223 protein-coding genes and 2 tRNA genes (2 of these 225 only partly in view) are annotated in these 223,762 nt (G+C 70.7%); 141 read left to right on the plus strand and 84 right to left on the minus strand.

The features are described 5' to 3' along the window. From DEJ12_RS01675 to pknB, 5 genes are all read left to right on the plus strand, one after another. A protein-coding gene (locus DEJ12_RS01675; RefSeq protein WP_071404143.1) for a Stp1/IreP family PP2C-type Ser/Thr phosphatase crosses the window boundary here: on the plus strand, window positions 1-1,326 show its 3' portion. Its footprint begins 27 nt before the window's first position; 1,326 of the gene's 1,353 nt are visible here — the last part of the coding sequence; its start codon lies off the left edge, out of view; its stop codon occupies window positions 1,324-1,326. Further along, window positions 1,323-2,768 (plus strand): FtsW/RodA/SpoVE family cell cycle protein, encoded by a 1,446-nt coding sequence (locus DEJ12_RS01680; protein ID WP_111028831.1) that lies wholly within the window; start codon window positions 1,323-1,325, stop codon window positions 2,766-2,768. The genes DEJ12_RS01675 and DEJ12_RS01680 overlap by 4 nt, the downstream gene beginning before the upstream one ends. After that, window positions 2,765-4,219, plus strand: a complete 1,455-nt coding sequence (locus DEJ12_RS01685) for a penicillin-binding protein 2 (protein WP_110863675.1) — start codon at window positions 2,765-2,767, stop codon at window positions 4,217-4,219. The genes DEJ12_RS01680 and DEJ12_RS01685 overlap by 4 nt, the downstream gene beginning before the upstream one ends. Further along, window positions 4,216-5,982 (plus strand): serine/threonine-protein kinase, encoded by a 1,767-nt coding sequence (locus tag DEJ12_RS01690; protein ID WP_111028832.1) that lies wholly within the window; start codon window positions 4,216-4,218, stop codon window positions 5,980-5,982. Before DEJ12_RS01685 ends, DEJ12_RS01690 begins: the two co-directional genes overlap by 4 nt. A gap of 121 nt (window positions 5,983-6,103) precedes the next feature. Next, the gene (pknB, locus tag DEJ12_RS01695; RefSeq protein ID WP_258370458.1) at window positions 6,104-7,939 is read left to right on the plus strand and encodes a Stk1 family PASTA domain-containing Ser/Thr kinase; all 1,836 of its coding nucleotides are present in this window, start codon (window positions 6,104-6,106) and stop codon (window positions 7,937-7,939) included. A gap of 272 nt (window positions 7,940-8,211) precedes the next feature. Here the strand turns inward: pknB and DEJ12_RS01700 are convergent, their stop codons facing one another. Continuing rightward, a complete protein-coding gene (locus DEJ12_RS01700; RefSeq protein ID WP_111022494.1) occupies window positions 8,212-8,856 on the minus strand; it encodes an aminodeoxychorismate/anthranilate synthase component II in 645 nt (214 codons plus the stop codon). Between the two features lie 81 nt (window positions 8,857-8,937). On the opposite strand from DEJ12_RS01700, the gene DEJ12_RS01705 reads away from it, so the two are divergent. Next, window positions 8,938-9,192 (plus strand): cell division protein CrgA, encoded by a 255-nt coding sequence (locus tag DEJ12_RS01705; protein WP_071404137.1) that lies wholly within the window; start codon window positions 8,938-8,940, stop codon window positions 9,190-9,192. A 349-nt stretch (window positions 9,193-9,541) separates the two neighbouring features. Here the strand turns inward: DEJ12_RS01705 and DEJ12_RS01710 are convergent, their stop codons facing one another. Both DEJ12_RS01710 and DEJ12_RS01715 read right to left on the minus strand, forming a co-directional pair. Next, window positions 9,542-10,396 carry a rhomboid family intramembrane serine protease gene (locus DEJ12_RS01710; RefSeq protein ID WP_111028834.1) on the minus strand — a complete coding sequence of 285 codons (855 nt, stop codon included), beginning with the start codon at window positions 10,394-10,396 and terminating at the stop codon, window positions 9,542-9,544. A gap of 7 nt (window positions 10,397-10,403) precedes the next feature. Further along, a complete protein-coding gene (locus tag DEJ12_RS01715; protein ID WP_027466924.1) occupies window positions 10,404-10,943 on the minus strand; it encodes a peptidylprolyl isomerase in 540 nt (179 codons plus the stop codon). A gap of 115 nt (window positions 10,944-11,058) precedes the next feature. On the opposite strand from DEJ12_RS01715, the gene DEJ12_RS01720 reads away from it, so the two are divergent. Continuing rightward, window positions 11,059-11,634 (plus strand): hypothetical protein, encoded by a 576-nt coding sequence (locus DEJ12_RS01720; protein WP_051597033.1) that lies wholly within the window; start codon window positions 11,059-11,061, stop codon window positions 11,632-11,634. Window positions 11,635-12,046: 412 nt separating this feature from the next. Here the strand turns inward: DEJ12_RS01720 and DEJ12_RS01725 are convergent. From DEJ12_RS01725 to dnaA, 10 genes are all read right to left on the minus strand, one after another. Continuing rightward, window positions 12,047-12,119: transfer RNA gene (locus DEJ12_RS01725), tRNA-Ala, on the minus strand. A 56-nt stretch (window positions 12,120-12,175) separates the two neighbouring features. Then, a tRNA-Ile gene (locus DEJ12_RS01730) sits at window positions 12,176-12,252 on the minus strand. Between the two features lie 75 nt (window positions 12,253-12,327). Continuing rightward, complete coding sequence (locus DEJ12_RS01735) at window positions 12,328-12,735, minus strand: DUF3566 domain-containing protein (protein ID WP_027466922.1); 408 nt, start codon at window positions 12,733-12,735, stop codon at window positions 12,328-12,330. Continuing rightward, complete coding sequence (gene gyrA, locus DEJ12_RS01740; RefSeq protein ID WP_111028835.1) at window positions 12,728-15,385, minus strand: DNA gyrase subunit A; 2,658 nt, start codon at window positions 15,383-15,385, stop codon at window positions 12,728-12,730. Before gyrA ends, DEJ12_RS01735 begins: the two co-directional genes overlap by 8 nt. A gap of 114 nt (window positions 15,386-15,499) precedes the next feature. Then, complete coding sequence (gene gyrB / locus DEJ12_RS01745) at window positions 15,500-17,503, minus strand: DNA topoisomerase (ATP-hydrolyzing) subunit B (protein WP_071404134.1); 2,004 nt, start codon at window positions 17,501-17,503, stop codon at window positions 15,500-15,502. Window positions 17,504-17,636: 133 nt separating this feature from the next. Next, entirely contained in the window at window positions 17,637-18,137 is a 501-nt protein-coding gene (locus DEJ12_RS01750) for a DUF721 domain-containing protein (RefSeq protein ID WP_027466919.1), read from the minus strand. Then, complete coding sequence (gene recF, locus DEJ12_RS01755; protein ID WP_111028836.1) at window positions 18,137-19,417, minus strand: DNA replication/repair protein RecF; 1,281 nt, start codon at window positions 19,415-19,417, stop codon at window positions 18,137-18,139. Before recF ends, DEJ12_RS01750 begins: the two co-directional genes overlap by 1 nt. 31 nt (window positions 19,418-19,448) lie before the next feature. Further along, window positions 19,449-20,336, minus strand: coding sequence for a phosphogluconate dehydrogenase (NAD(+)-dependent, decarboxylating) (gene gnd, locus DEJ12_RS01760; protein WP_071248639.1), 888 nt, complete (start codon window positions 20,334-20,336; stop codon window positions 19,449-19,451). 71 nt (window positions 20,337-20,407) lie between these two features. Next, the gene (dnaN, locus tag DEJ12_RS01765) at window positions 20,408-21,553 is read right to left on the minus strand and encodes a DNA polymerase III subunit beta (protein ID WP_027466916.1); all 1,146 of its coding nucleotides are present in this window, start codon (window positions 21,551-21,553) and stop codon (window positions 20,408-20,410) included. Window positions 21,554-21,960: 407 nt separating this feature from the next. Further along, a complete protein-coding gene (gene dnaA / locus DEJ12_RS01770; protein ID WP_071404155.1) occupies window positions 21,961-23,415 on the minus strand; it encodes a chromosomal replication initiator protein DnaA in 1,455 nt (484 codons plus the stop codon). Between the two features lie 514 nt (window positions 23,416-23,929). Between dnaA and rpmH the strand changes: the two genes are divergently transcribed. The 8 genes from rpmH to DEJ12_RS01810 all read left to right on the plus strand — a co-directional run bounded on the left by rpmH (window position 23,930) and on the right by DEJ12_RS01810 (window position 28,919). Continuing rightward, on the plus strand, window positions 23,930-24,067 hold the full coding sequence (gene rpmH, locus DEJ12_RS01775) for a 50S ribosomal protein L34 (RefSeq protein WP_022889115.1): 138 nt from the start codon (window positions 23,930-23,932) through the stop codon (window positions 24,065-24,067). 47 nt (window positions 24,068-24,114) lie between these two features. Next, entirely contained in the window at window positions 24,115-24,465 is a 351-nt protein-coding gene (gene rnpA / locus DEJ12_RS01780; RefSeq protein WP_111028837.1) for a ribonuclease P protein component, read from the plus strand. Next, window positions 24,462-24,842 carry a membrane protein insertion efficiency factor YidD gene (gene yidD, locus DEJ12_RS01785; RefSeq protein ID WP_017887819.1) on the plus strand — a complete coding sequence of 127 codons (381 nt, stop codon included), beginning with the start codon at window positions 24,462-24,464 and terminating at the stop codon, window positions 24,840-24,842. The genes rnpA and yidD overlap by 4 nt, the downstream gene beginning before the upstream one ends. A gap of 8 nt (window positions 24,843-24,850) precedes the next feature. Then, the gene (gene yidC / locus DEJ12_RS01790) at window positions 24,851-25,819 is read left to right on the plus strand and encodes a membrane protein insertase YidC (RefSeq protein WP_111028838.1); all 969 of its coding nucleotides are present in this window, start codon (window positions 24,851-24,853) and stop codon (window positions 25,817-25,819) included. Then, a complete protein-coding gene (locus tag DEJ12_RS01795; RefSeq protein ID WP_071248630.1) occupies window positions 25,820-26,320 on the plus strand; it encodes a R3H domain-containing nucleic acid-binding protein in 501 nt (166 codons plus the stop codon). Further along, window positions 26,317-26,976, plus strand: a complete 660-nt coding sequence (gene rsmG / locus DEJ12_RS01800) for a 16S rRNA (guanine(527)-N(7))-methyltransferase RsmG (RefSeq protein WP_111028839.1) — start codon at window positions 26,317-26,319, stop codon at window positions 26,974-26,976. The genes DEJ12_RS01795 and rsmG overlap by 4 nt, the downstream gene beginning before the upstream one ends. A gap of 81 nt (window positions 26,977-27,057) precedes the next feature. After that, the gene (locus DEJ12_RS01805) at window positions 27,058-27,951 is read left to right on the plus strand and encodes a ParA family protein (protein ID WP_269149421.1); all 894 of its coding nucleotides are present in this window, start codon (window positions 27,058-27,060) and stop codon (window positions 27,949-27,951) included. After that, on the plus strand, window positions 27,951-28,919 hold the full coding sequence (locus DEJ12_RS01810) for a ParB/RepB/Spo0J family partition protein (RefSeq protein ID WP_111028840.1): 969 nt from the start codon (window positions 27,951-27,953) through the stop codon (window positions 28,917-28,919). Before DEJ12_RS01805 ends, DEJ12_RS01810 begins: the two co-directional genes overlap by 1 nt. Window positions 28,920-29,544: 625 nt before the next feature. Here the strand turns inward: DEJ12_RS01810 and DEJ12_RS01815 are convergent. The 5 genes from DEJ12_RS01815 to DEJ12_RS18150 all read right to left on the minus strand — a co-directional run bounded on the left by DEJ12_RS01815 (window position 29,545) and on the right by DEJ12_RS18150 (window position 37,671). Beyond that, the gene (locus DEJ12_RS01815; protein ID WP_111028841.1) at window positions 29,545-30,507 is read right to left on the minus strand and encodes a D-alanine--D-alanine ligase; all 963 of its coding nucleotides are present in this window, start codon (window positions 30,505-30,507) and stop codon (window positions 29,545-29,547) included. A gap of 60 nt (window positions 30,508-30,567) precedes the next feature. Continuing rightward, window positions 30,568-31,872 (minus strand): PLP-dependent aminotransferase family protein, encoded by a 1,305-nt coding sequence (locus tag DEJ12_RS01820; RefSeq protein ID WP_111028842.1) that lies wholly within the window; start codon window positions 31,870-31,872, stop codon window positions 30,568-30,570. A 149-nt stretch (window positions 31,873-32,021) separates the two neighbouring features. Beyond that, window positions 32,022-32,348 carry a thioredoxin gene (trxA, locus tag DEJ12_RS01825; protein WP_017887828.1) on the minus strand — a complete coding sequence of 109 codons (327 nt, stop codon included), beginning with the start codon at window positions 32,346-32,348 and terminating at the stop codon, window positions 32,022-32,024. Between the two features lie 66 nt (window positions 32,349-32,414). Further along, window positions 32,415-33,413, minus strand: a complete 999-nt coding sequence (gene trxB, locus DEJ12_RS01830; protein ID WP_071404123.1) for a thioredoxin-disulfide reductase — start codon at window positions 33,411-33,413, stop codon at window positions 32,415-32,417. A gap of 94 nt (window positions 33,414-33,507) precedes the next feature. Then, window positions 33,508-37,671 (minus strand): DUF6049 family protein, encoded by a 4,164-nt coding sequence (locus tag DEJ12_RS18150; protein WP_220038108.1) that lies wholly within the window; start codon window positions 37,669-37,671, stop codon window positions 33,508-33,510. Between the two features lie 127 nt (window positions 37,672-37,798). Here DEJ12_RS18150 and DEJ12_RS01840 point away from each other — a divergent pair, with 127 nt between their 5' ends. The 6 genes from DEJ12_RS01840 (at window position 37,799) to dnaB (ending at window position 43,115) form a co-directional block, all read left to right on the plus strand. After that, window positions 37,799-39,238, plus strand: coding sequence for a CCA tRNA nucleotidyltransferase (locus tag DEJ12_RS01840; RefSeq protein ID WP_111029095.1), 1,440 nt, complete (start codon window positions 37,799-37,801; stop codon window positions 39,236-39,238). A 211-nt stretch (window positions 39,239-39,449) separates the two neighbouring features. Then, the gene (rpsF, locus tag DEJ12_RS01845; protein WP_027466903.1) at window positions 39,450-39,833 is read left to right on the plus strand and encodes a 30S ribosomal protein S6; all 384 of its coding nucleotides are present in this window, start codon (window positions 39,450-39,452) and stop codon (window positions 39,831-39,833) included. 3 nt (window positions 39,834-39,836) lie between these two features. Then, window positions 39,837-40,406, plus strand: a complete 570-nt coding sequence (locus DEJ12_RS01850; RefSeq protein WP_027466902.1) for a single-stranded DNA-binding protein — start codon at window positions 39,837-39,839, stop codon at window positions 40,404-40,406. Window positions 40,407-40,456: 50 nt separating this feature from the next. Then, on the plus strand, window positions 40,457-40,714 hold the full coding sequence (gene rpsR, locus DEJ12_RS01855; protein WP_017887834.1) for a 30S ribosomal protein S18: 258 nt from the start codon (window positions 40,457-40,459) through the stop codon (window positions 40,712-40,714). Window positions 40,715-40,728: 14 nt separating this feature from the next. Further along, window positions 40,729-41,181, plus strand: a complete 453-nt coding sequence (rplI, locus tag DEJ12_RS01860) for a 50S ribosomal protein L9 (RefSeq protein ID WP_027466901.1) — start codon at window positions 40,729-40,731, stop codon at window positions 41,179-41,181. 569 nt (window positions 41,182-41,750) lie between these two features. Beyond that, window positions 41,751-43,115 (plus strand): replicative DNA helicase, encoded by a 1,365-nt coding sequence (gene dnaB, locus DEJ12_RS01865; protein ID WP_031260130.1) that lies wholly within the window; start codon window positions 41,751-41,753, stop codon window positions 43,113-43,115. Window positions 43,116-43,153: 38 nt separating this feature from the next. On the opposite strand, the gene DEJ12_RS01870 is transcribed toward dnaB, so the two are convergent. Continuing rightward, complete coding sequence (locus DEJ12_RS01870) at window positions 43,154-44,596, minus strand: glycosyltransferase family 39 protein (protein ID WP_181433005.1); 1,443 nt, start codon at window positions 44,594-44,596, stop codon at window positions 43,154-43,156. A gap of 75 nt (window positions 44,597-44,671) precedes the next feature. Between DEJ12_RS01870 and DEJ12_RS01875 the strand changes: the two genes are divergently transcribed. The 4 genes from DEJ12_RS01875 to DEJ12_RS01890 all read left to right on the plus strand — a co-directional run bounded on the left by DEJ12_RS01875 (window position 44,672) and on the right by DEJ12_RS01890 (window position 47,210). Next, window positions 44,672-45,136 (plus strand): hypothetical protein, encoded by a 465-nt coding sequence (locus tag DEJ12_RS01875; protein WP_146245533.1) that lies wholly within the window; start codon window positions 44,672-44,674, stop codon window positions 45,134-45,136. Window positions 45,137-45,190: 54 nt separating this feature from the next. Continuing rightward, window positions 45,191-45,610 (plus strand): MauE/DoxX family redox-associated membrane protein, encoded by a 420-nt coding sequence (locus tag DEJ12_RS01880; protein WP_111028845.1) that lies wholly within the window; start codon window positions 45,191-45,193, stop codon window positions 45,608-45,610. Window positions 45,611-45,681: 71 nt separating this feature from the next. Continuing rightward, the gene (locus tag DEJ12_RS01885; RefSeq protein ID WP_258370456.1) at window positions 45,682-46,242 is read left to right on the plus strand and encodes an MOSC domain-containing protein; all 561 of its coding nucleotides are present in this window, start codon (window positions 45,682-45,684) and stop codon (window positions 46,240-46,242) included. An 11-nt stretch (window positions 46,243-46,253) separates the two neighbouring features. After that, the gene (locus DEJ12_RS01890) at window positions 46,254-47,210 is read left to right on the plus strand and encodes an NAD-dependent epimerase/dehydratase family protein (protein WP_258375597.1); all 957 of its coding nucleotides are present in this window, start codon (window positions 46,254-46,256) and stop codon (window positions 47,208-47,210) included. Between the two features lie 23 nt (window positions 47,211-47,233). On the opposite strand, the gene DEJ12_RS01895 is transcribed toward DEJ12_RS01890, so the two are convergent. Beyond that, window positions 47,234-47,677 (minus strand): MarR family winged helix-turn-helix transcriptional regulator, encoded by a 444-nt coding sequence (locus tag DEJ12_RS01895; protein WP_146245532.1) that lies wholly within the window; start codon window positions 47,675-47,677, stop codon window positions 47,234-47,236. A gap of 175 nt (window positions 47,678-47,852) precedes the next feature. Here DEJ12_RS01895 and DEJ12_RS01900 point away from each other — a divergent pair, with 175 nt between their 5' ends. The 4 genes from DEJ12_RS01900 (at window position 47,853) to DEJ12_RS01915 (ending at window position 51,185) form a co-directional block, all read left to right on the plus strand. Continuing rightward, on the plus strand, window positions 47,853-48,506 hold the full coding sequence (locus DEJ12_RS01900) for a hypothetical protein (RefSeq protein ID WP_027466885.1): 654 nt from the start codon (window positions 47,853-47,855) through the stop codon (window positions 48,504-48,506). Window positions 48,507-48,648: 142 nt separating this feature from the next. Then, the gene (locus tag DEJ12_RS01905) at window positions 48,649-49,533 is read left to right on the plus strand and encodes a S26 family signal peptidase (protein ID WP_111028849.1); all 885 of its coding nucleotides are present in this window, start codon (window positions 48,649-48,651) and stop codon (window positions 49,531-49,533) included. Further along, on the plus strand, window positions 49,530-50,384 hold the full coding sequence (locus DEJ12_RS01910) for a LamG domain-containing protein (protein WP_111028850.1): 855 nt from the start codon (window positions 49,530-49,532) through the stop codon (window positions 50,382-50,384). The genes DEJ12_RS01905 and DEJ12_RS01910 overlap by 4 nt, the downstream gene beginning before the upstream one ends. 231 nt (window positions 50,385-50,615) lie before the next feature. Then, complete coding sequence (locus DEJ12_RS01915) at window positions 50,616-51,185, plus strand: manganese efflux pump MntP family protein (RefSeq protein ID WP_027466883.1); 570 nt, start codon at window positions 50,616-50,618, stop codon at window positions 51,183-51,185. 80 nt (window positions 51,186-51,265) lie between these two features. Here the strand turns inward: DEJ12_RS01915 and DEJ12_RS01920 are convergent, their stop codons facing one another. Beyond that, entirely contained in the window at window positions 51,266-51,598 is a 333-nt protein-coding gene (locus DEJ12_RS01920) for a DUF4190 domain-containing protein (RefSeq protein WP_071404111.1), read from the minus strand. 133 nt (window positions 51,599-51,731) lie between these two features. Here DEJ12_RS01920 and DEJ12_RS01925 point away from each other — a divergent pair, with 133 nt between their 5' ends. After that, entirely contained in the window at window positions 51,732-52,331 is a 600-nt protein-coding gene (locus DEJ12_RS01925; protein WP_220034766.1) for a TetR/AcrR family transcriptional regulator, read from the plus strand. Between the two features lie 21 nt (window positions 52,332-52,352). On the opposite strand, the gene DEJ12_RS01930 is transcribed toward DEJ12_RS01925, so the two are convergent. Genes DEJ12_RS01930 through DEJ12_RS01940 form a run of 3 tightly spaced genes read right to left on the minus strand, consistent with a single transcriptional unit; the run spans window position 52,353 to window position 55,151 of the window. Continuing rightward, a complete protein-coding gene (locus DEJ12_RS01930) occupies window positions 52,353-53,207 on the minus strand; it encodes an alpha/beta fold hydrolase (RefSeq protein WP_111028851.1) in 855 nt (284 codons plus the stop codon). 44 nt (window positions 53,208-53,251) lie between these two features. Continuing rightward, window positions 53,252-54,247: an NADP-dependent oxidoreductase gene (locus DEJ12_RS01935; RefSeq protein ID WP_111028852.1), complete on the minus strand. Its 996-nt coding sequence runs from the start codon at window positions 54,245-54,247 to the stop codon at window positions 53,252-53,254. A 46-nt stretch (window positions 54,248-54,293) separates the two neighbouring features. Then, window positions 54,294-55,151, minus strand: a complete 858-nt coding sequence (locus tag DEJ12_RS01940) for an alpha/beta fold hydrolase (protein ID WP_111028853.1) — start codon at window positions 55,149-55,151, stop codon at window positions 54,294-54,296. Window positions 55,152-55,238: 87 nt separating this feature from the next. On the opposite strand from DEJ12_RS01940, the gene DEJ12_RS01945 reads away from it, so the two are divergent. Then, window positions 55,239-55,871, plus strand: a complete 633-nt coding sequence (locus DEJ12_RS01945; RefSeq protein WP_111028854.1) for a TetR/AcrR family transcriptional regulator — start codon at window positions 55,239-55,241, stop codon at window positions 55,869-55,871. A 54-nt stretch (window positions 55,872-55,925) separates the two neighbouring features. On the opposite strand, the gene DEJ12_RS01950 is transcribed toward DEJ12_RS01945, so the two are convergent. After that, on the minus strand, window positions 55,926-56,501 hold the full coding sequence (locus DEJ12_RS01950; RefSeq protein ID WP_111028855.1) for a TetR/AcrR family transcriptional regulator: 576 nt from the start codon (window positions 56,499-56,501) through the stop codon (window positions 55,926-55,928). 49 nt (window positions 56,502-56,550) lie between these two features. On the opposite strand from DEJ12_RS01950, the gene DEJ12_RS01955 reads away from it, so the two are divergent. Both DEJ12_RS01955 and DEJ12_RS01960 read left to right on the plus strand, forming a co-directional pair. After that, window positions 56,551-57,417, plus strand: a complete 867-nt coding sequence (locus DEJ12_RS01955; RefSeq protein WP_181433004.1) for an SDR family oxidoreductase — start codon at window positions 56,551-56,553, stop codon at window positions 57,415-57,417. Window positions 57,418-57,452: 35 nt separating this feature from the next. After that, a complete protein-coding gene (locus tag DEJ12_RS01960) occupies window positions 57,453-58,166 on the plus strand; it encodes an SDR family oxidoreductase (RefSeq protein WP_111028857.1) in 714 nt (237 codons plus the stop codon). An 18-nt stretch (window positions 58,167-58,184) separates the two neighbouring features. On the opposite strand, the gene DEJ12_RS01965 is transcribed toward DEJ12_RS01960, so the two are convergent. Next, window positions 58,185-59,597, minus strand: coding sequence for a hypothetical protein (locus DEJ12_RS01965; protein ID WP_111028858.1), 1,413 nt, complete (start codon window positions 59,595-59,597; stop codon window positions 58,185-58,187). 138 nt (window positions 59,598-59,735) lie between these two features. Between DEJ12_RS01965 and DEJ12_RS01970 the strand changes: the two genes are divergently transcribed. The 7 genes from DEJ12_RS01970 (at window position 59,736) to DEJ12_RS02000 (ending at window position 66,990) form a co-directional block, all read left to right on the plus strand. Continuing rightward, on the plus strand, window positions 59,736-60,458 hold the full coding sequence (locus DEJ12_RS01970; protein ID WP_111028859.1) for an SDR family NAD(P)-dependent oxidoreductase: 723 nt from the start codon (window positions 59,736-59,738) through the stop codon (window positions 60,456-60,458). Between the two features lie 97 nt (window positions 60,459-60,555). Continuing rightward, window positions 60,556-61,248 (plus strand): DUF6766 family protein, encoded by a 693-nt coding sequence (locus tag DEJ12_RS01975; protein WP_164941154.1) that lies wholly within the window; start codon window positions 60,556-60,558, stop codon window positions 61,246-61,248. A 152-nt stretch (window positions 61,249-61,400) separates the two neighbouring features. After that, complete coding sequence (locus tag DEJ12_RS01980) at window positions 61,401-62,411, plus strand: LacI family DNA-binding transcriptional regulator (protein WP_111028860.1); 1,011 nt, start codon at window positions 61,401-61,403, stop codon at window positions 62,409-62,411. Between the two features lie 134 nt (window positions 62,412-62,545). Next, on the plus strand, window positions 62,546-63,811 hold the full coding sequence (locus DEJ12_RS01985; protein ID WP_111028861.1) for an ABC transporter substrate-binding protein: 1,266 nt from the start codon (window positions 62,546-62,548) through the stop codon (window positions 63,809-63,811). A 25-nt stretch (window positions 63,812-63,836) separates the two neighbouring features. Next, window positions 63,837-64,790 (plus strand): carbohydrate ABC transporter permease, encoded by a 954-nt coding sequence (locus DEJ12_RS01990; protein WP_111028862.1) that lies wholly within the window; start codon window positions 63,837-63,839, stop codon window positions 64,788-64,790. After that, window positions 64,787-65,659: a carbohydrate ABC transporter permease gene (locus tag DEJ12_RS01995; protein ID WP_111028863.1), complete on the plus strand. Its 873-nt coding sequence runs from the start codon at window positions 64,787-64,789 to the stop codon at window positions 65,657-65,659. Before DEJ12_RS01990 ends, DEJ12_RS01995 begins: the two co-directional genes overlap by 4 nt. A 53-nt stretch (window positions 65,660-65,712) precedes the next feature. Next, window positions 65,713-66,990, plus strand: a complete 1,278-nt coding sequence (locus DEJ12_RS02000) for a family 1 glycosylhydrolase (RefSeq protein WP_111028864.1) — start codon at window positions 65,713-65,715, stop codon at window positions 66,988-66,990. 59 nt (window positions 66,991-67,049) lie between these two features. On the opposite strand, the gene DEJ12_RS02005 is transcribed toward DEJ12_RS02000, so the two are convergent. After that, on the minus strand, window positions 67,050-67,445 hold the full coding sequence (locus DEJ12_RS02005) for a MerR family transcriptional regulator (RefSeq protein ID WP_071404104.1): 396 nt from the start codon (window positions 67,443-67,445) through the stop codon (window positions 67,050-67,052). A 94-nt stretch (window positions 67,446-67,539) separates the two neighbouring features. Between DEJ12_RS02005 and DEJ12_RS02010 the strand changes: the two genes are divergently transcribed. After that, window positions 67,540-68,241 (plus strand): SDR family oxidoreductase, encoded by a 702-nt coding sequence (locus DEJ12_RS02010; RefSeq protein ID WP_111028865.1) that lies wholly within the window; start codon window positions 67,540-67,542, stop codon window positions 68,239-68,241. Window positions 68,242-68,361: 120 nt separating this feature from the next. Beyond that, window positions 68,362-69,348: a matrixin family metalloprotease gene (locus DEJ12_RS02015; RefSeq protein WP_111109522.1), complete on the plus strand. Its 987-nt coding sequence runs from the start codon at window positions 68,362-68,364 to the stop codon at window positions 69,346-69,348. A gap of 108 nt (window positions 69,349-69,456) precedes the next feature. On the opposite strand, the gene DEJ12_RS02020 is transcribed toward DEJ12_RS02015, so the two are convergent. Continuing rightward, window positions 69,457-70,107, minus strand: coding sequence for an NAD(P)H-binding protein (locus tag DEJ12_RS02020; protein ID WP_111028867.1), 651 nt, complete (start codon window positions 70,105-70,107; stop codon window positions 69,457-69,459). Between the two features lie 125 nt (window positions 70,108-70,232). Between DEJ12_RS02020 and DEJ12_RS02025 the strand changes: the two genes are divergently transcribed. Together DEJ12_RS02025 and DEJ12_RS02030 are read left to right on the plus strand one after the other, a co-directional pair. Then, complete coding sequence (locus tag DEJ12_RS02025; protein WP_181433003.1) at window positions 70,233-70,718, plus strand: DUF4126 family protein; 486 nt, start codon at window positions 70,233-70,235, stop codon at window positions 70,716-70,718. 137 nt (window positions 70,719-70,855) lie between these two features. Continuing rightward, a complete protein-coding gene (locus DEJ12_RS02030) occupies window positions 70,856-71,827 on the plus strand; it encodes an NAD(P)-dependent oxidoreductase (protein WP_111028869.1) in 972 nt (323 codons plus the stop codon). Window positions 71,828-71,836: 9 nt separating this feature from the next. On the opposite strand, the gene DEJ12_RS02035 is transcribed toward DEJ12_RS02030, so the two are convergent. The 4 genes from DEJ12_RS02035 to DEJ12_RS02050 form a co-directional block, all read right to left on the minus strand. Next, window positions 71,837-73,030 (minus strand): MFS transporter, encoded by a 1,194-nt coding sequence (locus tag DEJ12_RS02035; protein ID WP_111028870.1) that lies wholly within the window; start codon window positions 73,028-73,030, stop codon window positions 71,837-71,839. Continuing rightward, entirely contained in the window at window positions 73,027-73,269 is a 243-nt protein-coding gene (locus DEJ12_RS02040) for a hypothetical protein (protein WP_111028871.1), read from the minus strand. The genes DEJ12_RS02035 and DEJ12_RS02040 overlap by 4 nt, the downstream gene beginning before the upstream one ends. A 133-nt stretch (window positions 73,270-73,402) precedes the next feature. Continuing rightward, complete coding sequence (locus DEJ12_RS02045) at window positions 73,403-74,281, minus strand: helix-turn-helix transcriptional regulator (RefSeq protein ID WP_111028872.1); 879 nt, start codon at window positions 74,279-74,281, stop codon at window positions 73,403-73,405. Window positions 74,282-74,336: 55 nt separating this feature from the next. Then, complete coding sequence (locus DEJ12_RS02050; RefSeq protein WP_111028873.1) at window positions 74,337-75,494, minus strand: sorbosone dehydrogenase family protein; 1,158 nt, start codon at window positions 75,492-75,494, stop codon at window positions 74,337-74,339. Window positions 75,495-75,604: 110 nt separating this feature from the next. On the opposite strand from DEJ12_RS02050, the gene DEJ12_RS02055 reads away from it, so the two are divergent. The 3 genes from DEJ12_RS02055 (at window position 75,605) to DEJ12_RS02065 (ending at window position 77,514) form a co-directional block, all read left to right on the plus strand. After that, complete coding sequence (locus tag DEJ12_RS02055) at window positions 75,605-76,003, plus strand: cupin domain-containing protein (protein ID WP_111028874.1); 399 nt, start codon at window positions 75,605-75,607, stop codon at window positions 76,001-76,003. Next, on the plus strand, window positions 76,000-76,671 hold the full coding sequence (locus DEJ12_RS02060) for an SDR family oxidoreductase (RefSeq protein ID WP_111028875.1): 672 nt from the start codon (window positions 76,000-76,002) through the stop codon (window positions 76,669-76,671). The genes DEJ12_RS02055 and DEJ12_RS02060 overlap by 4 nt, the downstream gene beginning before the upstream one ends. 201 nt (window positions 76,672-76,872) lie before the next feature. Next, window positions 76,873-77,514 carry a hypothetical protein gene (locus DEJ12_RS02065; RefSeq protein WP_111028876.1) on the plus strand — a complete coding sequence of 214 codons (642 nt, stop codon included), beginning with the start codon at window positions 76,873-76,875 and terminating at the stop codon, window positions 77,512-77,514. 90 nt (window positions 77,515-77,604) lie between these two features. Here the strand turns inward: DEJ12_RS02065 and DEJ12_RS02070 are convergent, their stop codons facing one another. The 7 genes from DEJ12_RS02070 to DEJ12_RS02100 form a co-directional block, all read right to left on the minus strand. Further along, a complete protein-coding gene (locus DEJ12_RS02070) occupies window positions 77,605-80,427 on the minus strand; it encodes an ABC transporter permease (RefSeq protein WP_111028877.1) in 2,823 nt (940 codons plus the stop codon). After that, window positions 80,424-81,152, minus strand: a complete 729-nt coding sequence (locus DEJ12_RS02075) for an ABC transporter ATP-binding protein (RefSeq protein ID WP_071404089.1) — start codon at window positions 81,150-81,152, stop codon at window positions 80,424-80,426. Before DEJ12_RS02075 ends, DEJ12_RS02070 begins: the two co-directional genes overlap by 4 nt. Further along, window positions 81,149-81,733, minus strand: coding sequence for a PadR family transcriptional regulator (locus DEJ12_RS02080; RefSeq protein ID WP_220034765.1), 585 nt, complete (start codon window positions 81,731-81,733; stop codon window positions 81,149-81,151). The genes DEJ12_RS02075 and DEJ12_RS02080 overlap by 4 nt, the downstream gene beginning before the upstream one ends. A gap of 155 nt (window positions 81,734-81,888) precedes the next feature. Continuing rightward, the gene (locus tag DEJ12_RS02085; protein ID WP_111028879.1) at window positions 81,889-82,770 is read right to left on the minus strand and encodes an aldo/keto reductase; all 882 of its coding nucleotides are present in this window, start codon (window positions 82,768-82,770) and stop codon (window positions 81,889-81,891) included. 74 nt (window positions 82,771-82,844) lie between these two features. Next, window positions 82,845-83,432, minus strand: a complete 588-nt coding sequence (locus DEJ12_RS02090; RefSeq protein WP_111028880.1) for a YdeI family protein — start codon at window positions 83,430-83,432, stop codon at window positions 82,845-82,847. Between the two features lie 32 nt (window positions 83,433-83,464). Continuing rightward, on the minus strand, window positions 83,465-84,010 hold the full coding sequence (locus DEJ12_RS02095; protein ID WP_111028881.1) for an acyl-CoA thioesterase: 546 nt from the start codon (window positions 84,008-84,010) through the stop codon (window positions 83,465-83,467). 127 nt (window positions 84,011-84,137) lie between these two features. After that, window positions 84,138-84,374 carry a hypothetical protein gene (locus tag DEJ12_RS02100; RefSeq protein WP_111028882.1) on the minus strand — a complete coding sequence of 79 codons (237 nt, stop codon included), beginning with the start codon at window positions 84,372-84,374 and terminating at the stop codon, window positions 84,138-84,140. 111 nt (window positions 84,375-84,485) lie between these two features. On the opposite strand from DEJ12_RS02100, the gene DEJ12_RS02105 reads away from it, so the two are divergent. Continuing rightward, complete coding sequence (locus tag DEJ12_RS02105; RefSeq protein WP_111023409.1) at window positions 84,486-85,472, plus strand: aldo/keto reductase; 987 nt, start codon at window positions 84,486-84,488, stop codon at window positions 85,470-85,472. A 164-nt stretch (window positions 85,473-85,636) separates the two neighbouring features. Here DEJ12_RS02105 and DEJ12_RS02110 read toward each other — a convergent pair whose 3' ends face one another. Both DEJ12_RS02110 and DEJ12_RS02115 read right to left on the minus strand, forming a co-directional pair. Next, on the minus strand, window positions 85,637-86,119 hold the full coding sequence (locus DEJ12_RS02110) for an FBP domain-containing protein (protein WP_111028883.1): 483 nt from the start codon (window positions 86,117-86,119) through the stop codon (window positions 85,637-85,639). 168 nt (window positions 86,120-86,287) lie between these two features. Then, window positions 86,288-87,049 carry a class I SAM-dependent methyltransferase gene (locus DEJ12_RS02115; RefSeq protein ID WP_111028884.1) on the minus strand — a complete coding sequence of 254 codons (762 nt, stop codon included), beginning with the start codon at window positions 87,047-87,049 and terminating at the stop codon, window positions 86,288-86,290. Between the two features lie 38 nt (window positions 87,050-87,087). Here DEJ12_RS02115 and DEJ12_RS02120 point away from each other — a divergent pair, with 38 nt between their 5' ends. Next, complete coding sequence (locus tag DEJ12_RS02120; RefSeq protein ID WP_017887883.1) at window positions 87,088-87,291, plus strand: hypothetical protein; 204 nt, start codon at window positions 87,088-87,090, stop codon at window positions 87,289-87,291. A 45-nt stretch (window positions 87,292-87,336) separates the two neighbouring features. On the opposite strand, the gene DEJ12_RS02125 is transcribed toward DEJ12_RS02120, so the two are convergent. The 3 genes from DEJ12_RS02125 to DEJ12_RS02135 form a co-directional block, all read right to left on the minus strand. After that, window positions 87,337-88,248, minus strand: coding sequence for a helix-turn-helix transcriptional regulator (locus DEJ12_RS02125; protein ID WP_071406260.1), 912 nt, complete (start codon window positions 88,246-88,248; stop codon window positions 87,337-87,339). A 448-nt stretch (window positions 88,249-88,696) separates the two neighbouring features. Next, window positions 88,697-89,971: a hemolysin family protein gene (locus tag DEJ12_RS02130; RefSeq protein WP_111028885.1), complete on the minus strand. Its 1,275-nt coding sequence runs from the start codon at window positions 89,969-89,971 to the stop codon at window positions 88,697-88,699. Window positions 89,972-90,131: 160 nt separating this feature from the next. Beyond that, entirely contained in the window at window positions 90,132-91,250 is a 1,119-nt protein-coding gene (locus tag DEJ12_RS02135; RefSeq protein ID WP_111028886.1) for a M23 family metallopeptidase, read from the minus strand. Window positions 91,251-91,412: 162 nt separating this feature from the next. Between DEJ12_RS02135 and DEJ12_RS02140 the strand changes: the two genes are divergently transcribed. Then, window positions 91,413-91,907 carry a hypothetical protein gene (locus tag DEJ12_RS02140; RefSeq protein WP_071406257.1) on the plus strand — a complete coding sequence of 165 codons (495 nt, stop codon included), beginning with the start codon at window positions 91,413-91,415 and terminating at the stop codon, window positions 91,905-91,907. Window positions 91,908-91,910: 3 nt separating this feature from the next. Here DEJ12_RS02140 and DEJ12_RS02145 read toward each other — a convergent pair whose 3' ends face one another. Beyond that, the gene (locus tag DEJ12_RS02145; protein ID WP_111028887.1) at window positions 91,911-92,276 is read right to left on the minus strand and encodes a hypothetical protein; all 366 of its coding nucleotides are present in this window, start codon (window positions 92,274-92,276) and stop codon (window positions 91,911-91,913) included. Between the two features lie 193 nt (window positions 92,277-92,469). Here DEJ12_RS02145 and DEJ12_RS02150 point away from each other — a divergent pair, with 193 nt between their 5' ends. Next, on the plus strand, window positions 92,470-94,680 hold the full coding sequence (locus tag DEJ12_RS02150) for an NADP-dependent isocitrate dehydrogenase (RefSeq protein WP_111028888.1): 2,211 nt from the start codon (window positions 92,470-92,472) through the stop codon (window positions 94,678-94,680). A 128-nt stretch (window positions 94,681-94,808) separates the two neighbouring features. Here the strand turns inward: DEJ12_RS02150 and DEJ12_RS02155 are convergent, their stop codons facing one another. Next, window positions 94,809-95,264: a DUF3817 domain-containing protein gene (locus DEJ12_RS02155; protein WP_111028889.1), complete on the minus strand. Its 456-nt coding sequence runs from the start codon at window positions 95,262-95,264 to the stop codon at window positions 94,809-94,811. A gap of 79 nt (window positions 95,265-95,343) precedes the next feature. Further along, entirely contained in the window at window positions 95,344-96,783 is a 1,440-nt protein-coding gene (locus DEJ12_RS02160; protein WP_111028890.1) for a DUF4832 domain-containing protein, read from the minus strand. 140 nt (window positions 96,784-96,923) lie between these two features. Between DEJ12_RS02160 and DEJ12_RS02165 the strand changes: the two genes are divergently transcribed. Next, window positions 96,924-97,700 (plus strand): ThuA domain-containing protein, encoded by a 777-nt coding sequence (locus tag DEJ12_RS02165; RefSeq protein ID WP_258370454.1) that lies wholly within the window; start codon window positions 96,924-96,926, stop codon window positions 97,698-97,700. Next, the gene (locus DEJ12_RS02170; protein WP_110865314.1) at window positions 97,697-98,854 is read left to right on the plus strand and encodes a GAF domain-containing protein; all 1,158 of its coding nucleotides are present in this window, start codon (window positions 97,697-97,699) and stop codon (window positions 98,852-98,854) included. Before DEJ12_RS02165 ends, DEJ12_RS02170 begins: the two co-directional genes overlap by 4 nt. Before the next feature lie 54 nt (window positions 98,855-98,908). Here DEJ12_RS02170 and DEJ12_RS02175 read toward each other — a convergent pair whose 3' ends face one another. Next, window positions 98,909-99,352 (minus strand): disulfide bond formation protein B, encoded by a 444-nt coding sequence (locus tag DEJ12_RS02175; RefSeq protein ID WP_111028891.1) that lies wholly within the window; start codon window positions 99,350-99,352, stop codon window positions 98,909-98,911. A gap of 90 nt (window positions 99,353-99,442) precedes the next feature. Between DEJ12_RS02175 and DEJ12_RS02180 the strand changes: the two genes are divergently transcribed. From DEJ12_RS02180 to DEJ12_RS02215, 8 genes are all read left to right on the plus strand, one after another. Next, the gene (locus DEJ12_RS02180; protein ID WP_111023391.1) at window positions 99,443-100,093 is read left to right on the plus strand and encodes a ScbR family autoregulator-binding transcription factor; all 651 of its coding nucleotides are present in this window, start codon (window positions 99,443-99,445) and stop codon (window positions 100,091-100,093) included. A gap of 117 nt (window positions 100,094-100,210) precedes the next feature. Then, on the plus strand, window positions 100,211-101,086 hold the full coding sequence (locus tag DEJ12_RS02185) for an aminoglycoside phosphotransferase family protein (RefSeq protein ID WP_111028892.1): 876 nt from the start codon (window positions 100,211-100,213) through the stop codon (window positions 101,084-101,086). Window positions 101,087-101,144: 58 nt separating this feature from the next. Next, window positions 101,145-101,756 (plus strand): hypothetical protein, encoded by a 612-nt coding sequence (locus DEJ12_RS02190; RefSeq protein ID WP_111028893.1) that lies wholly within the window; start codon window positions 101,145-101,147, stop codon window positions 101,754-101,756. Next, window positions 101,753-102,481, plus strand: coding sequence for a DinB family protein (locus tag DEJ12_RS02195; protein WP_111028894.1), 729 nt, complete (start codon window positions 101,753-101,755; stop codon window positions 102,479-102,481). The genes DEJ12_RS02190 and DEJ12_RS02195 overlap by 4 nt, the downstream gene beginning before the upstream one ends. Before the next feature lie 208 nt (window positions 102,482-102,689). Beyond that, complete coding sequence (locus DEJ12_RS02200; RefSeq protein WP_071245638.1) at window positions 102,690-103,337, plus strand: ABC transporter permease; 648 nt, start codon at window positions 102,690-102,692, stop codon at window positions 103,335-103,337. Beyond that, window positions 103,324-104,595 (plus strand): ATP-binding cassette domain-containing protein, encoded by a 1,272-nt coding sequence (locus DEJ12_RS02205; RefSeq protein WP_111028895.1) that lies wholly within the window; start codon window positions 103,324-103,326, stop codon window positions 104,593-104,595. The genes DEJ12_RS02200 and DEJ12_RS02205 overlap by 14 nt, the downstream gene beginning before the upstream one ends. Further along, entirely contained in the window at window positions 104,592-105,356 is a 765-nt protein-coding gene (locus tag DEJ12_RS02210; RefSeq protein ID WP_111028896.1) for an ABC transporter permease, read from the plus strand. Before DEJ12_RS02205 ends, DEJ12_RS02210 begins: the two co-directional genes overlap by 4 nt. Then, window positions 105,353-106,378 (plus strand): glycine betaine ABC transporter substrate-binding protein, encoded by a 1,026-nt coding sequence (locus DEJ12_RS02215; RefSeq protein WP_111028897.1) that lies wholly within the window; start codon window positions 105,353-105,355, stop codon window positions 106,376-106,378. The genes DEJ12_RS02210 and DEJ12_RS02215 overlap by 4 nt, the downstream gene beginning before the upstream one ends. Before the next feature lie 80 nt (window positions 106,379-106,458). On the opposite strand, the gene DEJ12_RS18155 is transcribed toward DEJ12_RS02215, so the two are convergent. Next, a complete protein-coding gene (locus DEJ12_RS18155; protein ID WP_111023379.1) occupies window positions 106,459-107,088 on the minus strand; it encodes a TetR/AcrR family transcriptional regulator in 630 nt (209 codons plus the stop codon). Window positions 107,089-107,168: 80 nt separating this feature from the next. Between DEJ12_RS18155 and DEJ12_RS02225 the strand changes: the two genes are divergently transcribed. From DEJ12_RS02225 to DEJ12_RS02250, 6 genes are read left to right on the plus strand one after another with little or no spacing between them, the layout of a single operon-like run. Further along, window positions 107,169-107,897 carry an ABC transporter ATP-binding protein gene (locus tag DEJ12_RS02225; protein ID WP_031260145.1) on the plus strand — a complete coding sequence of 243 codons (729 nt, stop codon included), beginning with the start codon at window positions 107,169-107,171 and terminating at the stop codon, window positions 107,895-107,897. Further along, the gene (locus DEJ12_RS02230) at window positions 107,894-109,171 is read left to right on the plus strand and encodes an ABC transporter permease (RefSeq protein WP_111028898.1); all 1,278 of its coding nucleotides are present in this window, start codon (window positions 107,894-107,896) and stop codon (window positions 109,169-109,171) included. Before DEJ12_RS02225 ends, DEJ12_RS02230 begins: the two co-directional genes overlap by 4 nt. Before the next feature lie 27 nt (window positions 109,172-109,198). Beyond that, window positions 109,199-109,726, plus strand: coding sequence for a GNAT family N-acetyltransferase (locus DEJ12_RS02235; protein ID WP_181433002.1), 528 nt, complete (start codon window positions 109,199-109,201; stop codon window positions 109,724-109,726). A 54-nt stretch (window positions 109,727-109,780) separates the two neighbouring features. Then, the gene (locus DEJ12_RS02240) at window positions 109,781-110,449 is read left to right on the plus strand and encodes a hypothetical protein (protein ID WP_111028900.1); all 669 of its coding nucleotides are present in this window, start codon (window positions 109,781-109,783) and stop codon (window positions 110,447-110,449) included. Between the two features lie 39 nt (window positions 110,450-110,488). Continuing rightward, window positions 110,489-111,934, plus strand: coding sequence for an NAD(P)/FAD-dependent oxidoreductase (locus DEJ12_RS02245; RefSeq protein ID WP_111028901.1), 1,446 nt, complete (start codon window positions 110,489-110,491; stop codon window positions 111,932-111,934). A 5-nt stretch (window positions 111,935-111,939) separates the two neighbouring features. Further along, a complete protein-coding gene (locus DEJ12_RS02250) occupies window positions 111,940-112,383 on the plus strand; it encodes an SRPBCC family protein (RefSeq protein ID WP_111028902.1) in 444 nt (147 codons plus the stop codon). A 74-nt stretch (window positions 112,384-112,457) separates the two neighbouring features. Here the strand turns inward: DEJ12_RS02250 and DEJ12_RS02255 are convergent, their stop codons facing one another. Next, complete coding sequence (locus DEJ12_RS02255) at window positions 112,458-113,276, minus strand: shikimate 5-dehydrogenase (protein ID WP_111028903.1); 819 nt, start codon at window positions 113,274-113,276, stop codon at window positions 112,458-112,460. A gap of 95 nt (window positions 113,277-113,371) precedes the next feature. Here DEJ12_RS02255 and DEJ12_RS02260 point away from each other — a divergent pair, with 95 nt between their 5' ends. The 3 genes from DEJ12_RS02260 (at window position 113,372) to DEJ12_RS02270 (ending at window position 116,032) form a co-directional block, all read left to right on the plus strand. Continuing rightward, window positions 113,372-114,298: an NADP-dependent oxidoreductase gene (locus tag DEJ12_RS02260; protein WP_258370453.1), complete on the plus strand. Its 927-nt coding sequence runs from the start codon at window positions 113,372-113,374 to the stop codon at window positions 114,296-114,298. 98 nt (window positions 114,299-114,396) lie between these two features. Then, on the plus strand, window positions 114,397-114,591 hold the full coding sequence (locus DEJ12_RS02265) for a PspC domain-containing protein (protein WP_027466823.1): 195 nt from the start codon (window positions 114,397-114,399) through the stop codon (window positions 114,589-114,591). A gap of 34 nt (window positions 114,592-114,625) precedes the next feature. Beyond that, entirely contained in the window at window positions 114,626-116,032 is a 1,407-nt protein-coding gene (locus tag DEJ12_RS02270) for an L-serine ammonia-lyase (RefSeq protein ID WP_111028904.1), read from the plus strand. A gap of 35 nt (window positions 116,033-116,067) precedes the next feature. Here the strand turns inward: DEJ12_RS02270 and DEJ12_RS02275 are convergent, their stop codons facing one another. From DEJ12_RS02275 to DEJ12_RS02295, 5 genes are read right to left on the minus strand one after another with little or no spacing between them, the layout of a single operon-like run. Next, entirely contained in the window at window positions 116,068-116,904 is an 837-nt protein-coding gene (locus DEJ12_RS02275; protein WP_111028905.1) for a class II fructose-bisphosphate aldolase, read from the minus strand. Then, window positions 116,901-117,935, minus strand: a complete 1,035-nt coding sequence (locus tag DEJ12_RS02280) for a 1-phosphofructokinase family hexose kinase (RefSeq protein WP_111028906.1) — start codon at window positions 117,933-117,935, stop codon at window positions 116,901-116,903. Before DEJ12_RS02280 ends, DEJ12_RS02275 begins: the two co-directional genes overlap by 4 nt. Next, window positions 117,932-119,050 (minus strand): N-acetylglucosamine-6-phosphate deacetylase, encoded by a 1,119-nt coding sequence (nagA, locus tag DEJ12_RS02285; RefSeq protein ID WP_111028907.1) that lies wholly within the window; start codon window positions 119,048-119,050, stop codon window positions 117,932-117,934. The genes DEJ12_RS02280 and nagA overlap by 4 nt, the downstream gene beginning before the upstream one ends. Further along, the gene (locus tag DEJ12_RS17920) at window positions 119,047-119,958 is read right to left on the minus strand and encodes an ROK family protein (RefSeq protein ID WP_111028908.1); all 912 of its coding nucleotides are present in this window, start codon (window positions 119,956-119,958) and stop codon (window positions 119,047-119,049) included. Before DEJ12_RS17920 ends, nagA begins: the two co-directional genes overlap by 4 nt. Continuing rightward, a complete protein-coding gene (locus DEJ12_RS02295; RefSeq protein WP_111028909.1) occupies window positions 119,958-120,836 on the minus strand; it encodes an SIS domain-containing protein in 879 nt (292 codons plus the stop codon). Before DEJ12_RS02295 ends, DEJ12_RS17920 begins: the two co-directional genes overlap by 1 nt. Window positions 120,837-120,969: 133 nt before the next feature. Between DEJ12_RS02295 and DEJ12_RS02300 the strand changes: the two genes are divergently transcribed. From DEJ12_RS02300 to DEJ12_RS02335, 8 genes are all read left to right on the plus strand, one after another. Then, window positions 120,970-121,758 carry a DeoR/GlpR family DNA-binding transcription regulator gene (locus DEJ12_RS02300; protein ID WP_027466817.1) on the plus strand — a complete coding sequence of 263 codons (789 nt, stop codon included), beginning with the start codon at window positions 120,970-120,972 and terminating at the stop codon, window positions 121,756-121,758. A gap of 144 nt (window positions 121,759-121,902) precedes the next feature. Continuing rightward, window positions 121,903-123,144 carry a Gfo/Idh/MocA family protein gene (locus DEJ12_RS02305; protein ID WP_111028910.1) on the plus strand — a complete coding sequence of 414 codons (1,242 nt, stop codon included), beginning with the start codon at window positions 121,903-121,905 and terminating at the stop codon, window positions 123,142-123,144. Between the two features lie 23 nt (window positions 123,145-123,167). Next, window positions 123,168-124,493: a sugar ABC transporter substrate-binding protein gene (locus tag DEJ12_RS02310; RefSeq protein WP_111028911.1), complete on the plus strand. Its 1,326-nt coding sequence runs from the start codon at window positions 123,168-123,170 to the stop codon at window positions 124,491-124,493. A 9-nt stretch (window positions 124,494-124,502) separates the two neighbouring features. Continuing rightward, complete coding sequence (locus DEJ12_RS02315; RefSeq protein WP_111028912.1) at window positions 124,503-125,480, plus strand: carbohydrate ABC transporter permease; 978 nt, start codon at window positions 124,503-124,505, stop codon at window positions 125,478-125,480. After that, window positions 125,477-126,337, plus strand: coding sequence for a carbohydrate ABC transporter permease (locus DEJ12_RS02320; RefSeq protein ID WP_181433258.1), 861 nt, complete (start codon window positions 125,477-125,479; stop codon window positions 126,335-126,337). The genes DEJ12_RS02315 and DEJ12_RS02320 overlap by 4 nt, the downstream gene beginning before the upstream one ends. Beyond that, the gene (locus DEJ12_RS02325; RefSeq protein ID WP_111028913.1) at window positions 126,334-127,107 is read left to right on the plus strand and encodes a hypothetical protein; all 774 of its coding nucleotides are present in this window, start codon (window positions 126,334-126,336) and stop codon (window positions 127,105-127,107) included. Before DEJ12_RS02320 ends, DEJ12_RS02325 begins: the two co-directional genes overlap by 4 nt. 34 nt (window positions 127,108-127,141) lie before the next feature. Then, entirely contained in the window at window positions 127,142-127,336 is a 195-nt protein-coding gene (locus DEJ12_RS02330) for a hypothetical protein (RefSeq protein ID WP_017887924.1), read from the plus strand. A gap of 54 nt (window positions 127,337-127,390) precedes the next feature. Continuing rightward, complete coding sequence (locus DEJ12_RS02335; RefSeq protein WP_111028914.1) at window positions 127,391-129,076, plus strand: bifunctional 3'-5' exonuclease/DNA polymerase; 1,686 nt, start codon at window positions 127,391-127,393, stop codon at window positions 129,074-129,076. A gap of 73 nt (window positions 129,077-129,149) precedes the next feature. Here DEJ12_RS02335 and DEJ12_RS02340 read toward each other — a convergent pair whose 3' ends face one another. Beyond that, complete coding sequence (locus DEJ12_RS02340) at window positions 129,150-129,695, minus strand: hypothetical protein (RefSeq protein WP_111028915.1); 546 nt, start codon at window positions 129,693-129,695, stop codon at window positions 129,150-129,152. Window positions 129,696-129,798: 103 nt separating this feature from the next. Between DEJ12_RS02340 and DEJ12_RS02345 the strand changes: the two genes are divergently transcribed. From DEJ12_RS02345 to DEJ12_RS02370, 6 genes are all read left to right on the plus strand, one after another. After that, window positions 129,799-130,617: a phosphatase PAP2 family protein gene (locus DEJ12_RS02345; protein WP_111028916.1), complete on the plus strand. Its 819-nt coding sequence runs from the start codon at window positions 129,799-129,801 to the stop codon at window positions 130,615-130,617. Window positions 130,618-130,746: 129 nt separating this feature from the next. Further along, window positions 130,747-132,345, plus strand: a complete 1,599-nt coding sequence (locus DEJ12_RS02350) for a serine/threonine-protein kinase (protein ID WP_111028917.1) — start codon at window positions 130,747-130,749, stop codon at window positions 132,343-132,345. 44 nt (window positions 132,346-132,389) lie between these two features. Further along, window positions 132,390-135,542: a GH92 family glycosyl hydrolase gene (locus DEJ12_RS02355; protein ID WP_258370451.1), complete on the plus strand. Its 3,153-nt coding sequence runs from the start codon at window positions 132,390-132,392 to the stop codon at window positions 135,540-135,542. Between the two features lie 34 nt (window positions 135,543-135,576). Next, window positions 135,577-135,807: a hypothetical protein gene (locus tag DEJ12_RS02360; RefSeq protein WP_017887929.1), complete on the plus strand. Its 231-nt coding sequence runs from the start codon at window positions 135,577-135,579 to the stop codon at window positions 135,805-135,807. Window positions 135,808-135,871: 64 nt separating this feature from the next. Continuing rightward, window positions 135,872-136,084, plus strand: a complete 213-nt coding sequence (locus DEJ12_RS02365; protein WP_138802103.1) for a hypothetical protein — start codon at window positions 135,872-135,874, stop codon at window positions 136,082-136,084. Window positions 136,085-136,156: 72 nt separating this feature from the next. After that, on the plus strand, window positions 136,157-136,702 hold the full coding sequence (locus DEJ12_RS02370) for a hypothetical protein (RefSeq protein ID WP_111089864.1): 546 nt from the start codon (window positions 136,157-136,159) through the stop codon (window positions 136,700-136,702). An 81-nt stretch (window positions 136,703-136,783) separates the two neighbouring features. Here DEJ12_RS02370 and DEJ12_RS02375 read toward each other — a convergent pair whose 3' ends face one another. Genes DEJ12_RS02375 through DEJ12_RS02385 form a run of 3 tightly spaced genes read right to left on the minus strand, consistent with a single transcriptional unit; the run spans window position 136,784 to window position 138,977 of the window. Then, window positions 136,784-137,329 carry a GNAT family N-acetyltransferase gene (locus tag DEJ12_RS02375; RefSeq protein WP_111028920.1) on the minus strand — a complete coding sequence of 182 codons (546 nt, stop codon included), beginning with the start codon at window positions 137,327-137,329 and terminating at the stop codon, window positions 136,784-136,786. A 37-nt stretch (window positions 137,330-137,366) separates the two neighbouring features. Then, window positions 137,367-138,305 (minus strand): aldo/keto reductase family oxidoreductase, encoded by a 939-nt coding sequence (locus tag DEJ12_RS02380; RefSeq protein WP_111028921.1) that lies wholly within the window; start codon window positions 138,303-138,305, stop codon window positions 137,367-137,369. Window positions 138,306-138,356: 51 nt separating this feature from the next. Beyond that, the gene (locus tag DEJ12_RS02385) at window positions 138,357-138,977 is read right to left on the minus strand and encodes a hypothetical protein (RefSeq protein WP_111028922.1); all 621 of its coding nucleotides are present in this window, start codon (window positions 138,975-138,977) and stop codon (window positions 138,357-138,359) included. A gap of 68 nt (window positions 138,978-139,045) precedes the next feature. Here DEJ12_RS02385 and DEJ12_RS02390 point away from each other — a divergent pair, with 68 nt between their 5' ends. Next, window positions 139,046-139,858, plus strand: coding sequence for a putative RNA methyltransferase (locus tag DEJ12_RS02390; protein ID WP_111028923.1), 813 nt, complete (start codon window positions 139,046-139,048; stop codon window positions 139,856-139,858). 19 nt (window positions 139,859-139,877) lie between these two features. On the opposite strand, the gene DEJ12_RS02395 is transcribed toward DEJ12_RS02390, so the two are convergent. Beyond that, window positions 139,878-140,297 (minus strand): VOC family protein, encoded by a 420-nt coding sequence (locus DEJ12_RS02395; RefSeq protein WP_111028924.1) that lies wholly within the window; start codon window positions 140,295-140,297, stop codon window positions 139,878-139,880. A gap of 62 nt (window positions 140,298-140,359) precedes the next feature. Here DEJ12_RS02395 and DEJ12_RS02400 point away from each other — a divergent pair, with 62 nt between their 5' ends. From DEJ12_RS02400 to DEJ12_RS02435, 8 genes are all read left to right on the plus strand, one after another. After that, window positions 140,360-141,304, plus strand: a complete 945-nt coding sequence (locus DEJ12_RS02400) for a YafY family protein (RefSeq protein ID WP_111028925.1) — start codon at window positions 140,360-140,362, stop codon at window positions 141,302-141,304. A gap of 251 nt (window positions 141,305-141,555) precedes the next feature. Continuing rightward, window positions 141,556-141,645 (plus strand): potassium-transporting ATPase subunit F, encoded by a 90-nt coding sequence (locus DEJ12_RS02405; protein ID WP_017887940.1) that lies wholly within the window; start codon window positions 141,556-141,558, stop codon window positions 141,643-141,645. After that, window positions 141,645-143,327 (plus strand): potassium-transporting ATPase subunit KdpA, encoded by a 1,683-nt coding sequence (gene kdpA / locus DEJ12_RS02410; RefSeq protein WP_111028926.1) that lies wholly within the window; start codon window positions 141,645-141,647, stop codon window positions 143,325-143,327. Before DEJ12_RS02405 ends, kdpA begins: the two co-directional genes overlap by 1 nt. Further along, complete coding sequence (gene kdpB / locus DEJ12_RS02415; protein ID WP_111028927.1) at window positions 143,324-145,423, plus strand: potassium-transporting ATPase subunit KdpB; 2,100 nt, start codon at window positions 143,324-143,326, stop codon at window positions 145,421-145,423. The genes kdpA and kdpB overlap by 4 nt, the downstream gene beginning before the upstream one ends. A 2-nt stretch (window positions 145,424-145,425) precedes the next feature. Beyond that, the gene (gene kdpC / locus DEJ12_RS02420) at window positions 145,426-146,025 is read left to right on the plus strand and encodes a K(+)-transporting ATPase subunit C (protein WP_111028928.1); all 600 of its coding nucleotides are present in this window, start codon (window positions 145,426-145,428) and stop codon (window positions 146,023-146,025) included. 121 nt (window positions 146,026-146,146) lie between these two features. Further along, window positions 146,147-148,639 (plus strand): ATP-binding protein, encoded by a 2,493-nt coding sequence (locus DEJ12_RS02425; RefSeq protein WP_027466796.1) that lies wholly within the window; start codon window positions 146,147-146,149, stop codon window positions 148,637-148,639. Continuing rightward, window positions 148,636-149,319: a response regulator gene (locus DEJ12_RS02430; protein ID WP_027466795.1), complete on the plus strand. Its 684-nt coding sequence runs from the start codon at window positions 148,636-148,638 to the stop codon at window positions 149,317-149,319. The genes DEJ12_RS02425 and DEJ12_RS02430 overlap by 4 nt, the downstream gene beginning before the upstream one ends. Window positions 149,320-149,415: 96 nt before the next feature. After that, window positions 149,416-149,934, plus strand: a complete 519-nt coding sequence (locus DEJ12_RS02435; RefSeq protein WP_111028929.1) for a helix-turn-helix domain-containing protein — start codon at window positions 149,416-149,418, stop codon at window positions 149,932-149,934. On the opposite strand, the gene DEJ12_RS02440 is transcribed toward DEJ12_RS02435, so the two are convergent. Further along, entirely contained in the window at window positions 149,918-150,763 is an 846-nt protein-coding gene (locus DEJ12_RS02440; protein WP_071406217.1) for a LuxR C-terminal-related transcriptional regulator, read from the minus strand. The two genes, DEJ12_RS02435 and DEJ12_RS02440, sit on opposite strands and share 17 nt — an antisense overlap. A 110-nt stretch (window positions 150,764-150,873) precedes the next feature. Here DEJ12_RS02440 and hxlB point away from each other — a divergent pair, with 110 nt between their 5' ends. The 4 genes from hxlB (at window position 150,874) to DEJ12_RS02460 (ending at window position 153,434) form a co-directional block, all read left to right on the plus strand. Then, complete coding sequence (hxlB, locus tag DEJ12_RS02445) at window positions 150,874-151,437, plus strand: 6-phospho-3-hexuloisomerase (protein WP_111028930.1); 564 nt, start codon at window positions 150,874-150,876, stop codon at window positions 151,435-151,437. An 11-nt stretch (window positions 151,438-151,448) separates the two neighbouring features. After that, on the plus strand, window positions 151,449-152,072 hold the full coding sequence (gene hxlA / locus DEJ12_RS02450; protein WP_071406215.1) for a 3-hexulose-6-phosphate synthase: 624 nt from the start codon (window positions 151,449-151,451) through the stop codon (window positions 152,070-152,072). A 136-nt stretch (window positions 152,073-152,208) separates the two neighbouring features. Next, window positions 152,209-152,715: a GNAT family N-acetyltransferase gene (locus tag DEJ12_RS02455; protein WP_111023340.1), complete on the plus strand. Its 507-nt coding sequence runs from the start codon at window positions 152,209-152,211 to the stop codon at window positions 152,713-152,715. Next, window positions 152,712-153,434, plus strand: coding sequence for an alpha/beta hydrolase (locus DEJ12_RS02460; RefSeq protein ID WP_111028931.1), 723 nt, complete (start codon window positions 152,712-152,714; stop codon window positions 153,432-153,434). The genes DEJ12_RS02455 and DEJ12_RS02460 overlap by 4 nt, the downstream gene beginning before the upstream one ends. A gap of 71 nt (window positions 153,435-153,505) precedes the next feature. On the opposite strand, the gene DEJ12_RS02465 is transcribed toward DEJ12_RS02460, so the two are convergent. Continuing rightward, window positions 153,506-154,861 carry an APC family permease gene (locus tag DEJ12_RS02465; RefSeq protein WP_111023338.1) on the minus strand — a complete coding sequence of 452 codons (1,356 nt, stop codon included), beginning with the start codon at window positions 154,859-154,861 and terminating at the stop codon, window positions 153,506-153,508. Window positions 154,862-155,063: 202 nt separating this feature from the next. Here DEJ12_RS02465 and DEJ12_RS02470 point away from each other — a divergent pair, with 202 nt between their 5' ends. From DEJ12_RS02470 to DEJ12_RS02480, 3 genes are all read left to right on the plus strand, one after another. Next, window positions 155,064-155,831 (plus strand): HAD family phosphatase, encoded by a 768-nt coding sequence (locus DEJ12_RS02470; RefSeq protein ID WP_071406212.1) that lies wholly within the window; start codon window positions 155,064-155,066, stop codon window positions 155,829-155,831. Window positions 155,832-155,904: 73 nt separating this feature from the next. After that, the gene (locus tag DEJ12_RS02475; protein ID WP_071406211.1) at window positions 155,905-158,415 is read left to right on the plus strand and encodes a glycoside hydrolase family 65 protein; all 2,511 of its coding nucleotides are present in this window, start codon (window positions 155,905-155,907) and stop codon (window positions 158,413-158,415) included. A 178-nt stretch (window positions 158,416-158,593) separates the two neighbouring features. Continuing rightward, window positions 158,594-159,361, plus strand: a complete 768-nt coding sequence (locus DEJ12_RS02480) for an SDR family NAD(P)-dependent oxidoreductase (protein WP_071406210.1) — start codon at window positions 158,594-158,596, stop codon at window positions 159,359-159,361. Window positions 159,362-159,388: 27 nt separating this feature from the next. On the opposite strand, the gene DEJ12_RS02485 is transcribed toward DEJ12_RS02480, so the two are convergent. The 3 genes from DEJ12_RS02485 to DEJ12_RS02495 are packed head-to-tail and all read right to left on the minus strand — an operon-like array spanning window position 159,389 to window position 160,580. Beyond that, window positions 159,389-159,775, minus strand: a complete 387-nt coding sequence (locus DEJ12_RS02485; RefSeq protein WP_111028932.1) for a VOC family protein — start codon at window positions 159,773-159,775, stop codon at window positions 159,389-159,391. Continuing rightward, window positions 159,772-160,287 (minus strand): DUF1697 domain-containing protein, encoded by a 516-nt coding sequence (locus DEJ12_RS02490; RefSeq protein ID WP_111029100.1) that lies wholly within the window; start codon window positions 160,285-160,287, stop codon window positions 159,772-159,774. The genes DEJ12_RS02485 and DEJ12_RS02490 overlap by 4 nt, the downstream gene beginning before the upstream one ends. Before the next feature lie 26 nt (window positions 160,288-160,313). Continuing rightward, the gene (locus DEJ12_RS02495) at window positions 160,314-160,580 is read right to left on the minus strand and encodes a hypothetical protein (RefSeq protein ID WP_035809269.1); all 267 of its coding nucleotides are present in this window, start codon (window positions 160,578-160,580) and stop codon (window positions 160,314-160,316) included. Window positions 160,581-160,680: 100 nt separating this feature from the next. On the opposite strand from DEJ12_RS02495, the gene DEJ12_RS02500 reads away from it, so the two are divergent. After that, window positions 160,681-161,145 (plus strand): prevent-host-death protein, encoded by a 465-nt coding sequence (locus tag DEJ12_RS02500; RefSeq protein WP_111028933.1) that lies wholly within the window; start codon window positions 160,681-160,683, stop codon window positions 161,143-161,145. A gap of 191 nt (window positions 161,146-161,336) precedes the next feature. Beyond that, entirely contained in the window at window positions 161,337-161,789 is a 453-nt protein-coding gene (locus DEJ12_RS02505; protein ID WP_017887957.1) for a hypothetical protein, read from the plus strand. 158 nt (window positions 161,790-161,947) lie between these two features. On the opposite strand, the gene DEJ12_RS02510 is transcribed toward DEJ12_RS02505, so the two are convergent. Then, window positions 161,948-163,423, minus strand: coding sequence for an NCS2 family permease (locus tag DEJ12_RS02510; RefSeq protein WP_111028934.1), 1,476 nt, complete (start codon window positions 163,421-163,423; stop codon window positions 161,948-161,950). A gap of 157 nt (window positions 163,424-163,580) precedes the next feature. On the opposite strand from DEJ12_RS02510, the gene folE reads away from it, so the two are divergent. From folE to DEJ12_RS02535, 5 genes are all read left to right on the plus strand, one after another. Then, window positions 163,581-164,192, plus strand: a complete 612-nt coding sequence (gene folE, locus DEJ12_RS02515) for a GTP cyclohydrolase I (protein WP_111028935.1) — start codon at window positions 163,581-163,583, stop codon at window positions 164,190-164,192. Next, on the plus strand, window positions 164,189-165,124 hold the full coding sequence (gene folP, locus DEJ12_RS02520; RefSeq protein WP_111028936.1) for a dihydropteroate synthase: 936 nt from the start codon (window positions 164,189-164,191) through the stop codon (window positions 165,122-165,124). The genes folE and folP overlap by 4 nt, the downstream gene beginning before the upstream one ends. Then, window positions 165,121-165,870, plus strand: a complete 750-nt coding sequence (locus DEJ12_RS02525) for a pyrimidine reductase family protein (protein WP_258370450.1) — start codon at window positions 165,121-165,123, stop codon at window positions 165,868-165,870. The genes folP and DEJ12_RS02525 overlap by 4 nt, the downstream gene beginning before the upstream one ends. 55 nt (window positions 165,871-165,925) lie before the next feature. Further along, window positions 165,926-166,579, plus strand: a complete 654-nt coding sequence (locus DEJ12_RS02530; protein ID WP_111028938.1) for an HAD-IA family hydrolase — start codon at window positions 165,926-165,928, stop codon at window positions 166,577-166,579. A gap of 248 nt (window positions 166,580-166,827) precedes the next feature. Next, window positions 166,828-167,370 carry a type 1 glutamine amidotransferase domain-containing protein gene (locus DEJ12_RS02535; protein ID WP_027466778.1) on the plus strand — a complete coding sequence of 181 codons (543 nt, stop codon included), beginning with the start codon at window positions 166,828-166,830 and terminating at the stop codon, window positions 167,368-167,370. 39 nt (window positions 167,371-167,409) lie between these two features. Here the strand turns inward: DEJ12_RS02535 and DEJ12_RS02540 are convergent, their stop codons facing one another. Further along, window positions 167,410-168,009 (minus strand): molybdenum cofactor biosysynthesis protein, encoded by a 600-nt coding sequence (locus DEJ12_RS02540; RefSeq protein ID WP_258370449.1) that lies wholly within the window; start codon window positions 168,007-168,009, stop codon window positions 167,410-167,412. 89 nt (window positions 168,010-168,098) lie between these two features. On the opposite strand from DEJ12_RS02540, the gene DEJ12_RS02545 reads away from it, so the two are divergent. The 7 genes from DEJ12_RS02545 (at window position 168,099) to DEJ12_RS02575 (ending at window position 174,307) form a co-directional block, all read left to right on the plus strand. Next, complete coding sequence (locus tag DEJ12_RS02545) at window positions 168,099-169,691, plus strand: AlkA N-terminal domain-containing protein (RefSeq protein WP_111028940.1); 1,593 nt, start codon at window positions 168,099-168,101, stop codon at window positions 169,689-169,691. Further along, window positions 169,688-170,200: a methylated-DNA--[protein]-cysteine S-methyltransferase gene (locus tag DEJ12_RS02550; protein WP_111028941.1), complete on the plus strand. Its 513-nt coding sequence runs from the start codon at window positions 169,688-169,690 to the stop codon at window positions 170,198-170,200. Before DEJ12_RS02545 ends, DEJ12_RS02550 begins: the two co-directional genes overlap by 4 nt. 28 nt (window positions 170,201-170,228) lie before the next feature. Further along, window positions 170,229-170,489, plus strand: a complete 261-nt coding sequence (locus tag DEJ12_RS02555; protein ID WP_027466775.1) for a type II toxin-antitoxin system Phd/YefM family antitoxin — start codon at window positions 170,229-170,231, stop codon at window positions 170,487-170,489. Beyond that, the gene (locus tag DEJ12_RS02560; RefSeq protein ID WP_111028942.1) at window positions 170,486-170,746 is read left to right on the plus strand and encodes a type II toxin-antitoxin system RelE/ParE family toxin; all 261 of its coding nucleotides are present in this window, start codon (window positions 170,486-170,488) and stop codon (window positions 170,744-170,746) included. The genes DEJ12_RS02555 and DEJ12_RS02560 overlap by 4 nt, the downstream gene beginning before the upstream one ends. A gap of 146 nt (window positions 170,747-170,892) precedes the next feature. Continuing rightward, window positions 170,893-171,714: an alpha/beta fold hydrolase gene (locus DEJ12_RS02565; protein ID WP_111028943.1), complete on the plus strand. Its 822-nt coding sequence runs from the start codon at window positions 170,893-170,895 to the stop codon at window positions 171,712-171,714. An 18-nt stretch (window positions 171,715-171,732) separates the two neighbouring features. Next, window positions 171,733-172,605, plus strand: coding sequence for a hypothetical protein (locus DEJ12_RS02570; RefSeq protein WP_110859458.1), 873 nt, complete (start codon window positions 171,733-171,735; stop codon window positions 172,603-172,605). Between the two features lie 226 nt (window positions 172,606-172,831). Continuing rightward, window positions 172,832-174,307: an APC family permease gene (locus DEJ12_RS02575; RefSeq protein ID WP_110863247.1), complete on the plus strand. Its 1,476-nt coding sequence runs from the start codon at window positions 172,832-172,834 to the stop codon at window positions 174,305-174,307. Between the two features lie 138 nt (window positions 174,308-174,445). Here DEJ12_RS02575 and DEJ12_RS02580 read toward each other — a convergent pair whose 3' ends face one another. Then, window positions 174,446-175,189, minus strand: coding sequence for a LysE/ArgO family amino acid transporter (locus tag DEJ12_RS02580; RefSeq protein ID WP_220034764.1), 744 nt, complete (start codon window positions 175,187-175,189; stop codon window positions 174,446-174,448). 69 nt (window positions 175,190-175,258) lie between these two features. Between DEJ12_RS02580 and DEJ12_RS02585 the strand changes: the two genes are divergently transcribed. After that, on the plus strand, window positions 175,259-176,179 hold the full coding sequence (locus tag DEJ12_RS02585) for a LysR family transcriptional regulator ArgP (protein WP_111029101.1): 921 nt from the start codon (window positions 175,259-175,261) through the stop codon (window positions 176,177-176,179). Here the strand turns inward: DEJ12_RS02585 and DEJ12_RS02590 are convergent. Together DEJ12_RS02590 and DEJ12_RS02595 are read right to left on the minus strand one after the other, a co-directional pair. Next, on the minus strand, window positions 176,170-176,949 hold the full coding sequence (locus DEJ12_RS02590) for an Fpg/Nei family DNA glycosylase (protein ID WP_111028945.1): 780 nt from the start codon (window positions 176,947-176,949) through the stop codon (window positions 176,170-176,172). The two genes, DEJ12_RS02585 and DEJ12_RS02590, sit on opposite strands and share 10 nt — an antisense overlap. A 50-nt stretch (window positions 176,950-176,999) precedes the next feature. After that, entirely contained in the window at window positions 177,000-181,757 is a 4,758-nt protein-coding gene (locus DEJ12_RS02595) for a DEAD/DEAH box helicase (protein WP_111028946.1), read from the minus strand. 160 nt (window positions 181,758-181,917) lie between these two features. Between DEJ12_RS02595 and DEJ12_RS02600 the strand changes: the two genes are divergently transcribed. Beyond that, on the plus strand, window positions 181,918-182,592 hold the full coding sequence (locus tag DEJ12_RS02600; RefSeq protein ID WP_111028947.1) for a PadR family transcriptional regulator: 675 nt from the start codon (window positions 181,918-181,920) through the stop codon (window positions 182,590-182,592). Window positions 182,593-182,663: 71 nt separating this feature from the next. On the opposite strand, the gene DEJ12_RS02605 is transcribed toward DEJ12_RS02600, so the two are convergent. After that, window positions 182,664-183,284 (minus strand): alpha/beta hydrolase, encoded by a 621-nt coding sequence (locus DEJ12_RS02605; protein WP_111028948.1) that lies wholly within the window; start codon window positions 183,282-183,284, stop codon window positions 182,664-182,666. Between the two features lie 73 nt (window positions 183,285-183,357). On the opposite strand from DEJ12_RS02605, the gene DEJ12_RS02610 reads away from it, so the two are divergent. Continuing rightward, window positions 183,358-183,900 carry an NUDIX hydrolase family protein gene (locus DEJ12_RS02610; RefSeq protein WP_111028949.1) on the plus strand — a complete coding sequence of 181 codons (543 nt, stop codon included), beginning with the start codon at window positions 183,358-183,360 and terminating at the stop codon, window positions 183,898-183,900. Window positions 183,901-183,985: 85 nt separating this feature from the next. Here the strand turns inward: DEJ12_RS02610 and DEJ12_RS02615 are convergent, their stop codons facing one another. Continuing rightward, the gene (locus tag DEJ12_RS02615) at window positions 183,986-184,189 is read right to left on the minus strand and encodes a CsbD family protein (RefSeq protein WP_111028950.1); all 204 of its coding nucleotides are present in this window, start codon (window positions 184,187-184,189) and stop codon (window positions 183,986-183,988) included. 250 nt (window positions 184,190-184,439) lie between these two features. Then, a complete protein-coding gene (locus tag DEJ12_RS02620) occupies window positions 184,440-186,050 on the minus strand; it encodes a DEAD/DEAH box helicase (protein WP_111028951.1) in 1,611 nt (536 codons plus the stop codon). 294 nt (window positions 186,051-186,344) lie between these two features. On the opposite strand from DEJ12_RS02620, the gene DEJ12_RS02625 reads away from it, so the two are divergent. Beyond that, the gene (locus tag DEJ12_RS02625; RefSeq protein WP_258370469.1) at window positions 186,345-187,172 is read left to right on the plus strand and encodes an endo alpha-1,4 polygalactosaminidase; all 828 of its coding nucleotides are present in this window, start codon (window positions 186,345-186,347) and stop codon (window positions 187,170-187,172) included. A 126-nt stretch (window positions 187,173-187,298) separates the two neighbouring features. On the opposite strand, the gene DEJ12_RS02630 is transcribed toward DEJ12_RS02625, so the two are convergent. The 4 genes from DEJ12_RS02630 to DEJ12_RS02645 all read right to left on the minus strand — a co-directional run bounded on the left by DEJ12_RS02630 (window position 187,299) and on the right by DEJ12_RS02645 (window position 189,564). Then, the gene (locus DEJ12_RS02630; protein ID WP_035809483.1) at window positions 187,299-187,658 is read right to left on the minus strand and encodes a GntR family transcriptional regulator; all 360 of its coding nucleotides are present in this window, start codon (window positions 187,656-187,658) and stop codon (window positions 187,299-187,301) included. Between the two features lie 10 nt (window positions 187,659-187,668). After that, on the minus strand, window positions 187,669-188,241 hold the full coding sequence (locus DEJ12_RS02635; protein ID WP_051597091.1) for a DUF1684 domain-containing protein: 573 nt from the start codon (window positions 188,239-188,241) through the stop codon (window positions 187,669-187,671). Between the two features lie 132 nt (window positions 188,242-188,373). Next, window positions 188,374-188,856, minus strand: a complete 483-nt coding sequence (locus tag DEJ12_RS02640) for a hypothetical protein (protein WP_111028953.1) — start codon at window positions 188,854-188,856, stop codon at window positions 188,374-188,376. Window positions 188,857-188,925: 69 nt separating this feature from the next. Then, on the minus strand, window positions 188,926-189,564 hold the full coding sequence (locus tag DEJ12_RS02645) for a GNAT family N-acetyltransferase (protein WP_071406184.1): 639 nt from the start codon (window positions 189,562-189,564) through the stop codon (window positions 188,926-188,928). Window positions 189,565-189,655: 91 nt separating this feature from the next. Between DEJ12_RS02645 and DEJ12_RS02650 the strand changes: the two genes are divergently transcribed. Together DEJ12_RS02650 and DEJ12_RS02655 are read left to right on the plus strand one after the other, a co-directional pair. Continuing rightward, window positions 189,656-190,261, plus strand: a complete 606-nt coding sequence (locus DEJ12_RS02650; protein ID WP_250892951.1) for a 2-phosphosulfolactate phosphatase — start codon at window positions 189,656-189,658, stop codon at window positions 190,259-190,261. Between the two features lie 42 nt (window positions 190,262-190,303). After that, window positions 190,304-190,606 (plus strand): DUF427 domain-containing protein, encoded by a 303-nt coding sequence (locus DEJ12_RS02655; protein ID WP_110859472.1) that lies wholly within the window; start codon window positions 190,304-190,306, stop codon window positions 190,604-190,606. A gap of 29 nt (window positions 190,607-190,635) precedes the next feature. Here DEJ12_RS02655 and DEJ12_RS02660 read toward each other — a convergent pair whose 3' ends face one another. The 6 genes from DEJ12_RS02660 to DEJ12_RS02685 all read right to left on the minus strand — a co-directional run bounded on the left by DEJ12_RS02660 (window position 190,636) and on the right by DEJ12_RS02685 (window position 196,183). Further along, window positions 190,636-191,895 (minus strand): Nramp family divalent metal transporter, encoded by a 1,260-nt coding sequence (locus DEJ12_RS02660; RefSeq protein WP_111028954.1) that lies wholly within the window; start codon window positions 191,893-191,895, stop codon window positions 190,636-190,638. A 365-nt stretch (window positions 191,896-192,260) separates the two neighbouring features. Further along, complete coding sequence (locus tag DEJ12_RS02665) at window positions 192,261-192,956, minus strand: CGNR zinc finger domain-containing protein (protein WP_027466753.1); 696 nt, start codon at window positions 192,954-192,956, stop codon at window positions 192,261-192,263. Window positions 192,957-193,003: 47 nt separating this feature from the next. Beyond that, on the minus strand, window positions 193,004-193,495 hold the full coding sequence (locus DEJ12_RS02670; protein WP_111023268.1) for a SprT-like domain-containing protein: 492 nt from the start codon (window positions 193,493-193,495) through the stop codon (window positions 193,004-193,006). Further along, entirely contained in the window at window positions 193,492-194,322 is an 831-nt protein-coding gene (locus tag DEJ12_RS02675; protein WP_071406181.1) for a hypothetical protein, read from the minus strand. The genes DEJ12_RS02670 and DEJ12_RS02675 overlap by 4 nt, the downstream gene beginning before the upstream one ends. 141 nt (window positions 194,323-194,463) lie before the next feature. Further along, window positions 194,464-195,234, minus strand: a complete 771-nt coding sequence (locus DEJ12_RS02680) for a DUF308 domain-containing protein (RefSeq protein ID WP_146244987.1) — start codon at window positions 195,232-195,234, stop codon at window positions 194,464-194,466. A 106-nt stretch (window positions 195,235-195,340) separates the two neighbouring features. After that, window positions 195,341-196,183: a spermidine synthase gene (locus DEJ12_RS02685; protein WP_110863235.1), complete on the minus strand. Its 843-nt coding sequence runs from the start codon at window positions 196,181-196,183 to the stop codon at window positions 195,341-195,343. A 130-nt stretch (window positions 196,184-196,313) separates the two neighbouring features. On the opposite strand from DEJ12_RS02685, the gene DEJ12_RS02690 reads away from it, so the two are divergent. From DEJ12_RS02690 to rpoC, 6 genes are all read left to right on the plus strand, one after another. Further along, window positions 196,314-196,835, plus strand: a complete 522-nt coding sequence (locus tag DEJ12_RS02690; protein ID WP_111028956.1) for a hypothetical protein — start codon at window positions 196,314-196,316, stop codon at window positions 196,833-196,835. After that, the gene (locus DEJ12_RS02695; protein WP_111028957.1) at window positions 196,832-198,037 is read left to right on the plus strand and encodes a sensor histidine kinase; all 1,206 of its coding nucleotides are present in this window, start codon (window positions 196,832-196,834) and stop codon (window positions 198,035-198,037) included. The genes DEJ12_RS02690 and DEJ12_RS02695 overlap by 4 nt, the downstream gene beginning before the upstream one ends. Further along, complete coding sequence (locus DEJ12_RS02700; RefSeq protein WP_111028958.1) at window positions 198,034-198,723, plus strand: response regulator transcription factor; 690 nt, start codon at window positions 198,034-198,036, stop codon at window positions 198,721-198,723. The genes DEJ12_RS02695 and DEJ12_RS02700 overlap by 4 nt, the downstream gene beginning before the upstream one ends. 332 nt (window positions 198,724-199,055) lie before the next feature. Beyond that, window positions 199,056-199,700, plus strand: a complete 645-nt coding sequence (locus DEJ12_RS02705; protein ID WP_111028959.1) for a hypothetical protein — start codon at window positions 199,056-199,058, stop codon at window positions 199,698-199,700. A 385-nt stretch (window positions 199,701-200,085) separates the two neighbouring features. Then, a complete protein-coding gene (gene rpoB, locus DEJ12_RS02710; protein ID WP_111028960.1) occupies window positions 200,086-203,574 on the plus strand; it encodes a DNA-directed RNA polymerase subunit beta in 3,489 nt (1,162 codons plus the stop codon). A 44-nt stretch (window positions 203,575-203,618) separates the two neighbouring features. After that, on the plus strand, window positions 203,619-207,500 hold the full coding sequence (gene rpoC, locus DEJ12_RS02715) for a DNA-directed RNA polymerase subunit beta' (protein ID WP_110863230.1): 3,882 nt from the start codon (window positions 203,619-203,621) through the stop codon (window positions 207,498-207,500). A 129-nt stretch (window positions 207,501-207,629) separates the two neighbouring features. Here the strand turns inward: rpoC and DEJ12_RS02720 are convergent, their stop codons facing one another. Beyond that, window positions 207,630-208,025 carry a VOC family protein gene (locus tag DEJ12_RS02720; protein WP_071245506.1) on the minus strand — a complete coding sequence of 132 codons (396 nt, stop codon included), beginning with the start codon at window positions 208,023-208,025 and terminating at the stop codon, window positions 207,630-207,632. A 401-nt stretch (window positions 208,026-208,426) separates the two neighbouring features. Between DEJ12_RS02720 and DEJ12_RS02725 the strand changes: the two genes are divergently transcribed. The 15 genes from DEJ12_RS02725 to rpsL form a co-directional block, all read left to right on the plus strand. After that, entirely contained in the window at window positions 208,427-210,094 is a 1,668-nt protein-coding gene (locus tag DEJ12_RS02725; RefSeq protein ID WP_027466747.1) for a GspE/PulE family protein, read from the plus strand. Between the two features lie 20 nt (window positions 210,095-210,114). Then, the gene (locus DEJ12_RS02730; protein ID WP_309147044.1) at window positions 210,115-211,707 is read left to right on the plus strand and encodes a type IV pilus twitching motility protein PilT; all 1,593 of its coding nucleotides are present in this window, start codon (window positions 210,115-210,117) and stop codon (window positions 211,705-211,707) included. Next, window positions 211,707-212,939, plus strand: coding sequence for a type II secretion system F family protein (locus tag DEJ12_RS02735; RefSeq protein WP_111023277.1), 1,233 nt, complete (start codon window positions 211,707-211,709; stop codon window positions 212,937-212,939). The genes DEJ12_RS02730 and DEJ12_RS02735 overlap by 1 nt, the downstream gene beginning before the upstream one ends. A 185-nt stretch (window positions 212,940-213,124) precedes the next feature. Further along, window positions 213,125-213,583 (plus strand): prepilin-type N-terminal cleavage/methylation domain-containing protein, encoded by a 459-nt coding sequence (locus DEJ12_RS18300; RefSeq protein ID WP_309146940.1) that lies wholly within the window; start codon window positions 213,125-213,127, stop codon window positions 213,581-213,583. Window positions 213,584-213,661: 78 nt separating this feature from the next. Further along, complete coding sequence (locus DEJ12_RS02745) at window positions 213,662-215,005, plus strand: prepilin-type N-terminal cleavage/methylation domain-containing protein (protein ID WP_111028961.1); 1,344 nt, start codon at window positions 213,662-213,664, stop codon at window positions 215,003-215,005. Then, window positions 215,005-215,658 (plus strand): PilW family protein, encoded by a 654-nt coding sequence (locus DEJ12_RS02750; protein ID WP_111028962.1) that lies wholly within the window; start codon window positions 215,005-215,007, stop codon window positions 215,656-215,658. The genes DEJ12_RS02745 and DEJ12_RS02750 overlap by 1 nt, the downstream gene beginning before the upstream one ends. Next, window positions 215,655-217,523 carry a hypothetical protein gene (locus tag DEJ12_RS02755; RefSeq protein WP_111092220.1) on the plus strand — a complete coding sequence of 623 codons (1,869 nt, stop codon included), beginning with the start codon at window positions 215,655-215,657 and terminating at the stop codon, window positions 217,521-217,523. Before DEJ12_RS02750 ends, DEJ12_RS02755 begins: the two co-directional genes overlap by 4 nt. Further along, a complete protein-coding gene (locus DEJ12_RS02760) occupies window positions 217,520-218,383 on the plus strand; it encodes a prepilin peptidase (RefSeq protein ID WP_375334575.1) in 864 nt (287 codons plus the stop codon). Before DEJ12_RS02755 ends, DEJ12_RS02760 begins: the two co-directional genes overlap by 4 nt. 59 nt (window positions 218,384-218,442) lie before the next feature. Next, window positions 218,443-219,495 (plus strand): type IV pilus assembly protein PilM, encoded by a 1,053-nt coding sequence (pilM, locus tag DEJ12_RS02765; protein ID WP_111028964.1) that lies wholly within the window; start codon window positions 218,443-218,445, stop codon window positions 219,493-219,495. Then, window positions 219,492-220,268, plus strand: coding sequence for a hypothetical protein (locus tag DEJ12_RS02770; RefSeq protein WP_111028965.1), 777 nt, complete (start codon window positions 219,492-219,494; stop codon window positions 220,266-220,268). Before pilM ends, DEJ12_RS02770 begins: the two co-directional genes overlap by 4 nt. A 1-nt stretch (window position 220,269) precedes the next feature. Then, on the plus strand, window positions 220,270-220,980 hold the full coding sequence (locus tag DEJ12_RS02775; protein WP_111028966.1) for a hypothetical protein: 711 nt from the start codon (window positions 220,270-220,272) through the stop codon (window positions 220,978-220,980). 227 nt (window positions 220,981-221,207) lie between these two features. After that, window positions 221,208-221,741, plus strand: a complete 534-nt coding sequence (locus tag DEJ12_RS02780; protein ID WP_111028967.1) for a hypothetical protein — start codon at window positions 221,208-221,210, stop codon at window positions 221,739-221,741. 27 nt (window positions 221,742-221,768) lie between these two features. After that, the gene (locus DEJ12_RS02785) at window positions 221,769-222,284 is read left to right on the plus strand and encodes a DUF6121 family protein (protein ID WP_111028968.1); all 516 of its coding nucleotides are present in this window, start codon (window positions 221,769-221,771) and stop codon (window positions 222,282-222,284) included. Window positions 222,285-222,474: 190 nt separating this feature from the next. Then, window positions 222,475-223,527 carry a hypothetical protein gene (locus tag DEJ12_RS02790; protein ID WP_111028969.1) on the plus strand — a complete coding sequence of 351 codons (1,053 nt, stop codon included), beginning with the start codon at window positions 222,475-222,477 and terminating at the stop codon, window positions 223,525-223,527. 228 nt (window positions 223,528-223,755) lie between these two features. Continuing rightward, on the plus strand, window positions 223,756-223,762 hold the start of the coding sequence (rpsL, locus tag DEJ12_RS02795; RefSeq protein WP_017885540.1) for a 30S ribosomal protein S12. The gene runs 362 nt beyond the window's last position; 7 of the gene's 369 nt are visible here — the first part of the coding sequence; it begins with the start codon at window positions 223,756-223,758; its stop codon lies off the right edge, out of view.

Below are 223,762 nucleotides of genomic sequence, written 5' to 3' on the forward strand. Positions count from 1 at the left end.
GTGTCCCACGTGGGGCGCATCCGCGCAAACAACCAGGACTCCGGCTACGCCGGGGCGCACCTGTTCGCGGTGGCGGACGGCATGGGCGGCCACGCCGGCGGTGACGTCGCCTCGGCGATCGCGATCCGACGCATCCGCGAGGTCGACCGCGAGTTCCCGTCGGCGCACGACGCCGAGTTCGCGCTGCAGTCGGCGCTCATCGCGGCGAACCAGCTGATCACCGAGACCGTGTTCGAGCACCAGGAGCTCACCGGCATGGGCACCACGGTGTCCGCGATGATCCGCGTCGGCGAGCAGATCGCGATCGCGCACATCGGCGACTCCCGCATCTACCGTCACCGCGACGGCGAGCTGCAGCAGATCACGTCCGACCACACCTTCGTCCAGCGGCTGGTCGACAGCGGCCGGATCACGCCGGAGGAAGCCGCGGTCCACCCGCGTCGCTCCGTGCTGATGCGCGTTCTGGGTGACGTCGATGCGGCACCCGAGGTCGACACGGCGATCATGGACATCCAGCCGGGCGACCGCTGGCTGCTCTGCTCCGACGGCCTGTCCTCGTACCTCGCCGAAGAGCGCATCCGCCACGCCCTGGCCTCGAACATGGACGCCAACCAGGTCACGCAGCGCCTGGTGAAGGAGACGCTCGACCACGGCGCCCCCGACAACGTCACCGTCGTGGTGATGGACGTCACGGACACCGAACCCGAGGACGACGACGACGCGGCCACCACGGTCGGCTCCGCCGCGGCACCGCTCACCTTCGAGGCGTCGACCGGCCGCAAGCCGATCCGCCTCCCCACGATCCTGCTGCACCCGCTCAAGGTCACCACCGCCCCCGAGGACTCGCACTTCGAGCCCGAGTCCGACCAGTTCTTCGCCGAGCTCATCGCCGAGGACCGCCGACGCCGCATCCGTCGTCGGGTGTCCTGGACCGTCGCGCTCGTGGTCGCCGTCGCCGTGCTCGTCGGCGCGGTGTTCGTCGGCTGGCGGATCACGCAGGACCACTACTACGTCGGCACCGACCGGGGCACCGTCGCGATCTACAAGGGCGTGCAGCAGTCGATCGGGCCGTTGGCGCTGTCGGACGTGTACGAGGACAGCGACATCACGGTCTCGTCGCTGCCGGACTACACCCGCGAGAACGTCCGCTCGACGATCAACGCGCAGTCGCTCTCCGACGCCCGTGACATCGTCGAGCGCCTGCGCAAGGCCGCCGCGACCGGTGAGGACCAGGCCGGCACCGGTGGGGACGGCGACGCCAGCTCGTCCCCGTCGCCCTCGCCGACCCGATCGCCGTCGCCGAGCCCCACGCGGAGCCCGCGATGAGCAACGCCACGGCCGCCCAGTCCTTCACCCAGGCGATCACGATCAAGCTCCGGGAGCCCGCTCGCGCGCGGAACCTCGAGCTCTTCCTGCTCGTCATCGCGTGCGGCATCTGCGCGGGTGCGATGGTGCTCGTGCAGCTCGGCACCAAGGGCCGGCTGTTCGACCAGTCGGTGCTCTGGGTCGGCGGCGGCATCCTCGGCCTCGCGCTGGTCATGCACGTGGTGCTGCGGGTCGTCGCCAAGAACGCCGACCCGTTCATCCTGCCGATCGCGCTCGTCCTGAACGGCATCGGCATCGCCGAGATCTACCGCATCGACGTCCACAACGGCTTGTCCGGCTGGGACGCCATCGGCGTGAAGCAGATCGTCTGGACGATGCTCGCGATGGTCCTGGGGATCATCACGCTCGTCGCCGTCCGGAACCACCGGTTCCTGCAGCGGTACCGGTACATCTTCATGGCGCTCACGATCGTCCTGCTGCTCCTGCCGATGCTGCCGGGGATCGGCACGAACATCGGTGGCGCGCGGGTCTGGATCAAGATCGGCCCGTTCTCGTTCCAGCCCGGTGAGCTCGCGAAGATCACCATGGCGCTGTTCTTCGCCGGGTACCTCGTCACCGCCCGCGACTCGCTGTCGATCGTCGGCAAGAAGTTCCTCGGCATGACGTTCCCGCGTGCCCGTGACCTCGGCCCGATCCTGGTCATGTGGGGCGCCGCGATGGCCGTCCTGGTGTTCCAGCGCGACCTCGGCACCGCCCTGCTCTACTTCGGCCTGTTCCTGGTGATGATCTACGTGGCCACGGCACGGATCAGCTGGGTCGCGATCGGTCTCACGCTGTTCATCGGTGGCGCCCTCGTCGCGCAGAGCGTCCTGGAGTACGTCCGCGGTCGCTTCGAACAGTGGCTCGACCCGTTCAACCAAGAGGTCTTCAGCCGCGACACCCAGGCGAGCTACCAGCTCGTGCAGGGCCTGTTCGGCTTCGCGAACGGCGGGATCACCGGCACGGGGCTCGGGCAGGGACGGCCGTACATCACGCCGGTCGCCAACGCCGACTACATCGTCGCGTCGCTCGGTGAAGAGCTCGGCCTGATCGGCGTCTTCGCGATCCTCGCCCTCTTCATCGTGTTCGCCTCGCGTGGCATCCGCGTCGGGTTCATGGCGCAGGACGACTTCGGCAAGCTGCTCGGGGTCGGCTTCGGCTTCATCATCGCCCTGCAGGTGTTCGTCGTCGTCGGCGGCATCACCCGGATCATCCCGGTGACCGGTCTGACCACGCCGTTCATGGCCGCCGGTGGTTCCTCGCTCATCGCCAACTGGATCATCGCCGCGATGCTGCTGCGACTCACCGATTCCATCCCAGCCGAACAACGCGTCCAGCAGGGCGCGATCCCCGCCGCGAGCGGGCGGTCTGCGCGCGCGACCAGGAAGGAGCGTCGTCGATGAACCGACAGCTCCGCGGTGTCTCGACCGTCATCGTGCTCATGTTCGTCGCACTCTTCGTGTCGACGACGTCGATCCAGTTCTTCGCGGCCGACTCGTTGCGCGCCGACTCCCGGAACTCCCGAACCATCTTGGACAGTTACTCCACCAAGCGTGGCGCGATCCTCGTCGACGGCAGCCCGATCGCCGAGTCGACCCCGGTGGACGACCAGTACCAGTACCAGCGCAAGTACACGAACGGCGACCTGTACTCCGCGGTCACCGGGTACTTCACGATCGGGCAGGGCAACACCGGCATCGAGAGCGCGGAGAACACCGTGCTCTCGGGCAACTCGGACGCCTCGTTCTTCCAGAACCTCAACTCGATCCTCACCGGCCAGGACGTCCAGGGCGACAACGTCAACCTGACCATCGACCCGGACGTGCAGCAGGCCGCGTACGACGCACTCGGCACCAACAGCGGCGCCGTCGTCGCGATCCAGCCGAAGACCGGCAAGATCCTCGCGATGGTGTCGAAGCCGAGCTACGACCCGAACTCGCTCACCTCGCACGACACGGCCGAGGTCAAGCGGCAGTACGACGCGCTGCTCGGGGCCGACACCGCCCCGCTGCAGAACCGTGCCATCGGCGGCGACCTGTACACCCCCGGATCGGTGTTCAAGCTCGTGGTGGCCTCGGCGGCACTCGAGGGCGGCAAGTACAACCTCGACTCCACGTTCCCGAACCCGTCGCGACTGCAGCTGCCGGGCACGAGCTCGTACATCAACAACGCCGAGGGCGGCACCTGCGGCGGCGGCGACAAGGTCAAGCTCCGCACGGCGATCCAGTACTCGTGCAACATCCCCTTCGCCGAACTCGGCCAGAAGCTCGGGTACGACGCGATCAAGAGCATGGCCGACAAGTACGGCTTCGGCGACGCGATCGAGATCCCGATGGCGGCGACCGCCAGCCAGTACCCCGACGTCGACTCGACGGCCCAGCTCATGCTGAGCGCCTTCGGCCAGGCGAGCGTCCGGGTCTCCCCGCTGCAGATGGCGATGGTGTCGGCCGGGATCGCGAACGGCGGCAAGGTCATGCAGCCCTCACTCGTCGACTCGATCACCACGAGCGACCTGAAGACGGTCGAGTCCTTCTCCCCGAAGCAGTACAGTGATCCGCTGTCGTCCTCCGAGTCCGCTGACCTCACCGAGGCCATGCAGAGCGTCGTGAGCGCGGGGACCGGTACCAATGCCAAGATCGACGGTGTCGACGTCGCCGGCAAGACCGGCACGGCCGAAGGTGGCACCGGCGATCCCTACACGCTCTGGTTCACGGGGTTCGCCCCCGCCAAGGACCCGGAGGTGGCCGTCGCGGTCGTCGTCGGCAACGGCGGCGGGCTCGGGCAGTCCGGAGTCGGCAACACGGTCGCGGCCCCGGTCGCGAAGAAAGTCATGGAGGCGGTGCTGAACAAATGAGACCCACCAGCGGACTCACCTTCGGTGGGCGGTACCAGCTCTCCTCCCGGGTCGCCATCGGCGGCATGGGCGAAGTGTGGCAGGCGACCGACCTCGTCATCGGCCGAACCGTCGCACTCAAGATCCTCAAGGACGAGTACCTCGGTGACCCCGGCTTCCTCGAGCGCTTCCGCGCCGAGGCCCGGCACGCCGCCCTCGTCAACCACGAGGGCATCGCCAACGTCTTCGACTACGGCGAGGAGGACGGCAGCGCCTACCTCGTGATGGAGCTCGTCCCCGGCGAAGCCCTGTCGACCATGATCGAGCGCGAGCACACGCTCCCGGTCGACAAGGTGCTCGACATCGTCGCGCAGACCGCGAACGCCCTGCAGGCCGCACACGCGGTCGGCCTGGTGCACCGCGACATCAAGCCCGGCAACCTGCTCATCACGCCCGACGGCCGCGTCAAGATCACCGACTTCGGCATCGCCCGCATCGCTGACCAGGTCCCGCTCACCGCGACCGGTCAGGTGATGGGCACGGTGCAGTACCTGTCGCCCGAGCAGGCGAGCGGCCACCCCGCCTCGCCGTCGACCGACATCTACTCGCTCGGCATCGTCGCGTACGAGGCCCTGGCGGGTCGTCGTCCGTTCACCGGTGAGTCGCAGGTCGCGATCGCGATGGCGCACATCAACGAGCAGCCGCCGCCGCTGCCCGGGGACATCCCCGAGCCGGTCTCGGCCCTGGTCATCTCGTGCATCGCGAAGAAGCCGGCCGACCGTCCCGCGACGGCCGCGAACCTCGCACGCGCCGCACAGGCGCTCCGTCGTGGTGACGTCGCCGCAGCCACCGTGGCCGTCCCCGCGATCGCGCAGAACGGCACCGTCGCGTTCAACCCGCCCCAGGGCCAGGGGAACGACGCCGCGACCGCACTCCTCGGTACCCAGGCCGGAGCGATGGCCGGCGGACCGGGCACCCCCCGCTCGCCCGTCTCCGACGAGCCCGAGGAACCGAAGAAGAAGCGCGCCTGGATCTGGTGGGTCGTCGGCATCATCGTCGTGCTCGCCATCGCCGCCGGCGCCGCGTACGCCCTGAACGCGAACAACGCCCCGGAACCCGAGCCCACGAAGTCCTCGAGCGCGCCGAAGCCGACCCGCACGCCCACGCAGACCCCGTCCCCCGAACCGACCGAGACCCGCGTCACGGTCTCGGCGGCGGAATACCAGGGGCAGAACGCCGAGCAGGTCGCGAACCAGCTCCGCGCCCGGGGCCTGCAGGCCGAGGTCGTCGCAGGGTCGAACGCCACGTCGTCCGACCAGGTCGGCACCGTCGAGTCGCTCAGCCCCGAGGGCAGCCTGGCCCCCGGCACCCTCGTCACCGTCAAGGCGTTCGGCGACGTGCTGACCGCAGCGGCGCCCGAGCGTGCCACCGGCGGGACCGTCAGCGAGTCCGGTCGTGTGACCTTCAGCTGGCCCGCGTACACGAGCTGCCCCGCCGGGTACTCGGACGTCAGCTACACGTACACGATCGACAACGGCACCGTCCCCTCGAACGGCAGCAGCTCCGGCTCCACCTCCGGTACCGCGGTGACCGTCGCCGGCGCCCAGTACGGCAAGGTGACCCTGTCGTACAAGGTGACCTGCAAGTCGCCGCAGTCCGATTCCTCGGTGGTCTCCGCGTCCTCGCCGGGCGCGCAGGTCGAGTGGACCGAGCCCACGGACCAGGAGACGACCAACCCGGACGACGGGATCAACCCCACCGAGACCCCGCAAGACGACCTGTGAACGACCCCCGGACGGGGACTGTCGACACCGTTCGGTAACGGTTCGGTCGACCCCTCCCTGACCAGCGTCTCACCAGGTGGTGCTGCCGTACACTAGCCCGGACGAACAGACGGAGGAGTACGTGCCAGAAGGTGTGACCGCGGGGATCACGCTCCTCGCCAATCGCTACGAGATCGGTGACGTCATCGGTCGGGGTGGCATGGCGACCGTGCACCTCGGCAACGACACCCGCCTCGGCCGCAAGGTCGCGGTGAAGCTCCTCAAGCCGAGCCTCGCCAACGACCCGGCCTTCCGCACGCGGTTCCGGCAGGAAGCCCAGGCCGCTGCACGCATGGCGCACCCCACCGTCGTCCGCGTGTACGACGCCGGCGAAGAGACGGTGTCCGAGCCGTCGGGCGCCGAGGTGCAGGTCCCCTTCATCGTCATGGAGTACGTCGAGGGCCGTCCGCTCTCCGACATCATCGCGGAGGGCGCCGTCGCCCCGGACGAAGCCGTGCGCATCACCGAGGGCATCCTCACCGCGCTCGAGTACTCGCACCGTGCGGGCGTTGTCCACCGCGACATCAAGCCCGCCAACGTCATGGTCACCCACACCGGCCAGGTCAAGGTCATGGACTTCGGCATCGCCCGGGCCATCACCGACACCTCGGCGACGGTCGCGCAGACCACGTCGATCCTCGGCACCGCCTCGTACTTCTCACCGGAGCAGGCCCGCGGCGAGACCGTCGACGCCCGCACCGACCTCTACTCCACCGGCGTCGTGCTCTTCGAGCTCCTCACCGGTCGCGCTCCGTTCCTCGGGGACACCCCGGTGGCGGTCGCGTACCAGCACGTCAGCGAGCAGCCGGTCGCACCGTCGACGATCTCGCCCGACGTGTCACCGGCCCTCGACGCCGTGACTCTCCACGCCCTGGTCAAGGACCGCACGCGCCGGTTCCAGAACGCGGCCGAGTTCCGCTCGGACCTGCAGCAGGCCGCAGCCGGCCGGGTGCCCGCGTCGACGAAGAAGCAGCAGCAGAACGCGGCGAACGACGCCTCGACCGTGCTCTTCGGCGTCGACCCCCGCACGACGACCAACGCCGCATCGGCGTTCCGCGAACTCGACGACGACACCGCCGAGCACCGACCCCAGCGCACCCAGAACAGACCTCCGGTCGCGTGGATCTGGGTCGGCATCCTGCTCACCGTCGCGGTCATCGTCGCCGTGGTGTTCTTCGTCGCCAACCTGCAGCCGGGCAAGCCGCCGGTGTCGTCCTCGGTCAGCGTGCCCAACGTGGCGGGGTCGACCTACAGCGCCGCGGCCAGCGCCCTCGACAAGAAGGACCTCAAGCCCGTCAAGGTCGAGGAGAACTCCGACAGCGTCGACAAGGGCACGGTCATCCGGACGGACCCGGGCTCCGGGGTGAACGTCGGGCGCAACCAGAACGTCAACGTCGTGGTCTCCCTCGGGCCGGAACGCGTCCCCGTGCCCGAACTCAACGGGCAGTCGCAAGCGGCAGCGCAACAGTCCCTCGACGACGCCGGATTCCGTCTCGGCGCGATCTCGAGCGACTACTCGGCCGACGTCCCCGAGGGCACCGTGCTGAGCTCCGACCCCGAGTCGGGTTCCCTGCACACCAAGGGCATCGTGATCAACCTCACGATCTCCAACGGCAAGGTGCAGCTGCCCGACGTCACGCAGCAGCAGTACTCGGCGGCGAAGGCCACCGTCGAGCAGCTCGGGCTCACCGTGAACCCGGCGCCGTCCTACTCGTGCACCGGCGGACTCGTGACCCAGCAGGACACCCCTGCCGGTGACGTCGCCCAGGGCAGTGCCGTCACGCTCACCTACTGCGCACGAGCCGCGGCGCCGCCGAAGGCACCGTCGTCGAACAACGACAACAACGACAACAACGACAGCGGCGGCAGCAGCGGGAACAACGATCGCGGTGACGACCAGGGCGACGACGGCCGCTGAGCCGACCGTCTCCTGACGCGACCGTCCTGACGGACGGGTGACGGGCCTCCCGTCCGTCCTCCGTGCCCACAGGCACGTTTGCTCGTCGCCTCCGCTCCTGACGGCCTGGAGGCACGGCGCCCGCCCGCAACCGACCGCACGTCACGCAGATGGTTCGATCCAGTGCCCGCGAGACGCCGTCGTGTCAGCAAGACGCCCCCGAACGGACGAGACGCCGCCGGATCCGGCGGCGTCTCGATGACACGACGGCGTCTGCCGCCACGGAACGTTCGTCAGGCGCGGTGCGTCGCGATGAGCGGCCCGAGGTCGGCGGCGCGCTCAGCTGCGCCGGACAGCCCGGTGGTCTCGAGCCAGTTGCCGACCATGCGGTACCCGCCCTCGGTCAGGACCGACTCCGGGTGGAACTGCACGCCGAACACGGGGTGCGCGCGGTGCTGCACGCCCATGATGACCCCGCCCTCGGTCCGCGCGGTCACGGTGAGCTCGTCGGGGACGGTGCCGTCGACGATCGCGAGCGAGTGGTACCGCGTGGCCGTGAAGGGGTGCGGGACGCCGGCGAAGAGCGCGCTGTCGTCGTGGTCGACCTCGGAGGTCTTGCCGTGCATGAGCTCCTCGGCGTGCGTGACCGTGGCGCCGAGCGCCTCCGCGATGGCCTGGTGTCCCAGGCAGACGCCGAGCAGCGGGGTCTCGGCAGCGATGGCCGCGTGCACCGTGGGGATCGAGACGCCGGCAGCCGCCGGTGTTCCCGGACCGGGCGACAGGAGCACGCCGTCGTACTCCGCGATGCGGTCGGCGATCTCGGACTCGGGGAAGGCATCGTTGCGCACGACGTCGGTCTCAGCGCCGAGCTGCTGCACGTACCCGTTGAGCGTGTAGACGAAGCTGTCGTAGTTGTCGACGACGAGGATCCTGGTCATGGCGGTTCACCGTACTCGTGGGGGATGTGTGCGGCGGTCCGCGGGCCGATCCACACACGTGGTCACGGTAGGATACCGGCCATGGCCAAGGACAAGGACCGCACCAAGCCCGCCCGGACGACCCGAGCTGACTCGGTCGACACCGCGGGGGACGCCCCGAACCCGGTGTGGTTCAAGCCGGTCATGTTCGGCTTCATGCTCATCGGTCTGGTGTGGGTGATCGTCTTCTACATCTCGAACGCCACGCTGCCGGTTCCGAGCCTCGGCTCGTGGAACATCGTCGTCGGCTTCGGCATCATGTTCGTCGGCTTCCTCATGACCACCCGGTGGCGCTGACACCCAGCCCGCTGTTCTCCCGACGCCCGTCGCACCGCAAGGTGCGGCGGGCGTCGTCGTTCTCCACAAGCTCGAGGGTTCCGGGAACGCACATCCTCGAGGATCCGGCCGTTCTCCACACTTTTCCCCACTCTCCACACCGTCATCCACACCCCGACCCCGGAGTTATCCACAATCGATTCCACAGTGGGGATAATCACACTGGTGTAACTCACCGACTTCTCCACACCTGTGGATAACTCCCAGTGCCGCTGTGGACAGCTGTGGATGAGCAGGACGCGGGCAGCCCTGGGAACGACGAACGCCCCGCCGCAGTGCGACGGGGCGTTCGGGAAACGTTGTGGCGGTGTCAGCCGATCGTGACCGCGTACCCCACAGCGGTGAGCGCGATGCCGAGCACCGCCGCGCCGATGATCAGCGCGATCTGCAGCGGACGCTTCCGGATGTTGCGCGTCTGTGCGAAGACGAAGCCCATCAGGAAGCCGCCGATGATCCCGCCGACGTGCGCCTGCCACGAGATGTTGACGCCGGGCAGGAACCCGATGACCAGGTTCAGCCCCATGAGCACGAGGAGCTGCACGGCGTTGTTCCCCAGGCTGCGCTGCAGCACGAAGAACGCGGCGAACAGCCCGAAGATGGCACCCGAAGCACCCAGCACGGTCGTCCCCGGCGCCAGGAAGGTGACGAGCATGGACCCGAAGATCCCCGTGATGAAGTACAGCGCCACGAACCGCCAGGTGCCGAGCATGTTCTCGAGCATCCGACCGAAGATCCAGAGCGCCCACATGTTGAACAGGATGTGGAAGATGCCCGAGTGCACGAACAGCGAGGTCACCACACGCCAGGGCTGCGTCGGCAGCAGGAACGAGTTGTAGGCGAGCAAGCTCGTGAAGAACCGCCCGCTGACCTGGTCGAGCAACCAGATCGCCACCGTGATCGCCACGATGACGGTCGTGCCCTTCTGGTCGAGCATGGCGAAGCGCCGCCGAGCGACCGTGAACCCACTGGGGGCTCCGGACGCTCGGCGGTTCGCTGCGAACTGTGCTCGCTGTTCACGCACGCACTCCGGGCAGTGCACCCCGACCGCCGCCGGCGTCTGGCACTCCGGGCAGATCGTCCGCCCACAGCGCTGGCAGAGCACGAAGCTCTGCCGGTCCGGATGCCGGTAGCAGGTGTTGTTCGGGTTGTACGCCTGGTCGGTCACGTGCGGGTCAGACGCCTTCGACGTCGATGCTCTGGATGACGACGTCCTCGACGGGCTTGTCACGACCGTCGGTCGGGACGCCCTCGATCGCGTCGACGACCGCGCGGGACTCGTCGTCGGCGACCTCACCGAAGATGGTGTGCTTGCCCTGCAGCCACGGCGTCGCCACCGTGGTGATGAAGAACTGCGAGCCGTTGGTGCCGCGGCCGCCCTGGATGCCGGCGTTCGCCATGGCGAAGATGTAGGGGTTCTGGAACGTGAGCTCCGGGGAGATCTCGTCGTCGAAGCGGTACCCGGGGCCACCGATGCCCTGGCCGAGCGGGTCGCCGCCCTGGATCATGAAGTCCTTGATGATGCGGTGGAAGATCACGCCGTCGTAGAGCTTGTCGGTCGAGACCTTGCCCGTGCCGGGGTGCGTCCACTCCTGCTGGCCCGTGGCGAGGTCGACGAAGTTCTTGACGGTCTTCGGTGCGTGGTTGCCGAACAGGTTGACGCGGATGTCGCCCTTGTTGGTGTGGATCGTTGCGACAGCGGTGTGCAGAGACATGTTCCGATTCTCGCATGTACTCCTGACCGCGGACGGATTGCACAGCTGCGGTTCCGTGACCTGTCAGGCAGTGTGGTGGCAGGATGGGGTCACGCCGATCCGATGGAGGTACCAGATGACGACGATCGAGATCCCGCGAAAGCGTCGGAAGCAGATCAAGAAGCTCAAGGGCCAGACCGCCTCGCTCCTCGGCGAGCAGCGCAAGGTCCTCGAGCACGCGAACGCGATCCTGGCTGAGGCCCGGTCGAACGCCGCGGACGCAGCTCGCAAGGATATCGCACCCCGCGTGCAGAACGCGATCGACAACGGGATCCGTCCCGCGTTCGCCACTGGCGTGCACGCTGCCACCTCGGCAGCGCAGAGCGCTTCGCACAAGTTCCAGTCCGAGGTGGTCCCCGGACTCGTCTCGACCGCTGGCTCGGTGCTGAGCGTGACCGACCTCGCGAAGGACCCCCGGGTCAAGAAGATCGTGAAGAACGCGCAGAAGAAGAGCAAGAGCGCGAAGAAGGCTGCCGCGAAGTACGTCCCGTCGCAGCAGAAGAAGGGTCTCGGCTTCGGCGGAGTCGCACTCATCATCGTCGGCGTCGTCGCCGTCGCCGGTGCTGCGTACGCCGCGTACCAGACGCTCCGCGCCGACGACGACCTGTGGGTCGCCGACGACGCTGACACGGCGGAGAAGCCCGCCGCCTGACCTCCCGGTTCGTACGAAGGGCCCCGGCAGCTGCCGGGGCCCTTCGTCGTTCTCCGGGCACGTGATCCGTGCACCGGCCGGCCGCCTGCTCTGAGCCCGCCCACCCACGGACCTGGAGGCCCGCACCGGCCTGGCCCCGCGCCTCCTGTCCGCCATGCGCTCACGCGAAACGCCCCGGGGACGCCGCCGAAAGGTCACAACCTGTCGTCCGGAGGACGCGCAGACGACACTTCCAACCACCTCGGCGAACCGCACACGGCATGTCGCGACCACTCAAAGACGATGCCGGCCGCAAGCAGATTGGCCGACCGAGCCGCCCACGACGATCGCGCCGCAGGGGCGGCGGCGCGCATGGGCACAGAACGAAGCCCCTGGGAAGACGACGGAGTCGGCAACCAGGGGCTGATGCGAGTGGAGCCTGGGAGAATCGAACTCCCGACATCCTGCTTGCAAAGCAGGCGCTCTACCAACTGAGCTAAGGCCCCGAGTGCCACCGAGGTGATCGGCGGCGGGATGAAATTGTCGTGCTGTTCCGGAGAACTGGTGGGGCTACAAGGACTTGAACCTTGGACCTCTTCGTTATCAGCGAAGCGCTCTAACCGCCTGAGCTATAGCCCCTCAGACCGGATGAAAGCCTACCGTACGATCCCGCCGGAACGAAATCGAGCAGTGGGCCCATCCGGCCCGGGTGTGTCAATTGTTCGTGAAGCCCACGAGCAGACCGCCCGTGATCCGCACACTGAGGTTGTAGAGCACGCTCACGATGGCGCCGAGCACGGTGCCGACGACCACGTTGAGGATGCCCACGACGATGGAGAACCCGAGGACCTGGCCCAGCGAGAACTGGTCCATGATCGAGTAACTGTTCTGCCCGGTGACGTCCTTCAACAGGGCGTCGACCTGGGTGAACACACCCGTCTGGTTGAGGATGACCCACACCAGTGCCGTGGCGACCACGATCACGATGCTGCCGGCCAGGGCGATGAGGAAGCTCAGCTTCACCATCGACCAGAAGTCGACGTAGACCAGTCGCAACCGCACCTGGCGGGTGCCGACGGGTCGCTTCGCCTTCTTCTGGAGCTTCTCGGCGACACTACTCATTGCTTGACTGGTCCTCTCCGGCCTCGTCTGCGACGGGCTCGGTTTCGATGGGATCAGTGGAATCCGGGGCCGCTTCGGCTGGGCTGACCGTCTCCACCGGGCCCGCGGGCTCGATCTCGGCGTCGTCCTGGTCGTCCAGGTTCCGCTCGGTGTTCCGGGCCACCGCGATGATCCGGTCGTTCTCCGCGAACCTCGCGAAGACGACGCCCATCGTGTCACGACCCTTGGCAGGGACCTCGGCCACGGCAGACCTTACCACCTTGCCCGATTGCAGCACGACGAGCACCTCGTCGTCCTCGCCGACGATGAGAGCGCCCACAAGATCGCCTCGGTCGAGCGCCAACTTGGCCACCTTGATGCCCAGACCACCACGGCCCTGCACCCGGTACTGGTCGACCGCGGTGCGCTTGGCGTAGCCGCCCTCGGTCATCACCCAGACGAAGCCGTCGTCGGAGACGACCCGGGCCGCGAGCAGCGAGTCGCCGTCGCGGAAGGACATGCCCTTCACGCCGGAGGTCGAGCGACCCATCGGACGCAGGGTGTCATTCGTCGCCGTGAACCGGAGCGACATGCCCTGGCGGGACACCAGGAGCAGGTCGTCGTGCTCGTCGACGAGCAGCGCCTGGCGGAGCTTGTCACCGTCGCGCAGGTTGATCGCGATGATGCCGCCGGTGCGGTTCGTGTCGTACTCCGTGAGCGCGGTCTTCTTCACCAGACCGTGCTCGGTCGCGAGGACGAGGTACTGCGCCACCTCGTAGTCGCGGATGTCGAGCACCTGCTGGATCTGCTCGTCGGGCTGCATCGCGAGGAGGTTCGCGACGTGCTGGCCCTTCGCGTCGCGGCCGGCCTCCTGCAGCTCGTACGCCTTCGCGCGGTAGACCCGGCCCTGGTCGGTGAGGAACAGGAGCCAGTGGTGCGTCGTCGTGACGAAGAAGTGCTCGACGATGTCGTCGGCGCGGAGCTGGGCCCCGCGGACACCTCGGCCGCCACGGTGCTGCGAGCGGTACTGGTCGCTGCGCGTGCGCTTGACGTAGCCACCGCGGGTGATGGTGACGACCATCTCCTCTTCGGGGATCAGGTCTTCCATCGACATGTCGCCGTCGTAGCCGAACATGATCTCGGTACGGCGGTCATCGCCGAAGCGGTCGACGATCTCGCTCAACTCGTCGCGGATGATCGAGCGCTGGCGGCTCTCCGATCCGAGGATGTCCTGGAAGTCGGCGATCTTGCGCTCGAGCTCCTCGGCCTCGTCGTGGATCTTCTGACGCTCGAGGGCGGCGAGACGACGGAGCTGCAGCTCGAGGATCGCGCGCGCCTGGATCTCGTCGACGGACAGCAGGTCCATCAGGCCGGTGCGGGCCTCTTCGACGTCGGGCGAGCGACGGATGAGCGCGATGACCTCGTCGAGGGCGTCGAGCGCAGCCAGGTAGCCACGCAGGATGTGGGCGCGCTTCTCGGCCTCGCGCAGACGGAACTGCGTGCGGCGGACGATGACGTCGACCTGGTGGGCGACCCACGCCGAGATGAAGCCGTCGAGCGGCAGGGTGCGGGGCACCCCGTCGACGATCGCGAGCATGTTCGCGCCGAAGTTCTCCTGCAGCTGGGTGTGCTTGTACAGGTTGTTCAGCACGACCTTGGCGACGGCGTCACGCTTCAGCACGATGACCAGGCGCTGCCCGGTACGGCCGGAGGTCTCGTCACGGATGTCGGCGACACCGGCGAGCTTGCCGTCCTTGACCAGCTCCGCGATCTTGATCGCCAGGTTGTCGGGGTTGACCTGGTACGGCAGCTCGGTGACGACGAGGCAGGTGCGACCCTGGATCTCCTCCACCGAGACGACGGCACGCATCGTGATCGAACCACGGCCGGTGCGGTAGGCGTCCTGGATGCCCTTGGTACCGAGCACCTGTGCACCGGTCGGGAAGTCCGGGCCCTTGATGCGCTGCATGAGCGCGGCGAGCAGCTCTTCGCGGGTGGCGTCGGGGTTGTCGAGCGCCCACTTGGCGCCCTCGGCGACCTCGCGCAGGTTGTGCGGCGGGATGTTCGTGGCCATGCCGACCGCGATGCCGACCGAGCCGTTGACGAGCAGGTTCGGGAACCGGGCCGGCAGGATCGCCGGCTCCTGGGTGCGGCCGTCGTAGTTGTCCTGGAAGTCGACGGTGTCCTCGTCGATGTCGCGGACCATCTCGAGCGCGAGCGGCGCCATCTTCGTCTCGGTGTACCGCGGGGCGGCGGCGCCGTCGTTGCCCGGCGAACCGAAGTTGCCCTGGCCGAGCGCGAGCGGGTACCGGAGCGACCACGGCTGCACCAGGCGGACGAGGGCGTCGTAGATCGCCGAGTCACCGTGCGGGTGGAACTGGCCCATGACGTCACCGACGACGCGGGAGCACTTCGAGAACGCACGGTCCGGGCGGTAGCCGCCGTCGAACATCGCGTAGATCACACGGCGGTGCACCGGCTTGAGGCCGTCGCGGACCTCCGGCAGGGCACGACCGACGATGACCGACATCGCGTAGTCGAGGTACGAGCGCTGCATCTCGAGCTGCAGGTCGACCTGCGAGATGCGGTCACCGGAGACGACGATGTCCCCACTGTCGCCGTGGACGATCTCGGGCAGCTCGTCGGCGCCGTTCTCGTTGTCGTCAGCCATGTGGCTTCGTTCCCTTTCTGGACAGCCTGGAGGCTGTGGTTCCGTTGGTCGCGCCGGGCGCGACCACAGGTGGTCAGGACTGGTCGACGCGGCTCACGCCGCGCCTCCTGGCCGTTAGATGTCGAGGAAGCGGACGTCCTTGGCGTTCTGCTGGATGAACTGGCGACGCGCGTCGACGTCCTCACCCATCAGCGTCGAGAAGGTGCTGTCCACCGCAGCCGCGTCCTCGAGCGTGACCTGCAGGAGCGTGCGGGTGTCCGGGTTCATGGTGGTGTCCCAGAGCTCCTTGTAGTCCATCTCGCCGAGGCCCTTGTAGCGCTGGATCCCGTTGTCCTTCGGGATCCGCTTGCCGGCTGCGAGGCCGGCCTGCATCAGGGCGTCGCGCTCCCGGTCGCTGAACACGTACTCGTGCGCCGAGTTCGACCACTTCAGGCGGTAGAGCGGCGGCTGCGCGAGGTACACGTAGCCGTGCTCGATGAGCGGACGCATGTAGCGGAACAGCAGCGTGAGCAGCAGCGTGGTGATGTGCTGGCCGTCGACGTCGGCATCGGCCATCAGCACGATCTTGTGGTACCGGGCCTTGTCCGGGTCGAAGTCCTCACCGATGCCGGCACCGAACGCCGTGATCATCGACTGGATCTCCTGGTTGGCGAGGGCGCGGTCGAGCCGGGCCTTCTCGACGTTCAGGATCTTGCCGCGCAGGGGCAGGATCGCCTGGGTCATCGGGTTGCGGCCCTGCACGGCGGAACCGCCGGCGGAGTCGCCCTCGACCATGAAGATCTCCGACACGGTCGGGTCCTTCGACTGGCAGTCCTTGAGCTTGCCGGGCATGCCGCCCGACTCGAGCAGCCCCTTGCGGCGGGTGGTCTCGCGCGCCTTGCGGGCCGCGAGCCGCGCCTGCGACGCCTGGATCGCCTTGCGGACGACGTCGCGTGCCTGCGTCGGGTTGCTCTCGAACCAGTGGGTCAGCTCGGTGCCGACGACGCGCTGCACGAACGACTTCGCCTCGGTGTTGCCGAGCTTGGTCTTCGTCTGCCCCTCGAACTGCGGCTCGCCGAGCTTCACGGAGATGACGGCCGTCAGCCCTTCGCGGATGTCGTCACCCGTGAGGTTGTCGTCCTTCTCCTTGATGATCTTCGTCTCGCGCGCGTAGCGGTTGACGAGGGTCGTGAGCGCGGCACGGAAGCCCTCTTCGTGGGTGCCGCCCTCGTGCGTGTTGATCGTGTTCGCGAAGGTGTGGACGCTCTCCTGGTACGAGGTGTTCCACTGCATCGCGACCTCGAGCGCGATCTTGCGCTCCGGGTCCTCGGACTCGAAGCCGATGACGTCCGGGTGGACGAGGTCGGCCTTCTTCTGCGCGTTGATGTACTCGACGTAGTCGGCGAGACCACGCTCGTACATGAAGGTGTCGTTGCGGGCCTCTTCCCCTTCTTCCGGGGCGCGCTCGTCGCGGAGGTTGATCCGCAGGCCCTTGTTCAGGAAGGCCATCTGCTGGAACCGGGTGCGCAGGGTCTCGTAGTCGAACACGACGGACTCGAAGATCTCGGCGTTCGGCCAGAACGTGATCGTCGTGCCGGTCTCGTCGGTCTCTTCGTCCTTGGAGACGGGCGCGACGGGGACACCGTCGGTGTAGCTCTGGCGCCAGACGTGGCCCTGGCGACGGACCTCGACGTCGAGCTCGGAGCTCAGCGCGTTCACGACGGACGAACCGACGCCGTGCAGACCACCGGAGACGGCGTAGCCGCCACCGCCGAACTTGCCGCCGGCGTGCAGGACGGTGAGGACGACCTGCAGGGTCGAGACCCCCTCGGCCGCGTGGACGTCGACCGGGATGCCACGGCCGTTGTCGACGACGCGGACGCCACCGTCTTCACGGATGCTCACGTCGATGGTGTCGCAGTACCCGGCGAGGGCTTCGTCGACGGAGTTGTCGACGATCTCCTGGACCAGGTGGTGCAGACCGCGAGGGCCGGTCGAACCGATGTACATACCGGGGCGCTTGCGGACGGCCTCGAGCCCCTCGAGCACCTGAATCTGGTCTGCGCCGTAGGACGGTTCGCTCTGCGGGGTCTCCGCGCCGAGCGGGTTCTGCCGGTCGTCTTCAGATTCTGCTGCCATGTCGAGCGTGCTCCTGCCTGCGCGCGGAACGCCCGCGCACTGCACCTCCCAGTCTACCGCAGAGCCCCCTCTTTCGAGGGCTCATCTGCCCCGCAGACGGGCTTTTCTGGCACTCCAGGATGATTTCGTCGCCTCAACCGTAGGTGTCGCGAGGACCGCGCCCCTGGACCGTCCTGGGGCCGCGTTTCCACGTGGGGGCGTCCGGGCCGGAAACCCTGATCGACTCGACCCCGGCTTCCGGGTGCCGTTCCGCGATGGTCGTCGTGACCGTCGCACGCATCAGTCGGAGCTGGGTCGCCCAGGCCGTCGAGTCGCACCGGATGACGAGTGCGCCGTCCTCGATGGTGACCGGTCGGGAGTGCTTCGCCAGCTCCTCGCCGACGACGCTCGGCCAGTCCACGAAGAGCTCAGAGCGGGCGAGGGGTTCCGTCCAACCGAGTTCCTGGGCGAGCGAACCGACGATGTCCGCGAGGCCCTTCGGCTCGCGGCCGCGCCCGTACGGCACGGTGTCGGCGTCGAACTCGCGGGCACGTCGGCGGCGGGCATCGGTGCCGCGCTTGGACGGGTCGCCGAACACCGCGCGCAGGTGGCGGTACACCTGCGAGGGTTCGGTGGGCTTGCGGGGCTTCGGCATCAGGCGTCGGCTTCGGCGGGGGCGTCGGTCGGGTCCGTCTTGCCGTCGGCGTCCGTCGGCTCCGTCGCGTCGGTCGCGTCCGTCGCCGGACTGGAGGCCCGGGTCGCGTCCGCCTCGTCGGTCACGATCGTGCCCGCCTCGATCCGCACGGTGTGCGCCGCCAGCTTCCCGGGCACGTCGCCGAAGACCGCGGCCGTGATGAACACCTGCTCGTAGTCGGCGACGGCGTTCGCCAACCGTTCCCGCCGCGATTCGTCGAGTTCGGCGAAGACGTCGTCGAGGATGATGATCGGGTCGCCCAGGTTCGACTCGGCGCGCAGGATCGAGGCGCTCGCGAGCTGGATGGCCAGCGCGAAGGACCAGGATTCGCCGTGACTCGCGTACCCGCGGGCCGGTAACCCGTTGAGTTGGAACAGAACGTCGTCCCGGTGCGGTCCGACGAGGGTGAGCCCGCGGTCGAGTTCGTCCCGGCGACGGCGCTCGAGGGCGGCCGCGAACGCTTCGGCAGCCGACGCGACCGTGACGGGCTCGTCGGGGGTCCCGAGCACGGGGTCGGTCGCCGCCGCGGACTCGGGGTCGCCACCGCGGATGGACAGGACGCCGGTGATCGAGGCGTCGTGGTGTTCGCCGGCGACGGTCGCGTAGGCCTCGGCCACGAAGGGTGCGAGCCGCCGGGTCAGGTGGTCACGGGCCGCGACGATCTCCGCGCCGAGTCCGACGAGCCGGTCGTCCCAGACGTCGAGCGTCGACAGGGCGTTCGCCTTCGCGCCGGTGGCACGGGCCGACTTCAGCAGGGTGTTCCGCTGGCGGAGCGTGCGGTCGTAGTCGGCGAGCACGCCCTGCATCCGCGGTGCGATCTGGCCGAGCAGCTCGTCGAGCATCCGGCGTCGCCCGGCCGGCTCGCCCCGCACGAGGGCGAGGTCCTCGGGAGCGAAGAGCACGCTCGTGCAGTAGCGCGGCAACTCCCGCGGCTTGATCGCCGACCGGTTCACCTGCGCACGGTTCGCACCGGTGCGGTTGATCTGCACCTCGGCGAGGATGCTGCGGTCCTCGTGCGCGAGACGAGCCCGGACGATCGCGGCGTCGCATCCTTGACGGACGAGCGCTGCGTCGGTGGGGACGCGGTGCGAGCCGAGGGTCGAGAGGTACCCGATCGCCTCGACCAGGTTGGTCTTGCCCTGTCCGTTGCGCCCGACGAACAGGTTCGGCCCGCGTGCGAGGTCGACGTCCGCCTCCCGGTAGTTCCGGAAGTCGGTCAGTTGGAGATGGTCGACGTGCACGCGGGCCGAGTCCGGGTTCCCCCGGGAAGTCCTAGGACTTCTTGACGGCGTGACCGCCGAACTGGTTGCGGAGCGCCGCGACGGCCTTCATCGTCGGCGAGGCGCTGCCCTGGCGCGAGACGAAGCGCGCGAAGATCGACGCCGAGAGCGCCGGCATCGGCACGGCGAGCTCGATGCCCTCTTCGAGCGTCCAGCGGCCCTCACCCGAGTCCTCGACGTAGCCCTCGAGCTCGTCGAGCTTCGGGTCCTCGTTCAGCGCGAGCACCATCAGGTCGAGCAGCCAGGAGCGGACGACCGTTCCGCGCTGCCAGCCGGCGAACACGGCGGGGACGTCGGTGATCAGGTCCTTGGCCTCGAGGAGCTCGTAGCCCTCGCCGTACGCCTGCATGATCGCGTACTCGATGCCGTTGTGGACCATCTTCGCGTAGTGGCCGGCGCCGATCGGGCCGGCGTGCGAGAAGCCCTCTTCACGGGGACCCTCAGGACGCAGCGCGTCGAACACGGGCATCGCGAACTCGACGTCCGCGGCGTCACCGCCGACCATGAGGCCGTAGCCGTTGTCCTTGCCCCAGACACCACCGGAGACGCCGACGTCCATGTAGCGGATGCCGCGCGCACCGAGCTGCTCGGCGTGCGTCGTGTCGTCCAGCCACTTCGAGTTGCCACCGTCGATGACCAGGTCGCCCTCGCCGAGGACGCCGGCCAGGTCGGTGATCACGTCGTCGGTGATCTTGCCGTGCGGGACCATGACCCACACGAGACGCTTGCCCTCCGGGAGGGCAGCGGCGAGGGCGCCGAGGTCGGCGACGTCCGAGACGGCGGGGTTGGCGTCGTACCCGGTGACCTCGATCCCTGCGTTGCGGAGACGGGCACGCATGTTGTTGCCCATGCGACCAAGGCCGACAAGACCGATGTGCATGATTTCCTCTTCTGTTCGTCGTCGCGCTGATGCTGCCGGTGGTGTGCGCCAGCGCAGGTTGCCTGTTGCGCCTATCGCAGCAGCAGGTTCGGCTGCAGCAGGTACCGGTATCCATCGGTCGCTGCGGCCTCTTGCGAAGTCTGGCCGGTGATCAGCACCGGGCCCGGCTTGTTGGGGTTCTCCGTCTTGGTGAAGGAGATGCGGACGAACTCGGAGTGCACCGCGTTCAGTCCGTCCAGGAGGAAGGCGGGCTTCAACGAGACCACCGTTTCCTCGCCGGTCAACAACGCACTGATCGACTCTGACGCCTGCGCTTGTTCGGATCCGATCGCCTCGAGCGTGAGCCCGTCGACCGTGAAGGAGAACCGGAGCGCCGCTTCGCGCTCCAGGACGAGGGAGACCCGTCGGACCGCCTCGACGAGCTCCGCGGTGTTGATCACCGCGTGGTCGTTGACGGTCTCGGGGAAGAGCCGGCGGACCGGCGGGTAGTTGCCCTTGATGAGCAACGACGTCACGGTCTTGTCATCGGCGTGGAACGCGATGAGCTCGCGGTCGGAGTTGCCGCTGATCGACACCGACACCGTGGACGCCGAACCGAACGTGCGGCCGACCTCCTGCAGAGTGCGGGCCGGGACCAGTGCGTGCAGGGGGTCCGAGCCGACTCGGCCGGAGTCCCACGCGATGGTGCGGACGGCGACGCGGTAGCGGTCCGTTGCGATGAGGGAGAGGTCGTTGTCGCCGACCTCGAGCTGCACGCCCGTGATGACGGGGGTGACGTCGTCGCGGCTGGCGGCGACGGCGACCTGGGACACCGCTTCGGAGAACGCGTCGCCGGGGATCACACCGGTCTGCGGGCCGATCTCCGGCAGCGTCGGGTACTCCTCGACCGGCATGGACAGCAGCGTGAAGTGCGCCGATCCGCAGGAGACGGAGATCTTGGCGTCCTCGGTGGTGAACGACACGGGGGCGTTCGGCAGCCGGCTCGCGATGTCGTTCAGCAGACGACCGGAGACCAGGACCGTGCCCGGCTCGTCGATCTGGGCCGAGATGGACGTCTGCGCCGACACCTCGTAGTCGAACGACGAGAGCGTCAGACGATCGCCATCGGCGTGGATCAGGACGCCCGACAGGATCGGGAGGGTCGTGCGCTGCGGGAGGAGCTTCACTGCGAAGGAGACGGCTTCGGAGAAGACGTCCCGGTTGACCTCGAACTTCACAGCTGGAACCCCTGTCGATCGGCTTGGACTGTCCGGCCGCCCCATTCTGGCACAGGCGGACGGGGGCCGGATTTCTTGTCATCCCGCCGTCCACAAGGTTGTCCCGCAGAGATTGATCGTTAACCAGGAGTAATGGTGTTAACGCCTGTGCACACTGTGGATAACCCTGTGCATCCCGCTCCGCAGTAAGGAACTACACGCTTGTGACTTGTGAGCGGTGTGTGAGCGTTAACGGGATGAATGAATCTCATCTATCCACTTCCATCCCCAGTCTCCACAGGTGACCCCCCACCTGTGTACAACCGGGCGGCGTGTCCTCCACAGTTATCCACAGGCTATCCACACTGTGAGAAGTCCGGCCCATGGAACCGTCTCAGATGGTGGATGGGGCCGGGAACGGGCCGATCTCAGCGGTAACGGCGGTCCTGCTTGATGCGGCTGGTGAGCTCGGTGACCTGGTTGTAGATCGACCGACGCTCCTTCATCAGCTCGGTGATCTTCTTGTTCGCGTACATCACCGTGGTGTGGTCGCGGTTGCCGAACAGCTGCCCGATCTTGGGCAGGGACAGGCTCGTCAGCTCACGGCACAGGTACATCGCGATCTGTCGTGCCGTGGCGATCGCCTGGGAGCGGGACGACCCGTACAGGTCGTCGACGGAGAGCTTGAAGTACTCCGCGGTGTGGTTGATGATGTCCGTCGGCGCGACGACGTTGTCCTCGTCGAGGGTGATCAGGTCCTTGAGGACCGTCTGCACCAGGGCCATGTCCACGGCCGTCCGGTTCAGGCTGGCGAACGCCGTGACCCGGATCAGGGTGCCCTCGAGCTCGCGGATGTTGCTCGACACCTTCGACGCCATGAACTCGAGGATGTCGTCGGGCACCTGCAGGTGGTCGGACTGTGCCTTCTTGCGGAGGATCGCGATGCGCGTCTCGAGCTCGGGCGCCTGCACGTCGGTGATCAGGCCCCACTCGAAGCGCGATCGCATCCGGTCCTCGAACCCGGTCAGGTGCTTCGGCGCGACGTCGGACGTGATGACGACCTGCTTGTTGTGGTCGTGCAGCGTGTTGAACGTGTGGAAGAAGGCCTCCTGCGTGGAGTCCTTCCCCTGCAGGAACTGGATGTCGTCGATCAGCAGGATGTCGATGTCGCGGTACCGCTGCTGGAACTGGTTCGAGCGGTTGTTCGCGATCGAGTTGATGAAGTCGTTGGTGAACTCCTCGCTCGACACGTACCGGACGCGGATCCCCGGGTAGAGGCTCTCGGCGTAGTGCCCGATGGCGTGGAGCAGGTGGGTCTTGCCCAGCCCGGAGTCCCCGTAGATGAAGAGCGGGTTGTAGGCCTTGGCCGGTGCCTCGGCCACGGCCACCGCTGCGGCGTGGGCGAACCGGTTCGACGACCCGATGACGAAGTTGTCGAAGTTGTACTTCGGGTTGAGTCGCGACTCGGGCCGACCGCTGGTGCCGGGAGAGTCGATCTGGCTCGGGACGAACGGCGCCTCGATGTACTGGCGCGGAGCGGCACTCTGCTCGACGGCTTCCTGCACGGGCTCGGCGTACTCGGGGACGTTCGGGTCCACCCGCGGCTCCGACGCCATGTCGGGGTTGACCGTGATCGCGAAGTTCGCGACCGAGTCGTCACCGATGCGACCGACCGCCTCGGTGATCGGGATCCTGATGCGCTGTTCGAGCATGCCCCGGGTCAGGTCGTTCGGGACCTCGAGGTACAGGGTGCCGGCGAGCACGCCCTTCGGCTCGACCAGGTTCAGGAACCCGTGGAGCTGCGGCGTGATGCGGGGGTCCTCGGCGAGGAGTCCGAGTACGGATGACCAGAGGTCCTCGACGGGGTCGGCCGGCATCGTCATGTCGCGCTCGTCTCCAGGGGTCGTGTCGTGCGTTCGCTGTCGGACGAGAGTGCGTCCTGCGGGGTCGGACATGCCGTGGCGTCCTCGGCGACCGCACTCGGGACCAGGTCGTCGCCGGCGGATCGTCGGTGGCTCCGGGGGCTTCGTCGACGCCTCGTTGCCGCGGAGGTTCCCACAGGGTTGTCCACAGTGTTGTCCACGACCACCTCGAGCCGTCCGACAGGAGTACTTCCCTGTCGTACCGGCCATCGGGGCGATCGATCACACCACTGTAAAGGACCGGACCGAGTCCCACCGAACGGAAGTTGTCCCCAATGTGGAGAATGGGCTCGAGCGACGGCAGACCCGACGGCGCCGACGCAACCGGTCCGGGCGGGGTTTGACCTGCTCGCCGCTGTCACGTACCGTTAACCAGTTGACTGCGGCCCTTTGGTCGCGCCCATCTGCGTCGTTCGACACCCGGACGGCTACACATACGTGACGGCTCGCCGCGAGCAGCCGTGTGGAGAACATCATGAGCAAGCGCACCTTCCAGCCGAACAACCGCCGCCGCGCCAAGAAGCACGGCTTCCGCCTCCGCATGCGGACGCGCGCCGGCCGCGCCATCCTGTCGGCGCGCCGCGCCAAGGGCCGTACCGAGCTCTCGGCCTGATCAGGCTCATCGCCTGATCCGGTCCTCGGTCTGACCCCGGCGTCGCAGTGTTGGCCAGCGCCAACCGCATCGTGCGCGGGGATGACTACCGGAACGTCGTGCGTCGTGGTCGCAAGAGCGCCACGGCGCACGTCGTCGTGTCCGTGGTCCGTCAGCCGGCAGACCGCAACGGACCGACGCGGTTCGGCTTCATCGTCGCGAAGACGGTGGGGAACGCCGTGACCCGAAACCTGATCAGGCGGCGGCTCAAGGCGATCGCGCACGACCTGCTCGCCGAGACCCCCCAGGGCTTCGACGTGGTGGTCCGTGTACTGCCAGCCGCATCGCAGGCCGGATGGCCTACCCTGCTCGAAGACGTCACGCGCTCCTTCGCGCGCGGGGTGGAGAAGGCAGCATGAACCGCACTCTGTGGACCCGGCTTGCCTGGGTCATCGCGTTGCTCCCACGCAACGCGTGCGTCGTCGTGCTCCGGGCCTACCGTGCGGTGATCTCCCCGCTGTACGGCAACGTCTGCCGCTACCACCCGTCGTGCTCCCGGTACGCCCTCGACGCGATCCAGCAGTACGGCGTCGTCCGCGGATCCGCCATGGGCGCCTGGCGCATCGCCCGTTGCAACCCCTGGGCTGCTGGTGGCATCGACGACGTCAAGGAACGCCGTCACCCGTTCGTCGTCAACCGGTTCGGGTTCGTCCTCGCGCCGATCCCGCAGCAGCCGCACCCCGCGGTCGGAACGGCCCGGCCGGTCCTGCTCCCCCAGCGCACTCGAAAGGCGTAGCCGTCCCCATGGACATCATCGGATTCGTCCTCTGGCCGCTCAAATGGGTGGTCTCGGCCATCCTCGTCGGCTTCCACTGGATCTTCGAGAGCATCGGCATGGACCCGAACGAGGGCATCACATGGGTGCTCTCGATCATCTTCCTGACGTTCGTGGTGCGCGCAGCGCTGATCCCGATCTTCGTTCGGCAGATCAAGTCGCAGCGCCGCATGCTCGAGGTCGCGCCGCAGCTCAAGAAGATCCAGGACAAGTACAAGGGCAAGAAGGACCAGTTCTCGCGTGAGGCCATGAGCCGCGAGACGATGGCGCTCTACAAGGAGACCGGGACCAACCCGCTCAGCTCCTGCCTGCCGCTGCTGCTGCAGATGCCGATCTTCTTCTCGCTGTACTCGGTGCTGCACGAGGCCCAGATCAACCAGAAGGGCATCGGCCTGCTGACGAACGACCTCGCGGCGTCGTTCGGCAACGCGGCCCTGTTCGGTGCGCCCCTGCACGAGACGTTCACGAACGCCTCCGGGTGGGAGGTCCGTGCGATCGCGGGCTTCATGATCGTCGTGATGACGGCGTCGCAGTTCATCACGCAGCTGCAGCTCGTCGCCAAGAACATGTCGCCGGAGACCAAGGAGTCTCCGATGTACCGCCAGCAGAAGATGATGCTGTACATCCTCCCGCTGGTCTTCGTGATCTCGGGCCTGAGCTTCCCCCTCGGCGTCATGTTCTACTGGCTGGCCTCGAACCTCTGGACGATGGCGCAGCAGTACTTCGTCATCCGCAGCATGCCGACCCCCGGCTCCGAAGCCGCTCTGGCTCGTGAAGCCCGCCTGGCCAAGAAGGCACAGCGTCGCGGAACGGCCACCCCGGTGCTCGCCGAGGCCGGCGCCGGCGCCGGTGCGACGGAGATCGAGCCCGTGCGCGTCACCACCCAGCGTCAGCAGCCGGTCGGCAAGCAGCGCCAGAAGAAGAACGGGAAGAAGTAAGTGACCGAGCAGGACACCGCAGGCGCCGTCGAGACGACGGACACGGAGACCGAGGACGCCCGCGACGAAGCGGACATCGCAGCGGACTACATCGAGGAACTCCTCGACATCTGCGACCTCGACGGCGACATCGAGATCGAGGAACGCGCCGGTCGCGTGTACCTGTCGGTCACCGACGACGGCGAGGCGCTCCGCGTGCTGTCGAAGCCCGACACCGTGACGGCGCTGCAGGAGCTCACCCGGATCGCCGTGCAGGCGGAGACCGGCGAGTTCAGCCGGCTCATCCTCGACGTCGGTGGCTCGCGGGATGCCCGTGCTGACGAGCTCCAGCGGCTCGTGGACACCGCTGTCGAGCGCATCGAAGCCGGTTCGTCGTCGGCTGCGCTCCCCCCGATGTCGTCCTACGAGCGCAAGCTCGTCCACGACCTGGTCGCTGAGAAGGGCTTCCACTCGGAGTCCGAGGGTGAGGGTCGGGACCGCCACACGGTCGTCACCCGATGACGGACGCACCCGTCCCGACCGACGCAGCACCGGTGCTCGAGGCTGAGCCCACGGCGGCTGCAGCACTCTTCGGTGACCAGATCGAGGTTGCGCGCTCGTTCACCAACGAACTCGCGCGGCGGGGTGAGGAGCTGGGCCTGATCGGCCCGCTTGAGCTGCCCCGCCTGTGGACGCGACACATCCTCAATTCTGCGTTGCTCGCACCCCTCCTGGAGGCCCGGGGTCGCGTTGCCGACGTCGGTTCGGGAGCAGGATTGCCGGGTCTCGTGCTCGCGATCGCCCGTCCGGACGTTGAGTTCGTCCTCATCGAGCCGATGGAGCGCCGGACGGATTGGCTTCGCAGTGAGTCTGATCGGCTCGGCCTGCAGAACGTCACGGTGCTCCGTGGCCGTGCTGAGGACGTAGCGGACGACGTCGTGGTCGACCAGGTCACCGCACGCGCCGTGAGTGCCCTGTCGAAGCTCATCCCCCTCACCGTGCCGCTGGTCCGCTCCGGCGGCCAGCTCATCCTGATGAAGGGTGCGCGGGTCGACGAAGAGATCGAGAAGGCCCGCAAGGTCATCCTTCGGAAGCGCCTCTCTGATGTCGAGGTGCTCGAGCTCGGAGAAGGTGTGGTCGACGAGACCACCCGCGTCTTCCGGGCTACAGTTGACTGACGCTGCGGCTCGGGCCGGGTCATCCGGCCGCCAGTGGCTCCGCGTTCCACGTGAAACATCGAACCGGGGAAGAGGCACTCGTTGAGTTCATCGACCGACTACGACGCGTCGACACCGCTCGCTCGCGAGATCGCCGACCTGAACCGTCGCCGGCGCGCGATCGCCACGCAACAGTTTCCACTCCCTTCTGAGACACGGATCATCACCGTTTCGAACCAGAAGGGTGGCGTCGGCAAGACGACCACGACCGTCAACCTGGCAGCGGGTCTCGCCCATGGCGGCGCTCGTGTGCTCGTCATCGACCTGGACCCGCAGGGCAATGCCTCGACCGCGCTTGGCGTCGATCACCAGGCCGAGGTCGCGAGCATCTACGACGTGATCGTCGACGAGGCACCGATGGCCGACACCGTGCAGGCCTCCCCCGAGTCGGACACCCTCTGGTGTGTGCCGGCCACCATTCACCTCGCCGGCGCCGAGATCGAGCTCGTGTCACTGGTGGCACGTGAGCAGCGTCTCCGGACCGCGCTCGACATGTACCTGCAGTCGCTGGACGAGCCGTACCACTACGTCTTCATCGACTGCCCGCCGTCTCTGGGCCTGTTGACGATCAACGCCTTCGTTGCCGCGCAAGAGGTGCTCATCCCGATCCAGTGCGAGTACTACGCGCTCGAGGGACTGAGCCAGCTGCTGCGGAACATCGAGTTGATCGAGCGACACCTCAACCCGAACCTCCGGGTCTCCACGATCCTGCTGACCATGTACGACGGCCGCACGAACCTGGCGAACCAGGTGGCGAACGACGTGCGGGAGCACTTCGGTGACCAGGTACTCAAGGCGATGATCCCCCGCTCCGTCCGCGTGAGCGAAGCACCGAGCTACGGCCAGAGCGTCGTCGCCTACGACGTGAACTCCACCGGGTCGCTGTCCTACCTGGAAGCGGCCGCCGAGATCGCAGCACGAGGAGCGAAGCACTGATGGCACCGAAGCGAACCGGACTCGGCCGAGGCATCGGCGCCCTGATCCCGACGGCGACCGATCAGCAGGACCGTCCCGTCGACGTGTTCTTCCCGACCGGTGGCTCGCCGGCATCCGCTCCGACGGCGGACGAGATGGTGGCCGTGCCGGGGGCTCGTCTCGCAAACCTCAATCCGCTGGACGTGATCCCGAACGCGCAACAGCCGCGGAAGGAGTTCCGCGAGGAGGAGCTCCAGGAGCTCGTGCACTCGATCCGCGAGATCGGTGTCCTGCAGCCCATCGTCGTCCGGCCGATCCCCGGCGCGACGGGCACCAAGCCCCAGTACGAGCTCATCATGGGTGAGCGCCGTCTGCGGGCCACGAAGGAACTCGGCCTGAGCACGATCCCGGCGATCGTGAAGGACACCCCCGACGACGCGATGCTGCGCGACGCGCTGCTGGAGAACCTCCACCGGGCGCAGCTCAACCCCTTGGAAGAGGCATCGGCGTACCAGCAGCTCCTCGCGGACTTCGGGATCACCCAGGAACAGCTCGGACAGCGCATCGGTCGATCGCGCCCGCAGATCACGAACACGATCCGACTCCTGCGGCTCCCGTCCCCCGTGCAGCGGCGAGTGGCCGCAGGCGTGCTATCTGCCGGACATGCTCGCGCCATCCTCGCCGCTCCGGACGCCGAGGCGATGGAGTACCTGGCCGAGAAGATCGTCAACGAGGACCTGTCCGTCCGTGCTGCTGAGGCGATCGCGCAGCAACTCTCCGCGAAGACGCCGCCGGCGAAGCCGAAGACCGAGCCGTCCAAGCGCCAGGCACACTTCAACGATCTCGCTGAACGGCTCGGTGATCGCTTGAACACGCGCGTGAAGATCGCAGTCGGTGCTCGCAAGAGCTCCGTCACGATCGACTTCGCGAACGGCGACGACCTCAACCGGATCCTCGGTGAGCTCGGGGTAGAGGACCTCGAGGGCTGAACCAGCCTGTGCGCGGCGTTGTGCGGCGCTGTGAGCCCCTGCGACGGTCGGGCTGGGGTCGGCGCACCTACGACTCAATCCGGCAGCTCTGGTGGCAACACAGCGTGCTCGACGCGGCTGCTCCAGCAGTGAGTGTGGTTGGCCTCAGGTGAGATGGTGGCGACGTGACCGCCATCGGCTCGCCCTTCGTGCCAGCGATCCGAGGGACGTTCTTCCGAGCGGTCGACTCGAGGTTCCGTGAGTTCGCTCTCGAGGGATCGCGTTCCGCCAGCCGCGACTGCAGAGCGGACGATCCGACGCGCTACCTCGGACTGACAGTTGAGGGGGTCGAAGCTTCGATGCTTGCGAACAAGGGCGTGCGGCAGCGAGACGTGGAGATTGACGTCAATGCCTCTCCGATCGTCTGTTCACGCGGTTCGGGCGCCTCGGGGCCCGCCGAACGCGCCGGGCGCCAACACCGGCGCTGAGTGAGGATCCTCATGGCGAGATGTTCCACGTGGAACACCTCGCCTCGCGAAGCAGGGAAGTCACTCAATGCCGTCGTTCCACGTGGAACATCTCGGCCCGTTCGAGGGGCAGGTGCAGAGCACGTGCCGGTGTTCCACGTGGAACATCGGCTGCAGGGTCAGGCGCGGTGGTCCCGGATGGCCTGCTCGGCGAGCTCGGCGTAGGTCCACCCGAGGTCGAACCCGGACGCGGACAGCGCCTGCGGCAGCAGTGACGTCTCGGTGAGCCCGGGGAGCACGTTCGCCTCGAGGAACCAGGGCGTCCCAGCCCCGTCGATGATCAGGTCGACGCGGGACAGATGCCGGAGTCCCAAAGCCGCGTGCGCGGCAACCGCAGCCTCCGCGGCTGCTCCGGCGAACTCGTCGGACAGTCGTGCGGGGGTGTAGAAGGTCGTCTCCCCCGCGTTGTAGCGCGCCTCGAAGCCGTAGATACCGTTGCGCGGCACGATCTCCACGGCGGAGAGCGCCACGGGGCCGTCGCCGGTGTCGATGATCCCCACGGCGACCTCGGTGCCACGGATGAGCTGCTCGACCACGACGTCGTCGCAGTACGTGTACGCCGTCACCATGGCCCGGGGCAGGTCCTTGACGTCATCGACGAGGGTCACGCCCTGCGCACTTCCGCCGCGCGCCGGCTTCACGGCGAGCGGTACCGGGTGCTCGGTCGCGATGGCCTCGAGGACACCGACAGCGCCGAGCTCGCGGAACACGTCGTGGGAGAGCGTCACCGAACGAGGGGTACGGACGCCGGCGCGGGCGACCAGTGCTGACGCCGTGGGCTTGTCCCATGCCAACCGGGCCGACGTCGAACGTGAGCCGACGAACGGGATGTCCACGGCTTCCAGGATGCCCCGCAGGGCCCCGTCCTCACCGGAGGCGCCGTGCAGGGCCGGCCACACGACGTCCGGGCGTGAATCGGTGAGAGCCGGCAGGAGCATCGCGTCGGCGTCGCGTAGGTCCACCTGCCAGCCGTAGCCGGTCAGTGAGTCGGCGACGCGACGACCGGAGCGGAGGGAGACATCGCGTTCGTGCGAGATGCCTCCGGCGACGACGACGACGTGACGACGGGTGAGCTCGGCCATGCGGGGTCCTCCGGTGTGGAACTGCGGTGCTGTGCGATCAGTACCGAGGAAAAGCGCTGATCAGGAGATGTTCGGGGGCGGTGCACTGACGGACGACGTCTCGCGGACCACGGTGTTCGGGCGGGTCGTCGGGCCGAACGTCTCGATCAGTTCGAGCTCGTCGTTGACGACGTTGGCGAGTCGCTTGACGCCCACCCGGATCTGCTCGGGCGTCGGGTAGCAGAACGACAGACGGATGTGTCCGCCGCCGCGTCCGTCGGCGTAGAAGGCCGTGCCGGGCGTGTAGGCCACGAGCTCCTTGACCGCGCGCGGCAGCATGCCCTTGGAGTCGAGTGACTCGGGCAGGGTCAGCCACACGAAGAAGCCACCGTTCGGCTTCGTCCAGGAGAGGTCGGGCAGGAACTCCCCCAGTGCGGACAGCATGGCGTCACGGCGCTCGGCGTAGATGCCCCGGAAGGTGTCGACCTGGCCCTTCCAGTCCGCTGCGTCGAGGTACGCGTTCACGACGTACTGGCCGAAGGAGTTCGGCGCGAGCACGGCCGACTCGTTGGCGAGCACGAGCTTCTCGCGGATGGCGTGCGGCGCGAGTGCCCAGCCGACGCGGAAGCCCGGTGCGAGGGTCTTCGAGAAGGAGCCGAGGTACACCACGCCCTCTTCGTCGATCGATCGGATCGCCTGGGGCGCCGGCTCGTCGAACCAGAGGAGCCCGTACGGGTTGTCCTCGAGCACGAGGATGTTGTTCGACCGGCAGATGTCGAGCACCTCGATGCGGCGCTCGCGGCTCATGGTGACGCCGGCGGGGTTGTGGAAGTTCGGGATCGTGTAGAGGAACTTGATCCGCTTGCCCTGGGTGCGGAGGTTCGTGATCGCCTCGCGCAGCGCCTCGGGGACGAGACCGAGCTCGTCCGTCGTCACGTGCACCGTCTCGGCCTGGTACGACCGGAAGACCCCGATCGCGCCGACGTAGGACGGCGACTCGGCGAGCACGACGTCGCCTGGATCGATGAAGAGCCGTGTGACGAGGTCGAGGGCGTGCTGCGAGCCTGTGGTGACCACGACGTCCTCGGCGCTGGCACGGATGCCCTCGAGGCTCATGACGTCCACGATGTGCTCGCGGAGGGAGCGCAGGCCCTGTCCGCCGCCGTACTGGAGCGCCATGGCGGAGTGCTCGTTCATGACACGGTCCAGGGAGCCCGTGACGAGCTCTCTGGGGAGCGCGGAGACGAACGGCATGCCGCCGGCCAGCGAGACCACTTCGGGGCGCGAGGCGACGGCGAACAGGGCTCGGACCTCGGAGGCGCTCAGCCCGGCGGTGCGCTGGGCGTAGGAGTCGTACCAGGGGTCGAGGCTGTTGCCGTTCGTCATCGAGTGCTCCGTTCAGTGGGACATTCCCGCCACACTACGACATCGGCCCGGGGAACCAGGGTTCCGCGACGGGGCCGATCGTCATCCGGTGGCTCCGGACGAGAACGGCCCCGCTCTCCGGGGAGAGCGGGGCCGTTCGGGTGGGCGACCTACGCGAGGAACTCGGCGAGGTCGGCCTCGAGCGCGGGCTTCGGCTTGGCGCCGATGACGGTCTTGACGACCTCGCCGCCCTTGAAGACCTTCATCGCCGGGATCGACGTGATCTGGTAGTTCATGGCCGACTGGGGGTTGTCGTCCACGTTGAGCTTCACGATCTCGATCTTGCCGGCGTGCTCTTCGGCGATCTGGTCGAGGATCGGCGAGACGGCGCGACACGGGCCACACCACTCGGCCCAGAAGTCGACGAGGATCGTCTTGTCGGACTTGAGGACCTCGTCCGAGAAGGTGGCGTCGGTGACAGCCTTGGCGTTGGACATGTGTGCTCCTTCGAGAAGTCGTTCGGGGGGTACAACGGCGATGCCGTCGTGGTATTCCGAGGCGGGTCAGGCCCGGGCGGCGATGACGTCGACCATGGCGGGCTCGGTCGGGGCGACGCCCTCGGCCTCGTCCGTCAGTGCGTCGTCGAGCTCGGCGAGGTACTTCTCGGCGTCGAGCGCGGCGACCGTGCCCGAACCGGCAGCCGTGATGGCCTGACGGTAGGACGGGTCGATGACGTCACCGGCGGCGAAGACACCCGGCAGGTTGGTCTTCGACGAGCGGCCCTGGACGGCGATCGTGCCCTCGGGCGCGATGTCGATCTGGCCGTGGATCAGGTGTGTGCGCGGGTCGTTGCCGATCGCGATGAACAGGCCGTCCAGTGCGAGCTCGGACTCCTCGCCCGTCACGGTGTCCTTGAGCGTGACGCCCTCGACCGCGGAGTCACCCGTGATGCCGGTGACCTCCTTGTTCCACGCGAACTCGATCTTCGGGTCGTTCATCGCGCGGTCCTGCATGATCTTCGACGCACGCAGGGAGTCCTTGCGGTGAATGACCGTCACCTTGTCGGCGAAGCGGGTGAGGAACGTCGCCTCTTCCATCGCGGAGTCGCCACCGCCGACGACGGCGATGTTCTTCTGGCGGAAGAAGAAGCCGTCGCAGGTCGCGCACCACGAGACACCGTGGCCGGACAGGCGCTCTTCGTCGGGGAGCCCGAGGTGACGGTAGGCCGAGCCGGTGGCGTAGATGACCGCGAGGGCCTCGTACGTCTCGCCGGAGCCGACGGTGACCTTCTTGACCTTGCCGGTGAGGTCGACGGAGACGGCGTCGTCGTACAGGACCTCGGCACCGAACTTCTCGGCCTGTTCCTGCATCTTGATCATGAGGTCGGGGCCCTGGATCCCCTCGGGGAAGCCCGGGAAGTTCTCGACCTCGGTCGTCTTGGTGAGTTCACCGCCCGTCTCGACACTGGAGGCGACGATGAGCGGCTTGAGCTCTGCGCGCGCAGCGTAGATGCCGGCGGTGAACCCGGCCGGGCCGGAACCGATGATGATGAGCTGGCGCATGCCTGACTGCCCTTCCGTTGCGTCTGACCGGGTCAACCCATCGTACCGGCGAGGCATTCCACACGCCCCGTGAGCGTGCGGTGCCCGGCAGGGATCAGCGGCCGAGCTTGCTGCGGAGCATCCGGACGGCGTTGCCGATCTCGCCGTTCTTCGCGACGACGAGGGCTCCGAAGTACACGGCTGCCATCACCGCGCCGGCGAGGACGAGGGTGATGGCCGCTCCGGTGAAGTCGGCCATCGCGAAGCCGCTCGCCGAGAACGACCCGAAGAAGTTCACGACGAGGAGTCCCACGACGCCCGCGATGAGCGCGGCGATGACGAACTGCACGTGCGAACGGGTGACCACGGGTCCTTCGATGCCACCGAGCCGCTTGCGGACGAGCACCAGGGCGACGATCGTCTGCGCGGTGCCCGCGAGGGTGGTGCACGCTGCGATCGCGACGCCGATCGTCTCGTTCGGGAGCGTGCTGACCGCGAGGGCACCGATCACGAACAGCACCGACTGGACGCACTGCATGAGGAACGGCGTCCGGTGGTCGTGCATCGCCCAGAAGACGCGCTGGATGATGAACAACATGCTGAAGAGCACGAGCCCCGGCATGTAGGCCAGCAGGACCGCGCCGATCGACAGCGCCCCGTCGAAGGTGTTGGAGAACATGCGTCCGAACGGCACGGCGACGACCATCAGCGCGATCGAGGCGAAGACGGTGAACAGTCCGACGATCCGCAGCGAGAGCGACAGGTTCTTCCGCACGGCGTCGAGGTCGCCGCGTTCCGCGTCGTGGCTCATCCGTGTGAAGTACGCCGTCGCGATGGAGACCGTGATGATCGAGTGCGGCAGCATGAAGAGCAGCCAGGCGTTCTGCAGCACCGCGTTGCCCGCGGCACCGGAACCCAGCGATGCGACGCGTGACTGCACGATGCCGGCCAGCTGGGTGACGAGGATCATCGCGAACAGCCACCCCGCCGCGGTGCCCGTGGACTTCAGGCCGACGCCGCGCCAGCGGAAGTCAGGTCGGAAGCTCAGGCCAGCCCGGCGCCAGAAGAACGGCAGGAAGGCGGCCTGTGCGAGCACGCCCAGGGTTGCACTGCCGGCGAGGACGGCGATCTTGAGCGGAGTCCAGTCGTCGACGCCGGAGTTGGCGGCCCTGCCACCGAACATGGCGATGAAGACGACGAGCCCGGCGATCGAGATGACGTTGTTGATGAGCGGCGCCCACGTGAACGGGCCGAACACCTGCTTCGCGTTGAGGACCTCACCGAGCAGGGAGTACATCGCGTAGAAGAGGATCTGCGGCAGGCACCAGAACGCGAACGCCACCGCGAGGTCGATCTGACCGGGCGTGAACCCCTTGCCCTCGCCTGAGGCGGTCTGCGCGTACACCTGCACGAGCAGTGGGGCGATCAGGGTCGCGACGACGGCGATGACGATGAACAGGGATCCGCCGAGCGTCACGATCTTGTTGACGTAGGCCGTGCCGCCGTCGGTGTGCTGCTTCATCGCACGCACGATCTGCGGGATGAGGACGGCGGACAACAGGCCACCCGCGATCAGCGCGTAGATGTTGTTCGGGAGCTGGTTGGACACCGCGAACGCATCCGCCGCCGGTGACTGCGTCTGCCCGATCGCGTACGCCAGCACGAAGGTCTTCGCGAAGCCGAGGATGCGCGACAGCATCGTGCCGGCGGCCAGCATCGCGCTCGCCCGGCCGAGGCTGCGCTCGGCGACCGGCTCGGCGTCGACGTCGGGCTGGGGCTGGCTGGTGCTGATGGTCGGCTCCTCGGGGTCGCGGTCGTCCGCGACTGTGTTGCGTACGGCGTCGGACGGGAGGCGCGGCTCGGCTCCGGCGCGCGCGATGGCGTCCTGCAGGGGGCCCTGGTCCACAGCCGCGGTCGTCTCTGCAGCCAGTGCTGCAGCCGGGGCCGCGGCCGCCGCTCCGGTGGCCGTGCCGGCCGTGGACGCGGCCACGCTGGGGGCGGGGGCCGCTCCGGAGCGGTGATCCGTGCCTCCAGGCCGGGTGGTGGACGTCTGCGCGCCCCCGACCGTCGGCTGGACCGCCAGGGGGCGGTTCGGGTCGTCGTCGTCCTCGTCGTCGAGCTCGCCGTTGCGGCGGCGGATGCGCTTGCGGATGCTGCGGAAGATGCCGAAGCCGAAGATGCCGATCAGGGCGATCGCGGCGGCCGCGGTGATGACCGTCTCCCACTGCGCCTGCACGTTCAGCTCGACGGTCGCGGGCTGGGCCACGGCGACGCCGGTCGGGCTCGAGAGTGACATCGTCAGTTCGACCTTGCCGTTCGCGACCGACTGCACGGGGACGGTGGCACGGGTGGAGGAGTCGGGCTGGATCTCGACGACGATGTCGTTGCGGACGACCCGCAGCGCCGAGTTCGACGGCTGCACGGACAGGTGCACCGTGACCGGGTAGGCGGAGCTGTTGCGGATCGACACCGGCAGGGACGACCTGTCGCCGAGCAGGGTGAGGCTGCTCGAGTCGACGATCCCGACCTCGGTGGTGCTCTTCGCCCAGGCGGCCGTGCGGGCCTCGACCGCGGCGGCGAGCCCCTGGTCGTCGTCACGCCACGCGTTCGAGGCGAGCGCGAGCAGACGGAGCCGGGCGGGCGCGGTGAGCTGGTTCGGGTCGCCGAGGATCGTCGCGAACGCGGAGAGCCCCTGTTCCCCCCGCACGAGTCGCTGCAGCTGGTCGATGCGGGCCTCGCCGGTGGACGCGCTGGCGAGCGTGAGCGACCCGGCGACGGCCTTCGAGGCGGTAGAGAGGTCGGCCGGGGCGACCCAGGCGGTGCTCTCGAGGGCGTCCAGCGCCTGGCTGAGCCGGGTGGAGTCGGACGGCCACTCGCGCCCGAGGGTCAGCAGGATCGGCCCCGTGGCGGTGGCGGCACGGGCCGAGGTCGCCAGTGTCGCGGTGAGCTCGGACATCGTCGACGACCAGGTCTGCCGGTCGGTGGCGGCGGCGGCCCGGCGGAGCATCGACGACATCGTCTGGTCGGAGACGAGCACGTGGTCGTCGCCGATCTTCTCGGACGCGGTGATGGTGGTGTCCGCGCCGGCCGAGGTGTTGCCGCTCGAGACGATGGTGGTCTTCGTGCCGGCACGCTCGAGGGCGGGCAGGTCGGCGGAGGACACCGTGCCCTCGGTCGGCCAGGCGATCGAGTCCATCGAGTACGGGAAGTCGAGCAGGGACTCCGTGGTCGGCAGCGTCTCCTGCGCCTGGTCGGCACCGTCGTCGGTCGTGGTGCCGTCGCTCGAGGCCTCGGTGGGGGCCGGCGACGAGGTCTGCCCCGGTGTGGCCGTCGGAGTCGGTGCCGGGGTCTCGGCGCCGGGGAAGTTCTCGGACTTGACGGACTGCTCGAGGGAGATCGGCGCCAGGATGCCGTCGGACCCGGCCTGGCGCAGGCCGGTGACGTCGGCGTCGGCGTAGGGCAGCGCGAAGGTCTCGTTGCGCAGTGCTTCGAGACGCTGCAGCCAGGTGATCGCACTCGACGGGGCGTTGTCGCCGAGGATCCGGATCGAGGCGATGATCCGCGGGTCGACGGCCACGGCGACGTTGTGGTCCTCGGCGGCGTCGAGCTGCTGCGTGAGCGTGCCGTCGACCGAGGTCGCGGCAGCGAGCACGGGCGCGGTGAGGATGCCGTCGGTCGACTTCGGCACGGTGATCGGCATCGCGACGGAGACGCTGACCGGGGCCTGTTCGAAGTCCGGGTACCAGGTGATGGCAGAGCGGTCGACGGCGAAGGCGTCGCCCGCCGTGTACTCGGCCGCGATGCGGCGGGCGCCGAACGAGGAGTACCCGCCGAGCGCCACGTTGCCGGAGACGATCTCGACCGAGTCGATGGTGATCGATCGGTGCGCCGGGATCGCCGGGATGTCCACGGAGTCCATCGGGGCGCCGAGGTAACCGGTCGTGGTGGTGTCGCCGAGCCAGCTCGCCAGGACGTCGCGCGTGCTCACCGAGCGGAAGATGTCGAACTCCGCGGTGCCGGCCGGCAGCGCCGCGTCGGTGTCGTTCGTGACGGTGACCGACAGGGTGAGGTCCTGGTCGCGCTGGACGACGCCACGGTTCGCGGGGGCGATCGAGATGGTCGCCTTGCCCGCGTCTGCGGCGGCCGGATCGGCGACGTGGCTCTTGGCTGCGGACACCGTGGCGGCCGAGGCGTGATCGGTGGCGACGGGCGCGACGACCAGGCCGAGCGCGACGAGGGTCGACGCGGCTGCGGCGAGCGTGGTGCGGAGCATCTGCATACGGGGAGCGGGCCACGGGGTCGGTTCGGGCCGAGCACGAGTGTATGAGGCGCGACCATGAACAGGTCCCGTGCGCGCGCGGCTTGTGGAGAACTCGGGGCCTCGATCTGGGAGGATGAGCACCGTCATGCAGTCCGTTGCCCAGGCCGTCGAACGACTCGACGCACTCGCCACCACCGAGCCCGTCGACCTCCTCGCTCGGGCCTTCGCCGACGCCGGACACGAACTCGCCCTCGTCGGCGGCCCCGTCCGTGACGCGTTCCTCGGCCGTCCGGTGACCGATCTGGACTTCACCACCGACGCCCGGCCGGACGAGATCCTGCGGATCGTCGAACCCATCGCGAGTGCCACCTGGGACGTCGGTCGTCAGTTCGGAACCATCGCCGCGCGGGTCGCCGGCGAGCAGGTCGAGATCACCACGTACCGCAGCGACGTCTACGACGGCGAGACCCGCAAGCCCGAGGTCGCGTTCGGCGACACCATCGAGGACGACCTGCTCCGTCGCGACTTCACCGTCAACGCGATGGCCCTGCGGCTGCCGGACCGCGAGCTCGTCGACGTGCACGGCGGCGTCGAGGACCTGCTCGCCGCACGGCTCCGGACGCCCCAGACCGCGGTCGTCTCGTTCCGCGACGACCCCCTGCGGATGATGCGCGCCGCACGGTTCACCTCCCAACTGGGCTTCACCGTCGACGACGACGTGCGGGCCGCGATGCAGGAACTCGTCGCATCGATCGACATCGTGTCCGCCGAGCGGGTCCGCGACGAGCTCGTCAAGCTGCTCAACACGGACGACCCGGTCCCCGGCCTCCGGCTGCTCGTCGAGACCGGCCTCGCCGAGCGGTTCCTGCCCGAGCTGCCCGAGATGCGGCTCGAGGTCGACGAGCACCACCACCACAAGGACGTCTACGAGCACTCGCTCACCGTGCTCGAGCAGGCCATCGGGTACGAGGCCGAGCGGCACGCCGGCGATCCCCCGGACACCGTGCTCCGGCTCGCGGCGCTGCTGCACGACATCGGCAAGCCCGCGACACGCAAGCTCGAGCCCGGCGGCGCCGTGAGCTTCCACCACCACGACCTGGTCGGTTCGAAGATGGCGAAGAAGCGACTCCGTGCGCTCCGCTTCGACAACGACACCATCGCCGCGGTGTCCCGCCTGATCGAGCTGCACCTGCGCTTCTTCGGGTACACCGAGGGCGCCTGGACCGACTCCGCCGTCCGCCGCTACGTCCGCGACGCCGGACCGCAGCTCGAACGGCTGCACGAGCTCACCCGTTCGGACGTCACCACCCGCAACCGCCGCAAGGCCGACCGGCTGGCGTTCGCCTACGACGACCTCGAGGACCGCATCAAGGTGCTGTCCAAGCAGGAGGAGCTCGAGTCGATCCGCCCGGACCTGACCGGCGACGACATCATGCGGATCCTCGACATCCCGCCGGGGCGTGCCGTGGGCGAGGCCTACCGGTTCCTGCTCGAGGCCCGGATGGACGAAGGGCCCCTCGGACCGGAGACGGCCGAGGAGCGCCTGCGCGAGTGGTGGGGCGCCCGAGGCGACACCAGCGCCTGAGGCGACACCAGCGCCTGAGGCGACGCGGCGCCTGAGACGCGACCGCCTGACGGGCGGGACCGCTCTCCACAGGCCGGTGGCGCGCCTCCAGGCAGTCCGGTAGGCTACCCAGGTTGCCCCTCGCGCACCTGCGTGGTCTGGGGCACATGCATCAACCCTCCTGCCCCGGGAACCGCCCGGGGCCGCTGAGACCAGAGGAGGTGGGTTCCGCATGCACCAGTACGAACTGATGGCGATCCTCGACCCCGAGATCGATGAGCGCACCGTCGCTCCCAGCCTGGACAAGTTCCTGGCCGTGATCCGCAACGCGGGTGGCACCGTCGACAACGTGGACGTCTGGGGCCGTCGCCGGCTCGCTTACGAGATCGCGAAGAAGTCCGAGGGCATCTACGCCGTCGTCGACTTCACGTCGTCGCCCGAGGCTGCCAAGGAGCTCGACCGTCAGCTCGGTCTCTCCGAGGCCGTGCTCCGCACGAAGGTCCTCCGCGCTGAAGAGGGCATCGCGCAGGTCGCCGCCCAGAAGCAGCGTGACGAGGCTCGCGCGGCCCGCAAGGCCGCCAACGCCTCCGCAACCGCGACCGCGAGCGCCGAGTAACCCGTGGCCGGCGAAACCGTCATCACGGTGGTGGGCAACCTCACCGCGGACCCCGAGCTGCGCTACACGCAGAACGGGCTCGCCGTGGCGAACTTCACCATCGCGTCGACCCCTCGCACGTTCGACCGTCAGGCGAACGAGTGGAAGGACGGCGACGCGCTGTTCCTCCGTGCGAGTGTGTGGCGCGAGTTCGCCGAGCACGTGGCGGGGTCGCTGACGAAGGGCTCGCGCGTCATCGCGCAGGGTCGTCTGCGTCAGCGTTCCTACCAGGACCGTGAGGGCCAGCAGCGCACGAGCATCGAGCTCGAGGTCGACGAGATCGGCCCGTCGCTCCGCTACGCGACCGCACAGATCACCCGCGCAGCGGGTGGCAGTGGCGGCGGTCGTGGCCAGGTCGGCGGCGGCGCCAGCGCCCCCGCGGGCAACGGCGGCGGCAACTGGAACAACAACGGTGGCGGTCAGTCGGACGCGCCCTGGTCTCCCCAGGGCGGCCAGCAGGGTGGCGGCAACGCACAGTCGAACGACGTGTGGAGCACCCCCGGCGGCAACTTCGACGACGAGACCCCGTTCTGATCCTCAGCGTTCCGACGGACACACAACTTTTCTTCTAAGGACAAATCACTATGGCTGGAAAGAGCACCGGCGACCGCCGGAAGCCTCGCGGCAAGGGCGGCAAGAACGCTGCTCCCGCGAAGTCGATCAAGGTCGGCGTCATCGACTACAAGGACGTTGCGACCCTTCGCAAGTTCATCTCGGAGCGTGGAAAGATCCGCGCCCGTCGCATCACCGGCGTCTCCGTCCAGGAGCAGCGCCTCATCGCCCGTGCCGTGAAGAACGCCCGTGAGATGGCGCTCCTCCCCTACGCCGGCTCCGGCCGCTGATCGGAGGTCGACACATGTCGAAGCTCATCCTCACCCACGAGGTCTCCGGCCTCGGTTCCGCTGGTGACGTCGTCGACGTCAAGAACGGCTACGCCCGCAACTACCTCATCCCCCAGGGCTTCGCTGTCGCGTGGTCCAAGGGCGGCGAGAAGCAGGTCGAGTCGATCCGTGCCGCGCGTACCGCGCGCGAGCTCGCCACCATCGAAGAGGCACAGGACCTCAAGATGAAGCTCGAGAACGCGACCATCACCCTGTCGGTCAAGGCCGGCAAGGACGGTCGTCTGTTCGGCTCCGTCCGTCCGGGCGACGTCGCTGACGCCGTCCAGGCGCAGGGCGTCGGCTCGCTCGACAAGCGCAAGGTCGAGGTCCCCGCGACCATCAAGACCGTCGGTGACCACGAGGCCACCGTGCGCCTGCGCGAGGACATCACTGCCGTGATCTCGCTCAAGGTCGTCGCTGCCAAGTAGCACTGACGTTCCGCTCCACGACGGGCGGGTCTCCTCCGGGAGGCCCGCCCGTCGTTGCGTTCCGGGGGCGGTCGCGCGGCTTGTCCCACGGCTGTCGCCGACATGGTCACGGGCCTGGAGGCGCGGCTCGACTCGGGCTGGCTGGTTACGGTTCAGACGGGGTCGCGCTGGCTGGGAACAGGCCGAGAACTCTTCCCACAGGAGGGGTGCTTGTCAAGTCGTTTTACACAGTGGAAACGTGTCAAATCGGAACCTTCAAGGGGTACTTGAACCCCACTTTTCCACACACCGTGTGTAACAGAAAAGCCCAGGTCAAGTGGTCGAAAGTGTGTTCGTACGGGTCTTTTTCCACAGGCCCGTCCACAGTTCTCCACACAGCGCTCCGGCGTGTTCCGCAGGCTCTCCACAGAGTTATCCACAGGCCCGTTTGTTGGGGATAACTCTGGGGCCGTACGTTGGCCCAGCGACTCGGGGATGTCGGTTGCCGGGGGTAGAAACAGGGGTGCGGGTTCCGGCCGGTGGGTGCTGTCCCGCCGGTCCAGGTCCGTGTCGTCAACAGAGGAGAGCGTGTGTCGATCGCACATCTTGAGCCCGCACCGCAGGACTACGCGGAGCGCGGCATGGAACGCACCCCGCCGCACGACATGCTCGCGGAGCAGTCGACCATCGGTGGCATGCTCCTGTCGAAGGACGCCGTCGCCGACGTCATCGAGACCGCCCGTGGCGTGGACTTCTACGTTCCCAAGCACGAGGTCATCTTCGACGCCATCCTGTCGCTCTACTCGCACGGTGAGCCCACCGACGTCATCGCCGTCACCGACGAGTTGACCAAGACCGGACTGCTGTCCCGCGCCGGCGGCGCCGAGTACCTGCACAGCGTCACGAGCATGGTGCCGACCGCCGCGAACGCCGGCTACTACGCCGGCATCGTCGCCGAGAAGGCGGTGCTCCGCCGCCTGGTGGACGCTGGCACCCGCATCGTCCAGATGGGCTACGCGTCCGAGGGTGAGGTCACCGACCTCGTCAACAGTGCGCAGGCCGAGGTCTACAACGTCGCCGGTGGTGTGCAGACCGAGGACTACGTCCCGCTGACCGACGCCATCTCGGCCGCGCTCGACGAGATCGAGGCCGCCAAGGGCCGCGACGGCCAGATGACCGGCGTGCCGACCGGGTTCGCGCAGCTCGACGGCCTGACGAACGGCTTCCACCCCGGACAGCTCATCATCGTCGCTGCCCGACCGGCCCTCGGTAAGTCGACGCTGGCGCTCGACCTGTGCCGCGCCGCCGCGATCAAGCACGACCAGACCGCCGCGTTCTTCTCGCTCGAGATGGGTCGTGCCGAGATCGCGATGCGTCTGCTCTCCGCCGAGACCAGCGTGCCGCTGCAGAACATGCGCAAGGGCACCGTGGACTCCCGCGACTGGACCACCATCGCGCAGACCCGCGGTCGCATCAACGACGCCCCGTTCTTCATCGACGACTCCCCCAACATGACGCTCGTCGAGATCCGCGCCAAGTGCCGTCGACTCAAGCAGCAGCACAACCTGAAGCTCGTGGTCATCGACTACCTGCAGCTGATGACCTCGGGCAAGAAGGTCGAGAGCCGCCAGCAAGAGGTCTCCGAGTTCTCGCGTGCCCTGAAGCTGATGGCCAAGGAGCTCCAGGTCCCGGTCATCGCCCTGTCGCAGCTGAACCGTGGTCCGGAGCAGCGTGCCGACAAGAAGCCGGCGATCTCCGACCTCCGTGAGTCCGGCTCCATCGAGCAGGACGCTGACATGGTCATCCTGCTGCACCGTGAGTCGGCGTACGAGAAGGACAACCCGCGTCAGGGTGAGGCGGACCTGATCGTGGCGAAGCACCGTAACGGACCGACGGACACCATCACCGTGGCGTTCCACGGCATGTTCTCGCGGTTCGTCGACATGCCGCAGTAGGCGCATGGGCGCGCGACGCCTCGCCGACGTCGCGTCGACTAGCGGGCGATCGTGAGGGCTCCGTTCTCCTCGCGGATGCTGCCGTCCTTCGGGACCCACACGCGCAGGCCGTCGAGCCTGCCCGTGGTGAAGGACGAGGCGTCGTCCTGCAGCAGGTTGGTCACGGCCTCCGGTGCGGGGAGCCGCTGGTCGCGTCCGACGACGATGGCGACGTAGGGGCCACGGTCGAGTCGGTTGGTGCCGTGGTCGCCGACGTACGGCAGGAAGAGCGTGGGAGTCGCCGACACGAACAGGATCCGACCGTCGGGCACATCGTGTTCCTCGAGGTACCCGGGCAACAGCGCGATCCCGGTCGGGTGCGCCCGCGCGACGGCCTGGCTCACCCGGAACGAGGGGACGACGAGCGTCGCGACGAGGACCAGCACGACCGGGACGGTCAGGGCCCTCGGGGGGACGGTGGCGAGTCGAGCGAAGCCGATGGCGGCGAGGACCAGCAGGAACGGCATCCACGCGGTGTAGTAGGTCGGCAGCGCGATCTTGGCGACGACGACGTAGAACCCGACGAGCAGCACCAGGGATGCGCCGACGTACGCGACCAGGCGGTCCGCCCGCACCACCAGGGCCGCGAGCACCCCGATCGCGAGGACGACGAGCATCCCCTTGCCGGTGCCGTCGAGCAAGAACCGGAAGCTCGCCCACCACGGTGCGAACGTGTAGATCTGCCCGTCGATCGTGATCGGGTGCCCGTTGGTGTTCTGCCCCTCCTGGAACGCGACCATGTACTGGATCGCCGAACGGATGCCCATCGGGACGTACAGGGCGACGAACGTCACCGTGAAGGCGGCGACCCAGAGCACGCCGCCGACGAGGCCCTTCCGCCAGGCCTTGAACAGGATCGGGAGCAGCAGGAACGCCGGGAGCAGCACGATGGTCGACAGCTTGGACGTGACCGAGGCAGCCATGAGCACGCCGGACACGGGAGCGAGCCACCAGGCCCGCTCGCTGCGGATCCACCACCACGCGGCGACGATCGCGAACACGGCGAAGGCCGTCATCACCGGGTCGAGCAGGGCGAGCCGGTCGACCCGGGCACCCGCCCCACCACGCGGGGTCAGCCACCACAGCGATGCCGCCAGCAGGGCACCCCAGTACCCGATCTCGCGACGCAGCCACAGGTACAGGACCACGCCGACCGCGAAGGTGAGCACGCCGACGAGGACCCGCGGGCCGATCGGACCCTGCCCGGTGAGGAGCTGCACGAGCCCGAACAGGTACTTGGCCGTCGGCGGGTGTTCGCGGTTCGCGGTGAAGTCACCGTGGACGTACTGCCACCCGCTCTGCAGGTAGATGTTCTCGTCGCCGGTGATGTTCGAGCCGGCCAGGTTCCAGAAGCACTGGTAGAGCGCGGCGATCACGACGAGGGAGGCGATCGTCAGGCGGAGGCGGAGGTCGCCGGCGAACCCGGACACTCGTGATGGCACCAGACGAACCTACTGGCCCTTCGACCGTCTTCGGCGTCGACGTGTTAGGTTGTGCACAACCTAATGGAGCGCAACGTGAAACTCACCAGCTGGATCGACCTCGTCACCGGCGGCCTGCTCGCCGGGCACGGCATCGCCACGGTTCGCCGCACCTCGCTGCGCGCTCGAGCCCAGCAGATGCAGCGACGTGGATTCGAGCCGGGCGTCCCACACGCACTCGGCATCCCGGCCCTGGAAGTCCTCTCTGGGCTCGGACTCGCCACTGCAGCGGTCCGCCACGCCCCCGGGAGCGACCTGGTCGGCACCGGCTCCGCCGTCGCGGCGACGGCCCTCGGTGGGACCCGGCTCGTGATCGACCGCGAAGACGGCTCGGTGACGAGCACGACCGGCGGTGCTGCCGCACTCACACTCGCCGGCGTGCTGCGGCTGCTCACCTCGACCCGCGGCCGTCCGGTCGCGCGGATCCTCACGCTCGGTTCCGCCGCTGCCGCGATCACGTTCGAGGCCGGACGCCGACGCCGCGTCCTCAGCAGCCGCTGACCTCGGCCCCCCACTCCACCGAACCCCACCACGACCGTGAAAGGCACCACCCCGATGGCAACCCGCACCCCCGCAGTCCGTTCCACCCGCCCCCGGACCATCGTCCGCATCCTGTTCGGCGCGATGCTCACCTGGGCCGGCATCAGCCACCTGACGGTGGCCCGCGAGGAGTTCCAGGCGCAGGTGCCGAAGTTCGTGCCGCTGCCGACCGACGTCACGGTGATCGCCTCCGGTGTGGTGGAGATCTCGCTCGGGGCTGCGCTGATGCTCCTGGCTCGGCGCCAGGTGACCGTCGGGTGGGTCGTCGCGGTGTTCTTCCTGGCGGTCTTCCCCGGCAACATCGCGCAGTGGATGCATCACCGCGACGGGTTCGGCCTGGACACCGACACCAAGCGCTTCGTCCGCCTGTTGTTCCAGCCCGTGCTCATCGCCGTCTCGCTGTGGGCGACGAACGCACTGCGAAAGCGCCACTGAACCGGCCTGCGCGAGCGCCGCTGACCGACGCCGCACCCGCGCGGCTGCGACCATGGGGCAGAATCGGCCCCATGAGCGGGGACGACATGGACCAGCCGCGCGTGGTCGCGGTGAGCCAGGACGGCGAGCACCGGTTCAGCAAGCCGTTGGTCGACGCGGTGACGCTCGTGGCGGGGTGGGGCATCGAGGGTGATGCCCACGCCGGCACGACCGTGCAGCACCGCTCCCGGGTCGCGCGTGACCCCTCCCAGCCGAACCTGCGCCAGGTCCACCTGCTGCACGCCGAGCTGTTCGACGAGGTCGCCGAAGCCGGGTTCAGCGTCGAACCGGGACAGATGGGCGAGAACGTCACGACCAGTGGCATCGACCTGCTCGGGCTGCCCGAGGGAGCAGTGCTGCACCTCGGCGACGACGCCTCCGTGCAGGTCACGGGCCTGCGGAACCCGTGCCAGCAGATCAACGGCTTCGAGCCGGGGCTCCTCCGTGCCGTGTTGGGGCGTGCCGAGGACGGCACGGTCGAGCGCAAGGGCGGGGTGATGAGCGTCGTGCTCACCGGTGGCACGGTCCGGCCGGGCGATCGCATCCGGGTCGAGCTCCCCGACGGTGAACGACGACCCCTCCAGCCCGTCTGATGACGCAGCGCGTGCGACGCGTCCTGGTACTCGGCGGAACCGGTTGGCTCGGGCGAACGATCGTCGACGAGCTGTTGGCCGAGGGCGCCGACGTCACCTGCCTCGCCCGCGGCACGACCGGCAACGTCCCGAAGGGAGCGCGCTTCGTCCAGGCGGACCGAGCCCTGGCCGGCGCGTACGAACATGCCACCGGGAACTGGGACGAGGTCGTCGAGCTCGCCAGCGCCCCCGAACTCGTCGCCCCGGCGCTCGACGCCCTCGCCGACCGGGCCGCGCACTGGACCCTGGTGTCGACGGTCTCGGTGTACGCGGACAACGACGAACCGGGCGCCGACGAGTCCGCCCGGCTGGTGGAGCCGAAGGACCCGTCCGAGTACGCCGACGCGAAGGTCCTCGCCGAGCGCATGACGCGGCTCCGGCTCGGGTCACGGCTGCTCATCGCACGCCCGGGGTTGATCGTCGGCCCCGGCGACCCGAGTGACCGGTTCGGGTACTGGCCCGCACGCCTCGACCGCGGTGGGCCGGTGCTGGTGCCGACGTCGGCGGAGCGGTTCGTCCAGGTGATCGACGTCGCGGACCTCGCTGCCTGGTTCGTCCGGGCCGGGCGCGACGGGTTCGTCGGCACGGTCAACGCGGTGGGCGCTCCGGTGCCGATGCAGGACTTCTTCCGGTGTGTGGCGGAGGTCACCGGGTTCGATGACGAGCTGGTCGCGGTCGACGACGACGTCCTGCTCGCGCACGACGTGGCCTACTGGGCCGGACCGCGATCACTCCCCCTGTGGATCCCGGTGTCGGAGGGCGGGTTCGCACAGCGCTCCACCGTGGCGTTCAGGGACGCCGGCGGAGTGACCCGCCCCCTCCGGGACACCGTCGTGCGCGTGCTCGAGGACGAGCGCGCCCGCGGGACGGATCGGGAACGCCGTGCCGGCCTCACCTCGACAGCGGAACGGGCGATCCCCACCAGGTAGACGCGCGGTCCCCACGAGCGAGATCAGGACGCGGCGGCAGCCTGTTCGTACAGACTCGTCGCGAGGTCGTTGAGCACCTCGTGCAGTTCGCCCTTGTGCGCCCCGTCGACGGCCCGGAGCATCGCTGCGTACCGCTCCTGGTAGTCCGACACGACGACATCGCCCGGAGGCAGCAGCCGCAGCAGTGAGCCGCGGCGATCGGCCGGGTTCGGTGCGCGCTCGAGCAGGCCGGCGGTGCTCATCCGGTCGATCATGTTCGTCACCGCGCCCGAGGTCAGCCCCAGGTACCCGGCGACCTCTGTCGGCGTGGAGTACCCGGTGTCGCTGATGAGCACCAGGGCGCGGAGAGCGTTCTCGTGCACGCCCGCCCGGGCGCTGAGCTGACTCACCAGGCTTGCGTTCGCACGCACGACGGCGGTGAACGCGGCCATGAGATCGGCTGCGTCGTCGTTCCGTCCTGCTGCCACGAGGGCCTTCTTCCGTGTCGGGTACCGGGGGACAAGAGGCGTCCCCCGCACTGGGGTGAGTATACGAGTGGTCAACTTGGTGAATCACTGACTATCTTAACCGTTGAAGCAAAACAGCCCGAAGGTCTTGCTTCCCCCGACTTCCTGCAACCACCACCGAACGAAGAGGTACCCCGTGTCCACCAAGCTCCGCACCTCCGCACTGAAGCGGATCCGCTTCGCCCCCGTGGCGCTCCTCGCGGGTATCTTCGCCGCCGTCCTGCTCTCCCTCTCGCTCACCGGCACCCTCTCCGGGTTCGCCGCGAGCATCACCAACAGCAGCAACACCGCCGGCAGCGGCACGCTGATCATGCAGGAGCAGAACGCCGGCGCGACCGTCACCTGCCTCAGCACCGACGGCGGCTCGGTCTCGACGAACTCGGCGACCTGCTCGACGATCAACAAGTTCGGCGGCAGCACGACGATGACCCCGGGCAACACGGTCAACACCGCGATCTCGATCAAGAACACCGGCACCGCGAACGCCAGCACCTTCACGCTGAACCCGGGCGCCACGTGCACCCAGTCGGCCAACGGCTCGGCCAACGGCACCGCGACCGACCTCTGCGCCAAGATGAACCTCGTCGTCACCTCCGGCTCGACCACCGTCTTCAGCGGCACCCTCGCCAGCTTCAAGGGTGCGGCGGCGTCGGCCTTCACGATGCCGCAGGCCCCGGCCGCCGGCGCGAGCGTCCCGTTCAACTTCGCGGTGACCCTGGACTCCTCGGCCGGCAACACCTACCAGGGCCTCGCCGCCTCGGTCCCGATGACCTGGACCTTCACGGCCTGATCCGACCCCCATCACCCCTCCCCCAGACCGGCGGCGCTCGGCCGACCCCCCTCCGGCCGAGCGTCGCCACCCCAGCAAGACCAGCAAGACCAGCACGACCAGCCCCACCACCGCCCCACCCCGACCGTCCGGAGCAGCGCCCATGAGCCAGACCGCAGCGATCCCGCTCAGCGGCATGCTCGACCGCCCGGTCCTCCGCGGCCGTCAGGTCACCCACTCCGAGACGGTCCTCGCCTGGTCGGTCGCCGCGATCGCCGCACTGCTCCTCACCGCCGCCGTCCTGTTCCTCTCCGCCGGCGGCCGCTGGTTCGTCGTCGAGACCCCCTCGATGGGCGAAGCCGCCCCGGTCGGCACCCTCGTGCTCGACCTGCCGGTGGACGTCGCCACGCTCAGCGTCGGCGACATCGTCTCGTTCGAGACCTCCGCCAACCCGGACGTCGTCTACACCCACCGCATCGTCTCGATCGACGCGGACGGCGGGATCCACACCCGCGGTGACGTCAACGGCGCGACCGACCCGTGGACGCTCACCCAGGCCGACGTGATCGGCACCCCCGCGCTCCTGGTCCCGCGCATCGGCTGGCTGCTCCGCGCCGCCCCGATCCTGCTCATCGGCACGCTGATCATCCTGACCCTGACCAGCGCGTTCACCGACCGGGTGACCCGCACGTGCCTGCGGATCGCGGGCAGCGCCCTCACCGTTGCGTACGCGGCATTCGTGTTCAAGCCGTTCGTCAACGTGACGACGATCACGAACACCTCGAGCCCGACCGGCGTCGAGGCCACCGTGATCTCGTCGGGGATCTTCCCGGTCCGCGTCGACGCCCACGGCGGCAACAGCGTCCACCTGGTCGACGGCGAGATGGGCAAGGTCGTCATCCACGAGCTGACGAAGAACGGGCACTACCAGCTCATGTCGAACATCGACCTCGACCCCCTGGGTTGGGTCGCCCTGTTCGCCGTGTGCCTCGTGCCGCTCGTGGCGTGCCTGGCGGTCGGCCGCGTCGAAACGGTGCGTCCCTCGTGAGTCTCCGTCGCCTGCGCGACGGTCGCGTCGTCGCCGTCCTGCTCGTGGTCGCCCTGGCCGTCGTCGTCCTGCTGAACCAGTTCGCCCCGACCCGCTCGGCGTACACCGCCCGCGTGACCAACAGTGCGAACACGGCCGCGACCGCCCCGTACTTCACGTGCACGGGCGCAGTCGGCGCCGACACCGCGAACGCGTTGTTCGCCTACCGCCTGACCGAGGCATCGGGTTCGCGGACGGCCACCGACTGGTCCGGTCGCGGCGCGAACGGCACCTACCAGGGCACCATGACCGCGACCACGCCGAGCCCGAACGCCTGCCCCCGCGACAGCGGGAGCGCGTACGCGCTCAACGGCTCGACGAGCTACGTCTCCACCCCGCGCTCGTACGCCAACCCCACGACCTTCAGCGAGGAGGTCTGGTTCCGCACCACGGTCGCCGGCGGCATGCTCATCGGCTTCGGCAGCAGCCAGACCGGCGCGTCGAGCCAGCACGACCGGAAGCTCTACCTGACCACCAGCGGGCAGCTCGCGTTCGGCACGTACAACGGCGCCACGCAGGTCCTCACCTCGCCGAAGGCCTACACCGACGGCGCCTGGCACCACACCGTCGCCACGATGTCGCCCACCAACGGGATGCGCCTGTACGTCGACGGCACGCTCGTCACGTCGAACGCGGCCTTCAAGAGCCCCGAGAACTTCACCGGGTACTTCCGCGTCGGCTACGACGTCGTCAGCGGGTGGCCGGGTGCCACGAACAACCCGTACTTCACCGGGTCGATGCGGTACGCCGCCGTCTACGGCACCGAACTGACGGCCAGCCAGGTCGCCGCGCACGCGGCCGCCGGTTCCTGACGCACTGACTGCCGGACTGGAGGCTCGTGGCCGTGCCCGCCACGGGCCTCCAGTCCGTCCCCTGGTCACGTCGAGAACGTGGGCCGGGTTTGCGGACCGGGCCCACCAACCCGCGGATTCGGGGCGACGAATCCCGCTGATCAGGCCTTTTCGTGCCGTGGGCCGTGCCAGGATCGTCAGGTCCTGAGACGTCGGAGTCTCCATTCGACCGTCTCGAAAGGCGTCACCCCCATGTCCTTCTGGGCCCTCTTCCTCATCGCGCTCGGCGTCTCCGCGGACGCCTTCGCCGTCGCCCTCGGCAAGGGCCTGCACATGAAGCGCTTCGACGTGCGGCACGCGATCGTGATCGCGCTGACGTTCGGGGTGTTCCAGGCGGTGATGCCGTTGCTCGGCTGGCTGCTCGGGTCGGCGTTCGCGCAGTACATCGCGGCCTTCGACCACTGGGTCGCGTTCGGGCTGCTCGCCCTGATCGGCGGGAAGATGCTGTGGGAGGCGTTCTCGAAGCACGAGGACACCGAGCAGGACACCGATCGGCTGCCGGTCCGCGAGCTCCTCGTGCTGGCGGTCGCGACCAGCATCGACGCGCTGGCGGTGGGCGTCACCCTGGCGTTCCTGCCCGTGTCGATCGGCGGCGCGGTGCTGCTCATCGGGATCACCACCGCGGTGCTGTCGTTCGTCGGGGTCCTGGTCGGTCGCCGTGTCGGTGCCCGTTTCGGCAAGCCGGCGGAGATCGCGGGTGGCGTCGTCCTGATCCTGATCGGTCTGAACATCGTGCTGGAGCACACCGGCGTCATCGGCTGAGGCCACGGTCGGAACCGACACCGGACAGACGGGAGGCCCGTGGCGAGCTGCCACGGGCCTCCCGTCTTTGCTGGTGGGCGTCAGTAACTGCCCAGGCTGCCCGCAGGAGCGTTCGCGACGACAGCGATCACGAAGATGATCCAGATGATGCCGAACACGAGCGACAGGGCGCTGATGATGATGCCGGCGAGGGCCAGGCCGCGGCCGCGCTCCCCGGTCTTCTTGATCTGCGAGAGCGCGATGATCGACACCACGAGGCCGGCGATGTTCACCACGAAGGCCAGGACGAACCCCACGATCGCCATGACGTTGAAGCGGTCGGACGACGGCTGCATCGGAGCGCCGTAGGGCTGCCCGCCGGCGGCGTAGGGGTTCGGGTTCTGCTGGTTGTACTGGGGCGTGCCGTCACTCATGGCGCCGCGTCCTCTCTGGTCAGGGGATGTCTACACAGGAAACGTACAGGACCAGCGAGCCGCACGCTGTGGCCTGGGATGATTGTCGGTGCCCCGTCCCCTGACGGGCGTTCCCGGACCCGGAGGAGCAGTCGTGCAGGTGACCCAGCCGTCCGGACGACGCGAGCGGAACAAGCAGGTCAAGCTCGAGCGCATCGTCGCTGCGGCGAAGGAGTTGTTCGCCGAGCAGGGTGTCGACGAGGTCACCACGCAGCAGATCGCCGAACGTGCCGACATCGGTGCCGGCACGCTCTTCCTGTACGTCAAGAACAAGGGCGAACTGCTGCTGCTCGTGCAGAACGAGCACTACCGCGAGGCCCTCGAGCTGGGGCGACGGGCCGCAGCCGAGGCACGCACGCTCGTCGACGCCGTGGTCGCCCTCGTCGAACCGGTGATCGCGTGCAACCGGGTGCAGGTGGAGAACGGACGCACCTACCTGCGGGAGATGGCGTTCGGTGACCCGGGCGAACCGAACCACGCCGAGGCCCTGACGATCGCGGGCGAGACCGAGCGCACGGTCGCGGGACTCATCGCGGAGCACGGCGGTCTCGACGAGGACCGGGCGGCGACCCTGGCGCACGTCGTGTCCGCGGTGTTGTTCGTGACGATGGTGTCCAGCGCAGACCCCGACACGAGCGTCGCCGAGGTGGTCGCGACGATCCGCGCACAGGTCGGGGCGGTCCTGCCGAGCTGATCGGTGCAGTGCGCGTCGGGGTCAGCGCCGCAGGAACTCCGCCGCGACCGGAGCGAACTGCTCCCAGTACTGGAACACCCCGCCGTGGCCGGAGTTCGGGTAGATGACCAGCTCCGAGCCGGCGATGCGGCGGTGCAGGTCCTCGGACAGGACCGACGGCACCATCCGGTCGTGGTCGCCGTTGGCGATGAGGGTGGGCTGCGTGATCACGGACAGGTCCGACGGCGCCGAGCGGCCGAAGCGCTTGATGGCCTGCAGCTGGGTCCCGAACGCCCGCAGGCCGATGGGTGCGTCACGGTCGACGGTGCGTTCCTGCAACCGCTCGAGGAACGCCTTGGCAGCGCGCTTGCCGACGGCGTCGCGGTTGAAGAACAGGAACTCCTTCGGGTCCGACCGGGTGAGCGTCGCACGGAGGACGTCGAAGTACGTGGTGGTGACGACCTTGTCCATGTCCTTCCCGCCGCGGGGTCCGGTGCCGGTGAGCACGAGCTTCCGGACGAGACCCGGGTGCGCGACGACGAGGTCCTGCGCGATCATCCCGCCCATCGAGAACGCGAACACGTCGACCTGGTCGTACCCGAGGGCGGTGATGAAGGCGTGCGCGTCGTCGGCTGCTGCTTCGATCGTCCGCGGCACCGTGCCCGACGAGGCGCCGACACCCTGCTGGTCGAACGTGATCACGTGCCGGTGCGCGGCGATCGCGTCCACGATGCGCGGGTCCCAGTTGTCCAGGGTCGCGGCGAGGTGCACGAAGAACACGACGGGGACGTCCTCGATCGGGCCGAGCTCGCGGTAGGCGAAGGTGATCCCGCCGGCCTGCACGGTCTTCGCCGGTGCCAGTGCGTAGGAGGTGACGGGTGCTGCTGCGTCGTGCATGGTCGTGGTCCGTTCGTCAGGTGGTGCGTGGAGGGGGAACGTGCTCAGGCGCCGGTGACGACGGTCTTGCCGCGCACCCGGCTCGTGGTGATCGACTCGAGTGCCTGCGGGGTCTCGTCGAAGGGGAACGTGGCACCGACGACCGGCCGGATGACGTCGTCGCGGACCAGGTCGGCGATCCGGCGGAGCTGCTGCCCGTCGGCGCGCATGAACAGGAACTCGTACGTCACCCCGAGCCGCTTCGCCTGGCGGCGGATCTTCCGGCTGATGGCGGCGATGACCAGGCGGAGGACGGGGTTCAGCCCGGCCGCCCGCGCGAAGGCGGGGTCGGGGGCGCCGCTGATGCTGATCGCCTTGCCACCCGGTCGCAGCACGGTGAGGGACCGCTCGAGGTTCTCGCCGCCGAGGCTGTCGAGGACGAGGTCGTACCCGGAGAGCTCCTGGGCGAAGTCCTGCGTGCGGTGGTCGATGACGACGTCCGCGCCGAGCTCCCGGACGAAGTCGCCGTTGGCGGCAGACGCGGTCGTGGCGACGTGTGCGCCGAGGTGCTTGGCGAGCTGGATCGCGATCGTGCCCACGCCGCCCGAGCCCGCGTGGATCAGGACCTTCTGCCCGGCCTGCACGTCTCCGCGCTCGACGAGGGCCTGCCACGCGGTCAGGGCGACGAGCGGGAGCGACGCGGCCTCGACCGGACTCGTGTTCGCGGGGGCGTGTGCGACGTCGGACTCGTCGATGGCGATGCGTTCGGCGAAGGTGCCGATGCGGTGGTCACGCGGTCGCGAGAAGACCTCGTCGCCGACGGCGAACCGGCGGACCGCGGCACCGACGGCGATGACCGTGCCGGCGACGTCGTGCCCGAGGGTCAGCGGGGTCCTGTACGGCAGGATCAGCTTGAACTCGCCGAGCCGCAGCTTCTCGTCGAGCTGGTTGAGCCCGGCGGCGGCGACCGCGACGAGCACGTCGTGGTCGCCGACCACCGGCTCGGGGACGTCGGCTCCGTGGAGGGGCTGCTTGTAGTCGTCGAAGATGAACGCGCGCATGGGTCTGGTGCTCCTGTGGTCGTGAGGGTCTGGGGGGTACTGGGGGCTACTGGCCGAGCAGGTCGCGGACCGCGTCGACGACGGCCGTCCGGTCCTGGGAGACGACGCCGTGCCCGGCATCGGGGACGATCCGCACCGAGGCGTGCGGGAATCGATCGCGCAGGACGTCGACGTTGGCGACCGAGACCATCCGGTCGGAGTCGCCGTGCACGAGCAACGCGGGCCCGGTGAACCCGGACGGCGTCGACACGAGGGGCCGATCGCCCCACCGGCGGACCGCGCGGAGTTGTGCGCGGAACACCGCCGGGCTGATCGCACGGTCTCGGTCGGCACGCGGACGGGTGAGGCGTGCCCGGTAGTCGGCAGCGGCACGGCGCCCGGCCGGTGTCCTGGTGAAGAACAGCAGGGTCGTGGGATCGGTGGCGGTGACGAGCCCCCGCAGGATCGTGCGGACGACGACACCGGTCATGCGTGCGAGACCGGGCCCGCCAGCCGGTCCCGACCCGGCCAGCACGAGGTGCTCCACGAGGCCGGGGGCGCGCTCGACGATCTCCTGCGCGACCATCCCGCCCATCGACAACCCGAACAGGTCGATCCGGTCGAGACCGAGCTCCCGGATCGCTGCGAGGGCGTCCGTTGCCATGTCCTCGATCGAGTCGCGGGCGCGTCCTCCGGCGCCACCGACGCCGCGGTAGCCGAGCAGGACCACGCCGCCGCGCTCGGCCAGCGGCTGGACGAGCTCGGGGTCGAAGCTGTCGAGGTTCGCGGCGAGGTGGGTCAGGACGACGAGCGGGATGCCCGCGGTGGTGCTGCCGAGTGTGCGGGCCAGGACGGTTCCGCCCGGGACGGCGATCGCGCGGGTCGTCGTCGACCGGGTGCGCTCGGTGTGCGGTTCGTCGTCCATCGCCGTCCTCGTCTCGTGTGGTGCGCCTCGGCCTGTCCCGAGTATGCTCAATAATGAGCACACTCAGTAATGTTGTCAAGGAGCGTGATGGAATCCAACCTCGGTCGGCGGGAACGCGGACGGCAGGACAAGACCCGGCGCATCCTCGATGCCGCACGCACCCTGTTCCTGGAGCGGGGCGTCAGCGGGGTCACCACACAGCAGATCGCCGACCGGGCGGACGTCGCCGTCGGCACCCTGTTCCGGTACGCGGCGACCAAGGCCGAGCTGCTGATCATGGTGCAGAACGAGCGGTTCGCAACGGCGATCGACGACGGTCTCGCGGCGGTCGCGGCCGCCCCCGACGATGCCGATGCCGTGCCGGTCGTGCTCGCGCTGCTCGGACCGGTGGTGCGCTGTGTCCGGGAGCATCCCGAGAACGGTCGGACCTACCTGCACGAGCTGGTGTTCGGCGACCCGGCGGAACCGAACCGGCACCGCGGACTCGCCCTGGCCCAGCGTCTCGAGGACGGGGTGGCCGCGGTGCTCGAGCGGCACGCCCGGGTCACGACCGTCGACGCCCCGGTGCTCGCCCGGGTGGTCACCGCCGTGCTGCACATCGGGCTGACCGCCACCGTCCACCAGGCGCTGACGACCGAGGAGCTGCTGCAGGACCTCAGCGCCCAGACCACCGTGGCCCTCGAGCCCGCGCTGCGAACGAGTGGGCGTGCAGCACGGTGAACACTGCGCTCGGGGGTGAGTCCGGTGGGTCCGGTGGGCCCGGAGCCGCCCGGTTCAGGACCGTTCTGCGACGAGCTGGACCAGCGCGGCGACCACCTCGTCCGGCGTCGTCTGCCACATCTGCGGTGACAAGTGTCCACTCGCGTCCATGCTGGCGATCCCGTGCGCACTCGTGAGCAGCATCGCGCCGTAGAGGTGTGCTCGCTCGGTGCCGACCACGTCACCCACGATGGCCAGGAACTCGGCCTGGGCCCGTGCTGCAGCGGCGATGGCTTCGTCCGGGTCGTTGGCCGGCAGGGTGAACATCATCCGGTAGACCTCCGGCTCGTCCTTCGCCACCGTCATCAGGGCCTCGAGTGCCGCCCGGAGGACGGCCTCGGACGACCGGTGTCCCCCCGCACCGATCTGTGCGAGCTCCTCGGCGATGCGGTCCCAGCTCTCGGCGCCGACCGCGGCGAGCAGGCTCTCCTTGTCCGCGAAGTGCCGGTACGCGGCACCACGGGACACCTGGGCTCGGTTCCCCACTTCGCGGAGGGTGACACGCTGCGGCCCGCCCTCGTCGAGCAGCGACCTGGCGGCGTCGAGGAGCGAACGGCGCGTGATCGCAGCGGATTCTGCTCGGCTGACCATCCCATGATCATACAGTTGACAATGTCATCCGAAGTGCTACGTTACCCAGATGACAACGTCAACTGAAACTGGTTCGCTCTTCGTCGTGACCGGAGCCTCGACCGGCATGGGTGCAGCGACCGTCCGTGCGCTCGCTGCCCGGGGCCACCGTGTGCTCGCCGGTGTCCGACGGCCCGAGGACGGCCAAGCCCTGCAGTCCGCGACCGTGCGCCCCGTCATCCTCGACATCACCGACCCCGCGCAGATCGCGGAACTCGCCGCCGAGGTCGACGCGGACGGTCACCCGCTGGCAGCCGTGGTCAACAACGCGGGCATCGCGGTGAACGCGCCGGTCGAGGTGCTCCCCATGGACGAGTGGCGGCGCCAGTTCGACGTGAACTTCTTCGGCCACATCGCCGTGACGCAGGCCCTGCTGCCCGCGCTGCTCCGGAGCCGTGGTCGTGTCGTCATGATGAGCTCCCTCGGAGGTCGCTTGGCCCAGCCGACCTACGGCGCGTACTCCGGGTCGAAGTTCGCACTCGAGGCCGTCAGCGATGCACTCCGCCGAGAGCTCGCGGCAGACGGCGTCGGAGTCGTGATCGTGGAGCCCGGAGCAGTCAAGACCGAGATGGTGGGGCGCGGTGGCACGACCGCGCGGCGCCTGGCCGACGCGATGACCCCGGACCAGCAGCGTCGGTACGGCGGGCTGATCCACGCGATCCTCGCCCAGTCGGACACCTTCCTGCGCGACGGGGTCACCGCTGCCGTCGCGGCGGAGACCATCGTGACTGCTGCGACCCACCCGCGCCCGAAGACCCGGTACACGATCGGGCGTGACGCGGCGCTCCTCACCCGACTGGCCCGGATCCTCCCGGACCGTGCCCTCGACCGCGTGCTCGCCCGCGCACTCCGCCCGCTGTTGCCGTCCGCCCGCTGATCATCGTCCTCCCCACTCGACAGGAAGCAGACCCCATGCCCTCTCTCAACGACGCCGTCGTCCTGGTCACCGGAGCGAACGGCGGGATCGGCACCGAACTCGTCCGTGTCGCGCTCGAACGCGGCGCGGCCAAGGTCTACGCGACCGCACGCACACCCCGAGACTGGCACGACCCTCGCATCGTGCCGCTGCGGCTCGACGTCACGGATCGTTCCTCGATCACGGCCGCCGTCGCCGCAGCCCAGGACGTCACCGTCGTGATCAACAACGCGGGCGTCCTCCCGCCGACGGCGAGCATGCTCGACCTGGACGAGCGGGACCTGCGGCAGGTGATGGAGAGCAACTTCTTCGCACCGGTCCAGGTCGCACAGGCGTTCGCACCGCTCCTGGTCGCGGCCCGCGGCACAGCACTCGTCACCATCCACTCCGTCGCCAGCTGGCTGGCGTACGGCGGCTCCTACAGTGCGTCGAAAGCGGCACTCTGGGCTGCCACCAACGCCTTCCGACTCGAACTCGCGCCGGCTGGGGTGCTCGTGACGGGCGTGCACGTCGGGTACGTGGACACGCGGATGGCTGCGCACACCGACGCCGCGAAGACGTCCCCGGCAGCCGTCGCGGAGATGGTGCTGGACGGCGTCGAGCGGGACGAGTACGAGGTCATCGCAGACGACCTGAGCGCGCACGTGAAAGCGAACCTGGGAGCACCGATCGGGGTGCTCTACCCCGAGCTGGCCCACGAGGCACCCTGACCGGCACCCCGGCACCCCTCAGATGTCGAGCACCCCGTCTACCGCGTCCGCTCGGTCGGCGATGTGCCCGCTGTCGATGTCCTCGTCCAGGTGCACGCCGACGTAGGTCCAGTCCTCCACGTGCCCGGCGTCGTCGAACACCCGGTAGCGCCGACGGAGCCGCAGGTACGGCACGGCGCGGTGCTCGAACGACACCACGAGCTCGGTCGCCGGCCACTCCCCCTCGACGGTGACCTCGACGGCTCGGTAGTCGCTCGCCGACCGCCGGGGTTCGGGGTGGTCGCGGGTCCACAGGGTGCCGGGCTGGTCGAGGGCTTCGAACACGTCCACGAGGTCCGCGACCGCGCGCTCCCGTGCGGCAGCGTCCAGGTCGTGCAGCGGCCAGCGCGCGCCCTCGACGTCGGTCAGGTCGAACCGCTCCGTCCACGGAGCGCGGGCTGCTTCCAGACGTTCCTGTTCGTCCTCCCACGACGTCTCGTCCTCGTCGCTCGCGGCACGGGACGGCAGGTCATCGGTGGTGACGACGCTGGGCAGGCCGGCAGCGACGTCGAGGTCGACCTCCCGAGCGTCGTAGTGGTAGGTCAATCCGCCCGTCGGATCGGGTGTGCGCCGGGGTCCGGTGGGCATGTACCGGACGGTGAGCACCGTGCCCGCCCGGCGGACCTCCTCAGCCAGGTGGTCGACGGTGATCGTCGTCCGGCTGCCGTCGGTCCGCACGAGCACGAGGTCGGTCGGCGGGGTCGGCAGGGGCGGCGCGGGATCGGCCGGTGGTCCCGACGGGCGAGGGAAGTCGTCCTCGTCGTCGGCGTCGGGTCCGGCACTCCAGAAGTAGCGGGGGCGGACGTCGTGATCGTCGTCGTCCAGCAGCTCGGGGTCGTCGTCCTCCGGCTCCTCGCCGGCCGCCAGCGTCGCCGCCCACTCCTCCGGCGACGGCCAGAACGGCTCCGACGGCGCCCACGGCAGGGTCTCCGGGTCGACGCCGTCGAGCGGGTCGTCCGAGTCCTCGTCGTTCTCGACCGCCTCGTCGTCCTCCGGATCCTCGAGGCCCTCGTCCTCGTCCTCACCCATCCACATCGACGCGTCACGTGGGTCGCCGATCCACAGCCCCTCGACGTCCGCCCCGAACACCCGTCGATCCCCGAGGTCGACCGCGCACGTCACCCCGGCCGGCGTGACGTGCACGGCCATCCGCGACTCTGTGTCGAGGTCGCCTTCAGCGTCCTCGCGCGACACGTAAACCACCCAAGCGCCCTCGTCGGTCGCGAGGACCCCGACCTCGTCGACCGCACCGTCCGGCAACGGGGCGTCCGGCCACGTCACCCACCGCACGTCGTCGCCCGTGACGACCGCCGCGACCGGTCGTGTGGCGTCCGGCACGATCGTCGCGTCACCGACGCCGACGGCGTCGATGGGCTCGAGGAAGCTGCTCATGCAGCGACCGTACCGCGGCCCTGTGGCCGGCCCGTGAACAGCCGGGAGGCCCGTGGCGGGCCCGCACCGCGCCTCCCGTTCGCCCGTTGCCGGTCCACCTGCCGGACCCGCCGCAGCGGTCGGGCGCATGATGGGCGGATGGCACGCATCCTCGTCACCGGATCCACCGACGGCCTCGGGCGGGGAACCGCCGACTCGCTGCTCCGCAGCGGACACGACGTCGTCGTCCACGCACGCAACCCGGCCCGCGTCGAGGCGGTCGCCGACCTGGTGGAGCGCGGCGCCGAACTCGTCGTCGCCGACCTGGCGGACCGCGACGCCGTGATCGCCACCGCCCGGGAACTCGACGCCGGCACCCCGCTCGACGCCGTCGTGCACAACGCCGGCGTGATCTCCGGCCGTTCCCTGGTGCCCGTGAACGTCGTGGCGCCGTACCTGTTCACCGCGTTGCTGCGCTCGCCGGGGCGGCACGTGTACCTGAGCAGCGGGATGCACCGGGGCGGCCGTCCGCGCCTGGACACCGTCGACTGGACCGGCGCTTCGGAGACGAACTCGTACTCCGACACGAAGCTGTTCGTGACGGCGCTCGCCGCCGAGGTGCCGCTCCGACGCCCGGGCGTGCTGAGCAACGCCGTCGACCCGGGCTGGGTGGCGACCAAGATGGGCGGGGCCGGCGCTCCCGACGACTTCGAGCTGGGACACCGCACGCAGGAGACGCTCGCGACCGACCCAGACCAAACCGTGACAGGCGGTTACTGGTTCCACGGGGAGCGGCAGGAACCGCACCCGGCGGTCGCGGACCAGCGGTTCCGCACCGCACTGCTCGACGCGCTCGCCGAGGCCACCGGCATCACGCTCTGAGTCGCTGACGGAACCGCCGCGACCGGTCGGGTGCTCCTGCGAAGGCGATCGTGGCGTCCGGACGAGGATGGCGTCGACACGACGAACGGAGGACCCGGTGACCCTCGGCCTGCACAACGGATCGAGTGGGTGGCAGCGCGTGCGACGGCACGGCCTGCTCCTCGCGAACGTCGCCGTCTTCGTCGTGTGCTTCGTCGGCATGGTGTTCGCCGGGTGGCGGGTGTCCGCGGCGGACGCCCTCCAGCACGGCGAGGCGGCCGTGTCGCTCTGGGGCTTCCTGACGAGCGGCGACTTCGCCGAGGCGACCTTCGAGAACTGGGAGAGCGAGTTCCTGCAGATGGGCGCGTACATCGTGTTCACGGTGTTCCTGTTCCAGAAGGGGTCGAGCGAGTCCGAGCCCCTGGACGAACAGAGCCCGCAGGACGAGGACCCCCGGGAGCACGCCGACGACCCGAAGGCCCCGTGGCCGGTGCGCCGGGGCGGGATCGTGCTCGTGCTGTACGAGAACTCCCTGCTGATCCTGTTCGCGGTGCTGTTCCTCGGCAGTGTCGTCGGGCACGTGATCGGTGGCGCTGCGGCCTACAACGAGGAGCAGCTCGAGCACGGCGACAGCGTGGTCTCGGCGTGGGGCTACCTCGGCACGAGCCAGTTCTGGTTCGAGTCGATGCAGAACTGGCAGTCGGAGTTCCTCGTCATCTCGGTGATGGTGATCGCCACCGTGTCCCTGCGGCAACGAGGGTCGAGCCAGTCGAAGCCCGTGGCCGCACCGACGGAGCAGACCGGCGCCTGAGCGCGGCCGAGACCGGACGGGAGGCCCGTGGCGGACCCCCCACGGGCCTCCAGTCCGATCCGCACCACGCTGGTGCGGTAGGTTCCTGCCGAACGCAGTCCGCACGTGAGAGGGGGCGCCCGATGGCGCAGGGGCACCGCTCTCCGCCCACGATGAGCGACGTCGCCGCCGTGGCGGGTGTCTCGAAGAAGACCGTCTCGAACGTGCTGTCCGGCTACGAACACGTCTCCGTCCGCACCCGCGACCGTGTGATGGCCGCCGTCGACGAGCTCGGCTACGAGCTCAACGTCTCGGCCCGGAACTTCCGCGCCGGACGCTCCAAGGTGCTCGGGCTCGCGGTGCCGGAACTGCGGCAGGCGTACTTCGCCGAACTCGCCGACGCCGTCATCCGCGCTGCCGGAGCCGTGGGCTACACGGTGCTCATCGAGCAGACCGCGAGCGGCGTGCGCGAGGCGGACGCGATCACCCGGATGCGCGAGCACTCCATCGACGGCATCATCTACAGCCCGCTGACCGTCCGGCCGAGCGATGCCGCCGCGCTCGAGGTGAAGTTCCCCCTGGTCGTGCTCGGTGAGCCGATCCCGGACGCCCCCGTGCCGTTCATCGCCATGTCGAACGCCGACGCGCTGCGGGACGCGACCGCGCATCTGCTCGACGCCGGCCGCCGGTCGATCGCGTTCATCGGCTCCGACCCGTCGGGACCCGTGCGCACGGCGCAGGAGCGACTGCGGGGCTACCGCGAGGCACTCCTCGACGCCGGCGTGCCGTTCGCGCCCGAGCGGGTGGTGCCGACCGCGCTGTGGCACCGGGCCGAGGGGGCGGCGGCTGCGCGGCAGCTCCTCGAAGCTGGGGTGCCGGTCGACGGGATCGTCTGCTGCAACGACGCGCTGGCGCTCGGGGCGATGAGTGCCCTGCAGCTCGCGGGCCGGACCGTGCCGGACGACGTCGCGGTCGTCGGGTTCGACGACATCGAGGAGTCGGCGTACTCGACCCCGGCGCTGACCACGGTGTCGGCCGACCTGGACCGGGTCGCGGCGACGGCGGTCGGGGTGCTCGTCGCCCAGCTCGAGGAGGGTGCCCCGGCGACACCGGGGGTGCTGCGCTCCCCGCACGCACTCGTCGTCCGGGCGTCGTCCGGACCGTTGCGTCCGGTTGCTGTCTGACCCGTTGACCGCGGGTGCTCCCCGACCCCTTGACCGGGTGGTCGAGCACCGGCTACTGTCCACATTTACACCGGTGTAAATCCGGGATGGACGAGGTCCGCACACCGACGTGCCGGACGGATGGCAGGTTTTCGATGAAGAAGCACATCGCGGTCGTCGCGCTCGCAGCAGCGGCGTCGCTCTCCCTCGCCGGGTGCGCCGGCTCCCCCGGATCGTCGGGTGACGGCGGCCACGTCGACCTGACGTTCTGGCACGGCTACACCGAGGCCGACGGCAAGGTCCTGGACGGCATCGTCAAGGACTTCAACGCCTCGCAGGACAAGGTCACCATCACGACCCAGACGAAGACCTGGGCCGTGATCGACGACACGATGCTCCCCGCCCTGTCCGCGAAGAAGGGCCCGGACCTCGTCGCGATGACCTCCGACCGGCTGCCGGTCTACGCGCAGAAGAAGGCGCTGGTCGACCTCAGCGACTTCTACGCCGACGACGCCAACAACACCGGGGACCTGAAGGAACAGGCCGTCGCGATGGAGCGGGTCGACGGCAAGGAGTACGGGGTGCCGAGCGGGTTCGTCCCGCTCTCCGTGATCTACAACAAGAAGCTGTTCGCAGCGGCCGGCATCGACTCCTTCCCGACCACCTGGGACGAGTGGGTCGCCGACGCGAAGAAGCTCACGAAGGACGAGAACGGCGACGGCACCCCCGAGCAGTACGGGCTCGTGCTGCCGGACCACCAGACCGTCGGCAACGGCATCTGGCCGAGCCTGTTCGCCGGCAACGGCGGATCGATCACGAACGAGGCGGGCACGAAGTCCACCATCGACTCCGCCGCGAACGCCGAGACGCTCGAGTACTGGGCGAAGGCGGTGCGCGACGACAAGATCTCGCCGACCGGTGTCGACGGCATCGCCGCGGACAAGCTCTTCACGGCCGGCAAGACCGCCATGGAGATCGGCGGCCCCTGGATGGCCGGCGTCGCCGAGGCGTCGGACATCGACTACGGCATCGCGGCGATCCCGGCGGGCCCCGAAGCGCAGGTGGCCTCGGCCATCGGCATCTCGCTCGGTGTGACGGCCCAGACCGACGACGCGAAGCAGGCCGCAGCCGAGCGGTTCCTGCGCTACTTCAACGAGCAGTCCGTCGCGACGAAGTGGGCCCTCGGGTCCGGCTGGCCGCCGCTCCGCACCGACGTCACCGCCGCGGACGTCGACGAGAACCCGACCGTCGCGACGCTCACCGGGCTGCCGGGCACCACGATCCCGCTCCTGCCCGGCGTGGTCGACAGCGCTGACGTGCTCACCGCCGTGGACACCGCGACCCAGAAGGCGATTTCGGGCGGGGACCCCGGATCGCTCCTCGCCACCGCCGACGCCGACGTGCAGTCGGCCCTGAAGTAGCAGCAGCGGCCCTCGGAGGACCCTCGTGACCACGCAGCAACTCGGCCGACGCCGTCGGTACCGACCACCGGGCCAGCTCGGCGGACGATCGCCCCTGAACGGCACGTTCCGCCGCCGCGCCACCATCGTCGGGTTCCTCGCACCCGCGATCGTCATCCTCGGGGCGTTCGTGCTCTGGCCGATGCTCTCGGCGCTCCAACTGTCGTTCACCGACGCCAGCGGATTCGGCGACCCGTCGTTCATCGGGTTCGCGAACTACGTCCGGGTCTTCACCGACCCCGACGTCCTGCGGTCCATCGGCAACACCGCGCTCTACTCGGTGCTCTTCACCCCCGTCGCGATCGTCGTCGCCCTGGTGCTCGCCCTCGTGCTGAACCACCCGGCCCTGCCGTTCCGCGGGTTCTTCCGGTCGGCGCTGTTCCTGCCGTTCATCGTGTCCCTGGCCGTCGCCGCGTTCGCGTGGTCGTACCTGCTCGACCCGCAGATCGGCCTGCTGAACCACTGGCTGCAGCTCGTCGGCATCCGGCTCGGCAACGTGCTGCAGGACCCGACGCTCGCGATGCCCACCGTGGTGCTCGTGGCCGTGTGGAAGAACTTCGGCTTCTACATGGTGATCTTCCTGGCCGGGCTGCAGGAGATCCCCACGAGCCTGTACGAGGCAGCGCAGCTCGACGGGGCGAACGGCCGCCAGCGGTTCGCGAACGTCACCTTCCCGATGCTGAGCAACACGATGGCGTTCGTCGTGATCGTCGCCCTCATCGCCGCGCTGCAGGCGTTCGACCAGATCTACGTCCTGACCGGCGGTGGTCCGTACCGGTCGACCGAGACGATCGTCATGCAGATCTACCAATCCGGCTTCAAGGACCTCGACCTCGGGTTCGCGAGCGCCCTGGCGTACGTGCTCCTCATCGCGACCCTGCTGCTCAGCCTCGTGCAGTTCCTGTTCTTCGGGAAGCGCGGAGAGGACACCGCATCATGACCGCGCTCCCCCGTCCCGCGACCGTCGTCCGACGCAGCACGGTGGCCCGTCGACAGCCGTCGATGCGCTGGCTCGGCTTCGCAGTCGTGGCCGTCGTGACCCTGGCGGTGCTGCTCCCCGTGCTCGTGATCGTGTTCACCGCGTTCAAACCGGCGAGCGAGGTCAACGCCTACCCGCCGACGCTGTTCCCGCACACCTGGACGCTCGACAACTTCCGGGCGATCTTCACGCAGCTGCCGTTCGGGCGGCTCATCCTGAACAGCTTCGCCTTCGCCGGCGGTGTCACGGTGTTCGCGCTGGCGTTCGACGCGCTCGCCGCCTACGCCCTGGCACGGCTCGACTTCCGGGGCAGCAAGGTGCTGCTCATCGTGATCGTCGCCAGCCTGATGATCCCGTTCCAGGCGACACTCATCCCGATCTACCAACTGGTGTCGGACCTCGGGTGGGTGAACACGTTCGCGGGGCTCATCGCTCCCCGGGCGGCCGACGCCTTCGGGATCTTCTTCCTGCGGCAGTTCTTCGTGTCGCTGCCCCGCGACCTGGACAACGCGGCGCGGATCGACGGGGCCTCGGAGTGGCGGATCTTCCGGAGCGTCGTCCTGCCGAACGCCGTCCCCGCCCTGCTCACCCTCGGCATCTTCACCTTCGTCAACAACTGGAACGACCTGCTCTGGCCGCTGGTGTTCACCACCGACCAGGACATGGGGACCATCACGTCCGGCCTCACCCTGCTGACCGGACCCGGCGGGATCATCCCGCAGGGCGTGATGATGGCCGGCGCCCTGATCGCCGTGCTGCCCCTCGCCGTCATGTTCCTGCTCGTGCAACGCCGCTTCATCGAGAGCGTCGCCAGCACCGGGCTCAAGTGACGACGACACCGCACGAGCCCGGAGCGGCCGTGCCCACCACGAAACGAGACACCATGCACTGGTCCGACGACGGCAGGCTGCACTTCGCCCTGGGCATCGAGGACACCTTCGTCCCGCAGGCCCGACCGGGTGAACGGCCCATCGACGAGTACGAGCTGACCGACCACTACCGGCAGTACGCCGCCGACCTCGGGCTGGCGGTCGACGTCGGCGCCGAGCTCCTGCGCTGGGGCGTCCCCTGGTACCGGGTCGCCCCCGAGCCGGGCGTCTGGGACTGGTCGTGGGTGGACGGCGTCATGGCGCGGTTCCGCGAGACCGGCCTGCGGCCCGTCGTCGACCTGCTGCACTACGGCACACCGCTCTGGCTCGACGGGCAGTTCGCCCACCCCGACTACCCGGCGCACGTCACCGAGTACGCCGCCCGGTTCGCGGCGCGGTACGGCGACGTCGCCACCGACTACACGCCCGTCAACGAGCCCGTCATCCACGCCCTGTTCTCGGGTGAGTACGGCTACTGGCCCCCGTACCTGACCGGCGCCGAGGGGTCGGCCCGGATCGCGTCCGCCCTGGCCAAGGGGTTCGTCTCGACGCAGCACGCGATCACCCGTGAACTCGGAGACGCCGCCACCTTCGTGCACGTGGATGCCGGCATCCGGTACGTGGGCGACGTCGACGCCCCGGAACACCGCGACACGGTCGCGCGCCTGCGCGCCCAGACGTTCCTGGTCGAGGACCTGGTCACCGGTGGCGTCGACGACGCGCACCCCCTGGTCGGTCGGCTGCGCTCCGGCGGCGTCACCGACGCCGACCTCGACTGGTTCCGGCAGCACGCGGTCCGGCCCGACGTGATGGGCGTCAACTACTACCCGCTGCACTCCACCGAGGTCTTCGAGACGGGGGTGCACCACGGCGGCGGGTTCGCCGACCCGCGGCCCTACGAGGACACCGGCGTCGAGGGGCTCCGCGACGTGCTCACCACCTACGCCGAGCGCTACGGCGCCCCGGTCATGCTCACGGAGACCTGCGTCACCGGTTCGGTCGAGGAGCGCATCGGCTGGCTGGACGCATCCGTTGCGGCCGTGCGGGAGCTCCGCGACGAGGGCGTGCCGGTCGTCGGCTACACCTGGTGGCCGCTGTTCGACATGTACGAGTGGACCTGGCGGCACACGGACGCCCCACGCCAGGAGCACCTGCTCACGATGGGCCTCTTCGACCTCGTCGAGGACGGCGCGGGCGGCCTCGACCGTCGCCGCAACCCGGTCGCCGACGCGTTCGCTGCGCACACGCGACAGGAACGGGCCGTGGCAGCGGCCCTGTCCGCGACCCCGTGACGGACGGGAGGTCCGTGGCGGACCCGCCACGGGCCTCCCGTCCGTCCCGGTGCCGCGTCTCAGGCCGCGACCGGCTCCGCAGGTCGGTCACGCAGCGCCGGGCAGTGCTCGGCGGTGGGGTGCTCGGTGATCGCGATGACCTGGTCGAGCCGCCCCCGGACCGCCTCGAGCTCGGCCAGCTGCGCGGTGATCCGGTCCCGCTCGGCGATGAGGAGCGCGAACGACTCCGGCGTCGACTCCCCGCGGTCGACGCAGGGCAGCAGCTGCACGATCGTGCGGCTCGCGAGCCCGGCGGCGAACAGCTGCTGCACGAGCTGGACCCGCTCGACGGCTGCGTCCGTGTAGACCCGCTGCCCGCTCGCGGTGCGCGACGCGGTGAGCAGCCCCTGCTCCTCGTAGTACCGCAGCGAGCGGACGCTGACGCCGGTCTCGGCCGCGAGGTCACCGATGCGCATGGTGCTCCGATCCGGGCTTGCCCCTGACATGGATGTGAGGTCTTAGCGTAGCCGAGCCGCTGCGGGAGACACCCGCGCGGCAGGAGGAGACACCATGGACATCGCTGGATCGGTCGCGCTCGTCACCGGCTCGAACCGCGGCATCGGACGCCGCTTCGCCCTGGAGCTGCTGGAGCGCGGGGCATCGAAGGTCTACGCAACCGCACGCCGACCCGAACTCGTCGACGTCGAGGGCGTCGTCGCGCTGCCCCTCGACATCACCGACCAGGCCTCGGTCGACGCGGTGGCCGCCGCCGCGGGCGACGTGACGCTGCTCGTGAACAACGCCGGCATCTCGACGCAGGGCTCCCTGGTGACCGACGACCTGACCATCGTCCGGAAGGCCATGGACACGCACTTCTGGGGCAGCCTGTCGATGATCCGCGCCTTCGCGCCGGTGATCGAGCAGAACGGCGGCGGCGCGATCGTCAACGTGCTGTCGGCCCTGTCGTGGTTCGCGGCGCCCGGCGCGGGTGGCTACGCCGCAGCGAAGGCGGCCGAGTGGAACATGACGAACGCCGTCCGCCTCGAGCTCGCCGACCGGGGCATCAGCGTGCAGGGACTCCACCTCGGTGCGGCCGACACCGACATGATGGGCGACTACGACGGTCCGAAGACCGACCCGACGGACGTGGCCCGAGCGGCACTCGACGGTGTGGAGCGCGGCGTGGCCGAGGTGCTCGTCGACGACTGGAGCCGGATGGTGAAGGCGTCGCTCGTCGATGCACCGGAGCGCTTCTACGCGCAGATGGCCTGAGCGCCGCCCCTGACTGGGGGCGTGTCCCCGCAGCGCAGTCCTGGACCCGCTGCGTGGTCATCGGCGAGCATGGACCCCGATCAGGAGCGGGGGCACGTCGCCTGCCGCTGGAAGGGAACCATGCGTCCTGTCAGGAACGCGCTGAGCACCGGGGCGATCGTCGCGATCCTCGCCGGCCTCACCATCACCGCAGCACCCGCCCAGGCGGCGACCCCGGGGGCCGGCGCGAGCTGCGCCCCCGGGACCCTGTCCGTGCAGACGCTCGAGAGCGGCTGCACGGCGACCTCCGGCACGGTCGTGACGCCCGACGGCCGCACCTTCGCGCTCCCCGCGCCGGGTGAGAGCGTCATGGCGAGCAGCTCGGCCGCCCCCGGGGCGCCCGAACTCGCCGACGTCCTCATCGCGAACAACGGCTCCGCCGGTGTCGCCGTCCGCGTCGACGAGGCCTGGACCGGTTCGGCCCCCGCCGTCCAGCAGGAGCGTGCGCAGAGCCAGGCCGCGACGGCACAGGCCGCCCCCGCCGCGACGACCGCTGCGACCACGAAGTGCACGAGCACGGCGTACAAGGCGTCCGGCTACACCTGGCCGAGCACGGTCAAGTGGTACTACAACCAGACCGGGCAGAAGTCGACGTACGCCAAGGACGCCCTGCGCAAGGGGGCGAACGCCTGGAACGGCACGATCTCGGCGTGTGACCGGACCGTCACGTCGACGGCGAAGAACGACTACCTGCGTCTCGCGACCCAGAAGCCCAACCTCACCGACCAGGGCGGCTGCTCGCGGAACAACGGCTACAACGTGATGGGTTGGGGCAAGCTCCCGACCGGGACCCTCGGCGTGACGTGCATCTGGTTCGACGGCAACGGCAACGCCCGCGAGGCCGACCAGCGCTACGCCACCGGCTTCAAGTGGAGCTCGACGGCCACCTGCTCGGGCGCGCGCTTCGACACCCAGGTCGTCGCCACGCACGAGTGGGGCCACCTGTACGGCCTCGACCACGTGAAGACCGGCACCGGCCAGGTCATGGAGCCGTCCGGCGGCTACTGCGAGCTCGACGGCCGCACGCTCGGCCGTGGCGACATGACGGGGATCTCGACGCTCTACTGAGCTCGACGTTCTGCAGGGACACGGACGGGGTCGTGGCGGAGAACCGCCGCGACCCCGTTGGTCTGTCTGTGGGTCTCGGTCAGACCGCGTCGGCGCAGTCGGTCTCGGTCAGACCGCGTCGGCGCGCAGGAACTCCGCCACCGGGGTGGACCCGGTGTTGAAGCGGAAGGTGTTGCCGGCCGTACCGGGGTTCTCGACCACGTCGGCGACCACGTGCGCCACGTCACCGCGCGGCACCTGAGTCGACGAGCCGTCCCAGTCGACGGAGCCGGTCGGCTCGTCGTCGGTCAGGGTGCTCGGGGCGACGATCGTCCACTGCAGCCCCGAGTCGCGGAGCACGGCGTCGGCGATCATCTTCGACTGCGCGTACGCGAAGAAGTCCTGGTCCTGCGGGACGCCGTGGTCGAGCTGCGAACCCGAGAACGACACCATCACGTAGCGGTCGACGCCGGCCTGCTTCGCCCCCTGGATCGACAGCACCGCAGCGTCGCGGTCGATCGCCCAGGTCCGGTCGACGGACCCGCCACCGGCACCGGCCGACCACACCACGGCGTCGTGCCCGCGGACGAGTTCGGCGAAGTCGTTCAGGGACTGCTGCTGGATGTCCGCGACGTGCGGTTCGCCGCCGTGGGCTCGGATCTCGTCGGACTGGTCGGCGTTCCGGATGACGGAGGTGACCGTGTGTCCGCGCTCGGACAGGATGCGGGTGGCGAGGAGTGCGACCTTGCCGTGGCCGCCGAAGACGATGACGTTGCTCATGGGCCGGACGCTACTCGGGGCGGCTCCGTGCCCGGGGAACGCCCGACGTCCGCCCGTCGCCCGCGATGCTCGGAACACCCGAGGTCACCGTGCGTACCGTCAGGGGCAACACGACAGGAGTCACGATGAGCAAGCAGCACGAGCAGCACACCCTGGTCCGCACCCTGGTCCTCGGCATCATGAGCGGCGGCCGGAGCGCCACCCCGCTCGCCGTCCTCGCACTGAACCACGACCGGTCCTCGCTGAAGGGCTCGTGGCAGCAGTGGAAGGTCTTCAGCACCCCGGTCGGCCGCGGGCTGCTCGTGGCCTCCGCCATCGGTGAGCTCATCGGCGACAAGCTGCCGAAGACCCCGAACCGCATCGCCCCGTCCGCACTGCTCGGACGGATCGCGTCCGGTGCCCTCGCCGGTGCCGCCCTCGGCACCACGGGCAAGCGTGACCTGCGCATCGAGGGCGCGATCCTCGGTGGCGTCGGTGCCCTCGTCGGCAGCTTCGTCGGCTGGGGTGCGCGCAAGGCCCTCGGGGGTGCGGGCCTGCCCGACCCCGTCGTCGCGCTCGCCGAGGACGCCGCGACCATCGCCGGTTCCGTGAAGGTCATCACCGCCGACTGAGCGTGCCGTTCGTGCGCGGCGCTCGTGGGCGCCTCGCTCGCCGCGGGCGTGTTTCGTGAGCAGGAATGGTCGGGTCGCACCGCCGCACCCGACCATTCCTGCTCACGATGCGCACGCCTCGGCCTACGGTGGCCCCCATGCACATCGTCGTCATCGGAGCCACCGGCCACATCGGCTCGTTCCTCGTCCCCCGTCTCGTCCGCTCGGGTCACCGGGTCGTCGCCGTCACACGCGGCACGAGCACCCCGTACGCCGACGTTCCGGAGTGGCAGCAGGTCGAGCGGATCACCGCCGACCGCGAGCAGGAGGACCGCGACGGCACCTTCGGCAGCCGCATCGCCGCGCTCGGTGCCGACGCCGTCGTCGACCTCGTCTGCTTCACCGAGTCCTCGGCCGCAGCGCTGGTCGACGCGCTCCGCGGCACCGGCACGCACCTGGTGCACTGCGGCTCGATCTGGCGCGCCGGCGTCTCGCACGTGCTGCCGATCACCGAGCAGAACGCGACTCCGCCGTTCGGTGACTACGGCGTCCAGAAGGACGCAATCGCCCGGATGCTCAAGGAAGAAACCGCATCAGGCGGTTTGGTCACGACGTCGCTGCACCCCGGGCACATCAGCGGTCCGGGCTGGACGCCGATCGGTCCGCTCGGCAACCTCGACACGTCGGTGCTGACGAAGCTGTCCGCCGGCGAACCGCTCGAGGTCCCCGGTCTCGGCGCCGAGACGATGGCACACGTGCACGCCGACGACGTCGCCCAGGCGTTCCAGCTCGCGGTCGAGCACCGCGATGCGGCGGCGGGCGAGGACTTCTTCGTCACGGCTCCGACGGCGCTCACCGCGCGCGGGTACGCCCACCTGGCAGCGTCGTGGTTCGGCCAGGAGGCCCGGCTCGACCCCGTCACGTGGGACCGGTTCCGCGAGACCACGGCTCCAGAGCACGCTGACGCCAGCTGGGAACACCTGTCCCGCAGCCAGGTCTTCAGCACCGAGAAGGCGAGTCGTCTTCTCGGCTACGCACCGGCGTTCACCGCCGAGGAGACCGTCCTGGACGCCGTGCGCTGGCTCCTCGACCACGGCGAGCTCGAGGTCGCGAACCCCCTGGTCCGCTGAGCCCCGTGGTCAGGCCCGCTCCGGCTCGACCACGAGCCCACGGTTCCGGTGCACGACCCAGACCGTCGCGGCGAAGCCGGCCAGCACCGCGGCGCCGATCGTGACCGCCGTCCAGCCCCCGGCGTTCCACAGCACCGACGCCAGCGCGGAGCCGATCGCCCCGCCGATGAAGTTCGAGGTGACGAAGGCCGTGTTGAGCCGGCTCCGCGCGGCCGGATCGACCGAGAAGAGCCGGGTCTGGTTGAGCACGTTCGCGGCCTGCACGGCGACGTCGAGCAGCAGCACGGCGAGCAGCACCACGACGATCGAGTGCGCACCGATCCCGGCGACGACCAGGGAGACGAGCAGGAGCACGATCGCTCCCCCGGTGACCGGTACCGACAGTCCCCGGTCGTGCAGTCGCCCGACCCGCTGCGCCGCCACGGCGCCCGCGAGCCCCACCAGGCCGACCAGCCCGATGCTGCTGGTGGAGAAGTCGTAGGGGTCGCTGCTCAGCAGGAACGTCAGGGCGGTCCAGAACATCGTGAACACGGCGAACACCGACGAGCTGATCACGAGCGTGACCTGGACGGTCCGGTGGGTCCGGACGGCACGGAACACCGACAGGATGAGCTGCGGGTACGCCACCTTGGCGCGGGTTCCGAGCTCCGGGATGGCGCGCCGCAGCAGCAGGGCGAGGACCACCGCGACGACGGCGGCGAGCACGTAGATCGCACGCCACCCGAACGCGTCCGCGACCAGGCCGCTGATCGTCCGCGACACCAGGATGCCGGTGAGCACACCGGAGGCGATCGTGCCGACGACGCGTCCGCGCTGCGCGGGGTCGGCGAGGTCCCCGGCAAGCGGGATGAGGAGCTGCCCGGCGACCGTGGTCAGCCCGACCAGCGCCAGGGCGACCAGGAGCGTCGCGAAGGTCGGAGCGATCGCGGCGAGCAGCAGCGCGACGGCGGAGGCGACAAGCACCCAGGGGATGAGGCGCCGGCGGTCGAGGACGTCCCCGAGTGGCACGACGAGCAGGATGCCGAGGGCGTAGCCGACCTGGGTCAGCGTGACGAGCAGCCCGGCGAGTGACGCCGAGGTGCCGAGCGACGATGCGATGTCGTCGAGCAGCGGCTGCGACCAGTACAGGTTGCCGACCGCCGCTCCCCCGGCGACGGCGAACAGCAGGGTCCGGCCCGTCGACATCGAGTGGTCCGTGCTCATGCGTCGGGTGCTCCTTCTTCCGGGAGGTCCAGCTTCTGCTGTCGACGGAACAGCGCACCCAGGTGCCACGGCCCCGGCGCGAGCCGTACGGCCGCTTCGGCACGCACACGTGCCTCGAGCTCGCGGTCACGGGTCAGTTCGTGGATCTCCTGCTCGGCCCGCAGCCGGAACCGCAGGCGCTGCAGGAGACCGAGCGGCGCCGCGGGTGGCGCGGTCTGCAGGGACTCGGTGTCGTTCATGCGCTCAGCGCGCCCTTCCTGGTCGTGATGGTGGACAGCCGGCACGGAGGTACGACGCGACCGGCACCGGACTGGAGGCGCGGTGCGGGCCCGCCCCGCGCCTCCAGTCAGTGAGCCGGTCGCGACCACCGCGTCAGGCGAGCTGGCGCGCCCGCTCCGCGATGCCCTCGGTCGCCGCCCACGACGCCAGCACCCGCAGGGCGTCGGCGGTCGGGCTGCCCGGCGTCGCCGGGTAGATGGTGAGCGCGAGCCCCGGGTCCTCGGCGAGTTCGAGCGTCTGGAAGTGCAGTTCGAGCGGCCCCACGACGCTGTGCCGGAAGGACTTCACGCCGGCGTAGTGGCGGCGGACGTCGTGCGCTGCCCAGAGCTCGCGGAAGTCGTCGCTCCGCATCGACAGCTCGCCGATCAGCGCGGCGAGGTCCTTGTCGTTCGGCGTCCGGCCCGCTTCGCGGCGCAGGATCGCGACGTTCGTGTGCGCGGCCCGCTGCCAGTCCTGGTAGAAGTTCCGCGCCTGCGGGTCGAGGAAGATGAAGCGCGAGAAGTTCATCGGCCGCGCCGGTGCCGCGACCAGGTCCGAGTGCATCGCGAAGCCGAGCGCGTTCGCGGCGACGATGTCCTGCCGGTTGTTGATGATCATCGCCGGGGCGTCCGTGACGACGTCGAGCAGGTACTGCAGCTCGGGCCGGACGGCAGCGACGGGCACGACACGACCGGCGCGACGCGGGGTCTCGTTCTGGTGCTGCGACAGGTCCCGCAGGTGCTCCTGCTCGGCGGGGTCGAGCTGCAGGGCCCGGCCGATGGCGTCGAGCACGCTGTCCGAGACCCCCTGCAGGTTCCCGCGCTCGAGTCGCGTGTAGTAGTCGATGCTGACGCCGGCCAGGCGTGCGACCTCTTCGCGACGCAGCCCGGTGACGCGGCGCCGTGTGCCGAAGGTCTCGACGCCGGCCTGTTCGGGGGTGATGCGGGCGCGACGGCTGGAGAGGAAGTCGCGCGCTTCGTCGCGGTGGTTCATGCCGTCACGGTACTTGGCCCCGTCCGGCGCGAGCGAGGGGCTGCGGGAACCCCTTTCACGTGCGCGTGAACGGGACGGAGACGATCCGGTCGTCCCCGCTCGACGGTGTCCCGCGCCCGTCGGTGTTGTTCGTGACGAACCAGAGCGTGTCCGACGGGCCCTCGAGCACCGTCCGGATGCGGCCGAAGTCGCCCGCGAAGTACTCGGTCGCCGTGCCGGGGTCGTCGGCCGGGACCGCCCGGAGCACCTCGCCCCGCAGGTTCGCGACGAACACCGTGTCGTCGACGACGGCGAGGCCGCTCGGGGACGCCTCGTCGGTGGACCACTGCTGCACGGGGTCGACGAAGCCCTGGTCCTCGCCGCCGGTGCCCTCGACCTCGGGCCAGCCGTAGTTCGACCCGGGCTCGATCACGTTGAGCTCGTCGTTCGTGTTCTCGCCGAACTCCGACGCGAACATCGTGCCGTCCGACGACCACCCCATGCCCTGCACGTTGCGGTGCCCGAGGCTCCACACCGGCGAGCCGTCGATCGGGTTGTCGGCGGGGACGTCGCCGTCCGGGGTGAGCCGCAGGATCTTGCCCGCGAGTGACTCCTCGTCCTGCGCGTCCGTGCTCGCGCCGGCGTCCCCGACGCTCGCGTAGAGCATGTCGTCGGGCCCGAACGCGATCCGGCCGCCGTCGTGGAACGTGTTCTTCGGCAGCCCGTCGATGATCGACGTCGCCTCGCCGAGCCCCCACGACCCGGTGCTCCCCGTCAGCTCGTACCGCTGGATCCGGTTGCCGTCGTCGGCCGTGGAGTAGACGAACAGGTCGTCGTCGTGCAGCGCGAGCCCGAGCAGTCCGCCCTCGCCGCCGTGGCTGACACCGTCGACCGTGCCGACCTGACGGGTGGTGCCGTCGGACCGCAGCTCGAGCACCCGGGCCGAGTCGCGCTCGCTGACCAGCGCGTCGCCGTCGTCACCCGTCAGGACCACCGACCAGGGGGCCTCCAGGCCGGTGACCACGTCGGTGGTGTCACCGTCGAGCGCCACCTGACCGGCCGACAGGTCGGCGGGCGCGGTCGCGCGCGCCGACGGCGAACCGCCGCGGTCGGACCCGTCCCGCTCTGCTCCGTCGCCGCTCGTGCAGGCGGTGAGGGCCAGCGCGGCGACGGCGGCGAGGCCGGCCACCGACCAGAGACGGCGGCTGCGGGGCGTTCCGGCGGGTGTGTCCACGATGATCCTCCCGGGGTCGTGGGTCGATCACACACGCTGCGTTCGGGAAACCCCTGAGGGGGTCTGTCGGCACCTCCCGACGGTGCGTACGGCGGCCTACCGTCGTCGGCATGCAGATCGAACCGAAGCAGCCGACCGTCAAGAACCCGCCCGAGCAGTTCACCGGCGACGTGTACCTCGACGCCATCGCCTCGCCGAAGGAGCCCGGTCAGACGATGACCGTCGCCAAGGTCCGGTTCCTGCCCGGCGCCCGCACCGCCTGGCACTCGCACGCCAAGGGGCAGACCCTGCACGTCACCGAGGGCGTCGCGCGGATGGGTACCCGGGACGGCCGCGTCATCGAGGTGCAGGCTGGACAGACCGTCTACACGCCCGCCGGCGAGGAACACTGGCACGGCGCGACCCCCACCGACTACATGGAACACCTCGCGATGCTCGAGGCCGCCGCCGACCCGGCGACGACCACCACCTGGCTCGAGCACGTGAGCGACGAGGAGTACACCGCATGACCACCATCGCCATCGTCGGGGCCGGCAAGGGCCTCGGCCTCGCCGTCGCCGAGCGCTTCGCCCGTGAGGGCTTCGCCGTCGCCCTGATCTCCCGCAACCAGGACCGCCTGGACGGCCTCGCCGCGGAGCTGCGTGAGCGCGGCCACACCGCAGCCGGGTTCGCCGCGAACGTCCGTGACGGAGACTCCCTGCGCACCGCACTCGAGCGCGCCACGGAGCAGCTCGGCCCCATCGAGGTGCTGCAGTACAGCCCGCTCCCCGCCAAGGAGTACATGCGCCCCGTGCTCGAGACCACGGCGGACGACCTGGTCGGCCCGATCGAGTTCTCGGTCTACGGCTCGGTCAACGCCGTCCGCCAGGTGCTGCCCGGCATGCGCGCCATCGGCCACGGCACGATCCTGTTCGTCAACGGCGGCAGCGCGGTCCGACCGGGCGCCCGCGTCACCGGAACGTCCGTCGCCTTCGCGGCCGAGAGCGCCTACGCGCAGCTGCTGCACGACGCCGTCCGCGACGAGGACGTCCACGTCGGCCAGCTCATCATCCCGTTCGGCATCGACGACGGGCGGCCCGAGCACTCCGGGGAGTCCATCGCCGACCGCCTGTGGGCGATCCACACGGAGCGCGGCGACTTCCGCACCTACGCGGAGGCGCTGCCCGAGCTCCCGTGAGCGGCATCGAGTGAGCAGAACGCGACGAGTCCGAAAACCCGACCCGTCGCCTTCTGCTCACTCCATGACGGACTGGAGGCCCGTGGCGATGCCGCCACGGGCCTCCCGTCCGTCCCGGGGTGCGTGCGGGGCGATGGGTCCCGAGTCGTAGGCGGGACACCAGAGCGCCGCGCTGCTCGACGCTCCCGCTAGCGTCGCGGCGTGGAACCACGAGCCTTCGACGGTGCAGCCTGGGCAGCCCTGATGCTGCTCATGCCGACGTCGGTGCTGTTCGTCGCAGCGGCGCTCCGTCGACTCCGGCTCCCCCGCTGGACGTGGCTGCTGTACTTGCTCGGCGTCGCAGGCGGACTCGCGTTCCTGCACGTCGCCGGGCACACCCGGTACGAAGCACCGGACACCGGGTCCGGATCGAACTGGTGGGACTTCGGGCAGTTCGTCGGACTCGGCCTCGGGCGGATCGGCATCGGCATCAACGCCGTCGCGGCGACGGTGTGGATGCTCCGTCGTCCTCGGCTGCCCGACGACCAGCTCGACCGACGTGAGAACCGCCTGGTCGTCCTGTCCTACCTGGTGATGGCGGTGGCGTCCGCACTGCCAGCGATGTGGTGGGGCATCGGTCTCGGGATCGTGCCACTCCTGATCGAACTGCCGATCGTGGTGGCGGGATGGGTCTGCCTGGCGGTGGCGGTGGTCCTGTACCGCCGCCGGATCCTCGGGGTGCCGGGAGCCGACCGCTCCCTCGGGCCCGTGTGGCCTGTCGACGCGATCGTGGTCGCCTGGCTCGTGGGGACGCTCGCCGTCGGCCCGCTGTTCGTCGGGAGCGGTCTGCCGGTCACTTCGTGAGCAGAAGACGTCGAGTCCGAGCAGCCGACTCGACATCTTCTGCTCACCAAGCGAAGCCTCACGCAGCGCGCGGCTCACGCAGCGCGCGCGTCAGTGCGCCCGTCGCACCGCCACCCGCCGCCGACCCCGCGAGGTCAGCCAGGCCCCGGCCGTCACCACGAGGGGCAGGCCGATCGCGAGCAGGGCCAGCACCGGCCAGTCCGGCACGAACGGCATGTGGTTCACCCCGACCGGACTCTCGGTGAACCGCAGGGTCAGGGCGCGGATCGGCAGGAGTCCGAGGAGCGTCCCGATCACCGAGCCGACCGTGGCCAGGATCGCCGCCTGCCAGGTCGACACCCCACGGCGCAGGCGCGGTGCGGCACCGATGGCGTCGAGCACCTCGTCGTCCCGCCGGCCGTCGGACCGTGCGAGTCCGATCGCCACCGCCGTCGCACCGATCGTGACGGCCGCAGCCAGTGCGAGCACGACCGCCCGGATGATCGCCTCGTTGTCGATCGGACCGGCCTCGTAGATGAACGACGGGCCGCTCCACCGTGCACGGTCGTCGCCGCCGAAGCTCTGCCACGCCGAGCTCAGCTCGTCCGCCTGGGCCGGGTCGAGGTCGTGGGGCAGCGTCGTGACGAGCATGCCGTCGACCACGGGCACGCCGTACTGCTCGGCGGTCGCCTTCGTCATGAAGACGCCGACCTGGATCCGCGGGGTCTGCACGTCGAGCACGGCGGGGATCGAGACGCTGGCCGCCGGTCGGCTGCGCTCGGTGATGGGGTCGCTCTCCCACGTCCGGTCGTGGAAGGTGTCGACGCGGACCGCGCCGTCGTGGGCGTACTCGGGCCAGAGCGACACGGCCCCACCGCCCTCGAGCGCGCTCCGGACGGCGGCGGACGGCCGGTGCCCGGTGAGCACGGCGTAGTCGTCGACGGTGCCCGTCCAGATGTGCGGGCTCGACACGCTCGCCGTGTCCAGGTAGTACGAGCAGCTCGTCGTGTCGTTCGCCGGGCAGTCGTACGCGCTCCAGCGGTGCGGGATCGTGACGGTGGAGGGGGTGTCGCCCGGCTGCTCCTGCGTGACACCGAGCACCCGGATGCGGTCCTGGTCGAAGACCCCGGACACCACCTTCGCGGCGTGGGCCGTCAGTTCCGCGTCGTGGCGACCGGTACTGCCGCCGTCCTTCGTCTCGGTCTGCACCTCGGCCGTCGCCACCCCGACCGCCGTGGAGTACTCGTATCCACGGACGTACTGGGCGTGACTCGACGCACTCCACGTGATCACGACGGAGGCCACGAACACGACGCTCATCACGCTCGCCAGCACGGGTACCGTGCGGACCGGGTTGCGGCGGGCGTCGCGGGCGGCGAGCCGGGCGGACAGACCGGCCCGCGAGGTGAGCCGGGTGATCAGGGCGAGCAGCCACGGTGAGCAGATGGCGATGCCGAGCTGCATCAGGCACGGCCCGATCGCGACGCCGGCACCGACGACGTACGCCCACCGGTCCTGCTGCACCGGACGGTCGTTGAGCATGAGCACCCCGACACCGCACGCCAGCGTCATCACGGCGCCGAGGACCACGAGCAGCGGCCCCCAGATGCGACGACGACGGCGGGCCGGACGGCTGACGGGCACCGGACGGAGCGAGCCCCGCAGAGCCGCGAGCACGTTGATCCGGGTCGCCGACCGCGCGGCGACGAGCGCGGAGACGAGTCCGGCGAGCACCCCCGCGGCCGCGATGGACAGCAGCAGGAGCGGCGGCACGTGCAACCCGGGGAACGACGCCACGTTGCCGTTGTCGATCAGTCGGTAGGCGAGCACACCGATCCCGGTGCCGGCGGCGACCCCGAGGACCGCGCCGACGAGCCCGAGCACCAGGCCCGACCCGGCGACGATCGTGCGGACGAACCGTTTGTCGCCGCCGACGCTCGTGACGATGGCGTACGAGCGGGTGTCCGCCCGTGTACCGACCAGGAACGCGGCCCCGGCGAGCAGGGCGACCTCGAACATCGCGAAGACGCCGAGCAGTCCCATCGCCCCGAGGTACCAGCCGAGCGACGAGCCCAGCTGCCCACCGGGGAGCCGGGCGTCGGGCGGGTCGAGCACGACCGGCCGCGACTGCACGATGATGCCGTGCGCGTTGAGCTGCCGGATCTCCGACCACGTCGGGGCGTCCGACGGCAGGTACACGGTGACGTCGGTGAGCCCGACGTCGTCGGTGGTGTCGGTCGTCGAGAGCGTCGTGCCCCAGGGCAGGAAGATGCCCTGCGATCCCGGATCGGAGCCCAGGTCGGTCATGGTCCCGGTGACCGTGAAGCGCTTGGTGACCGGGTCGGTCAGGTCCACCGTGTCGCCGATCTGCACCCCGAGGCGTTCGAGGGTCGTCGGCGTGACCATGAGCTCACTGCGCGTGGTCGGCGTGGAACCGTCGAGCACGTGCCAGTGGCCCTCGAGCGACGGGTCCCAGACGCTGCCCTCGACGGCGGTCAGTCCGACCGGGCCGTGCGCACCCTGGAGCACGACGGGCGTGCTGCCCACCGGGATCGACAGGGCGCCGTCGGGCACGTGGGCCAGGACGTTCGTGAACGGTGAGTCCTCGTCCGAATCCGTGACGGGGCTGTTCCGCTTCGAGTCGGTGAACTCCCACTGCACCGGGTCCTGCACCATGCCGGGCAGGTCCGGGCCGGACACCCGCATCTGCGCCGATGCACGGCCGAGGTCGTAGTCGAGCCGCTCGGTGACCGTGGCCTGTGTGGACTGCACCACGACGGCGACGGCGGCGAACCCGGCGGTGGGGATCCCGATGAGCGCGATGATCAGTGCCGCGCGGCCCGCCTTCGCGAACGCCAGTCGACGCCCCAGACGGAGCGCCGGTCTCAGGGCGAACGGCGTCCGGCCGGTCCCGGCACGCCGACCCCGGCTCACGAGGCGGTCCGGTCCGTCAGCGCGGCCTCGACGCCCGAGTACACGGTCTCGTCGACCACCCGACCGTCGCGCAGGAACACGATCCGGTCCGCCCAGGCCGCGTGCCGGGCGTCGTGGGTCACCAGGAGGGCGCCGGCTCCGGCGTCGACGTGCCGACGGAGCATGCGGAGCACGACCTCGCCGGTCTGCGAGTCGAGGGCTCCGGTCGGTTCGTCGGCGAGCACGAGCCGGCGCTCGCCCACCACGCCGCGGGCGATCGCGACGCGCTGCTGCTGGCCGCCGGACAGGTCGTCCGGGTAGGCGTCGGAGCGGTGCGACAGCTCGACGTTGTCCAGCGCGAGCTCCGCGGCGCGGCGGGCCTGCGAGGCCTTCCACCCGTCCAGCTCGAGCGGCAGTGCCACGTTCTCGACCGCGGTCAGCGAGGGGATCAGGTTGAAGTCCTGGAACACGAACCCGATGAGTCGGCGGCGCAACGCTGCGAGCTCCTTGGCGGGACGGTCGGACACGAAGGCGCCGTCGATCAGCACCTCACCGCTCGTCGGTGGCAGCAGGGTGCCGGCGCAGGCGAGCAGCGTCGACTTGCCCGACCCCGAGGTGCCCATCACGGCCACCATCTCGCCGCGCTCGACCCGCAGGTCGATGCCGGCCAGGGCGGTGACGGCCTTCGCGCCGGAGCCGTAGTGCACGCTCACGGCGTCGAGCTGCAGGAGCGGTGCGGCGGTCACCGTGCGCTCCGGGCAGCCGCAGCGGCAGCGGCAGCGTCGGCACCGGCAGGCGCCGCCGGGTGCTCGTCCGGCCGGTACCGCGCGACACTCGACTCCACGTGGTCGAGCCAGCGCACCTCGGCCTCGGCCTGGAACACCATCGACTCGAGCACGAGCGACCACGCCAGGTCCGTCGACGGGTCGGTCGTGCGCTTCAGCCGCGTCAGGTCCTGCAGGTTCCGGATCGCGGCACCGCGCTGCACCTGCACCAGCCGGGCGACGTCGACCCCGGGCACGGTCACGGCGAGGGCGAACTTGATCGCCAGCTCGTCACGCCCGCGCTTCGCGGGCACGGGCTCGCTGAACCAGCGTGCCACCTCCGCGCGACCCGCGTCGGTCGCCGTGTAGACGACGTGTCCGTCGTCGTCGGCGTCGCCGCGGGCCACGAGGCCGTCGCGTTCCAGGCGGTCCAGGGTCGTGTAGACCTGGCCGATGTTCAGCGGCCAGCTCCCGCCGGTGCGGTGCTCGAACTCCCCCCGGAGCTGGTACCCGTAGCCGGGTCCCCCCACCAGCAGCGCGAGTACGCCCATCCGAACGCTCATGACACTTCCCCTGTCTCGGGCCACCGTGGCCATACTGAGTATGCACATACCCGGTATGCGTGCGCAAGCGCGGATCTGGACAGGGCGGGAAAACGGACGGGAGGCGCGGTGCCAGCTGGCACCGCGCCTCCCGTCCGTCTGCTGGTCGCGCCGGGTCAGTGACCCAGCTTCGCCAGCTCCTCGAACTCGTCGTCGGTCAGCTCGACGGTGGCACCCGCGAGGTTGTCCTCCAGGTGCGCGACGCTCGACGTGCCGGGGATCGGCAGCATCACCGGGGAGCGCTTCAGCAGCCAGGCGAGCGCGAGCTGCGCCGGGGTGGCACCCTTGCGCTCGGCGATCTCGGTGAGCGGCGAGTCCTCGCCGGTCAGGCCACCCGTGGCCAGGGGGAACCACGGGATGAAGCCGATGCCCTGCTGCTCGGACCAGTCGAGCAGCTCCTCGGCGTCACGCTTCTGCAGGTTGTAGAGGTTCTGCACGGAGACGATCGTGGCGATCTCCTGCGCGGCCTTGACCTCGTCGACGGAGACCTCGGACAGGCCGATGTGGCGGATCTTGCCCTCGTCCTGCAGCTTCTTCAGCTCGCCGACCTGGTCCTCGAGCGGCACCTTCGGGTCGATGCGGTGCAGCTGGAACAGGTCGATGCGCTCGAGGCCCAGGCGGCGGAGGCTCATCTCCGCCTCTTGCCGGAGGTACTCCGGGCGGCCGACGGGCGGCCAGACGTTCGGGCCGGTGCGGGTGAGGCCGGCCTTCGTGGCGATGACGACGTCGTCGCCGTAGGGGTGCAGGGCCTCCTTGAGGAGCTCCTCGGCGACGTAGGGGCCGTACGAGTCGGCGGTGTCGAAGAAGTTCACGCCGAGGTCGACGGCACGCTTGAGGACGCGGATCGCCTCGTCGTGGTCCTTCGGCGGTCCCCAGACGCCGGGGCCGGTGAGCTGCATGGTGCCGTAGCCGAGCCGGTTGACCTCGAGGTCGCCGCCGATGCGGAAGGTGCCGGAGGACGCGGCCGGACGGTTCGTGGTGTCAGTGCCTGTGGTCATGTCCCCGGTCTACGCCCGGTGCGTTGCCGGTCCCTGAGTCGGTGTCCCCCGACCGCTTTCCGGGTTCGCAGGGTCTACGGACGGGTGGGTCGCGGGTACGGGGTCTCGCCGCGTTCGAGTCCGCCGACGAGCTTGGTGAGCCGGTTCGTCCGCACTGTGGCGTTCGGGGCGGTGGTGATGCGGTGCAGCACGGCGTACCGGTTGGTGGCGTCGAGCTCGGCGAACAGCGCGGCGGCTGCGGGGGCGGCGTCGAGCGCGGCCTGCAGGTCCTCGGGCACCGTGGCCGTTGCCGAGCCGGCGTAGGCGCGGTCCCACCGGCCGTCCGCCTTGGCGCGATCGATCTCGGCGTCCCCGCGCTCCCGCATCCGCCCCTCGGCGATGAGTGCGGCGACCAGGCCGAGGTTCCGCTGCGACCACAGCGAGGCCTTCCGGCGCGGGGTGAACCGCTGGCGGTAGGTGGTGTCGTCGCGCCCGCGCCGCTGCCCGTCGATCCACCCGGAGCAGAGCGCCTCGTCGAGGGCCGTGTCGTAGGTCAGGGTCGTCGGCTCCGTGACGCCTTTCTTGGCGAGGACGAGCCACACGCCGTCGGGTTCGTGCTCGTGGTCGTCCAGCCAGGCACGCCACGCGGCGACGTCCGGCAGCACCAGGTCGACGATGTCCATGCGGTCATCGTAGGACCGGGCGGCCGCGCGGGTCAGGCCGCGCTGCTGCTGATCCGGGTCGCACTCGCCCAGTCGTGCACCCAGTCGGGCACCGTCAGGTCGCGGTCCGCGCCGCCCGCCGCCTCGAGCAGGTCCGCGGTGGGCACCGTCCCGCCGGAACGCCGCAGGAACCGTGCCTGCACCACGGCGCGGGCCATCACGGCACCCTGCCGCACGAACGTCTGCTCCAGGTACACGGCACGGTCGTCGACCCCGAGCACGTGGGTGTGGAGCTCGAACCGCTGCCCGAGCGTCAACGACCGCTTGTACGTGATCGTCTGCGCCGAGACGACGGGGTACCAGCCACGTTCGGACAGCGTTGCCCAGTACCCGGAGCGGAGCATCAGGTCGAGCCGACCGAGGTCGAGCATCGACAGGTACTTGCCGTTGTTGACGTGCCGCAGCGGGTCGAGGTCGGTGGGAGCGACCCGGAACGGCGTCCGGACCTCGTCCCAGAGCGACGCCCGGCGGCGTCCACCGACCCGAGCGCGCAGACGGGTGCGCAGCTGCAGCAGGAGCAGTCGGAAGTACAGGTTCACGGGTCGATCACACCAGTGCGCGGAGCACTCGTGCGAGCACCTTGGAGGAACCTCACGAAGCGCGCGGCCGTCTTCCGACACACGACCAGCCGCTCCCGACAACCGGCAAGCGGCGGGGTCGGGCGGTTCAGCCGGGGAAGCCGCCGCCGGCGCCCGTGATGCCGGGGTGCGCGGACTTGGCGAGCCCCTCGGTCCTGGAGTGCGCCGCATCGGCTTCGGCCGCGGCGCGTGCGCTGTCACGCGGATCCGACAGGTCTTCGATCGATTCGAGCGCCCGCCGCCGACGGCGGTTCTGCACCTCGAGCACGACGAGCAGGGCGCCGAGCACGAGGACCACGGCGATGACGATCCAGATGACGACCACGACATTCCCCCGAGCCCGGGGCGTCTGCCCCGTCCCTCGCAGCGTAGCGGTGCCGAGGCGGGTACAGCCAGTGCCTCCCGCCGTCACGGGGACCGGGAGTAGACCTGCAGCATGCAGACACGCAAGCTCGCAGACCTCGAGGTCGGACCGATCGGCCTCGGAACCATGGGCATGAGCGCCTTCTACACGGGCGCCGGCACCGACGACGACGAGTCGATCCGCACCATCCACCGCGCGATCGACCTCGGCGTCACCCTGTTCGACACCGCCGAGGCGTACGGCCCCTACACGAACGAGGAACTCCTGCGCCGTGCGCTCGAGGGCCGTCGCGACGACGTCGTCATCGCGACCAAGTTCGGCCTGTACCGCCACGAGGCCGGTGAGGAGACCCCGACGCAGCAGCGCGGTCTCTCCAGCCAGCCGGAGTCCGTGCGCGAGGCGCTCGAAGGCTCCCTCCGTCGCCTGGGCACGGACCACATCGACCTCTACTACCAGCACCGCGTCGACCCGGCCGTCCCGATCGAGGACGTCATCGGCCAGCTCGCCGGCTTCGTGCAGGAGGGCAAGATCCGGCACATCGGACTGTCCGAAGCCGGTGCCGACACCATCCGCAAGGCCCACGCCGTCCACCCGATCACCGCGCTGCAGAGCGAGTACTCGCTGTGGACGCGGGACCCCGAGGGCGACGTCCTCGACACCCTGCGCGAGCTCGGCATCGGCCTGGTGCCGTACTCGCCGCTCGGCCGCGGGTTCCTGACGGGTGCCATCACGAAGCCGTCCGACCTGGACTCCGACGACTTCCGCCTGGCGAACCCGCGCTTCCAGCAGGAGGCGTTCGAGCAGAACATGCGCATCGTCGACGCCGTCAAGGACATCGCGACCGAGGCCGGGGCCACCCCGGCGCAGGTGTCGCTCGCCTGGCTGCTGGCCCAGGGTGACGACATCGTCCCGATCCCCGGCACGAAGCGGGTCTCCCGCCTCGAGGAGAACGTCGGCGCAGCCGACCTGACCCTCACGGCGGACCAGCTGTCGCGCCTGTCGGCGCTGCCGGTCCCGACCGGTGACCGCTACCCCGACATGTCGACCATCGGTCGGTAGACGCGACCGGTTGACGGCCGGGAGGCCCGGTGCCAGCTGGCACCGGGCCTTCCGGCCGTCGTCAGTCGCGTCAGCGGACGCGAGACGCCGGCGTCAGCACGAGACGCCTCCGAATCCGGCGGCGTCTCGCTGACTCGAGGGCGTCCTTCGAGGACGCCGGCGTCTCAGACCTCGGCGGCGAATGACGCGGCCCGGACCTGCAGGTTCTCGATGCGCCGGAGGCGCGCGGCCTCGACGTCGTAGCCCTCGTAGGCGGGCGGCGGCAGCTTCCGGACGTTCCGCGAGCACTGGAAGTCCTGGCAGACCAGGGTGCCGACGGTGTTGCCGTTCCGTCCGGCCGGCCCGGACCGTTTCGCGCTGTAGAACGCGACGTCGTTCGGCAGCTTGACGTCCTGGCACCACGAGCACTGGGCACGGGAGCGGGGCGAGGCCTCGGCCTGCCGGAACAGGATGCCGATCAGGTCGCCGTCCAGGGTCGGCACGACGGCGTACGCACGCCGACCGATCTTCGGATCGCGCCAGCCGAGGTAGTCGAGCGCGTCCCAGCCGAGCGTCTCGAAGTCGGCGGGCAGCGTGAGGTCGGACACCTCCTTGCGCGAGGCGTTGACGAAGGACGTGCGGAGGGTCTTCTCCACGATGGGGAGCATGGGTGATCGCTTTCGTGCAGGCCCGGGGTGTGCGGACGCACACCGCACCGGGCGGAGGAGGTCAGGGTTCGACGAGGGCGGCCGCACCCGAGGGCACGACCGGGGGCCTCACGCCCTGATGCCGGCGATACGGGCGCCGACCACCTCCTGGAAGCTCACCCGACCAGCCTACGACCGGGTGTCAAGCCCGGCCCGGTCCGTCCGCGGCCGGTTCGGCGTCGCCGTGACCAGGACGACCGAACCCTCGTACGTCGGGCGGATGCGGAGCGACCCGTGCCGCCGGTCCCACTCCCCCGACTCGAGCGCGGTGCGGAGCGCTGCCACCGACCGCCGGACGGTGAACTCGTCGACCAGGCCCCACGCCGGGTCCGCCTGGCGCACGCCGGGGTCGAGGAGTCGCTCGGGGCGGGCGTAGTACGCCTCGGCGAACCCGTCGACGCACGTGAACGGGATCGGCAACGGGGTGCTCGTCACGGTGTCGTCGCCCAGTGCGTCGGCGATCCGCGGCAGTGCCGGATGGCGACGGGCGTCGGCCGACAGCACCTCGGGCGCGTACTCGGCGAGCCAGGTTCGCTCGATGCGGTCGGGGTCGAACGTCAGGACCACGATCGGGCCCCGGGTGACCCGACGCACCTCGGCGAGCCCGCGTTCGAGGTCGTCCCACTCGTGCAGCGAGAAGGTCGTCATCGCGGCGTCGAAGGTGGCGTCGGCGAAGGGCAGGTCTCCGGCGGGCTCCACGGCGGTCACATCGCGGTCGGTCGGCGCGTAGGACCCGGCGGCACCGGCACCGGCACCGGCACCGGCACCGACGTCGAGCACGGTCCGGGCGTCGCCGAGGGCCTTCGCGACCGCACGGGCGAACGCGGGTTCGGGCCGGCGGTGCTGCCGGTGGTCCGCAGCGCCGGCTGAGCCGTCCGTCGTCCTCGTCACGTCCCCACCCTACGAACCCGCGCTGCTATGTTCGACGGATGCTCGCAGACAGTGGTCTCGGATTCGTCGTCGTCCTCTACGCCCTGTTCGTGCTGGCGCTCGCCGTGCTGGCCGTCGCCCTCATCGTGCTCGTGTTCGCCGCGATCCGTGTCCTGCGGTTGTCGGCGACGGAGCGGCAGCTGCGCATCGAGCGGATGCGCTCGCCGGAGCTGTTCGACGGCGACGTGCCGCCCCAGGCCTGACGGTCCGACCACGGCGCTGACGCACCTGCCCGTCGGCGGGCCGGGTCAGTCGACCGACTCGGACTCGGACTCCGACTCGCGCAGGGCCGCGTACTGCTCTGCCCGCTCCGTCGCGGCCCAGCTGCCGAGCAGCGCGAGCGACCGCTCGGACTCGCTGCCCGGTTCGGCCGAGTACGAGAACAGCGTCAGGCCGGGGTCGGCGACCAGGTCGAGCGCCTCGTAGGACAGCCGCAGCTCCCCCACGATCGGGTGGTCGATGCGCTTCTTGCCGGTGCGCTGCATCCGGACGTCGTGGGCGGCCCACCAGCCGCGGAACTCCTCGCTCCGGGTGGAGAGCTCACCGACGAGCGTGATGAGCCCCGGCTCGCAGGGGTTCGACACCGCGGCGGTCCGGAGCACGGCCACGGCGTCCTTCGCGGTCTGTGCCCAGTCCGGGAAGAAGTCGCGGGCGGCCGGGTCGAGGAACGTGAAGCGTGCGGTGTTCACCGGGCGTCCGGGGCCGGCGAAGAGCGGAGCGTAGAGCGCGCGGCCGAGCTCGTTCGTCGCGACGACGTCCCCGCGCTCGTTCCGCACCCAGGCCGGTGCGCCGGTGATGGCGTCGAGCAGCCGCTGCACGCCGGGGCGCACGCGGGTCGGAACGTTCCGGTGCATGACCTTCGCGCCGGAGTTCGCCAGGCGCGTGAGGTCCCACAGGTGCGCACGCTCGTCCTCGTCGAGCTGCAGGGCGCTCGCCAGGCCCTCGAGCACGCTGTCCGAGACGCCCTTGAGCGAGCCGCGTTCGAGTCGCGTGTAGTAGTCGACGCTCACGCCGGCGAGCATGGCGACCTCGTGCCGACGCAGCCCGGGCACGCGTCGGACGCCACCGCCGAACGACGGCATGCCGACCTGCTCGGGGGTGAGCCGCGCCCGCCTGGAGGACAGGAAGTCGCGGATCTCGTTGCGCACGTCGATACCCATGCGACGAGCGTACGTGCCCGGGCCGTGCGTCCGGCAGGCACCGGCGGTACCCGTCGGCCGGTCAGGGCGCGGCGGGGCCGCCGGCCGTCGCTGACTGGTCACGACACGTCGCGTGCCGTGCGCCGTCCCGTCGCAACCTGTCGGCTGGTGGCGCCGCAGGCGACGGCCTGCGACCGCTCGTCGGCGTCTGGCGGGGTGTTGCGACCGCCCGGAGCGGACGGGAGGCGCGGGGCGGCCCCGCCACGTGCCTCCCGTACGCCGTCTGGTCGCGTTCCGTTGCGTGACCGGCCGTGCCCGACCGGTCGCGACACGTCGCGTGCCGCCCGCCGGGTGGTCGCGACCTGTCGGCTGGTGGCGCCGTGGACGACGGCCTGTGACCGCTCGCCGGCGTCCCGCGGGGTGTTGCGACCGCCTGCGCCACGGGCTCCCCCCCCGCTCTGTCCCGCGGTCAGGGCGCGGCGTCGGCCCCGATGCGCACCCGCGCGACGCGGTGACCGTCCATGGCGGTCACCTCGAGGCGGTGGGAACCGACCAGGACGACGTCGCCGACCTGGGGCACGCGGTCCAGCTGCACCTGCACGAGCCCACCCACGGTCTCGTAGTCGCCGTCCGGCAGGACCGGACCGCCGTCCGCGGCCAGGTCCTCGAGCACCGTGGCCCCGTCGACGCCGTCGTGTGCCAGCACGGACTCGTCGTGCTCGGTGGAGTCCCACTCGTCGCGGATGCGGCCGACGAGGTCCTCGAGCAGCGCCTCGAGCGTGACCATGCCCGCGCTGCCGCCGTACTCGTCGACCACCAGGGCGATCTGGTGGCCGTCGGTGCGCATGTCCGCGATCGCGCTCGACAGCGACTTCGTCTCGGGCAGGGCGAGCACCGGCCGGACGAGCGTGGCGACCGGTGCCGAGGGATCGACCGGACGCAGCAGGTCACGGAGGTGCACGAAGCCCTGGACCTCGTCACGCCCGCCGGAGGTCACGAGGTACCGGGTGTGCCCGGCCGCGATGGCCTGGTCGGTGGCTTCGGCGACGGAGAGGCCGGCATCCAGCGTCGAGACGTCGTACCAGGGGCGCATCGACTCGCGCAGGATGCGGTCACCGGCGTCCAGGGCGCTGCGGGCGATCCGGCGTCCCTGCTCGTCGACGCCGGTGTGCTCGTCGACCAGGCCGCGGAGCTCCTCGGTGCTCATCGACTCGCTGCGGGCGTCCGGGTCGCCACCGAGCAGTCGTACGACGGTGTCGGTGGACTTCGAGAGCAGCCAGATCACGGGCCGCATGAGCACCGCGAAGCGCTCCAGGGTCGGGGCGACGGCCATCGAGAAGCCCTCGGCACGCTGCAGGGCGAGGCGCTTCGGCACGAGCTCGCCGAACACGAGAGACAGGTACGCGATGACGAGGGTCATCAGCACCAGCGCGACGGCTTCGGCCGTCCCCTGCTCGAGGCCGAGCCCCTGGAACAGCGGTGCGACGTCGGGTGCGATCGAGGACGCACCGTACGCGGCGGAGAAGAACCCGGCGACGGTCACGCCGATCTGCACGGCGGACAGGAACCGGTTGGGGTCACGGCCGAGCTCGGCGACCCGCATCCCGCGGGGGCCGCGGCGTTCGAGCTGCTGCAGCTGGGATTCGCGGAGCGAGACGAGTGCGATCTCGGCGGCCGCGAAGACCCCGCCGACGAGCACGAAGAGGATGACGAGCCCGAAGGCGATCCAGGTGTCGGCGCCCATCAGCGGGCAGCCGCCTCGGATCGACGACGGGCGGGCGGTCTGTGGGGATCGTCCATGCCTGTGAGTCTGCACAGGCCGACTGGGACATCACCGTACTGCCGCTCGACAGCGGCTGTGGATCCGGCGTCGTGACGGGAGCGGTCGCTGCGGGGCGCGGTCGCTACAGGGTGAGCGAGCGACCGATGCGGGCCTCGAGCCACGCCTTCGGGTCGATCGGCGTGACGCCGTCCATCAGGACCTCGAGGTGCAGGTGCGCACCGGTCGAGACGCCGGAGGACCCGACGAGCCCGATGAACTGCCCGGCAGCGACGGTGTCGCCGACCTTGAGCGGCGAGGAGCCGGGGATCATGTGGCCGTAGAGCGTGGAGACCTGACGGCCGTCGACCACGTGGTCGATGATGACCGCGTTGCCGTACGAGAAGTAGGTGCCCGAGACCCGGACCTTGCCCGCGGCGACGGCGCCGATCGGCGTGCCCATGCCCGGGGTGAAGTCGAGGCCCTGGTGCAGCGACGAGCACGCCCCGCACGGTGCCGAGCGGTACCCGAAGCCGGAGCTCATCTGCACCGGGCCGGGGAACGGCGAGCGGACCGCGCCGCCGAACGAGACGGCGCCGCCCGCGGTCGCCGCGGTGTCGGCGGACCCAGCGGTCTTCGTGGTGACGGTCGAGCCGCCGCCGACGGTGAACCCGTCACGGTCGAACCCGGCGGCCGTGACCGCCTGGGTCACGGCGTAGTCCTGGGTGCGCACGACGGGCGCGATGGTCGAGGTGGCCATCGAGGTGCCGGCGCTCGCGTGGGCGGGCATCGCCGAGGCGGCGAACATCGCGATCGCGGCGGCGGCGCTGGTGAGCGTGATGCGTCCGGCGCGGGCCGACCGGGAGGCCCGGGGTGCGCTGGCGACGCGGGTCACCTTGGGCGCAGGGCGACGGACGACCCGCTGGATGCGGTCATCGACGTGCTCGGTGGTGGCGCGTGCGGCTGCGGAGCGGCGGCCGGCCGGCTCGGTGGCCGAGGACGCTGTCGCGAGGACCACGGCCTGCACGGGCTTGGCGACCTTCGCGGCCTTCGGCGCCTTGGCCGGCTTCGCGGCCTTCGCCGGCTTGGCGACCTTCGCTGCCTTGGCCGGCTTCTCGGGCTTGGCGGCCTTCGCGACCGGCGCCGTCTTGCTGCGACGCTGCGGTCCGCGGGCTGCTGCACGCTCGGCCTCGAGGGCGGCGCGACGGGACAGGTGCACCACCGGGGTCTCCGGGTGCTGGTCGAGTTCGGGTGCAGTCGTCATGGCCGCCCACCATTCTGCACGACTCTGTCGCTTTGTACAGGCCCTTTCGTGATCTTTTCGTTACCGAGTGCGCTGGGAGGCCTCTGATCACCACGGGCGGAAGCGTCCCCCGGGCCCTCCGCATCGGTACGGTCAGGGGAAAGCGACGGAAGGACCCGCACCATGGCCCGATCGCCGCGTGAGCGGTACGGAACGGTCGACCTGGCGTCGGCCGACGTCGTGCTGGCCGGTACCCAGGAACTCCTCCCCGTGCTCCGGGCCGCCGCCGTGCGCGCCGGGATCGACGCTGCGCGGATGCGGGTCATCGGGGTCGACGACCTACCGGACCCCGAGGAGACGTGGGACGCGGCGTTGGCCGTCATCGCGATCCGTCGCCCCGGTGACGACCCCGCGTTCCACCGGGCGCAGGCGGCTGCCGAGCTCATCGCACCGATGCTCGCGCCGCACGCCGTCCGCATCGTCGTCACGGTGTCCGGGGTGACCCGGCTCGCGCCGAAGCTCGAGCGCACCCTGACGTCCGAGGTCCTGCACCAGATCGATGCCGCGTCGGCGTCGTCCGGGTTCCGCCGGCCCTTCCGGCCGCTGCGCATGCGGCTCGGGCTCGCCGGGCTCCGTGCCGCCGGCGTCCGGGTGTTCCGCGTCTCGATCGGCGACTGAGGCTCAGGCTCCGTCGGCTCCGGAGCCCTGCGCGGTGCCCGCCTGCAGCGACGGGTGTGGCGGAGCGGCGTGCGCGACGACGGAGACACTGCCGACGGCGAGCACGAGCGCCAGCGCTCCGGCGGTGCAGGCCGTCCCGATCCGCCGCAACCGCGACCGGCTGCCACGCTGACGCGGTGCGAAGCGCTTCGTGCTCCGTCGGGGTTCGGGGCCGACGAGCCAGGGACCGGAGCCGTCGGGGTCGTACGAGAACGGGCCGGAGCCGTCCGGCGCGTACCGGTAGGGCCCGCTGCCGTCCGAGGCGTAGGCGGACCGCAGGTCCTCCGCGGTCCAGCCGAAGTCGTCCGGGGTCTGCCGTGTGGTGGTCATGCGCGCTCTCCCTCGCTCTGGTGCTGCGGAAGACCAGTCCACGCACCGTTCCTATGTGTCGACAGTGCGCCTCCAGGGTGTCGGCCGAGCATCTGCCGCGCGGAAGCGGAGGCCATGTATCTTGATGTCGAGACATCCTGCGCCACGAGTACCGTGGACGTACCGACGGTCGAACAAGGGAGTACCCGCCAGCATGGCCAAGATCATCTACACCCTCACGGACGAGGCGCCGTTCCTCGCCACCCACTCCTTCCTCCCGGTCATCCAGGCCTTCGCCGGCACCGCGGGTGTCGACGTCGAGACCCGCGACATCTCGCTCGCCGGCCGGATCATCGCCCAGTTCCCGGAGCGGCTCACCGACGAGCAGCGCCTGGACGACGCCCTCGCCGAACTCGGCGACCTGGCGAAGACCCCCGAGGCGAACATCATCAAGCTGCCGAACATCTCGGCGTCGATCCCCCAGCTCAAGGTCGCGATCAAGGAACTGCAGGCGCAGGGCTACGACCTGCCCGACTACCCGGACGAGGCCACGACCGACGAGCAGCGCGACGTCCGCGCCCGCTACGGCCGTGTCCAGGGCAGCGCCGTCAACCCGGTGCTGCGCGAGGGCAACTCCGACCGCCGCGCACCCCTGTCCGTCAAGAACTACGCCCGCAAGCACCCGCACCGCATGGGCGCCTGGTCGCGTGACTCGAAGACGAACGTCACCACCATGGGCGTCGACGACTTCCGGTCGAACGAGAAGTCCTGGATCGCCCCCGCCGACGACGTCCTGACGATCACCTTCGTGGCCGAGGACGGCAGCGAACAGGTCCTCAAGCAGTCGATCCCCGTCCTGCAGGGCGAGGTCGTGGACGGCACCGTGCTGCACGTGGCCGCACTCGAGTCGTTCCTGCGGAAGCAGATCGAGCGCGCCGCCGCCGAGGACATCCTGTTCTCCGTGCACCTCAAGGCCACGATGATGAAGATCTCGGACCCGATCATCTTCGGCCACGTCATCAAGGCGTTCTTCCCGTCGGTGTTCGAGCGATACGGCGCCGACCTCGCCGCCGCGGGCCTGACCCCGAACGACGGCCTCGGCTCGATCCTCGCCGGCCTCGCTGCGCTGCCGAACGGCGCCGAGATCGAGCGTGCCTTCAAGCAGGGCATCGCCGACGGCCCCGAGCTCGCCATGGTCGACTCGGACAAGGGCATCACGAACCTGCACGTGCCGAGCGACGTCATCGTCGACGCCTCGATGCCCGCGATGATCCGCACCTCGGGGCACATGTGGGGCCCGGACGGCGACGAGCACGACACCCTCGCCGTCATCCCCGACTCGAGCTACGCCGGCATCTACCAGGCCGTGCTCGACGACTGCCGCGCCCACGGCGCCTTCGACCCGTCGACGATGGGCTCCGTGCCCAACGTCGGCCTGATGGCGCAGAAGGCCGAGGAGTACGGCTCGCACGACAAGACGTTCGAGCTCCCCGGCGCCGGTGTGGTCCGCGTCACGACCGCCTCGGGCGACGTCGTCATCGAGCACGACGTCGAGCCCGGTGACATCTGGCGCGCCTGCCAGACCAAGGACGTGGCCATCCGCGACTGGGTGAAGCTCGCCGTCACCCGCGCCCGTGCCTCCGCGACGCCGGCCGTGTTCTGGCTCGACGAGACCCGCGCGCACGACGCGAACCTCATCGGGCTCGTCCGCCAGTACCTCGGCGAGCACGACACCGAGGGCCTGCAGATCGAGATCCTCGCGCCCGAGGACGCCATGCGCTTCTCGCTCGAGCGCATCCGCCGCGGCGAGGACACCATCTCGGTCACCGGCAACGTCCTGCGCGACTACCTGACCGACCTGTTCCCGATCATGGAGCTCGGCACCTCGGCGAAGATGCTCTCCGTCGTCCCGCTGCTGGGCGGTGGCGGCCTGTTCGAGACCGGTGCCGGTGGTTCCGCGCCGAAGCACGTGCAGCAGCTCGTGCAGCAGAACTACCTGCGCTGGGACAGCCTGGGCGAGTTCCTCGCACTGGCGGTCAGCCTCGAGCACCTCGCCGGTGTGACGGGCAACGAGCGGGCGAAGATCCTGGGCGAGACCCTCGACCGAGCCACCGGGACGTTCCTGGAGCAGGACAAGTCCCCGGGTCGGAAGCTCGGCTCGATCGACAACCGCGGCAGCCACTTCTACCTGGCGAAGTACTGGGCCGAGGAGCTCGCGGCGCAGACCCAGGACACCGAGCTCGCGGCGTCGTTCGCGGACCTCGCGGCGAAGCTCGGTGAGCAGGAGCACACGATCGTCGACGAGCTCGTCTCGGTGCAGGGTCACCCGGCCGACATCGGCGGCTACTACCGTCCCGACGACGCCAAGACGAGCGCGGTCATGCGTCCGTCCGCCACGTTGAACGCGGCGCTGGCAGCGCTCTAGCAGCGACCAGCCGACGGACGGGAGGCCCGGTGCCAGCTGGCACCGGGCCTCCCGTCCGTCCGTGGTCGCGTCCGCACCACGAACCCGACCACAGCTGCTCACGAAGTGACGCGTGGGCGCTCGTCGCGTCAGCCGCGGGACGGCACGGACGGGCCGGCGGCGAGCAGCCCGGTGAAGACGAGGGCGACGGCCACGACCCCGATGCCCGCGGCCACGGCGGGCCGACGCACCACGAAGAACAGCAGGCGGTCCCAGAAGCCCGAGTGGGCGTCCGGCGAGCGGCGCCAGGAGCCCTCGAGCATGCCGCGGCGGGCGACCGCGACCTCGAACGGCACCGTGGCGTACGGCACGACGGCACTGGCCCAGCCGAGCACGAGCGCACCGAACGACCACCGCTGGTTCACCGCCACGACCGTCGTGACCACCAGGTACGCCAGGAACACGAAGCCGTGCACCCCACCCCCGATGCGGACGCCCCAGTCGCCGGCGTCCAGGCCGTACTTGAGCACCATCCCGAGGATGAGCAGGGTCCAGGTCACGAGTTCGGCGACCGCGGCGGCGCGGAACAGGGAGCGCGGAGTCATGGCCTCCATGGTGGCGGACCCGGTTGACAGACAGCAGGGCGCCCCGGATCGTCCGACCCGGGGCGCCCTGCAGGTCCGCTCAGTGCCGCACGACCACCGTCTGCCCGAGGCGGTTCACACCCGCGCTCGCGTCCCACGTGCCGGTGTTCGCCGTCTGGATCGCGAAGGCCGGGTTCGCCGCCACCGAGGCCTCCGGCGCGGGCAGGGCGAGTGCGATGCTCCAGCGCCCGTTCGGCACGTCGGCCAGCGACGCCCGGACGGTCACGGTCCGTCCCGGCTGCCAGGACGACGCGTCGGCGGCCACGGGCACGGTCACCCGGCGATCGCCGTCGGTCAGGACGAGCTGCACCGGGCGGCTGTTGTACGGCGCCGCCCAGCCGTCGTTCCGGATCGACACCGCCACCGACGGCTTCGCGCCAGAGGTGGCGGTGCTCGACGTCATCGTGAAGCGGTAGCCGAGCTTCTTCGCGGCGTCGGTCATGCCCTCCGCACCCCAGGTCGCCAGGACGTCCTTGTTGTAGTCGAGGTTGAGGTAGCTGTAGTGGTACTTCGCCATCTCGGCCGAGGCGGACGGGTACTCGGACCGCGGCGCGTTCACGGCGCAGGTCTCACCACCGACGGGGACGTACCGCGACTCCGCCGCCAGGTAGTCCTGGTCGAGCGACAGCGGGTTGCTCAGGAACGTGCCGAAGTCGTCCGGCGAGGCGAGGAAGCAGTCGTTGTGGTGCCCGATGCGCGACGCTGCCGACCCGTCGTGCGCCTGCGCCGGGGTGAGCGCCCCGGCCGTGCCGGACGGCGTGCGGAGTGCGTCCTGCTTCATCTGCATCGTGCGGACCTGGACCGAGCGGCTGGACGGCAGGGCCGCGAGTTCGGCCTGCAGGACCTGTCGTCGGGCGTCCTTGTCGGCCTCGGTCAGCACACCCGGGTTCGCCGGGTCACTGGCGAAGTGGTCGGTGTAGTAGCCCTCGCCCCAGAGCCCGATGAATCCCCCCTGCAGGGTCGGGATGACGTCGGCGTTCCGGCGGAGCGTCGGGGTGAGCTGCTCGATGTGCGCGAGCACGGTCGGCAGGTCGGCGTCACCGTAGGGCGCCGAGTACGGGTACGAGCCACCCTGGACGTACGCGAACCGGGTGATCACACCCACGCCGGCGGCGCGCGCGGTGTCGTAGTCGTGCTGCACGAGCGCGAGCCAGGCCGGGCTGAGTTGCCGCTGCTGGACGAACGCCTCCATGTAGAACACCCGGACGACCTGCGTGACGCCCTCGGCCCGGTACCCCCGGAGGGTCGCGGCGTCGAGCGGCGTGTACCCGGTGCCGTCGGCGCGGTAGTGCGTCTCGGTGGTGTGGTCGAACCCGCGCGAGGGGTTCGGGATGACCGCGTCGCTCGCCGTGTAGGTCACGGTCGAGGTGGTCGCGATCCGTTTCGAGTGGTGACCGGTGGGTGATGCCCACGCGGTGGTCGGTACGGCGAGTGCGAGCACCGCCGCGAGTGCGACGGTGGTGATGGTGCGGTGCTGCATCGGACGAGCCCCTGTCCTCGGCGCGGGCGGTGACCGGCACCCCCTGGCACCGTCGCCTGCGCGATTGTGATCTGAAGGTAGGCCAAACGATCAGAAAACGCCAGGACCTGCGCAAAGCGATCACGGGTAGCGTGGGTCCCATGTCGCCGTCGACCGAGAACCGTCCCCTGAACATCGTCGTCTGGAACGAGAACGTGCACGAGACCCGCGGTGACGCGACGGTCATCGGGCACTACCCCGACGGCATGCACACCGTGATCGCCGAGGCGCTCCGGCAGCTGCAGCCCGGAGCCGACGTCTCCACCGCCACCCTGCAGGAACCCGACCACGGCATCACCGCCGAACGACTGGCCACCACGGACGTGCTGTTCTGGTGGGGCCACGCCGCCCACGACGAGGTCAGCGACGCTGTCGTCGACCTGGTCGTCGACGCCGTGCACGCCGGCATGGGCCTGGTCGTGCTGCACTCCGGCCACTACTCCAAGCCGTTCAAGCGCCTGATGGGCACGACCTGCTCGCTGAAGTGGCGGAACGACGGCGAGCGCGAACTCGTCTGGACGGTTGCGCCCGAGCACCCGATCGCCGCCGGGGTGCCGCACCCGATCGTCATCGACCGGCAGGAGATGTACGGCGAGTACTTCGACATCCCGCGCCCCGACGAAGAGGTGTTCCTGTCGACCTTCGCGGGCGGCGAGGTCTTCCGCTCCGGTGTCGCGTACCGCCGGGGGCTCGGCAAGGTCTTCTACTTCTCGCCCGGCGACCAGGAGTACCCCGTCTACCACCACCCGGACATCCAGCGCGTGCTGTCGAACGCCGCCGCCTGGGCCGCCCCGGTGTCCGAGCGCCGCGAGCTGACGGCTGACCCCCACCCACGGGACTGGTTCCTGACGGACGATGGGGGTAGACAGGCCGGGTGACCAACCATCTCGACGGTGCGCACAGGCGCACCGCGGTGATCGAGGCGCTCGCCATCTTGGGATCAGGACCCGAGGAGCGCTTCGACCGCATCACCCGCATGGCCCACGAGGCGTTCGACGTCCCGTTGACCTTCCTCAACCTCGTCCACCACGACCTCGTCACCACGCAGTCGACCTTCGGCTGGCACCAGGGATCGAGTGTCCCCGCCAGCGAGCAGTTCTGCGCGTCGACGGTGCTCACCCGCGAACCGATGGTGATCCCGGACGCGTCGCTCGACGCCCGGTTCGCCCACACCGCGGCGGTGGCCGAGCACGGCATCCGGTTCTACGCGGGCGCACCGTTGACCATGGTCGACGGCACCCGGGTGGGCACGCTGTGCCTGATGGACGCTGTTCCGCGCACGTTCTCGCCGGACGACGTCGCCCTGCTCGGGGACCTGGCCCGGTGGGCGGAGCGCGAGCTCGGCGTCGCCATCGACCGCGGGCGGGTCCGTCGGGTGCTCGACGGCCTGGTGCCGGACCCGGTCGCGGTGCCGGGGTACGACCTCGACGTCCTGGTGGCCCAGCACGACGACGGCGGGGGTGACGTCGCCGACTGGCGCGTCGCACCGGACGGTGCCCTGCACGTCACCGTCGGCCGGGTGAGCGCGGCCGGCCCGGCGTCGGGCCTGCTCGCCGCGGCGGTCCGCGGTGCCGTGGCAGCACGGACCGGCTCGGCCATGTCGGACGCGATCGTCGGCCTGGAGGCGCAGGTCACCGCCGACCTGTCGGCTGCGGACGCCGTCGGCTCGCTGTTCCACCTGCGGCTCGACCCGACGTCGGGTCACGTCGACTTCGGCGACGCCGGCCACGGCCTCGCCGTGCTCGTCCCCGCCGACGGTCCGGCTCGCGTCCTGCACCCGCTCGACCTGCCGCTCGGGCTGCAACCGGAGTCGATCCCACGGTCGCCCGGCGCGCTCGACCTGGACCCCGGGGACCGGCTGGCGATCTGCACCCAGGGCGTCCTGTCGCTGGACGGGCTCCGGCACCTGGACGACCTCGCCGCGCTGGTGCGCTCGGCTCCGGACGGGGCCACCGTGGTCGAACGGGTGCGTACGGCCGTCCCCACGGACGCAGTGGTGGACGTCACGCTGGTGGTGCTCACCCGGCACTGAGCGTGCGTGCCGCGCCACCCGGTCGTGCGGCGCCACCTGATCGTGCCGCGCACGTCAGGAGCGGAAGCGGTCCTGCCGCGGGCGCGGGGTCCCGGTCAGTGAGACCACGAGCAGGGTCGCGAGCAGGGCGAAGCCCGCCAGCTCGATGCCCAGTCCGGCGAGCTGCCAGTACGCGCTGCCGACGTGCTGCGGCTGCGTGATGGACTCCGGCCACCACGACTGGATGAGCGGGAACGAGCCCGGGAACGGGTCGAGGCCGAACACGACGAGCCCGCCGAGCAGCATCACCACGCCGAGGCCGGCCATCGCCCCACGGGACCGACGGAGCATGTGCACCACGAGGGCCGCACCCATGCCGGCGAGCCCGACGACGGCGATCAGGAACGCGAGCACCACGATGGTCTGCGGCGCGAGCGCGACCCAGTCCAGCACCGCGATCGGCAGCAGCAGCCACCGACCCGTCCGTGCCCAGCGCGCAGGGTTCCGCCATCCGTCCATGGCGACCGACCGTAGGGCACCCGGCCGAACGCCTGCCGAATGCGGCCAGTGGACCCCGGCGGCAGCGTGCGCTGACTACGATCTGACCCCATGGCGCAGGACCGACCGACCCGGCAGCAGCGGTCGCTCGCGACCCGCACGGCGATCATCGAGGGCGCGGCCGCGGAGTTCGACGAACGCGGGTACGTCGGTGCCTCGATGGACGGCATCGCCGAACGCATCGGGATGACCAAGGGTGCGCTGTACTTCCACTTCACGTCGAAGGCCGACATGGCCGGGGCCGTCGTCGCCGAGCAGCACGCGATCTCGCGCCGCTACGGCGAGGCCGCGGTGGCCCGGGGCACCACTCCGCTCGAGTCGATCATGTGGCTGTGCCAGGGGCTCGCGGTCCAGATGACGTCCGAGGTCGTCGTGAGCGCCGGGGTGCGCCTGTCGACCGACGTGGCCGCGAGCGACGTCGCCCGGCAGGACCCGTACACCGACTGGACCACGGTGGTCGCCGGGTTCGCGCGGCAGGCCGTCGAGGTGGGCGAGCTCGACCCGCGGTGGGACCCGGACCTGGTCGGCCGGGTCGTCGTCCGCGCCTACACCGGCGTGCAGACCGTCTCGGACGTGATGACCCGCCGGGCCGACCTGTTCGCGGGCCTGCGGGAACTCTGGACGGTCCTGCTGGACGCGTTCGTCACCGAACGGCTGCGTCCGGAGATCCCGCGGCTCGTCGCACTCATCGCTCCGGAGTGACGCGGGTCCCCCCAGGGAAACACCCACGTCACCTCACCTCTGAGACTACCGAGAAGGGTGTCGCGCCACCGGCCCCAGTTCGCGGGCATGTGTCCGGCGGCCCACTAGCCTGACGCGGTGCCCACACCCGCTGCCGAGGTCGACGTCGACGTCCCGCTCGTCCGGTCCCTGCTGCGCGACCAGCACCCCGACCTGGCGGGCCTCCCGCTCGAGGTCGTCGCGAACGGCTGGGACAACGTCGTGCTGCGTCTGGGCGACGACCTGGCCGTCCGGATCCCCCGTCGGGAGCTGGCCGCACGGCTCGTCGAACACGAACAGCGCTGGTTGCCGGACATCGCCGCCCGGGTCGGATCGGTCGTCCCGGTGCCTGCCCCGGTGCGCACCGGACGCCCCGCCCTCGGCTACCCGTGGTCGTGGAGCATCGTGCCGTGGCTGCCCGGTACGGCGATCGGTGAACGGGCGGCCGGGGTCCCCGTCGCCGAGGCGCTCGCCGCGTTCGTCGGGCTCCTGCACGTCCCGGCCCCGGACCACGCCCCGGTGAACCCGTTCCGTGCGGTGCCGCTCGTGTCGCGGAGTGACGCCGTGCTGACGCGACTCGACGAGCACGGCGTGCACCGGGCCGGAGAGCTGGCCACGCTGTGGCGGACCGCAGCGGCCGTGCCCGCGCACCCCGGGCCTCCCGTCTGGGTGCACGGCGACCTGCACCCCTTCAACCTGCTCGTCGACTCGTCGGACGGTGTCGACCGCCTGTCGGCCGTGATCGACTTCGGGGACGTCACCGCGGGCGACCCCGCCGTCGACCTCGCGACCGCCTGGCTGACGCTCGACGTGCCGGGGCGTTCCGCGTTCCGGGCGCGCGTCGCGGCCCCGGACGCCACCTGGCTGCGCGCACGTGGGTGGGTGGTCGCGCTCGCGTCCGCGCTGGCGACCGCCGACGAACGCGCCTTCCGGAGCGTCGCGCGACGGAGCATCGACGCGGTGCTGGACGACTGAGTCCCCGCGGGGCTATCGTGACCGCACCATCCGTGCACAGCCGATCGGAGGGGCCGCCATGACCCTCGAGCTCCGCGTCCAGCACGACGTCGCCACCGACGCCTCCCCCGCCCCCGTCCGACCCGAGCGACGCGGTCTCCGCGGCCTGCTCGACCGTCTGTCGGACCGCCGCGCCGCCGCCCGCGCGCGACGGGTCGACGACCGGGTGCGCGAACTCGGGGAACTCGTCCACCTGCTCTCCGACGCCCGCGCCGTCGTCGAACGCGGGTGGGTCCAGCACGCCTGGTTCGCCTACCTCGACGAGCACGGCCGCGAGCGCAAGGCCTCCAGCGCCGCCGCGATGGACGTGCAGGGCCGGCCGCTCGTCGGCGCCTGCCTGGTCGGTGCGGTCGTGTCCGCCGCCGGCGGGCCGCACGCGGTGCACGCTCCCCGGGTGCAGCACGCGCTCGACGTCGTGTGGCACGCCCTCGCCCGCGACGAGGGCGAGCCCGTGCTGTGGTGCCCCGCGCCGGACATCCGGATGGGGCGGGTACGGGACCTGACGAGCTGGAACGACGCCCCGGCACGCACCGGCACCGAGGTCGCCGGGCTGCTCCTGACGGCTGAACGGGTCGCCGTGCAGGAGTCGACGCGCCTGCAGGAGCTCCGGGTGGCACGATCGGGGGCATGAGCGACGTCGAAGCGGTCCCCGAGGTGCACCCTGCGAGCACCAGCACCCTGGCCGCGAGCGGCAACGCCCTGCTGTCGGACGAACGGGCCACGCGGCACCCCGCCGGTGCGGCGGCGGACGGCGCGGACGCCGCTGCCGCCGACGCCGCGGTGAAGCGGACGCTGCACCGGTACCTGCAGAAGCACCGTGCGGCCCTGCTGGCGAAGCTCGACGGGCTGGCCGAGCGGCAGGCCCGCTGGCCGGTGACGCCGACGGGTACGAACGTCCTCGGGCTGGTGAAGCACGTCGCCGGGGTGCAGGCCGGCTACTTCGGCGAGGTGTTCGGGCGGCCGTTGCCGGACCAGCCCGCCTGGCTCGAGTCGGAGGACGGCGAGGACATGTACGCCTCGCTCGACGAGACCATGGCCGACATCGTGGCCTTCCACCACCGGAGTGCCGCCCACGCCGACGCCACGATCGAGGCGCTCGACCTCACTGCCACCGGGACCGTGCCGTGGTGGCCGGAGGGGCACCGGGACGTCACCCTGCACCGGATCCTGGTGCACATGGCGTACGAGACCGCCCGGCACGCGGGTCACGCCGACATCGTGCGCGAGATGCTCGACGGCCTGGCCGGCGACGGCGACGGCAACCTGGCCGACAAGTCCCCGGAGGAATGGGTCCGGTGGCGTGAGCAGCTCGTCGACATCGCGGAGCGAGCCGGGTTGCGTGACCTCGACGCATAGCCGAGCAGGCAGACCGATCGTTACCGTTCTCCCAGGCTCGCCTTGGTAAACCCCCGCTGACCAGGGGTTGTCCTCCTCGCAACCGCAAGGGAAACCGTCGTACAGGCGGGGTTGCGTTGTACAACCGGTCCGGCTGTTGCATAGCTTTGGCCGAGCTCGTGCCCCGATCTGTGGGCAGTTCAGCCGACCGGAAGGGGAGCGCCCACCCGTGTTCCAGTACGTCGTGGAGCGATGGAACCAGATCTGGTTCGCATCGTGGCAGCACTTCTCACTGGTCGTCCAGTGCGTCGTCCTCGCCACGGTCATCGCCGTGGTGCTCGCCACACTCGTCTACCGCAGCCCGCGCCTGACCGCGTTCGCGAACGGGGTGTCGGCCATCGGCCTCACCCTGCCGTCGTTCGCCGTCATCGGCCTGCTCATCGTCCCGCTCGGCTTCGGCGTCCTGCCGTCGGTCGTGACGGTCGTCTTCTTCGCCGCGCTGCCGATCCTGCGCAACGCGGTCGTCGGTCTCGCCGAGATCCCGCCTGCCGTCGTCGAGTCGGCTCGTGGCATCGGCATGAGCCGGTTCCGCACCCTGCTGCAGGTCGAGCTGCCGATGGCGTGGCCGATCATCCTGAGCGGTGTCCGGGTGGCCGCGCAGATGGTGATGGGCATCGCCGCCATCGCCGCGTACGCGCTCGGCCCCGGGCTCGGCGGCTTCATCTTCTCCGGGCTGTCCCGCCTCGGCGGCGCCAACGCCCTGTTCTCCGTCGTGGTCGGGGTGGTCGGCGTCGTCCTGCTCGCCCTGGTCCTCGACCTGCTCCTCATCGGCCTCGGCCGCCTGACCATCTCGAGAGGTATCCGTGTCCAGCACTGACTCCGCCACCACCACCGCGCTCGACGGGGACGTCACCGGGCGCAGCATCCTGCTCGACGAGGTCACCAAGCGGTACCCCGGGCAGTCGAAGCCCGCCGTCGACGGCATCACGCTCGAGATCCCGGCCGGCAAGATCGTCATGCTCGTCGGCCCGTCCGGCTGCGGCAAGACGACGACCCTCAAGATGATCAACCGCCTGATCGAGCCCACCCAGGGCCGGATCGTCGTCGGCGACGACGACGTCACGGGCATCGACGGTGACGAGCTCCGTCGCCGCATGGGCTACGTGATCCAGGCCGGCGGGCTCTTCCCGCACATGACCGTCGCGGCGAACATCGCGATCGTGCCGAAGATGCTCGGCTGGTCGAAGGAGAAGATCGCGGCGCGCGTCGACGAGCTGCTCGACCTGGTCTCGCTCGACCCCGACACCTACCGCGACCGGTTCCCCCGCGAACTCTCCGGTGGCCAGCAGCAGCGCGTCGGCGTGGCCCGCGCGCTCGCGGCGGACCCGCCCGTCCTGCTCATGGACGAGCCGTTCGGTGCGGTCGACCCGATCACCCGCCAGCGCCTGCAGGACGAGCTCCTGCGCATCCAGGAGGAACTGCACAAGACGATCGTCATCGTCACGCACGACTTCGACGAGGCCGTGAAGCTCGGCGACTGGATCGTCATCTTCACCGAGGGTGCGCACATCGTGCAGTACGACACCCCGGAGCGGATCCTGGCGGAGCCCGCGAACGAGTTCGTCGAGAACTTCATCGGTTCCGGTGCCGGCCTGAAGCAGCTCACGCTGAACCGCGTGCGCGACGTCGAGGTCGAGTCGGCCGTGACGTGCTCGCCCGGCGAAGAGGTCAAGGCCGTGCTGCAGCGGATGAACGAGGCCGGCGGGCACCAGCACGCCGTCGTCGTCGACCACCGCCAGCGGCCGATCGGGTGGCCGTCGCGCCGCCAGCTCGAGCGTCTCGAACGCATCCCCGACGGCGTCGAGCCCGGCCTGCCCGTCGTGGGCGAGGCAGCGACGCTCAACGACGCGCTCGACACCATGCTCGTCTCGAGCGCCGGCGCCGCACTCGTCACCGGTCGTCGTGACGCGTTCCGCGGGGTCATCACCGTCGAGACCGTGATGGAGGCGATCACCCGCTCCCGCGCGACCGCCGCAGGCGACCAGGCCTACACGCCGGTCGGAACGAACACGAACCCGATCGAGACCATGCCGTCGTCACCGGTGTCGGCCATGCCCACCGGAGAAGACCTGTGAGCGCAGTCGTCACTGCCGGCCCCGCCACCGGTGCGAGCACCTCGTGGAAGGGCCTGCTGTTCCAGCCGATCGCGATCCTGGTCGTCCTGGCCGGCTTCGCGGTGTGGCTCGCGACGGCGGACCTGACCCCGACGGAGCGCACGACGCTCAACCCGGCGGACATCCTGGCCCTGACCGGCCAGCACCTCGTGCTGACCCTGCAGTCGACGGTCCTGGTGCTCGTGATCGGCATCCCGCTGGGCGTCGTCCTTACGCGCGGGCCGCTGCGCCGGGCGAGCCCGTACGTGCTCGCCGTCGCGAACTTCGGGCAGGCGGCCCCGGCCGTCGGTCTCATCGTGCTGCTCGCCGCCTGGCTCGGCCTGAACAGCTCGTCCGCCGTCATCGCGCTCGTGCTCTACGCGATCCTGCCGGTGCTCCGGAACACCATGATCGGCGTGCAGAGCGTCGACGACCGCCTGGTCGAGGCCGGTCGCGGCATGGGGATGAGCGCCTTCAGCGTGCTGATGCGCGTCGAACTGCCGCTCGCGGTGCCCGTGATGCTCTCGGGCATCCGGACCGCCCTCGTGCTGCTCGTCGGCACGGCGAGCCTGGCGACCTTCGTCGGTGCGGGCGGACTCGGTCTGCTCATCACCACGGGCGTGACGCTGTTCCTGCCGAAGGTGCTCGTCTCGGGGGCCCTGCTCGTCGCCCTGCTCGCCCTCTCCATCGACTGGCTCGGCCGCGTGGTCGAGACGGTCGCACGACCGAAGGGACTCCGATGACCCGCCGCACCCGCAGCACCCGCCGCACCCGCACCCGGGTCGGAGCCGCCGCGTTCGTCGCCGGTGCCACCGCCCTCGTCCTGACCGGGTGCGGCCTGCAGCCCGCCACCTCGTTCGTGCCCGAGGCCGGCGCCGGCTCCATCCAGCGCATCGACGACCTGCCGGCCGGCGCCCACCTCACCGTGACGTCGAAGAACTTCACCGAGCAGCTCGTGCTCGGCAAGATCGCCGTCCTCGCTGCCAAGGCCGCCGGGTTCGACGTCACCGACGAGACGAACGTGCCCGGCAGCGTCGCGGTCCGTGAGCTGATGACCTCGCACGCGGCCGACTTCACGTACGAGTACACCGGCACCGCCTGGCTGACCTTCATGGGTCACACGAAGGGGATCCCGGACAAGACCGAGCAGTGGACGGCGGTGAAGAAGGAGGACGCCGGCAACGGGCTGACCTGGCTCGAACCGGCGCCGATGAACAACACCTACGCGTTCGCCGTCCGCAACGAGGCCGTCAAGGAGCTCGGGGACGTCAAGACGCTCTCCGACATCACCAAGCTGCCGGTCGACCAGCGCACGTTCTGCGTGGAGTCGGAGTTCAACTCCCGTGCCGACGGCTTCAAGCCGATGCTCAAGAAGTACGGCTTGGAGCTCGGTGGTTCCGGGTCGAACGGTGTACCGAGCAGCAACGTCAGCATCCTCGACACCGGCACGGTCTACACGGCCACCGACCGCGGCAAGTGCAACTTCGGTGAGGTCTTCACCACCGACGGCCGCATCAAGTCGCTCGGGCTGACGGTGCTCGAGGACGACAAGGGGTTCTTCCCGGCGTACAACGTCGCGCCCGTCATCGACTCGAAGACACTCAAGGAGTACCCGCAGCTCGAGGGGATCTACGACCAGATCTCGCCGAAGCTCACGGACGCCGTGCTGCAGGAGCTGAACCGTCAGGTCGACGTCGAGGGGCGTGAGCCGGCGGACGTCGCCTTCGACTGGATGGTGAAGGAGGGCTTCATCACGAAGCCCTGACCGTTCTCGACGCGCGCACCGACGGACGGGAGGCACGGTGCCAGCTGGCACCGTGCCTCCCCTGCGTTGGTGTTCGCGTCTCAGGCCGCGGCGATGCGCGCAGCCGTGTCGCGGATCGACGCGACCACCGCGGCCCGCACCTGCTCCGGGTCGGAACCCTCGTGCCGAGCGGCACTGCGGAGGCCCGTCATGCACATGCCGAGCAGCATCTCGGCCGCCTGCGGGGTCGCGGCCTCGGGGCCCCAGGCCGGGTCGCGCTCGAGGATCGTGCGCACCGCGCCGGTCATCGCCTCGGCGACCGTGGTCATCCGCGCGACCTGCCGACGCATCAGCTGCGGGAACCGCACGATGACGGCCTTGCGCTCGAGCCGCTCGTGCTCGTCGCCGAACGACGACCCGAACACCAGGAACGCCAGGTCCACCACGGCCTGCGCCGCCGGCTCCCCCGCGACGGCGGCCAGGTGCGCCTGGAGAGTGGCGGGTTCGAGGTCGAGCTCGGTGTGCCCGAGGACCGCGTCCTCCTTGCTCTCGAAGTAGTTGAAGAACGTCCGCGGGGAGACGTCGGCCCGCGCGGCGATCTGCTCGATCGTGGTGCCGTCGACGCCCTGCTCGAGGGCCAGGGACCGAGCCGCCTCGGCGATGCGGTTGCGGGTCTCGATGCGCTTGCGGTCACGGAGACCGAGTTCTGACGGCGTCGCGGAGTCGGGCATGGCCCGACTGTAACCGGACCGTCACATGATCTACAGCAAACGCAAACTTGCAGTCGTGCATCGGACACTACGGTGAACCCATGACCACTCCCGTGCTCGAGGCCCGTGACCTCGCCAGGACCTACGGCCGCGGCGCGACGCGGTTCGACGCGCTCAAGGGGGTGTCGCTGGCGGTGCACCAGGGCGAGAGCCTGGCGATCGTCGGCAAGTCCGGCTCCGGCAAGTCGACGCTGATGCACCTGCTCGCACTGCTCGACAAGCCGTCGGCCGGACAGGTGCTGCTCGACGGCACCGACGCGGCGACGCTCGGTGCGCGGCAGGTCAACCGCACCCGGAACAGCACCTTCGGGTTCGTGTTCCAGCAGTTCTTCCTCACGCCGAAGACCTCGGTGCTCGACAACGTCGTGCTCCCGCTCAAGATCGCCGGTGTCTCCGGAGCCGAGCGGAAGCGCCGGGGCATGGCGGCGCTCGATGCGCTCGGGCTGGCAGACAAGGCGAAGAACGACGCCAACGACCTGTCCGGCGGGCAGAAGCAACGCGTGGTCATCGCCCGGGCGCTGGTCGGCGAGCCGAGCGTGATCTTCGCCGACGAGCCGACCGGCAACCTCGACACGAACACCGGACAGGTGGTCGAGGACATGCTGTTCGGGCTGCAGCGCGAGCGGGGGATCACGCTCGTCGTGGTCACGCACGACGAAGAGCTCGCCGCGCGCTGCGACCGCAGCGTGAACGTCCGCGACGGCCTGATCGTCGGCGGACCCGATGACGCGGTCGACGCGTCTGCCACGCACGGAAGGCACTCCGCATGAACTTCCTCGACCTCCTGCGCACCGCGGTCTCGAACACCTTCCGCTCGAAGCTGCGCACGACCCTGACCGTCATCGCGATCTTCATCGGCGCCTTCACGATCACCCTGACCTCGGCGATCGGCACGGGCGTCAGCAACTACATCGACAGCCAGGTCTCCTCGATCGGTGACGACGGCACCCTGGTCGTCACGAAGGCCGTGGACTCCACCTCGACCGACAGCGGCCCGGCGAAGTACGACCCCGAGGCCTCGGGCCAGAGCGTCGACCGTGGCCCGGCGTCGTTCTCGTACCTGTCGCAGTCCGACGTCGACGCGATCGAGAAGACGGACGGCATCAAGAGCCTCCGCCCCGCGGTCGCCCTCGCACCGAAGTACGCCGAGTACGGGGACCAGGGCAAGTACGTCGTGTCGCTCACGGCCAACGCCGGCGAGCTCGACGCCGACCTGGCGAGCGGCAAGCAGCTCGACGACGAGACCGACGCCAACCAGGTGATGCTGCCGACCGACTACCTGAAGAACATGGGCCTCGGCAGCGCCTCGGCCGCCGTCGGCAAGGAGCTCACGTTCGCCGTCGACGACTACCAGGGCAAGGCGCACACGCTCACCGCCACCGTCGTCGGGGTGCAGAACGAGTCGCTGTTCGGCAGCGGTGCCGGGGCGAACGCCGCACTGACCGACGCCATGCAGGCCGCGCAGGAGATCGGCAAGCCCGACTCGATCGCGACGTCCTACGCCAGCGCCACCGCGACGCTCGACACCGACGCCTCCGTCACCACGGTCAAGAAGTCCCTGGCCGATGACGGGTTCCTCGGCCAGACCATCCAGGACCAGCTCGGCCAGTTCCAGACCGTCATCAGCGGCATCGTCGGGGTCCTGAACGCCTTCGCCGTGATCGCGCTCGTCGCCGCGGGCTTCGGCATCATCAACACGCTGCTCATGAGTGTGCAGGAGCGCACCCGCGAGATCGGCCTGATGAAGGCGATGGGCATGGGTGGCGGCAAGGTCTACACGCTGTTCTCGCTCGAGGCGGTGTTCATCGGGTTCCTCGGCAGTGCCATCGGCGCCGGGGTCGCGATCCTGCTCGGCACCGGGATCTCGAACGTCCTGGCCGGCACGTTCCTCAAGGACCTGCCGGGGCTGCAGATCATGCAGTTCGCGCCGGGGTCCGTCGCCACGATCATCCTCGTCGTGATGTTCATCGCGTTCCTGGCGGGCACCCTGCCGGCACGACGAGCCGCACGGCAGAACCCGATCGAGGCGCTCCGGTACGAGTGACAGGCATGGCTGCCTAGTGTCGGAACGGTGACGACGTTCGGACGCGACCTCGGTGACGGCTACACGCTGACGCTGCGCGACCTGACGACCGTCGATCACGTGCTCGCACTCGTGCACGCCAACACCGATCGTCTGCGAGCCGCCGAGCCCTGGGCCTGGGACCCCCAGACCCGCGAGGCCATCGCCCTGCACACCGAGCGGCTGCTCGGCCAGTTCGCGATGGACCGCGCGCTGCCCTGCGTCATCCGCCAGGACGACCGGATCGTCGGGGTGGCCTCGCTGACGTTTGACCCGTACCTGGGCCAGGCATCGCTCGGCTACTGGGTGGACGCCGGACAGGAGGGCCGTGGTGTCGTCCGGCGGGCGGCCACCGTGTTGATCGGGGTCGCCCGGGCGCGCGGGTGCGCACGGATGGAGATCCGGACGGCGGTCGACAACGCGCGGAGCCGGGGGCTCGCCGAGCGGCTCGGCTTCGCGCACGAGGGCACCCTGCGCGGGGCGCTGCCCCTCGGGCCCGAGCGTGTCGACGTCGCGGTGTACGGCCTGCTGCTCTGACGCCCGTCGCCGTCGTGCAGGCCGACCGACACCGGTCGCCGGTATCGTCGGAGCATGGCCTTGTTCGGACGACGCAACCACGACGTGCGCGATCGACCCATCAGCCAGGTCGAACTGAAGCGGGCGGTCGACGAGGGCTTCCTCATCGCGAAGGCCGCCGTCACCATCGCGGTGGCCAACCGCATCATCACGAACGCCCTGCGTGACCAGGGGTACTTCGACCACGCGCTCATCGCCGAGGCCACGCGCGAGGAACTCCACCGCATGGCCGAGGAACAGCGGGGCGACGCCGCACGGATGCGGGAGATCCGCTCCACCTCGAGCAAGCAGAAGGGCCGTTCTCGCCACCAGCACGACTACCGGCGAGGCGACGACCTGAAGCTCCGGATGCGCGAGGCCACGTACGAGCAGCTCGCCACCATGCTCGACAAGCGGCGCGACGACCAGCACTTCGTCGACGGGATCGTGCTCGCCGCGCGGGCCCGCGCCTGGGACGACATCGGCACCACCGTCGTCGGACGCCTCGGGTGGGCACAGCGTCCGGCCGACGACTACGAGATCGGCCGTGACGACCGGCTGCAGCAGATGCTCGACGAGGACTTCGCCGAGTTGCTCGCCGAGCACCCCGTCGGATCGACCCCGGTCGACGCCGACGAGCCCGACGACGCCGATGGTGACCAGGACGAGTCGGACCCGGCCGATCCCGACACCTCGCGCACCTGACCGACACCACACGCAGTCACGAGTCCCTAGGCTCGGTGCATGGTTGATGCGGTGGTCGTCGGAGCGGGACCGAACGGGCTCGCGGCAGCGGTGACGCTCGCACGCGCCGGACTGTCGGTCGAGGTCGTCGAACGGAACGACACGATCGGCGGCGGCGCCCGCACGGCCGAGCTCACCCTGCCCGGCTTCCTGCATGACGTCTGCTCCGCCGTGCACCCGATGGCCCTGCAGTCCGAGTTCTTCCGGCTGTTCCGGATGGAGGAGCGCATCGAGCTCCGCCTGCCCGAGGTGCAGTACGGCCACCCGCTCGACGGCGGCCGCGCCGGCATCGCCTACCAGGACCTCGACCGCACCGCCGCCGAGCTCGGGGTGGACGGGCCGGCCTTCAAGCAGCTGATGGCCCCGCTGGCGGAGAACGCCGACCAGGTCGCCGACTTCGCGACCGACGCGCTGCTGCACGTGCCGCGGCACCCGCTGACGGTCCTGCGCTTCGGCCTGCGGGCGCTCGAACAGGGCACCGCCGCGTGGAACCTGCGCTTCCGCGGTGAGGCCGCCCCGGCGATGGTGTCCGGCGTCGCCGCGCACTCGATCCAGCACCTGCCGTCCCTGTCCACCGCGGCGGCTGCCCTGTCGCTCGGCTCGTACGCGCACGCCCGCGGCTGGCCGGTGCCGATCGGTGGCAGCCAGGCGATCGTCGACGCGCTCGCCGCGGACCTCGTCGCGCACGGCGGCCGCATCGTCACCGGGCAGGAGGTCCGGTCGCTCGGTGACCTCACCCCGGCGAAGGCGGTGCTGTTCGACACCAGCGTGCCGGGCATGCTCCGGATCGCGGGCAAGCAGATCCCGACCCCGAAGCACGGTGCACTGCGGCGCTTCCGGTTCGGCAACGCGGCGGCGAAGGTCGACTTCGCGCTGTCCGACCCGGTGCCGTGGACCAACGAGTCGCTGCGGAAGGCCGGGACCGTGCACATCGGCGGGACCCGCCAGGAGATCGCGGAGGCCGAACGGGCGGTGGCGCACGGGCAGCACGCCGAGCGCCCGTACGTGCTCGGCGCGGAGCCGACCGTGGTGGACCCGACCCGCGCCCCGAAGGGCAAGCACGTCTTCTGGGCCTACGCGCACGTCCCCGCGGGGTCGGACGTCGACCCGACCGAGGCCGTCACCCGCCAGATCGAGCGGTTCGCGCCGGGGTTCCGCGACGCGATCCTGTCGTCGAGCTCCCGCACCGCCGTGCAGATGGGCGAGTACAACCCGAACTACGTCGGTGGCGACATCGCCGCCGGTGCCGCGAGCTTCTGGCAGCTCGTCAAGCGCCCCGTCCTGTCCAGCGACCCGTGGCGGATGGGCGGCGGCATGTACCTGTGCTCCGAGTCCTCCGCGCCCGGCCCCGGCGTGCACGGCATGGCCGGGTGGCACGCGGCGAAGAGCGCACTCCGGCACACCTTCGGCCTGCCGGAGGACGTCGACCTCACCCCGGAAGGCTGATCACCATGGCGAAGAACGTCCGCATCCTGCACTGCCGTCCCGGAGCCGTGTTCGACGTGCTCGGCGACGGGTGGCTCTACACGACCTGGGTGGTCGGGGCCTCGCGCATGCGCAAGGAAGAGTCCGGCTGGCCGCAGGTCGGTACCCACCTGCACCACTCGTTCGGCGCGTGGCCGATCGTCATCAACGACGTCACGACGTCGCTGGTGTGGGAGCCGCCGCACCGCATGGTCATCCAGCCGAAGGGCTGGCCCATCGGCGAGGCCCGCGTCGAGCTGACCGTCGAACCGCACCGGCACGGCAGCAAGGTCACGATCACCGAGAACGCGGTGGCCGGGCCGGGTTCGTACGTGCCCGACTTCCTCATGCAGCCGCTCATCTGGATCCGCAACCGCGAGACCCTCCGCCGCCTCGAGTGGGTGGCCGTCGGGCGCGCGGCGAACGCCTGAGACGTCCCCACGAACGGACGGGAGGCGCGTGGCGGCGCCGCCACGGCCTCCCGTCCGCCCTGTGGGTGCGTCGACTACTCGGCGCGCGAGAACTCGCTGGCCCGCGCCACCTGGTCGTCGGTCAGGGCGACGCCCGTGTACCGCTCGAACTGACGGGCCGCCTGCAGGGCGATGACCTCGGCGCCGGTGATGACGTGCTTGCGGGCGTCGCGCCCCGCCCGCACGAGCGGAGTCTCCGACGGGAACGCGACCACGTCGAAGACGGTGTGCGCCGCCTCGATCCGTTCCGTCGCGAAGGCGAGTGCGTCCTGCTGGTCGCCGCGCATGCCGAGCGGGGTGACGTTGACGACCAGGTCGGTCTCCCCCGCCTCGCGCTCGTCGGCGACCCACTCGTAGCCGTACTGCGACGCCAGGGCCGGGCCGGTCTGCTCGTTGCGCGCGACGACCGTCAACCGGTCGAAGCCGGCGCCGCGGAACGCCGCCGTGACGGCCTTGGCCATGCCGCCCGAGCCGCGGAGGAGCACGCGCGAAGCCGGGTCGACCTGGTGCGACCCGAGCAGGGCGGCGATCGCCTCGTAGTCGGTGTTCGACGCGGTGAGCACGCCGTCGTCGTTCACGACCGTGTTGACCGACTGGATCGCGGCGGCGGAGTCCTCGATGTGGTCGACCAGTGGGATGATCGCCTCCTTGAAGGGCATCGACACCGAGCAACCGCGGATCCCGAGCGCACGGATGCCGGCGACGGCGCCGGGCAGATCGGTCGTGGTGAACGCCTTGTACAGGAAGTTGAGGCCGAGCTCGTCGTACAGGAAGTTGTGGAACCGGGTGCCGATGTTGCTCGGTCGCGCGGCCAGCGACATGCAGACCTGCATGTCCTTGTTCAGGATGGGCATGCCCCCAGTCTCGCACCCTCTCGCTTTCGCGTCCTCGCAGGGATGGAGCGGTCCACGCAGACCGCGTGCCGCGCTCCGGGGTAGCGTCGGTGCCGATGACTGAGATCCCGGAGACCATGCGCGCTGTCCGCTTCGACGAGTGGGGTGACCGATCGGTCCTGCACGTCGCCGAGGTGCCCGTTCCCGAGGTGACGCCCGGGCGGGTGCTCGTCCGCGTCCGCGCCGCAGGCATCAACCCCGGTGAGTCGGCCATCCGCCAGGGTACGTTCGGCGGCGACCTGCCGTCCGGGCAGGGCACCGACTTCGCCGGCATCGTGGTGGCCGTCGGGGCCGAGGTGGACGGCGTCGACGAGGGCGAAGAGGTCATCGGCTGGTCGTGGGACCGCGCCAGCCAGGCCGAGTACGTCTCCGTGCCGGCCGTCCAGGTCGTCCAGAAGCCACGCCTGCTCGACTGGACCGTGGCGGGTGGCCTCGACGTCATCGCGACCACCGCGGCCGCAGCCGTCCGCGCGGTCGACCCGCGTCCGGGCGAGACCGTCGTGGTGTCCGGCGCCGCCGGCGGGGTCGGCGGCTTCGTCACCCAGCTGCTCGCGAACGAGGGCATCGACGTCATCGCCGTCGCCTCCGAGGCGAACCACGAGTGGCTCCGTTCCAAGCGTGCACGGCCGGTCGCGTACGGCGACGGCCTGCAGGAGCGCATCACCGAACTCGCGACGAACGGCATCGACGCGGTGATCGACACCCACGGCGCCGAGTACGTCCGGCTCGGCATCGCCCTCGGGGTGCCGGTCGACCGCATCGAGACGATCATCGCGTTCGACGAGGCCGCCGAGGTCGGGGCGAAGGCCTCGGGCAGCGCGGACACCGCCGACCCGGAGATCCTCGGGGCGCTCGCACTGGAGGTCGCGAACGGCGCCATCGAGGTGCCGATCGCCGCGACCTACCCGCTCGACCGCGTGCAGGACGCCTTCGAGGAGCTCGAGCAGGGCCACACCCGCGGCAAGATCGTCCTCATCCCCTGACCCCGGGGCCGCTCAGGGCCGGTCCGGGGGTTTCCCCCACCACGCTCGGGGTGCGTCCCGGATGCGCTCGACCGGCGGCGTTGCGTAGCGTCGTCGGTATGAGCACACTCTCCCGTCCCCGCAACGGTCGTCTGCTGGCCGGCGTCTGCGCGGGTCTCGCCGACCGCTTCAACCTGTCCCGCACCCTGGTCCGGGTGGTCTGGGTCATCCTGAGCTTCTTCCCCGGGCCGCTGTGGATCGCGTACGTCGTGCTGTGGTTCGTGATGCCGCCCGAGGGTGGTCGGCGGCGCTGAGCACCGGTCCGTCCGGACGGGTTAGTGTGGCGGCGTGCCGGTCTCCGTCTTCGATCTGTTCAGCGTCGGTGTCGGCCCCTCGAGCTCGCACACGGTCGGCCCGATGCGGGCCGGTGCCGAGTTCGCCACGCTCGTCCGTGGCCTGCCCGTCGCGTCCGTGGTGGTCGACCTGTACGGGTCCCTCGCGTCGACCGGGCAGGGTCACGGCACCCTCGGTGCCGTCGTCGCCGGGCTCATGGGGTCGCACCCGGAGACCGTCGACCCCGATGCCATGGTCCTCGCGCTCGACGCCGTGGAACGCGACGGTGTCCTGCGCCTCGATGGCGGTGCGAGCGTGCCGTTCCGCCTCGCCGACATCGTCCTGCACCCCCTGACGATGCTGCCCCGGCACCCGAACGCCATGCGGCTGCGTGCCCGTGACGCCGACGGGACCGACCTGGCCGACGAGACCTACTACTCGATCGGTGGCGGGTTCATCGCACGGGACGAGGCGGCGGAGCCCGCGGCCGACGCATCCGCTGCCGTCGCCGGTGCCGCGATCCCGGTCGACGACGCCGTGCCGTACCCGTTCTCGAGCGGCGCCGAGCTGCTCGCCGCGTGTGCCGGTTCCGGCCTGCCGATCAGCGGCGTCGCCCTGGCGAACGAGGCCGTCACCCGGACGGACGCCGAGATCCGGTCCGGACTGCTGGGCATCCACGGCGTGATGGAGTCGTGCGTCGACCGATCCGTCCGCCGGGGCGGGTGCCTGCCCGGGGGACTCGACGTCCGCCGCCGCGCCGCCACCTGGCACGAGCAGCTCACCCGCGAGGACCCCGACCACGACCCGCTGTTCGCGATGGAGTGGGTGAACCTCGTCGCCATGGCGGTCAACGAGGAGAACGCCACCGGAGGCCGCGTCGTCACCGCCCCGACGAACGGCGCAGCCGGCATCATCCCCGCGGTCCTGTACTACGCGCTCACCTACGTGTCCACGGTCGCCGACGCCCCCGCCGCCGAACGGGACGACGCCGTCGTCCGGTTCCTGCTCACCGCCGGGGCGATCGGGTCGATCTACAAGGAACGGGCGTCGATCTCCGGTGCCGAGGTCGGCTGTCAGGGCGAGGTCGGTTCGGCGGCGTCGATGGCGGCTGCAGGGCTCGCCGAGGTCCTCGGGGGCACGCCGGAGCAGGTCGAGAACGCCGCCGAGATCGCGATGGAGCACAACCTCGGGCTGACCTGCGACCCGATCGGTGGCCTGGTGCAGATCCCGTGCATCGAGCGGAACGCGATCGCGGCGAACAAGGCGATCAACGCCGCCCGGATGGCCCTGCGTGGCGACGGGGTGCACCACGTGTCGCTCGACCAGGTCGTCGAGACGATGCGGCAGACCGGGGCGGACATGTCGTCGAAGTACAAGGAGACCGCGATGGGCGGGCTGGCGGTGAACGTCCCGCTCTGCTGAGCGCCAGCTCGCGCCCGTTTGCGCCCGCTCGCGCGTCAGGCGTGCAGGAGCGTCAGCAGCCGTGCGGTCTCGGTGGCGATGGCGTCCCGGCCCGCCGACACGTACTTGCGCGGGTCGACGACGTCCGGCCGCTCGTCGAGCACGGTACGGAGCGCACGGGTGAACAGGCCGTTCAGGTGCGTCGAGATGTTGATCTTCGTCATCCCCGCGTGCACGGCGCCACGGAGTTCGTCGTCGGACAGGCCCGAGGACCCGTGCAGCACGAGCGGCACCGGCACCGCGGCACGGAGGCGCTCGACCAGGTCACGGTCCACCGACGCCTCGCGGGTCTGCATCGCGTGCGAGGTCCCCACCGCGACCGCCAGGGCATCGACCCCGGTGTCAGACACGAACGCGGCGGCGTCGGTCGGATCGGTGCGGACGCCCGGGGCGTGCACGCCGTCCTTGCCGCCGACCTCGCCGAGCTCGGCCTCGATCGCGACGCCCGCGGCGTGACACCGAGCGGCGAGCTCGCGGGTCGCTGCCACGTTGGCGGCGAAGTCCAGGTGTGAACCGTCGTACATGACCGAGTCGACGCCCAGGTCGACGCCGGCCGCCACCAGCTCCGGGTCCTCGATGTGGTCGAGGTGCACGAGGACCTCGACGTCGGCGGCACGAGCGACCGCCTGGGTCGCAGTCGTGATCGGTGCGAGGCCGCCGTGGTACCGGACGCAGTTCTCGCTGATCTGCAGGATCACCGGCAGACCTGCCAGCTCGGCGCCGGAGACGATCGCCTCGGCGTGCTCGAGCAGCACCACGTTGAACGCACCGACCCCGCGGCGTGCCGTGCGGGCGGTGTCGAGCAGGCCGGTGAGGGCGAGGTCGGTGATCATGCGGGGGTCCTCGTTCGGTCGTTTGCGGGAGCAGGAGCGGGCGGGGTGGACAGGAAGCGGTCGACGTCTGCCGGGTCGACCACGCCGGCCACCGGCTGGAGGACGGCGGCGGCCCCGTGCGCGGCGGCGGACCGCAGGGCTCGGAGCAGGGTGGCGTCGTCGGGGGCCGGGACGCTGCCGTCAGGCCCAGGGAGACCAGCACCGACGAGAACATCGACCAGGACACCGACGAGTCCGGCGGTGGCTGCGTCGCCGGCGCCGGTGGGGTTACCCGAGACCCCGGGGACCGCCGGCACCTCGAGCACGTGCTCGGTGGTGTGGGCGGCGATGCCGTCGGAGCCGCGAGAGACCACGACGACCGTCGCGCCGAGTCCGAGGAGCCGGAGTGCCCCCGAGCGCTCGTCGTCGGCGCCCGTGGCCTCGAGTAGTTCCTCGCGGTTGGGCTTGCAGACCGTCGCGCCGGCCGACGCGGCAGCCAGCAGCGCGGTGCCCGAGCAGTCGACCACGGAGAGCACACCGCGGCGGCGGGCGGTGGTGACCCAGCGGGCGACGACCGTGGGGTCGGTGTCGCGGGGCAGTGAGCCCGACACGACCAGGGCCGCGGCGGCCGGGGCGCCGGCGGCACCGCGGGTGCCGCCGGCGACGCCGTCGTCGAGCAGTTGCTCGACCGCGGTGGTGACGGTGTCCCACTCGCCGGGGCTGAGCACGGGGCCGGGCTCGCCGAACATCGTCGGGTGCGCGAGGTCGTCCGCCACCGTCACGGTCGTGCGGGTCTCACCACGGACGGCGACGTCGGTGTGGGCGAGCCCGAGGTCGTCGAGGGCATGGGCGATCCAGTGCCCGCCGTCGCCGCCGAGGGGCAGCACGGCGTGGGTCGGGACACCGGTGGCGGCGAGGACCCGCCCGACGTTCAGGCCCTTGCCGCCGGGGCGCCGCTGGACCTCGAGCACGCGTTGGGTCTCGCCGATGCGCTGTTCGGCGACCCGGTAGGTCACGTCGACGGCCGGGTTCGGGGTGACGACGAGGATCACGCGACCACCGCCGTCGGCAGGGCTCGGACGCTGCCACGCTCCGGGTCGAGCACGACCAGGTCGGCGGGGGCGCCCACGCTGAGCGGTGCCGGAGCCCCGAGCAGGCGTGCGGCACGCCCCGCGGACGCCGCGACGACCTCGGGCAGGTCGGTCCCGGCGTCGAGCAGGCGGCGGACGGCGTCGGCGACCGTGACCGTGCTGCCCGCCAGCGACGAACCGTCGGCGAGCACGGCGAGACCGTCGCGGACGGTCACCGCCGATCCGGCCACCGTGTACGCGCCGTCGGGGCAGCCGGTCGCCGCCATGGCGTCGGAGACCAGGACCATCCGGCCCGGAGCACTGCGCTGCACGAGGGCGACCGTCACGGGATCGAGGTGGTGGCCGTCGACGATGCACTCGAGCAGCACACGGTCGTCGGAGAGCGCGACCCCGACCGGCCCGGGCGCACGGTGGTGCAGCGGGGGCATCCCGTTGAACAGGTGGGTGACGAGCGAGGCCCCGGCGTCGACCGCGCGGCGGGTCTGCTCGGCGGTGGCGTCGGTGTGGCCGATGGCGACGACGACCCCGGCGTCGACGAAGCGGGCGACGGCGTCGAGGGCACCCGGCAGCTCCGGCGCGAGGGTCACGATCCGCAGGGCGCCACCGGCGGCGTCGCAGTAGGCGTCGACCTCGGCGGGCTCCGGGGCGTGCAGCAGGTCGACGCGGTGCGCCCCGCGACGGGCGGTCGCGAGCCACGGCCCCTCCAGGTGCAGCCCGGCGAGCGTGCCGTCCGCGACGAGTGGCCGGAGCCGGGTGAGGGCCGCCACGGTGCCCGCGCGCTCGCCCGTGGCGATGGACCCGACCAGGGTGGTCGTGCCCCGTGACCGGTGGTACCCGGCGGCGGCGCGGGCGTCCTCGGCGGAGCACCCGGCGAAGTCGTGCCCGAGCGCCCCGTGGGCGTGCAGGTCGACGAACCCGGGCACGACCACACCGTCGACGGTGACGGCGGTGTCCGTACGCATCGGGGACCCGGTACCGGTCGCCAGCACGGTGTCGTCGTCACCGATGACGAGCCAGCCGTCGTGCAGGTCCGCCTGGGCCGTGACGATGCGATGGGCCCGGACGAGGGTGGTCACAGCAGGACCCCGGTCTCGGTCTCGAGCAGCGTGCGTGCGAGGAGCCCCGCTCCGATGGCGCCGGCTGCGTCGCCGTGCCGGGCGGGGACGACGACGGGGACACGGACGCCCTGCAGGCGCTCCGTGACGGCGTCGCGCAGCGGGTCGAGCAGCAGCGGCCCCGACTCGGCGAGTCCCCCGCCGACGATGATGGTGTGGACCCCGGCGACCGCGGTCGTCCAGGCGAGCGCGTCGGCCAGGACCGCGACGCAGTCGTCCCAGACCGCACGGGCTGCGGGGTCGCCCTGGCGGACCAGGAGCATGGCGGCGTGAGCGGACGGCGCGCCGGAACGACGTGCGACTCCCCCGGCGGACGCGATCTCCTCGACGCGGTGGCCCGCGTGCGGACCGATCTGGATGCGGACCTGCCCGATCTCCCCCGCCCAGCCACCGCCGGACACGACGACGCCGTCGACCACCAGGGCGCTCGCGAGCCCGGTGCCGACCGGCACGAACGAGACCGACCCCCGCGAGAGCGCCGGGTCACCGGCCCGGACCTCGGCCAGGGCGCCGGCGCGGACGTCGTGGCCGAAGGCGAGCGGCACGTCGATCCCGTGACGCAGGAGCTCGGCACGGACGAGGTCACGCACCGGGACGTCGCGCCACCCGAGGTTGACGGACAGGTCCACGGTGCCGCGGGTCTCGTCGACGACGCCGGGGGTCACCACCCCGATGGCTCCGAGCGGCGCCCGTCGGGTGGCCTGTGCGGCCAGTTCGGCGACGACGGCGGCGAGGCGCTCGGCGCCCGGGTCGTCGCGCGGCGTCGGTACCCGAGTCTCGTCGAGGACGAGTCCGTCGGCCGTCGTCAGCCGGGTCTTGATGCCCGTGCCGCCGACGTCGACCCCGAGCACCGCGCCTGCGCCACCCATCAGGTGAGGATGACCGACCGGGTGAGCGACCGGGGGTTGTCCGGGTCGAGCCCGCGTCCCTCGGCCAGGGCGACGGCGAACCGGTGCACCACGACGAGTCCGGCGATCGGGTCGAGGTCGTGCTGGACGAAGCGGGCGCCGGTGGCGGCGACCTCGTCGGCCAGCCCCTCGGGTGCCGTCCCGAGCGACCAGACGAGCCGGCCGGGCTGGGCGATCGCGATGGGACCGTGCCGGTAGTCCATCGCCGGGTAGGACTCAGCCCAGAACTGCGCGGCCTCACGCGTCTTGAGCGCGGCTTCGAACGTCAGGCCGACGGCGGCCCCACGACCGACGAACGAGACCTGCTCGGCGTCGAGCAGGTCGTCGATCGGCACCGTCAGGGCGGTCTCGGCCTGGGCTGCGAGCGCGTCGACGTCGTCACCGATGGACGCCCGCAGCAGTGCGAGCGTCGTGGTGGCGAAGCGGGTCTGGACGACCGAGCGCTCGTCGGCGAAGGGCAGGGCGACCACCTGGTCGGCGACGGCCGCGGCAGGGCTGTCGGCGACGGCCGTGATCAGGACGGTCCGCTGCGACGGCAGGGCCTGCAGCAGGTCGACGATCTCGGTCGTCGTACCCGAGCGGCTGATCATGAGCACGCGGTCGTACTCGCGGGACGCGGGGTACTCGGACCCGGCGAAGGAATCGGTCACACCGAGGCCCGCCTGCTCACGGGCGACGGCGTAGCTCATGGCGATGAACCAGCTCGTGCCGCAGCCGATCACGGCCACGCGTTCGCCCGGCTGGGGGAGTGCGTCGGCGAAGGTCGGCAGGAGCGTGGCGGCTGCACGCCAGGTCTCCGGCTGCGAGGCCAGTTCAGCGCTCACGAAGGTGTCGGTCATGGGAGCCTTCCGGGTCCGGATCGATCCGGGTGATCGATGATCAGGAAGCGTAGCGAGCGATCGTGCGCAAGGGAAGGGCAAAACGTCATTTCCGATCACCGGGGGATGGTGGTGACGCCGTAGGATGACCGTCATGACCCCCCAACAGCGGCTGAACGCCCTGCTCGAACTGGTGAGCGAACGCGGCAACGTGTCGATCGCCGAGATTGGGGAGCTGCTCGGGATCTCCGCCGCGACGGCTCGCCGTGACCTCGCGACCCTCGCCGACCAGCGGCTCGTCACGCGCACGCACGGGGGCGCGGCAGCGCTCGGGGCCGGGTACGAGCTCCCGCTGCAGTACAAGATCGCCCGGCAGGCCGAGGCGAAGACGGCGATCGCCCGCGCGGCCGCCCGACTGGTGCAGCCGGGGGAGACCGTCGGGCTCAACGGTGGGACGACCACGACCGAGGTCGCGCGTGAACTCGGCAAGAGCGAGCGGTTCATCCGCGCCGACGGCGAGTTCGGCATCACGATCGTGACGAACGCCCTGAACGTCGGGTACGAGCTGTCCGTCCGCGCCAACGTGAAGATCGTGGTCACCGGTGGTGTGGCGCGGCGGCAGTCCTACGAGCTCGTCGGGCCGCTCGTCCGGGACACGCTCGACGAGTTCGCCCTCGACCTCGTGGTGCTCGGTGTCGACGGCCTGACCGGCCAGTACGGCGCGACGACCATGCACGAGGGCGAGGCCGAGGTCAGCCGCCACTTCGCCTCGGTCGGACGACGGGTCGTCGTGGTCGCCGACTCGACCAAGATCGAACGGTCGACCTTCGCCCGGATCTGCCCGCTCGACCGCATCGACGTCCTGGTCACCGACCAGCCGGTGCCGGCCTCGTTCGCTGCTGACCTCGCCAGCGCCGGCGTGGAGCTCGTCGTCGCCGACTGAGCGCCCTCTGCCACCCCGGAGCGGTCCGGACGTTTCGATCGTGTAAAACCCTCCCCGGCACGGATGCGTGAGCGATCCGTGAGCGCCTATTGTGCATTCATGATCGATTCGGCATCATGGGCGTCACATGCACGCAAGGGAGCGATGAGCATGGGCGCTGACAACGCAGGACTCCGCGTCGCGGTGATCGGGATGGGCCAGCGGTCCGCCATCGCCCGCCACGTCGCCGAGGCAACCGCGGACGACCGGTCGCTGCAGGCCCGGGTCGTGGCCGTCGCGGACGTCACCGCGGCCGGCCGGGACCGCGGGCACGACGAGTACCCGGACGCCCTGGTGGTCGAACACCACCGTGACCTCACCGGCCACGTCGACGCGGCCATCGTGACCACGCCGGACTGGACCCACGCCGAGATCGCGATCGACCTGCTCCGCGCGGGCATCGCCGTCTACCTCGAGAAGCCGCTGGCCATCACGGTCGAGGACGCCGACGCCGTCCTGAACACCGCGGCGGAGACCGGGACGCCGCTGTACGTCGGGCACAACTTCCGGCACGCCGCCGTCGTCCGCCTGATGCGCGAGATCGTCGACCGCGGCGAGATCGGTCAGGTCAAAGCCGTCTGGTGCCGGCACTTCGTCGGCAACGGTGGCGACTACTACTTCAAGGACTGGCACGCCGACCGCAGCAAGGTGAACTCCCTGCTCCTGCAGAAGGCGAGCCACGACCTCGACGTCATCCACGCGCTCGGTGGGGGTGACACCGCCCGGGTCGTCGGGATGGGCTCGCTGTCGGTCTACGGTGACGTCACCGACCGGCGCGACCGCAGCGGCGAGCTCATGGGGGACTGGTTCTCCCACGACAACTGGCCGCCGCTCGCCCAGACCGGGCTGAACCCCGTCGTCGACGTCGAGGACGTCTCGATGGTGATGATGACGCTCGACAACGGGGTGCAGGCCAGTTACGAGCAGTGCCACTTCACCCCGGACTACTGGCGGAACTACACCGTCATCGGCACCGAGGGACGCCTCGAGAACATCGGCGACACGGGTGGTGGCGTCGTGAAGGTCTGGACGCACCGCCGGGGCTGGGACACCGCGGGGGACCGCGAGTACCCGATCGACGGCGTCCAGGACGGGCACGCCGATGCCGACCTGCTCACCATGACCGAGTTCCTGCGGTCCGTCGCGTTCGGCGAACCGTCGGAGCTCTCCCCGATCGCGGCCCGTGCCGCGGTCGCCGCCGGCGCGCTGGCCACGCGCTCGCTCCGCAACGGGTCCATCCCCATCGACGTCCCGCCCCTGCCGGCCGAGACCATCGCGCACTTCACGTCGAACGCCCCGCACTCCACCCCCTCCACCCCGCATCCCGCCCAGACCGTCGGTTCCTGACGGCCGTGCGAAAGGACACCCCGATGACCGCACACATCCCCACCCGAGGAACCGGCGTGCGCCGCGTCCTCCTCGGTGCCGTCGCCGCACTCGGCGCGGCAGCGCTCCTTGCCGGCTGCTCCTCGTCGTCCGGAGCGTCCGGCTCCGGCGGCGACTACGAGGCCGCGCCGAAGGACACCAAGGCGTCCCTGACCTACGCCGTCTGGGACGAGAACCAGGTCAAGGCCATCAAGGCCAACCTGAAGGGCTTCAACGAGGAGTACCCGGACATCAAGGTGAGCGTCGACGTCACGCCGTTCGCCAACTACTGGACGAAGCTGCAGACCCAGGGTTCGAGCAACACCCTGCCCGACCTGTTCTGGATGAACGGCCCGAACTTCCAGCTGTACGCGGCCAACGGCAAGCTCGCGCCGATCACCGGCGAGGTCGATTCGGGTGACATCGACGCGTCGAAGTACTCGAGCGCGCTCAACGACCTGTACACGTACGACGACACCCAGTACGGCGTGCCGAAGGACTTCGACACCATCGGCGTCTGGGTGAACAAGTCGCTGTTCGAGCAGGCCGGCATGGACCTGCCGTCCAAGGACTGGACCTGGGACGACTTCCAGCAGACCGGCGCCGAGCTGTCCGAGAAGCTCGAGTCGAAGGGCGCCTACGGGGCGGCCGGCGGCATGGACGGCCAGACGACGTACTACAACACGATCCTGCAGGCCGGGGGATCGGTCGTGAACGCGGACGGCACCGAGTCCGAGTACGCCACGAAGGCCTCCGAGGACGGCCTGCAGTTCTGGACCGACCTGATCGACTCGGGGGCATCGCCCTCGATCAAGCAGCTCACCGACACCACGGCCGACCAGTGGTTCACCTCGGGCAAGCTCGCGATGTACCAGGGCGGCAGCTGGTTCCGCTCCGCGCTGACCGGCACCGAGCTCGAGAAGGACGTCGTCGCCTACCCGCTGCCCAAGGGCAAGGAGCAGGCGACCGTCATCCACGGGGTCTCGAACGTCGTGTCCGAGGCGAGCAAGGACAAGGCAGCCGCTCAGGCGCTGCAGGTCTACCTCGCGGGCAAGACGGCCCAGCAGCAGCAGGGCGACATGGGTGCGGTCATCCCGGCGTACGAGGGCACGCAGAGCGCCTTCACGAAGACGATGCCCGACGCCGACCTGCAGGTGTTCCTCGACGCGGTGGACTACGCGAAGCCGCTGCCGGTGTCGAAGAACACCGCGGCCTGGAACACCCTCGAGACCACCCTGCTGCCGAGTGCCTTCGACGGATCGAAGCCCGTCGACCAGGTGGCAGAGGACCTCGCACAGAAGATGGACGCCGCCCTCGCCAAGGAAAAGTAGGACCCGCGCGTGACGATCAACACCGAGCGGCCCCCGGCCGCAGCCGCCCCCGCCCGGACGACACGTTCGTCCGGGCGGGGCGCCCCCGCTCCGCGAGCCGACGGCGGCCGAGCGCCACGACGGACCGACGGCTGGTGGCCGTGGCTCTTCGTGCTCCCGTTGCTCGTCGGCGTCGGCACCTTCTACATCTGGCCGATCATCCAGACGTTCTGGTACTCGTTCACCAGCTGGGGCGTCTTCGGGGGCGCCACGTTCACCGGCGTCGCCAACTACGTCCGGCTCGTCGGTGACCCGCAGCTGTACCAGTCGCTGCTCAACACGGTGATCTACACCGTGATCGTCCTCGCCGGGATCCCGATCGCGGTGTGGCTCGCCAGCCTGCTGAACACCCCGGGGCTGCGGTTCGCGCAGTTCTACCGGGTGCTCTTCTTCCTGCCGTACGTCGCCATGCCCGCGGCGATCGCCCTGGTCTGGCGGATCATGTACAACGGCGACTACGGCATCGTGAACTGGTTCCTCGGGAACTTCGGCATCGACGGACCGTACTGGATCTCGACCCCCGGCTTCGCGCTGATCGCGGTGAGCCTGGTCGGCCTCTGGTCGTCCCTCGGGTTCTCGATGATCATCCTCGGCGCCGGGCTCAAGGACATCCCGCCGGAGCTCTACGAGGCCGCGGAGCTCGACGGCGCGAGCCGGTGGCGGCAGTTCCGGTCGGTGACCGTGCCGTTGCTCAGCCCGAGCATCTTCTTCGTGGTGATCGTCACGACGATCTCGAGCTTCCAGCTGTTCGACCTGCTGTACGCGATCCTCGGCAGCACCAACCCGGTGATCCCGAAGACGATGTCGCTCGTCTTCTACTTCTACAGCGCCGGGTTCATCGACAACGACAAGGGCTTCGCGGCCGCGATCGCGATGGTGATCTTCCTGCTCATCGGCATCGTCACGCTCGTGCAGTTCCGCGTCCAACGGAAGTGGGTCCAGGGATGACCGCCACCGTCACACCGCCTCGGACCGCACGCCGACCCGGCCGTCGCGGCGGCAGCCACTGGTGGATCCACGTCGTGCTCGGCATCGGCGGGTTCGCGATGGCGTTCCCGTTCCTGTGGCAGATCATCATGTCGCTCTCCACGAACGCGCAGGTGCAATCCGTCACGCCGGTCTTCTGGCCGGGGGAGCTGCAGTGGCAGAACTACGCGCAGGTCTTCGAACGCCTGCCGTTCCTCAGCCAGCTCGGCACGTCGGTGTACGTCACGATCATCCGCACGATCGCGCAGATCGTCCTGTGCACGCTCGCCGGGTACGCCTTCGCCCGGATGCGGTTCCGCGGCCGGGCGGCACTGCTCGCGATCGTGCTGTCGATCCTGCTCGTGCCCTCGCAGGTCTACCTGATCTCGCAGTACCAGATCGTGCAGGGGCTCGGCTGGCTCGACACCCTGATGGGGATCGTCGCACCCGGGCTGTTCAGCGCCTTCGGCACCTTCCTGATGCGGACCGCGTTCCTGAACATGCCGCCCGAGCTCGAAGAGGCAGCGCGGATGGACGGCGCGAACCCGTTCCAGACGTTCTGGCGGATCATGCTGCCCCTGGCCCGTCCCTCGATCAGCGTGCTCGCGATCACGACCGTGCTGTGGTCGTGGAACGAGCTGCTCTGGCCGCTCGTGGTCTCCACCCGCGCCGAGGACATGCCGCTCGCCGCCGGCCTCGCGACGCTGTCGAGTGACCGCACGATCGACTACCCGGTGCTGATGGCCGCCAGCCTGATGGCGATGGCGCCGGTGCTCATCATGTTCGTCGTGCTGCAGCGTCGGGTGATGGACGGGCTCGCGTCGTCCGGTCTGAAGTGACCACCGCGACCCCCGGCCTGGAGGCCCGCCCCGCGTCCGTCGCGGTCCTCGCCGCCGCCGTGGGGTCACCGGACGACTCCGCGACGGTGGCGGCCGCACTGGCCGCCACCGTTGCCGACGCCGGGCCCGCGGAGCGGGACGCGCTGCTGGTGGCGGCGCTCCGCGCCGCGGTGCCGGACAGCGCCGACGCGCTCGCGGAGCGGGGCCTCCCGCGCGCGCTCGCCGAGGCCTCCGTCGCCGACGTCGACCGCAAGCTCGCGCGCTACGGACTGCACGGCACCGGGGTGGAGTGGCTCGTCGCCGTGGTGACCGGGCGCGTGGTGGCCGTGGGGCGCCTCCAGTTCGAACTCGGCGACCACCTGGCGGACGGCACGCCGGCCTGGGGCGTGCACGTGCCGGAGACCGGGCCGCTCGACCCGGTGGCCTGCGACCGCTCGTTCGCCCGCGCACCCGAGGTCCTGCGCGGCCTCGCGCCGCAGCTCGTTGCCGACCGGTGGCAGTGCCGCTCCTGGATGCTCGACCCAGGGCTGCCCGCCGCGCTCGGTCCCGATGCCAACCTCGTGCGCTTCGCCCGGCGCTTCCGTCTCGTCCCCCCGGGGGCGCACGACGCGACCGAGGGGGACGCCAGCGTCGCGAAGTTCGTCTTCGGGGTGCCGCTGGCGACCGCGCGGTCCGCGGCGCCATCCGGTCGGTTGCGCGCGGCCGTGCTCGACCGGTGGGCGAGCGGTGGGCACTGGACTGAGCGGACCGGCGCGGCGCCGGTCGCGTGACCACCCGCAGCCGCGGCCGCGTACCGTGCACGGCATGACGAAGCCCGACCACGACCACCTCGACGACGGCGTCGACATGACGTTCGAGGAACGCCGACAGGACACGTTCCGCCGCATGTCCGGATCCGACGAGCACGACGCCGATCCGCGGGTCGAGGTCTCCCGTGCTGAGGACGGCGACGTCCGCATCGACGTCGCCGACACCGCGGCGGTCCGACCCGGCGAGTGACACCCCTTCCGGCCCTGGTCCGCCGGGGTCGGTGGGGCACGGCATGATCGTGTCGTGCACCTCGTCCTCCGCCGCGTCGACGGCGGCGTCCTCGCGACGCCCCTGACCGACGCGGGGACCGCCGGAGGTGAGCCGATCCGCCTGGACGAGCCGGGCCTCCCGGCCTTCGTCGCGGCCCACGACGCACCGGGCGTGCGCTGGGTGTGGGACGACACCGCCCGCTGGTACCCGGCCGTGCTCGCCGCTGGCGGGCGAGTCGGTCGCTGCGTCGACCTGCGCCTCGGCCGTCGTGTCCTGCGGGCCGCGCTGGCGGCACGGGGATCCGCGCTCGCCGCCGCGCCGGCCGACGCCCTGGACGCCCCGGTCGCGGAAGCCCGCGTGGTCCGGCCGACGCAGGCCCAGCTCTTCGACGACGCCCTGTTCACCGCCGCCGCACCCGACGACGAGGTCGACCCGGTGGCAGAGTTCCGGGCGCAGCTCTCTGCGGTGGCGGGGTCGAGCGCTCCCGGTGCGCTCCGCCTGCTGCTCACCGCGGAGTCGGCCGGTGCGCTCGTGGCGGCCGAGATGCTGCACGCCGGGCTGCCGTGGCGTGCCGACGTGCACGAGCGGCTGCTCGAGGACGCCCTCGGGCCGCGCGTGCCCTACGGGGTGCGGCCGCGACGCCTCGAGGAGATCGCGGCCGTCGTGCGCGAGCGCCTCGACGACCCCGGTCTCAACCCGGACTCGCCCGCCGACGTCCTCAAGTCGCTGCGCCGGGCGGGCCTGATGGTCACGAGCACGCGGAAGTGGGAGCTGCAGGAGATCGAGCACCCCGTCATCGAGCCGCTGCTCGAGTACAAGCGCCTGGCGCGACTGCTCACCGCCAACGGCTGGACCTGGCTCGACGACTGGATCCACGACGGACGGTTCCACCCGAAGTACGTCGTCGGCGGTGTCGTCACCGGCCGTTGGGCGGCCGACGGCGGGGGAGCGATGCAGTTGCCGAAGGGCATCCGCGGGGCCGTCATCGCCGACCCCGGGTGGAAGCTCGTCGTGGCGGACGCCGCGCAGCTGGAGCCACGTGTGCTCGCCGCGATGTCCGGCGACCGGGCGATGGCCGCGGCCGGCGACGGGCGCGACCTGTACGACGGCGTGGTGGCGTCGGGGGCGGTCGAGACCCGGCAGCAGGCGAAGGTGGCGATGCTCGGTGCGATGTACGGGGCGACCCAGGGCGAGGGCGGTCGGCTCGTGCCGCGCCTGGTCCGGGCGTTCCCGCAGGCGCTCGACATGGTGGAACGGGCGGCCCGTGCGGGGGAGCGCGGCGAACCCGTGACGACGCTGCTCGGGCGGACGTCACCGGTGCCCGAGGACTCGTGGTTCGAGGCCCGGAACCAGGCCTACACGGTCGAGGGGACCCCGGCGATGCAGCGTGCGGTCGAGTCCCGTGCCCGGAGCTGGGGGCGGTTCACCCGGAACTTCGTGGTGCAGGGGACCGCGGCCGAGTGGGCGCTCGCGTGGATGGGTTCCCTGCGGTCGCGGTTGCTCGCGCGGTTCCCCGGAGCGGTGACGGACGGGCCGCACCTGGTGTTCTTCGTGCACGACGAGATCGTGGTGCACGCCCCGGCGGAGCACGCCGAGTGGGTGGCGCAGCAGATCCGGGAGGCCGCCGTCGATGCCGGACGGCTGTTGTTCCAGGACTTCCCGGTGACGTTCCCGCTGTCGGTCGGGGTGGTGGGGGCGTACTCGGAGGCGAAGGACTAGTCGGGCTGTCGCCGCAGCGCCTGGTCGGGTGCCGCGTGCTCGAGGACGGCACGGGGCACCCGAGCGGGCACGGTCAGTAGAGCTGGCCGCGGTTGATCTGTGTCGCGGTGTCGAGCGTCGCGACCGATCCGGGCCCCTGCTTCGGAGTGTGGTGCTGCTTGCCGCCGTACTTCCAGCCCCCGCGCGCCGTGTGACTCCCCATGTAGAACTTCCGCGAGAACGTGCCTCCGCTCGGGAACGTGTAGGTCCCGGCGGAGCCGTAGAAGCAGGTGTTCGTGTACGGCGTCGCAGCGGCTGCCCAGTACGCATCTCCGGACTTGCAGGTGTTCCGTACGGACACCCTCGCCTGTCGCTCAGCGGGAGGAACAGGTGCGACCGAGATGATCCTGCCGGTCTCCGCGTCGAGCCGAGTACTGACCGAATTCGTCGCGACGTAGTCGAGGAGCGCCGCATGGTTCGTGAACTTCGGGAGCCCTTGCACGGTGATGCCGTCGAGCCCGTAGGTCTCGACGGCACTCGCAGTCGACGCGTTCGCTGGTGCCGTGATGCCGACACTGGCGACGGTTGCGAGGAGTACCCCGCCCGCGACGGTGATCCCTCGCCATTTCGTTGCTCGCATGTTCAACCTCCCTTTCGTGATGTCTGCAACGTAGCATTTCAGATGCCCACCCGCGAAGCGTTCGGCCGGGACGGCTCCCGGCGGCTTCGGGCAGGGTGGACGGATGCACACCGAACGCGGGGACGCCGCCGACCGCACCGTCGGCGAAGTCGACCTGACCCGTTGGCGCTCCCGTGCCGGCCGCAGCGTCGCCGGTGCGTGGACCGCGCTCGGCAAGCGCTTCGGCGCCATGCCCGTCCTGCTGCTGACCCTCGCCGTGGGTCTCGGCGTCGCCGTCCTCGCCACGTGGATCGCCTCCGAGGTCTACGACGCCGTGCGGGAAGCCGACGACGTCGCCGTGCTCGACCGACCCGTCCTCGACTGGGCGCTCACCCTCCGATCACCCACGGCGGACACGCTCGTCACCTGGTGGACCGACATCGCGGGCACGATCGGGATGCCGATCGTCGCGCTCGGGTTCCTGGTCGGCTTCACGATCCAGCGCCGTGCGTGGACGCCACTGGTGCTCCTGGTCGCCGCGAGCGGTGGTTCGCTGCTCATGACGATCGCGGGCAAGGACCTGATCGGTCGCGCCCGTCCGCCGCTGTCCGACGCGGTGCCGCCGTACGAGACGTCGCCGTCGTTCCCGTCGGGGCACACGCTCAACTCCACGGTGATCGTGGGCACGATCGTGTACCTCCTGCTCCTGCGGCAGTCGCGCGTCGTCACCCGGGTGTGGACGATCGTCGTCGGCACCCTGTTCGTGCTGTCGGTCGGGGCGTCGCGGGTGTTCCTCGGGCACCACTGGCTGACCGACGTCCTGGCGGCGTGGGCGCTCGGACTCGCCTGGCTCGCCCTCGTGATCACGGCGCACCGGTTGTACCTGACGGCGCTCCACCACGGTGCCGAGCCCGCGCCGGACGTCGACCGCATCACCTCGTGAGCAGAAGACGTCGGGTTGCTCGCCCGCACCCGACATCTTCTGCTCACGAAGTCGCCAGGCCCCGCGCCGCCCGGGCCCGCCCCGTCGAACGGCAGAGCGCCGTCAGCCGCGACCGGTAGGTTGCCGGGCATGGAAGAACGGGTCTTCGGCGGCAGGTACCGCGTCACGGGCACGCTCGGACACGGTGGCATGGCGTCCGTGTACCGGGCGGTCGACGAGCAACTCGGTCGCGAGGTCGCGGTCAAGGTGTTCCGCATCGGCCCCGTGGACCGCGGTGAGCGCGCCCGCGCCGAGGCGGAGATCCAGACCCTCGCGACGCTGCGCGCCCCCGAGCTCGTCACGCTCTACGACGCCGCTCTCGACGACGTCGACGGCGACTCGTACCTCGTCATGGAACTCGTGCCGGGCAGTGACCTGGCGACCCGTCTGCGCGAGGGCCCGCTCGACCCCGCGACCGCTGCCCGCCTGGGTGCGCAGGTCGCCGACGGCCTGGCCGCCGTGCACGCGCAGGGGATCGTCCACCGTGACGTGAAGCCCGCGAACGTCCTGCTCGAGAGCGACGGCCGGCACGTCAAGCTCGCCGACTTCGGGATCGCCCTGCTCCGTGACGCCTCACGCGTGACGGGGACGGGGACCGTGATGGGGACGGCCGCGTACCTGGCCCCGGAGCAGGTCCTGGCCAAGGAGATCACCGGCAAGGCCGACGTCTACTCGCTCGGGCTCGTGCTGCTCGAGTGCATGACCGGCCGCCAGCCGTTCCCGGGCAGCGCGGTCGAGTCGGCCACCGCCCGGCTCACCCGTTCGCCCGAGATCGACCGGCAGCTGCCCACGGCCTGGCGCACCCTGCTGCACGTGATGACCGCGCAGGACCCGGCGGAGCGACCGACGGCTGCCGAGGCCGCCGAGCGCCTGCGTGCGCTGGGCCGCGACGAGCCGACGAACGCCACGCAGCTGCTGCCCGGCACGCCCGGTGCGGTGACGACCGCGGCCGCCGGTGCGGCTGGTGCCGCGGTCGGCGCCGGCGCCGCCGCGGCGGCGAACGCCGACGACCGGACGCAGGCGATGCCGGCGAGCGAACTGCCGAACGGCGGCGCGGGTCCGGGGGACGTCGCCACCCGCGTCCTCGACACCCAGCGTCCGAACGCTGCCGACGACGTCTCGACGACCGTCCTCGGCGCCCAGGCGAACGGCCGCGGCACATCGGCCCCGAGCGGGCCGACCCCGCCGCCGGTCCCGCCCCGCCCGGTCCGGGGCGACCGGTCGGAGGACCAGCCGGAGAAGAAGAAGCGCGGACCGCTCATCGCCGCGATCATCGTGATCGTCCTGGTGCTCATCGGCATCGGGGTCGCGGTGTTCGCCCTGAACGGCGACGACGACGGCACCCCGGCCCCGACGGACACCACCTCGACCGCGCCGACCGAGCAGCAGCCGTCCGAGGAGCCGGGCGAGGAACAGCAGCCGAGCGAACCCGCCGAGCAGGAGCCCTCCCAGGAGCAGCAGCAGCCGTCGCAGCCCGCCGAGGAACCGAGCGAGCAGCCGAGCGAACCGACCGAGCCGGAGCAGCCCACCCAGGACCCGCCCGTCGGTCCGGAGCCGAGCACCCCGGCCTCGAACCCGGTGCAGGAGCCGCAGGACGGCACGGGCGCGGCCGACACCGGCGCGGTCGACACCACGTCGGACACCGCCCCCGGCAAGTCCGGCAGCGCTCCCGGGCAGAACAAGGAGTGACACGCCGGGTTTTCGTCCAGTCCCTGGAGCAATAGGCTCGCCCCGTGCGAGAACTGCAACGGAGCGGTGGTCCGACGACGGCCGTGGCCGCTCGGAACGGCGTCGGCTTCGGTTCGGCAGAGGCCTGGCTCGTCGAACGACCAGCGGGAGCGTCCGTGGCCGAGGCGATCGTGCCCGGTTGCACCGGACGCACCATCACCACCGGCGACGAGCTCTCCTGGGTCTGGTTCCCCGAGCGGACCCTGCCCGACGGGGCGTCGGAACCGACGGAAGCAGACCTGCCGCACTTCTGGGACGCCACGGCCTTCGCCGTCGACGTCGTCTTCACCGACGGCTCGCGGCTGCGTGACGACGCCGCGGTCCGCGACCAGTACGGCGACGCGGTCACCCCGGATGCACAGGACGCGGCCCGCAAGCAGTGGGTGGACCAGTGGAACCGCCGCGCGGTCGACCTCACGCCGTTCGCGGGGCTGGTCGTCGACCGCCTGGAGGCCCGGCTCGGCTCCGACACGTCGGCTGCGGCCGCCGACGGCGAGCGTCCCGCACTGCGCGGCTGGCTCGACGCCGTCCGGATCGGTCCCGCGCGCCCGACCCCGACGACCCCGCTCGGCCACGTCCGGACGACCCGTGGCACCCAGGCGTCCTCCCGGTTCTCCCGCGGCAACAACGCCCCGCTCGTCGGCGTCCCGCACGGAGGCGTGTTCGGCCTGCCGATGACGGACGCCTCGAGCAACCGCTGGCCGTACGCGTACCAGGAGCACGACCGGCTCGACGACCAGGGGCGACTCCGTCCGGCGATCCAGGCCTTCGCGACGAGTCACATCCCGTCGCCGTGGATGGGCGACCGCGGGGTGTTCCAGGTGATGCCCTCGCCACTCGACACCCCCAATGTCGACCGGTCCGCCCGCGCGCTCGGGTTCGACCACGAGGACGAGCAGGACGGCCCGCACCGCTACCGGGTCGCCCTCGAACACGGTGTGACGGCCGAGCTGACCGCGGGGGAGTTCGCCCTCGGGTTCCGGTTCACCGGTACCCGCAGCGTCGTGCTCGACCACCACGGCCGGGTGTCCGACGTCTCCGTGACGATCACCGACGGCACCGCCGTGGTCGAGGCCGTCCTCGACGACCGCCCCGGCACGCCGCCGCACCACGTGCACCTGCGGGTCGCGGGGATCACCGCCGACCACACGACGATCGGCGAGCACGAGCTGCGCGGCTGGCTGTCCGTGGGGGAGGCCAGCCACACGGCCGGCCCGGTCGACGTCCTGCTCGGCATCTCGACCGTCTCGATCGAGGACGCCCGCGCGAACCTCGACGCCGCCGGCTCGTTCGACGCCATGTGCTCCCGTGCCGAGGCGCTGTGGACCGAGAAGCTCGCGACGCTGTCCTTCGACGGCGCGACCCCCGACCAGCTGACGAGCCTGTACTCCGGCCTGTACCGGCTGTTCCTCTACCCGAACCGCGCCGGGGAGACCGCCCTGACCGGCACCCCGCGGCACCGCTCCCCGTACGGCGACGTGCTGGCGGACCCGATCCGCGACGAGCCCGGGCCGGAGATCGTCGAGGGTCCGTTCACCACCACGAACGGCTTCTGGGACACCTACCGCACGGCCTGGCCGCTCCTCGGACTCCTGACCCCCGAGACCGCTGGCGAGCTCGCGCAGGGCTTCGTCGAGCACCACCACGACGGCGGGTGGACGCCCCGCTGGAGTGCCCCCGGCGCCGAGGACTGCATGACCGGCACCACGAGCGACACCGTCTTCGCCGACCTCGCGGTGAAGGGCGTGCGCGGCTTCGACCTGGCCGAGGCGTACCGGAGCGCGGTGCGGAACGCGACCGTCCCGCCGCGTGACGAGCGCGTCGGACGCAAGGGGAGCCTCCCGGGCGCCTTCCGCGGCCACGTCGACACGGCGACCCACGAGGGGATGTCGTGGACTCTGGACGCGGCCATCAACGACTGGGGTCTGGCCGTCATGGCGGGCCTGCTCGCGTCACGGGCGCGGACGCCCGCCGACCTGTCCCGTTACGAGGCCGAGGCCGAGTGGTTCGCCCGCCGGTCCCTGCAGTACCGGCACGTCTTCGACTCCGAGCGCGGGTTCTTCATCGGCCGCGACCCGGACGGCTCGTGGCGGGTCGGCACCGAGTTCGACCCGCGCGACTGGGGCGACGACTACACGGAGACGAACGCGTGGGGCACCGCGTTCACGGCGCCGCACGACGGCGCCGGCGTCGTCGACCTGCACGGCGGGCCGGAGCGCTTCGACGCCGCTCTCGACGCGTTCTTCGCGACCCCCGAGACCGGCGCGTTGGCGCGGTCCGGCTCGTACGGGTTCCCGATCCACGAGATGACCGAGGCTCGCGACGTCCGGATGGGCATGCTCGGGCTGTCGAACCAGCCCGCGCACCACATCCCCTTCTTCCCGATGTTCACCGGGCGCCACGACGACGCGCACCGCATCGTCCACGAGTCGCTCGAGCGGCTGTTCGTCGGGTCCGACCTCGGCCAGGGCTACCCCGGCGACGAGGACAACGGTGAGATGAGCGCCTGGTACGTCTTCGCGACCATCGGCCTGTACCCGCTCGCGCCGTCGACCGGTACCTACGTGCTCGTGCCGCCGTCGGTCCGCAGGACGGTGCTGCGACAGCCTGGAGGAACGGAGACGGTCATCGAGATCGCCGCCGGCTCCGCAGGCCGGTACGTCGCGTCGGTGACGGTCGACGGCTCGCCCTGGACCTCGGTCACCATCCCGCACAGCGTGGTCGTGGCCGCGTCGCGGATCGAGTTCACCCTGTCCGACGAACCGCAGGGATGGGCGTCGGACACCCGTCCCGTCTCGGCCTCCGACGTGCACGGCTACCGGGACGCCCCGATGGACGTCCTGCCCGTCGGGGTCTCGGCGCTCACCGACGACACCGGCCGCACCGTCACGGCGCTCGCCGCGGGGGAGTCCGTGTCCTTCGACGTGTCGTGCCCCGCCGCCTCGTTGTACACCGTGACGGTGGCATCGCCGGGGTCCTACTCGTGGCAGGTCGGCCTCGACGATGCCGTCACCGCGGTCGACGGTGCCGAGTTCTCGTGGGCTGGCCAGACCCGGGTGTTCCGCATCCTCGGCGGCGGTTCGTCGTTCACGTTCACCGCCGGCACCGACCTGACGCTGACGCAGCTCGAGCTCATCGCGGCCGACGGACAGCGTTGACCCCGCGTTCACCGAGCGGGAGCATGCTCGCCCCATGTCGATGAGCGCACCGTTCGATCCCGAACAGCAGGGCCGGTCCATCCCCGTGGACGGCAGTGACGAGTCCGAACTCGAGATGGAGGAGGACCGCGGCGCCGACGTCGGCGACGACTCCGCTGACCCGAGCGTCTCGCCCGTCAGTCACCACGACGAGGACGAGGCCGGCGGCGGCCCGGTGTTCCGGCGTCCGCACGCCGGTGAGCGGCTCCACCCGGACGACCTCTGACCGTTCCGGGTGTCCTCCGGGGTTTCTTGGGCGATTGCCAAGCGGCTCGGGCATGCTCGTGCGCATGTCGATCGCGAACTCGTGGGACCCGTCCGGTGGCCGTGCAATCCCGGAGGACCAGGTCCGTCAGGACGGGCTCGAACTCGACGAGGACCCGGCGATGCTGGGGATCTCGTTCGACGTCGTGGGTGGCGCCTCGGCCGATCCCGCCGGGGTGTCCCCGGTCGACGTGAACGTGCCGACGCCGAGGTCTGCTGGCGCCGACTCCGACGACTAGCGCGCGCCCGGCTGCAGCGGCAGCGCGGTCCCATCCGACCGGTAGTATTCCGGAATGGTACCGACGGCGTACGTGGACGAATCCGAGCCCGGAGACGAACGTGACCCCGGCGCGTACATCCTCGGGGCGGTCACAGTTGCCGACAGCGATGCTGAGCGGTTCCGGGACTCGCTCTGCGCCATCAAGCCACGATCGGCGCGGAAGCTGCACTGGTCCGAGAGCGACGCCCGGCACCGCACCGGGATCGTCGGGATGCTGTGCGACCATCCGTTTGCAGCCATCGGGGTCGTGAGCGTGACCGACCCATCCGTCCGGAGCGAGCGTCGTCACCGTCTCGCTCTTGAGCACTTGATCTTGGAACTCCGCGCGGGCGGTGTCGATCGAGTCGTCCTCGAATCTCGCGGGCCCTCGGACCGGAACGATCGTGCGCACCTCGACGCCTTGCGATCACGCAAGTTGGTGCACGGGTTGGCGTTCGAGCACCTGCCGGGTGGCCGCGAGCCACTTCTCTGGGCGGCGGACGCGGTGTGCGGCGTGGTCGCGCTGGCTCGGCGAGGGGAAACGGCCTACCTCGAGCAGCTGGGCCATGTGCTGAGCGTCCACGAACACCGTCGGTGAACGCGCGAATCCCCGGGCCCCGCTATACCGCAGGAGCTCCCGGGGATCACTTCCGCACCCACCTCGATGGGGCGACTGGTCTCAGTGTGACATATCAGGCGGGATGGCGGAAGGGTCGGGGACCCGGTACTTGAACGCGACGTGCGAGCCGGTGAAGCCGAGGCGCTCGTAGAACCGGTGCGCATCGGTCCGTGCAGCGTCCGAGGTGAGCTGCACGAGCGGGGTCCCGAGGGCCGGCGCCGCGACGTCGGTCACCCAGCGCATCAGCGCACTCCCGATGCCGCCGGAGCGCAGCGCACTGCTGACCCGCACCGCCTCGACGAGCAGCCGGGTGGCACCACGACGAGCCATCCCGGGGATCCGGGTGAGTTGCAGCGTCCCGACGAGCCGCCCGTCGGCGTCCTCGGCGACGAGCAGCGCGTTCGCCGGGTCGTCCACGATCGACCGGAGTGCCTCGGCGTACTGCGGACGGTCCTCCGGCGCGGCGACGTCACCCCGTGCAGCGCTGATCGGGTCGTCGGACAACAGCGTCATGAGCGCGTCGAGATCGGCTTCCGTGGCGTTCCGGAGCGTCACCTCGCCACTGCGGGCGGGCAGACGAACGGGCAGGGCGAGGTCGCGGAGCACGACCCCACCCTGCCCGACCCAACCGGGCCGTTCCTGCTCAGGGAACGGTGTGTCCAGCCGCGGTGAAGATCCGGTACCACTCCTCGCGCGACAGCTCGACGTCCGAGCCGGCTGCCGAGTCCCGCACGCGCTGCGGGTTCGTGGTGCCGAGGACGACCTGGAAGTGCGCGGGGTGGCGGGTGATCCACGCGACCGCGATGCCGGTCGGGGTGACACCGTGTGCGGCGGCGACCTCCTCGAGCACGTCGTTCAGCTCGGCGTACTGCTCACGGTCGCCCAGGAAGACGCCGTCGAAGAAGCCCTTCTGGAACGGCGACCAGGCCTGCAGCGTGACGTCGTTGATGCGCGAGTAGTTGAGGATGTCGTTGTCGCGGTCGACCGACTGCTCGAGGCCGCCCATGTTCGCGGTCAGGCCCTGCGAGATGACGTTGGCGTGGGTGATGCTCAGCTGCACCTGGTTGAACGCGAGCGGCTGGCGGACGTGCTTCTTGAGCAGGTCGACCTGGCCGGGGGTGTGGTTCGAGACGCCGAAGTGGTGCACCTTGCCGGCGGCGTGCAGCTCGTCGAAGGCCTTTGCGACCTCTTCCGGCTCGACCAGGGCGTCGGGGCGGTGCAGCAGCAGGACGTCGACGTACTCGGTCTGCAGCGCCTCGAGCGATTCGTGCACGGACTCGAGGATGTGCTCGTACGAGAAGTCGAAGTAGGCGCCCTTCGGCGTCGGTCGGATGCCGACCTTGGTCTGCAGCACGATCTCGGCGCGTTCCGCGGGCGTCAGCGTGACGGCGGCGCCGAACCGCTCCTCGCAGCCGTGCCATTCGCCGTAGACCGCTGCGTGGTCGAACATGTTCACGCCCGCGTCGCGCGAGGCGCTGTAGAGCGAACGGATGTCCTCGTTGCTCATGTCGTTGATCCGCATCAGTCCGACGACGACGTCGGAGGCGGTGAGGTCTGTCTGTGGCAACTCCAGTGTCTTCACGCCGTCGATCCTGCCAGCCGGTCCCCGGTGCAGGCAGGCCCTGCCAGTACCTCAGGCGCGTTCGGGCAGCACGACGGCGAGCACCTCGGAGCCGTCCGTCCACGTCCCGGTCAGCGTCTCGCCCTCGGGCAGGGCCGTACCGACGACCCGAGCGATGACGATCGTGCCGTGGTCGGTCGCGATCGACGTCAGGGCGTCCGCAGTGGTCGCTCGCACCGAGGTGACACTGGGGGAGTCGGGTGCGGAGCCGCTCCCGCTGGCCCAGGCGTCCTTGGGCCGCTGTCCGGCACCGTTGGCCAACTCGAGCTCCGCTTCGTGTCCGCCGGTGACGATCGCCCGGCGCAGGACATCAGCGTGGACGGGATCGCCCACGGCGTCGTACACCCACCGTCGCCCGAGCACGGAGTGGTCCATCTCGGTGACCAGGAACGCGTCGGCACCGGGCAGTGGTGCGTCCCGGTAGGTCAGTGGCGCCTGCAGGACCCGGCCGTCGTCGGTGCGGACGAGGAGCACCTCGATGCCGACCTCGCCAGCGGGGTCGTCGAACCGGAACTGCCCGACGACCTGGAGCGGCGATCCCGCGATGACGCCGCTCCACGCCTGGTCGGGGAGCCAGGCGGCGAGCGCCTCGGCCTTGGAGGGGCGGAGCGTTGCCTGCTCGATGACTGCCATGACCTGACCGTACTGCCGCGCAGGCAGCGACATCCGGTCAGGGGGAGCCAGCCCCGTACGCTGGGCCGGTGCGTGACGACCTGCTGCCGATGCTCGCCTGCCCCGTGTGCGCCGAGCCCCTCGGCCGCGTCGACGGCGGCCAGGTCGGCTGCCCGAACGGTCACCGGTTCGACGAGGCGAAGCAGGGCCACCTGACGCTCCTGCCCGCGAAGCGGCGCGCACTCACCGCGGACACCCCGGAGATGGTGGACGCGCGGCTGCGGTTCCTGGGGCGCGGCCACTACGCGCCCGTCGAGCGGGCGCTCGCCGCGATCGTCGCGGACGCCACCGCGCCCGGCATCGTGCTCGACGTCGGTTCGGGCCCGGGGACCTACCTGGCGCATGCGCTGCGCGCGGCGGACGGGAGGCTCGGGGTCGCGTTGGACTTGTCGGCCGTCGCGATCCGGCGTGCGGCACGCGCCCACGAGCGCGCGGGGGCCGTCGTCGGGGACGTGACCGAGCGCCTCCCGGTCGTCGACGGCGCTGCCGCCGTCCTGCTCGACGTCTTCGCACCCCGCAACCAGACCGAGTACGCCCGCGTCCTGCACGCGGACGGCGTGCTCGCGGTGGTGACCCCGCGGACCGGCCACCTGGTGGAGCTCGCCGAGGCGACGATCAGCGTGGACCCGGAGAAGGAGCGCCGGCTGCACGACTCCCTGACGCCGTCGTTCGCGCTGCGGTCCTCCGAGGACCTGACGTGGACCATGGAGTTGTCGGCGGAGGACGTCCACGACGTGGTGCACATGGGGCCGAGCCACCACCACGTCGCGGCGGACACCGTGTTCGAGCCGGCGACGGTGACGGCCGCGGTCACCGTGTCGACGTGGACGCCGACGCGCTGACCGCGGCCCTCAGGACGGATCAGTCGCCAGCGGGGGCGACGTCGAGCTGCCACACCACGCCGAAGCGGTCGCGCAGCTGCCCGGCCAGCGGTGCCCAGGCCGAGGGTTCCAGGGGCTGCCGGACCTCGGCGCCGTCGGACAGTACGGCCCAGTACCGCTCGATCTCGGCCGTGTCGTCGCCGTGCACGAACACGTAGAAGGCGTTCGATCCCTGGTCGTAGGGCTGCCCGGGCCAGACGTCGAAGGCCATGAGACGGAAGCCGGCGGGCGTGGAGACCTGACCGAACACGATCCGGTCCGCCCAGGCCGGGTCGTCCAGGGCGCCCATCTGGCCGTAGGTGGCGGCGGTGACCTCGCCGCCGAAGACCGATGCGTAGAAGTCGAGCGCCGCGCGGGCGTCGCCGTCGAAGTTGAGGTGGGTTGTCGTTTCGATGCTCATGGGACGAGGATGACGGGCAATGCGGTCAGATCGTGTCCGCTTCTCGGACGAAGATGGACGCCATGGCCGGACCCTCCGCACGGATGCTCGCGCTGCTCTCCCTGCTCCAGGTGCACCGCGACTGGCCGGGGGACGAGCTCGCCGGGCGGCTCGACGTCAGTCCGCGCACCGTCCGCCGCGACGTTGATCGGCTCCGCGGGCTCGGGTACCGGGTCGAGGCGCTCCGTGGCCCGGCCGGCGGCTACCGGCTGGAGGCCGGCTCCGACCTGCCCCCGCTGCTCTTCGACGACGACCAGGCTGTGGCGATCGCCCTGGCGCTCGCCGTGGCACCGGCATCGGGGGCGGACGTCGCCGAGTCGGCGGCCCGCGCCTTGGCGACCGTCCGGCAGGTGATGCCCGCGCGGCTGCGGTCCCGGGTCGACGCGGTGCAGGCCGTGACCGCGACGAGCCGGACCACCACCGACCCGGAGGTCCTGGTGGCGGTGAGCGAGGCCGTCCACCTGCAGGAGGTGTTCCGCTTCGGGTACGGCGACGACGAGACTCCGCACCGGGTGGAACCGCACGCCGTCGTCGCCCGGAACGGTCGCTGGTACCTGCTCGACTGGGATGCCGATCGCGACGACTGGCGCACGCACCGCATCGACCGGATCACGCCGCGGATGCGCACCCGCGTCCCCTTCACACCACGTCCGATCCCCGGTGGCGATGCGGCCGCGTTCGTGTCCGCGCGGTTCAAGGGTTCGGCGGTCGACGACGTGTGGCCGTGCACCGGTTCGGTGACCACGACGGCGGACGATGCGCGGCGGATCGCGCCGTACCTGCCGGAGGACGCAGTGGTCGAGCAGCTCGAGGACGACCGGGCCCGCGTCACCCTCGGATCGTGGTCGTGGGACGGCCTCGCCGGAGTCGTCGCCGGGCTGGCCGTGCCGATCCGGGTCGAGGGGCCGGACGCGCTGCGTGGCGCAGTCCGCGACCTGTCGACCCGACTCGCGACCGCGGCCGACTGAGCCGCCTCGGTCACGCGCGTTAGGAGCGTGCATGCGTCCGCCAGGGCGGCGTCAGGGATCCGTTAGGAGCGGCCTGGAGGCGCGGCGCAGGATCCAGCATCGGTTCGGCACCACTCGTGGTGCCGGTCCGCGTCACCCGGCGCGGACACCGCAGATCTTCTGGAGTCCCTCGTGTTCGACGTGTTCGTCGTCGCCGGTGTCCTCGCCGTGTTCGGCGTGGTGGCACTGATCGCCAAGGGGGTGGAACGGCTGTGATCGGCATCACCATCGCGGCCGCCGTCCTCGGCATCGCCGCAGTCGTGTACCTCGTCTGGGCGCTCGTGCGTCCGGAGCGCTTCTAGTGGGCGCCGCGGACGTCTGGGCGGGCATCGCCCAGGTCGCCACGCTCGTCCTGCTGCTCGTCGTCGCGTACCGCCCGCTCGGTGACTGGATGGCGAAGGTCTTCACGCCCGTCCGCCACAACCGGGTCGAGCGCGGGGTCTACCGGCTGATCGGGGTCGACCCGGACGCCGAGCAGTCCTGGCCCGTGTACCTGCGCGGCGTGCTGCTCTTCAGTGTCGCCGGGCTCCTGCTCGTCTACCTGCTGCAGCGCATCCAGGTCGTCCTGCCCGGCGACCTCGGCCTGCCCGGCGTCGGACCCTCGCTCGCGTTCAACACCGCGGCGTCGTTCGTGTCGAACACGAACTGGCAGTCGTACTCGCCCGAGGTCACCCTCGGCTACACGGTGCAGATGGCCGGCCTGGCGGTGCAGAACTTCCTGTCCGCAGCCGTCGGCCTGGCGGTCGCCGTGGCGCTGGTGCGCGGGTTCGCCCGTCGCAAGTCGGGCACGCTCGGCAACGTGTGGGTGGACATCGTCCGCGGGCTCGGCCGACTGCTGCTGCCCGGGGCGTTCGTCTTCGCGATCATCCTCGTCGCCGGCGGGGTCGTCCAGTCGTGGGGGAGTGGCACCGACGTCACCACGCTCATCGGTGGCACGCAGCACATCCCGGACGGGTTCGTCGCGTCGCAGGAGGCGATCAAGGAGCTCGGCACGAACGGTGGCGGCTACTTCAACGCGAACTCGGCGCACCCGTTCGAGAACCCGCAGGCATGGACGAACCTCGTCGAGATCTTCCTGATGCTCGTCATCCCGTTCTCGCTCCCGCGCACGTTCGGGCGGCTGGTCGGCGACGACCGCCAGGGGTACGCGATCCTCGCCGTGATGGGCGCGATCTTCCTCGTGTCGCTGTCGGTCATGTCGATCGCCGAACTCGGCGGCGGCGGTGTCGCCACACACGCTGCCGGTGCCGCGATGGAGGGCAAGGAGAGCCGCTTCGGCATCCTCGGTTCGACGCTCTTCTCGACCGCGACCACCTCGACGTCCACCGGTGCGGTCAACGCGATGCACGACAGCTACACCCCGATCGGCGGGATGATGGCGCTCGTCAACATGATGCTCGGCGAGGTCACCCCCGGCGGCGTCGGATCCGGCCTGTACGGCATGCTCGTGCTCGCCGTCATCACGGTGTTCATCGGCGGACTGCTCGTCGGTCGCACCCCGGAGTACCTCGGCAAGAAGATCCGCGCCAAGGAGATGACCTTCGCGGCGCTGTACATCCTCGTCACGCCGACGCTCGTGCTCCTGGCCACCGGGCTCTCGCTCGTGATCCCCGGGGTCCGCGAACAGGTGCTCGGGACGTCGATCTTCAACCCCGGCAACCACGGGCTGACCGAGCTGCTCTACGCCTTCACCTCGGGTGCGAACAACAACGGCTCGGCCTTCGGCGGGCTCACCGCGAACACCACGTGGATGAACTCCTCGCTCGGCGTCGTGATGCTGCTCGGCCGCTTCGTGCCGATGGTGTTCGTCCTGGCGCTCGCCGGGTCCCTCGCCGCGCAGGACCGGGTGCCGGAGACCGCCGGCACGCTGCCCACCCACCGCCCGCTGTTCATCGGGCTGCTCGGCGGCGTCGCCGTCATCGTCACCGCACTCACCTACTTCCCGGTGCTCGCACTGGGTCCGCTCGCAGAAGGACTGTCATGACCACCCCCGTGACCACGGAGTCGGAACCGCGCACCGCCGTGGAACCGGCCACCCGCTCGTCCGCATTCGGACCCCGCCAACTGGTGGCGGGCCTCCCGGGCGCCCTGCGGAAACTCGATCCGCGACTCATGTGGCGGAACCCCGTCATGTTCATCGTCGAGGTCGGCGCAGCGCTGACGACGGCGGCTGCCGTCGTCGAGCCGTCCGCGTTCACCATCGCCATCGCCGTGTGGCTCTGGCTCACCGTCGTCTTCGCCAACCTGGCGGAGTCGGTGGCGGAGGGCCGTGGCAAGGCGCAGGCCGACACCCTGCGGAAGACCCGCTCGACCACGAGCGCCCGCCGCGTGCTCGGGTACGCGACGACCGACGCGGCCGCGACCGGCAACGAGACCGAGGAGGTCGCGTCCGTCGACCTGGCCAAGGGCGACGTGGTCGTGGTCGTCGCCGGCGAGGTCATCCCCGGTGACGGCGACGTCATCGACGGAATCGCGTCGGTCGACGAATCGGCCGTCACGGGTGAGTCCGCACCGGTCATCCGCGAGTCCGGCGGTGACCGCAGTGCCGTCACCGGCGGCACCCGGGTGCTGTCGGACCGGATCGTGGTGCGCATCACCTCGACGCCGGGCGAGACCTTCATCGACCGAATGATCCGCCTGGTCGAGGGTGCGGCACGGCAGAAGACGCCGAACGAGATCGCGCTGAACATCCTGCTCGCCTCGTTGTCGATCGTCTTCGTGATCGTCTGCCTGACGATGCAGCCCATCGCGGGACTCGTCGGTGCGACGGTCAGCGTGCCGGTGCTCATCGCCCTGCTCGTCTGCCTCATCCCGACCACAATCGGCGCCCTGCTCTCCGCGATCGGCATCGCCGGCATGGACCGGCTCGTGCAGCACAACGTGCTGGCGATGTCGGGCCGCGCGGTCGAGGCCGCCGGTGACATCACGACGCTGCTGCTCGACAAGACCGGCACGATCACCTACGGCAACCGTCGGGCATCCCGCGTGGTGCCGGTGCCGGGCGTGAGCGAGGCTGCGCTGATGGAAGCGGCAGCCCTGTCGAGCGCTGCGGACTCGACCCCTGAGGGGCGCTCGATCGTCGACCTGGCGCGCGAGGACGGCGCCGCCGTCGGCCTGCCGGACGGCGCTGTCGAGGTGCCGTTCACGGCGCAGACGCGCATGTCCGGTCTCGACCTGCCCGACGGCTCACAGATCCGGAAGGGCGCCGCTGCGGCAGTGCTCGCCTGGGCGGACACCACCGAAGCCGGTGTGGTTTCGGCCATCGACGCGACCGTCGCGGAGATCTCCGACCAGGGCGGCACCCCGCTCGTCGTCGGTCGCCGCTCGTCAACGGGCGCGGTCACGCTGCTCGGTGTCGTGCACCTGAAGGACGTCGTCAAGGACGGCATGGCGTCGCGGTTCGCCGAGCTCCGGTCGATGGGCATCCGCACGGTGATGATCACCGGGGACAACCCCCGCACCGCGGCCGCCATCGCCCACGAGGCCGGCGTCGACGACTTCCTCGCCGAGGCCACCCCGGAGGACAAGCTCGCCTACATCAAGCGCGAGCAGGAGGGCGGCAACCTCGTCGCCATGACCGGTGACGGCACCAACGACGCCCCGGCCCTGGCACAGGCGGACGTCGGCGTCGCGATGAACACCGGCACGACGGCGGCGAAGGAGGCGGGCAACATGGTCGACCTCGACTCCGACCCGACCAAGCTCATCGACGTCGTCCGCATCGGCAAGCAGCTGCTCATCACCCGCGGTGCCCTGACCACCTTCTCCATCGCCAACGACGTCGCGAAGTACTTCGCGATCATCCCGGCGATGTTCCAGGCGGCGTTCCCCGGGCTCGCGGCGCTCAACATCATGGGGCTGCACAGCCCGTCGTCCGCGATCCTGTCGGCGGTCATCTTCAACGCGCTCGTCATCGTGGCGCTCATCCCGCTGTCCCTGCGTGGCGTCAAGTACCGCGCGGCCGCAGCGTCGTCGATCCTCGGCCGCAACCTGCTCGTCTACGGGCTGGGCGGCGTGGTCGTCCCCTTCATCGGCATCAAACTGATCGACCTCGTGGTCGGTCTCATCCCGGGGTTCTAGTCATGGCATCTGCACGTTCCACCTTCCGTTCCGCCGGTGTGGCCATCCGCCTCACCCTCGTCGCCACCGTCGTCCTGGGCGTCGGCTACCCGCTCGCCGTCTGGGGCGTCGGCCAGGCGGCGTTCCACGACCAGGCCAACGGTTCGATGGTCACGGACTCGTCCGGCAAGGTCGTCGGTTCCTCGTTGATCGGGCAGTCGTTCACCGGAAAGCAGGCCGACCGCTGGTTCCAGTCGCGGCCGTCCGCCGCCGGGGACGGCTACGACGCGGGGGCGTCCTCCGGCTCGAACCTCGGGCCGAACAACGCCGACCTGCTCAAGGCCGTCGAGGAGCGTCGTGCGGCGCTGGCGAAGGCCGACGGAGTCCCCGCTGCGCAGGTGCCTGCCGACGCCGTGACCGCGTCCGGTTCGGGGCTCGACCCGGACATCAGCCCGGCCTATGCGTCCCAGCAGGCGGCTCGAGTGGCGTCGGCTCGGGGGTTGTCCGTCGCCACCGTGCGGCAGCTCGTGGCGTCGCACACCGAGTCGCGGCAGCTCGGGTTCCTCGGTGAGCCCGTGGTGAACGTGCTCGCGCTGAACCTGGCGCTGGCGAAGGCGTCCTGAGCGTGGGTGACCCCTCCGCAAGACACCGGTGCTCGCGCGTCGAACACCCGCAATCCGCGGTGCGACAGGTGAACACCGGTGTTTTGCGGAGACCGACCCCCGCACGCGAGAGGATGAGCACGTGAAGCGCGGGAAGCTGCGGGTCCTGCTCGGTGCGGCGCCCGGTGTCGGCAAGACCTACACGATGCTCGAAGAGGGGCGTCGGCTGCTCGACGAGGGTCGCGACGTGGTCGTCGCCGTCGTCGAGACGCACGAGCGCGCCGCCACCGCGGCACTGGTGAACGGGCTCGAGGTCGTGCCCCGCCGCACCGTCTCGCACCGGGGCGTCGACCTCGACGACCTCGACCTCGACGCCGTCATCGCCCGGGCACCCGAGGTCGCGCTGGTCGACGAACTCGCGCACACGAACGCCCCGGGGAGCCCGAACGAGAAGCGCTGGCAGGACGTGGAGGCACTGCGGGACGCCGGCATCGACGTCATCTCGACCGTCAACGTGCAGCACATGCAGTCCCTCGGCGACGTGGTCCGCGAGATCACCGGCACCGTGCAGCGCGAGACCGTCCCCGACGCCGTGGTGCGCGCGGCCGACCAGATCGAGGTCGTCGATCTGGCCCCGGCAGCGCTGCGCGAACGGCTCTCCGACGGGCTCGTCTACCCGGCGGCCCGGATCGACGCCGCGCTGTCGAACTACTTCCGCCTCGGCAACCTCACCGCACTGCGCGAGATCGCCCTGCTCTGGCTCGCCGACGAGGTCGACGACGCGCTCAAGGCCTACCGCGCCGAGCACGGCATCGAGCACCGGTGGGAGACCCGGGAGCGCGTGCTCGTCGCCCTGACCGGCGGCCCCGAGGGCGAGACCCTGCTGCGCCGCGGCGCCCGCATCGCCGCCCGCAGTGCCGGTGGCGAGCTCGCCGCCGTCCACGTGACGACGAACGACGGCCTGCGCGTCCGGCACCCCGGCGCGCTCGGCAAGCAGCGGACCCTGCTCGAGCAGCTCGGTGGCACGTACCACCAGGTCGTCGGCGACGACGTGCCGAGCACGCTGGTGCGGTTCGCGCGGTCGATCGACGCCACCCAGATCGTGATCGGGGTCAGCCGCCGCAGTCGGCTCGCGGCCGCCATGACCGGCCCGGGGATCGGCAACACCGTGATCCGCGAGTCCGGCGACATCGACGTGCACGTCGTCACGCACGAGCGAGCCGGCGGCGGGATCACCCTGCCGAAGCTCGGCGGCAGCCTGTCGCGCGGCCGGGTGGTCGCCGCGTTCGTCCTGTCGGTCCTGGTCGGGCCGCTGCTCACGTGGGTGCTGTCGATCGGCAGTGATCCGGACGCCATCACGGTGGACGTACTGGCGTACCAGCTGCTCGTCCTGGTCGTGGCGCTCGTGGGCGGGATGTGGCCGGCGGTGTTCACGGCCGTGCTGTCCGGACTGAGCCTCGACTACTTCTTCGTGCAACCCCTCTACATGGTCACCGTCCAGCAGCCGTGGCACCTGTTCGCCCTGGTCATGTACGTGATCAGTGCGGTGCTGGTCAGCTTCGTGGTCGACCGGTCCGCTCGCCGTTCACGTGCCGCCCGTCGGGCCTCGGCCGAGTCCGGGCTCCTGATGGGCATCGCCGGCAGCGTGCTCCGCGGCGACGACGCCCTGCAGGCACTGCTCGACCGCACACGAGAGGCGTTCGGCTTCGCCGGCGTCCGGATCCGCCAGGGCGACGAGGTGCCGGCGACCTCCGGCGAGTTCGGTGCGACGCCGGACGCGTCGACGACGCTGGCGTCCGGCGCCGTGCTCGAGTTCGCCGGTGCGCCCGACGACCCGACCCAGCGCCGGCTGCTGCGGGTCGTCGAGCAGCAGCTCGACGCCGCCGTCGAGCACCGGGAGCTGACCCGCACCGCCGTCGGCGCCGAGCGCATCGCCGCCGCCGACCGGGTCCGGAGCGCGCTGCTCGCGGCCGTCGGCCACGACGTGCGCCGACCCATCGCCGCGGCCTCCGCCGCCGTGCAGACGCTGCGTGCGTCCGACATCGACCTGTCCGGCGCCGACCGGGAGGCGCTGCTCGCGACCGCCGACGAGAGCCTCGGTCAGCTGGCGGTGCTGTTGGCAGACCTGTTGGACGTCAGCCGCGTGCAGGCCGGAGTCCTCGCGGTCACCCCGGCGGCGATCGCGCTCGAGACGGTGGTCGCGCCGGCGCTCGACGAGCTGGAGCTCGGCCCCGACGACGTCGACCTCGACCTGCCCGCGGACCTGCCGCCGGTGCTCGCCGACCCGGTCCTGCTGCAGCGCGTCGTCGTGAACCTGCTCGCCAACGCCGCCCGGTACGCACCGGACGGCACCCACGTCCGGGTCGCCGCCAGCGCCTTCGCCGGCGGGGTCGAACTCCGCGTCGCCGACCACGGCCCCGGGATCCCCGAGGACCGCCGCGACGAGGTGTTCCAGCCGTTCCAGCGGCTCGGTGACACCGACAACGAGACCGGCCTCGGGCTCGGGCTGGCCCTGGCGCGCGGGTTCACCGAGGGCATGGGCGGCACGATCGAGGTCGACGACACCCCGGGAGGTGGGCTCACCGTCGTGGTGCGGCTGCCGATCGCCGGGCACGTGGGAGTGGAGATCCGATGAAGGTCCTGATCGCTGACGACGACGCGCAGCTCGTCCGCGCGCTGTCGGTGACGCTCTCGGCGCGCGGGTACGACGTCGTCACGGCTCGGGACGGGCGCGAGGCGATCGACGCCGTCATCACCGAGCGCCCCGACCTGGTGCTGCTCGACCTCGGCATGCCCCGGCTCGACGGCATCGGGGTGCTCGAGGGCGTCCGGGCCTGGTCGCAGGTGCCGGTCCTCGTGCTCTCCGGCCGGACCGACTCGTCCGACAAGGTCGACGCGCTCGACGCCGGTGCCGACGACTACGTGACGAAGCCGTTCCAGATGGACGAGCTCCTCGCCCGGCTGCGGGCACTCGGACGACGCCGGGTGGTGGCGTCCGAGGAGACCCCGACGATCGCGATCGGACCGCTGCTCGTGGACCTCGTCGCGAAGCAGGTCACCCCGGCCGAGGGCCCCGCGATCCGCCTGACGCCCACCGAGTGGCGCCTGCTCGAGGTCCTGGTCACGAACCCCGACCGCCTGATGACCCGCGAGATGCTGTTGACCGAGGTCTGGGGGCCGACGCACGGCAACGACTCCGGGTACCTGCGGCTGTACATGGCCCAGCTGCGGCGGAAGCTCGAGCCCGACCCCGCGCACCCGCGCTACCTGGTGACGGAGTCCGGCATGGGCTACCGCTTCGCCCCCGGAGCGTAGGAACCCGCCGCTGTCGGGGGACTGGCGGGAAGCTGTCGTGTCGGTGGCGGGTCCCTGTCGTGGTGCGCCGTTCCGCGGTTCCCTACTGTTCAGGACATGAACGAGATGCGGATCGGTGAACTCCGACGACTGCGGGGCTGGACCCAGGAACGACTGGCCGAGACGAGCGGCATCGCCGTGCGGACGGTGCAACGGATGGAGAGCGGCAACGACGCGAGCCTCGAGTCGCTGTCCGCGGTGGCCACGGCCCTCGAGGTCCCCGTGCGCGACCTGTTCGCCACCGAGGAGCCGGCGTCGCTCGACCCCGGGGTGCGCGGGCTCGACGAGCGCGCCGAGCGGGAGCAGGCGCAGCGCGACGCTGCTTCGCGCGGCTGGCAGTACCTGTACTCCGGTATCGGCATCGTCGTGACGCTCGGCACCCTGGCGCTCATCGGTTCGCGCATCTGGCCGGGGGCCGCGATCTTCGTCATCCCCATCTACTGGGCGGGTGGGCGGCTGCTCTCGCAGTTCCTGATGGCGACCGTCGTCGAGCCCGCGCTCGACCGTCGGTACCCGTTGTCGCGGTCTCGTCGGGACGCCTCGTCGCGATCCCGTCGGTTCACGCCCGGGAGCTGAACGCCGCGAGCTCGGCCCGGGTCCGGGCACCGTGCTTCCGGAGCAGGTTCGCCACGTGGTACTTCACGGTGTTGACGCTGATGCCGAGTCCCTCGGCGATCTCACGGTTGCCGACACCGGTCGCCACGAGCCGCAGGACGTCGCGCTCCCGTGGGGTCAGATCGCCGTCGTCGACCGCGTCCACCTCGGTCGGCCGCGGGTCGAGCGGCAGTGAGATGTCGAGCACCGATCCCCAGCCGGGCGTGCTCGCGACCTGCACCCGGCCGTCGAGCGTGACGACCCGCTCCGCGATCGGCCGCATGGCGTCGTCGTGCACGTCGAGCGTGCCGGAGCCGTCGTCGCGGAGCTGCATGAGCAGGTTCCGGCCGTCGCAGTCCCACTGGATGCGGACCCGCTTCGCCGCACCGTCGTCGACCAGGGCGAGCACCGCGGTCCGGACGATCGCCCGGGCCGCGTGGGCGACGTCGCCCGGGAGCGCACGGCCGGTGGCCGGCGGTTCGACGAACTGCACGTCGAGGTCCCCGAAGCGCACGAGCGGTCGCAGGTCGGCGCGCAACCGCGAGAACGCGCCGGTGACCGGTTCGAGCAGGGTGCTCCGCTGCTGATCGGTCACGGTGCGCAGGTCGACGAGGGCGGCCGAGGCGATCTCGACGGCCTCGGCCCTGGCGGCCGCGTCGGTGACCCGCGACGACCGGAGCACGGCGAGGACGGACTCCAGCGTGAGCGCGTGCCGGTCCGCCTGCTCGGCGACCGTGCGGGCGTGCTCGGCGGCCGCGAGCCGGATGGCGGAGCCGCCCCGGGCCTCCAGGGTGTCGACCGATGCGTCCATGGACGCGACGGTACCCGTCCCACCCGAGCGGACGGGCCCACCCGATGGGATGGGGTCCCTGCCGAGGCGGGTAGCGGCGTGCCGGGGCGCGCGACGGAAGGATCGAGGGCATGGCAGCAACCACCGTCTCCGCAGCGCTCGACCTGGTCGTCCGCGAGGTCGGCGACCTGGCGGCCCGCCTCGACGACGCCCCGGCCCAGCGCGCACTCGAGCTGATCGAGGGCGCCGACCGGGTGTTCGTCCACGGCGCCGGTCGCTCCGGCCTCGCCCTCCGCATGACCGCGATGCGCCTCATGCACCTCGGGCTCGACGCCCACGTCGTCGGCGAAGTCACCACCCCGGCCATCCGTCCGGGTGACCTGCTCCTCGTCGCGAGCGGCTCCGGTACGACCACCGGCATCGTGCAGGCCGCGCGCACCGCGCACGAGGTCGGCGCATCCGTCGTGGCGCTCTCGACCACCGACGACTCCCCGCTCTCCGAGCTGGCGGACGTCACGATCGTGCTGCCCGCCGCGACGAAGACCGACCGCTCCGGCACCGCCTCGGCCCAGTACGCCGGTGGCCTCTTCGAACAGGCGGTCGCCCTGGTGGGCGACGCCGTGTTCCACGCCCTGTGGACCCGAGGCGGGCAGTCCGCCGACGACCTCTGGCCCCGTCACGCCAACCTCGAATGAAAGGCACACCCATGCAGCTCCAGTTCGCCATGGACACCCTGACCACCGAAGCCGCCCTCGAGCTCGCCGCCGCGGCCGCGCCGCACGTCGACGTCCTCGAGCTCGGCACGCCCCTGATCAAGAGCGCCGGCCTGTCCGCCGTCACCGCGATCAAGGAAGCACACCCCGACAAGATCGTGTTCGCCGACCTCAAGACCATGGACGCCGGTGAGCTCGAGGCCGACATCGCCTTCTCGGCCGGTGCCGACCTGGTCACCGTCCTCGGTGTCGCCGGCGACTCGACGATCGTCGGCGCCGTCAAGGCCGCCAAGAAGCACGGCAAGGGCATCGTCGTCGACCTGATCGGCGTCTCCGACAAGGCCGCCCGTGCCCGCGAGGTCGTCGCGCTCGGCGCCGAGTTCGTCGAGGTCCACGCCGGGCTCGACGAGCAGGCGGAAGAGGGCTTCACGTTCTCGACCCTGCTCGACGCCGGCAAGGACTCGGGCGTCCCGTTCTCGATCGCGGGCGGCGTGAACGCGTCCTCGGTCGCCTCGGTGCAGGAGGCCGGTGCCCGCATCGCCGTCGCCGGGAGCGCGATCTACAGCGCCTCGGACGTCGGCGCAGCAGCCGCCGAGATCCGCGCCGCCATCAAGTAGCGCGTCCCAGTCGCCCTCCCCGGGCGACGGTCAACGAGTGAGCAGAAGACGTCGAGTGCGACTACCGCACCCGACGTCTTCTGCTCACTGGCTCCCGCCCCTGCGGTCACACCCCGCCCCGCGGTAGCGTCGGGCCGTGGGGATCGAACTGCGCCGCGCGACCGCCGACGACTGGGAAGCCTGGCGACCAGTGCGCCTCCGCGCGCTCGCCGATGCCCCGCACGCCTTCGGCTCGACGCTGCAGGACTGGGCGAACGCACCCGAACACCGGTGGCGCACCCGCCTGTCGATCCCGGGAGCGCTCGACCTGCTCGCAGTCGACACCGCTGCCGAGGTTCCCGGCACGGTCGTCGGGATGGCCAGCGGGATCCCTCCCACCGGCCCCGACGGCCCCGCCGAGCTCATCTCGATGTGGGTCGACCCGGCAGCGCGCGGCCGCGGTGTTGCCCGCGCCCTCATCGACGCGATCGCCGTGTGGGCGGCGACCTCCGGAGCCACCGAACTCGAACTCTCGGTGCTGCCCGACAACGCCGTCGCCCGCCGCGCCTACGAGCGAGTCGGCTTCAGCGCCCGCGACGAACCCGGCGATCCGTTGCCCGACGGTCGGACCGAGGTCCGGATGCGCCGTACGGTGGCCACATGAACCGAGCGCTGCGCTGGACCACCTGGATCGTCGCCGTCGTCGTGCTGATCGCGGTGGTGTTCCTCGTCTGGGCGCACATCGTCATGCAGGGCACCCGCAGCGCCGCCCTGCAGGTCTGGCGCGACGACCGGATCGCGGTCCGGGACGCCGGTGACTCGGTGGTGATGACCCCGACCGGTCAGGCCGACGGGGTCGGGATCGTCTTCATCCCCGGCGCGAAGGTCGATCCGTACGCCTACATGGCCACGTTCCGGCAGGTGGTCGCCAACGGCACGACGGTGGTCATCACGAAGCCGACGCTGAACCTCGCGTTCTTCGACACCCGGCCGCTCGCCACGTTCGAGGCCCACGCGCCCTCGGTCACACGCTGGGGGGTCGGCGGGCACTCCCTCGGCGGGGTCCGCGCGTGCCAGCTCGCCCAGGACGCCGACGGCCTGCTGCTGCTCGGCAGCTACTGCGCGAACGACATCAGCCGCTCTTACATCGACGTGCTGAGCGTCTCCGGTTCGCGTGACGGCTTGTCGACGCCGGCCAAGGTCGACGCCGCGCGGGACAAGCTGCCGTCGACCGCCACCATGACCGAGATCCAGGGGTCGAACCACGCCGACTTCGGTGCCTACGGCGACCAGCCGGGCGACCGCACGGCGACCATCAGCCGTGCTGATGCCCGCCAGCAGATCGCGGACGCGATCGAGGCCTGGGTGCGCGACCTGCGCTGATCACGCGGGCGGACCGGCGGACGCACCGCGGGCCTCCAGACGGTCTGCCTGGAGGCCCGTGGTGCGTGACGTCAGTGGATCACGCCCGCCTCGTGGTCGCGTCCGGAACGGCGCCCGGTGAACCGGGCGACGAAGTACAGGACCACGCCGACGGCGAGCAGGATCGCGGCGTAGAGCCACACCTGACCGCTCTGCTGCGTGAGCAGCAGGATGCACGACAGCACCCCGAGCACCGGGACGAACGTCCAGACCCGGAAGTGGTCGTGCTCGACGTGGTCGCGGCGGAGCACCAGGACGGCGACGTTCGTGCTGATGAACACGAAGAGCAGCAGGAGCACGACGGTCTCGGCCAGCACGCCCACGTCGCCCACCAGGGTCAGGAGCATCGCGACGACCGTGGTGGCGACGATGGCGGTCCACGGGGTCTTCCGGTTCGGCAGGACCTTCGCGAGCAGGGCGGGCAGGAGCCGCTGCTCGGCCATGCCGTAGGTCACGCGGCTCGACATGATCATCGTGAGCAGCGCGCCGTTCGCGACGGCGACCAGGGCGATGAGGCTGAAGACCCAGTCCGGGATCGGGACGCCGGTGGCGGAGACGACCGCGAGCAGCGGGCCGCTGGACTCGGACAGCTCCGACGCGGGCAGGGCGATCGCGCTGGCGAGGGCGACGAGGACGTAGACGACACCGGCCGTGGCGAGGGCACCGAACAGGGCCTTCGGGTAGACGCGGCGGGGGTCGCGGACCTCCTCCGCGATGTTGGCGGACGTCTCGAAGCCGACGAACGAGTAGTAGGCGACGATCGCGGCGCTCAGGGTCGCCAGGGCCGGGTTCGCCTCGGACGGGAACGCGCCGATCCGGGAGACGTCACCGCCGCCACCGCCGAGCATCACGGCCACGACCACGATCACGATGACCAGGCCGGAGACCTCGATGATCGTCATCACGACGTTGCTCTTGAGCGAGTCGGAGATGCCGCGGGCGTTCAGGCAGGCGATCAGGGCGAGGAAGACGATCGCGGTGGGCACGGGCGGCAGGTCGACGAACGTGCCGAGGTAGTCGCCGGCGAAGGCGAGCGACAGACCGGCGGCGCTCGTGACGCCGGCGGCGAGCATGCTGAACCCGACCAGGAACGAGACGATCGGTGCCTTGTAGGCGCGTTCGGCGAAGACCGCGGCACCGCCGGCCTTCGGGTACTTCGTCACGAGTTCGGCGTAGGAGCCCGCGGTGAGCAGGGCCAGTAGGAGCGCGAGCACCAGCGGTGCCCAGAGCGCACCGCCGACGTCCTTCGCCAGCGTCCCCATCAGGGCGTAGATGCCGGCACCGAGCACGTCGCCGAGGATGAAGAGGAACAGCAGCGGGCCGGTGATCGCCTGGCGGAGCTTCGACTGCGTGCCGTCGTGGGGTGCGGCCGTGGTGTCGCTGGTCATGGTGGTGCCTTTCGTCCGGGTCAGCGTGCCGGGGCGTGTCTCAGAAGCCTCACAGGTGCACCGTGGCGGGCGGTCCTCCCTGCACAGCGGAGCGGCCGGTGAACTCGCTCCACAGGGTGCGGCGCGTCGGAACGTCCGGACTGGAGCGGTCCTAGACTCGTCGCGAGCCATTCGTCCACCACCAGTCCCCGGAGGACCGCAGATGACGACGCAGGACCAGCGCACGCCCGCGCGACTCAGTGACCAGCGCGCGCTCCTGTTCGACCTCGACGGCGTGCTCACCCCGACCGCCGACGTCCACATGCGCGCGTGGAGCCGACTCTTCACGCCGTACCTCGAAGCACACGGGGTCGCGCCGTACACCGAGCAGGACTACTTCACCTCCATCGACGGCAAGCCCCGCTACGACGGCGTGCGCTCGCTGCTCGAGTCGCGCGGCATCGACCTGCCGCAGGGCACCCCGGACGACGCACCCGACACCGACACGGTGTGCGGGCTCGGCAACCGGAAGAACGCGGAGTTCACCGCCGAGCTCGACGAGCACGGTGTCGAGCCCTACCCGGGGTCGCTCCGGTTCCTGACCGCCGCGATCGCCGCAGGGATGTCCGTCGCGGTCGTCTCCAGCTCGGCGAACGCCACGTCGGTGCTCCGGACGGCGGGCATCCTCGACCGGTTCCCCGTCGTCGTCGACGGGCTCGTCGCGCGCCAGGACGGCCTGACCGGCAAGCCCGCTCCCGACACCTACCTCGACGCGGCGACCCGGTTCGGACTCACCGCCGCCGAGTGCGTCGTGGTCGAGGACGCCACCAGCGGGGTCGAAGCCGGCCGCAACGGGTCGTTCGGTCTCGTCGTCGGTGTCGACCGCGGCGCCGGGGCGGACGCCCTGCGCGAGCACGGTGCCGACGTCGTCGTGTCCGACCTCGACGAACTCATCGACCAGCTGCCCGCACCGGCCACCAGCACGACGTAGGCCACCCGGCCGGACGCTCCCTGGCTGCCGGCCGCACCGACGTACCCATCTCCCTCCCTTCCCACGGAGCAGCATGAACCCCATCACCTCGGACCCCCTCGACCGCGTCCGCTACCCGATCGACGAGTGGGCCCTCGTCGAGACCGAGTACACCCCCGACGAGCAGGGCGTCGCCGAGACGAACTTCGCCGTCGGCAACGGGTACCTTGGCCTGCGCGGGAACCTCGACGAAGGCCGTGGCGGCGTGCAGTACGGCACGTACATCAACGGGTTCCACGAGACCTGGCCGATCCGGCACGCGGAAGACGCCTTCGGGTTCGCGAAGACCGGGCAGACGATCATCAACGCGCCGGACGCCAAGGTCATCCGCCTGTACGTCGACGACGAGCCGCTCGTGCTGGCCGAGGCCGACATCCTCCGGCACACCCGCCGGCTGGAGTTCCGCGGCGGGTACCTGTTCCGCGAGACCGAGTGGTCGACGCCGTCCGGCAAGCGGGTGCTCATCCGGGCACGTCGACTCGTGTCGTTCACCGACCGGCACCTCGCCGTCATCGACTACGAGGTCACGGTGCTCGACGCGGACGCCTCGATCCTGCTGTCCAGCCAGATCCTCAACCGCCAGGACGTGCAGGACGAGTACCACGCCGGCATGCGGGCCGCGGCGAACGCCTTCGACCCCCGCAAGGCCGAGTCGTTCACCGAGCGGGTGCTCGTGCCGAAGCTCAAGCGCAGCACCGGCGGCCGTTCGGTCCTCGGGTACCAGGCGTCCAGCTCCGGCATGACGATCTGCGTCGGCGTCGAGCACCACATCGAGACCGAGAACAGCTGGGACGAGTCGTCGTCGATCGAGGACGACCTGGCGAAGCACGTCTACCGGGTGCAGGCCCGCGCCGGGCAGCCCATCCGGCTCGTGAAGCACGTGGTCTACCACACCTCCCGCGGGGTGCCCGTGCGCGAGCTCGCCGACCGGTGCGACCGCACGCTCGACCGCGCGCACGCCGAGAACGTCGACGAGACCTTCGCGAAGCAGCGCGACTGGCTCGACGACTACTGGGCCCGCAGCGACGTCGAGATCGCCGGTCAGCCCGCGATCCAGCAGGCCGTCCGCTGGAACCTCTTCCAGCTCGCGCAGGCCACCGCCCGCACCGACGGCCACGGCATCGCCGCGAAGGGCGTCACCGGCTCCGGCTACGGCGGCCACTACTTCTGGGACATGGAGATCTACGTCCTGCCGTTCCTGTCGTACACGGCGCCGATCGTCGCGCGGAACGCCCTGCGCTTCCGCTACAACATGCTCGACGCGGCGCGGGCTCGGGCCCGCGAGCTGAACCAGCGCGGCGCCCTGTTCCCGTGGCGGACGATCAACGGTGAAGAGTCCAGCGCGTACTACGCCGCCGGCACCGCGCAGTACCACATCGACGCCGACATCTCGCATGCGCTCATGCAGTACGTGCGGGCCTCGGGCGACCGCGAGTTCCTGAAGCGCGGCGCCATCGACGTGCTCGTGGAGACCGCCCGGCTCTGGGCCGACCTCGGGTTCTGGCGGTCCAACGGCGACAAGAAGTTCCACATCGACGGCGTCACCGGGCCGGACGAGTACACGACCGTCGTCGACGACAACCTCTACACGAACGTCATGGCGCGGGCGAACCTGTGGTTCGCCGTCAACGCCTGCCGCGAGCTCGCCGCCGACGACGCCGAAGAGTACGACCGCATGGTGCGCCGGACCGGTCTGCAGCCGGACGAGCTCGTCGAGTGGGAGCACGCCGCCGAGTCGATGGAGATCCCCTTCGACCCGCACCGTGGCATCCACCCGCAGGACGCCCAGTTCCTCGACAAGGAACTCTGGGACCTCGAGAACACCCCCGAGTCCAAGCGCCCGCTGCTGCTCCACTACCACCCGCTGGTGATCTACCGGTTCCAGGTGCTGAAGCAGGCCGACGTCGTGCTCGCGCTGTTCCTGCAGGGGCACGAGTTCACGGCGGCCGAGAAGCGTCGCGACTTCGACTACTACGACGCACTCACCACCGGTGACTCGACGCTGTCCGCGGTCGTGCAGTCGATCATGGCGGCCGAGGTCGGGTACCACGACCTCGCCGACCAGTACTTCCAGACCGCGCTCTACGTCGACCTGGCGGACCTGCACGGCAACACCTCGGACGGCGTGCACATCGCGTCGACCGGTGGCATCTGGGGTGCGCTCGTCAACGGCTTCGGCGGCATGCGCGACCACGGCGGCCGGATGAGCTTCAACCCGCGGCTGCCGAAGCACTGGGACCGTCTGTCCTACCGTCTGACGGTGCGCGGATCGCGGGTCCGGGTCGACCTCGAGCAGGAAGCCATGACGCTCACGGTCGAGACCGGTTCGGGCTTCACGGTGTGGGTGCACAACCAGCAGTGGGACATCGAGGCGGGGGAGCCCACCGTGGTGCCGCTGCCGCACCACGGGCCGCGCATGTCCGGGCACGCCCCGACCACGAGCGACATCCAGGGCACGCTGCGTGCGGACGGCTCGGTCATCACCGCGTCGATCCCGACGATCTCCCTGGAGCGCGACTTCGACCTCGACGACTCGACCGGCTGACGCCTCGTCATGTCCGCTCGTCGCCCCGGCTCAGCCTCGCTGTGCCGGGGCGTCGTGCGTCTCGGGGTGTTCCCGCGCCTCCGAACGCGTCCAGCCGGCCCGGGGCACCGTGGTCTGCCGTGCCCCTCGGGTCGATGGCGTCTCCCCGGGCACGGTTCGTGCAACGAGAGGAGACATCATGGGCAACCGGTTCGAGGGCAAGGTCGCGATCGTCACGGGCGCAGGGTCCGGCATCGGTGAGGCGACGGCGCGGGCGTTCATCGACGAGGGCGCGTCGGTCGTGCTGACCGACAGCGTCGAGGAGAAGGTCCGCGCGGTGGGTGACTCCCTGCCGACGCACCGGGTCGTCGCCCTGCACGCCGACGTGGCGAGTCCGGAGGACTGGGAGACCGTCGTCTCGGCGGCGATCGACCGCTTCGACCGGCTCGACGTCCTGGTGAACAACGCCGGGACCTTCAGCTCGGGCGACATCACCGACATCAGCACGGCCGAGTGGCGCCGGGTCATCGAGACCGACCTGTCCGGTGTGTTCTACGGCACCCGGGCGGCCCTGCCGTTCCTGCGCGAGACGAAGGGGTCGATCGTCAACACGTCGTCGGTCTCCGGTGAGGACGCTGACTGGCGGATGAGCCCCTACAACGCGGCGAAGGGCGGGGTGACGAACTTCACCAAGGCGGCTGCCCTCGACAACGGGCAGTTCGGCGTGCGCGTGAACGCCGTCGCTCCGGGACTCATCTGGACCGACCTCACCCAGGAGCAGGCGGAGGACGAGGCCCTGCAGTCGAAGTTCACCGAGCGCATCGCCCTCGGCCGCGGGGGTCGCTCTGCCGAGGTCGCCGAGGCGATCCTGTTCCTGGCCAGCGACGCGGCCTCGTTCATCACGGGCGCGGTCCTGCCGGTGGACGGCGGCACCATGGCGAGCAACGGGCAGCCGCCGCAGGCCTGAGCTGCCGCAGCGGCGTCGGCGGCACCGTCAGCTGGCGACGAGCTCGACCTTGAACCGCTCGGCGTCCTCGAGGAAGGCCGCGTGGTGCTCCGGACCACCGGCGAACGGGTGTCGGTCCTCGTACAGGCGTGCCCAGCCGTGACCGGGAGCTTCGGCCCAGAGTCGCTCCACTGTCTCGGCAGTACCGGCGTGGAACGCCAGGTGGCTGAGCCCCGGTCGGCGGCGGTCGTGATCGCCGCCCAGCGGTGCCGATTCGAGCACGACGTACAACGGGCCGAGCCGCCAGCTCCTGCCGCGGTCCCACTGCTGGAACGGCTCGTAGCCGAGTTCGCCGAGCAGCCAGCCCCACGCCCCGGCGGCGGTGTCGACGTCGGCGGTGCGGAGCTCGACGTGGTGCAGCGTGCCGATCGTCACAGGAGCTTCCGCAGGGTGTTCGTGTTGCGGGTCGTCGTCGTGCGCTTGAAGCGTGCGGCGCCGGCCCGCTTGGCGAACACGGTGTCGGTGCTCGACCCCTTCGGACACGACCAGTAGACGACCCCGTCCCCGCGGGTGACCTGCTCGACCGACTCGTCGAGTTCGAGGTCCGCGACCAACGCGTCGAGCGCACCGTCGTCGGACCCGAACACGACGTAGTCGTGCCGTTCGTCGGCACGCGCGAAGGGGAACCCGTCGACCACGGCCGCGAGGGCGTCGTGCCGGACGAGCACGATCCAGGCGTCGTAGCCGAACCGGTCGCGCAGCCCCTGCTCGATCGACGTCGTGAGCTGCTCGGCGGGCACGTCGGCGGAGAACACGACGTTGCCCGAGGCGAGCACGGTGCGGACGTCGTCGAACCCGAGCCCTCGGAAGAGTTCCGCGAGCTCAGCGCTCCGGATCGTGATGCCGTTCACGTTGACGCCGCGCAGCAGCGCCACCCACCTGTCCATGTCCGGACGGTAGCGGTCCGGCCCGCTCACGTCCACGTCCGGGCCACGCCCCAACCGGCACCCTGCGGCACGATGTCGACCACCAGGGCCTCACCGTCGTCGTCGCTGGTCGCCTGGAACCGCCAGCCCACCGTGCGCTCGGGCGCGTGGGTGATCGCGGTGGGCAGCTCGGCGCGCGTCACGGTCAGCCGGGTGGGGGTGTCGCTCACCCGCCAGCGCCGTCCGGCCCACACGAGCCGCGTCGGTGTGCCCTCGGCCCACCACACCGTGGCGGCCGTGTCGGTGATCATCATCGGGTCTCCTCGTTCGAACGTGTGTTCGAATGGTAGGTGTCGACCTCCGACGTCGCAACTGACCGTTGCATTCAGAACACGTTCTGAATAGGCTCGATCCATGACGCTCGTCGCTCCGCCCCGATCCCGACGGTCGGTGCAGTCCTCTGACCTCTCCCGCCACGCCAAGCAGGTGTTCGCTGCCGCCGAGGAAGCCCCGCTCGAGGTCACCCGTCGCGACGGGAAGCCCCTCGTCCTCACCACGAAGGAACGATCCGACGACGACGACGCAGTGCTCGACATCGCGGCGCAGCTCATCGCCGCGGTGACGCTCAACGAGCAACTGCCACTCCACGATCGGCTGGCGATCCCGTACCCGTGGATCAAGCTCCTCAGCGCCGCAGACCAGCAGCGCTTCGCCCGGGACATCGTCGACGTCGCCCGTGGCTCGTTCTCGCTCCGGCAGCCGCGCAGACTCCTGCTCGAGATGCAGGCGTGGCGCAACAGTGCCGAGGCGATCGCCGCGGGCTGGGACACCGGAGAGCCGGAGATCCTCGCCGAGCCGATCCGCGTCGAGAAGCCCTGACGCGGTGGCGGGCCGGCGCGGCGGGGTCCCCCGGCCGATCCGTTCGACGGAGTACACGATCGTCTTCGGGACACGTGGCGCGGAACAGGGGTGGCGCGACGTGGTGGCGGTGCAGCGGAACGCAGTCGCACCACCCCAACCAGACGAAGTGACTGCGCTCGGCCTCGGCAGTCGTCGTGTAGACGGGACCCATGACGAACGACGCACAGGGCCCCGACGCGCAGCACCAGGTTCCCGAGGGGGTGTCCGAGGCCACGGTCGAGGCACTCGGCAGCCTGTCCGCCGCGGTCGAGGTCATCGAGCACGCCCGCGGCCTGCTCTACGGGTTCCACCGACTGACCGGCACCGCTGACCTGAACCTCGGTGAGGCGGTCGAGCAGCTGCGGAAGGCCGGGCACACCGAACTCGCCGAGCGCATCGACACCGAACTCGTGGGCCGCAACGTCATCGCGGGCCGCTGGACGTTCCAGATCGTCGAGGACTACGACGACGGCTACTACGCGCTCGCCAAGGAGCTCGAGCGCACTGCGCGCGACGAGCTCGTGCAGGGCCGCCGCCACCTGTTCGAGGCGGGCATGAAGGAAGACCGTCGCACCCAGGACCAGCGCCACCACGAGGCCACGCCGAGCGACCTGCCGGACTGACCACGGGCCTCCAGGCCGACGCGGCCGACGCCGGCGTCCTGCGGAAGACGCCCCGGAAACGTCGAGACGCCGCCGGATTCGGCGGCGTCTCGATGACACGACGGCGTCTTGCGCCAGGTCCAGCCAGACCCGGATCAGCAGGGCCCAGCAGGAACGCGTCAGCCGACGCCGAGCAGCGCCTCCAGCGGCCCCCGCGCGAAGTACAGCAAGAAGCCCGCGGCGACGACGTAGAGCAGCCACGAGACCTCACGGCCACGGCCGGACAGCAGCTTGATGAGCACCCAGCTGATGAAGCCGGCGCCGATGCCGTTCGCGATCGAGTAGGTCAGCGGCATGACGACGATCGTCAGGAACGCCGGCAGGGCCGAGCCGAAGTCCGACCACGAGATGTCCGCGACCTGCGCGACCATGAGCGCACCGACGACGACGAGCCCGGCGGCTGCGACCTCGAGCGGGACGACCTGGGTGAGCGGCGTGAGGAACATCGACGCCAGGAACAGCAGTCCGGTGACGACCGAGGCCATGCCGGTGCGTGCACCCTCGCCGATGCCGGAGGCCGAGTCGATGAAGACGGTGTTCGACGACACCGACGCGCCACCACCGGCGATCGCGCCGACGCCCTCGACGACGAGCGCCGACTTCAGGCGGGGGAACGTGCCGTCCGGCTTCGCGACACCGGCGGCCTTCGCCAGACCGGTCATGGTGCCCATGGCGTCGAAGAAGTTCGTGAAGACGAGGGTGAAGACGAGCATCGACGCGGCGAGCGGGCCGATGCGGGTGAAGGCACCGAAGACGTCGGCGTGGCCGACGAGCGACAGGTCCGGCACGGCGAAGAGTGCGTTCGGCAGGCCGGGGGCGTTGAGGTTCCAACCGGTCTTCGAGTCGACCGAGGTCGGCACCTGGAAGATCGCCTGCAGGATGATCGCGATGATCGTGGTCGCGACGATGCCGATGAGCAGCGCACCCTTGACCCGGCGGGCCATGAGCGTGCCGATGATGATCAGGCCGATGAGGAACACGATGGTCGGCAGGGCGCCGACGGAGCCGTCCTCGCCGAGCTGCAGCGGCGGCGACGCGAGCCCGGAGGACCGCACGAAGCCGGAGTCGACGAGCCCGATGAACGCGATGAACAGGCCGATGCCGACGGTGATCGCGGCCTTGAGCTGGGCCGGGACGGCGGTGAAGATCATCGTCCGGATGCCGGTCAACGCGAGGATCACGATGATCACACCGTTGATGACGACCAGGCCCATCGCCTCGGCCCAGGTGACCTGGTGCACGACGCTGACGGCGAGGAACGAGTTGATCCCGAGCCCCGCGGCGATGCCGAACGGCAGGTTCGCGATGATGCCCATCGCGATGGTCATGACGCCGGCGACGAGACCGGTCGCCGCGGCCACCTGAGCGTTCTCGAGCCATCCGCCGCTGACGTCCTTGGCGGCCTGGTCGGCGCTGAACCCGCCGAGGATGAGGGGGTTCAGGATGACGATGTACGCCATCGTCACGAACGAGACGAGGCCACCGCGGACCTCGCGGGGGATCGACGATCCGCGTTGCGTGATGGAGAAGAATCGATCGAGGCCGGTCGCGAAGCGGTTCCGGGGCGTGGTGTCGGTCTGCGGGGCGCTCACCACGAGAGTTTAAAGGACGCTGGGTTTCGGGCGTGTCACACCGGTCTCACAGGTTGTGACGGCCGGGAGGCCCGTTCCACGCGGTTCGCGCACCTCGCGCTGGGCGTCTGCCCGCGTTCTCCGGCCATGACTGGTGTTGGATGAGCGGGTGACGTCACCCATGGACCGCGCCCGTGTGCAGGCCGCCGTCCGCGAGCTGCTGCTCGCCATCGGCGAGGATCCCGACCGCCCGGAACTCACCCGCACCCCCGCCCGTGTCGCCGACTCGTACGCCGAGTTCTTCTCCGGGATCGGCACCGACGCGGTCGCCATCGCCCGGGACGGCACCGTGCACGCCGAGGACGGCGAACGCGGTCGGCTCGTCATCGTGCGGGACGTGAAGTTCCGCTCCGTCTGCGAACACCACCTGCTGCCGTTCCTCGGGGTCGCGCACCTGGCGTACGCGCCGGGCGACCGTCTCATCGGGCTCGGCACGCTGGCGCGGGTGCTCGACGCGGTGGCCTCCCGTCCGCAGCTGCAGGAGCGGCTCGGCGAACAGGTCGCCGCGACCATCGCCGAGGGGCTCGGCGCCGAGGGCGTCCTGGTGGTCCTCGACGCGCAGCACCAGTGCGTCACGACGCGTGGGGAGCGCCAGACCGGTTCGACGACCGTGACGGTGGCGGCGACCGGTTCGCTGGCCGACACCGCGGGACGGGCCGAGGCGATCGCGCTCATCGGTGCGGGGCGTGGGACCGAGGCCGGGCACGACGAGCGTGCCGGGGCGGACGCATGACGGGCCTCCCGGACGGTGCGGCCGGACCCGGCGCGGCCGGACCCGGCTGGGTCGTGCCGGACCTGCGCCACCCGGTCCGGACGTTCGGCCGCCGCACCATCGACTTCGACCACCGCATCGCCGTGATGGCGATCGTGAACCGCACCCCCGACTCGTTCCACGACCGCGGCGCCACCTTCGAGCTCGACCGGGCCGTCGCCGCCTCGGTCCGCGCAGCCGAACAGGGCGCCGACTGGGTCGACATCGGCGGCGTGAAGTTCGCCCCCGGTCCGGAGCTGCCCGCCTCCGACGAGATCGACCGCGTCGTGCCCGTCGTCGAGCAGCTCGCCCAGCAGTCCGACGTCGTCATCAGCGTCGACACCTTCCGCCCGGAGGTCGCCGCAGCGGCGATCGCAGCCGGGGCGACCGTCGTCAACGACACCACCGGCCTGTCCGACCCGCGGATGGCCGCCGTGGTCGCCGACTCCGAGGCCACCGTCGTCATCACGCACTCCCTCGCGGAACCCCGACGGCCCCTGCCCGCGCCGCCGCAGTACGGCGACATCGCGGGCGAGGTCGTCGCGTTCCTGCGCGAACGGGTCGACCGGGCGCTCGCCGCGGGCATCCCCGAGTCACGGATCATCGTCGACCCGGGCCACGACCTCCACAAGAACACCGTGCACACTCTCGAGCTCACCCGTCGGCTGCCCGAGGTCGTCGCGCTCGGCTACCCGGTCCTCGCCGCGGTGTCGAACAAGGACTTCGTGGGGGAGTCGCTCGGCCGCCCCCGCGGGGAACGGCTCTCCGGATCGCTCGCCGTCGCGACCGTGAGCGCGATGCTCGGCGCCCGGATCGTCCGGATGCACGACGTCGCCGAGAGCGTCGACGCGATGCGCATGGTCGAGGCCACGCTCGGATGGCGCACCCCCGTGGAATCGAGGCACAACACGTGAACGTCCTGCCCCCTTCGATCGCGGACCTGTCCGACGACGACCTGCTCGACCTCTACACCGCCGACGCCGGGGCCCTCTGGCTCCGCGTGAACTTCGTCGCGACGCTCGACGGTTCGGCCTCGGCTGCCGGGGTGTCCGGGTCGCTCGGCGGTGACGACGACCTGCGGGTCTTCGACCTGCTCCGGCGGGTGGCCGACGTTGTGCTCGTCGCCGCCGGCACCGTCCGCGACGAGGGCTACGGGCCGATGGTCCTGCACGACGCCGACGTCGCCTGGCGTCGGGCGCACGGCAAGCCGGACCACCCCGTGTTCGCGATCGTCACCGGCTCGCTGTCGCTCGACCCGGGGTCTCGGGTGTTCACCGAGGCGCCGGTGCGCCCGATCGTCCTGACGTCGGAGACGGCGGCTGCGTCGTCGAAGGCGCAGGCGCTCGCCGAGGTCGCCGACGTCGTGCCCTGCAGTGCGGACGACGAGCCGGACTCGGTGGACGCCGGGCGGATCCGAGGCGTGTTGGCGGGCCGTGGCCTCGGGATGATCCACTGCGAGGGCGGGCCGTCGTTCCTCGGGGCGCTCATCGCCGCGGACGCCGTCGACGAGCTGACCCTGACGATCGACCCGTCGCTCGAGGGCGGGGAGGGGCCGCGCATCGCCCGCGGCTCGTCACCCGAGCTCCGGCGGATGCGACCGGCGCACGTGCTGCTCGGCGCCGGCGGCGTGCTGCTCACCCGGTACGTCCGGGCGCGCTGACACCGCTCGCGCTGGTGCCGGGGTGCGCTGACCCCCGTGGGCTAGGGTCGGGCGCGTGATCGACATCGTGGCGTCCGGGGTCCTCTTCGACATGGACGGGACCCTCGTCGACTCGACCGCGGTGGTCGAGGCGACCTGGACCCGGTTCGGCCACGCGAACGGCATCGACCCCGACGAGATCCTCGCGTTCTCGCACGGGCGGCAGGCGATCGACACCCTGCGGCGCTTCCTCCCCGATCTGCCCCTGGCCGAGCAGCAGCGGATCGCGGCGGAGCTCGTCGCCGAGGAGACCGCGAGCACCGAGGGCATCCTCGAGATCCCCGGCGCCGTCGCCTTCGTGCAGCGACTCGTCGAACTCGGTGTCCCGGTGGCCCTCGTGACGAGCGCGCCGCGTGACCTCGCCGCGGGCCGGATGGCGGCCGCCGGGTTCGCCGTGCCCGAGGCCTTCGTGCCCTCGGAGGACGTCGAGCACGGCAAGCCCCACCCCGACGGCTACCTGCGCGGAGCTGCCCTGCTCGGCGTCGACCCGACCGACTGTGTGGCGTTCGAGGACGCCCCGGCCGGGCTGGAGTCCGCCATCGCCTCGGGCGCGACCACGGTCGTCGTCGGTCCGCTCGAGCACCCGGTGACGGCCGGCCTGCACCGGGTCCACGGGTACGACGGCCTGACCGTCGAGCGCGACGGCGACGCCTTCCGCATCCGCGGCTGAGCGCGGCGCCCGGCCTGCGCGCCCGCCGATCTGCCGCCGGTCAGGACACCCCGCCCGGCCCGCGCCGAGTGGTCAGGAACCGTCGGCTGCGCCGCCGCCAGCCGACACTTCGTGACCACCCGGCGGACGTGAGCGGGGTGTTGCGACCGTCCGAGTGGACCCCCGAGCCGCCCCTGGAGGCCTGCCCAGCCGACCCCGACGACCCTCGGGTGTGCGGCCGGAACGACCGGGCCGCGGAAGGAGCGATCATGGCAACCCTCGACGGCAAGAAGGTCCTCGTCATCACGACGAACTACGGCGTGGAGCAGGACGAGATCGTCGTCCCCACCGAGCAGCTGCGTGAGCGCGGTGCCTCGGTGACCGTGGCGGCGAAGGAGACCGGCACGATCCAGACGCTGGTCGGCGACAAGGACCCGGGGCAGACGCTCGAGCCGGACACCACCATCGCCGGTGTCGACGCGAAGGACTTCGACGCCCTCGTGATCCCCGGCGGCACGATCAACGCGGACACGCTGCGCCAGGAGTCCCGCGCGGCGACGCTCGTGCAGGCCTTCGCCGAGGCGAGCAAGCCGGTCGCGGCGATCTGCCACGGCCCGTGGACCCTCGTCGAGGCGGGCGTGCTGTCCGGCAAGACCGTCACCTCGTTCCCGTCGCTGCAGACGGACCTGCGCAACGCCGGTGCCGAGTGGGTCGACCAGGAGGTCCAGGTCGACGGCGGCTTCATCACCTCCCGCACCCCGGACGACCTGCCGGCGTTCGTCGACGCGATCGAGAGCGCCCTCACCGCCTGAGCACTGTGCCGCAGGGCGTCTCGCCGCCCGGCGCCAGCGTCAGCCGAGCGCCACGGGGCGGGCCGTGCGGAGCACCGCAGGTCCGAGGGTGAGCACACCGTCGGACTCCGGATCGCACCGCACGCCGCCCCGGCCGCGCATCGCCCGGAACGCCCCGGGGGCCACCTCGTGGTCCATCCAGGCGCAGGGGTTCGCCGCCCGGTAGCCACGGAACCGGACCGCACGACCGAGGGCGCCGCTGCTGTCGCCACCGGGAAGCACACTCTCCAGCGAGAACGGCTCGCCCCGCAGCGCCTCGACGTCGGCACCGCGGAGGAACACGTTCCGCCGGGTCGCAGCGGGGTCGACGGTTGCCCCGATCGCCTCGCCGACGGCCTCGAGACCCTCCATGCCGATCACCGTGACCGAGGCGTGCACGTGCGCCCGTGCCGCGAAGTACCGGTCGCCGACGACGCCCAGCCCGGCCCGCAGTTCGATCCGGTCGCGTGACTCGTCCGGATCGTCCGCGCCCACCGGCAGCGCGCCGTCGGCCGGGCGTCCCTCGTACCGGTGCCGCGGCGAGACGAGCAGCAGCGCGACCTCGACCTCGGTCCGGAACGGCAGGTCGTCGAGACCGGCCACGTCGTCTGCGGAAGTCACCCGGTCAACGCTAGCCGGGCCTCCCGGCCGTGCGCTGCTCCGTCCGATTCCCGCCAGTCGACGTCGGCGGCGCATGTCAGGCTGAGTCCATGACCACCCCGGACACCGACGCGCAGCCCGACGCGCTGCACGCCGAGCGGCACCGCGCCGTCGCCTCCCGCGACGCGCGCTTCGACGGCCAGTTCGTCACCGCTGTGCACTCCACCGGCATCTACTGCCGGCCCAGCTGCCCGGCCCGCACGCCGAGGGTCTCCGGCGTCACCTTCTACCGCACGAGCGCCGCAGCGCACCTGGCCGGCTTCCGCGCCTGCAAGCGCTGCCTGCCCGAGGCGACCCCCGGCAGCCCCGAGTGGGACCTGCGCGAGGACGTCGCCGGCCGGGCGATGCGACTCGTCCTCGACGGTGTCGTCGAGCGCGACGGCGTCCCCGGGCTCGCCGCGCGCGTGGGCTACTCGGAGCGGCAGCTCAACCGCATCATGACGGCCGAGCTGGGCGCCGGGCCGAAGGCGCTCAGCCGGGCGCACCGGGCGCAGACCGCGCGGACCCTGCTCACCTCGTCCGACCTGCCCGTCGCCGACGTCGCGTTCGCCGCGGGGTTCGCCAGCGTCCGACAGTTCAACGACACCGTGCGCGAGGTCTTCGCCGTCACTCCAACGGAGCTCCGCGCACGCCGGTCCGGGCGAGGCGACGGTGCCACGGACGGCGGCGACGGCGCACTGCACGTCCACCTGCCGGCCCGGGCGCCGTTCGACGCGCAGGGCCTGCTCGACTGGCACGCGCTGCACGCCCTGCCGGGCACGGAGCAGGTGGACACCGACCCCACGGGCCGGGTCACGTCGTACGGGCGGCTGGTCGGCCTGCCTGGAGGCCCGGGCTGGTTCAGCGCGTCGGCAGCCGTCCCCGACGTGGCCGGGCGGGGCACCGGGATCGACCTGCGCGTGCGGGTCACCGACCTCTCCGACCTGCCCGCGCTCGTGGCGCGGGTGCGTGCGCTGTTCGACCTCGACGCCGACCCGGTCGCCGTCGACGCCGTCCTCGGAGCCGTGCCCGAGCTCGCCGGACCCGTCGCACGGGTGCCCGGCCTCCGGCTCCCCGGCGCGGTGGACGCGCACGAGATCGTGTTCCGCACCCTGATCGGACAGCAGGTCTCGGTGGCCGCGGCGCGCACGGCGCAGACCCGGCTCGTGGCCGCACTCGGCGCGACGGTGCCGGACGCCATCCGGCCCGGCGGACTGCTGTTCCCGTCCGCGGTCGCGATCGCCGAACGCGGGCACGAGGTGCTGCGCGGTCCCGCCGCCCGCGTCGACACGATCCTGCGGGTGGCTGCGGCGCTCGCCGACGGGTCCCTGGTGGTGGACGGTGGGCAGTCCCTCGGTGACCTGCGCGACGGACTCCTCGCGGTGAAGGGCATCGGGCCGTGGACCGCCGACTACGTCGCGCTGCGGGTCCGGCACCACCCCGACATCTTCCTCCACAGCGACCTCGCCGTGCGGAACGGTGCACAGGAACTCGGGCTGCCCGGAACGGCGCGCGAGCTCTCCCTATGGTCGGAGCAGGTGGCCCCCTGGCGGAGCTACCTCACGATGCACTGCTGGCGACCGATCATCGACCGCGCGATGACCGCGACCGCCGGCGCCCGTGCAGCCCGTGCCCCCGAGGACCCCCGGAAGGACGACCGATGACCGACGCAACCATCCAGACCCTGGACACCCCTGACGGGGCGTTCACCGTGCTCGAAGACGCCGAGGGCAGGGTCCTCGCGTCCGGGTGGACCGACTCCGTCGAGCGGATCCTCGCCCGTCTGGCCGACCGCCACCGCCCCGACCGGGTGCTCGACGGCGTGGTCGCCTCGGCCGACGCGGTCGACGCCTTCTACTCGGGCGAGGTCGAGCACGCCATGCAGGTGCCCGTGCGCCAGTTCGGCACCGAGCTCTTCACCGAGGGGTGGCGCCAGCTCCGCCGGATCCCCGCCGGCGGCACCCTGACCTACACCGGGTTCGCGGCGGCGATGGGCCGGCCCGACGCCGTGCGCGCGGCGGCGAGCGTGTGCGCCCGGAACGCTCCCGCGCTCTTCGTCCCGTGCCACCGGGTGCTGCGCTCGGACGGCACGCTCGGGGGCTTCGCGTGGGGGCTCGACGTCAAACGGTCCCTGCTCGAACGGGAGTCAGTGGGCACCACGGCACTCGTCTGACTTGTACAAAACGATCTAGAATGTACAGGTGAGCGAAGTGTCGATCTCCGAAGCCCGTGGCCGTCTGGCGTCGATCATCGACGACGCCCGGCACGAACCCGTCTACCTGACCCGGCGCAACAAGCGCGTCGCCGCCGTGGTCGACGCGGCCGTCCTCGACCGGTTGCTCGAGGCGGCGGAGGACCTGGACGACCTGGTCGCCTACGACGAAGCCGTTGCGGAGAGTGCCCGCATCGGTGGCGAGAACGTCAAGTGGGACGACCTCAAGCGCGAACTCGGTCTCGGGTGACGTACTCGGTCGAGGTCATCCCGGCCGCGCAACGCGTCATCCGCAAGCTCCCGCTCGACGGGCGACGGCGGATCGAGGGGCTCCTCGCGATCCTCGCCGAGCACCCCCGGCCACCCGCCGCACGCAAGCTCGTGAACCGGCCCGGGTGGCGGGTCCGCTCGGGGGACTACCGGCTGATCTACCGGATCGACGACGGCAAGCTCATCGTGGTGGTCGTCGATGCCGGGCACCGGCGCGAGGTCTACCGGGATCGCTGACCGTCCGGCGCCCGGGCGGCGGGGTTCTGCCCCTGGAAGCGGGGGGAGACACGGACTCCCACGCCTGCGACACTCGGAGGACCGGTAATCCGCACGGTCCCCTCCGAGGCCCGACGCATCGCCGTCGACAGCCCGCAAAGGACCCCATGCTCCCTCCAGTCGACCGAACGGTCGTCTCCTCCGACGGCACCACCATCGCCGTCTCCGAGGCAGGGGACGGGCCGGCGGTCGTCGTCGTGGGCGGTGCCTTCGACCACCGAGGGACCCCGTACCTCGACCGCGTGGTCGCCGAGCTCGGCTCGACCCACCGCGTGGTGACCTACGACCGCCGTGGTCGCGGTGCCAGCGGTGACTCCGCGACGTGGGCCATCGAGCGCGAGGTCGACGACCTGCGGGCCGTCGTCGAGAGCATCGGCGCACCGACCACCGCCGTCGGCATCTGCGTCGGCGCCGGTGTCGTGCTGCACGGGCTCGCCACCGGACTGCCGGTCGACGGCGCCGTCCTGTGGGAACCGCCGTACCGCGCCTCGGTCGACCCGCACGCCGACGACGTCGTGTTCGCCGACCTGCTCGACGAACACGTCGGTGCCGGCCGCCGCGCCCAGGCCGTCCGCGGGTTCCTGACCCAGGTGCTCGGGGTCCCGATGGGCCAGGTCACGGCACTGCGGCTCAAGGGGTCGCTCTGGCGCTCCCTGGTCGTCGACGCCCACGTGCTCAGCCGCGAGGTCCGCGTGCTGAACGGCCTCGCCGTGCCCGAGCGGGTCGCTGCCGCCGTGGGTGTGCCGGTGCTTGTCGGCGCCGGTGGCGACGGACTCGAGTGGATGCGCCGTGCGGCCCGCGCCGTGGTCGACGCCGTCCCGGGCTCGGAGTACGCCGAGGTGCCCGGGCAGGGACACGTCCCCGCCCCGGCGGCCCTCGGAACCCTGATCGACCGCGTCCGGAGCCGGATCGTCTCGCCCAGCAGCTGACTGCGAGAGGATGGGCGGGTGAACGCACCCCGCCTCGGTCTCCTGCTCGACGTCGACGGGCCCATCGCCAGCCCGGTCTCCCGCACCATCGCGATCCCGAGCATCGTCGCGGACCTCGTCGCGCTCGCCGCCGAGGGCATCCCGATCGTCTTCAACACCGGCCGTAGCGACGCGTTCATCCGCTCCGAGGTCGTCGGTCCGCTGCTCGCCGGTGGCCTCGCCGAGGGTGGCCGGGTCCACGCGGTCTGCGAGAAGGGCGCCGTGTGGTGCTCGATCGGTCCGCAGTACGACGGCGGCATGGGCGAACTGACGGTCGCCGAGGACCTCGCCCTGCCGCGGGACTACGCCGACGAGATGCGCGAGCTGGTCCGCGACGAGTACGCCGACCTGGTGTTCTTCGACGAGACGAAGCGCGCCATGGTGTCGATCGAGCAGCGCGTCGAGGTGCCGAACGCCACCTACCTGGCCCGCCAGCCGGAGTTCGACGCGAAGGCCATGGCCGCGCTCGAGCGTCGCGGGCTCGGTGTCCGCCGACTCGACGACGTCCGACCCGACGCCGACGGCGCCGTGCAGTGGCGCATCGACCCCACGATCATCTCGACCGACGTCGAGTCCGACCGCAGCGGCAAGGACCTGGGCGCCGAACGCTCGCTCGAGCTCCTCGGGCAGGACGGCGAGCTCCCGGTCACCTGGCGCACCGTGGGGGACTCCCGCAGCGACTACGCCATGGCGGACTGGCTGCACGCCCACGGCCACGAGGTCGCGCACGTCGACGTCCGTCCCGCCGACGGGGTGCCGGCCACGCCGTACCCGGTGCTCACCGCGCCCGACGGCGTGATCCACGACGAGGCCGGAGCCCGGTTCCTGGCGGACTGGCGCGCGGGCCGCTGACGCGAGCACAACCGCATCCCGCTGACGCGGCCGCAACCGCGCCCCGCTGACGCGACCGCGGCCCTGGACGCACCCATCGGCTGGCCGAGCGGTACGCGCCGGACCCCCGCCGCGCCTCCCGGCCGTCGCCGGACCGGCCCACCGTCCGGGCGGACGCTTTGCGTGACACAGTGGTACACCAGTACCCTTCCGAGGTCCGCCGCCAGCCGATGACGGGATCCACCCCATGGCAACGAAGCTCCGCATCAAGTCGATCGAGGCCTCCCTGGCCGACTCCGAGGAGCAGGGCAGGTCCCTGAAACGCTCCCTGAAGACGTTCGACATCGCCGCGATGGGGATCGCGGTCGCCGTCGGCGCCGGCATCTTCTCGGTCGGCGCGAACGCCGCCGCGAACTTCGCCGGGCCCGGCGTCATCATCTCCTTCCTGCTCGCCGCCGTCACCTGCGGCCTGGCGATCATGTGCTACGCCGAGTTCGCGTCGACGATCCCCGTCGCCGGCTCCGCGTACACGTTCACCTACGCCACGATGGGTGAGCTGCTCGCCTGGATCGTGGGCTGGGACCTCATCCTCGAGACCCTCACGGCCAGCGCCGTGATCGCGAAGTACTGGGGCATCTACCTCAGCGAAGCGTTCAAGGTGTTCGGCGTCGACCTGCCGAGCACGATCCAGCTCGGCCCGATCCCCTTCACCTGGGGTCCGGTGCTCATCGTCGGGATCTTCACGGTGCTCCTCGCCTTCGGCACGCGCCTGTCGTCGCGGGTGTCGGCGGTCATCACCGTCATCAAGGTCGCGATCGTCGTGTTCGTCATCGTCGCCGGTGCGTTCTTCGTCAAGGCCGCGAACTTCACCCCGTTCATCCCGCCGGCCGAGCCCGCCAAGGGGGCCGAGGGCAGCGTCTGGACGCAGTCGCTCGTGTCCTGGTTCACCGGTGCCGAGCCCGCCCAGTACGGCGTCTTCGGCCTGCTCGCCGCGGCGTCCCTGGTGTTCTTCGCCTTCATCGGCTTCGACGTCGTCGCCACGAGCGCGGAGGAGACCGAGAATCCGCAGAAGACCCTGCCGCGCGGCATCTTCATCGGCCTCGGCATCGTGACCCTGCTCTACGTCGGCGTCAGCATCGTCATCACCGGCATGGTCTCGTACCAGCGCCTGGCCGAGGAGGACACACCGTCCCTGGCGTCGGCGTTCAACATCGTCGGGCTGCCGTGGGCCGCCGGCATCATCGCCATCGGCTCCCTGATCGGGCTGACCACCGTCGTCATGGTGCTGCTGCTCGGGCTGTCCCGCATCGTCTTCTCGATGAGCCGCGACGGCCTGCTGCCCCGCTGGTTCTCGAAGACCAACCCGAAGACGCAGACCCCGGTGCGCGTGCAGGTCGTCGCCGGTGTCGTCGTGGCGCTGCTGGCCGGGTTCACGGCGGTCGACAAGCTCGAGGGCATGATCAACATCGGCACGCTGTCCGCGTTCGTCCTGGTGTCGATCGGCATCGTCGTGCTGCGTCGGTCGCGGCCCGACGCACCGCGGGCCTTCCGGGTGCCGTGGTCGCCCGTGCTGCCGATCATCTCGGCGGTGCTGTGCTTCTGGCTGATGCTGAACCTCGAGGTCGAGACATGGCTCCGGTTCGTCGTCTGGCTGGCCATCGGCTTCGTCATCTACTTCGGCTACAGCCGTCGCCACAGCCGCGTCGGCCAGCGCATGCAGTAGGGCGGCTCCGCGGGTCGGCCTGGCCCGCACAACACCGGTGTTCGCACGTTGCACACCCGCAGACCGCGGCGCGACGTGTGGACACCGGTGTTTTGCATCCACCGCCCGCCCGCCCGCCGCGCCGCCCGGGCGCCGCCGCTACGCGCCGACGAGCAGGAGCACACCGAACGCGAGCATCACGACGGCGACCAGCCCGTCGAACACCCGCCAGGTCAGCGGCTTCTCGAACAGCGGCCGCAGCAGGCGTCCGCCGAACCCGAGGGCCCCGAACCACAGGCAGCTCGCCGCGACGGCACCGATCGTCCAGAGCCACCGGTCGTCCGCACCCTGCTGGTTCGCCACCGACCCGAGGAACACCAGCGTGTCCAGGTAGACGTGCGGGTTCGCCCACGTGAAGACGAGCATGGTCAGCACGGCCGTCCGCATGGTCACCACCTGGCCGGGAGGCGCGGCACGCGTCCGCCCCGCCGCCACCGTCGTGCCGGTGGTCGCGTCCACCGCCGCGTCCACCCCCGCGCCCGCGTCCGCGCTGGCGCCCACCACACCGTCGTCGGCCGCCTCGTCAGCGACCCGCATCGCGTCCCCCGAGGGCCGCAGCGCACGCCGCGCCGCGAGCACCCCGTACGTGAGCAGGAACGCGGCACCGATGAACCGGATCACCAGGAGCGCCACGGGGAACCGCTCGACCACGGCGCCGACCCCGAGCACCCCGGCGACGATGAGCAGCGCATCCGAGACCGCGCACACCACGACCGCCGCGGCCACCACCCGGAGTCCTGCGCTGACCGCGAGCCGGAGCAGGTACGTGTTCTGCACACCGATCGCGACGATCAGTGCGAGGCCGGTGCCGAGGCCGGAGAGCAGGGGCAGGAGCGAGGTCACGATCTGACGCTAGGGCCGGGTGCCGGTGTAGTACAGCTCATGTTCCTGCAGCGCCGTAAGCTCAGCTGCATGACCCGGTTCCAGCGCGAGCACCTCGAGACGCTGCTCGCCGCCGTCGACCACGGCACGCTCGACGCGGCGGCCCGTGCGCTGGCGATCACCCCGTCGGCGGTCTCGCAGCGGATCAAGTCGATGGAGCAGCAGGTCGGTCGGGTCCTGCTCCAGCGCACCACCCCGGTGCGCCCGACCGCGGACGGCGCAGTGGTGCTCCGGCACGCACGGCAGGTCCGGCTGCTCGACGAGGAGACCTCCCGAGCGCTCGGCGGTGGATCGTCGGTGGTGCCGTCGATCCCGCTGGCCGTGAACGCCGACTCGCTCGGCACCTGGTTCCTCGACGCCCTCGCCCTCGTCCGGGCCGACACCGAGGTGGTCTTCGACCTGCACCGCGAGGACCAGGACCGCACCGCCGAGCTGCTCCGCGCCGGCACGGTGATGGGCGCCGTGACGGCCGAGGCAGACCCGGTGCAGGGCTGCTCGTCGGTGCCACTCGGCATCGACCGGTACCGGGCGGTGGCGTCCCCGGCGTTCGTCGCCCGCTACCTCGGCGACACCGGCACCGAGCGGCGGATGCTCCGGCGGCTCGACGAGGTCCCGCTCGTCGACTACGACCGCGACGACGACCTGCAGCAGGGGTACCTGCGGCAGGTCCTGGGCCACGCTCCCGGCGGCCCGCGTCACTTCGTCCCGACCTCCGCCGACTTCGCCCGTGCGGTCACGCTCGGGTTCGGGTGGGGGCTGCTGCCCGAGGCACAGTGCCTCGAGGCGATCGCCAGCGGCGTCCTGGTCGAGCTGGCCCCGGGTCGGCACGCCGACGTGGCGCTGTGGTGGCAGCGCTGGAACCTGGCGTCACCCCTGCTCGAACGGGTCACCGACGCCGTCCGTGCGACCGCGTCGTCGCGACTGCACCCCGCGCGACAGCGTCAAGACTGACAGCGCGGACACCAGTACGTGTCGCGCAGGGTGAGTTCCGAGTCGCCGAGTTCGCCGTGCCGGATCGGTGTCCCGCACCGCAGACACGGCTTGCCGGCACGGCCGTAGACCCAGAACCGTCGCCCGGGGCGGTCGACGCCGGTCGTGACGCGGGCGCTGCGGTCGCGGTTCGCCAGGATCAGTCGGCTCGCGAGCGTGATCGTCCGCGCCGGGTCCGGCACCTGCCCGACCGGACGCGTCGGCAGCACCCCGCGCAGGAAGCAGAGTTCGTTCCGGTACACGTTGCCGAGCCCGGCCAGCACCCGCTGGTCGAGCAGTGCCAGCCCGACCGGGCGCTCGGGGTCCTCGGTCAGGTTGGCGAGCGCGAGGTCGGCGTCCCAGTCGGGGCCGAGCAGGTCCGGCCCGAGGTGTCCGACGACCTCGGACTCCTGGTCGCGCGGCACGACCTCGAGCACCCCGAGGGCGAAGCCGACGGTGGAGACCCCCTCGGCGTCCAGGATCGCCCGGGCCTGGTGCGCCGGACGTCGCCAGCGGTCACCGGGCGCGTAGACGTCCCACCGGCCCTCCATCTTCAGGTGCGAGTGCACGGTCAGGTCGCCGATGCGGTGCAGCAGGTGCTTGCCGCGGGGGACGACCTCGTCGACGGTGCGGCCGACCAGGTCGAGCGTCGCGAACGCGGGGACCCGGAAGTCGCTCTTCGTCAGGACCTTGCCCGCCAGCGCGGTGTGCAGGCGGCGGGCAGCCCGGTAGACGGTGTCGCCTTCAGGCACGGGTCACCTCCGGCACGTGGTCGCTGCACTGCCGGGAGGCGCGGCTCGCCTCACACACGGAGCCGCAGCCCCTGCGGGGTCGCCGTGAACCCCGCGGCCCGGAGCGCGCCGCCGAGCGGCGTCTCGAGCACGAAGTCCCCGTCGACCCGCTCGACCGAGAGCTTCCGCAGCCCGGTCCGGACGATGCCGGCGATCGAGGCGGCGGCGGCAGCGAGGTCGGCGGCGTCGTCGGTGAAGGTCAGCACCGACTTGCCGCCGCGCTCCACGTACACGGTGAGCTTGCCGTCGACGGTCGTGACGAGGGCACCCGCCTTGCGCCCGGGCCGGTGGCCCCGAGCGGTCTTCGCGCCGCTGCCGACCGCGGTCTCAGGCGGGGCGGCTCCGCTGTCGTCGGCCACGAGACCGGGGTCGGCGTCGCCCGTCGGCCACGGCAGCGAGGCCCCGAACGGGTTCGCCGGGTCGGTCGCGGCGAGCGTGAGCGCCTCGCGCTTCCGGTCCGGGTCGTCGCGCTCGTCGTCGCCGAGTTCGCGGGCGTAGGTGCGCAGCCGGTCGACGGTCGGGCCGGTGGCGAACTGGGCGGCACCGAGCCCCTCGACGAAGTACCCGCGACGAGCCCGGCCGGACTCCTCGAACCGCGAGAGCACCCGGTACACCCCGGCGAAGCCACCGCGGACACCTTCGACCTGCACGGCACCGCGGGTGACGACGCCGTAGCGTTCGAGCAGCTGTTCGGCGGTCGCGGCGGCCCGAACGGTCGAGTCGGACTCGGCCAGCGGCAGGAGCGACCAGCGACCCCCGACGGACGGCGGCCCGGACTGCGTCGGCATGGTCGGACGCCGACGGCCGCGGTAGGCCCGAGCCCGCGGGGCGCTCGAGCTCTTCGCCTTGCCGCCGAGCATCGAGCGCAGCGGGGCGAACGTGTCGTTCGTGATCTGCCCGGCCCAGACCAGGTCCCACAGCGCGGTGGTGAGCGCCTGGTCGTCGCTGCTGCCCACGGCCTGGCCCAGCTGCCGGAAGAAGTACGCGCCACCGCCGGCCAGGGCGCCGAGCACGTCCCGCTGCAGTTCGGTCGTCTCGTCCCCGGAGGGCTCGGCGAGCGTCGTCGCCGCGGTGTCGGCCAGGTGCAGGCGCACCCAGCCGTCGTTGCCCGGCAGGGTGCCCCCGCCGGACCACAGGACCTCGCCGGTGGCGGTGAGTTCGTCGAGCATGCTCGTCGAGTAGTCGGTGACGCGCGACGGCAGTACCAGGGTCTCCCAGGCGCTGGCGGGCAGGGCGACCCCGGCGAGCTGGTCGATCACCTGCAGGACGCCGTCGACGCCACGGAGCCCGCCGCGGGTCCCCGGTGTCTGCACGTGCTGCCACGCGGGCAGGAAGCGGGCGAGGGTGTCCGGCGAGACCGGTTCGACCTCGTGCCGCAGCGCTGCGAGTGACTTCGTGCGGATCCGTCGCAGGACCTCGGCGTCGCACCACTCGGCACCCTGGCGGTCGGGTCGGAACTCGCCCTCCACCACCCGGCGGTCGGCGACGAGTCGGCGCAGGGTGTCCTGCACGACGGCGATGCCCAGCCCGAGGCGACCGGCGGCCTCCTGCGCGGAGAACGGCCCGTGCGACCGGGCGTAGCGGCCGATCAGGTCGCCGAGGGGGTTGGCCACGGGCTCGACGAACGCCGTCGGCACACCGATCGGCAGCGGGACCCCGAGGGCGTCGCGCAGGCGGGCGGCGTCCTCGATCACGGCCCAGCGCGTCGCCCCGGCGTGCGAGAACGAGAGCACCCGGCGGTCGCGCTCCAACACCTGGAGTGTGCTGCGCAGTTCGGCGGTGGCCGCTGGACGGTCGGCGGCGTCGGCGAGCCAGCTCCGGTCGACCGCTTCGTCGAGGTCGAGCGCGCCGACGAGCCGCAGCACGTCCACGAGTCCCTCGGCGTCACGGGCACGGCGGTCCGGCGACAGCCGCTGCAGGTCGCGCTCCACCGAGGTGATGACCGCCGGGTCGAGCAGCTCGCGCAGCTCCGCACGTCCGAGCAGCTCGCCGAGCAGGGTCGAGTCGAGCGACAGGGCCGCTGCCCGGCGTTCGGCGAGCGGGGTGTCCCCCTCGTACATGAAGGCCGCGACGTACCCGAACAGGATCGACCGGGCGAACGGCGACGGCTGCTCGGTCTCCGTCTCGACCAGGCGGATCCGGCGTCCGGCGATGTCGTCGGCGATCCCGAGCAGCGCGGGCACGTCGTAGACGTCCTGCAGCACCTCGCGCACGGTCTCGAGCACGATCGGGAACGTCGGGTACTTCTGCGCGACCTCGAGCAGCTGCGAGGCCCGCTGCCGCTGCTGCCAGAGCGGCGACCGCTGCCCGGGGTTCCGTCGGGGCAGCAGCAGGGCGCGCGCCGCACATTCACGGAACCGCGCGGCGAACAGCGCCGAGCCGCCGACCTCATCGGTGACCAGGGCCTCGAGGTCGTCGCGCTCGAACACGAACAGGTCGGCACCCGGCGGTTCGGCGTCGGTCTCCGGGATGCGGACGACGATGCCGTCGTCGGCCGCCATCGCGTCGCCGTCGATGCCGTGCCGTTCGCGCAGCCGTGCGGCGACGGCCAGGGCCCACGGCGCGTGCACCTGCATGCCGTAGGGCGAGTGCAGGATGAGCCGCCAGTCCCCGAGCTCGTCTCGGAACCGCTCGATGACGAGCGTGGTGTCGTTCGGCACGTGACCGGTGGCCGCGCGCTGGTCGCGCAGGAAGGTCAGCAGGTTGGTGATCGCGCGCTCGTCCAGTCCACCGGCGGCGACGCGGGCGCGGGCGTCGTCGTCCGAGGCGCCCTCGACCTCGCGCACGAACGCACCGGTCGCCCGCCCGAGCTCGGCGGGCCGGCCGATGCCGTCGCCCTTCCAGAACGGCACGCGTCCGGGCTGCCCGAACGCCGGGCTCACGACGACGCGGTCGTGGGTGATCTCCTCGATCCGCCAGCTCGTCGCACCGAGGGCGAAGACGTCGCCCACACGCGACTCGTAGACCATCTCCTCGTCGAGCTCGCCGACGCGGGACGCCTTCTCGCCGACCATGAAGACGCCGAACATGCCGCGGTCGGGGATCGTCCCGCCGCTCGTCACCGCGAGTCGCTGCGCACCGGGGCGCCCGGTCAGGGTGCCGTGCACGCGGTCCCAGACCAGCCGTGGCCGGAGTTCGGCGAACTCGTCGCTCGGGTACCGGCCCGTGACCAGGTCGAGCGTCGCCTCGAACGCCGATCGGGGCAGGCCGCTGAACGGGGCGCTCCGCCGCACGAGCTCGAACCAGTGCTCGACGTCGAGGGTGTCGATCGCCCCGGCCGCCACGGTGTGCTGCGCCAGGACGTCGAGCGGGTTCGCCGGCACCGAGATCGACTCGATCTGGCCCGTGACCATCCGCTCGACCGTGACCGCGCTGTTGACCAGGTCAGCCCGGTGCTTCGGGAACAGCACGCCTCGGGAGATCTCGCCCACCTGGTGGCCGGCACGACCGACGCGCTGCAGGCCGCTCGCGACCGAGGGCGGCGCCTCGACCTGGACGACCAGGTCGACCTCGCCCATGTCGATGCCGAGCTCGAGTGAACTCGTCGCGACGACGCACCGCAGCCGACCGGACTTCAGGTCGTCCTCGATGATCGCGCGCTGGTCCTTCGACACGGAGCCGTGGTGTGCGCGGGCGAGCACCGGGACGGAGGCGTCCGAGCCCCCGCCGCCGGTCTGCCCGGACCCGCCGATCAGCTGCGCCGGCGGGCGCTTGGCCCCCTGGGGTGCGACGGCGTGCGCCGAGGTGCGGGCCGGTGACTGCGGTCGGCCCTGCGCCACGGGCAGGCCGTCGTCGTCCGGGGACGCACCCGCCGGCACCAGCACGCCGTCACCGGCGGCGGCGAGCACGCGTTCCTCGTGGATCTCGTTGAGCCGAGCCGTGAGTCGTTCGGCCAGCCGCCGCGAGTTCGCGAACACGATGGTCGAGCGGTGTTCCTCGATCAGGTCGACGACACGTTCTTCGACGTGCGGCCAGATCGACCCGTTCGTCGGCGACTCGGACGCGTCCGCACCCACCGGCGGCGCCCCGAGCTCGGTCATGTCGTCGACGGGCACGACGACCCGCAGGTCGAAGGTCTTCTGCGCGGGCGGCGCGATGATCGTCACCGGTGCACGGCCGCCGAGGAACCGCGCGACCTCTTCCGGCGGGCGGACGGTCGCGGACAGCCCGATGCGCTGCACCGGCTTGTCGAGCAGGTCGTCGAGGCGCTCGAGCGACACGGCCAGGTGTGCGCCGCGCTTGGTCGAGGCGACCGCGTGGACCTCGTCCACGATGACCGTGTCGACGTTCACCAGGGTCTCGCGCGCCTGCGAGGTGAGCATCAGGTAGAGCGACTCGGGCGTGGTGATGAGGATGTCCGGCGGCTGGCGCAGGAGCTTCTGGCGGTCGGACGACGCGGTGTCACCGCTGCGCACCCCGACCGTGACGTCCGGCGGTTCGGTGCCGAGGCGCCGAGCTGTCTGGGTGATGCCGACGAGCGGGCTCCGGAGGTTGCGCTCGACGTCGACGCCGAGGGCCTTGAGCGGCGAGACGTAGAGCACGCGCGTGCGCTGCTTCGCCGGTGGACGGTCCGTCGCGCTGATGAGCCGGTCGATCGACCACAGGAACGACGCCAGGGTCTTGCCGGAGCCGGTCGGGGCGATCACGAGTGCGTGCTGCCCGGTTGAGATGGCGTCCCACGCCCCGGCCTGCGCCGGTGTCGGTGCATCGAAGGCGCCGCGGAACCACTCGGTGGTCGCGGGGGAGAAGCGCTCGAAGACGTCCGTCATGGTCCGTCCCATCCTGCCCGCCACCACCGACAGCAGGCCGAGCGCACGTACCCCTTGACAGAGCGATAGTTACCGATCTATCGTGAACACATCGCGATACGACGAAGACGATCAGGTCAGACCGATCGCGAGCCGACTCAGCACGACGAAAGGACTCCTCATGCGCCCCTCGTATGACGACAACAGCAACACGTCCCCCCGCGACCAGCGCGGGTTCGGCCCGCGCGGCCCCCGCTTCGGCGGCGCGCGGCAGCACCACGGCGCCGGCTTCCCCGGCCGTGACCGCGGTGACCACGACCACGGCGGCCGCGGCTTCGGTGGCCGCGGGTTCGGCCCCGGCTTCGGCCCGGGCATGGGTTTCGGCCCCGGTTTCGGCGGGCCCGGCTTCGGCCGCGAACGCCGTCGCCGCGGTGACGTCCGCCTCGCGATCCTCGGTCTGCTGGCCGAGGGCCCGCAGAACGGGTACGCCGTCATCAAGACCATCGCCGAGCGCACCGGCGGTGCCTGGAAGCCGAGCCCCGGCTCGGTCTACCCGACGCTCCAGCAGCTCGTCGACGAAGACCTCGTGGTCTCGTCGGGCGACGGCCGCAAGACGCTCTTCGAGCTCACCGACGCCGGCAAGGCCGAGACCGAGGCCAAGGCCGACGAGATCGCCGCGGCACTCGACGGGGCCCCGGGCATCCCGGAGGCCCAGCGCGAGTTCTTCGAGGCGCTCCGGAAGACCATGGGCGTCCTGCAGATGTACCGCAGCACCGCGACCGAGGAACAGGCCAAGGCCGCCACGGCCAAGGTGGACCAGCTCCGCAAGGACCTGCTCCAGATCCTCGCCGACTGACGGACGTCACCCATGACGGACAGGAGGCCCGGTGCCAGCTGGCACCGGGCCTCCTGTCCGTCGTCGTGCGCCTACACCGCGTCGACGAAGGCCGCCACGTCCGCCAGTTCCGCCGTCGACACGGCGTGCGGCAGGCCCGCGTAGGTGCGGTCGGTCACGTCGGTGTGCGCTGCGGCCCACGCCTGCGTCCGGGCGGTGGCCTCGGGCGGGATCACCGGGTCGAGGTCGCCGTGCCCGAGGAACACCCGCGGCCGCACGGCCGACACGGCCTCGTCGCGGGAGTCCGTGACGCCGGGCACGACGAACCCCGACAGCGACACCGCGAACGCGAACGCCGCGGGCCGGGCGCGCAGGAGCTGGAGCGCCATCGAGCCGCCCTGCGAGAACCCGAGCAGCCCGATCCGCGGGTGATCGGCGGCGACGGAGTCGATCCAGTCGAGCACCTCGGCGGTCGCGGCGTCCACCGCCTCGGGCGCTGGGGAGCCGGGCGTGCCGAGCGGGTACCAGCTGAAGCCGGGCCCCCACGGCATCGGCGCCCGGAGCGACGCGACGGTCCAGGCGGGCGGCAGCGCGGGGGCGAGGCCGAGGAGATCGTGCTCATTCGACCCGACCCCGTGCATCGCCACGAGCAGGGGTGTGCTCCGCCGGTCCGAGGTACTCCGTGTCCACTGCACCAGGTCCGCATCGATCATGTGGACAACGCTAACCATCCCCAACTCCCGCGCCTTCCGCCGAACTCGCCGCCGTCCCTGGTAGACACGGTGCATGTCCTCGCTGCGCACCCCCGATCCCGACTCCGGCTGGCTGTCCGACGAGGAGCTCGCGAACGTCCGCCGTCGTCTGCCGCTCTGCTACGTCGAGGCGGTCCCCGTCCGCACCGACGGCCTCGGCGTCGTGACCGAGGTCGGCGTGCTGCTGCGTGTCTCCCCGAGCGGTTCGATCGCCCGCACCCTGGTGTCCGGCCGTGTGATGTTCGGCGAGTCGATCCGCACCGCGCTGTTCCGCCACCTCGAGAAGGACCTCGGGCCGATGGCGTTCCCGCAGCTGCCCTCGAGTCCGACGCCGTTCACCGTGGCCGAGTACTTCCCGCTGCCCGGCGCCTCGGTGTACACCGACGAGCGGCAGCACGCGATCTCGCTGGCGTACGTCGTCCCCGTCACGGGGACGTGCGAGCCCCGGCAGGACGCCCTCGAGCTCACGTGGATGACCCCGATGGAAGCCGCGTCCGACGCCGTCGCCGACGAGATGGAAGGCGGACGCGGCGCGCTGCTGCGGGCCGGTCTGGCATCGGTCGGCGCCCTGCACTAGCCCCGCGCACGACGAAGCCCGCGCACGACGGAGCCCCCGGATCCGATCGGATCCGGGGGCTCCGCAGCGCGGTTGCGAACCGGCTTCAGTGCTTGTCGTCCTTGAAGCTGTCGGCGACGCCGTGCGCGGCGTCCTTGACGTCGTTTACGCCCTGCTTCGCCGAGGCCTTGCCCTGGTCGGTCTGGCCTTCGGCCTTCAGGCGGTCGTTGTCGGTCGCGTTCCCGACGGCTTCCTTGACCTTGCCTGCCGCCTTCTCAGCGGCGTTCTTGATGTCATCGATGCCAGCCATAGGCACTCCTTCCAGAAGCGGACGTGTTCCCCGTCAGCCGCTTGCGCGGCATCCGGTGAAGCAGACCGTACGCCCGGTGGAGTACCCCACCCCCAGCCCCCGCCAAGGTTCGCCAGCACGCTCACGCAAAACACCGGTGTTCACGGATCACACCCCGGGATGCGGGGGTTCGAAACGTGAACACCGGTGTCTTGCGGGCATCGACGCGCTCAAGCCGAGCGGGTCAGACCGCGGGGGTCAAGCGCGCAGGTCAGTGGCGGTCGGCAGCGCCGGCCGGACGGGAGGCGCGGCGCGAGCCACCACGACGGTTGCCGCCCGACTCGTTGCCGGACCGACCCGCGGCGTAGCCGCCCTCGGACGACCAGACGGCCGACGAGCCGCCGCGCACGACGTCGCTGCTGCCTGAGCGACGGTTGCCGCCGCTGCGGCGACCACCGGTCGAACCGGCGGCCGCGGCACCGGAGCGCCCGGCACCCTCGGTCCGTGCGCCACGGGCCGGACGGCCCTGACGGCCCCCGGCCGAACCGGCGGACTCGCCAGCCGAACCGGAGCGCGCGGTCTGCGCCGCACCTCCCGACCGACCGCCGCGACCACGGCGACGACCGCCGCCGTCACCGGCGGACTCGGCCGAACGCTGCTTGGGCTGACGCTGCTGGGTGGGCTGCTCCTCGGCCACGTGGCGGATCGGAGCGACCTCGCCGACGAGCGCGGTGACGGCCGGGGAGGTCGCCGAGACGTGCTGCGGCGTGACCTTGATCGCGGCTGCACGCATCATCTGCGCGACGTCGCGACGCTCGGCGGGCATCGTCACCGTGACGACGTCACCGGACGAACCGGCACGCGCCGTGCGGCCCGAGCGGTGCAGGTACGCCTTGTGCTCGGTGGGCGGGTCGACGTGCACGACGAGCTCGACGTTGTCGACGTGCACACCGCGGGCGGCGACGTCGGTGGCGACGAGCACGAGGGCCTCACCGGAGGAGAACTTCGCGAGGTTGCGCTCACGGGCGCCCTGCGACAGGTTGCCCTGCAGGTCGACGGCCGGGATCCCCTGGCTGCTGAGCTGCTTGGCGAGGCGCTTGGCGTGGTGCTTCGTGCGCATGAAGAGGATGCGGCGACCGTTGCCCGAGGCGAGGGCGCTCACGAGGTGCTTCTTCGCGTCGGCGTCGGCGACCTCGAACAGGTGGTGGGTCATCGCCTCGACGGGGCTGTTCGCCTCGTCGACGGAGTGCATCACCGGGTTGTGCAGGAACTTCTTGACGAGCTTGTCCACGCCGTTGTCGAGCGTGGCGGAGAACAGCAGTCGCTGCCCGTTCTCGGGCGTCGCCTGCATGATCTTGGTGACGCCGGGCAGGAAGCCCATGTCGGCCATGTGGTCGGCCTCGTCGAGGACGGTGACCTCGATGTCGCCCAGGTTCACGTGACCCTGCTGCATCAGGTCGGCGAGGCGACCCGGGCAGGCGACCACGACGTCGACGCCGCCGCGCAGGGCGTCGACCTGACGACCCTGACCGACGCCACCGAAGATGGTCGTGGTGTTGAGGCCCATGGCCTTGGCGAGCGGGGCGAGGGCGACGTCGATCTGCGTCGCGAGCTCACGCGTCGGTGCGAGCACCAGGGCGCGGGGGCGGCCGGCGCGGCGCTTGCGGCCGCTGGCGGCGAGGCGGGCGACGAGCGGGATCGCGAAGGCGATGGTCTTGCCGGAGCCGGTGCGGCCGCGGCCGAGGACGTCCTTGCCCTGCAGGGAGTCCGGGAGGGTGTCCGCCTGGATGGGGAACGCCATGTCCTTGCCCTGGTCGGCGAGGACGGAGACCATCGGCGCGGGGACGCCGAGGTCGGAGAAACGGATGTCTTCGGTGGTCATGGTGACCTTTCGAGCCGGAGCAGTCCGGCTGTGGGCGCGCTCTGAGGCAGCGCGCGGGCGGGATGCGCGCCAACGGATGTGGCTGGCGCAGTCGCCGCAGCAGAGAAGCCTGGGCACCTTCGTGAGGTGCTCGATCATCGACCAGAGTCCGGAGACAGGTGGTCGGGAGTTCGGGGCGTCCGTACGACGCACGAGGCGATCGGCGCCTCGAGTACGACCAGCATAGCGTGCACATCCCCGGAACGACGAGGGCGGGGTCGTTCGCCCTGCGCGTGCGAGGATTCCGGGGTGCGCATGCGATCCGTCCTGTTGACCACCGCGATGGCCCTGGTGGCCGTCCTCGGCACCGCCGGCTGCGCCGAGGCCGCCACGACCAGCGCGGCCGGGAGCTACCGCAACCTGCCGACCTCGGGCCGCGTGGACTACCAGCTCGGCGGCGGGTACACCCCGCCCTCCGGCGTGACGATCGTCGAGCGCGACAGCACCGACCGCCCGGCGAAGGGCAAGTACAACATCTGCTACGTCAACGGGTTCCAGACGCAGCCCGAGGCCGCCCGCACGTGGAAGAAGTCGTACCCGTCGGCGATCCTCCGCGACCGCGCGGGCAAGCCGGTCTCGGACCCGGGATGGCCGGACGAGATGCTCCTCGACACCCGGACCGCGGCCAAGCGTGCCCTGATCACGAAGGTGCTCGCGAAGACCGTCGCCCGCTGCGGTGACCGCGGGTTCGACGCGGTGGAGTTCGACAACCTCGACTCGTGGACCCGGAGCGGCAAGCGGCTCACCCGTGCCGGCAACCTGGCGCTCGCGAAGTCGCTCGTCGCCAAGGGGCACCGGCACGGCCTGGCCGTCGGGCAGAAGAACACGCCGCAGCTCGGGGCGTCCGGCCGGAAGCAGACCGGGTTCGACTTCGTCGTCGCCGAGGAGTGCGTGCAGTACCGGGAGTGCGCCGCGTACACGAAGGCCTACGGCAAGCGGGTCATCGACGTGGAGTACGCGGACACCCTCGAGCGCTCGTGGGGGTCGGTGTGCGGGCTGAAGAGCCGTCCGGCCATGACGATCCTGCGCGACCGCGACCTGGTGACCCCGAAGGACGACGCGTACGTGTACGAGCACTGCTGAGCGCTCGAGACGTTCCTTCCCAGAACACCTGCGATGCCTGGTCGAATCGGGCGTACCGTGTCAGAACTTCCGACCGGGTACGCCCGGAACGACCAGGTACGCCCGGAAGCGCCAGCCCCGCCAGCGCTACGCCGGCCAGGCCTCGCGCAACGCGGTCGCGGCCTGGTCCGCCGACAGCCCCGCCGAGCGCGCCGCAGCGGCCAGGGCACGAGCGGCCTCGGCCACGGCGTCCGGCACCGCCGCCGGCCGCACCACCCGGGTACCGGCGCCCCGTGCGGTGTGCACGAGCCCGGCCTCCTCGAGCAGCTGGTAGGCCTTCGCGACGGTGCCGGCGGCGAGCCCGAGCTCGTCCGCCAGCCCACGGACGCTCGGCAGCCGTTCGCCGTCCACCAGGTACCCGGCGGTGATCTGTGCGGCGATCTGCGATCGGACCTGCTCGAACGGCGGCACGCGGCCACCGACGTCGAGGGCGACGAGTCCTGTCATGCGTTCCACCCTAGAAGTCGTACTGCTCGCCGACGGGGATCGGGACCGGCACGGTGTTGCCCGGAGGCGCGAGCGGGCACGCCCACGCCGGGTCGTACGCGCACGACGGGTTGTAGGCGAAGTTGAAGTCGAGCACGAGCGACCCGAGGTCGTCGCCGCCCAGGTCCGAGCCCTTGATGGTGTCGAGCAGGTAGCGCCCGCCACCGTACGTGCCGCGGGCCTTGCCGGCGCTGGCGTCCTTGACGGGGACGAACACCCCGCCCGCGTAGCCGCCGTGCTTCCAGACGTCGAGGGTGCCGACTCCGGGGACCCGCACGAGGCCGAGCCGGTCGAAGTGGACGACACCGTCGGTGCCGGTCTCGAAGTCGAACTCGGCGGGCTCCGTGGCCTCGATGCGGACCTGGAACCGCCACGCCGGGTCGTAGTCCGGCACCGGCAGCGACTCGAAGTCGCGGGCGTCCTCGTCGAGCAGGGGCGACGCCGGGTGCTCCGCGAACATCGCGTCCCGCGTCTCGCGCCAGAGCGCGTGCGCCGTCTGGGGGTCCGGGGTGGCGCGGACGCGGCGGTACAGGTCGAACGTCATCCGCCGCCAATCCGTCGTCGCCAGCGTGCTGCGCACGCGGTCGTCGGTCGTCGGCTCCTGGGGGCGCGTCTGGCTCACGTGGTCGAGGCTACGCCCGCTCCGCGGTGGACGGGAGGCCCGACCCGCGTCGCGTCACTCGCCGTCGGTCCGCCAGGTGGGCGCGAGGGCGCGCATCCGGAACGCCCGCCACTGCCAGATGACCCACATGCCGGGCCACAGGGCGAGCCCGAGGACGGCCGGTCGCATCCGGTAGGTCAGGCGGTCGAGCAGCAGGGTCCGGCCACCCGGCGCGGGGACGACGGCCATCCGGTGCGACATCGTCATCCGCCCGAACAACCCGGACGTGCCGCCGCCGTTGTCGCGCTGCACGGGGACTCCCTGGACCTCGTACAGGTCGAGGTCGACGTGCGTGTCGCCGCTCGGCACCAGCCCGAACGCGTCCGCGGTGATCGGGTGCGGGTGCCCCGGCTCCCAGCGCTCCGGGAACCCCCGGGGGTCGCGCGAGCGGTACGCCAGGAACGGCTTCGTCACCGCCACCATCACGGACGGGGACAGCAGGGCATCGCGCACGGCCTCGACCGGCGCGTCGAGGACGATCCGGAGGCCGACGTGCATGGCGGTGACGCTACGCCCGCGGGCTGGACGGTGCGCCGTGGCGGTGCGAGACGACGCAGCGGGGACGCCTCAGGCGTGCCGGGCCGACCGGCGGCGGGACCCCTCGGCGCGGTCGTGCCGCCGGAGCCGCTCGGCCAGCGAGAGCCGCACGGCCGGCCACTCCGACGCGATCACCGAGAACACCACGGTGTCGCGCAGCGTGCCGTCACGGCCGATCGCGTGGTTCCGGAGCACGCCGTCCTGCTTCGCGCCGAGGCCCGCGATGGCCGCCCGGGACTGCAGGTTGTGCCAGTGGGTGCGGAACTCGACCGCGATGCACTGCCAGGCCTCGAACGCGTGCGACAGCATGAGCAGCTTCGACTCGGTGTTGATCCCCGAGCGCTGCGCGGACCGGGCCAGGAACGTGCTGCCGATCTCGACGTGGCGGTTGCCCGGGTCGATGTTCATGAAGGTCGTCGCACCCACCACCCGTCCGGTCGGGCGGTCCCGCACGGCGAAGGGCACCATGCGTCCGGCCTCGTGCTCGGCGAGCCGCCGGTCGATCTCGGCCTCGACCTGTGCCGGGGCGGGCACCGAGGTGTACCAGGTGCGCCACAGATCGCCGTCCGCGACCGCCGCCCGCAGGTCTTCCGCGTGCTCCTGCCCGAGGGGCTCGAGCGTCACACGGTCGCCGGTCAGGGTGGGTACGGGGGCGATCTCCATGACCATGCATCCTAGGGTCGCCGACCCTGGTGGAACCCGGTCGGACAGCGACCCTGTGGAGAGGGACAGCATCGCTCGGACGGCTATCGTGACGGACGTGGCAGAACGCACCCAGGAGAAGTACCAGGTCCGGTTCGCGTGGGGTCCCGGAGGTGCGGCACGGATCGCCCACGGCACCCACCTGCTCGTCTGGGTCGACGCCCTGCCGCCGACCCCCGACGCCGCAGCACAGCGGCGCGCGCTGCGGAACGTGACCGCCCAGCTGCCGCAGGGGCCGGAGGTCGTGCTCGGCCACCTCGGCAACGCGGCGGCGGTCGCGGAACGCGTGACGGGCCTCCAGGCCGCACGCGGTGACCGCTGCGTCGTCGCGATCGTGGCCGCCGGGCTGCACCACACCGCAGCCCTCGACGACGCGGCCGAGGCGGCGGGGGAGTCCGTCGACGTGGCCGACGCACCCGACTTCGCCGTCGAGGACCTGCTCGCCGCCGGAGCCGTCGTCGACGCGCTCACCGAGGTCGGCATCGACCACACCTCACCCGAGGCCGCTGCGGCCTGCGCGGCGTACACGGGGCTGCGCCGTGCCGTGAAGCACCTGGTCAGCGCGTCCGAGGGAGCCGCCGTCCTGAGCCGTGACGACGTGCACGCGGCGCTCGCCGCGGGCCCCGACCTGCCCGTCCTGCGGGAATCGGGGGAGCGCGCGTAGCGTTCGCCCCGTCACGGAACCAGCGAGCGAAGGAGCAACGCCATGAAGGCAGTCGTCGGCGACACGGTGATCGCGGAGGCCCCCGAAGAGGACCTCATCAAGATCGAGGGCAACTGGTACTTCCCGCCGTCGAGCGTGAAGACCGAGCTCTTCACCGAGAGCCCCACCCAGTACCACTGCCCGTGGAAGGGCGACACCCAGTACTTCACGGTGAACGTCGACGGACAGGCGCTGCAGGACCGCGCGTGGTCGTACCCGACGCCGATCCCGTCGTCGTTCGACCGCGTCGGCAAGGACTACTCGGGCTACGTCGCGTTCTGGAAGGACGTCCAGGTCGTCGACTGACGACCGGTCGCCCCCTGACCGGCTGCGACTCAGCCGGTCAGGGTGAGCACGACCAGCGCGACGTTGAGCGCCACGATGACCGCCGCGATCACCCACGCCACCACGCGGGTGGTCGCGGCGTTCACGTCGGTCCCCATCACGCTCCGTCGCGACGTGTAGACCACCAGGGGCACGATCGCGAAGGCGATCCCGAAGCTCAGCACCACCTGGCTGACGACGAGCAGCATCGTCGCGTCGATGTTCAGCGCGAGCAGCACGATCGCCGGCACCAGGGTGATCGCGCGCCGGGCCACGAGCGGGATCCGCACGTGCAGCAGGCCCTGCATGATCTCCGCGCCGGCCATGCAGCCCACTGAGGTCGAGGCCAGGCCGGACGCGAGCAGGCCCACGGCGAAGAGCACCCCGACGACCGGGCCGACGTTCTCGGCGATGGCGCGCTGCGCACCGGGGATGGAGTCGGTGCCCTCGACGCCCGGCAGGGTGGCTGCCGCGAGGACGAGCATCGCGATGTTCACCCCGCCCGCGACGATCAGCGCGAGGCCGACGTCCCACCGGGTCGCGACGAGCACCCGGCGACGCTCCGGCCCGGCGGGGACGTCCCCGTGGCGGTCCCGGGCGAGCGCCGAGTGCAGGTACACCGCGTGCGGCATCACGGTCGCGCCGAGCATCGAGGCCGCCAGCAGCACCGACCCGGAGCCCTCGAACCGCGGCACGAGCCCGGCGACCAGGTCTGCCGGAGACACCCGGGCGAACAGCAGCCCGGCACAGAAGCCCACCGTCAGGATCGCGAGCATCGCCGTCACCACGGTCTCGAACAGGCGCGTGCCCCGGCGGCTGTGCAGGGTCAGCAGGAGCATCGAGACGAGCCCGGTGATGATCCCGCCGACCACGAGCGGCAGACCGAAGAGCAGGTAGAGCGCCAGCGCGCCGCCGATGACCTCGGCGATGTCGGTCGCGGCGGCGACGATCTCGGCCTGGCCCCAGAACAGCAGGCGCGGGGCGCGCCGCATCCGCAGGCCGAGGTGCTCGGGCAGCGACTTCCCCGTCACCACCCCGAGCTTGGCGGACAGGTACTGCACCACCACGGCGCTGGCGTTCGCGGCCACCAGCACCCAGAGCAGCAGGTACCCGTACTCGGCGCCGGCGGTCAGGTTGGCGGCGACGTTGCCCGGGTCGACGTACGCGATGGCCGCGACGAAGGCCGGTCCGAGCAGGGTGAGCCCGGCTGCGCGGCGACGCGGGGCACCGGATGGGTGCTCGTCGAGCCGGGGGCTGGCAGTGTCGGTCATGCACCGATCCTGCCAGAGAATTCGGCGTGCCGAATCTTTTTCTTCGACGTGTCGTGGTGCTCGCCGGACGCCGCTCGTGCGTGCGTGTTTCGGGTGGTCGCGATCAGTCGGCTGAGCCGCCGTCGGGCGACGGTTGGTGACCGCTCGGCGGGGGTGCGCGGGGTGTCGTGGCCGCTCGCGGAAGGCGGACGGGAGGCCCGTGGCGGCGCGGCCACGCGCCTCCTGGCCGCTCGGTTGGTCGCGACTCGTCGCTTGCGTTGCGTCCGGTGGTCACGAACTGTCGGCTGAGGCGCCGTCGGGCGACGGTTGGTGACCGCTCGGCGGAGGTGCGCGGGGTGTCGTGACCGCTCGTGCTCAGCTCGTCGTCACTCCGCGGCGCGGCGAGCGCGGTGCGCACGGACCTTCGCCCGGTTGCCGCACCGCTGCATCGAGCACCAGCGCCGCGTCCCACCGCGCGACGAGTCGTAGAACACCAGGCCGCAGTCCTCGGCCGAGCACCGGCTCAGCCGGGTCGGCCGGCCGTCGGCCTCGACGTCGTCGAAGCCGACCTCGGTGAAGAGCGCGACGGCATCGCGCGCCACGCTCGACAGGGCCTGCGCCAGGCGGACCCGGTTGGCTCCGGCGCGGCGTCGGCCACCCGGGAGGCTCGGGGGCACGTCCGGCAGGGCGGCGAACAGGTTGACGGTGTCGATGTCGTCGGGCGCGGGGCGCGTGCGGCCGGCGCCGGCACGCAGGCCCGCTGCCACGGCGGTGCGTTCCGCGGCGGTGCTCGCCGGCGCGGGGGCGGCGGCCACGGCGAGTCGGGCGATCGCGGCACGCAGGGCCCGGGCGTCCTGCAGCTCGCGGGCGCTGGCGCCGACGTCGATCGGCTCGGTGTGCTCGCTGAGCCACTCGTCCAGGTCGGCCGGGCTCGCGAGCAGCTCCCCGAGCTGCGACCGCGGTCGGCGTCCGGTGGGGTCGTCGGCGAAGCCACCCGTGTGCGCGAAGTCGAGCGCGATCCGTCCGGCGTCGAAGAACCAGGAGGAACCGGCGTCCGTGCGGATGTGCTGCCCCGTGTGCATCCGCCCAGGCTAACGGGTTACCGGCGCGCCTCCGTGCGTCGGGACCCTCATGCGGTAGTCGACGCCATCGTGGCCGCGTCGTCGTCCGCGGTCCGGCGCCGCCAGGTGATGACGTTCCGGGCATCGAACCGCCGGGAACAACGGGCACAGGCCAGGGGACGGGTGGGCGTGCGGTACCGGAAGTGCTCGTGCCCCGCGGGGCAGGTGCCGATCCAGGGGGCGAGCTCGCTGGCGATCGGCCCGTCGTGCAGCCGGGAGCCGGTGTACCCGATCGCCGCGGCCGTGCGCTTCCACTTCGGTCCGTGTGCCGCCCGGGCGCCGGCGAGTGCGTGCGCGACCTCGTGCAGCAGGACCTGCTCGACGTCGTCGTCGGAGAACCGGGTGGCCAGATGGCGGCTCACCGTGATCCGCTTCCGCGCGAAGTCGCACTGACCCGCGCGGGTCTTGGCGTGGTCGAAGCCGAACGCCCACGTGCCGGCACCGAGGTGTTCGGCGATGAGCGCTTCGGCGCGGAGCCGGACGGTCTCGAGCGCGGTCACTGCTCGGCGCGCGGGTCGGCCTGGCCCTTCTTCGCTGCCCGGGCCGCGATCCGGCCCCAGATGTCGTCGGCCTCGGTGCGTGCGGCGTCGGGTGCACCGAGCACGCGGCGGCGGATCGGCGGGACCTGCTTCACCGGCTCGGCGACGCGGGTGGTGGGTTCCTCGTCCTCGGCGCGGCGGGCGGCGACCTCGCGGGCGGTCCGTGGCTTGTCGGACGGTTCCGCCGGGTTGGTGATCGAGGCCCGCATGGCGGCCTCGACCGCGGTGCGCAGCGCGTCGGTGCGCTCGGACGGCGCGCCGGCCTGTCGGAAGGCCTGGTACGCCCGCGACAGTGCGGCGCGGGCCTCGTCGAATCGGTCGTTCTCGAACAGCGACCAGCCCTCGATCTCGGCTGCGGCGCCCTCGAGTTCGGGCCACTCCTCGGTGGCGGCGGTGTCGCGGGCCATGGCGGCCTCGGTGGCGGCGCGGTCGTGCCGCCCGAGGTCGTGCAGGACGTGCGCACGACGGATCCGTGCGGCGACCTTGTCCTGGCGCTCCCCGGTGAACATCGCCAGGCGGAACACCTCTTCGGCGATGACGAGCGACTCGTCCAGTCGACCGAGCAGGCGGAGGAGTTCGGCCCGTTCGGCGAGGGCGTCGGTGCTGCGGCTCTGGCCGAGGTCACGGAGCCGCTGGTGCACGGCGTCGACGTCGACCGCGGGTCGCAGGCTGATGGGCGCGAAGGTGCTGCCCGGGCTGACTCCGGCCGTCACGGGAGCCGCGTGGCGCGGTTCACGGGAACGGTCGGACAGGTCGGGCTGCTGGCGGTCGTCGGGCGGGAGGGACATCGGTTCGAGGGTAGCCGCGGTCTCCCGGGAGCGGTCGGTGCGACGCGCTCAGGTTGCGCGGGTGCGGCCGTGCACGCGTGCCGCCCGGGACGACGAACGGCCCGCCGTGCCGGAGCACGACGGGCCGTTCCGAGTGGTCGATCAGGAGTTGGCGGCCACCGCGGCGGCAGCGGCCACGCCGACGTAGGTGACCAGCGTCGCGATCGTGGCCACGACGGCCAGGATGATCGCGAAGATGCCCCAGCCGCGACCACGCTTGGTCACGGCGGCGATGATGCCCTGCACGAGCGCCCAGAGCCCGAGGATCGCGGCCACGCCGGCGATCACCGCACCGACCCCGATCTGCGAGATGACGGCCGGGTCGTTCATGAGCTGACGCTGCAGCTCCTGCTGGTCCGGGGTCGCACCGCTGCTCGGTACGAGGTTGTTGATCGCGTCGCTGTTGGCGAGCGCCGACCCCATCACGTACCCGCCGATGACGCCGATGACGAGCGCGGCGAGTCCGAGGAAGAACGCCACGACACCGAGGGTCTTCTTCTTGGGCTTCGGCTCGTCGTGGCTCTGCCAGGCCGGGGCACCGGCGTGCGCGGGCGCGGCGGCGTACGGCTGCTGGTCGTGGTGCTGGTCGTGGCGCTGCTGGTCGTTCCAGCTCGGCGTGCTCGACGGCTGGCCGTACTGCTGCTCGCCGTTCGGCTGGCCGTACTGCTGCTGGCCCTGCCCGTACTGCTGCCCGTACTGCTGCTGGCCCTGCCCGTACTGCTCGCCGTACTGCGGGGTCGAGGTCGGCGCCGGGTCCACCCGCTCGCCGTACCGCGGGGCCTCGGCGTCGGGCTGCTGCTGCGGGGCGTCGCCCCAGCGCGGCGCCTGGCCGTCGCCCGTCCGGTCCTGGTCGTTCCGGTCGTCGTTCGTCATCAGGGTTCCCATCGCTCGGTCGCGCACCTGCGCGGTCGTTCAGACCATCCTGACAGCCGGACCCGCCGAGTGCCCGAAGTCCGTCCCCGGCGGTGCCGCGCGGGCATCAGCCCCCGAACACGCTCCGGTTCGGCTCCGGCGACGCGACCGCCGTCTGGTCGGTGACGATCGGCGCCCCGGCGATGAACGCCTTGAGCTCCGCACCGTGCACGACCTTCGCCGGCATCGGGTCGGACGAGTACCGCCTCGGCATGTCCGCCACCGGCAGGTCGGTCGGCGACCCGAGCAGCACGATGTTCCCGAACCGCCGGCCCTTGAGCATGCCGGTGTCCGCGACCGCGGCGACCGACGGCAGCACCGACTGCAGCGTCGACGCCTGCCCGCGGGCGAAGGCCAACCCGGCACCGTCGGCCACGTTCACCGCGACGATGCCCGTCGGCGACAGGAACGCGGCGACCTCGCGGTAGAACTCGACGCTCGTCACGTGGGCGGGGATCTGCGAACCACCGAAGACGTCCACCACCGCCAGGTCCACGGTGCCGCGGAGTCCGGCGGGCAGCTTGCCGAGGACCTCCCGGGCGTCGCCGTACCGCACCCGGATCGAGGCGCCGCGGGGGAACGGCAGGGCCTCGCGCACGTGCTCGACCAGGTCGCGCTCGAGCTCGATCACCTGCTGCCGCGAACCCGGACGGGTCACCGCGACGTAGCGGGGCAGGGTGAGAGCGCCGGCGCCCAGGTGCAGTGCCGTGATCGGGCCGTCCGGCAGCAGGTCGATCGCGTGCCCGATCCGCCGGATGTACTCGAACGCCAGGTGGGTCGGGTCCTCGAGGTCCACGTGCGACTGCGGGGTGCCGTCCACCACCAGGGTGAAGGACCCCGGTCGGTGCCGGTCCGGCTCCACCACCGAGTACCCCGCACCGATCCGGAACCCGTCGAACGCATCAGCCATGCCGTCAATGGAACACCACCGCGATCACCACCCGCGTCCCCACCCCTGGTTGGTGTGCCCGCGGAGCACCTGGAACGAGGCTGATGTCACCGGTCGGAACACTCCGCCGGACCACCTCGAAAGGCTCACCATGTCGGTCCAGCTCCTCGCGAACGTGCTCATCGGCCTCGCCCTCGTCGGCCTCCTGGCGTACCGGCAGGCGACCTGGCGGTACCTCGACCCGGCGCGCATCTGGCGGGGACCGCTCGTGATGGCGATCGTCGGCGTGGTCGTCCTCGCACAGACCACGGCGACCGTCACCACCACCGACGTCGTGTTCCTCGGCCTCGAGGCCCTGCTCACCGTCGCCGTCGGCCTCGCGATGGGGGCCATGACCCGGTTCCGCACGGTCACGACGCCGGACGCCAAGGGCCGCACGCTGCAGTCCCGCACCGGGTGGCTCGGCGCCGCGCTCTGGATCGTCCTGATCGCCGCCCGCATCGGACTCGACGTCCTCGGCGGCCACCTCGGCGCACACCTGCTCACGTCGACCGGCACGATCCTGCTCGTGCTCGCCCTGAACCGCGCCGCCCGTGCCCTGGTCGTCGACCAGCGCATCCCCCGCGGCGGCGACCGGTCGGAGGCCGCCCGCCGCGGCATGATGGTGCGGTGAGCCTGCCGACCGACCCGGACCGGACCGACCCCGCCGGGGTCCGGTCCGCCTCGGTGCTCTCCTGGGGGCTCAACGCCGTCGGGATCGCCGTGGTCGCCTTCTGGTTCGTCCGGAACGGCCTCCTGCTCCACCACCCCGCGTGGGTCTGGGCCGTCGGGGCCGTGGCGCTCGCCGCCTGGGCCGTCCGCGAAGCGGCACGCACGCCCCTCGTCCTCGTCGCCGCAGCCGGCGTGATGATCGCAGCCGGATCGCTCGCAGTGGTGCCGACCGACTCGCTGCTGGTGGTCCCGGTGATCGTCGGGCTCGTCATCCTCGGCGCGGACCTGCGTCTGCCGGTCTGGACGGCCGCGGTCGCCGCGCTCGCCGCCGTCGTGGTGGTGGCCGTCACCGCGACGCTCGAGCAGACGTCGGTGCAGTTCGTCCTCGGCGTGAGCGGCGGGCTGCTGCTCGGCGTGCTCGTCGGCTTCAGCCGTCGGCAGGTCCGGATCACGACGGCGCAGGCTCGCGAGACCGAGCGGCAGCAGCAGCGCGCACGGCTCCTCGCCGACCGGTCCCGGGCGTCCCGGGACATCCACGACGTCCTCGCCCACTCGCTCGGCGGCCTGGTGCTGCAGCTCGACGCGGTCGAGGCCCTGCTCGAGGCCGGCCGCGTCGACGAGGCCACCCGCCGAGCCGGCGAGGCCCGCGCGCTGGCCGCGGACGGCCTGGCCGAGGCACGGCGTGCGGTGCACGCGCTCCGCGACGAACCGCAGCCCGGCCAGCCGGAGCCGACCCGTGCCTCCAGTCCGTCCGCCGACCACGCGTCGGGCCTGACGGCCCTGCTCGACGCGCACCGTTCGTTCGGCGGCGAGGTCGTCGTGCAGGGTGACGCGACCCTCGCGGTCTTCGACGACGCCCACCGTGCCGCCGTGGTCCAGGTCGTCCGGGAGGCCCTCAGCAACGCCCGCAGGCACGCTCCCGGCCGCCCCGTGTCCCTGTCCGTGATCCGTGACGGCGACGCCGTGGACGTCGTCGTGGCCAACCCGCTGCCGAGCGGCGGGCAGGGGGTGCTCGGGATGCGCGAACGGTTCGCGGAACTCGGCAGCGAGGCCACGGTGGAGGCCGAGCGTTCCGACGACGAGTTCGTCGTCGCCATGCACCTGCCCGTCGACGGCACGCGCGACGCGGACGCTACGGTCGCCGCCGAGGACGACCGCTCGTGACCATCCGGGTGCTCGTGGTCGACGACCAGGCCATCGTCCGCGACGGCCTGGTGACGGTGCTGTCGCTCGTGCCCGACCTGCAGGTCGTCGGGCAGGCGGCCGACGGTGCCGAGGCGATCGCCGCCGTCGACCGGCACGTGCCCGACGTCGTCCTGATGGACCTGCGGATGCCGGGGGTCGACGGGCCGACCGCCACCGCGCGGATCGTCGCCGAGCACCCCGGGGTCGCGGTCCTGGTGCTGACGACCTACGCCGACGACGACTCCATCACCACCGCGCTGCGGGCGGGAGCCCGCGGCTACCTGACGAAGGACGCCGGACGGGCGGAGATCGCGACCGCGGTGCGTGCGGTGGCCGCCGGGCAGTCGACCTTCGACGCGACCGTGGGGGCGCGGCTGGTGGCGCGCCTCGCCGGTGGTGCCGGTGCCGGTGCCGGTGTCGCTGCTGGTTCCGCGGCGCCTGTGTCACCCGATCCCGATCCCGGTCCGTCGCTCGGTGCTCGGTTCCCGGACCTCACCCCGCGCGAAGTGGACGTCCTCGAGCGGATCGCGGACGGCCGGACGAACCCGCAGATCGCCGCCGAGCTGTTCCTGACGGTGCCCACCGTGAAGTCGTACGTGAACCAGGTGTTCGCGAAGCTCGGGGTCCGGACCCGGGCCGAGGCCGTCGCCCGCGTCCTGCGCTGACCGTCCGCAGCACCCCGTCGTCCCCGGGCGACGCACTGCGGACACGTGAATGCGTACACATGGACGACCAGCGGACGCCAAGACTCGTTGCGTACCGTTGACGCCTGTCGTCACGACGCCAGAGCGTCGATGCGTGTGTGCCCCACACTCCACGCGTCCGCCCGGACACCGTGACCACGACGTGCCCGTGAGCGCCCCCACCGCTCGAGCGTGCGCGCCGTCGGCGTGCTGCTGCGCGCCACCCCTCCGGCCACCCGCGCGCGCTGGCCGTCGAACGCACCGCACCCGATGACGAGTGCACCACTGCTGATCCGCCGCAGGAGACCTCCGTCATGACCGCCGACACCATGAGCGTGCCCACCGCACGCCTCGCCACCCCGGACACGCGCCGGTCCGGGACCCGACCCACCCGGGTGATCCGGGCCTCCCGGCCGTCCCGTGCCGCCCATCCGTCCAGCGCCGCCCTGCCGTTCCGCGCCGCCCTGCCGTTCCACGCCGACCGCGAGACCGCACCCACCTGGATGCGGGTCGTCGGCACGGCGCTGCTCCTCGGCGGCGCCGGGCTGTCCGCCGCCGTGCTCGGCTGGCCCGGGGACGCGCCGGAGGTCGCCCTGCTGGTGCCGGCCCTGCTCGCCGTCGCCCTCGGGTCGCTGCTCCTGCTCGCCCGGGCCGGGTTCACCGTCACCGAGCGGCACGTGACCCTGCACTTCCGTCCGCTCCCGCCGCGGCGCATCCCGCGCCGGCGGATCACCGACGTCCGCCTCGTCGAGGCGGACGCGGCCACATACGGCGGTGTCGGCCTGCGGATCCGCCGCGGCGAGCGTGCGCTCATCCTCACGCCGGGGCTCGGGATCGAACTCACGGACGACCGGGGCCGGGTCACGTTCGTCCGCACGCGTCGACCGGAGGACGCGTTCCGTGCGCTGGCCGGACTGCCGGGAGGCGCGGATCGCGTCGAGCGCGAGCGTCTGGGTTGATCAGAGCCCGGCTGAGCAGGGGAATGGAAGCGGCGTGTGGCGGCTTATACACGCCACTGCCGAATCCGGTCAAGCCGGGACTGGACAGCGCGCCACGGAGCGAACTATGATGACAGTTCGCGCTCCCTGGCATCCGTGTCGTCATATTGCGGTCGACGCAGAGTTCTGAGACAGAAACTCATCTCGCCCTGGTGCAGCCGGACCCGTATATGGCGGCGGGTACCGCTCACGGAGATCATCCCACACGTGCACCGACGTTCCGCGTCAAGGCACGCGTCGGCGTGGTCGCAGGGCTTGCATCTCAGGGTTCGCCGAGCGATCAATCCACTCACCTACACACTGCTCGTCAGTGTCGGCCCGACGGGGCCTACCGGAGGTCACACCCTTGGCTGCTGCGCCCAACGCATCCACCAACCCCAAGAACGGTCGCAACCACTCGCGACTCTCGTTCGCCAAGATCACGGACACCCTCACGGTTCCTGATCTGCTCGCACTCCAGACGGAGAGCTTCGACTGGCTCGTCGGCAACGACGTCTGGAAGGCCCGCCTCGCCGAAGGGCAGGAGCAGGGTCGTACCGACCTCGCGCTGCACTCGGGGCTCGAGGAGATCTTCGAGGAGATCTCCCCGATCGAGGACCTCGGCGAGACCATGCAGCTCTCGTTCACCGCGCCGGAGCTCGAAGACCCGAAGTACTCGATCGACGACTGCAAGGAGCGCGGCAAGACCTACGCCGCTCCGCTGTACGTCAACGCCGAGTTCATGAACCACATGACGGGTGAGATCAAGACGCAGACGGTCTTCATGGGCGACTTCCCGCTCATGACCGAACGCGGCACGTTCATCATCAACGGCACCGAGCGCGTCGTCGTGTCGCAGCTCGTCCGTTCGCCCGGCGTGTACTTCGAGCGCCAGCAGGAGAAGACCTCCGACAAGGACATCTACTCGGCGCGGATCATCCCGTCGCGTGGCGCCTGGCTCGAGTTCGAGATCGACAAGCGCGACCAGGTGGGCGTGCGCATCGACCGCAAGCGCAAGCAGTCCGTGACCGTCTTCCTCAAGGCCCTCGGCCTGACGAGCGAAGAGATCATGGACGAGTTCCAGGGCTTCGCGTCGATCGAGTCGACCCTCGAGAAGGACGCCGTCCTCACGAAGGAAGAGGCGCTCAAGGACATCTACCGCAAGCTCCGTCCCGGCGAGCAGGTCGCTGCCGAGGCCGCGCGTGCGCTCCTCGACAACTTCTACTTCAACCCGAAGCGCTACGACCTCGCGAAGGTCGGCCGCTACAAGGTCAACCGCAAGCTCGGCATGGACGCCCCGCTGTCCGACTCGGTGCTCACCGTCAAGGACATCGTCGCGACGATCAAGTACCTGGTGTCGCTGCACGCTGAGCGCACCACGATCGACGGCGTCCGTGACGGCGAGCCGGTGCAGCTGCGCCTCGACGTGGACGACATCGACCACTTCGGCAACCGTCGCATCCGCGCCGTCGGCGAGCTCATCCAGAACCAGGTCCGCACGGGTCTGTCCCGCATGGAGCGCGTCGTCCGCGAGCGCATGACCACGCAGGACATCGAGGCGATCACCCCCCAGACGCTCATCAACGTGCGTCCGGTCGTCGCCGCGATCAAGGAGTTCTTCGGAACGTCCCAGCTGTCGCAGTTCATGGACCAGAACAACCCGCTCGCGGGCCTGACGCACAAGCGTCGTCTCTCGGCCCTCGGCCCGGGTGGTCTGTCCCGTGAGCGTGCCGGCGTCGAGGTCCGTGACGTCCACCCGTCGCACTACGGCCGCATGTGCCCGATCGAGACCCCGGAAGGCCCGAACATCGGCCTGATCGGTTCGCTCGCGTCCTTCGGTCGGATCAACTCCTTCGGCTTCATCGAGACCCCGTACCGTCGCGTCGTCAACGGCGAGGTCACGAAGACCATCGACTACCTCACCGCTTCGGAAGAGGACGACTTCGTCGTCGCGCAGGCCAACGCCCCGCTGACGAACGACTTCCACTTCGCCGACGACAAGGTGCTCGTCCGCAAGAAGGGTGGCGAGGTCGAACTCGTCGCCAAGGACGAGGTCGACTACATGGACGTCTCCCCGCGCCAGATGGTGTCGGTCGCGACGTCGCTCATCCCGTTCCTCGAGCACGACGACGCGAACCGCGCCCTGATGGGTGCGAACATGCAGCGTCAGGCCGTCCCGCTGCTCCGTTCCGAGTCGCCGCTCGTCGGTACCGGTATGGAGGGCTACACGGCCATCGACGCCGGCGACGTCGTCACCGCCGACAAGGCCGGTGTCGTCTCCGAGGTCTCGGCCGACGCCGTCACCCTGCAGCTCGACGAGGGCGGCACGCAGACCTACTACCTGCGCAAGTTCGACCGCTCCAACCAGGGCACGAGCTACAACCACCGCGTCATCGTCTCCGCAGGCGAGCGCGTGGAGCAGGGCGAGGTCATCGCCGACGGTCCCGCGACGGAGAACGGCGAGCTCGCGCTCGGCAAGAACCTCCTCGTCGCGTTCATGCCGTGGGAGGGCTACAACTACGAGGACGCGATGATCCTGTCGCAGAACCTCATCAAGGACGACACGCTCTCCTCGATCCACATCGAGGAGTACGAGGTCGACGCCCGCGACACCAAGCTCGGCAAGGAGGAGATCACCCGTGACCTCCCCAACGTCAGCCCGGACCTGCTGGCCGACCTCGACGAGCGCGGCATCATCCGCATCGGTGCCGAGGTCCGCCCCGGCGACATCCTCGTCGGCAAGGTCACGCCGAAGGGCGAGACCGAGCTGAGCGCCGAGGAGCGTCTGCTCCGTGCCATCTTCAACGAGAAGTCGCGCGAAGTCCGCGACACCTCGCTCAAGGTGCCCCACGGTGAAGAGGGCACGATCATCGGCGTCAAGGTGTTCGACTCGCAGGACGGTGACGACGAACTCGGCTCTGGCGTCAACCAGCGCGTGGTCGTCTACATCGCCCAGAAGCGCAAGATCACCGCGGGTGACAAGCTCGCCGGTCGTCACGGCAACAAGGGCGTCATCTCGACCATCCTCCCGGTCGAGGACATGCCGTTCCTCGCCGACGGCACCCCCGTCGACATCGTCCTCAACCCGCTCGGCGTCCCCGGCCGCATGAACTTCGGCCAGGTGCTCGAGATCCACCTCGGGTGGCTCGCCAAGCAGGGCTGGAACGTCGAGGGCATCCAGGAATGGGCCGAGAACCTGCCGGAGGCAGCGCACAGCGCCGAGCCCGGCACCAAGGTCGCCACCCCGGTGTTCGACGGTGCGTACGAGCGTGAGATCGAGGGCCTCCTCGACTCGACCCTCCCGAACCGCGACGGCGAGCGCCTGATCGGCTCGTCCGGCAAGGCGCAGCTCTTCGACGGCCGCTCCGGCGAGCCGTTCCCGGAGCCCGTCTCGGTCGGCTACATGTACATCCTCAAGCTGCACCACCTGGTCGACGACAAGATCCACGCGCGTTCGACCGGTCCGTACTCGATGATCACGCAGCAGCCGCTGGGTGGTAAGGCGCAGTTCGGTGGACAGCGATTCGGTGAGATGGAGGTGTGGGCGCTCGAAGCGTACGGCGCCGCCTACGCCCTCCAGGAGCTCCTGACGATCAAGTCCGACGACATCCTCGGCCGCGTGAAGGTCTACGAGGCGATCGTCAAGGGCGAGAACATCCAGGAACCCGGCATCCCCGAGTCCTTCAAGGTCCTCATGAAGGAGATGCAGTCGCTCTGCCTGAACGTCGAGGTCCTCTCGGCCGACGGCCAGGCGGTCAGCCTGCGCGACAACGATGACGAGGTCTTCCGCGCTGCGGAGGAGCTGGGCATCAACATCTCCTCGCGGTTCGAGTCGTCCTCCGTCGACGACATCTGATCCCGCCCGTACATCGAAGCCTGAATCAGCAAGAGAGAAGAACATTGCTCGAAGCAACTTCCTTTGACGCCATTCGGATCGGCCTCGCGACCGCCGAGGACATCCGTCAGTGGTCGTACGGCGAGGTCAAGAAGCCGGAGACCATCAACTACCGCACCCTGAAGCCCGAGAAGGACGGTCTGTTCGGCGAGCAGATCTTCGGTCCTTCCCGCGACTGGGAGTGCGCCTGCGGCAAGTACAAGCGTGTCCGGTTCAAGGGCATCGTCTGCGAGCGCTGCGGCGTCGAGGTCACCAAGTCCTCGGTCCGTCGTGAGCGCATGGGCCACATCGAGCTCGCTGCCCCCGTCACGCACATCTGGTACTTCAAGGGCGTCCCGTCGCGCCTCGGGTACCTCCTCGACATGGCGCCGAAGGACCTCGAGAAGGTCATCTACTTCGCGGCGTACATGATCATCGACATCGATGAAGAGGGCCGTCACGCGGACATGCCGGGTCTCGAGAACGAGATGCGTCTCGAGATCAAGACCCTCGAGGGCCAGCGCGACTCGATCATCGCCGACCGCCTCAAGAAGCTCGAGGACGACCTCGCAGCCCTTGAGGAAGAGGGTGCGAAGGCCGACGTCAAGCGCCGCACCAAGGACACCGCCGAGAAGGAGATGTCCCAGGTCCGCAAGTCGTTCGACGAGGACATCACCCGTCTCGAGCGTGTGTGGGAGGACTTCCGCAACCTCAAGGTGGGCGACCTCAAGCCCGAGGACGCCGTCTTCCACGAGCTCCAGGACCGGTTCGGGATCTACTTCGACGCCTACATGGGCGCCGAGGCGATCAAGCTCCGGCTCGAGGCGTTCGACCTGGCCGCCGAGGCCGAGGCACTGCGTCTGCAGATCGCCGAGGGCAAGGGCCAGAAGAAGATCCGCGCGATCAAGCGTCTGCGCGTCGTCAGCTCCTTCCTCGCCACCGGCAACTCGCCGGCCGCGATGGTGCTCGGCGTCGTGCCGGTCATCCCGCCGGAGCTGCGCCCGATGGTGCAGCTCGACGGTGGCCGTTTCGCCACGTCGGACCTCAACGACCTCTACCGTCGTGTGATCAACCGCAACAACCGTCTCCGCCGCCTGCTCGACCTCGGTGCCCCCGAGATCATCGTGAACAACGAGAAGCGCATGCTGCAGGAAGCCGTTGACGCGCTGTTCGACAACGGTCGTCGTGGTCGTCCGGTCACGGGTACCGGCAACCGCGCCCTGAAGTCCCTGAGCGACATGCTCAAGGGCAAGCAGGGTCGTTTCCGCCAGAACCTGCTCGGCAAGCGCGTCGACTACTCGGGCCGTTCGGTCATCATCGTCGGCCCGCAGCTGAAGCTGCACCAGTGCGGTCTGCCCAAGCAGATGGCGCTCGAGCTCTTCAAGCCGTTCGTGATCAAGCGCCTCATCGACCTGTCGCACGCGCAGAACATCAAGTCGGCCAAGCGCATGGTCGAGCGTTCGCGTCCGCAGGTGTGGGACGTGCTCGAGGAGATCATCCGCGAGCGCCCCGTCCTGCTGAACCGTGCGCCGACGCTGCACCGTCTGGGCATCCAGGCGTTCGAGCCGCAGCTCGTCGAGGGCAAGGCCATCCAGCTCCACCCGCTCGTGTGTGCTGCGTTCAACGCGGACTTCGACGGTGACCAGATGGCTGTGCACCTGCCGCTGTCGGTCGAGGCCCAGGCCGAGGCCCGCATCCTGATGCTCGCCTCGAACAACATCCTGAAGCCGTCCGACGGCCGTCCGGTGACCCTGCCCGCACAGGACATGATCATCGGTCTGCACCACCTGACGACCGTCCGCGAGGGCGCCGTCGGTGAAGGCCGTGCGTTCTCCTCGGTCGCCGAGGCGATCCTGGCCAACGACCAGCACACGCTGCACCTCAACGCGATGGCGAAGATCCGCATGACGGGTGTCCACTTCGCCGAGGGTGAAGCTCCCGAGGGCTACGAGCAGGGCGACACCGTGCTGCTCGAGACGACCCTGGGCCGTGCGCTCTTCAACGAGACCCTGCCGGCGAACTACCCGTTCGTCCAGAAGGTCACCGACAAGGGCGTGCTCTCCGCGATCGTCAACGACCTCGCAGAGCGCTACTCCAAGACCGAGACGGCCGCTGCGCTGGACCGGATCAAGGACGCCGGCTTCTACTGGGGCACCCGCTCCGGTGTGACCGTCGCCCTGTCGGACGTCGTGACGCCTCCTCGCAAGAAGGAGATCATCGCGGGCTACGAGATCCAGGCCGCCAAGGTGCAGGGCGAGTTCGACAAGGGTCTGATCACCGACTCCGAGCGTCGCGCCGACCTGATCAAGATCTGGACCGAGGCCACGAACGAGATCGCGCAGGAGATGCGCGACAACTTCCCGGTCGACAACACCATCAACCGCATGGTGTCGTCCGGTGCTCGTGGTAACTGGCTCCAGGTCCGCAACATCGCCGGTATGCGTGGTCTGGTGAACAACCCGAAGGGCGAGATCATCGCCCGCCCGATCATCAACTCGTACCGCGAGGGCCTGACCGTGGCGGAGTACTTCATCGCCACCCACGGTGCTCGTAAGGGTCTTGCCGACACCGCGCTCCGTACCGCGGACTCCGGGTACCTCACCCGTCGTCTCGTGGACGTCTCGCAGGACGTCATCATCCGCGAGGACGACTGCGGCACGACGCGTGGCCTCGAGCTGCCGATCGCGACCGTGGACGCCGACGGCAAGCTCGTCCGCGACCCGCGCGTCGAGAACACCGTGTACTCCCGCACCCTGGCCACCGAGGCCGTGGACGCACAGGGCACGGTCGTGGCAGAGGCTCGCGAGGACGTCGGTGACGTGCTCCTCGAGAAGCTGCTGGCAGCCGGTGTCGAGAGCATCAAGGTGCGCTCGGTCCTGACCTGCGAGTCGGCCGTCGGTGTCTGCGCGAAGTGCTACGGCCGTTCGCTCGCCACCGGCAACCTGGTCGACATCGGTGAGGCAGTCGGCATCATCGCCGCGCAGTCCATCGGTGAGCCCGGTACCCAGCTGACGATGCGTACCTTCCACACGGGTGGTTCGGCCTCGGCCGACGACATCACCCAGGGTCTGCCGCGTGTCACGGAGCTCTTCGAGGCGCGTACCCCCAAGGGCGCGTCCCCGATCGCCGAGGCCCCCGGCCGCGTCGTGGTCGAGGACACGGACAAGGGTCGTCGGATCATCCTCACGCCGGACAACGGCGACGAGCCGTTCATCTACCCGGTGCTCAAGCGTGCGACGCTCCTCATCGAGGACAACCAGCACGTCGAGCTCGGCGAGCAGTTCATCGCCGGCACCGTCGACCCGAAGGAAGTCCTCCGGGTCAAGGGTGTCCGAGAGGTCCAGAAGCACCTGGTCAACGGTGTGCAGGACGTCTACGGCTCGCAGGGTGTGCCGATCCACGACAAGCACATCGAGGTCATCGTCCGCCAGATGCTCCGCAAGGTCACCGTCGTCGACCACGGCGACACCGACCTGCTGCCGGGTGAGCTCGTCGACCGGTCGCGCTACAACGCGCTGAACCGTGCGGCGCTGCAGGAGGGTCGCAAGACCGCCTCGGCTCGCCAGGAGGTCATGGGCATCACGAAGGCGTCCCTCGCGACCGAGTCGTGGCTGTCCGCCGCTTCCTTCCAGGAGACCACCCGCGTGCTCACGCAGGCGGCCATGGAGGGCAAGCAGGACCACCTCGTCGGCCTCAAGGAGAACGTCATCATCGGTAAGCTCATCCCCGCCGGGACGGGCCTCAGCCGGTACCGTGACGTGGACGTGAACGCGACCGAAGAGGCGAAGGCGGAGCGGTACCCCAACCGCATCTTCGCTGACGACTCGTCGTTCTCGGACGCCGACCTGAGCTTCGTCGACTTCGACAGCTTCTCGTCGGACGACTTCACGCCGGGCACGTACAACTGAGCCTGATGTGATCCCACGAAGGCCCCGTCTCCGCAAGGAGGCGGGGCCTTCGTCGTGTCGTCACCACGTGACGGCCTGGAGGCTCGGTGCGGGGCCGCCACGGGCCTCCCGTCCGCCGTGGGGTCGCGGCTAGAGCGCGCGGCCCGCGCCGTTGTCGCGTCCGGAACCGCGTCCGGTCTCGTCGACCAGCGAGAACAGGCTCAGCACGTTGCCGTCGGGGTCGCGGACGTCGAACCAGTCGACCGCCCCGTCGACGCACTCGACGGGGCCGATGTCGATGCCGAGCGCGCCGATGCGTGCGTGCTGCGCGGCGACGTCGTCGACGCCGAAGCGGACGCTGACCGGGTTCTCCTCGGCCTGCTCGTCGACGTAGAGCTGGATCCAGATGCCGCCGACCTCGTACTCGGCGACGCCGTCCTCGGGCTCGAGGTCCGGCTCGGTGCGCTCGAAGACCGCGCCGTACCAGAGGCAGGACGCCTCGATGTCGCTGACGGGCAACCCCACGGTCACGCTCGTGATGTCCATGTCTCATCATGTGCCCGGGTGGGGGCGCGCGTCGAGAGGGATTCCGCGGCGCCGCGCTGTCCGGCCCGCGTCGGACGGCGGCCTCGTTCCTCCACACCCCCGTGTGACGCCGACGTTCTCCACGGACTGCTCGCCAGGGCTCCGGGCGCTGTGCGGGGTCCGGGAGGCTGGCGGACATGCACCCTCCGACGACCACCGCGAACCGGCCGAAGCGTCCCCCGGACCGGGGCCGAACCGGTCGTGGACCCCAGTTCTGGGTGCAGCCGGACCCCCTCCGCCCCCTCTTTCTGGGACTGCGGTCGGCGAGGGCCCCAGAAGTAGCGTGGTCGGGCGCCACATCCCTGGTGGCGCATCACCCGACGACGTCTCGCCGTGCGCGAGTCCAAGGAGGCACGGGACTCATGGCGACCCTGTCCGAGATCCTCATCCTGAACGGCGCCCTGCCCATCGAGCACCTCGATGCGATGACGGGTGACGAGGACCTCGACGAGCGCGCCATCCGCGGCCTGGTCGACCAGGGCGTCGTGAGCGAGGCCCAGTTCATCACCGCCCGGGCCGCGTCGAACAACTCACGCACCGTCCCGCTGAGCGACTACCCCGTCGACGGCACCGCGGTGTCGATCCTGCCGGCGGCCCTGTGCCGGCGCCACGGTGTGCTCGGCGTCGGGTTCGAGGGCGACCTGCTCATCCTCGCGATGGTGAACCCCACGAACGTGCTCGCCATCGACGACGCCCGGACGGCATCCGGTCGCGCGATCAAGCCGCTGCAGGTCGAGGAGCGTGACCTCGTCGCTGCCCTCGACCGGTACCTGCGCGCCGACGACGAGCTGAACGACCTGACGTCGTCGCTCGAGGAAGAAGCGTCGACGACCTCGAAGGCGCAGGTCGACATCGCCGACGGCGCCCTCGACGACGTCCCGATCGTCCGCTTCGTGAACCTGCTCGTGTCGCAGGCCATCCAGGACCACGCGTCGGACATCCACATCGAGCCCGGCGAGCACGAGGTCCGGATCCGGTACCGCATCGACGGCGTGCTGCACGAGATGGCGCCGGCGCCGAAGAACATCCAGAACGGCGTGATCAGCCGCCTGAAGATCATGAGCGACATCGACATCGCCGAGCGTCGCAAGCCGCAGGACGGCCGCATGTCCGTGCGGCACGGCGGCCGGCAGATCGACCTCCGCGTCGCGACGCTGCCCACCGTGTGGGGCGAGAAGGTCGTCATGCGGATCCTCGACAACACGAACACCTCGCTGACCCTCAAGGACCTCAACCTCCTCGAGCAGAACTTCCAGGCGTACCAGCGGTCGTACTCGAAGCCCTACGGCATGATCCTGGTCACCGGTCCCACCGGTTCGGGCAAGTCGACGACGCTGTACACGACCCTCAACGCCGTGGCGAAGCCCGAGATCAACGTCATCACGGTCGAGGACCCGGTCGAGTACCGGATGGCCGGCATCAACCAGGTGCAGGTCAACCCGAAGGCCGGCCTGACGTTCGCCTCCGCGCTCCGCTCGATCCTCCGGTCCGACCCCGACGTCGTGCTGCTCGGTGAGATCCGCGACCACGAGACCGCCCAGATCGCGATCGAGGCGTCGCTGACCGGGCACCTCGTGCTCTCGACCCTGCACACCAACGACGCCCCGTCGGCCGTGACCCGCCTGACCGAGATGGACATCGAGCCGTTCCTGGTCGGGTCCGCCCTCGACTCCGTCGTCGCCCAGCGCCTCGCACGACGGCTGTGCGACCGGTGCAAGGCGCCCGCCGTGTACGAGATCGAGCAGCTCCGGGCGCTCGGGTTCCTGGCCCCCGGCGACGAGATGCCCGCGTTCTTCGCCCCGGTCGGCTGCGCCGTCTGCTCGAACACCGGGTACCGCGGCCGCATCGCCCTGCACGAGGTCATGACCGTGACCGAGGAGATCGAGCGGCTCGCCGTGGGTCGCGCCTCGAGCGCGGAGATCAGTCGCGTCGCCCAGCAGCAGGGCATGCTCACGCTCCGCCAGGACGGCTTCGAGAAGGTCAAGCTCGGCATGACGAGCGTCGACGAGATCCTGCGCGTCGTCGCGTGACCGGGGAACAGGACGAGCAGATGACCGACTCCGTGTACGACATCACCATGCCCGGCGACGAGCCCGTCGCCGGATGGCACCCCGGCACCCCGGGCGCCGAGGTCGGCTCCCGCCGTGCCGCGCGTCTGGCCGCGGCAGCCGCTACCCCGCCCGAGCAGGTCTACGACCTGACGGACGACTCGGCGGTGTGGCCCGCGCCCACCGGCACGGCCGTGACGAGCCCGGGTGCCGGGCCCGTGGGTGGTCCGGTGGCTGCGCCCGTGGCACAGTCCGCCACTGCTCCGGCGACGCCGCCCGCCGCGGTGCCGTCCTCGACCGCCACCTACGGGTACGCCGAGCCGGCGACCCAGCAGCTGCCGGCCATCGCCTACAGCGGCGCGCACCACGCCGCACCGCCGGCACCTGCTCCGGCCCCCGCCGCGGCCTCGGCGGGTGACATCGACTTCGCCCGGCACGCACGCGAGGTCGCCGACCCCGACCTCATCACCGCACTCGCACAGGTCGTCTACCAGGGGGCCTCCGACCTGCACGTCACGGCCGACGCCCCGCCCACCGTCCGCGTCGACGGCTCACTCCGGCCGGCCGTGCCCGGAGGCGCGTGGTCGCGTGGCAAGGTCATCGCGGCACTCAAGACGCTGCTGTCGGTCGAACAGGCCGGGCAGTTCGACCACGACCAGGAGCTCGACTTCGCGTACTCGCTGTCGCCGGAGTACCGCTTCCGCGTGAACTACTACCAGCAGCGCGGCAACTGGGGCGCCGCGTTCCGCATCATCCCCACCAGGATCAAGACGCTCAAGCAGCTCGGCATCCCCGCGCACGTCGGTGACTTCGCCGGCCTGCCCCGTGGCTTGGTCCTCGTCACCGGCCCGACCGGGTCGGGCAAGTCGACCACCCTCGCGGCGCTCATCGACCTGGTCAACGAGAGCCGTGCCGACCACATCGTCACGGTCGAGGACCCGATCGAGTTCATGCACGACCACAAGCGGTCGATCATCAACCAGCGGGAGGTCGGCGCCGACACCCACTCCTTCGCCTCGGCGCTCAAGCACGTGCTGCGGCAGGACCCCGACGTCATCCTGATCGGTGAGCTCCGCGACCTCGAGACCATCTCCGTCGCGCTCACCGCCGCCGAGACCGGCCACCTGGTGTTCGCCACCCTGCACACGCAGAGCGCACCGGGCACGATCGACCGCGTCATCGACGTCTTCCCGCCGCACCAGCAGGGGCAGATCCGCACCCAGCTCGCCGCCACCCTGCAGGGCGTCGTCTGCCAGACCCTCGTCCCGAAGGCCAACGGCGTCGGCCGGGTCGTCGCCACCGAGATCATGACGATCACCCCGGCCATCGGCAACCTCATCCGCGAGGGCAAGACCTACCAGATCACCTCCGCCATGCAGGCCGGCCGTGACCTCGGCATGCACACCATGGACCAGGACCTCGCCGAACTGGTCAACGTCGGCACCATCTCGCGCAAGGCCGCGATGGAGAAGGTGCACGACGAAGAGGGCTTCGACCGGCTCGTCCAGCGCGTCGAGTCCCCGTCCGACTCCTCGGCCGCCGCGATCGCCGCCAGCGGCATCGACTTCGGCGACAAGTTCTCCGGAGGCTACTGATGTCACTCGCGTTCGACTACCGCGGGCGTGACGGCGCCGGGAAGCTCGTCAAGGGTCGACTCGACGCCGCGTCCGAGGGGGCCGTCGTCCAGCGCCTCCGGGGGATGGGCGTCTCACCGATCGCCATCACCGAGGCCAAGGCCGGCACCGGACTCCAGACCGAGATCAAGATCCCCGGGTTCGAGAAGGGCGTCGGCCTCAAGGACCTCGCGATCATGTCGCGACAGGCCTCGACGATGCTCACCTCGGGGCTCTCGCTCCTGCGGACCCTGACGATCCTGTCCGACCAGACCGAGAACAAGAAGCTCAAGGACATCCTCGGCAAGGTCCGCGACGACGTCGAGCGCGGCGTCTCGTTCTCCGACGCCGTCGCGAAGTACCCGGTCGACTTCCCGCCGATCATGATCAACATGATCCGTGCAGGGGAGACCGGCGGGTTCCTCGACCAGGCCATGGACTCCATCGCGACGAACTTCGAGAAGGAGCACAAGCTCCGCTCGACGATCAAGTCGGCGATGACCTACCCGGTGGTCGTGCTCGTGATGTCGCTGGTGGCGGTCGCCATCATGCTCATCTTCATCGTCCCGATCTTCCAGGACATGTTCTCGTCGCTCGGCGGCACGCTCCCGCTGCCGACGCAGATCCTCGTGACGCTGTCACACGCCATGCGGTACGTCGCGATCCCGCTCGCGATCGTCGTCGTGCTGGCGTGGCTGTGGTGGCGAGCGAACAAGAACACCGAACGCGTCCGAGCGTTCATCGATCCGATCACCCTGAAACTGCCGGTCTTCGGTCCGCTGCAGAAGAAGATCGTCATTGCTCGGTTCGCTCGCAACTTCTCGAACATGATCGGCGCCGGTGTGCCCATTCTGCAGGCATTACGGATCGTCGGGGAAGTGTCGAACAACTTCGTCGTGAAGCGCGCGCTCGACAATGTTGCAGAGGCCGTGCGGAAAGGTGAATCAATCGCGGTGCCGCTCGCCGCACAATCGGTTTTCCCGGCAATGGTGACGCAGATGGTCGCGGTCGGTGAAGACGCCGGTTCCCTCGAGATCATGCTCGAGAAGATCGCGGTGTTCTACGACGCCGAAGTCGAGGCGACCACCGATGCCCTCACCTCGCTGATCGAGCCGCTGCTCATCGCGTTCCTTGGCGTTGTGGTGGGCGGGATGATCATCGCGCTGTACATGCCGATCTTCCAGATCACCAACGTCGTGCAGAACGCTTCCTAGTCATTCCACCCCCATGCGGGGGCATTGTCGATATCGACCCTCCCCCGCACTGGGGGTGTTTTGTGCCCAGCGTGGCCCCCGTTCTCGGGATTGGCCGCTCGATGCACCCCCAATACGCTGATCTGCGGCGGCCGAGCAAGCCCCGAACCCATTTCCCCGACATTCCCCGCAGAATGGAAACAACCATGTACTTCGCTCTCATGGGCAAGCTCGACGCTCGCCGCAAGGGTCTCCTGAAGGACGGCGAGAAGGGCTTCACGCTCATCGAGCTCCTCGTCGTCGTCATCATCATCGGCATCCTCGCCGCGATCGCCATCCCGGTGTACATCGGCGTGCAGAACAACGCGAAGGACTCGGCAGTCAAGTCGGACGTCACCAACGCGAAGACCGCCGTGGTGAGCATCGCGACCAATGGCACCGGGGCGTTCCCGGACAGCGCTGACCTGACTTCGGCCGACTACAAGAAGGCTGGTTCGACTGCCGGGTCGGACACGACGCTGACCTACACGGTCAACGCCGACAAGACCGCCTTCTGCATCCAGGGCAGGAGCACGGCGACCACCAAGACCTTCGGCGCAACCGACTCCTCGGGTGTCGCCGAGGGCACCTGCGCCTCGGGCGTGTTCACGAAGAAGGCCTCCTAACACAGCACTCGGGGCGGGCGGCGACTGATCGGTCGTCGTCCGCCCCGACGTCCAGGCACTCCATCCAGAAGGGACGCCATGATCTCGCGCATCGCCGAGCGACTGCGTTCCGCACGGGACAACGAGGACGGCTTCACGATCATCGAGGTGATGGTCGCGATGACGATCTTCGCCCTGATCGCCGCCGGGATCGCCGCCGGCATCGCTGCCTCACTGGTGCTGTCGAAGGACACCCGTGCGCGCGAGGTCGCATCGACGATCGCGATGGAGGACATCGACGACCTCCGGGACACCCCGAGCATCTTCAACGTGAAGAGCGGCACCGCCACCAAGCAGGTCGGCAACCAGGTCTTCGACCTGACCCGGAAGGTGTCATGGACCCGGTCGTCCGGCGCGGCCACCGCCTGCGGCACGGGTGACGGCAGCCTGTCGTACAAGGCCGTGACGGTCACGGTGCGCTGGAAGACCAGCGCCGCAGCGTCCGGGACCCAGCAGGTCGAGATGTCGAGTGCCATCGCTCCACTCACGAACATCAACTCGGACACCACGGGCTCGATCCTCGTCGGCGTGACGAACGCGAACGGGATCGGTGTGTCCGGGATCGTGCCGACCGTGAGCGGTGGCCCCGCCGGGGTCACGTTCCCGGCGACGGACGCGGAGGGCTGCACCTACGTGGCCGGCGTCGCGCCGGGGACCTACAAGGTGTCGGTCGCCCGCACCGGGTACATCGACTCGACCCAACAGCCGAGTCCGTCGTCGCAGTCGGTGACGGTGTCGGTCGGGAGCTCCGGTGCCGCCGCCTTCACCTTCGACAAGGTGACGACCTACTCGTTCAAGTACCTGACCTCGCCGGCATCGTCCGCTATCCTGCCGACGAACCTGCCGTTGTCGATCACCAACGGGACGTCGGGCACGACCGTGTTGAACCCCGCCCCGACGAGCGCGGCCTTGTTCCCGTTCCCCTCGGGGTACCAGGCGGTCGCGGGGCTGTACTCCGCAGACGTGTCGTCCGACGCCGCAGCGACCTGCCTGGGCCCGGAACCAGGTGCCTGGACGACCGCCAACAAGGCCGGCAAGAAGGGGACGGCGACGGAGTTCAAGGACGCGACCGGGCCGATCTCGATCAGCATGGGCGCGATCACGCTCGCCAAGCCGGACAAGGCGCTCTTCATCACCGCGAAGACCACGACAGCCGTGAACGGCGATCCCGGCTGCGCGAAGGGGATGACCCTGAGCTTCCCGAAGCCGACGTCCGACAGCATGACGATCGCCCTGCCGTGGGGAACCTGGAAGCTGTTCACGGGCGGCACCGCGGGCGCGGCGACGACGCCGCTCACGGTCACCGCCACCAACACCGCGATGGTCAGCAACGGAGCCGTCACCGATGGCGTCGTGCTCGTCGACCCGAGGCCGGCCAGCTGATGCGCGCCCTCCTCCGTCGTCTGCGTAGCGATCAACGCGGGATCACGCTCGTGGAGCTCCTCGTCGCCATGCTCGTGACGTCGCTGCTGCTCACCCTGGTCGGGAGCTTCTTCGTGTCGATCTCGAAGGCGCAGCGCACGGTGTCCTCGGTCAACGACAGCACCCGACAGGGCACCACGTCGATGACGCAGCTCAGCCGGTACCTGCGTGAGGCCTCGCGGTGGCAGGTGAGCAAGACGGTCAGTGCGCCCGCGTTCGTGAGCGCCACTGGCAGGAGCGTGCAGTTCTACTCGGGTGTCGACCTGTCGAGCGCACGGGCCGGGCTCACCAAGGTGACGGTCGACGTCGTGTCGAACCGGCTGCGCATGCAGCTGCAGCGGGGCGACTGCCCGGCCGGCGGGTACTGCACGTTCACCGGCGCCACCCGGACGCTGTGGCTCGCCGACGTGGTCCGTGCCGGCACGCTCTTCTCGTACGTCGACGCGGACAACGGCCCCGTGTCTGCGCCGGCGAACGCCACCTACGACACGATCCGTTCCGTCCGCGTGGCGCTGACGGTGGGGTCGACGGACGGCGTGACCACCAACGACAGCACGTTCCAGGCCACCATCAACCTGCGCAACCTCGACTACGGCGCAGCCACGGAGTCATGATGCTCATCCGGATCCTCCGAGGCCTGCGTGCCCGAGACGACGAACGCGGGGTCGCCCTCGCGGCCGTCATCGGGATCGGTGCGGTGCTCATGATCGTGCTGTCCCTCGTCGTCGCCACCGCGACGAGCGGTGCGACGAAGGCGACGACCGACACGAACTACAACAAGGCGATCGCGGCCGCGTACGCGGGTCTCTCCGACTACCAGGGCCGCCTCGCAGCCGACAACGCCTACGTCAAGTACGGCGTGCGCACCGCGTTCTCGTCGACGAGCACGTACACGGCAGATCCGGCGAACAAGGCCTTCGGCACCGCGAAGGACGGCTCGTGGGCGAACGTGGTCGGGAGCACCGACCAGTCCTACCGGTACGAGGTCGACAACTCCGACTACTCGACGACCGGCAAGGTCCGCCTGCGCGTGACGGGGAAGGCCGGTGCCACGACGAGGACCATCGTCGTGGACCTCCGCGGTGACGGCTTCGTCAACTACCTGTACTTCACGAACTACGAGTCCCAGGACCCGAGCCTGACGAACGCCGGCTGCGTCTCGAACCACCGCAACGACGACGACTGGAGCTCCAGCAGCAGCTGTGAAGCGGTCACGTTCGCCAGCGGTGACGTCCTCGACGGGCCGGTCCGGTCGAACGACGTCATCACCGCCTGCGGAGCCACGTTCAACTCGAGCGTGCAGGACACGGGGCCCGCCGACTTCTTCTACACGAGCAAGGCGACGACCATCGACTCCGCCTGCCGCTCGTCCACGAAGTTCATCGGCGGGAAGATCAAGAACGTCGGGACGCTCCCCATGCCGAGCACCAACGCGAACATGAAGCAGGAGGCACGGACCGACATCCCCGAGAAGGTGGCGAAGCCCGGGTGCCTGTACACCGGTCCGACGTCCATCACGTTCCTCGCCGGGGGCAAGATGCGCGTGGTCTCACCGTGGACCATCTCCACACAGGTCAAGGGCAACGCCACGGGCAGCGCCATCGCGCCGGGTCCGGGGAACGACGCCCTGTGCGGCTCGGTCGCTGCCCTCCGGGGAACCGGTGCCGTCATCCCCACGCTGCCCGCGAACTTGGTCTACGTGCAGAGCGTGCCGTCGACGGTCGGTGACCCGAACTACTGGGCGTCCAGCGCGACACCGTCCGGCACGGTCAACGGGACCGTGAACGCGGGTTCGCCGGTCTACTGCCAGCAGACGGTCAAGTCGGGGAACTCGACGAGTTCGGACTACGGCAACGGCCTGGGGTACCCGCTCAACGGCGAGTTCACCGGAACGCGCGGGGATGCCGGGTACTACGGGTGCCGCAGCGGTGATGCCTTCGTGTCCGGGTCCTTCGGCGGACAGATGACCCTCGCCGCGGAGAACTTCCTGTACGTCACCGGGAACATCGTCTACCAGAACGGCCGGACTTCGGACGACATGCTCGGGCTCGTCGGGCAGAAGGCGGTCTCCGTCTACAACCCCGTGTCGTGCTCGAGCTACTCCGGCTGGTCGAACACGGTGTGCAACACGGGCAGCAGCTCCTACTCGACGAACACGGCGCCGACCAAGAACATCGAGATCGACGCGGCCATCGCCAGCAACCTCGGCACGTTCAACGTCCAGAACAGCCAGTACGGGTCGAACCTCGGCATCCTCACGATCTACGGATCGATCGCCCAGCAGTTCCGCGGCTCGGTCCGCACCTCGTACGGCAACGGCCTGCTGACGGGGTACGCGAAGGCGTACTCGTACGACAGCAGACTCAAGTCCTCGGCCCCGCCCAAGTTCCTGCAGCCGGTCTCGACCACCTACGGTGTGACGACCGAGACCGAGTCCGCGACGGCCTTCCGCGCCGACGGCACCCCGACGGGGAAGTGACCGTGGCTTCCTTCGCCTCGGTGGCGCCCCTCGTCGCCGCGCTGGTCGGTGTGCTCGGTCTCGCGATCGGGTCGTTCCTGAACGTCGTCGTGTACCGGGTGCCCGCGGGCATGTCCGTCGTCGCGCCGGCCAGCTCCTGCCCCGGATGCAGTCACGCGATCCGAGGTCGCGACAACGTGCCCGTGATCTCATGGCTCGTCCTGCGCGCCCGGTGCCGCGACTGCGGCGCGCCCATCTCGGCCCGGTACCCGCTCGTCGAAGCCGCCACGGGCCTCCTGTTCGTCGCGGTGACGCTGCTCTCGGTACTCGCACCGTGGTCGCCGCTGGCGGCGCCGGACGGCGTCCCCGGAACGATCCACGCTGCGATCCTGCTCGTCGCACTCCTGTACCTGATGGCGATCAGCATCTCGTTGACGCTCATCGACCTCGACACCCACACGTTGCCGAACCGGATCGTGCTGCCGGCCTACGTCGTGCTGCCCGTGCTCCTGCTGGCGGCGTCGGCGGCGTCCGGGGACTGGGGCGCCGCGCTCCGGGGCCTCATCGGCCTGGTCGTCCTCGGCGGCGTCTACCTCGTGCTCGCGCTGGCGGTGCCCGGCGGGATGGGGCTCGGTGACGTGAAGCTCGCCGGCGTGCTCGGCCTCGTGCTGGCGTACCTCGGATGGGGACCCCTCGCAGTGGGTTCTTTCGCGGCGTTCCTGCTCGGAGGTACGTTCGCAGTCGTCCTCCTGGTCGTGCGCCGGGCGGGCCGTCGCAGCGGGATCCCGTTCGGCCCCTGGATGCTCGCGGGTGCCTGGCTCGGCATCGCCGTCGGTGCCCCCGCATGGGACGGCTACCTGCGCCTCCTCGGACTCGCCTGACGCCTCGTCGCGCGCTGACCCACCAGACCGACCCGAAGACGGTCACGGAAGGACCACCCATGTCGAAGAGCATCGTGGGCGTCGACATCGGCGCCGCCGCGATCCGTGCTGTCGAGGTCCAGGACGCCGACAAGCCGAGACCGACGATCCTGCGGTTCGCCGAGGTGCCCGTGCCCCCGGGCGCGACGAAGCAGGGGGAGGTGCTCGAGCCGAACACCGTCGCGGGTGCGCTCCGACAGCTCTGGTCGCTCGGGCGCTTCCGCTCGAAGGACGTCGTGCTCGGCATGGGCAACCAGCGAGTGCTGTCGCGCGACCTGACGGTCCCGAAGGCCCCCATCGCGCAGATCCGTGAATCGTTGCCCTTCCAGGTGCAGGACATGCTCCCGGTGCCCGTGGGCGACGCCATCCTCGACTTCTACCCGACCAGCGAGGAGACGGGGGAGAACGGCCCCACCGTGAGCGGTCTCCTCGTCGCCGCCGTGAAGGACGCCGTGCTCGCCAACGTCCGCGCGGTCCAGAACGCCGGGCTCAAGCCGGTCGGTGTCGACCTCATCCCGTTCGCCCTGGCACGTGTCCTCGCGCCGGCGAACAGGCCGGGCACCGTGGCCATCGTCGAGTGCGGCGGCAACACGACGACCGTCGTCATCGTCACCGACGGCGTCCCGAAGTTCGTCCGCATCGTGCCGACCGGCGGCGATGACATCACGCGGCTCCTCGCCGGCCGGCTGACGATCGACGAGGGAGCGGCCGAAGCCGTCAAGCGCCACCTGGGCATGGATCCGGAGCGGGCGCGGACCGGCGACGATGCGCTCGCGGTCGCGGCAGTCCGCGAGACGATGGGCGAACTGCTCTCGAGTCTCCGCAACACCGTCAACTACTTCGTCAACACCCACCCTGCCGAGCCCGTGGGCGAGATCCTGCTCTGCGGCGCTGCAGCTGCGCTCACCGGTTTCGCCGCAGCGCTCTCGGAGTTCACCCGGACGCCCGTCCGGTTCGGGGCACCGTTCGCGAACGTCGCGCTCGCGAAGTCCATCCGCGTCGAGGACCTGCACGCGCACGGCGCATCGATCGCCGTGGCATGGGGACTCGCCGCGGGAGGGAAGGCAGCATGAGCCAGTCGACCAAGTCGAAGCCCTCGCGCTCTGGACGGAGTCGCCGCCGAGGAGCGGCGCCCGACCCGGCCCTGCGTGTCGCCGCCGAGACCGCGGAGCGCGTCAAGCGTCAGCGTCGGACCACGCCCAGCGAGATCGTCGTCGGGGGCCGCCCCAGTGTCGACCTGCTGCCCACCGAGGTCCTCGCCGATCGACGCAGCAGCCGTGTCGTCCGTCGGATGTGGGCGGGCGTCGTCCTCGTGGCGATCGTGGTCGGGATCGTGACCGCCGGAGCCAGCCTCCTGTCCAGCCAGGCGCACGACGACCTGACCCACGCGCAGGACGAGACTCTGTCGCTCCTGCAGCAGCAGGCGAACTACCGCGAGGTCCGGGACACGGAGGCCGGTACCGCGCTGCGTGAAGCCGCGCAGTCGGTCGGCGGGGCCACGGAGATCGCCTGGCAGCCGTACCTCGCTTCGCTGAAGGCATCGCTCCCGGCGGGAGTCGAGATCACCGGCGTCGCGATCGACTCGGCCACGCCGCTGGAGACCTACGCGCAGGCCGACACCCCGCTCCAGGGGCAGCGTGTCGCGACCCTGACCATCGACGCGCAGAGCCCGACGCTGCCGTCCGTTCCGTCGTGGCTCGATGCCGTCAAGGGGCTCAAGGGCTTCGTCGACGCGACCGCGAACTCGGTCACGCTCGACCCGACGACCGGGACGTACACGGTGAACATGACGATCCACGTCGACCAGGCCGCCTTCGACGGCAAGTACCAGGACAAGGGCGAGTGAGATGACCCGCAACCGACTCAACATGCTCCTCGCCGTCGTGGCGATGGTCGTGGTGGCACTCGCGGGGTTCTTCCTCGGCGTGCAGCCACATCTCGCACAGGCCGCGAGCGACCGTACCGACCAGGTGTCGGTGGACGCGACGAACCGGACGACGGCGGCGGAACTCGCCCGGCTCAAGGACCGCGCGAAGTCCCTGCCGGCGATGAAGGCGGAACTCGCGGAGCTCACCACCTCGGTGCCGTCGAGTGCGAACATGTCCGCCTTCTACGGTGCTGTCGACAGCGTCGCGGCCCGGGCGGGTGTGAAGGTGTCCGCGATCACGACGTCGGACGCTGTGGCGTACACCGCCCCCGTCGCAGCCTCGACTGCCGCGGGCACCGAGGACTCGTCGGCCTCCGCGACGGACGAGGCGACGCCCGAGCCGACCGCGGCATCCACCGGCGCCGCGACGGCGCCGGTGACCGACCCGGCGATCTCGGCCGCGAACTTCTCGGCCATCCCCGTCTCCGTGTCGGTCGACGGGTCGTTCGACCAGGCCCTGTCCTTCGTCGGCGGCATGCAGGACGGCGCTCGACTCTTCCTCGTCACCACGGTGTCGTCCTCCATCTCGCAGGAGTCGACCGACCCGGCCGCGGCGGCTGCGACGACGTGGACGTTCGGTGGCTACGTGTACGTCCTGGCCGCCGACTCGGACACGGCCGCGAAGGGCTGACCCGACCCCCACGGACTGGGGTCGTCCGCGCCACGCCGACCCCACTTCCGCGACACCCGTCGTTGTGATTACGATGCACCAGACGCCGTGATCGCGGCTGCTCATCCCCTCTCGAACGGTCGGCTCGAACCGGCCGTTCCTCGTCGTGCCCGGAGTCGCGCGTGTTGGTCGGAATCGTTGAATTCCTGGGTTGGTTCGGTGCGGTAACCGTTCTAGCTGGTTACATCTTGTTCTCCACCGGCAAGATCCCGAACGGCCCGCTCTACCAGCTGTTCAACCTCGTCGGCGGCCTCGCAGTGGCCATCAACGTTGCCGCGCACCACGCTGTCCCCTCGACCATCGTCAACGGGATCTGGGCGATCGTCGCCGTCGTCGTCCTGGTGAAGATGGGCCGAGCGCGCCGCGCGGCGAAGCGCGACGGATCCGTGTCCACCGAGCCGCCGGTCCTGCACGCTGAACCGGCCGCGACCACCGGGGTCCTGCCGGTCATCGGCCCGGCGCTGCGTGACCACGAGCCGGAGGGCAGCGCCGAGGCGGACGCCGCCACGGGCCTCCAGTCCGACGTCCCGACGGACGCGACGGACGAGACGGCCGCGACGATGCCGGATTCCGCGCCCGCGCCCGCCCCCATGACGGAGACCGTCCCGATCATCACGGCGACGATCGCGCTCGCCCTGGTCGCCGCAGCGCAGGAGCAGTCCGACCGGGCGGACCGTCGCGAGCACGCGGACGACACGGACCACGCCGAACCCGCTCGCTGACCAGCCGGTCGACGATACGATCGGCGCATGTCCCGGTGGTTGATCGCGACGATGACGTCCGTCCTCTTCATCGCGCTCGTGATCGCCGTCACGGGCTTCGAAGCCCTGCTCGCCGACGTCGAGGTCATCTCGCAGCCCGACGCCACCCCGTACCTCGGGCCCGCGATGGTGGTGGGTGGCGCGGTGGTGGTCTTCCTCGCGACCGCGGCCGGCGTGCGCGACGGCAACCCCGGGGTCACCGCGCTGGTGGCCGCAGCGACGGTCTACCTGGTCATGCTCGGCGTCGGAGCCGTGGGCTACGCGCTCGTCCGCTCGGACGCGACGGAGCTCCTCGTCTTCCCCGCGGGGTACGCCCTCGGGCCGTTCGTGGTCGGGTCCGTCGTGGTGGCGCTCCTGTCGGTGCTCGGCGGGATCACGATGGCTCGCCACCAGGTACGGACCGATGGCGGCGCGGGTACGGCCGGGGCGGCGCGTCCGGACGGGCCTGACGAGCGCTCCGGGCCGAACCGGACGAACGCGGGCGAGGAACCCGCCGGACGGTAGTGTTCGCAGGGCACGACGCACACGCAACGGGGGAACGATGAGCGACCAGCACGCGCAGGATCCGGACCAGCAGGGCGGTTGGGGTGCCGTCCCGCCGGTGGCCTCGATCCGTGGAACCGACGGAACGTCCGGGGCAACGGCCCAGGGGTTCGGTCCGGGTCCCGGCGCAGGAGCCCCCGGATTCCCCGGGATGCCCGGACCGGTCCCGCAGCGTCCTCGCCGGAAGCTCCGTCGCGGCCAGCTCATCGGCATCATCTCGGGCGGCACGGCGGTCGTCCTGCTGCTCGTCGCCGGTGTCGTCGGGTACTCGGTCGGTTCCTCCTCGCACTCGGCGGACCGCCCGGTGCGGGCGTTCCTCGACGACCTGACGGCCGGACGCGTGGCCGACGCCCTCGACGACGCGGGCATCGAACGTGAGAAGACCGACGTGCTGCTCGGCGAAGCCGCCTACGCGAAGGCATCGGACAAGGTCACCGGCTACCGCGTCGCCGCGACGCGGACGGACGGCGACACCGCGACGGTCCGCGCGTACCTGCGCCAGGGCGGGCAGGACGTCGCTGCGACCTTCACGCTGGACAAGACCGGGACGGACTGGGGTGTGTTCCCCATCTGGGAGTTGCAGGCCCCCGAGCTCGGGTCGGTCGACGTCGCCGTGCGGGGGCCGTCCGGTGCGGCGGTCACCGTCGCCGGCCGGAACGTGGAGACCGCGAAGGACGGCACGGTGAGCCTCCGTGCACTGCCCGGCACGTACGACGTCGCCTTCGACGGTGGCAAGTGGACCACGGCGCGTGGGGGATCGGCGAGCGTCAGCGGGTTCGGTCGGTCGACCTCGACCCCGGTCCAGATGACCACGACCCTGACCACCGCCGGGCAGCAGGCCGCCAAGCGGGCGGTGGACGACTGGGTGGACGGCTGCATCGCCTCCACCGACGCCGCCCCCGCCGGGTGCAGTTTCTACGCGTACGGGCAGAACCCCGCGTACACGTACTCGAACCAGAAGTGGACGCTCGAGACGCGGCCGACGGTCCGGGTCGGCAGCTGGACGACGAACGGCTGGTTGATCACGACGACGGCACCCGGCCGGGCGAAGTACACGGCCGACATCTCGGGGGCTGCCGGCACCGGGACGGCCTCCGCGGGGCCGCTCAACGTGAACGCGAGCGGGTACGTCACGGGCTTCTCGAGCGACGGCGCCACGTTCCGCTCGGCAGTGGGCAACGGGTCGTCCGACACCGGCTCATGACGGTGTCGGTTCCCGGGGTGACCCGGATTGATTTCGTCCCGTTACGCGGGTAGTCTCTACCGGGTGTGCGCCCTCGGGCGCGCCCGAAAAGTCCGGCGAGCGGGATCGCCCAGCCGGACCACTCCGTCCCCCACTCGAACACCCGCCGTCCGGCGGTGCTCAGCGTGGGACGAGGAAGCCGGCGGAACGCGCCGGCCAGAGAGCACGAGCGAAGAACCAGGAGAACAGTTGCCTA

This window comes from Curtobacterium sp. MCLR17_059, assembly GCF_003234665.1.
GTDB classification, from domain to species: domain Bacteria; phylum Actinomycetota; class Actinomycetes; order Actinomycetales; family Microbacteriaceae; genus Curtobacterium; species Curtobacterium flaccumfaciens.

Excerpts from the sequence above, each read along its gene's own strand:
- DEJ12_RS01680 (WP_111028831.1), top strand. The coding sequence starts at position 1,323 with ATGAGCAACGCCACGGCCGCCCAGTCCTTCACCCAGGCGATCACGATC.
- DEJ12_RS01685 (WP_110863675.1), top strand. The coding sequence starts at position 2,765 with ATGAACCGACAGCTCCGCGGTGTCTCGACCGTCATCGTGCTCATGTTC.
- DEJ12_RS01690 (WP_111028832.1), top strand. The coding sequence starts at position 4,216 with ATGAGACCCACCAGCGGACTCACCTTCGGTGGGCGGTACCAGCTCTCC.
- DEJ12_RS01700 (WP_111022494.1), bottom strand. The coding sequence starts at position 8,856 with ATGACCAGGATCCTCGTCGTCGACAACTACGACAGCTTCGTCTACACG.
- DEJ12_RS01705 (WP_071404137.1), top strand. The coding sequence starts at position 8,938 with ATGGCCAAGGACAAGGACCGCACCAAGCCCGCCCGGACGACCCGAGCT.
- DEJ12_RS01715 (WP_027466924.1), bottom strand. The coding sequence starts at position 10,943 with ATGTCTCTGCACACCGCTGTCGCAACGATCCACACCAACAAGGGCGAC.
- DEJ12_RS01720 (WP_051597033.1), top strand. The coding sequence starts at position 11,059 with ATGACGACGATCGAGATCCCGCGAAAGCGTCGGAAGCAGATCAAGAAG.
- DEJ12_RS01735 (WP_027466922.1), bottom strand. The coding sequence starts at position 12,735 with ATGAGTAGTGTCGCCGAGAAGCTCCAGAAGAAGGCGAAGCGACCCGTC.
- gyrA (WP_111028835.1), bottom strand. The coding sequence starts at position 15,385 with ATGGCTGACGACAACGAGAACGGCGCCGACGAGCTGCCCGAGATCGTC.
- gyrB (WP_071404134.1), bottom strand. The coding sequence starts at position 17,503 with ATGGCAGCAGAATCTGAAGACGACCGGCAGAACCCGCTCGGCGCGGAG.
- DEJ12_RS01750 (WP_027466919.1), bottom strand. The coding sequence starts at position 18,137 with ATGCCGAAGCCCCGCAAGCCCACCGAACCCTCGCAGGTGTACCGCCAC.
- gnd (WP_071248639.1), bottom strand. The coding sequence starts at position 20,336 with ATGCACATCGGTCTTGTCGGCCTTGGTCGCATGGGCAACAACATGCGT.
- dnaA (WP_071404155.1), bottom strand. The coding sequence starts at position 23,415 with ATGACGATGCCGGCCGACCCCGTCGAGGACCTCTGGTCATCCGTACTC.
- rpmH (WP_022889115.1), top strand. The coding sequence starts at position 23,930 with ATGAGCAAGCGCACCTTCCAGCCGAACAACCGCCGCCGCGCCAAGAAG.
- yidD (WP_017887819.1), top strand. The coding sequence starts at position 24,462 with ATGAACCGCACTCTGTGGACCCGGCTTGCCTGGGTCATCGCGTTGCTC.
- yidC (WP_111028838.1), top strand. The coding sequence starts at position 24,851 with ATGGACATCATCGGATTCGTCCTCTGGCCGCTCAAATGGGTGGTCTCG.
- rsmG (WP_111028839.1), top strand. The coding sequence starts at position 26,317 with ATGACGGACGCACCCGTCCCGACCGACGCAGCACCGGTGCTCGAGGCT.
- DEJ12_RS01810 (WP_111028840.1), top strand. The coding sequence starts at position 27,951 with ATGGCACCGAAGCGAACCGGACTCGGCCGAGGCATCGGCGCCCTGATC.
- DEJ12_RS01815 (WP_111028841.1), bottom strand. The coding sequence starts at position 30,507 with ATGGCCGAGCTCACCCGTCGTCACGTCGTCGTCGTCGCCGGAGGCATC.
- DEJ12_RS01820 (WP_111028842.1), bottom strand. The coding sequence starts at position 31,872 with ATGACGAACGGCAACAGCCTCGACCCCTGGTACGACTCCTACGCCCAG.
- trxA (WP_017887828.1), bottom strand. The coding sequence starts at position 32,348 with ATGTCCAACGCCAAGGCTGTCACCGACGCCACCTTCTCGGACGAGGTC.
- trxB (WP_071404123.1), bottom strand. The coding sequence starts at position 33,413 with ATGCGCCAGCTCATCATCATCGGTTCCGGCCCGGCCGGGTTCACCGCC.
- DEJ12_RS18150 (WP_220038108.1), bottom strand. The coding sequence starts at position 37,671 with ATGCAGATGCTCCGCACCACGCTCGCCGCAGCCGCGTCGACCCTCGTC.
- DEJ12_RS01840 (WP_111029095.1), top strand. The coding sequence starts at position 37,799 with ATGCAGTCCGTTGCCCAGGCCGTCGAACGACTCGACGCACTCGCCACC.
- rpsF (WP_027466903.1), top strand. The coding sequence starts at position 39,450 with ATGCACCAGTACGAACTGATGGCGATCCTCGACCCCGAGATCGATGAG.
- rpsR (WP_017887834.1), top strand. The coding sequence starts at position 40,457 with ATGGCTGGAAAGAGCACCGGCGACCGCCGGAAGCCTCGCGGCAAGGGC.
- rplI (WP_027466901.1), top strand. The coding sequence starts at position 40,729 with ATGTCGAAGCTCATCCTCACCCACGAGGTCTCCGGCCTCGGTTCCGCT.
- DEJ12_RS01880 (WP_111028845.1), top strand. The coding sequence starts at position 45,191 with ATGGCAACCCGCACCCCCGCAGTCCGTTCCACCCGCCCCCGGACCATC.
- DEJ12_RS01885 (WP_258370456.1), top strand. The coding sequence starts at position 45,682 with ATGAGCGGGGACGACATGGACCAGCCGCGCGTGGTCGCGGTGAGCCAG.
- DEJ12_RS01905 (WP_111028849.1), top strand. The coding sequence starts at position 48,649 with ATGAGCCAGACCGCAGCGATCCCGCTCAGCGGCATGCTCGACCGCCCG.
- DEJ12_RS01915 (WP_027466883.1), top strand. The coding sequence starts at position 50,616 with ATGTCCTTCTGGGCCCTCTTCCTCATCGCGCTCGGCGTCTCCGCGGAC.
- DEJ12_RS01920 (WP_071404111.1), bottom strand. The coding sequence starts at position 51,598 with ATGAGTGACGGCACGCCCCAGTACAACCAGCAGAACCCGAACCCCTAC.
- DEJ12_RS01930 (WP_111028851.1), bottom strand. The coding sequence starts at position 53,207 with ATGCACGACGCAGCAGCACCCGTCACCTCCTACGCACTGGCACCGGCG.
- DEJ12_RS01935 (WP_111028852.1), bottom strand. The coding sequence starts at position 54,247 with ATGCGCGCGTTCATCTTCGACGACTACAAGCAGCCCCTCCACGGAGCC.
- DEJ12_RS01940 (WP_111028853.1), bottom strand. The coding sequence starts at position 55,151 with ATGGACGACGAACCGCACACCGAGCGCACCCGGTCGACGACGACCCGC.
- DEJ12_RS01945 (WP_111028854.1), top strand. The coding sequence starts at position 55,239 with ATGGAATCCAACCTCGGTCGGCGGGAACGCGGACGGCAGGACAAGACC.
- DEJ12_RS01950 (WP_111028855.1), bottom strand. The coding sequence starts at position 56,501 with ATGGTCAGCCGAGCAGAATCCGCTGCGATCACGCGCCGTTCGCTCCTC.
- DEJ12_RS01955 (WP_181433004.1), top strand. The coding sequence starts at position 56,551 with ATGACAACGTCAACTGAAACTGGTTCGCTCTTCGTCGTGACCGGAGCC.
- DEJ12_RS01960 (WP_111028857.1), top strand. The coding sequence starts at position 57,453 with ATGCCCTCTCTCAACGACGCCGTCGTCCTGGTCACCGGAGCGAACGGC.
- DEJ12_RS01965 (WP_111028858.1), bottom strand. The coding sequence starts at position 59,597 with ATGAGCAGCTTCCTCGAGCCCATCGACGCCGTCGGCGTCGGTGACGCG.
- DEJ12_RS01970 (WP_111028859.1), top strand. The coding sequence starts at position 59,736 with ATGGCACGCATCCTCGTCACCGGATCCACCGACGGCCTCGGGCGGGGA.
- DEJ12_RS01980 (WP_111028860.1), top strand. The coding sequence starts at position 61,401 with ATGAGCGACGTCGCCGCCGTGGCGGGTGTCTCGAAGAAGACCGTCTCG.
- DEJ12_RS01985 (WP_111028861.1), top strand. The coding sequence starts at position 62,546 with ATGAAGAAGCACATCGCGGTCGTCGCGCTCGCAGCAGCGGCGTCGCTC.
- DEJ12_RS01995 (WP_111028863.1), top strand. The coding sequence starts at position 64,787 with ATGACCGCGCTCCCCCGTCCCGCGACCGTCGTCCGACGCAGCACGGTG.
- DEJ12_RS02000 (WP_111028864.1), top strand. The coding sequence starts at position 65,713 with ATGCACTGGTCCGACGACGGCAGGCTGCACTTCGCCCTGGGCATCGAG.
- DEJ12_RS02005 (WP_071404104.1), bottom strand. The coding sequence starts at position 67,445 with ATGCGCATCGGTGACCTCGCGGCCGAGACCGGCGTCAGCGTCCGCTCG.
- DEJ12_RS02010 (WP_111028865.1), top strand. The coding sequence starts at position 67,540 with ATGGACATCGCTGGATCGGTCGCGCTCGTCACCGGCTCGAACCGCGGC.
- DEJ12_RS02015 (WP_111109522.1), top strand. The coding sequence starts at position 68,362 with ATGCGTCCTGTCAGGAACGCGCTGAGCACCGGGGCGATCGTCGCGATC.
- DEJ12_RS02020 (WP_111028867.1), bottom strand. The coding sequence starts at position 70,107 with ATGAGCAACGTCATCGTCTTCGGCGGCCACGGCAAGGTCGCACTCCTC.
- DEJ12_RS02025 (WP_181433003.1), top strand. The coding sequence starts at position 70,233 with ATGAGCAAGCAGCACGAGCAGCACACCCTGGTCCGCACCCTGGTCCTC.
- DEJ12_RS02030 (WP_111028869.1), top strand. The coding sequence starts at position 70,856 with ATGCACATCGTCGTCATCGGAGCCACCGGCCACATCGGCTCGTTCCTC.
- DEJ12_RS02035 (WP_111028870.1), bottom strand. The coding sequence starts at position 73,030 with ATGAGCACGGACCACTCGATGTCGACGGGCCGGACCCTGCTGTTCGCC.
- DEJ12_RS02040 (WP_111028871.1), bottom strand. The coding sequence starts at position 73,269 with ATGAACGACACCGAGTCCCTGCAGACCGCGCCACCCGCGGCGCCGCTC.
- DEJ12_RS02045 (WP_111028872.1), bottom strand. The coding sequence starts at position 74,281 with ATGAACCACCGCGACGAAGCGCGCGACTTCCTCTCCAGCCGTCGCGCC.
- DEJ12_RS02055 (WP_111028874.1), top strand. The coding sequence starts at position 75,605 with ATGCAGATCGAACCGAAGCAGCCGACCGTCAAGAACCCGCCCGAGCAG.
- DEJ12_RS02060 (WP_111028875.1), top strand. The coding sequence starts at position 76,000 with ATGACCACCATCGCCATCGTCGGGGCCGGCAAGGGCCTCGGCCTCGCC.
- DEJ12_RS02080 (WP_220034765.1), bottom strand. The coding sequence starts at position 81,733 with ATGAGCGTTCGGATGGGCGTACTCGCGCTGCTGGTGGGGGGACCCGGC.
- DEJ12_RS02085 (WP_111028879.1), bottom strand. The coding sequence starts at position 82,770 with ATGACCACAGGCACTGACACCACGAACCGTCCGGCCGCGTCCTCCGGC.
- DEJ12_RS02090 (WP_111028880.1), bottom strand. The coding sequence starts at position 83,432 with ATGGACATCGTCGACCTGGTGCTGCCGGACGTCGCCGCGTGGCGTGCC.
- DEJ12_RS02105 (WP_111023409.1), top strand. The coding sequence starts at position 84,486 with ATGCAGACACGCAAGCTCGCAGACCTCGAGGTCGGACCGATCGGCCTC.
- DEJ12_RS02110 (WP_111028883.1), bottom strand. The coding sequence starts at position 86,119 with ATGCTCCCCATCGTGGAGAAGACCCTCCGCACGTCCTTCGTCAACGCC.
- DEJ12_RS02120 (WP_017887883.1), top strand. The coding sequence starts at position 87,088 with ATGCTCGCAGACAGTGGTCTCGGATTCGTCGTCGTCCTCTACGCCCTG.
- DEJ12_RS02125 (WP_071406260.1), bottom strand. The coding sequence starts at position 88,248 with ATGGGTATCGACGTGCGCAACGAGATCCGCGACTTCCTGTCCTCCAGG.
- DEJ12_RS02130 (WP_111028885.1), bottom strand. The coding sequence starts at position 89,971 with ATGGGCGCCGACACCTGGATCGCCTTCGGGCTCGTCATCCTCTTCGTG.
- DEJ12_RS02135 (WP_111028886.1), bottom strand. The coding sequence starts at position 91,250 with ATGACGACTGCACCCGAACTCGACCAGCACCCGGAGACCCCGGTGGTG.
- DEJ12_RS02140 (WP_071406257.1), top strand. The coding sequence starts at position 91,413 with ATGGCCCGATCGCCGCGTGAGCGGTACGGAACGGTCGACCTGGCGTCG.
- DEJ12_RS02145 (WP_111028887.1), bottom strand. The coding sequence starts at position 92,276 with ATGACCACCACACGGCAGACCCCGGACGACTTCGGCTGGACCGCGGAG.
- DEJ12_RS02150 (WP_111028888.1), top strand. The coding sequence starts at position 92,470 with ATGGCCAAGATCATCTACACCCTCACGGACGAGGCGCCGTTCCTCGCC.
- DEJ12_RS02155 (WP_111028889.1), bottom strand. The coding sequence starts at position 95,264 with ATGACTCCGCGCTCCCTGTTCCGCGCCGCCGCGGTCGCCGAACTCGTG.
- DEJ12_RS02160 (WP_111028890.1), bottom strand. The coding sequence starts at position 96,783 with ATGCAGCACCGCACCATCACCACCGTCGCACTCGCGGCGGTGCTCGCA.
- DEJ12_RS02165 (WP_258370454.1), top strand. The coding sequence starts at position 96,924 with ATGTCGCCGTCGACCGAGAACCGTCCCCTGAACATCGTCGTCTGGAAC.
- DEJ12_RS02175 (WP_111028891.1), bottom strand. The coding sequence starts at position 99,352 with ATGGACGGATGGCGGAACCCTGCGCGCTGGGCACGGACGGGTCGGTGG.
- DEJ12_RS02180 (WP_111023391.1), top strand. The coding sequence starts at position 99,443 with ATGGCGCAGGACCGACCGACCCGGCAGCAGCGGTCGCTCGCGACCCGC.
- DEJ12_RS02190 (WP_111028893.1), top strand. The coding sequence starts at position 101,145 with ATGACCCTCGAGCTCCGCGTCCAGCACGACGTCGCCACCGACGCCTCC.
- DEJ12_RS02195 (WP_111028894.1), top strand. The coding sequence starts at position 101,753 with ATGAGCGACGTCGAAGCGGTCCCCGAGGTGCACCCTGCGAGCACCAGC.
- DEJ12_RS02215 (WP_111028897.1), top strand. The coding sequence starts at position 105,353 with ATGACCCGCCGCACCCGCAGCACCCGCCGCACCCGCACCCGGGTCGGA.
- DEJ12_RS18155 (WP_111023379.1), bottom strand. The coding sequence starts at position 107,088 with ATGCCCGACTCCGCGACGCCGTCAGAACTCGGTCTCCGTGACCGCAAG.
- DEJ12_RS02225 (WP_031260145.1), top strand. The coding sequence starts at position 107,169 with ATGACCACTCCCGTGCTCGAGGCCCGTGACCTCGCCAGGACCTACGGC.
- DEJ12_RS02230 (WP_111028898.1), top strand. The coding sequence starts at position 107,894 with ATGAACTTCCTCGACCTCCTGCGCACCGCGGTCTCGAACACCTTCCGC.
- DEJ12_RS02240 (WP_111028900.1), top strand. The coding sequence starts at position 109,781 with ATGGCCTTGTTCGGACGACGCAACCACGACGTGCGCGATCGACCCATC.
- DEJ12_RS02245 (WP_111028901.1), top strand. The coding sequence starts at position 110,489 with ATGGTTGATGCGGTGGTCGTCGGAGCGGGACCGAACGGGCTCGCGGCA.
- DEJ12_RS02250 (WP_111028902.1), top strand. The coding sequence starts at position 111,940 with ATGGCGAAGAACGTCCGCATCCTGCACTGCCGTCCCGGAGCCGTGTTC.
- DEJ12_RS02255 (WP_111028903.1), bottom strand. The coding sequence starts at position 113,276 with ATGCCCATCCTGAACAAGGACATGCAGGTCTGCATGTCGCTGGCCGCG.
- DEJ12_RS02260 (WP_258370453.1), top strand. The coding sequence starts at position 113,372 with ATGACTGAGATCCCGGAGACCATGCGCGCTGTCCGCTTCGACGAGTGG.
- DEJ12_RS02265 (WP_027466823.1), top strand. The coding sequence starts at position 114,397 with ATGAGCACACTCTCCCGTCCCCGCAACGGTCGTCTGCTGGCCGGCGTC.
- DEJ12_RS02275 (WP_111028905.1), bottom strand. The coding sequence starts at position 116,904 with ATGATCACCGACCTCGCCCTCACCGGCCTGCTCGACACCGCCCGCACG.
- DEJ12_RS17920 (WP_111028908.1), bottom strand. The coding sequence starts at position 119,958 with ATGGGTGGCGCAGGCGCGGTGCTCGGGGTCGACGTCGGCGGCACGGGC.
- DEJ12_RS02295 (WP_111028909.1), bottom strand. The coding sequence starts at position 120,836 with ATGACCGACACCTTCGTGAGCGCTGAACTGGCCTCGCAGCCGGAGACC.
- DEJ12_RS02300 (WP_027466817.1), top strand. The coding sequence starts at position 120,970 with ATGACCCCCCAACAGCGGCTGAACGCCCTGCTCGAACTGGTGAGCGAA.
- DEJ12_RS02305 (WP_111028910.1), top strand. The coding sequence starts at position 121,903 with ATGAGCATGGGCGCTGACAACGCAGGACTCCGCGTCGCGGTGATCGGG.
- DEJ12_RS02310 (WP_111028911.1), top strand. The coding sequence starts at position 123,168 with ATGACCGCACACATCCCCACCCGAGGAACCGGCGTGCGCCGCGTCCTC.
- DEJ12_RS02320 (WP_181433258.1), top strand. The coding sequence starts at position 125,477 with ATGACCGCCACCGTCACACCGCCTCGGACCGCACGCCGACCCGGCCGT.
- DEJ12_RS02330 (WP_017887924.1), top strand. The coding sequence starts at position 127,142 with ATGACGAAGCCCGACCACGACCACCTCGACGACGGCGTCGACATGACG.
- DEJ12_RS02340 (WP_111028915.1), bottom strand. The coding sequence starts at position 129,695 with ATGCGAGCAACGAAATGGCGAGGGATCACCGTCGCGGGCGGGGTACTC.
- DEJ12_RS02345 (WP_111028916.1), top strand. The coding sequence starts at position 129,799 with ATGCACACCGAACGCGGGGACGCCGCCGACCGCACCGTCGGCGAAGTC.
- DEJ12_RS02350 (WP_111028917.1), top strand. The coding sequence starts at position 130,747 with ATGGAAGAACGGGTCTTCGGCGGCAGGTACCGCGTCACGGGCACGCTC.
- DEJ12_RS02360 (WP_017887929.1), top strand. The coding sequence starts at position 135,577 with ATGTCGATGAGCGCACCGTTCGATCCCGAACAGCAGGGCCGGTCCATC.
- DEJ12_RS02365 (WP_138802103.1), top strand. The coding sequence starts at position 135,872 with ATGTCGATCGCGAACTCGTGGGACCCGTCCGGTGGCCGTGCAATCCCG.
- DEJ12_RS02385 (WP_111028922.1), bottom strand. The coding sequence starts at position 138,977 with ATGGCAGTCATCGAGCAGGCAACGCTCCGCCCCTCCAAGGCCGAGGCG.
- DEJ12_RS02395 (WP_111028924.1), bottom strand. The coding sequence starts at position 140,297 with ATGAGCATCGAAACGACAACCCACCTCAACTTCGACGGCGACGCCCGC.
- DEJ12_RS02400 (WP_111028925.1), top strand. The coding sequence starts at position 140,360 with ATGGCCGGACCCTCCGCACGGATGCTCGCGCTGCTCTCCCTGCTCCAG.
- kdpB (WP_111028927.1), top strand. The coding sequence starts at position 143,324 with ATGACCACCCCCGTGACCACGGAGTCGGAACCGCGCACCGCCGTGGAA.
- kdpC (WP_111028928.1), top strand. The coding sequence starts at position 145,426 with ATGGCATCTGCACGTTCCACCTTCCGTTCCGCCGGTGTGGCCATCCGC.
- DEJ12_RS02430 (WP_027466795.1), top strand. The coding sequence starts at position 148,636 with ATGAAGGTCCTGATCGCTGACGACGACGCGCAGCTCGTCCGCGCGCTG.
- DEJ12_RS02435 (WP_111028929.1), top strand. The coding sequence starts at position 149,416 with ATGAACGAGATGCGGATCGGTGAACTCCGACGACTGCGGGGCTGGACC.
- DEJ12_RS02440 (WP_071406217.1), bottom strand. The coding sequence starts at position 150,763 with ATGGACGCATCGGTCGACACCCTGGAGGCCCGGGGCGGCTCCGCCATC.
- hxlB (WP_111028930.1), top strand. The coding sequence starts at position 150,874 with ATGGCAGCAACCACCGTCTCCGCAGCGCTCGACCTGGTCGTCCGCGAG.
- hxlA (WP_071406215.1), top strand. The coding sequence starts at position 151,449 with ATGCAGCTCCAGTTCGCCATGGACACCCTGACCACCGAAGCCGCCCTC.
- DEJ12_RS02460 (WP_111028931.1), top strand. The coding sequence starts at position 152,712 with ATGAACCGAGCGCTGCGCTGGACCACCTGGATCGTCGCCGTCGTCGTG.
- DEJ12_RS02465 (WP_111023338.1), bottom strand. The coding sequence starts at position 154,861 with ATGACCAGCGACACCACGGCCGCACCCCACGACGGCACGCAGTCGAAG.
- DEJ12_RS02470 (WP_071406212.1), top strand. The coding sequence starts at position 155,064 with ATGACGACGCAGGACCAGCGCACGCCCGCGCGACTCAGTGACCAGCGC.
- DEJ12_RS02475 (WP_071406211.1), top strand. The coding sequence starts at position 155,905 with ATGAACCCCATCACCTCGGACCCCCTCGACCGCGTCCGCTACCCGATC.
- DEJ12_RS02480 (WP_071406210.1), top strand. The coding sequence starts at position 158,594 with ATGGGCAACCGGTTCGAGGGCAAGGTCGCGATCGTCACGGGCGCAGGG.
- DEJ12_RS02490 (WP_111029100.1), bottom strand. The coding sequence starts at position 160,287 with ATGGACAGGTGGGTGGCGCTGCTGCGCGGCGTCAACGTGAACGGCATC.
- DEJ12_RS02495 (WP_035809269.1), bottom strand. The coding sequence starts at position 160,580 with ATGATGATCACCGACACGGCCGCCACGGTGTGGTGGGCCGAGGGCACA.
- DEJ12_RS02500 (WP_111028933.1), top strand. The coding sequence starts at position 160,681 with ATGACGCTCGTCGCTCCGCCCCGATCCCGACGGTCGGTGCAGTCCTCT.
- DEJ12_RS02505 (WP_017887957.1), top strand. The coding sequence starts at position 161,337 with ATGACGAACGACGCACAGGGCCCCGACGCGCAGCACCAGGTTCCCGAG.
- folE (WP_111028935.1), top strand. The coding sequence starts at position 163,581 with ATGGACCGCGCCCGTGTGCAGGCCGCCGTCCGCGAGCTGCTGCTCGCC.
- folP (WP_111028936.1), top strand. The coding sequence starts at position 164,189 with ATGACGGGCCTCCCGGACGGTGCGGCCGGACCCGGCGCGGCCGGACCC.
- DEJ12_RS02535 (WP_027466778.1), top strand. The coding sequence starts at position 166,828 with ATGGCAACCCTCGACGGCAAGAAGGTCCTCGTCATCACGACGAACTAC.
- DEJ12_RS02545 (WP_111028940.1), top strand. The coding sequence starts at position 168,099 with ATGACCACCCCGGACACCGACGCGCAGCCCGACGCGCTGCACGCCGAG.
- DEJ12_RS02550 (WP_111028941.1), top strand. The coding sequence starts at position 169,688 with ATGACCGACGCAACCATCCAGACCCTGGACACCCCTGACGGGGCGTTC.
- DEJ12_RS02565 (WP_111028943.1), top strand. The coding sequence starts at position 170,893 with ATGCTCCCTCCAGTCGACCGAACGGTCGTCTCCTCCGACGGCACCACC.
- DEJ12_RS02575 (WP_110863247.1), top strand. The coding sequence starts at position 172,832 with ATGGCAACGAAGCTCCGCATCAAGTCGATCGAGGCCTCCCTGGCCGAC.
- DEJ12_RS02585 (WP_111029101.1), top strand. The coding sequence starts at position 175,259 with ATGACCCGGTTCCAGCGCGAGCACCTCGAGACGCTGCTCGCCGCCGTC.
- DEJ12_RS02595 (WP_111028946.1), bottom strand. The coding sequence starts at position 181,757 with ATGACGGACGTCTTCGAGCGCTTCTCCCCCGCGACCACCGAGTGGTTC.
- DEJ12_RS02600 (WP_111028947.1), top strand. The coding sequence starts at position 181,918 with ATGCGCCCCTCGTATGACGACAACAGCAACACGTCCCCCCGCGACCAG.
- DEJ12_RS02605 (WP_111028948.1), bottom strand. The coding sequence starts at position 183,284 with ATGATCGATGCGGACCTGGTGCAGTGGACACGGAGTACCTCGGACCGG.
- DEJ12_RS02610 (WP_111028949.1), top strand. The coding sequence starts at position 183,358 with ATGTCCTCGCTGCGCACCCCCGATCCCGACTCCGGCTGGCTGTCCGAC.
- DEJ12_RS02615 (WP_111028950.1), bottom strand. The coding sequence starts at position 184,189 with ATGGCTGGCATCGATGACATCAAGAACGCCGCTGAGAAGGCGGCAGGC.
- DEJ12_RS02620 (WP_111028951.1), bottom strand. The coding sequence starts at position 186,050 with ATGACCACCGAAGACATCCGTTTCTCCGACCTCGGCGTCCCCGCGCCG.
- DEJ12_RS02625 (WP_258370469.1), top strand. The coding sequence starts at position 186,345 with ATGCGATCCGTCCTGTTGACCACCGCGATGGCCCTGGTGGCCGTCCTC.
- DEJ12_RS02630 (WP_035809483.1), bottom strand. The coding sequence starts at position 187,658 with ATGACAGGACTCGTCGCCCTCGACGTCGGTGGCCGCGTGCCGCCGTTC.
- DEJ12_RS02635 (WP_051597091.1), bottom strand. The coding sequence starts at position 188,241 with ATGACGTTCGACCTGTACCGCCGCGTCCGCGCCACCCCGGACCCCCAG.
- DEJ12_RS02640 (WP_111028953.1), bottom strand. The coding sequence starts at position 188,856 with ATGCACGTCGGCCTCCGGATCGTCCTCGACGCGCCGGTCGAGGCCGTG.
- DEJ12_RS02645 (WP_071406184.1), bottom strand. The coding sequence starts at position 189,564 with ATGGTCATGGAGATCGCCCCCGTACCCACCCTGACCGGCGACCGTGTG.
- DEJ12_RS02655 (WP_110859472.1), top strand. The coding sequence starts at position 190,304 with ATGAAGGCAGTCGTCGGCGACACGGTGATCGCGGAGGCCCCCGAAGAG.
- DEJ12_RS02660 (WP_111028954.1), bottom strand. The coding sequence starts at position 191,895 with ATGACCGACACTGCCAGCCCCCGGCTCGACGAGCACCCATCCGGTGCC.
- DEJ12_RS02665 (WP_027466753.1), bottom strand. The coding sequence starts at position 192,956 with ATGCACACGGGGCAGCACATCCGCACGGACGCCGGTTCCTCCTGGTTC.
- DEJ12_RS02675 (WP_071406181.1), bottom strand. The coding sequence starts at position 194,322 with ATGTCCCTCCCGCCCGACGACCGCCAGCAGCCCGACCTGTCCGACCGT.
- DEJ12_RS02680 (WP_146244987.1), bottom strand. The coding sequence starts at position 195,234 with ATGACGAACGACGACCGGAACGACCAGGACCGGACGGGCGACGGCCAG.
- DEJ12_RS02685 (WP_110863235.1), bottom strand. The coding sequence starts at position 196,183 with ATGGCTGATGCGTTCGACGGGTTCCGGATCGGTGCGGGGTACTCGGTG.
- DEJ12_RS02690 (WP_111028956.1), top strand. The coding sequence starts at position 196,314 with ATGTCGGTCCAGCTCCTCGCGAACGTGCTCATCGGCCTCGCCCTCGTC.
- DEJ12_RS02705 (WP_111028959.1), top strand. The coding sequence starts at position 199,056 with ATGACCGCCGACACCATGAGCGTGCCCACCGCACGCCTCGCCACCCCG.
- DEJ12_RS02720 (WP_071245506.1), bottom strand. The coding sequence starts at position 208,025 with ATGGACATCACGAGCGTGACCGTGGGGTTGCCCGTCAGCGACATCGAG.
- DEJ12_RS02725 (WP_027466747.1), top strand. The coding sequence starts at position 208,427 with ATGGCGACCCTGTCCGAGATCCTCATCCTGAACGGCGCCCTGCCCATC.
- DEJ12_RS02730 (WP_309147044.1), top strand. The coding sequence starts at position 210,115 with ATGACCGACTCCGTGTACGACATCACCATGCCCGGCGACGAGCCCGTC.
- DEJ12_RS02735 (WP_111023277.1), top strand. The coding sequence starts at position 211,707 with ATGTCACTCGCGTTCGACTACCGCGGGCGTGACGGCGCCGGGAAGCTC.
- DEJ12_RS18300 (WP_309146940.1), top strand. The coding sequence starts at position 213,125 with ATGTACTTCGCTCTCATGGGCAAGCTCGACGCTCGCCGCAAGGGTCTC.
- DEJ12_RS02745 (WP_111028961.1), top strand. The coding sequence starts at position 213,662 with ATGATCTCGCGCATCGCCGAGCGACTGCGTTCCGCACGGGACAACGAG.
- DEJ12_RS02750 (WP_111028962.1), top strand. The coding sequence starts at position 215,005 with ATGCGCGCCCTCCTCCGTCGTCTGCGTAGCGATCAACGCGGGATCACG.
- DEJ12_RS02755 (WP_111092220.1), top strand. The coding sequence starts at position 215,655 with ATGATGCTCATCCGGATCCTCCGAGGCCTGCGTGCCCGAGACGACGAA.
- pilM (WP_111028964.1), top strand. The coding sequence starts at position 218,443 with ATGTCGAAGAGCATCGTGGGCGTCGACATCGGCGCCGCCGCGATCCGT.
- DEJ12_RS02770 (WP_111028965.1), top strand. The coding sequence starts at position 219,492 with ATGAGCCAGTCGACCAAGTCGAAGCCCTCGCGCTCTGGACGGAGTCGC.
- DEJ12_RS02775 (WP_111028966.1), top strand. The coding sequence starts at position 220,270 with ATGACCCGCAACCGACTCAACATGCTCCTCGCCGTCGTGGCGATGGTC.
- DEJ12_RS02785 (WP_111028968.1), top strand. The coding sequence starts at position 221,769 with ATGTCCCGGTGGTTGATCGCGACGATGACGTCCGTCCTCTTCATCGCG.
- DEJ12_RS02790 (WP_111028969.1), top strand. The coding sequence starts at position 222,475 with ATGCCCGGACCGGTCCCGCAGCGTCCTCGCCGGAAGCTCCGTCGCGGC.